This is a genomic window from Pseudomonas sp. KD5, assembly GCF_012932895.1.
Classification (GTDB): Bacteria; Pseudomonadota; Gammaproteobacteria; order Pseudomonadales; family Pseudomonadaceae; genus Aquipseudomonas.
Genome location: NZ_JDWJ01000006.1, coordinates 169,956 through 400,641 on the forward strand (window position 1 = coordinate 169,956; position 230,686 = coordinate 400,641).

Annotated in this window: 193 protein-coding genes and 1 pseudogene (2 of these 194 only partly in view); 95 read left to right on the top strand and 99 right to left on the bottom strand. The window is 59.6% G+C overall.

Features of this window, described 5'->3' with window-relative positions; genetic code table 11:
- Nucleotides 1–317 carry the end of a lysylphosphatidylglycerol synthase transmembrane domain-containing protein gene (locus AF70_RS15200; protein ID WP_019581496.1) on the top strand. It extends 679 nt beyond the left edge of the window, so only the last 317 of its 996 coding nucleotides appear in the window; its start codon lies off the left edge, out of view; the stop codon is at nt 315–317.
- Between the two features lie 119 nt (nt 318–436).
- Here AF70_RS15200 and AF70_RS15205 read toward each other — a convergent pair whose 3' ends face one another.
- Both AF70_RS15205 and purU read right to left on the bottom strand, forming a co-directional pair.
- Nucleotides 437–613, bottom strand: a complete 177-nt coding sequence (locus AF70_RS15205; protein WP_019581497.1) for a hypothetical protein — start codon at nt 611–613, stop codon at nt 437–439.
- An 81-nt stretch (nt 614–694) separates the two neighbouring features.
- Nucleotides 695–1,543 carry a formyltetrahydrofolate deformylase gene (gene purU / locus AF70_RS15210; RefSeq protein ID WP_028939419.1) on the bottom strand — a complete coding sequence of 283 codons (849 nt, stop codon included), beginning with the start codon at nt 1,541–1,543 and terminating at the stop codon, nt 695–697.
- A gap of 327 nt (nt 1,544–1,870) precedes the next feature.
- Between purU and mvaT the strand changes: the two genes are divergently transcribed.
- Nucleotides 1,871–2,248, top strand: coding sequence for a histone-like nucleoid-structuring protein MvaT (gene mvaT, locus AF70_RS15215; protein WP_007933316.1), 378 nt, complete (start codon nt 1,871–1,873; stop codon nt 2,246–2,248).
- Between the two features lie 98 nt (nt 2,249–2,346).
- On the opposite strand, the gene sbcB is transcribed toward mvaT, so the two are convergent.
- On the bottom strand, nt 2,347–3,777 hold the full coding sequence (gene sbcB / locus AF70_RS15220) for an exodeoxyribonuclease I (RefSeq protein WP_028939420.1): 1,431 nt from the start codon (nt 3,775–3,777) through the stop codon (nt 2,347–2,349).
- Between the two features lie 183 nt (nt 3,778–3,960).
- On the opposite strand from sbcB, the gene AF70_RS15225 reads away from it, so the two are divergent.
- The 8 genes from AF70_RS15225 to AF70_RS15260 all read left to right on the top strand — a co-directional run bounded on the left by AF70_RS15225 (nt 3,961) and on the right by AF70_RS15260 (nt 11,928).
- On the top strand, nt 3,961–4,686 hold the full coding sequence (locus AF70_RS15225; protein WP_028939421.1) for an RDD family protein: 726 nt from the start codon (nt 3,961–3,963) through the stop codon (nt 4,684–4,686).
- Nucleotides 4,683–5,660, top strand: coding sequence for a stage II sporulation protein M (locus AF70_RS15230; protein ID WP_019581648.1), 978 nt, complete (start codon nt 4,683–4,685; stop codon nt 5,658–5,660). Before AF70_RS15225 ends, AF70_RS15230 begins: the two co-directional genes overlap by 4 nt.
- Nucleotides 5,647–7,191 (top strand): DUF4129 domain-containing protein, encoded by a 1,545-nt coding sequence (locus AF70_RS15235; RefSeq protein ID WP_019581501.1) that lies wholly within the window; start codon nt 5,647–5,649, stop codon nt 7,189–7,191. Before AF70_RS15230 ends, AF70_RS15235 begins: the two co-directional genes overlap by 14 nt.
- Nucleotides 7,188–8,351 (top strand): DUF4350 domain-containing protein, encoded by a 1,164-nt coding sequence (locus tag AF70_RS15240; protein WP_019581502.1) that lies wholly within the window; start codon nt 7,188–7,190, stop codon nt 8,349–8,351. Before AF70_RS15235 ends, AF70_RS15240 begins: the two co-directional genes overlap by 4 nt.
- Nucleotides 8,348–9,349 (top strand): MoxR family ATPase, encoded by a 1,002-nt coding sequence (locus AF70_RS15245; RefSeq protein WP_018926531.1) that lies wholly within the window; start codon nt 8,348–8,350, stop codon nt 9,347–9,349. The genes AF70_RS15240 and AF70_RS15245 overlap by 4 nt, the downstream gene beginning before the upstream one ends.
- A gap of 205 nt (nt 9,350–9,554) precedes the next feature.
- Nucleotides 9,555–10,886: a DUF58 domain-containing protein gene (locus tag AF70_RS15250; protein WP_028939422.1), complete on the top strand. Its 1,332-nt coding sequence runs from the start codon at nt 9,555–9,557 to the stop codon at nt 10,884–10,886.
- A 132-nt stretch (nt 10,887–11,018) separates the two neighbouring features.
- Nucleotides 11,019–11,267 carry a hypothetical protein gene (locus AF70_RS15255; RefSeq protein WP_019581504.1) on the top strand — a complete coding sequence of 83 codons (249 nt, stop codon included), beginning with the start codon at nt 11,019–11,021 and terminating at the stop codon, nt 11,265–11,267.
- A 280-nt stretch (nt 11,268–11,547) separates the two neighbouring features.
- A complete protein-coding gene (locus AF70_RS15260) occupies nt 11,548–11,928 on the top strand; it encodes a DUF6124 family protein (RefSeq protein WP_081625771.1) in 381 nt (126 codons plus the stop codon).
- A 50-nt stretch (nt 11,929–11,978) separates the two neighbouring features.
- On the opposite strand, the gene AF70_RS15265 is transcribed toward AF70_RS15260, so the two are convergent.
- On the bottom strand, nt 11,979–12,338 hold the full coding sequence (locus tag AF70_RS15265) for a PilZ domain-containing protein (protein ID WP_028939423.1): 360 nt from the start codon (nt 12,336–12,338) through the stop codon (nt 11,979–11,981).
- Between the two features lie 237 nt (nt 12,339–12,575).
- On the bottom strand, nt 12,576–12,959 hold the full coding sequence (locus tag AF70_RS15270) for a tol-pal system YbgF family protein (protein WP_019581507.1): 384 nt from the start codon (nt 12,957–12,959) through the stop codon (nt 12,576–12,578).
- Nucleotides 12,960–13,131: 172 nt separating this feature from the next.
- On the opposite strand from AF70_RS15270, the gene pyk reads away from it, so the two are divergent.
- A complete protein-coding gene (pyk, locus tag AF70_RS15275; protein WP_018926537.1) occupies nt 13,132–14,583 on the top strand; it encodes a pyruvate kinase in 1,452 nt (483 codons plus the stop codon).
- Between the two features lie 188 nt (nt 14,584–14,771).
- Here the strand turns inward: pyk and AF70_RS15280 are convergent, their stop codons facing one another.
- From AF70_RS15280 to AF70_RS15290, 3 genes are all read right to left on the bottom strand, one after another.
- Complete coding sequence (locus tag AF70_RS15280) at nt 14,772–15,521, bottom strand: enoyl-CoA hydratase-related protein (RefSeq protein WP_028939424.1); 750 nt, start codon at nt 15,519–15,521, stop codon at nt 14,772–14,774.
- A gap of 192 nt (nt 15,522–15,713) precedes the next feature.
- Nucleotides 15,714–16,649: an iron-sulfur-binding ferredoxin reductase gene (locus tag AF70_RS15285; protein WP_028939425.1), complete on the bottom strand. Its 936-nt coding sequence runs from the start codon at nt 16,647–16,649 to the stop codon at nt 15,714–15,716.
- The gene (locus tag AF70_RS15290) at nt 16,642–17,748 is read right to left on the bottom strand and encodes a diguanylate cyclase (RefSeq protein ID WP_028939426.1); all 1,107 of its coding nucleotides are present in this window, start codon (nt 17,746–17,748) and stop codon (nt 16,642–16,644) included. Before AF70_RS15290 ends, AF70_RS15285 begins: the two co-directional genes overlap by 8 nt.
- Before the next feature lie 576 nt (nt 17,749–18,324).
- On the opposite strand from AF70_RS15290, the gene AF70_RS15295 reads away from it, so the two are divergent.
- From AF70_RS15295 to AF70_RS15315, 5 genes are all read left to right on the top strand, one after another.
- The gene (locus AF70_RS15295) at nt 18,325–19,848 is read left to right on the top strand and encodes a fumarate hydratase (RefSeq protein ID WP_019581511.1); all 1,524 of its coding nucleotides are present in this window, start codon (nt 18,325–18,327) and stop codon (nt 19,846–19,848) included.
- A 235-nt stretch (nt 19,849–20,083) separates the two neighbouring features.
- Complete coding sequence (locus tag AF70_RS15300; protein ID WP_028939427.1) at nt 20,084–24,598, top strand: SpvB/TcaC N-terminal domain-containing protein; 4,515 nt, start codon at nt 20,084–20,086, stop codon at nt 24,596–24,598.
- Nucleotides 24,599–24,801: 203 nt separating this feature from the next.
- On the top strand, nt 24,802–26,562 hold the full coding sequence (locus AF70_RS15305) for an ATP-binding protein (protein ID WP_028939428.1): 1,761 nt from the start codon (nt 24,802–24,804) through the stop codon (nt 26,560–26,562).
- Entirely contained in the window at nt 26,562–27,896 is a 1,335-nt protein-coding gene (locus tag AF70_RS15310) for a sigma-54 dependent transcriptional regulator (protein WP_028939429.1), read from the top strand. Before AF70_RS15305 ends, AF70_RS15310 begins: the two co-directional genes overlap by 1 nt.
- A gap of 312 nt (nt 27,897–28,208) precedes the next feature.
- On the top strand, nt 28,209–29,528 hold the full coding sequence (locus tag AF70_RS15315; protein WP_028939430.1) for an MFS transporter: 1,320 nt from the start codon (nt 28,209–28,211) through the stop codon (nt 29,526–29,528).
- Nucleotides 29,529–29,594: 66 nt separating this feature from the next.
- Here the strand turns inward: AF70_RS15315 and AF70_RS15320 are convergent, their stop codons facing one another.
- Nucleotides 29,595–30,350, bottom strand: a complete 756-nt coding sequence (locus tag AF70_RS15320) for a membrane protein (protein ID WP_019581516.1) — start codon at nt 30,348–30,350, stop codon at nt 29,595–29,597.
- 206 nt (nt 30,351–30,556) lie between these two features.
- Between AF70_RS15320 and AF70_RS15325 the strand changes: the two genes are divergently transcribed.
- Nucleotides 30,557–30,748 carry a hypothetical protein gene (locus tag AF70_RS15325; RefSeq protein ID WP_028939431.1) on the top strand — a complete coding sequence of 64 codons (192 nt, stop codon included), beginning with the start codon at nt 30,557–30,559 and terminating at the stop codon, nt 30,746–30,748.
- Between the two features lie 166 nt (nt 30,749–30,914).
- Nucleotides 30,915–31,544, top strand: a complete 630-nt coding sequence (locus tag AF70_RS15330; RefSeq protein WP_018926552.1) for a flavin reductase family protein — start codon at nt 30,915–30,917, stop codon at nt 31,542–31,544.
- On the opposite strand, the gene AF70_RS15335 is transcribed toward AF70_RS15330, so the two are convergent.
- Entirely contained in the window at nt 31,545–31,775 is a 231-nt protein-coding gene (locus AF70_RS15335) for a hypothetical protein (RefSeq protein WP_028939432.1), read from the bottom strand.
- Nucleotides 31,776–31,816: 41 nt separating this feature from the next.
- Nucleotides 31,817–32,170, bottom strand: a complete 354-nt coding sequence (locus AF70_RS15340) for a putative quinol monooxygenase (protein WP_028939433.1) — start codon at nt 32,168–32,170, stop codon at nt 31,817–31,819.
- 336 nt (nt 32,171–32,506) lie between these two features.
- Here AF70_RS15340 and AF70_RS15345 point away from each other — a divergent pair, with 336 nt between their 5' ends.
- Complete coding sequence (locus tag AF70_RS15345) at nt 32,507–33,436, top strand: AraC family transcriptional regulator (RefSeq protein ID WP_019581520.1); 930 nt, start codon at nt 32,507–32,509, stop codon at nt 33,434–33,436.
- A 123-nt stretch (nt 33,437–33,559) separates the two neighbouring features.
- Here the strand turns inward: AF70_RS15345 and AF70_RS15350 are convergent, their stop codons facing one another.
- The 6 genes from AF70_RS15350 to AF70_RS15375 all read right to left on the bottom strand — a co-directional run bounded on the left by AF70_RS15350 (nt 33,560) and on the right by AF70_RS15375 (nt 40,957).
- Entirely contained in the window at nt 33,560–34,615 is a 1,056-nt protein-coding gene (locus tag AF70_RS15350; protein ID WP_019651396.1) for an ABC transporter ATP-binding protein, read from the bottom strand.
- 18 nt (nt 34,616–34,633) lie between these two features.
- Complete coding sequence (locus AF70_RS15355; RefSeq protein WP_019581521.1) at nt 34,634–35,482, bottom strand: ABC transporter permease; 849 nt, start codon at nt 35,480–35,482, stop codon at nt 34,634–34,636.
- The gene (locus AF70_RS15360; RefSeq protein ID WP_028939434.1) at nt 35,479–36,387 is read right to left on the bottom strand and encodes an ABC transporter permease; all 909 of its coding nucleotides are present in this window, start codon (nt 36,385–36,387) and stop codon (nt 35,479–35,481) included. The genes AF70_RS15355 and AF70_RS15360 overlap by 4 nt, the downstream gene beginning before the upstream one ends.
- Before the next feature lie 165 nt (nt 36,388–36,552).
- Nucleotides 36,553–37,656 carry an extracellular solute-binding protein gene (locus AF70_RS15365; protein WP_018926559.1) on the bottom strand — a complete coding sequence of 368 codons (1,104 nt, stop codon included), beginning with the start codon at nt 37,654–37,656 and terminating at the stop codon, nt 36,553–36,555.
- A gap of 218 nt (nt 37,657–37,874) precedes the next feature.
- The gene (locus AF70_RS15370) at nt 37,875–39,323 is read right to left on the bottom strand and encodes an aldehyde dehydrogenase family protein (RefSeq protein ID WP_028939435.1); all 1,449 of its coding nucleotides are present in this window, start codon (nt 39,321–39,323) and stop codon (nt 37,875–37,877) included.
- Nucleotides 39,320–40,957 (bottom strand): 5-guanidino-2-oxopentanoate decarboxylase, encoded by a 1,638-nt coding sequence (locus AF70_RS15375; RefSeq protein WP_028939436.1) that lies wholly within the window; start codon nt 40,955–40,957, stop codon nt 39,320–39,322. The genes AF70_RS15370 and AF70_RS15375 overlap by 4 nt, the downstream gene beginning before the upstream one ends.
- 159 nt (nt 40,958–41,116) lie before the next feature.
- On the opposite strand from AF70_RS15375, the gene AF70_RS15380 reads away from it, so the two are divergent.
- Entirely contained in the window at nt 41,117–42,001 is an 885-nt protein-coding gene (locus AF70_RS15380; protein WP_028939437.1) for a LysR substrate-binding domain-containing protein, read from the top strand.
- 12 nt (nt 42,002–42,013) lie between these two features.
- On the opposite strand, the gene AF70_RS15385 is transcribed toward AF70_RS15380, so the two are convergent.
- The 4 genes from AF70_RS15385 to AF70_RS15400 form a co-directional block, all read right to left on the bottom strand.
- Nucleotides 42,014–43,036 (bottom strand): alpha-xenorhabdolysin family binary toxin subunit B, encoded by a 1,023-nt coding sequence (locus tag AF70_RS15385; protein ID WP_169342485.1) that lies wholly within the window; start codon nt 43,034–43,036, stop codon nt 42,014–42,016.
- 35 nt (nt 43,037–43,071) lie between these two features.
- Complete coding sequence (locus AF70_RS15390; protein WP_028939439.1) at nt 43,072–44,370, bottom strand: alpha-xenorhabdolysin family binary toxin subunit A; 1,299 nt, start codon at nt 44,368–44,370, stop codon at nt 43,072–43,074.
- Between the two features lie 313 nt (nt 44,371–44,683).
- Entirely contained in the window at nt 44,684–45,298 is a 615-nt protein-coding gene (locus AF70_RS15395) for an NAD(P)-dependent oxidoreductase (RefSeq protein WP_028939440.1), read from the bottom strand.
- A 190-nt stretch (nt 45,299–45,488) separates the two neighbouring features.
- Nucleotides 45,489–46,370, bottom strand: a complete 882-nt coding sequence (locus AF70_RS15400) for an MBL fold metallo-hydrolase (protein ID WP_028939441.1) — start codon at nt 46,368–46,370, stop codon at nt 45,489–45,491.
- A gap of 114 nt (nt 46,371–46,484) precedes the next feature.
- Between AF70_RS15400 and AF70_RS15405 the strand changes: the two genes are divergently transcribed.
- Together AF70_RS15405 and AF70_RS15410 are read left to right on the top strand one after the other, a co-directional pair.
- A complete protein-coding gene (locus AF70_RS15405; protein WP_019581528.1) occupies nt 46,485–47,390 on the top strand; it encodes a LysR family transcriptional regulator in 906 nt (301 codons plus the stop codon).
- Between the two features lie 94 nt (nt 47,391–47,484).
- Nucleotides 47,485–47,661: a hypothetical protein gene (locus tag AF70_RS15410; protein WP_167331182.1), complete on the top strand. Its 177-nt coding sequence runs from the start codon at nt 47,485–47,487 to the stop codon at nt 47,659–47,661.
- Nucleotides 47,662–47,809: 148 nt separating this feature from the next.
- Here the strand turns inward: AF70_RS15410 and AF70_RS15415 are convergent, their stop codons facing one another.
- Nucleotides 47,810–48,721 carry a helix-turn-helix domain-containing protein gene (locus AF70_RS15415; protein ID WP_018926567.1) on the bottom strand — a complete coding sequence of 304 codons (912 nt, stop codon included), beginning with the start codon at nt 48,719–48,721 and terminating at the stop codon, nt 47,810–47,812.
- A 179-nt stretch (nt 48,722–48,900) separates the two neighbouring features.
- On the opposite strand from AF70_RS15415, the gene pobA reads away from it, so the two are divergent.
- Together pobA and AF70_RS15425 are read left to right on the top strand one after the other, a co-directional pair.
- Nucleotides 48,901–50,094 (top strand): 4-hydroxybenzoate 3-monooxygenase, encoded by a 1,194-nt coding sequence (gene pobA / locus AF70_RS15420; protein WP_019581530.1) that lies wholly within the window; start codon nt 48,901–48,903, stop codon nt 50,092–50,094.
- Nucleotides 50,095–50,172: 78 nt separating this feature from the next.
- Nucleotides 50,173–51,690, top strand: coding sequence for an MDR family MFS transporter (locus AF70_RS15425; RefSeq protein ID WP_028939442.1), 1,518 nt, complete (start codon nt 50,173–50,175; stop codon nt 51,688–51,690).
- Nucleotides 51,691–51,968: 278 nt separating this feature from the next.
- On the opposite strand, the gene AF70_RS15430 is transcribed toward AF70_RS15425, so the two are convergent.
- The 3 genes from AF70_RS15430 to AF70_RS15440 all read right to left on the bottom strand — a co-directional run bounded on the left by AF70_RS15430 (nt 51,969) and on the right by AF70_RS15440 (nt 54,902).
- Nucleotides 51,969–52,838, bottom strand: coding sequence for a hypothetical protein (locus tag AF70_RS15430; RefSeq protein WP_028939443.1), 870 nt, complete (start codon nt 52,836–52,838; stop codon nt 51,969–51,971).
- Between the two features lie 116 nt (nt 52,839–52,954).
- Complete coding sequence (locus AF70_RS15435; RefSeq protein ID WP_028939444.1) at nt 52,955–53,947, bottom strand: NAD(P)-dependent oxidoreductase; 993 nt, start codon at nt 53,945–53,947, stop codon at nt 52,955–52,957.
- Nucleotides 53,948–54,008: 61 nt separating this feature from the next.
- Nucleotides 54,009–54,902, bottom strand: coding sequence for a LysR family transcriptional regulator ArgP (locus tag AF70_RS15440; RefSeq protein WP_018926572.1), 894 nt, complete (start codon nt 54,900–54,902; stop codon nt 54,009–54,011).
- A gap of 96 nt (nt 54,903–54,998) precedes the next feature.
- On the opposite strand from AF70_RS15440, the gene AF70_RS15445 reads away from it, so the two are divergent.
- The 10 genes from AF70_RS15445 (at nt 54,999) to AF70_RS15490 (ending at nt 69,025) form a co-directional block, all read left to right on the top strand.
- Complete coding sequence (locus tag AF70_RS15445; protein WP_018926573.1) at nt 54,999–55,400, top strand: ACT domain-containing protein; 402 nt, start codon at nt 54,999–55,001, stop codon at nt 55,398–55,400.
- A gap of 7 nt (nt 55,401–55,407) precedes the next feature.
- A complete protein-coding gene (locus AF70_RS15450; protein WP_019581534.1) occupies nt 55,408–56,010 on the top strand; it encodes a LysE/ArgO family amino acid transporter in 603 nt (200 codons plus the stop codon).
- Between the two features lie 176 nt (nt 56,011–56,186).
- Nucleotides 56,187–56,783, top strand: coding sequence for a superoxide dismutase (locus tag AF70_RS15455; protein ID WP_007938876.1), 597 nt, complete (start codon nt 56,187–56,189; stop codon nt 56,781–56,783).
- 340 nt (nt 56,784–57,123) lie between these two features.
- Nucleotides 57,124–59,175, top strand: a complete 2,052-nt coding sequence (locus AF70_RS15460) for a bifunctional diguanylate cyclase/phosphodiesterase (RefSeq protein WP_018926575.1) — start codon at nt 57,124–57,126, stop codon at nt 59,173–59,175.
- A 200-nt stretch (nt 59,176–59,375) separates the two neighbouring features.
- On the top strand, nt 59,376–60,719 hold the full coding sequence (locus AF70_RS15465) for an imelysin family protein (RefSeq protein WP_028939445.1): 1,344 nt from the start codon (nt 59,376–59,378) through the stop codon (nt 60,717–60,719).
- Nucleotides 60,720–60,990: 271 nt separating this feature from the next.
- Nucleotides 60,991–62,418: a di-heme oxidoredictase family protein gene (locus AF70_RS15470; protein ID WP_028939446.1), complete on the top strand. Its 1,428-nt coding sequence runs from the start codon at nt 60,991–60,993 to the stop codon at nt 62,416–62,418.
- Between the two features lie 27 nt (nt 62,419–62,445).
- Nucleotides 62,446–63,510 (top strand): imelysin family protein, encoded by a 1,065-nt coding sequence (locus tag AF70_RS15475; protein ID WP_018926578.1) that lies wholly within the window; start codon nt 62,446–62,448, stop codon nt 63,508–63,510.
- Nucleotides 63,511–63,524: 14 nt separating this feature from the next.
- A complete protein-coding gene (locus tag AF70_RS15480) occupies nt 63,525–64,622 on the top strand; it encodes a DUF1513 domain-containing protein (RefSeq protein ID WP_028939447.1) in 1,098 nt (365 codons plus the stop codon).
- Nucleotides 64,623–64,836: 214 nt separating this feature from the next.
- The gene (locus AF70_RS15485; protein ID WP_019581537.1) at nt 64,837–65,985 is read left to right on the top strand and encodes an efflux RND transporter periplasmic adaptor subunit; all 1,149 of its coding nucleotides are present in this window, start codon (nt 64,837–64,839) and stop codon (nt 65,983–65,985) included.
- A gap of 13 nt (nt 65,986–65,998) precedes the next feature.
- Nucleotides 65,999–69,025, top strand: coding sequence for a multidrug efflux RND transporter permease subunit (locus AF70_RS15490; protein ID WP_028939448.1), 3,027 nt, complete (start codon nt 65,999–66,001; stop codon nt 69,023–69,025).
- A gap of 57 nt (nt 69,026–69,082) precedes the next feature.
- Here AF70_RS15490 and AF70_RS15495 read toward each other — a convergent pair whose 3' ends face one another.
- The 4 genes from AF70_RS15495 to colR form a co-directional block, all read right to left on the bottom strand.
- Complete coding sequence (locus AF70_RS15495) at nt 69,083–69,310, bottom strand: hypothetical protein (protein WP_026331876.1); 228 nt, start codon at nt 69,308–69,310, stop codon at nt 69,083–69,085.
- Nucleotides 69,311–69,451: 141 nt separating this feature from the next.
- Nucleotides 69,452–70,120, bottom strand: coding sequence for a class I SAM-dependent methyltransferase (locus tag AF70_RS15500; RefSeq protein ID WP_019581540.1), 669 nt, complete (start codon nt 70,118–70,120; stop codon nt 69,452–69,454).
- A gap of 129 nt (nt 70,121–70,249) precedes the next feature.
- Nucleotides 70,250–71,530, bottom strand: coding sequence for a HAMP domain-containing sensor histidine kinase (locus tag AF70_RS15505; protein ID WP_028939449.1), 1,281 nt, complete (start codon nt 71,528–71,530; stop codon nt 70,250–70,252).
- The gene (gene colR / locus AF70_RS15510) at nt 71,520–72,203 is read right to left on the bottom strand and encodes a two-component system response regulator ColR (RefSeq protein ID WP_007938890.1); all 684 of its coding nucleotides are present in this window, start codon (nt 72,201–72,203) and stop codon (nt 71,520–71,522) included. The genes AF70_RS15505 and colR overlap by 11 nt, the downstream gene beginning before the upstream one ends.
- 199 nt (nt 72,204–72,402) lie before the next feature.
- On the opposite strand from colR, the gene AF70_RS15515 reads away from it, so the two are divergent.
- Both AF70_RS15515 and AF70_RS15520 read left to right on the top strand, forming a co-directional pair.
- Nucleotides 72,403–74,352: an LTA synthase family protein gene (locus AF70_RS15515; protein ID WP_028939450.1), complete on the top strand. Its 1,950-nt coding sequence runs from the start codon at nt 72,403–72,405 to the stop codon at nt 74,350–74,352.
- Between the two features lie 53 nt (nt 74,353–74,405).
- Nucleotides 74,406–75,149: a phosphatase PAP2 family protein gene (locus AF70_RS15520; RefSeq protein WP_019581543.1), complete on the top strand. Its 744-nt coding sequence runs from the start codon at nt 74,406–74,408 to the stop codon at nt 75,147–75,149.
- 175 nt (nt 75,150–75,324) lie between these two features.
- On the opposite strand, the gene groL is transcribed toward AF70_RS15520, so the two are convergent.
- The 4 genes from groL to AF70_RS15540 form a co-directional block, all read right to left on the bottom strand.
- The gene (groL, locus tag AF70_RS15525; RefSeq protein ID WP_019581544.1) at nt 75,325–76,971 is read right to left on the bottom strand and encodes a chaperonin GroEL; all 1,647 of its coding nucleotides are present in this window, start codon (nt 76,969–76,971) and stop codon (nt 75,325–75,327) included.
- Nucleotides 76,972–77,020: 49 nt separating this feature from the next.
- Nucleotides 77,021–77,314: a co-chaperone GroES gene (locus AF70_RS15530; RefSeq protein WP_018926588.1), complete on the bottom strand. Its 294-nt coding sequence runs from the start codon at nt 77,312–77,314 to the stop codon at nt 77,021–77,023.
- 245 nt (nt 77,315–77,559) lie between these two features.
- Nucleotides 77,560–78,036: an FxsA family protein gene (locus AF70_RS15535; RefSeq protein WP_018926589.1), complete on the bottom strand. Its 477-nt coding sequence runs from the start codon at nt 78,034–78,036 to the stop codon at nt 77,560–77,562.
- A gap of 66 nt (nt 78,037–78,102) precedes the next feature.
- Complete coding sequence (locus tag AF70_RS15540) at nt 78,103–78,834, bottom strand: HugZ family protein (protein WP_026286457.1); 732 nt, start codon at nt 78,832–78,834, stop codon at nt 78,103–78,105.
- Nucleotides 78,835–78,999: 165 nt separating this feature from the next.
- On the opposite strand from AF70_RS15540, the gene AF70_RS15545 reads away from it, so the two are divergent.
- Nucleotides 79,000–79,758 carry an SDR family oxidoreductase gene (locus AF70_RS15545; RefSeq protein WP_018926591.1) on the top strand — a complete coding sequence of 253 codons (759 nt, stop codon included), beginning with the start codon at nt 79,000–79,002 and terminating at the stop codon, nt 79,756–79,758.
- Between the two features lie 64 nt (nt 79,759–79,822).
- Here AF70_RS15545 and apbC read toward each other — a convergent pair whose 3' ends face one another.
- Nucleotides 79,823–80,917, bottom strand: coding sequence for an iron-sulfur cluster carrier protein ApbC (gene apbC / locus AF70_RS15550; protein WP_019581546.1), 1,095 nt, complete (start codon nt 80,915–80,917; stop codon nt 79,823–79,825).
- A 198-nt stretch (nt 80,918–81,115) separates the two neighbouring features.
- On the opposite strand from apbC, the gene metG reads away from it, so the two are divergent.
- The 8 genes from metG to AF70_RS15590 all read left to right on the top strand — a co-directional run bounded on the left by metG (nt 81,116) and on the right by AF70_RS15590 (nt 88,029).
- Nucleotides 81,116–83,170, top strand: coding sequence for a methionine--tRNA ligase (metG, locus tag AF70_RS15555; protein WP_028939451.1), 2,055 nt, complete (start codon nt 81,116–81,118; stop codon nt 83,168–83,170).
- Between the two features lie 172 nt (nt 83,171–83,342).
- Complete coding sequence (locus AF70_RS15560; RefSeq protein ID WP_028939452.1) at nt 83,343–83,912, top strand: electron transport complex protein RnfA; 570 nt, start codon at nt 83,343–83,345, stop codon at nt 83,910–83,912.
- Entirely contained in the window at nt 83,909–84,913 is a 1,005-nt protein-coding gene (gene rsxB, locus AF70_RS15565; protein WP_028939453.1) for an electron transport complex subunit RsxB, read from the top strand. Before AF70_RS15560 ends, rsxB begins: the two co-directional genes overlap by 4 nt.
- Nucleotides 84,900–85,892, top strand: coding sequence for an RnfABCDGE type electron transport complex subunit D (locus AF70_RS15570; RefSeq protein ID WP_028939454.1), 993 nt, complete (start codon nt 84,900–84,902; stop codon nt 85,890–85,892). The genes rsxB and AF70_RS15570 overlap by 14 nt, the downstream gene beginning before the upstream one ends.
- Nucleotides 85,889–86,500 (top strand): RnfABCDGE type electron transport complex subunit G, encoded by a 612-nt coding sequence (locus AF70_RS15575; protein WP_019581552.1) that lies wholly within the window; start codon nt 85,889–85,891, stop codon nt 86,498–86,500. Before AF70_RS15570 ends, AF70_RS15575 begins: the two co-directional genes overlap by 4 nt.
- Nucleotides 86,493–87,107, top strand: a complete 615-nt coding sequence (locus tag AF70_RS15580) for an Rnf-Nqr domain containing protein (protein ID WP_019581553.1) — start codon at nt 86,493–86,495, stop codon at nt 87,105–87,107. Before AF70_RS15575 ends, AF70_RS15580 begins: the two co-directional genes overlap by 8 nt.
- Nucleotides 87,104–87,742 carry an endonuclease III gene (gene nth, locus AF70_RS15585; protein ID WP_018926600.1) on the top strand — a complete coding sequence of 213 codons (639 nt, stop codon included), beginning with the start codon at nt 87,104–87,106 and terminating at the stop codon, nt 87,740–87,742. The genes AF70_RS15580 and nth overlap by 4 nt, the downstream gene beginning before the upstream one ends.
- Nucleotides 87,743–87,849: 107 nt before the next feature.
- Nucleotides 87,850–88,029, top strand: a complete 180-nt coding sequence (locus tag AF70_RS15590) for a PA3496 family putative envelope integrity protein (protein ID WP_018926601.1) — start codon at nt 87,850–87,852, stop codon at nt 88,027–88,029.
- Nucleotides 88,030–88,120: 91 nt separating this feature from the next.
- Here AF70_RS15590 and AF70_RS15595 read toward each other — a convergent pair whose 3' ends face one another.
- A complete protein-coding gene (locus AF70_RS15595; protein ID WP_018926602.1) occupies nt 88,121–88,747 on the bottom strand; it encodes a response regulator transcription factor in 627 nt (208 codons plus the stop codon).
- Nucleotides 88,748–89,310: 563 nt separating this feature from the next.
- Here AF70_RS15595 and AF70_RS15600 point away from each other — a divergent pair.
- On the top strand, nt 89,311–89,892 hold the full coding sequence (locus AF70_RS15600) for a hypothetical protein (protein ID WP_018926603.1): 582 nt from the start codon (nt 89,311–89,313) through the stop codon (nt 89,890–89,892).
- A gap of 174 nt (nt 89,893–90,066) precedes the next feature.
- Here the strand turns inward: AF70_RS15600 and AF70_RS15605 are convergent, their stop codons facing one another.
- A complete protein-coding gene (locus AF70_RS15605) occupies nt 90,067–91,284 on the bottom strand; it encodes an argininosuccinate synthase (RefSeq protein WP_007938916.1) in 1,218 nt (405 codons plus the stop codon).
- Between the two features lie 129 nt (nt 91,285–91,413).
- Nucleotides 91,414–92,322, bottom strand: coding sequence for an OmpA family protein (locus AF70_RS15610; RefSeq protein ID WP_018926605.1), 909 nt, complete (start codon nt 92,320–92,322; stop codon nt 91,414–91,416).
- 157 nt (nt 92,323–92,479) lie between these two features.
- Here AF70_RS15610 and pyrC point away from each other — a divergent pair, with 157 nt between their 5' ends.
- Both pyrC and rnt read left to right on the top strand, forming a co-directional pair.
- Complete coding sequence (gene pyrC / locus AF70_RS15615) at nt 92,480–93,526, top strand: dihydroorotase (protein ID WP_018926606.1); 1,047 nt, start codon at nt 92,480–92,482, stop codon at nt 93,524–93,526.
- Entirely contained in the window at nt 93,523–94,200 is a 678-nt protein-coding gene (rnt, locus tag AF70_RS15620; protein WP_007938919.1) for a ribonuclease T, read from the top strand. The genes pyrC and rnt overlap by 4 nt, the downstream gene beginning before the upstream one ends.
- Nucleotides 94,201–94,276: 76 nt before the next feature.
- Here the strand turns inward: rnt and AF70_RS15625 are convergent, their stop codons facing one another.
- Nucleotides 94,277–94,879, bottom strand: coding sequence for a peroxiredoxin (locus AF70_RS15625; RefSeq protein WP_018926607.1), 603 nt, complete (start codon nt 94,877–94,879; stop codon nt 94,277–94,279).
- A 314-nt stretch (nt 94,880–95,193) separates the two neighbouring features.
- Here AF70_RS15625 and AF70_RS15630 point away from each other — a divergent pair, with 314 nt between their 5' ends.
- A complete protein-coding gene (locus AF70_RS15630; protein WP_018926608.1) occupies nt 95,194–95,412 on the top strand; it encodes a bacterioferritin-associated ferredoxin in 219 nt (72 codons plus the stop codon).
- Nucleotides 95,413–95,612: 200 nt separating this feature from the next.
- Nucleotides 95,613–96,086, top strand: a complete 474-nt coding sequence (bfr, locus tag AF70_RS15635; protein WP_007898512.1) for a bacterioferritin — start codon at nt 95,613–95,615, stop codon at nt 96,084–96,086.
- A gap of 174 nt (nt 96,087–96,260) precedes the next feature.
- On the opposite strand, the gene grxD is transcribed toward bfr, so the two are convergent.
- The 3 genes from grxD to AF70_RS15650 all read right to left on the bottom strand — a co-directional run bounded on the left by grxD (nt 96,261) and on the right by AF70_RS15650 (nt 99,222).
- Entirely contained in the window at nt 96,261–96,602 is a 342-nt protein-coding gene (gene grxD / locus AF70_RS15640) for a Grx4 family monothiol glutaredoxin (RefSeq protein ID WP_007938922.1), read from the bottom strand.
- A 97-nt stretch (nt 96,603–96,699) separates the two neighbouring features.
- Nucleotides 96,700–98,808, bottom strand: coding sequence for a molybdopterin oxidoreductase family protein (locus AF70_RS15645; RefSeq protein ID WP_007938923.1), 2,109 nt, complete (start codon nt 98,806–98,808; stop codon nt 96,700–96,702).
- A 135-nt stretch (nt 98,809–98,943) separates the two neighbouring features.
- Nucleotides 98,944–99,222, bottom strand: coding sequence for a hypothetical protein (locus AF70_RS15650; protein WP_007938924.1), 279 nt, complete (start codon nt 99,220–99,222; stop codon nt 98,944–98,946).
- A gap of 406 nt (nt 99,223–99,628) precedes the next feature.
- Between AF70_RS15650 and argF the strand changes: the two genes are divergently transcribed.
- Nucleotides 99,629–100,549: an ornithine carbamoyltransferase gene (argF, locus tag AF70_RS15655; RefSeq protein WP_019581556.1), complete on the top strand. Its 921-nt coding sequence runs from the start codon at nt 99,629–99,631 to the stop codon at nt 100,547–100,549.
- Nucleotides 100,546–101,655, top strand: coding sequence for an ABC transporter ATP-binding protein (locus AF70_RS15660; protein ID WP_019581557.1), 1,110 nt, complete (start codon nt 100,546–100,548; stop codon nt 101,653–101,655). The genes argF and AF70_RS15660 overlap by 4 nt, the downstream gene beginning before the upstream one ends.
- A gap of 53 nt (nt 101,656–101,708) precedes the next feature.
- On the opposite strand, the gene AF70_RS15665 is transcribed toward AF70_RS15660, so the two are convergent.
- Nucleotides 101,709–102,491: a PhzF family phenazine biosynthesis protein gene (locus AF70_RS15665; RefSeq protein ID WP_019581558.1), complete on the bottom strand. Its 783-nt coding sequence runs from the start codon at nt 102,489–102,491 to the stop codon at nt 101,709–101,711.
- 116 nt (nt 102,492–102,607) lie between these two features.
- Nucleotides 102,608–103,078, bottom strand: a complete 471-nt coding sequence (gene ybaK, locus AF70_RS15670) for a Cys-tRNA(Pro) deacylase (RefSeq protein ID WP_007938929.1) — start codon at nt 103,076–103,078, stop codon at nt 102,608–102,610.
- Nucleotides 103,079–103,447: 369 nt separating this feature from the next.
- On the opposite strand from ybaK, the gene AF70_RS15675 reads away from it, so the two are divergent.
- From AF70_RS15675 to AF70_RS15725, 11 genes are all read left to right on the top strand, one after another.
- Nucleotides 103,448–104,299: an MIP/aquaporin family protein gene (locus AF70_RS15675; protein WP_019581559.1), complete on the top strand. Its 852-nt coding sequence runs from the start codon at nt 103,448–103,450 to the stop codon at nt 104,297–104,299.
- A gap of 76 nt (nt 104,300–104,375) precedes the next feature.
- Nucleotides 104,376–105,881 (top strand): glycerol kinase GlpK, encoded by a 1,506-nt coding sequence (gene glpK / locus AF70_RS15680; protein WP_018926616.1) that lies wholly within the window; start codon nt 104,376–104,378, stop codon nt 105,879–105,881.
- A 95-nt stretch (nt 105,882–105,976) separates the two neighbouring features.
- On the top strand, nt 105,977–106,732 hold the full coding sequence (locus AF70_RS15685; RefSeq protein WP_007938932.1) for a DeoR/GlpR family transcriptional regulator: 756 nt from the start codon (nt 105,977–105,979) through the stop codon (nt 106,730–106,732).
- Nucleotides 106,733–107,053: 321 nt separating this feature from the next.
- Nucleotides 107,054–108,592, top strand: coding sequence for a glycerol-3-phosphate dehydrogenase (glpD, locus tag AF70_RS15690; protein WP_028939455.1), 1,539 nt, complete (start codon nt 107,054–107,056; stop codon nt 108,590–108,592).
- A 429-nt stretch (nt 108,593–109,021) separates the two neighbouring features.
- Nucleotides 109,022–109,936, top strand: a complete 915-nt coding sequence (locus AF70_RS15695; RefSeq protein ID WP_026331878.1) for a glutamate/aspartate ABC transporter substrate-binding protein — start codon at nt 109,022–109,024, stop codon at nt 109,934–109,936.
- Between the two features lie 164 nt (nt 109,937–110,100).
- The gene (locus tag AF70_RS15700; protein WP_018926619.1) at nt 110,101–110,847 is read left to right on the top strand and encodes an amino acid ABC transporter permease; all 747 of its coding nucleotides are present in this window, start codon (nt 110,101–110,103) and stop codon (nt 110,845–110,847) included.
- Nucleotides 110,847–111,518 (top strand): amino acid ABC transporter permease, encoded by a 672-nt coding sequence (locus AF70_RS15705; RefSeq protein ID WP_018926620.1) that lies wholly within the window; start codon nt 110,847–110,849, stop codon nt 111,516–111,518. Before AF70_RS15700 ends, AF70_RS15705 begins: the two co-directional genes overlap by 1 nt.
- The gene (locus tag AF70_RS15710; RefSeq protein ID WP_019581562.1) at nt 111,515–112,249 is read left to right on the top strand and encodes an amino acid ABC transporter ATP-binding protein; all 735 of its coding nucleotides are present in this window, start codon (nt 111,515–111,517) and stop codon (nt 112,247–112,249) included. The genes AF70_RS15705 and AF70_RS15710 overlap by 4 nt, the downstream gene beginning before the upstream one ends.
- A 135-nt stretch (nt 112,250–112,384) precedes the next feature.
- Nucleotides 112,385–114,286 (top strand): sensor histidine kinase, encoded by a 1,902-nt coding sequence (locus tag AF70_RS15715; protein ID WP_028939456.1) that lies wholly within the window; start codon nt 112,385–112,387, stop codon nt 114,284–114,286.
- Nucleotides 114,283–115,611, top strand: a complete 1,329-nt coding sequence (locus tag AF70_RS15720) for a sigma-54 dependent transcriptional regulator (RefSeq protein WP_019581564.1) — start codon at nt 114,283–114,285, stop codon at nt 115,609–115,611. Before AF70_RS15715 ends, AF70_RS15720 begins: the two co-directional genes overlap by 4 nt.
- Before the next feature lie 8 nt (nt 115,612–115,619).
- Entirely contained in the window at nt 115,620–115,949 is a 330-nt protein-coding gene (locus AF70_RS15725; RefSeq protein ID WP_172901245.1) for a GlpM family protein, read from the top strand.
- A gap of 77 nt (nt 115,950–116,026) precedes the next feature.
- Here the strand turns inward: AF70_RS15725 and AF70_RS15730 are convergent, their stop codons facing one another.
- The 4 genes and pseudogenes from AF70_RS15730 to AF70_RS15745 all read right to left on the bottom strand — a co-directional run bounded on the left by AF70_RS15730 (nt 116,027) and on the right by AF70_RS15745 (nt 119,148).
- Nucleotides 116,027–116,935, bottom strand: coding sequence for a hypothetical protein (locus AF70_RS15730; RefSeq protein ID WP_019581566.1), 909 nt, complete (start codon nt 116,933–116,935; stop codon nt 116,027–116,029).
- The gene (locus tag AF70_RS15735; RefSeq protein ID WP_028939457.1) at nt 116,932–117,627 is read right to left on the bottom strand and encodes a hypothetical protein; all 696 of its coding nucleotides are present in this window, start codon (nt 117,625–117,627) and stop codon (nt 116,932–116,934) included. Before AF70_RS15735 ends, AF70_RS15730 begins: the two co-directional genes overlap by 4 nt.
- 116 nt (nt 117,628–117,743) lie before the next feature.
- Nucleotides 117,744–117,986, bottom strand: a pseudogene (locus AF70_RS15740) (DsbA family protein); the annotation flags it as partial.
- Between the two features lie 142 nt (nt 117,987–118,128).
- Nucleotides 118,129–119,148 carry an alpha/beta fold hydrolase gene (locus AF70_RS15745; RefSeq protein WP_028939459.1) on the bottom strand — a complete coding sequence of 340 codons (1,020 nt, stop codon included), beginning with the start codon at nt 119,146–119,148 and terminating at the stop codon, nt 118,129–118,131.
- Nucleotides 119,149–119,411: 263 nt separating this feature from the next.
- Between AF70_RS15745 and AF70_RS15750 the strand changes: the two genes are divergently transcribed.
- Nucleotides 119,412–122,711: a hypothetical protein gene (locus AF70_RS15750; RefSeq protein ID WP_028939460.1), complete on the top strand. Its 3,300-nt coding sequence runs from the start codon at nt 119,412–119,414 to the stop codon at nt 122,709–122,711.
- 69 nt (nt 122,712–122,780) lie between these two features.
- On the opposite strand, the gene metE is transcribed toward AF70_RS15750, so the two are convergent.
- Complete coding sequence (gene metE, locus AF70_RS15755) at nt 122,781–125,093, bottom strand: 5-methyltetrahydropteroyltriglutamate--homocysteine S-methyltransferase (protein ID WP_028939461.1); 2,313 nt, start codon at nt 125,091–125,093, stop codon at nt 122,781–122,783.
- A gap of 119 nt (nt 125,094–125,212) precedes the next feature.
- Here metE and metR point away from each other — a divergent pair, with 119 nt between their 5' ends.
- The gene (gene metR / locus AF70_RS15760) at nt 125,213–126,130 is read left to right on the top strand and encodes a transcriptional regulator MetR (protein ID WP_018926627.1); all 918 of its coding nucleotides are present in this window, start codon (nt 125,213–125,215) and stop codon (nt 126,128–126,130) included.
- A gap of 5 nt (nt 126,131–126,135) precedes the next feature.
- On the opposite strand, the gene AF70_RS15765 is transcribed toward metR, so the two are convergent.
- The 4 genes from AF70_RS15765 to AF70_RS15780 form a co-directional block, all read right to left on the bottom strand.
- Nucleotides 126,136–126,645 carry a GNAT family N-acetyltransferase gene (locus AF70_RS15765; protein WP_028939462.1) on the bottom strand — a complete coding sequence of 170 codons (510 nt, stop codon included), beginning with the start codon at nt 126,643–126,645 and terminating at the stop codon, nt 126,136–126,138.
- 2 nt (nt 126,646–126,647) lie between these two features.
- Nucleotides 126,648–127,286, bottom strand: coding sequence for a LysE family translocator (locus AF70_RS15770; protein ID WP_019581569.1), 639 nt, complete (start codon nt 127,284–127,286; stop codon nt 126,648–126,650).
- 36 nt (nt 127,287–127,322) lie between these two features.
- Nucleotides 127,323–127,757, bottom strand: coding sequence for an NUDIX domain-containing protein (locus AF70_RS15775; RefSeq protein WP_019581570.1), 435 nt, complete (start codon nt 127,755–127,757; stop codon nt 127,323–127,325).
- A gap of 216 nt (nt 127,758–127,973) precedes the next feature.
- Nucleotides 127,974–129,326, bottom strand: a complete 1,353-nt coding sequence (locus AF70_RS15780) for an HD domain-containing phosphohydrolase (RefSeq protein ID WP_019581571.1) — start codon at nt 129,324–129,326, stop codon at nt 127,974–127,976.
- A 257-nt stretch (nt 129,327–129,583) separates the two neighbouring features.
- On the opposite strand from AF70_RS15780, the gene AF70_RS15785 reads away from it, so the two are divergent.
- From AF70_RS15785 to AF70_RS15810, 6 genes are all read left to right on the top strand, one after another.
- Nucleotides 129,584–131,890 carry an EAL domain-containing protein gene (locus tag AF70_RS15785; RefSeq protein ID WP_028939463.1) on the top strand — a complete coding sequence of 769 codons (2,307 nt, stop codon included), beginning with the start codon at nt 129,584–129,586 and terminating at the stop codon, nt 131,888–131,890.
- Complete coding sequence (locus tag AF70_RS15790; protein ID WP_028939464.1) at nt 131,887–133,749, top strand: bifunctional diguanylate cyclase/phosphodiesterase; 1,863 nt, start codon at nt 131,887–131,889, stop codon at nt 133,747–133,749. The genes AF70_RS15785 and AF70_RS15790 overlap by 4 nt, the downstream gene beginning before the upstream one ends.
- Nucleotides 133,750–133,793: 44 nt before the next feature.
- Nucleotides 133,794–134,753, top strand: a complete 960-nt coding sequence (locus tag AF70_RS15795; protein WP_028939465.1) for a cytochrome-c peroxidase — start codon at nt 133,794–133,796, stop codon at nt 134,751–134,753.
- A complete protein-coding gene (locus AF70_RS15800) occupies nt 134,750–136,561 on the top strand; it encodes a DAHL domain-containing protein (protein WP_028939466.1) in 1,812 nt (603 codons plus the stop codon). Before AF70_RS15795 ends, AF70_RS15800 begins: the two co-directional genes overlap by 4 nt.
- Nucleotides 136,558–137,964, top strand: coding sequence for an ATP-binding protein (locus AF70_RS15805; RefSeq protein ID WP_028939467.1), 1,407 nt, complete (start codon nt 136,558–136,560; stop codon nt 137,962–137,964). Before AF70_RS15800 ends, AF70_RS15805 begins: the two co-directional genes overlap by 4 nt.
- A gap of 280 nt (nt 137,965–138,244) precedes the next feature.
- Entirely contained in the window at nt 138,245–139,864 is a 1,620-nt protein-coding gene (locus tag AF70_RS15810; protein WP_028939468.1) for an FMN-binding glutamate synthase family protein, read from the top strand.
- On the opposite strand, the gene AF70_RS15815 is transcribed toward AF70_RS15810, so the two are convergent.
- Genes AF70_RS15815 through AF70_RS15825 form a run of 3 tightly spaced genes read right to left on the bottom strand, consistent with a single transcriptional unit; the run spans nt 139,842 to nt 143,879 of the window.
- The gene (locus AF70_RS15815; protein WP_028939469.1) at nt 139,842–141,431 is read right to left on the bottom strand and encodes a glycosyltransferase family 39 protein; all 1,590 of its coding nucleotides are present in this window, start codon (nt 141,429–141,431) and stop codon (nt 139,842–139,844) included. The two genes, AF70_RS15810 and AF70_RS15815, sit on opposite strands and share 23 nt — an antisense overlap.
- Nucleotides 141,428–142,936, bottom strand: coding sequence for a glucosyltransferase domain-containing protein (locus AF70_RS15820; protein WP_028939470.1), 1,509 nt, complete (start codon nt 142,934–142,936; stop codon nt 141,428–141,430). Before AF70_RS15820 ends, AF70_RS15815 begins: the two co-directional genes overlap by 4 nt.
- A 1-nt stretch (nt 142,937) precedes the next feature.
- Complete coding sequence (locus AF70_RS15825; RefSeq protein WP_018926640.1) at nt 142,938–143,879, bottom strand: glycosyltransferase family 2 protein; 942 nt, start codon at nt 143,877–143,879, stop codon at nt 142,938–142,940.
- 257 nt (nt 143,880–144,136) lie between these two features.
- On the opposite strand from AF70_RS15825, the gene AF70_RS15830 reads away from it, so the two are divergent.
- Nucleotides 144,137–145,261 (top strand): OpgC family protein, encoded by a 1,125-nt coding sequence (locus AF70_RS15830; protein WP_028939471.1) that lies wholly within the window; start codon nt 144,137–144,139, stop codon nt 145,259–145,261.
- A 54-nt stretch (nt 145,262–145,315) separates the two neighbouring features.
- On the opposite strand, the gene AF70_RS15835 is transcribed toward AF70_RS15830, so the two are convergent.
- Nucleotides 145,316–146,737 (bottom strand): amino acid permease, encoded by a 1,422-nt coding sequence (locus AF70_RS15835; RefSeq protein ID WP_019581581.1) that lies wholly within the window; start codon nt 146,735–146,737, stop codon nt 145,316–145,318.
- Between the two features lie 688 nt (nt 146,738–147,425).
- Between AF70_RS15835 and AF70_RS15840 the strand changes: the two genes are divergently transcribed.
- From AF70_RS15840 to AF70_RS15850, 3 genes are all read left to right on the top strand, one after another.
- Nucleotides 147,426–147,884, top strand: a complete 459-nt coding sequence (locus AF70_RS15840) for a transposase (protein WP_028939472.1) — start codon at nt 147,426–147,428, stop codon at nt 147,882–147,884.
- A 335-nt stretch (nt 147,885–148,219) separates the two neighbouring features.
- Nucleotides 148,220–151,330, top strand: a complete 3,111-nt coding sequence (locus AF70_RS15845) for a transglycosylase domain-containing protein (RefSeq protein WP_028939473.1) — start codon at nt 148,220–148,222, stop codon at nt 151,328–151,330.
- Between the two features lie 151 nt (nt 151,331–151,481).
- On the top strand, nt 151,482–156,542 hold the full coding sequence (locus AF70_RS15850; protein WP_028939474.1) for an NEL-type E3 ubiquitin ligase domain-containing protein: 5,061 nt from the start codon (nt 151,482–151,484) through the stop codon (nt 156,540–156,542).
- Nucleotides 156,543–156,589: 47 nt separating this feature from the next.
- Here the strand turns inward: AF70_RS15850 and AF70_RS15855 are convergent, their stop codons facing one another.
- From AF70_RS15855 to AF70_RS15880, 6 genes are all read right to left on the bottom strand, one after another.
- Complete coding sequence (locus AF70_RS15855; protein WP_019581585.1) at nt 156,590–157,807, bottom strand: hypothetical protein; 1,218 nt, start codon at nt 157,805–157,807, stop codon at nt 156,590–156,592.
- 50 nt (nt 157,808–157,857) lie between these two features.
- Nucleotides 157,858–158,358 (bottom strand): CS1 type fimbrial major subunit, encoded by a 501-nt coding sequence (locus AF70_RS15860; RefSeq protein WP_028939475.1) that lies wholly within the window; start codon nt 158,356–158,358, stop codon nt 157,858–157,860.
- A 14-nt stretch (nt 158,359–158,372) separates the two neighbouring features.
- Nucleotides 158,373–159,113, bottom strand: coding sequence for a pilus assembly protein (locus AF70_RS15865; RefSeq protein ID WP_028939476.1), 741 nt, complete (start codon nt 159,111–159,113; stop codon nt 158,373–158,375).
- A 43-nt stretch (nt 159,114–159,156) separates the two neighbouring features.
- On the bottom strand, nt 159,157–160,422 hold the full coding sequence (locus tag AF70_RS15870; protein WP_028939477.1) for a hypothetical protein: 1,266 nt from the start codon (nt 160,420–160,422) through the stop codon (nt 159,157–159,159).
- 34 nt (nt 160,423–160,456) lie between these two features.
- Nucleotides 160,457–162,979 (bottom strand): CS1-pili formation C-terminal domain-containing protein, encoded by a 2,523-nt coding sequence (locus AF70_RS15875; protein ID WP_028939478.1) that lies wholly within the window; start codon nt 162,977–162,979, stop codon nt 160,457–160,459.
- A gap of 109 nt (nt 162,980–163,088) precedes the next feature.
- Nucleotides 163,089–163,574 (bottom strand): CS1 type fimbrial major subunit, encoded by a 486-nt coding sequence (locus AF70_RS15880; protein WP_028939479.1) that lies wholly within the window; start codon nt 163,572–163,574, stop codon nt 163,089–163,091.
- Between the two features lie 508 nt (nt 163,575–164,082).
- Between AF70_RS15880 and AF70_RS15885 the strand changes: the two genes are divergently transcribed.
- Nucleotides 164,083–164,664 (top strand): PadR family transcriptional regulator, encoded by a 582-nt coding sequence (locus AF70_RS15885; RefSeq protein ID WP_028939480.1) that lies wholly within the window; start codon nt 164,083–164,085, stop codon nt 164,662–164,664.
- The gene (locus tag AF70_RS15890; RefSeq protein WP_028939481.1) at nt 164,661–165,452 is read left to right on the top strand and encodes a siderophore-interacting protein; all 792 of its coding nucleotides are present in this window, start codon (nt 164,661–164,663) and stop codon (nt 165,450–165,452) included. Before AF70_RS15885 ends, AF70_RS15890 begins: the two co-directional genes overlap by 4 nt.
- Before the next feature lie 175 nt (nt 165,453–165,627).
- Here the strand turns inward: AF70_RS15890 and AF70_RS15895 are convergent, their stop codons facing one another.
- The 3 genes from AF70_RS15895 to AF70_RS15905 form a co-directional block, all read right to left on the bottom strand.
- A complete protein-coding gene (locus tag AF70_RS15895; RefSeq protein WP_028939482.1) occupies nt 165,628–166,272 on the bottom strand; it encodes a Pr6Pr family membrane protein in 645 nt (214 codons plus the stop codon).
- Nucleotides 166,273–166,274: 2 nt separating this feature from the next.
- Nucleotides 166,275–166,505 (bottom strand): VF530 family DNA-binding protein, encoded by a 231-nt coding sequence (locus AF70_RS15900; RefSeq protein WP_028939483.1) that lies wholly within the window; start codon nt 166,503–166,505, stop codon nt 166,275–166,277.
- 160 nt (nt 166,506–166,665) lie between these two features.
- Nucleotides 166,666–168,054 (bottom strand): PLP-dependent aminotransferase family protein, encoded by a 1,389-nt coding sequence (locus tag AF70_RS15905; protein ID WP_028939484.1) that lies wholly within the window; start codon nt 168,052–168,054, stop codon nt 166,666–166,668.
- A gap of 349 nt (nt 168,055–168,403) precedes the next feature.
- On the opposite strand from AF70_RS15905, the gene AF70_RS15910 reads away from it, so the two are divergent.
- The 5 genes from AF70_RS15910 to lon all read left to right on the top strand — a co-directional run bounded on the left by AF70_RS15910 (nt 168,404) and on the right by lon (nt 177,869).
- Nucleotides 168,404–169,609 (top strand): benzoate/H(+) symporter BenE family transporter, encoded by a 1,206-nt coding sequence (locus AF70_RS15910; protein WP_019581594.1) that lies wholly within the window; start codon nt 168,404–168,406, stop codon nt 169,607–169,609.
- A 140-nt stretch (nt 169,610–169,749) separates the two neighbouring features.
- A complete protein-coding gene (gene glyA, locus AF70_RS15915; RefSeq protein WP_019581595.1) occupies nt 169,750–170,988 on the top strand; it encodes a serine hydroxymethyltransferase in 1,239 nt (412 codons plus the stop codon).
- A gap of 243 nt (nt 170,989–171,231) precedes the next feature.
- Entirely contained in the window at nt 171,232–172,614 is a 1,383-nt protein-coding gene (locus AF70_RS15920; RefSeq protein ID WP_019581596.1) for a carbohydrate porin, read from the top strand.
- Nucleotides 172,615–172,764: 150 nt separating this feature from the next.
- Nucleotides 172,765–175,173: a glucose/quinate/shikimate family membrane-bound PQQ-dependent dehydrogenase gene (locus tag AF70_RS15925; RefSeq protein ID WP_028939485.1), complete on the top strand. Its 2,409-nt coding sequence runs from the start codon at nt 172,765–172,767 to the stop codon at nt 175,171–175,173.
- Between the two features lie 278 nt (nt 175,174–175,451).
- On the top strand, nt 175,452–177,869 hold the full coding sequence (gene lon, locus AF70_RS15930) for an endopeptidase La (RefSeq protein WP_028939486.1): 2,418 nt from the start codon (nt 175,452–175,454) through the stop codon (nt 177,867–177,869).
- 145 nt (nt 177,870–178,014) lie between these two features.
- On the opposite strand, the gene AF70_RS15935 is transcribed toward lon, so the two are convergent.
- Both AF70_RS15935 and AF70_RS15940 read right to left on the bottom strand, forming a co-directional pair.
- On the bottom strand, nt 178,015–181,086 hold the full coding sequence (locus AF70_RS15935) for an efflux RND transporter permease subunit (protein WP_019581600.1): 3,072 nt from the start codon (nt 181,084–181,086) through the stop codon (nt 178,015–178,017).
- Nucleotides 181,087–181,092: 6 nt separating this feature from the next.
- Nucleotides 181,093–182,193, bottom strand: a complete 1,101-nt coding sequence (locus AF70_RS15940; protein WP_019581601.1) for an efflux RND transporter periplasmic adaptor subunit — start codon at nt 182,191–182,193, stop codon at nt 181,093–181,095.
- A gap of 94 nt (nt 182,194–182,287) precedes the next feature.
- Here AF70_RS15940 and AF70_RS15945 point away from each other — a divergent pair, with 94 nt between their 5' ends.
- Complete coding sequence (locus AF70_RS15945; RefSeq protein WP_028939487.1) at nt 182,288–182,932, top strand: TetR/AcrR family transcriptional regulator; 645 nt, start codon at nt 182,288–182,290, stop codon at nt 182,930–182,932.
- A 36-nt stretch (nt 182,933–182,968) separates the two neighbouring features.
- Here the strand turns inward: AF70_RS15945 and AF70_RS15950 are convergent, their stop codons facing one another.
- Entirely contained in the window at nt 182,969–183,751 is a 783-nt protein-coding gene (locus tag AF70_RS15950; protein WP_018926668.1) for a class I SAM-dependent methyltransferase, read from the bottom strand.
- 93 nt (nt 183,752–183,844) lie between these two features.
- Between AF70_RS15950 and AF70_RS15955 the strand changes: the two genes are divergently transcribed.
- Nucleotides 183,845–184,465 carry a hypothetical protein gene (locus AF70_RS15955; protein WP_019581603.1) on the top strand — a complete coding sequence of 207 codons (621 nt, stop codon included), beginning with the start codon at nt 183,845–183,847 and terminating at the stop codon, nt 184,463–184,465.
- Nucleotides 184,466–184,500: 35 nt separating this feature from the next.
- Here AF70_RS15955 and AF70_RS15960 read toward each other — a convergent pair whose 3' ends face one another.
- From AF70_RS15960 to ppc, 6 genes are all read right to left on the bottom strand, one after another.
- Complete coding sequence (locus AF70_RS15960) at nt 184,501–185,322, bottom strand: oxaloacetate decarboxylase (protein ID WP_028939488.1); 822 nt, start codon at nt 185,320–185,322, stop codon at nt 184,501–184,503.
- Between the two features lie 31 nt (nt 185,323–185,353).
- Nucleotides 185,354–186,214 (bottom strand): DUF72 domain-containing protein, encoded by an 861-nt coding sequence (locus AF70_RS15965; RefSeq protein WP_028939489.1) that lies wholly within the window; start codon nt 186,212–186,214, stop codon nt 185,354–185,356.
- A complete protein-coding gene (locus AF70_RS15970; RefSeq protein WP_007940187.1) occupies nt 186,211–186,516 on the bottom strand; it encodes a hypothetical protein in 306 nt (101 codons plus the stop codon). Before AF70_RS15970 ends, AF70_RS15965 begins: the two co-directional genes overlap by 4 nt.
- Before the next feature lie 325 nt (nt 186,517–186,841).
- The gene (gene tsaB, locus AF70_RS15975) at nt 186,842–187,516 is read right to left on the bottom strand and encodes a tRNA (adenosine(37)-N6)-threonylcarbamoyltransferase complex dimerization subunit type 1 TsaB (protein WP_028939490.1); all 675 of its coding nucleotides are present in this window, start codon (nt 187,514–187,516) and stop codon (nt 186,842–186,844) included.
- Nucleotides 187,517–187,609: 93 nt separating this feature from the next.
- Nucleotides 187,610–188,257 carry an adenylate kinase gene (gene adk / locus AF70_RS15980; RefSeq protein WP_018926674.1) on the bottom strand — a complete coding sequence of 216 codons (648 nt, stop codon included), beginning with the start codon at nt 188,255–188,257 and terminating at the stop codon, nt 187,610–187,612.
- Nucleotides 188,258–188,560: 303 nt separating this feature from the next.
- Complete coding sequence (gene ppc / locus AF70_RS15985; protein WP_028939491.1) at nt 188,561–191,191, bottom strand: phosphoenolpyruvate carboxylase; 2,631 nt, start codon at nt 191,189–191,191, stop codon at nt 188,561–188,563.
- Between the two features lie 202 nt (nt 191,192–191,393).
- Between ppc and AF70_RS15990 the strand changes: the two genes are divergently transcribed.
- The 3 genes from AF70_RS15990 (at nt 191,394) to AF70_RS16000 (ending at nt 193,269) form a co-directional block, all read left to right on the top strand.
- Complete coding sequence (locus tag AF70_RS15990) at nt 191,394–191,738, top strand: hypothetical protein (protein WP_019581608.1); 345 nt, start codon at nt 191,394–191,396, stop codon at nt 191,736–191,738.
- Between the two features lie 287 nt (nt 191,739–192,025).
- Nucleotides 192,026–192,424 (top strand): DUF4398 domain-containing protein, encoded by a 399-nt coding sequence (locus tag AF70_RS15995; RefSeq protein ID WP_019581609.1) that lies wholly within the window; start codon nt 192,026–192,028, stop codon nt 192,422–192,424.
- A gap of 56 nt (nt 192,425–192,480) precedes the next feature.
- A complete protein-coding gene (locus AF70_RS16000) occupies nt 192,481–193,269 on the top strand; it encodes an OmpA family protein (protein ID WP_028939492.1) in 789 nt (262 codons plus the stop codon).
- 254 nt (nt 193,270–193,523) lie between these two features.
- Here AF70_RS16000 and AF70_RS16005 read toward each other — a convergent pair whose 3' ends face one another.
- The 14 genes from AF70_RS16005 to AF70_RS16070 all read right to left on the bottom strand — a co-directional run bounded on the left by AF70_RS16005 (nt 193,524) and on the right by AF70_RS16070 (nt 208,939).
- Nucleotides 193,524–193,853: a hypothetical protein gene (locus tag AF70_RS16005; protein ID WP_007940182.1), complete on the bottom strand. Its 330-nt coding sequence runs from the start codon at nt 193,851–193,853 to the stop codon at nt 193,524–193,526.
- Complete coding sequence (locus AF70_RS16010; protein WP_028939493.1) at nt 193,850–194,764, bottom strand: alpha/beta hydrolase; 915 nt, start codon at nt 194,762–194,764, stop codon at nt 193,850–193,852. The genes AF70_RS16005 and AF70_RS16010 overlap by 4 nt, the downstream gene beginning before the upstream one ends.
- A gap of 130 nt (nt 194,765–194,894) precedes the next feature.
- The gene (locus tag AF70_RS16015) at nt 194,895–196,145 is read right to left on the bottom strand and encodes a flavohemoglobin expression-modulating QEGLA motif protein (protein ID WP_172901247.1); all 1,251 of its coding nucleotides are present in this window, start codon (nt 196,143–196,145) and stop codon (nt 194,895–194,897) included.
- Nucleotides 196,146–196,208: 63 nt separating this feature from the next.
- The gene (locus AF70_RS16020) at nt 196,209–196,763 is read right to left on the bottom strand and encodes a hypothetical protein (protein ID WP_019581611.1); all 555 of its coding nucleotides are present in this window, start codon (nt 196,761–196,763) and stop codon (nt 196,209–196,211) included.
- Nucleotides 196,764–196,833: 70 nt separating this feature from the next.
- On the bottom strand, nt 196,834–197,550 hold the full coding sequence (locus AF70_RS16025; RefSeq protein WP_007940176.1) for a TetR/AcrR family transcriptional regulator: 717 nt from the start codon (nt 197,548–197,550) through the stop codon (nt 196,834–196,836).
- A 102-nt stretch (nt 197,551–197,652) separates the two neighbouring features.
- Nucleotides 197,653–199,155, bottom strand: coding sequence for a lysine--tRNA ligase (gene lysS, locus AF70_RS16030; RefSeq protein ID WP_019581612.1), 1,503 nt, complete (start codon nt 199,153–199,155; stop codon nt 197,653–197,655).
- A 109-nt stretch (nt 199,156–199,264) separates the two neighbouring features.
- A protein-coding gene (gene prfB / locus AF70_RS16035; RefSeq protein ID WP_096481021.1) for a peptide chain release factor 2 occupies nt 199,265–200,360 on the bottom strand; the annotation gives its coding sequence in 2 pieces (ribosomal slippage) (nt 199,265–200,287 and nt 200,289–200,360; 1,095 coding nt in all).
- A 106-nt stretch (nt 200,361–200,466) separates the two neighbouring features.
- On the bottom strand, nt 200,467–201,468 hold the full coding sequence (locus tag AF70_RS16040; RefSeq protein WP_028939494.1) for a PleD family two-component system response regulator: 1,002 nt from the start codon (nt 201,466–201,468) through the stop codon (nt 200,467–200,469).
- A 48-nt stretch (nt 201,469–201,516) separates the two neighbouring features.
- Entirely contained in the window at nt 201,517–202,527 is a 1,011-nt protein-coding gene (locus AF70_RS16045; protein WP_028939495.1) for a chemotaxis response regulator protein-glutamate methylesterase, read from the bottom strand.
- Nucleotides 202,524–204,833, bottom strand: a complete 2,310-nt coding sequence (locus tag AF70_RS16050) for a hybrid sensor histidine kinase/response regulator (protein WP_028939496.1) — start codon at nt 204,831–204,833, stop codon at nt 202,524–202,526. The genes AF70_RS16045 and AF70_RS16050 overlap by 4 nt, the downstream gene beginning before the upstream one ends.
- A complete protein-coding gene (locus tag AF70_RS16055) occupies nt 204,830–205,513 on the bottom strand; it encodes a chemotaxis protein CheW (protein WP_028939497.1) in 684 nt (227 codons plus the stop codon). Before AF70_RS16055 ends, AF70_RS16050 begins: the two co-directional genes overlap by 4 nt.
- Nucleotides 205,510–206,784 (bottom strand): protein-glutamate O-methyltransferase CheR, encoded by a 1,275-nt coding sequence (locus tag AF70_RS16060; protein WP_019581617.1) that lies wholly within the window; start codon nt 206,782–206,784, stop codon nt 205,510–205,512. The genes AF70_RS16055 and AF70_RS16060 overlap by 4 nt, the downstream gene beginning before the upstream one ends.
- Nucleotides 206,781–207,317: a chemotaxis protein CheW gene (locus AF70_RS16065; protein ID WP_019581618.1), complete on the bottom strand. Its 537-nt coding sequence runs from the start codon at nt 207,315–207,317 to the stop codon at nt 206,781–206,783. The genes AF70_RS16060 and AF70_RS16065 overlap by 4 nt, the downstream gene beginning before the upstream one ends.
- Nucleotides 207,317–208,939 (bottom strand): methyl-accepting chemotaxis protein, encoded by a 1,623-nt coding sequence (locus AF70_RS16070; RefSeq protein ID WP_019581619.1) that lies wholly within the window; start codon nt 208,937–208,939, stop codon nt 207,317–207,319. The genes AF70_RS16065 and AF70_RS16070 overlap by 1 nt, the downstream gene beginning before the upstream one ends.
- A gap of 299 nt (nt 208,940–209,238) precedes the next feature.
- Here AF70_RS16070 and ydcS point away from each other — a divergent pair, with 299 nt between their 5' ends.
- From ydcS to AF70_RS16095, 5 genes are all read left to right on the top strand, one after another.
- Nucleotides 209,239–210,390: a putative ABC transporter substrate-binding protein YdcS gene (ydcS, locus tag AF70_RS16075; RefSeq protein WP_018926690.1), complete on the top strand. Its 1,152-nt coding sequence runs from the start codon at nt 209,239–209,241 to the stop codon at nt 210,388–210,390.
- Nucleotides 210,391–210,663: 273 nt separating this feature from the next.
- A complete protein-coding gene (locus tag AF70_RS16080; RefSeq protein WP_028939498.1) occupies nt 210,664–211,701 on the top strand; it encodes an ABC transporter ATP-binding protein in 1,038 nt (345 codons plus the stop codon).
- A 1-nt stretch (nt 211,702) separates the two neighbouring features.
- Nucleotides 211,703–212,647 (top strand): ABC transporter permease, encoded by a 945-nt coding sequence (locus tag AF70_RS16085; protein ID WP_019581622.1) that lies wholly within the window; start codon nt 211,703–211,705, stop codon nt 212,645–212,647.
- On the top strand, nt 212,637–213,461 hold the full coding sequence (locus tag AF70_RS16090; RefSeq protein ID WP_019581623.1) for an ABC transporter permease: 825 nt from the start codon (nt 212,637–212,639) through the stop codon (nt 213,459–213,461). The genes AF70_RS16085 and AF70_RS16090 overlap by 11 nt, the downstream gene beginning before the upstream one ends.
- 80 nt (nt 213,462–213,541) lie before the next feature.
- Nucleotides 213,542–214,966 (top strand): gamma-aminobutyraldehyde dehydrogenase, encoded by a 1,425-nt coding sequence (locus tag AF70_RS16095; protein WP_019581624.1) that lies wholly within the window; start codon nt 213,542–213,544, stop codon nt 214,964–214,966.
- Nucleotides 214,967–215,054: 88 nt separating this feature from the next.
- Here AF70_RS16095 and AF70_RS16100 read toward each other — a convergent pair whose 3' ends face one another.
- Nucleotides 215,055–215,240: a hypothetical protein gene (locus tag AF70_RS16100; RefSeq protein ID WP_007940616.1), complete on the bottom strand. Its 186-nt coding sequence runs from the start codon at nt 215,238–215,240 to the stop codon at nt 215,055–215,057.
- 412 nt (nt 215,241–215,652) lie between these two features.
- Between AF70_RS16100 and AF70_RS16105 the strand changes: the two genes are divergently transcribed.
- Entirely contained in the window at nt 215,653–217,278 is a 1,626-nt protein-coding gene (locus tag AF70_RS16105) for a glucan biosynthesis protein D (protein ID WP_019581625.1), read from the top strand.
- 73 nt (nt 217,279–217,351) lie between these two features.
- On the opposite strand, the gene AF70_RS16110 is transcribed toward AF70_RS16105, so the two are convergent.
- From AF70_RS16110 to AF70_RS16120, 3 genes are all read right to left on the bottom strand, one after another.
- A complete protein-coding gene (locus AF70_RS16110; protein WP_019581626.1) occupies nt 217,352–218,458 on the bottom strand; it encodes an NADH:flavin oxidoreductase/NADH oxidase in 1,107 nt (368 codons plus the stop codon).
- A gap of 269 nt (nt 218,459–218,727) precedes the next feature.
- On the bottom strand, nt 218,728–220,437 hold the full coding sequence (gene recJ, locus AF70_RS16115) for a single-stranded-DNA-specific exonuclease RecJ (protein ID WP_028939499.1): 1,710 nt from the start codon (nt 220,435–220,437) through the stop codon (nt 218,728–218,730).
- A 66-nt stretch (nt 220,438–220,503) separates the two neighbouring features.
- A complete protein-coding gene (locus AF70_RS16120; protein ID WP_007940622.1) occupies nt 220,504–221,046 on the bottom strand; it encodes a YaeQ family protein in 543 nt (180 codons plus the stop codon).
- 149 nt (nt 221,047–221,195) lie between these two features.
- Between AF70_RS16120 and AF70_RS16125 the strand changes: the two genes are divergently transcribed.
- Both AF70_RS16125 and AF70_RS16130 read left to right on the top strand, forming a co-directional pair.
- Nucleotides 221,196–222,395 (top strand): CaiB/BaiF CoA-transferase family protein, encoded by a 1,200-nt coding sequence (locus AF70_RS16125; protein WP_018926698.1) that lies wholly within the window; start codon nt 221,196–221,198, stop codon nt 222,393–222,395.
- Nucleotides 222,376–223,302 carry a TIGR02285 family protein gene (locus tag AF70_RS16130; RefSeq protein WP_019581628.1) on the top strand — a complete coding sequence of 309 codons (927 nt, stop codon included), beginning with the start codon at nt 222,376–222,378 and terminating at the stop codon, nt 223,300–223,302. Before AF70_RS16125 ends, AF70_RS16130 begins: the two co-directional genes overlap by 20 nt.
- Nucleotides 223,303–223,473: 171 nt before the next feature.
- Here AF70_RS16130 and AF70_RS16135 read toward each other — a convergent pair whose 3' ends face one another.
- From AF70_RS16135 to AF70_RS16165, 7 genes are all read right to left on the bottom strand, one after another.
- Entirely contained in the window at nt 223,474–223,761 is a 288-nt protein-coding gene (locus tag AF70_RS16135; RefSeq protein ID WP_019581629.1) for a DUF3509 domain-containing protein, read from the bottom strand.
- Nucleotides 223,762–223,980: 219 nt separating this feature from the next.
- On the bottom strand, nt 223,981–225,336 hold the full coding sequence (locus tag AF70_RS16140; RefSeq protein WP_028939500.1) for a transporter substrate-binding domain-containing protein: 1,356 nt from the start codon (nt 225,334–225,336) through the stop codon (nt 223,981–223,983).
- Between the two features lie 133 nt (nt 225,337–225,469).
- Entirely contained in the window at nt 225,470–226,879 is a 1,410-nt protein-coding gene (gene thrC / locus AF70_RS16145; RefSeq protein WP_019581631.1) for a threonine synthase, read from the bottom strand.
- A gap of 66 nt (nt 226,880–226,945) precedes the next feature.
- Nucleotides 226,946–228,250: a homoserine dehydrogenase gene (locus tag AF70_RS16150; RefSeq protein WP_018926703.1), complete on the bottom strand. Its 1,305-nt coding sequence runs from the start codon at nt 228,248–228,250 to the stop codon at nt 226,946–226,948.
- A 134-nt stretch (nt 228,251–228,384) separates the two neighbouring features.
- Nucleotides 228,385–229,116, bottom strand: coding sequence for a DsbC family protein (locus AF70_RS16155; protein WP_007934018.1), 732 nt, complete (start codon nt 229,114–229,116; stop codon nt 228,385–228,387).
- Between the two features lie 248 nt (nt 229,117–229,364).
- A complete protein-coding gene (gene xerD, locus AF70_RS16160; protein ID WP_007934017.1) occupies nt 229,365–230,261 on the bottom strand; it encodes a site-specific tyrosine recombinase XerD in 897 nt (298 codons plus the stop codon).
- A 136-nt stretch (nt 230,262–230,397) separates the two neighbouring features.
- Nucleotides 230,398–230,686 carry the 3' portion of a glycine zipper 2TM domain-containing protein gene (locus AF70_RS16165; RefSeq protein ID WP_018926705.1) on the bottom strand. Its footprint extends 260 nt past the window's final position, so the window shows 289 of its 549 coding nt (coding positions 261–549); the start codon falls outside the window, past its right edge; its stop codon occupies nt 230,398–230,400.

The following is a 230,686-nucleotide window of genomic DNA, read 5'->3' on the forward strand; positions in this document are numbered from 1 at the left end:
GGGTCTTGCGGTATAGCGTGCTGTATCTGGCGTTACGCGGGCTGGGCGTGGACTTGCAATGGGCCTGGTGCTTTCTGATCCAGATGCTGTCATTGAGTGCGGGGCAGTTCAGTCTGTTGCCGGGCGGTGCCGGGGCGGCGGAACTGACGTCGGCGGCGCTGCTGGCGCCGATGGTGGGGAAATCCACCGCGGCGGCGGCGATTCTGATCTGGCGGACAGTGACTTATTACTTCTATCTGGTGGTCGGTGGCCCGGTGTTTCTGCTGATGCTCGGGCGGCCATTGCTGAAGAAGTTGATGAAGTTCAAGCAAGCTTGAAAGATCCCTGTGGTGAGGGGGCTTGCCCCCGTTCGGCGGCGCAGCCGTCGCAAGATATACCTGAAAAAATGCCGGGGGCCGCTTCGCAGCCCAACGGGGGCAAGCCCCCTCGCCACAGTTCAGGCGTCCCCGGCTGTATCTTCAGAATCGTCCTGCAACTGTTCCCACAACTCGGCGGCGCCGGGAAACTCCGTGCCGTCTTCGGGGCTCAGGTCGTCCGGATCGTAGCGGCTCAAACAGCCCTCGCCCAATGTGGCGGGCGCCTTGGAAACGGCTTTTTCCAGCGGATCGGCCATGGTCATGTCCTCGGTGCAGAAACGGCGAAGGGCCTGAAGCGATTGAACGCCCAGGCCCTTCGGATTTCAACCGTATGGTTGTCAGAACACGACGGTTTTGTTGCCGTGCACCAACACCCGGTCTTCCAGGTGATAACGCAGACCACGGGCCAGCACCATTTTCTCGACGTCACGACCGAAGCGCACCATGTCTTCAATACTGTCGCTGTGGCTGACACGCACCACGTCCTGCTCGATGATCGGACCGGCGTCCAGCTCTTCGGTGACATAGTGGCAAGTGGCACCGATCAACTTCACACCGCGCATCGAAGCCTGATGATACGGCTTGGCGCCAACGAACGACGGCAGGAAGCTGTGGTGAATGTTGATGACTTTGTGGGCATATTCGCTGCACAACTCGGGCGGCAGAATCTGCATGTAACGGGCAAGTACCACCACTTCGGCGTCGTGCTGTTTTACCAGGCGCGAGACTTCGGCGAAGGCCGGCTCCTTGTCCTGCGGGTTGACCGGTACATGGTAGTAAGGAATACCGTGCCACTCGACCATGCTGCGCAAATCGTCATGGTTGGAAATCACGCAGGCGATTTCGCAGTCCAGTTCGTCGCTGTGCCAGCGGTGCAACAAGTCAGCCAGGCAATGGGACTCACGGCTGGCCATCAACACCACGCGCTTCTTCTGCTCGGTGTCGGTGATGCGCCAGTCCATCGAGAACTCTTGGGCAATCGGTGCAAACGCTTCGCGAAAGGCTTCGATACCGAAAGGCAGCGAATCGGCACGAATTTCGTGACGCATGAAGAACCAGCCACTCTGATTGTCCGAGTGATGGCTCGCTTCAGTGATCCAGCCGTTATGTGACGCCAGAAAGTTACTGACTTTAGCAACGATGCCGACGCGGTCCGGGCAAGCAATCACCAGCCGAAAAGTGCGCATGAGGGGGAAACTCCAGAACTTCGCAAAGGCCGCCATTCTAGCGATTGCGCAGCAAAACTGCAGTATTGATGACGCGCGGCTGCGGATTGCGGTCATCGGCACAGGTTCCGGCGGTGCCATACGCCAGTGCATGGTGCTCTAGTAGCCAGTCTTCAAGGGGTTAACTGTGAATATTTGTGACGCTATTTAACTGCCTCTCCAATGAGCGTCCTATTCATCGCAACTAAATTAAGTAAAACTTCGGTTAAATGTTTACTTGATGAAACACCCTGACTATTATTGTCGCACTGTCACCCTGTCATCCAGCGCCAACATAAGGTAGTCCTCATGTCCTTGATCAACGAATATCGCGCCACCGAAGAAGCTATCAAAGAGCTGCAAGCCCGTTTGAAGAACCTGTCCCAAGACGACAAACTGCAAACCGAGCTGGAATTCGAAGGCAAATTGCGCACCCTGATGGGCGAATACTCCAAATCCCTGCGTGACATCATTGCCCTATTGGATCCAGAGTCCAAAACCAAGGCTCCACGTGGCGGCGCAGTAAAAACTACTGGCACCAAGCGTGCTCGCAAAGTTAAACAATACAAAAACCCGCACAACGGCGAAGTCATCGAAACCAAAGGTGGCAACCACAAAACTCTGAAAGAGTGGAAAGCCAAGTGGGGCGGTGACGTGGTTGAAGGCTGGGCTACCCTGCTGGGCTAAGCCGCAAGCGCGTCGCAGACTGATCCGCGACCAAAAGAACGCCAGCAAATGCTGGCGTTTTTTTATGCCCGGAATTCAATCGCAAGTCATTTTCGTTTTCAAATATTCAAACGTTTGCGTAATGCCTGGACATGAGTCTGCCATTCATCCAGAACCTCTTGCTGAAACGATGTAGGACTAATCGTCAATTGGGCGGCAGCTGTCAGAAAACTTTCCAGCGTATTGGGAGCGCCCCACTCCGGCACAGACAAACGCTGCTGACAAAACATTCGCCAACGTTCTTGCTCTTCCGGGCTCAACGTATCCGGAAAGTTGCGTGCGCGATAACGAAACAATAATTCGGGCAAACGTTCATCATCGAAAGGCCACTGCTCTTGTGCTAATTGCGCAGGGTCGGCGGCTCTGACTTGCTCACATAGACGCCGATCCCGATCGCCGATAAAACCGTCGTATAACTGTTGCTCGGGGTCCAGGCTTGCGGCGAAATCCTCGCGGGCATAAATTCCCGAGACTTTATCTTGCCAAAGTTGTTGTGCGGCACTTAGCCGCAGCGCCCGTTCCTGATAGAGCGCCATGTCCAGCCCCAAACGTTGCTGATCTTCGGGACGAAGTACCGATAACGGCGCCACCACCGGGCACTTGTTGATGTGTATGAGCTTGAGCGGCACCGGCAGTTCGCCTTCAACCAGATCGTCACGCCGGGTATAAAGCCGCTGACGCAAGGTTTCGGTATCCAGATCGAGCAGCCCCTGAGGGTCCAGGTGCAGGTCACAGACAATCAACGCGTTGCGATTGCGTGGATGCCAGGCCAGTGGCAGTACCACGCCGACATAATGGCGGGCCGCCGAAAAGCGCCCGGAAATGTGCACCATCGGCTGCAACAGCCGAATCTGGTCCATCACCTTTTGTTTGCTGCGCAACTGAAACAGCCAGTCATACAACTTCGGCTGTTTTTCACGAATCAGACGCGCCAGGGCGATGGTCGCGCGAACATCCGACAGTGCCTCGTGGGCATTCCCGTGATCGATGCCGTTGGCGGCGGTCAGGCGTTCGAGCTTGAGCGTCACCCGCCCTTCGTCATCCGTGGGCCAGACGAAGCCATCGGGACGCAACGCATAAGCCGCGCGCACGATGTCGATCAGATCCCAGCGGCTGTTGCCGCCCTGCCACTCCCGTGCGTAGGGGTCGAAAAAGTTTCGATACAGGCTGTAACGGGTCATCTCGTCGTCGAAACGCAGCGTGTTGTACCCCGCCCCACAAGTGCCGGGCAGGGCGAGCTGGGCATGCACCCGTGTCATGAAATCGGCTTCGCTCAAACCTTGCTCGGCCAGAAGGCCAGGCGTGATACCGGTGATCGCGCAGGCTGCCGGATGCGGCAGGATGTCGTCACTGGGCTGGCAGTAGAGATTGACCGGCTCGTCTATTTCATTGAGATCGAAGTCGGTGCGAATCCCCGCCACTTGCAACGGACGGTCGCAACGGGGGTTGATGCCAGTGGTTTCGTAGTCGTACCAGAAGATCGAGGTCACGGGTTGTTCCTGAACAGAAGACCGGCGAAGTCTAGGCGCACACAGGCTGCCCCGACCAGAATTCTTGTTATTCAATCACCTCTGGCCACGCACCGTGCAATACATAGTTATGTCGTTTTCCCCTGAGAGGCTGCTAGCATCGGACGGACATCGATTCGCAAACCAGCCACACCAAGGTTGCCCATGCTCGAGACCACAGCACTGCCACGGAAAGCAACGCTGGCCCCGCCACTGGACACGCGGTATCACGTCGAAACGCCCGAAGGCATCGACTTGCCACTGCGCCCGGCCGGGTTGATGGTCCGTGCGCTGGCGTTCGCCATCGACCTGGGCCTGCGCGGGTTGATCCTGGGCCTGCTGTTCATGGTGCTGGCGTTCCTCGGCAAACTCGGCGCCGGGCTTGGCTCGATTCTGCTGTTCGTGGTGAGCTGGTGGTACATGGTGCTGTTCGAGGTGCTCAATCAGGGGCGCTCGCCGGGCAAGCAATGGATGGGGTTGCGCGTGGTGCACGACGATGGCACCCCCATCGGCTGGTCCGCGTCCTTGCTGCGTAACCTGTTGCGATTTGTCGACATGTTGCCGTTCGGCTACTTCCTCGGGGCGATCAGTTGCCTGCAACATCCCACTTTCAAGCGCCTCGGCGATCTGGCCGCCGGCACGCTGGTGATCTACCGCGAACAACCGCTCACCCGACCGCAGTTACCTGATGCCCCGCCGCGCCGTGCCGCTTTCGCGCTGACGCTGACCGAACAACGCGCCATCCTCGGGTTTGCCGAGCGCCAGGGTGAACTCTCTGAGGCGCGGGCAAGCGAACTCGCCTCGATACTCGCGCAACCGCTGCACGTTTCAGCGCCGCAGGCCGTGGCCGAACTCAACGGCATCGCCCGCGGACTGTTGGGCCCGACATGAAGCAAAGCCTATTCGAAAGCCGCCACAAGACCGAATGGGAGCAGTTTGCACTCATGCTCGAACGGCTGGAACGCGGCAAGGAAACCTCGCGAGTCGCCAGCTTCCCCAGCGATTATCGACGGCTCTGCCAACACCTGGCCCTGGCTCAGGAGCGTGGTTACAGCAGCTTTTTGGTCGACTCGTTACAGCAACAAGTGCTGCGCGGGCATCAACAGCTTTATCGGCATCGCAGTTGGCTGAGGGCCAACGTACTGAGCTTCATCCTTGCCGACTTCCCGCGACTGGTGCGCGAACAATGGCGCTTCGTGCTTGCCGCCAGCCTGATATTTTTTGGCAGCCTGATTGGCATCGGGCTGCTGGTGTATCTGTTCCCGGAACTGGTCTACAACCTGATCCCGGCCGAGCAGGTCAGTGAGATGCAAAGCATGTATGACCCCGTCGCCGGTCATCTGGGGCGCTTGGCGGAACGGGCGGCCAGTGAAGACTGGGAGATGTTCGGTTACTACATCATGCACAACATCGGCATCGCGTTTCAGACCTTCGCCAGCGGTTTGCTGTTTGGCCTGGGCAGCGCGTTTTTCCTGTTCTTTAACGGCTTGATGATCGGTGCGGTGGCCGGGCACCTGACGCACATCGGCTACGGGCAAACCTTCTGGTCATTCGTGATCGGGCACGGCGCCTTCGAACTGAGCGCCATTGCCCTGGCCGGTGCCGCCGGCCTGCAACTGGGCTGGGCGTTGATCGCGCCGGGACGTTTGCCCCGTGCCGAAGCCCTGCGAGTGGCGGCGAGCAAGAGCGTGTTGCTGATTTGCGGGGTCATGCTGTTTTTGTTGATTGCAGCGTTTATAGAAGCCTACTGGTCGTCGCGGACCGGAGTCACGCCGCTGACCAAATACCTGGTCGGCGCAGCGCTCTGGGTGTTGGTCGGGACTTATCTGCTGTTTGCCGGACGGACCCGCCATGCGCCTGAGTGACGCCAGTGCAGTGATTCGCCCACGCACAAACTGGGAAGCCATGGACCTCGGGGTGCTGCTGAGTCAGCGCCATCGACGCCTGTTGATGACCAGTTGGGCGATCGTGACCCTACCGATTTTTACCTTGCTCAGCCTGATGCTGTGGGATTCGCCCTCCCTCGCCCTGTTCCTGTTCTGGTGGCTCAAACCGGCGTTCGATCGGCTGCCGCTGTACATCCTGTCCAAAGCCATGTTCGGCGAAACACCCACACTGAAACAGGCCCTGCGCCAATGGCCGCGTCTGCTCCCGCCGCAACTGCTGGCCAGCCTGACCTGGCGCCGCCTGAGCCTGAGCCGCAGCTTTCTGATGCCGGTGGTACAACTCGAAGGCCTGGAGGGCGAAGCACGACAACAGCGTTTACGCGTGCTCTTGCAGCGCAATGCCGGTGCCGCGCAATGGCTGACGATCATCGGCGTGCACCTGGAAACCGCGTTGTGGATCGGCCTGATGGTGCTGTTCTACATGCTCTTGCCGCTGCAGGTCGAACTCGACTGGGGCTGGCAGACCTTGATTGCCGCCGCCACACAAGACTGGCGCTGGCTGGAACACCTGACCAATGCTTTTTACGCCCTGGTGCTGGTGGTCTGGGAGCCGATTTATGTCGCCTGTGGTTTCAGCCTTTACCTGAACCGGCGCACACGATTGGAGGCCTGGGACATCGAACTGGTGTTCCGCCGCTTGCGCCAGCGCCTGAGCAGCGCAGTCATCACGTTGCTGCTGGCGGCGTTTGTGCTGGTGCCGACGGGGCAAAGCGTCTGGGCCGCCGAACCGGGCATGTCACCAGACAGCCCGCGTCTGCTGGAGCAACCGCTGACCAGTCAGGCATCCCGAGACAGCATCAAGGCCATCCTCGATCAGCCACCGTTCAAGAACAAGGAAACGGTGACCCGCTATCGGTTTGGCCAAGACAAGCCCAACGACGACACTGCGCACGGTGGTCAAACACCCGCCTGGCTGAAAGCGCTGTTCAGTTTGCTCGACAGCCAACGTTTCGGCGTATTGGCCAACCTGATCGAGGTGTTGCTGTGGGGCGCGGTGATCGGCGCCATTGGCCTGTTGATCTGGCGTTACCGCGACTGGTTGCAGGCGTTCGTCAGCCGCCGGCCGGCGTTGAACCATAAAGTGACGCGACCATCGCCGCAGCAGGCGTTCGGCCTGGACCTCAACCGCGAAACCCTGCCCGCCGATATCGCGGCCAGCGCCGAAAGCCTCTGGCAAACCAACCCGCGTGAAGCCCTTGGCTTGCTCTATCGCGCCTTGCTCAGCCACTTGCTGAACGACTTCAACATGACGCTCAAACCCGCCGACACCGAAGGCGAAGTGCTTCAGCGCGTTGAACAATTGAAGCAACCGGCGTTGCTGGCCTTCAGTAAAAACCTGACCGCACACTGGCAGAACATGGCCTACGGGCATCGCCTGCCACCGGCGCATTTGCAACAGGAACTGTGTGACGGCTGGCGCGCATTGTTCGGCCCGGGAGCGGTCCGTTGAACCGCAGGGCATGGCTGGCGGTCGGCGTGTTCATCGTCGTGCTCTTGGGTGCGCTGAGTGTTTACCTGTATTTCAAGGCCACGCCCTATCAGGTACAAATCGAACACGGCCCGTCCCCTGAAGCCCAGGCCAATCCCTACCTGGCCGCCGAGCATTTTCTGCGCAAACAGGGCCTGACCGTCAGCCACGCCAACAGCCTCGACATCCTGCCGACCCTCGAACCGCGTCAGCACAGCCTGTTGTTGCTCGGCGACCGGTCCAACATGTCGCCGCGCCAGGTGGATCAGGTATTGAACTGGACCCGGGCCGGTGGGCGCCTGGTATTCGTCGCCGAAGCCCTGTGGGATGAAAAGACCGGCCAAAGCAATGACCTGCTGCTCGACCGGGTGCAGTTGCACCAGTTCCTGAGCAAAGACCTCAAGGACTCGCCTCCCGATCTGCGCGATGATCCCTACCCCAAACTGACCAAGCTCTATCTGGAAAACGAAGAGGCGCCGGCCTACTTCAGCTTCGATACCGCGTTCCACCTCGACGACCCGAAAAACCTCGCCCAGGCCTGGGCCAACAGTGGCAAGGCCACGCACATGATGCAGCTGAGCCACGGGCTGGGTTCGATCACCGTGGTCACCGACGCCGACCTCTGGAAAACCCCGGCCATCAACCAGTACGACAACGCCTGGCTGCTGTGGTACCTGACCGCCGACACCGGTGTGACCCTGCTGTTCAATACCGAGCACGACAGTCTGCTGACCTTGTTGTGGCGTTACTTTCCCCAAGCCCTGGTAGCCCTGATCGCCTTGATCGCTTTGGGTTTCTGGCACGTTGGCGTGCGCAGCGGCCCGTTGCTGGAGCCGGCCCCAAGGGCGCGTCGGCATCTTCAGGAACACCTGCGCGCAAGCGCCGATTTCATGCTGCGCCGCAGCGGTCAGCACAGCCTGTTGCACGCCTTGCAGCAAGACATCCTGCGTCGTGTCCGCCACCGTCATCCCGGTTTTGAACAACTCGGCGTCGCCGAACAATGGCTGGTGCTCGCACGCCTGACCGGCCACCCCACACGCGCCATCAGCCAGGCCATGAGCCCGCGACCGAAGCAGCGGCTGTCCAGCGCTGAATTCAGCCGTCAGGTCGCCCACCTGCAAACCTTGAGGAACGCCTTATGAGTGAACAGATCGAGCCCGGCACCCAGACCCACGCCGCCCAACAGCGCCAGCGCGCCAGCCAGTTGGCCCAGGCGATAAGAACGGAATTGCAAAAAGCGGTGATCGGCCAGAACACCGTGATCGACGATGTGCTCACCGCCCTGATCGCCGGCGGCCATGTGCTGCTCGAAGGCGTGCCGGGGTTGGGCAAGACGTTGCTGGTGCGCGCCCTCGCCCGTTGCTTCGGTGGCGAATACGCCCGCATCCAGTTCACCCCGGACCTGATGCCCAGCGACGTCACCGGGCATGCGGTGTACGACCTGCAGACCGAGCAATTCAAACTGCGCAAAGGCCCATTGTTCACCAACCTACTATTGGCCGACGAGATCAACCGCGCCCCGGCAAAAACCCAGGCCGCGTTGCTCGAAGCCATGCAGGAACGCCAGGTCACCCTCGAAGGCCGCGCCCTGCCCATCGCGCAACCGTTCATGGTGCTGGCCACACAGAACCCCATCGAACAGGAAGGCACCTACCCACTGCCGGAAGCCGAGCTCGACCGCTTCATGCTCAAGGTGCGCATGGACTACCCCGAGGCCGATCAGGAACTGGACATGGTGCGTCAGGTCAGCCGCTCGACCCGCGCCGACATGCTCGATGTACAACCGCTGCGCACCGTGTTGCAAGCCAAGGACGTGCTGGCCTTGCAGCGCATTGCCAGCGATCTGCCGCTGGACGATCAGGTGCTCGATTACGCCGTGCGCCTGGCCCGCACCACCCGCACCTGGCCGGGTTTGACCCTCGGCGCCGGGCCTCGCGCCTCCATCGCCCTGGCACGTTGCGCCCGCGCCCGCGCCTTGTTGCGCGGAGGCGAGTTCGTGATTCCCGACGACATCAAAGGTTGCGCCCTGGCGGTACTGCGTCACCGCGTGCGGATTGCCCCGGAGCTGGACATCGAAGGGCTGGACGTCGATCAGGTGCTCAAGCAACTGCTCGACCAAGTGCCGGCGCCACGGTTATGACCCCCTCTATTTCGTTACACGCCACTCCTGTGGCGAGGGGGCTTGCCCCCGTTGGGTTGCGAAGCGACCCCAAAACCTGCAATCGCATATCGACAGACACACCGCGGTTGTCGGGTTTACGACTGCTTCGCAGCCGAACGCGGGCAAGCCCGCTCGCCACAGAATTACCGTGCCAGACCAACCCTTGCCACGAAGTCGCGACGCCATGAAACCCTCGCGCCTGCTCTTGACCTGGCTCACTATCCTGCTGGCCATCGGCATCGTGCTGGGCGCCTTACGGGCGCTGGACATCGCCGTTCCATCAAGCCTTTTATCGATCAACTGGGGATTACTGCTAGCCCTGTTGGCCCTGGCGATACTCGACGCCATTCGCCTCAAGCGTTTGTCCTCACCGCGCCTCCAGCGACAAATGCCCGGCAGCCTGGCACTCGGTCGATGGAGCGAAGTGCGATTGGAGGTCGAGCATAATTTTACCCAACCACTGAACATTCAGATCTTCGACCACGTACCCGACGGCCTGAGCTTCGAAAACCTGCCCCTGTCGGTCGAACTGCAACCCGGCCAACAGAGCCAGATCAGCTACCGCCTGCGCCCGCTCATGCGCGGCCATTTCAGCTTCGAACACTGCGAAATCAACCTGCCGAGCCCCATGGGTTTGTGGTCCGACAAACGCCTGCTCAACATACCCGACACCACCCGCGTCTACCCCGACTTCGCCCGCCTCTACGGCGGCGAACTGCTGGCGGTGGACAACTGGCTCAGCCAGCTCGGCGTGCGCCAACGACAACGTCGCGGCCTGGGCCTGGAATTCCATCAGCTGCGCGAATTCCGCGAAGGCGACAGCCTGCGCCAGATCGACTGGAAAGCCACCGCCCGCCAACGCACCCCCATCGCCCGCGAATACCAGGACGAGCGCGACCAGCAAATCATCTTCATGCTCGACTGCGGCCGGCGCATGCGCAACCAGGATGGCGAGCTCGCCCATTTCGATCACGCACTCAACGCCTGCCTGTTGCTCAGCTACATCGCCCTGCGCCAAGGCGATGCAGTCGGCCTGAGCACCTTCGCCAGCGACCGACCGCACTACCTCGCCCCGGTCAAAGGCACGGGCCAGCTCAACGTATTGCTCAACACCGTCTATGACCTCGACAGCACCCAACGCCCCGCCGACTATCAGGCTGCCGCCACGCAATTACTGGCCCGACAAAAACGCCGGGCGCTGGTGGTGCTGGTCACCAACCTGCGGGATGAAGACGATGAAGAACTGCTGACTGCCGTCAAACGCCTGAGCAAATTGCATAGAGTGTTGGTGGCCAGTTTGCGTGAAGACTTGCTCGATAATCTAAGGCACGCGCCAGTGCAGACATTGCCGGAGGCGCTGGCTTATTGCGGGACGGTGGATTATTTGAATGACCGGGCGCAACTCCATGAGCGGTTGAGTGCTCATGGAGTGCCGGTGGTGGATGCTCGGCCTGGGGAGTTGGGGGCCGAGTTGGTGACGGCGTATTTGGGGTGGAAAAAAGCTGGGACGATGTAACGTCGAATCGTATATAAAATCGTCATATCACGATGTCTACATGAATATGACGTGCGAGCACGTACGACAGGCCTTCAATCCGGGTACTTACGAAAACCAATCCCCTGAAAGCTCTATCACAAGGAATCAATCATGGACGAGACAAACCTATTTGCTTCAGTGCTAACGCAGATCAATGAGAACCAACTGGCTTTGGGCGCCGCTATAGAAGAACTATCGAATTGGGTGGCGCAACGAGGGGGTACCGAAGTAGCGGATAACATCCGATGTGCAATGCAAACGATAGATCGAAACCAAGAATTCATCTCTTTGGCACTTATTTCTATCTCCACCGATTTTAAAGAATCACAGGTTCCAAAAAAGAATGCCCCTAATGACTAGCTAACCATCAAGAGTCGCAATTCTCCTCGGTTGTTACCCGATGCCTCTCATCGGGTAACAACTGACGCTCATGGTCAGTAATCTGCTTGTTGTCCTCCTCCCGACTTCTCGAATAGCAGCGCTAACGGCTACAGAATGAAGCGCATCTGCCTACAAGTGTCAGCGACCTGGGCTGATTGTGGGTGCTGTCCGTCCCGACATAAGGTTCTCCTTCCCTCGCTGCCGTCCATTCGTCTACCTCCGAATCGGCGGTAGCTCCAACAAGGAGTTAACCGTGTTAATGCCTCGACCCAATCCACGCAATACCATCCCGCGTTCCCCCTACGGAACCCTCGACTCAAGAAAACTCCAAGAAGCTGCCAACAGGGCTCTAGATCACTATCTAAAACAGGAAAACACTGAGCCGTGTTTTGCCAACGAGCGCCCCACCGAGGAACGATCCATGAAAATGTTCACCGTTGTCCCCGATGCCAATCCCGAAGCCTTGACCATCGAGACCTACGAAACCTTTTCGACGGTCAGCATTCTGCTGCTCGACCTGGCTGAAAGCCTGGACGACAAGCCGCGACATCTGGCCATGGCGATTTATCGGATGAGTGAGTTGGGGTTGATGCTGGTGGAGCGATCGCTGGATAACGAGAAGGCGATTAAAACGACGTAGCGACGAATCCCAGTAGCAGGCTGTGCCAGCTGCTACTGGTTGCGGATTTGTCAGGCTGAAGCAGGCAATGGCTGAAAGCTGAAGTACTGCGTCAACGCCTCCATCAGCTGCCCATACTCCGGCGGTGCCGGTTGCAGGCTGAACCCGGCGTCATAATGGTGGGGCGTGGCGTCTTCATGGCACCACAGACAACACGCCTTCAGGTCAATGACCTGCTGGCAGCCGTCGCTGGCGGGGATTTTCAATCGCAGGTCAAAGTCGACGCCCACCATCATCGGCAACTGGCTGATGAGCATCAGCCCGTCGTTGGACAAGTTGCCCAGAAAGCCGATGGGTTTGTCGGTGACGCTGTTGAACACTTTCAGAAAATACGGCAGTTGATGCCGCTCGATCCGGCGGTCGGTAAACATGCGCAAATGGCCCAGCAAGGCCCTTAAGCAGGGCCGCACTAATGCTTCGGAACGTGCCGGCTACTTGATAAGCCTGGGCGCGCTCTCCCCGATCCTGGTGCGTCAGTCCTTACAACGCTGACGTTTACTGCAGCCGATCACAGGTATCACCTCGGTTTAGAAGCAGGGTTCTAAAACCGATCTATTCGACTATAGCTCACCACCGCCGGGCGGCCAGCCGTTGCATGACAGCGGCCATCAGAACTGCGTCGGGCGCACGGCCGCCGCGCTGCGCGTCGGGTAATGGCCCAGGCTCTGCAAGGTTTCCAGACGGGCACGGGCGCGATAGGCATATTCGCTTTGCGGGTAGGCCGCGATGATGTACTGGTAGGTCTGGGCCGCATCAATAAACAGCTTCTGCCGTTCCAGGCACTGGCCACGCATCATCGACACTTCCGGCTGTACGTAGCGACGGGAACGACTTTCACGATCGACCTTGGACAGTTCGAGCATCACCTGTTCGCAGTTACCGCGTTCGTAGGCGCTGTAGGCATTGTTCAAATGATGGTCCATCGACCAACGGGTGCAGCCCGTGACGCTGAGGACGCTGAGGGCAAGGGCGGCAGTGGGCACGAATCGCATGGGGGATCTCCTGTCTTGTGCTCTGTATCGACCCGTTGTCGGAAATCTTCAGGATGGCGTGCTGCAAAGTTGTCACGTTCAATAAAGAAAGCAATAAGTAGTGCAAACGAACAATGACTACACCCAAAGACCATAGTAGCCTCTGCTAGCGCTTGAACTCAGGAGTCTTTGCATGTCCGTCCGTCGTACCAAAATCGTCGCTACCCTTGGCCCGGCCAGTAACTCGCCGGAAGTTCTCGAACAGCTGATTCTGGCTGGCCTGGACGTCGCCCGCCTGAACTTCTCCCACGGCACCCCCGACGAGCACAAGGCTCGCGCGAAGCTGGTGCGTGACCTCGCTGCCAAGCACGGCCGCTTCGTCGCCCTGCTGGGTGACCTGCAAGGCCCGAAAATCCGTATCGCCAAATTCGCCAACAAGCGGATCGAGCTGAAGATCGGTGATCAATTCACCTTCTCCACCAGCCATCCGTTGACCGAAGGCAACCAGCAAGTGGTCGGCATCGACTACCCGGACCTGGTAAAAGACTGCGGCGTGGGCGACGAGCTACTGCTCGACGACGGCCGCGTGGTGATGCGCGTCGATACCGCCACCGCCACCGAACTGAATTGCACCGTGACCATCGGCGGCCCGCTGTCGGACCATAAAGGCATCAACCGTCGCGGCGGTGGCCTGACGGCGCCGGCCCTGACCGAGAAAGACAAGGCCGACATCAAGCTCGCCGCCGAGATGGAAGTCGACTACCTCGCGGTGTCCTTCCCGCGTGACGCCGCCGACATGGAATACGCCCGTCAACTGCGCGACGAAGCCGGCGGCACTGCCTGGCTGGTGGCGAAGATCGAACGCGCCGAAGCCGTGGCCGACGACGAAACCCTCGACGGCCTGATCAAGGCCTCCGACGCGGTGATGGTTGCCCGTGGTGACCTGGGTGTGGAAATCGGCGACGCTGAGCTTGTGGGCATTCAGAAGAAAATCATTCTGCACGCTCGCCGCCACAACAAAGCCGTGATCGTCGCGACCCAGATGATGGAGTCGATGATCCAGAACCCGATGCCGACCCGCGCCGAAGTGTCCGACGTAGCCAACGCCGTACTCGACTACACGGACGCCGTGATGTTGTCGGCGGAAAGTGCTGCTGGCCTGTACCCGCTGGAAGCGGTGCAAGCCATGGCGCGCATTTGCATCGGCGCTGAAAAGCACCCGACCAGCAAGACCTCCAGCCACCGCATCGGCAAGGAATTCGAGCGCTGCGACGAGAGCATCGCGCTGGCAACCATGTACACCGCCAACCACTTCCCGGGCGTGAAAGCGATCATCGCGCTGACCGAAAGCGGCTACACCCCGCTGATCATGTCGCGTATCCGCTCGTCGGTGCCGATTTACGCGTTCACCCCGCACCGCGAAGCCCAGGCCCGCGCAGCGATGTTCCGTGGCGTGTACACCGTTCCGTTCGACCCGGCCTCGCTGGCACCGAACGAAGTCAGCCAGAAAGCCATCGACGAGCTGGTCAAGCGCGGCGTCGTGCAGAAAGGCGACTGGGTCATCCTGACCAAGGGCGACAGCTACCACACCACCGGCGGTACCAACGGCATGAAGATCCTGCACGTGGGCGACCCGCAGGTCTGAGTGACCGATTGCTGAAAAACAAAAGCCCCGCCATGTGAATGGAGGGGCTTTTTGGTTTTTGATCCGCAAGTCGTGTTGCCCAGGCGGGGCTCTTCGCGGGCAAGCCGCTGCCAACCAAGTCAGAGCTCAACACAAAACCTGTGGGAGCGAGGCTTGCCCGCGAAGAGGCCCGCACGATCACCGAAGATTCAATGCCTGCTGATAAACCCCGACAACGCCGCAATCGCTTCCGGCGAACGCAGCCGTTGGTTGAACAACGCGCCCTCCTCCTCGATCACTTTACGGATCAACTCGCGATCCGGTGCCTTCATCAATTGCTTGCTGATGCGCACTGCCTCCGGTGGCAACTCATCAAAGCGCAACGCCATCTCCCGCGCCTTGGCCAATGCCGCTTCGCCACTGCCCAAGGCCTCAGTCGCGATCCCCCACGCGGCGGCCTGTTCGCCACTGAAACCTTCCCCAAGCAACAACAACTGCGCCGCTTTGGCCTGCCCGAGCAAACGCGGCAGGATCAGACTGGAACCGAACTCCGGGCATAACCCCAGATTGACGAATGGCATGCGCAACCTCGCATCCGCACTGACATAAACCAGATCGCAATGCAGCAGCATCGTCGTGCCGATCCCCACCGCCGCGCCGGCTACCGCAGCGATCACTGGCTTGCGGCACTCAAGAAGGCCGAGCATGAAGTGAAACACCGGGCTGTCGAGGTTACCCGGCGGTTGCTGGATGAAGTCGGCGATGTCGTTGCCAGCCGTGAAGCACTCGGCGCTGCCGGTGATCAGCACGGCGTTGATGTCGGGATCGCTGTCGGCAAGCCGCAAACCCTCCGCCAGCTGGCTGTACATGGCGCGGGTCAGGGCGTTTTTCTTTTCCGGGCGGTTGAGGCGCAGGGTCAGTAAACCGCGCTCACGTTCAAACTGGATGGCGTCGGGCATGGCGTGTCCTGATCTGAGAGGATCAACTGTGGCGAGGGAGCTTGCTCCCGTTCGGCTGCGAAGCAGTCGTAAAACCGGCACGCTCGGTTTGTCTGATACCCGAGGTAGCGTCTGTTTTTAGGGGCCGCTTCGCAGCCCAACGGGGGCGAGCCCCCTCGCCACAGCAAGCTCCCTCGCCACAAAAATCAGCGCTCAACCATGGGGTACAAAGACATCCGCCAGCAGTTGATTGCGCGGCAAACCCGCCAGGTACAAGCGCCGGGCAAAGGCGTCGACGCTGTCGGGTGCTCCGCAGACTAAGGCCAGGGTTTGCCGGGAAACAAGGTGCAGTTGCGCCAAAGCCGCTGGCAACTCGGCCGCCGTCCACAGCTCGACATTAAGGTTTTCACGGCCCTCGGCCATGGCTTGCAGGGGTTTGGCCAGATAATGCTCACTGGCATCATGGGCCAGGTGAATGACGCGGATGGCGCCCTGGTGATGCTGCCGCAAGGCTTCGCGCAAGATGCCGAACAACGGCCCCAGACCGGTGCCGGCCGCCAGCAACCACAGTGGTCGGGTGTGCCAGTCCGGATCGTAATGCAGCGCCCCGCCGCGCAACTCGCCGAGGCGGATCGGATCGCCGATTTTCAAGCGACGCGCCGCGTCACTGAATTCCCCCGGTTGACGGCAATCGAGGTGGAATTCCAGAAAGCGGTCTTCTTCTGGCAGGCTGGCCAGGGAATATGGCCGCGCCACCTGCCCCGCCCACAACACCAGATGCTGCCCCGCCTGATAGCGCAACGGGCGCTCGCTGGTCAGGCGCAAGCGCAACACGCTGGCGCTCAGCCAATCGCTGGCGACCACTTGCGCGGCAAGACCATCGTGCAGCGGGTCAAAAGTTTCGACTTGCAGATCGTCAACCACCTGGCACTGACAGGCCAACCGCCAACCCTGTTGGCGCTGTTCATTGCTCAAGGCATCGGGACGGCTGTCGCTGGGCAGGCCCTCGACACATTTGACCAGGCACGCGTGGCAACTGCCGGCGCGGCAGCTATAGGGCACCGGCACGCCGTTTTGATTGAGGGCATCGAGCAGGTTACTGCCTACCGCCACTGCCCATTGGCGTTCGCCGACCCGTAACTCAGGCATCGACATTCTCCCAGGCGGCCGCGCAACGGTTACGGCCGTCACGCTTGGCGCGGTACAGCGCCTGATCGGCGCAGTGCAAGGCACGATCCAGATCGTCACCCAATTCCAACAAGGTCATGCCCGCCGACAGGCTGAGGTGGGCGATCTCCAGGCCGACCAATTCGACATCCATGAAGGCTATGCGCAAGCGCTCGCAACAGGCCGTCAGGCGCTCGGCATCGCAATCGGGCAACAGCACCACGAATTCTTCACCGCCATAACGGGCCAGAATATCGCCATCGCGCAGGCAGGCCGTGGCCACTCCGGCGAACGCTTGCAGCACCTGATCGCCGGCGGCGTGGCCATGAACATCGTTGATACGTTTGAAGTGGTCGAGGTCGATCAGCGCCAGGCCATGCACCACACCGACTTCCATGGCGTTCAGCTCGCGGGAGGCCAGGCGCAGAAAATGCCGGCGGTTGAACAGCCCGGTGAGTTCGTCGGTCGCCACCAGGCCTTCGAGCTGGCGCATCATCCCGCGCAGGGTGTCTTGATGCGCCTGCAAGGCGAACCGCCGCTGCCGCATACGCTGGCGCGACACCTGGACGTAACGGGCATAGAGCACCAGCCAGCCGAGTACCACAAACAGCACGCACACCTGCAACAGGGCCTGCGTCGGGTCGTGCAGCTTGAAGTGGTAAAGCTCCCATAACGTGATGGCGCTGAAACTGAAAAACACCAGCAACGCGCAACGCACAAAAGCAATACGCGACAGATGAAACAGCCCGAACAACAGGATCAGCAGGTAAAACACCAGAAACGCACCGCGCGCCTCGTCCAGATGGACGATCAGCCAGGATTGCCAACCCAGCCCCAGCAGTATTTGCACTTCGGTCAGGCTGGGGTCGGAACAGCGCAGGTTCGTGCCGCTGTAAAACACCGCGAACAACACGGCCTGGCTGAACACCGTCAACACGCTGCCGATCACCATGCCGGCAAGGGAGTCGTCGTAATGGCCGGTGAAAAACGCCAGCCACACCAGCAGCAAGGCCAGGGCATAAGTGCCGGCCGCAAGGGCAAAGCGTTTGAGCAAAAGCCGCTGGATGGCGTTATGGGTCAATCGTTGATTCACCGTGCGAAAGGAGGCTGTCAGAGAGTCCTACTCTACAGGCCGGATGCCACTTTAGTGGCGAGTCTGATAAATGACCATTCAATTTTTAGGGCGAAATTCTGGCGTCAAACCCATGACCCGTTTCCTGTGAGTCGAGCCTTGCTGCATTCCAGGTAGCAGCTGCCGAAGACTGCGTTCGCTGTAGCAGCTGTCGAGCTTGCGAGGCTGCGTTCGGCTGCGTTCGGCTGCGAAGCAGTCGTGAATCCGGCTGACACGGTCTACCTGACATACCGCAAATCTCTGATATTGCGACTGCTTCGCAGCCGAACGCAGCCTTCGGCAGCTGCCACAGGTTCGCGTTGTGCGGCTATATCAGGATTCGTGGCGATCCGCACCGGCGATGTATGCGACCAACGTTTGACTGTCAACAGATGTACCCGCCTTTGATGCGCGGTATACTGCCGCGCCTTTTTAGCGTCGCGCCAGCATGCCCGGCGTGCCTTGAAAGGTGTCTGCGACCGACCGATGCACCCAAGCCGCAGGCACCTTATTGAATGTTCCCGTCTTTTAGAGGAGCGCGACTCGATGACCGTGATCAAGCAAGACGACCTGATTCAGAGCGTTGCCGACGCCCTGCAATTCATTTCTTACTACCACCCCGTGGATTTCATCCAGGCGATGCACGAGGCCTACCTGCGTGAAGAATCGCCGGCAGCCCGCGATTCCATCGCGCAAATCCTGATCAACTCGCGCATGTGCGCCACCGGCCACCGCCCGATCTGCCAGGACACCGGCATCGTCACCGTGTTCGTGCGCGTAGGCATGGACGTACGTTGGGATGGCGCCACCATGGGCCTGGACGACATGATCAACGAAGGTGTGCGCCGGGCTTACAACCTGCCGGAAAACGTCCTGCGTGCCTCGATCCTCGCCGACCCGGCGGGTGCTCGTAAAAACACCAAGGACAACACCCCGGCCGTTATCCACTACTCCATCGTTCCGGGTAACACCGTGGAAGTGGACGTGGCGGCCAAGGGCGGCGGTTCCGAGAACAAGTCGAAAATGGCCATGCTCAACCCATCCGACTCGATCGTCGACTGGGTGTTGAAAACCGTTCCGACCATGGGCGCCGGCTGGTGCCCACCGGGCATGCTCGGCATTGGCATCGGCGGCACCGCCGAGAAAGCCGCCGTGATGGCCAAGGAAGTGTTGATGGAATCCATCGACATTCACGAGCTCAAAGCACGCGGCCCGCAGAACCGTATCGAAGAGATGCGCCTGGAGCTGTTCGAGAAGGTCAACCAACTGGGCATCGGCGCCCAGGGCCTGGGCGGTCTGACCACCGTGCTCGACGTGAAGATCATGGATTACCCGACCCACGCCGCCTCCCTGCCGGTGTGCATGATCCCCAACTGCGCCGCCACCCGTCACGCGCACTTCGTGCTCGACGGTTCCGGCCCGGCATCCTTGGAAGCGCCACCGCTGGACGCCTACCCGGAAATCGTCTGGGAAGCCGGCCCGTCGGCCCGTCGCGTCAACCTCGACACCCTGACGCCGGAAGAAGTGCAGAGCTGGAAGCCGGGCGAAACCGTCCTGCTCAACGGCAAGATGCTCACCGGTCGCGACGCCGCGCACAAGCGCATGGTCGAGATGCTGAACAAGGGCGAAACCCTGCCGGTGGACCTGAAAGGTCGCTTCATCTACTACGTCGGCCCGGTTGATCCGGTGCGCGAAGAAGTGGTTGGCCCTGCCGGCCCGACTACCGCCACGCGGATGGACAAGTTCACTCGTCAGATCCTCGAGCAAACCGGCCTGTTGGGCATGATCGGCAAATCCGAGCGCGGCCCGACCGCAATCGAAGCGATCAAGGACCACAAAGCCGTTTACCTGATGGCAGTCGGCGGCGCGGCTTACCTGGTGGCGCAAGCGATCAAAAAATCCCGCGTGGTGGCATTCGCCGAACTGGGGATGGAAGCCATCTACGAGTTCGACGTGAAAGACATGCCGGTGACTGTTGCGGTGGACAGCAAAGGTGAGTCGGTACACATCACCGGTCCTGCCATCTGGCAGAAAAAGATCAGTGAAAGCCTGGCGGTCGAAGTGCAGTAAGCGCTTCGATTGACCCCAACGGCCGGCTCGTCAGATGACGACCCGGCCGTTTTTTTGCTGACGAACAGTGTCAATCGGCATTAAAAACTTTCTCCTTACAGCGATTCGATCTAGAAAACCCCCTCTGACCTGTCAGATCTGACAGGTTACGAATGCCGCCCATCTTGTTAGCGTCTGACCTATCCCGCGACACCGTTGCCATGCAACAGCGTCTGGCCAAAACAGGATCAGCACCATGCAAGAACAAGCGTCCCTGAGCATCACTGAACCTTCCATCGCCAAGAGCGCTTCAATCGCCACCATCGCCAGTAGCTGGGGCTCGACGGGTTCGACGGGAGCCACTGCCTATGACTTGCCTGTGCCCTTGTCATTGGGCCGTGGCTGGGATCCTCACCTCTTACTAAGTTACAGCAGCCAGTCGGGAAACGGTCCGTTCGGTATCGGTTGGCGCTTGAACCTTCAGGCTTTTACCCGCCAGACGGACAAGGGTGTACCAAGTTATCGTGACGAGAAGGATGTGTTCATCGACCCCTTGGGGCAGGAGGTGATGCCCGATCGTGACAACGAGGGCAAGATCGAGTCCAGAGAGGTGTCCGAATACTGTGGTCAACTCGTTGGCAAACATACGGTGGTGCGTTACAGGCCTCGGGTCGAACAGACATTCGACCTCATCGAGTTCTGGCGTTCCGACTTCACGCCCGAGGGCTTCTGGCTGGTGCACGGAGCAGACGGCAGCCTGCACCTTTTCGGCAAAGACGACAGCTCCCGCGTGGCCGACCCGCAAGCCCCACTCCATGTGGCGACGTGGCTGTTGCAGGAAAGCATGAACGCCCTTGGCGAGCATATTTGCTATGAGTACCTGTCAGAGAAACAGGACGAGCTTCCTGACCCGCATGACTACCGGGCCCAGCGATATTTGCATCGAGTGCTCTACGGCAATGGTCAGGCAAACGATCAGTTGTACGGTTGGAATGTCTTGAGGCCGGCACCACCTTCATGGCTTTTTCACGTGGTATTCGATTACGGCGAACGTACGCTGGGCCTGACTGAAAAACCGGTTTATGACGGCGCGACACTCGAGCCTTGGTTAGTCCGTAACGACCCGTTTTCATCCTATGGGCGAGGCTTCGAAGTGGGCACCCGGCGCCTCTGTCGGCAGGTGCTGATGTTTCACAGTTTCCCGCAACTGGGCGATAAACCTGTGCTGGTGCGCCGCTTGCTGCTGGAGTACTCGGACTACACCAACCTGCGGCCCTACAGCCAGATCACAGCGGCGCATTATCAGGCATACGAAGCCGGCGGACTGATGGAATCCTCGCCGCCGGTGGAATTCGAATACTCGTCTTTCGAACTCAACACGCAGCCGAGCGCATTTTTTCCGTTCGAGGTCATGCCGGCAATCGAGGATGGACAGACATATCAATGTGTTGATCTGTTCAGCGAAAGCATTCCCGGTTTTCTGTGTTGCTATGACCAATGCTGGTATTACCGCGAACCGCTGCGTGGCGCGGACAATGTCGATCACATCACGTATGGCCCCTGGACAGCCCTGGATAAAATCCCGGGCGCCGACCGCAATAAGGAGGCGCATCAGGCCCTGATGGACCTGACCGGCGAAGGCCGTCTGAACTGGATTATTGCCGAGCCGGGAATGTGTGGTTTTTATACGCTGAACCCGGATAAATCCTGGTCTGGCTTCATTCCGTTCACGGCGTTCCCGGTGGAGTTTTTCAACGTCCTTTCGCAACTGGGCGACTTTACGGGAGACGGGCTCAACTCCCTGGCCCTGATCGGGCCCAACGCTGTACGCCTTTACGCCAACCGGCGCGAAGACGGTTTTGCCAAGGGCGAAGATGTCGCTCATGAGCCGCCTGATGACCGTCTGCCGTTGATCAGCAACTCACCCATCGAGCTGGTATTTCTGGGCAACCTGAACGGTAGCGACATGACCGGGTTGTGCCGCATTCGTCACAACGAAATCAAATGCTGGCCAAACCTCGGGCATGGGAAATTCGGCACTGGCTTTGTTATCGACGGCCCCGTTTTCGAGTACGAAACATTCAACGTGAGCCAGGTGCGCATCGCGGACCTGGACGGGTCCGGCGCACCGGCGCTGATCTATCTCAAATCGGATCACTTTGAGATTTACCTCAACCGCGGCGGCAACGGTTTCGAAAAGACACCCATCGAGGTTTCGTGGCCCGAAGACGTGCGTTACGACAACCTGTGCCAAGTCACATTCGCCGACCTGCAAGGGCTCGGTTGCGCCAGCCTGATCCTGACCGTGACGCACATGAAGCCCCAGCACTGGCGTTATGACTTTGTCAGCGCCAAGCCCTATTTGCTGACATCGAGCAATAACAACATGGGGTGCTTCACCGAGGCGGTGTACAGAAGTTCTGCGCAATTCTGGCTGGATGAAAAAAAGGACATCCTCGGCCTCGGGCGACTTCCCGTGTGTTACCTGCCGTTTGCCGTGCAAGTCGTCAGTCAACAGACCCAGCTCGACGAAATCACCGGCAACTGCCTGAATCAGTTTTTCAGTTATTTCGCGGGATACTACGACAGTCGGGACCGCGAATTCCGGGGCTTCGGCCGCGTGCGCCAAACCGACAGTGAAAGTGCATCAGATGACGACAACACCGGCTTTACCGAATCGGCGCTGCTCGACATCTGGTATCACACCGGCAACAGGATCAATGCATCTCGCGATGGATATTTCAATCTCGATGATGAGGCACAGCCTCTGGGTGACACGCTTTTTTGTCGGTATCACCCGGCCGACGATTGCGAAGAGATCATTACGCCGGCCGACGACGCCATTGCCCACGAAATCGCCCGCGCCCTCGCAGGTTCCGTATTGAGAGTCGAAACCAGAGCGGAGAAAGACACAGACGCCGACACTCCCATTCTGGTAGAGCAAAATCGTTACATCGTGCGCGAAGTGCGTGAGCGCGGCCACCATCCCGACTCGGTGTTGATGGCATCCCTGCTGGAGAACATCAGCTACCGTTACGAACGTATCGTCGAAGACCCGTTGTGCCGCCATGTCATCAACCTGAAACGAGACGAATTCGGCCTGACCACCCACAGCTTCACGGTCAGTTACGCCCGCCGCAGGACCGAAAAGGATGAGCCCCCCTTTGAAGACCCTGACGAAAGGAAGCGCTGGTTCGATGCACATGACCGAGCACAACAGTCTTATTACCTGAGCGAAACCCGCGCCCAATTCATTCACTTGGTCGACCTGCAGGGCTGGCGGATTGGTCTGCCGTTTCTGCAACGCGGCAACGCATTGATTTTGCCCAAAGGAACAGCACCATCGGGTCTCAACCCCGCAGAAATTTCTTATAAGGACTTCCTGGATTCATTCAAGTCCCTCGAATGGGCCGCTGTGCGGGAACTGACCGCGCAATCGGTGCAACTCTACGTCGACACGAACAATGACGAGTTGCCGAAGGATGAAGCCTGTTTACAGGCTTTGCGGGGGACGATGGAAATCGCTTATCTGAACAAGAACGCGCTGGAGGTCTACGGCAACGTAACGCCCCCGATCGATATCCGGGAAGAACTTGCGAACATTGGATATCTGCCCATGGAGCTGTTTCTGGGTGCGGACGACACGGCCGACAAAAAGGAGGACGAAGAGAGAAATCTTTGGTCTGCCCTACACAACTTTGCTACGTATGCTGGCATCGATCAATTCTACCGAGTGATCAAATACAACGAAACGCAAAGCCACGGTGTCACCCAGGCGCAATATGACGAGTACTGTCTGGTGACCAAAAGCGTCGAGCAGCCGGATGGCTGCACCACTCGCGTCGAGCAGGATTACTTCTCAGGGTTAACGAAGAGCATCACCGACGCCAACGATAATACGGAGGAAGCCTATAACGGTCCTTCCGGTGTGCACACTCACACTTTTCACGGCACTGAAAATGGTCAGCCCATCGGCTTTGGCTTAATCAGAAACTATATCCCCAGCGGAGATTTAAGCCCTGACACGGCAATCGAGCACCCTGAAGATGAGCTGCAAGAGGCGGCCAGCACCTTGCGCACAGATCTTCACTGCTGGATGGGCACATTGCCCGTATCGGCCAGACAGAACACCGAATGGCTGAACGAGTGGATCAACAACGGTTACGTGTTACCCAGCGGCCACATTCGCGCCAGTGCCCGCAGGCGCCTGGCCAGGATCCGAACGCGCACGCCGGCGGAACAGGCTTTAAATGACTTGTTGCACACCGTCGAGCGCATGCCGGTGCACAGCGTCCGCCTGAGTGCGGACCGGTACCCTGGTGACGATGTTTCGGCAAAATTCCACATCATTCGGTCATTTTTCGACGGTTTTCAACGGCTCTTGCAAACTCAGCAACGGGTCGAGTCCGGTGAAGCTTATGTCGTGAAGGACGGCAAATTGGAGTACGAGAACGGTGAGCCAATGGTGGCATACGCCGATCAACGCTGGCGCATCAGCGAGCGCGTGGAATACAACAACAAAGGGTTAGTAGTACGAACGTATCGTCCCTATTTCGCCAATGCTAAGGGTTACATCCGCGATCACTCCTTCAGGGATTCCGGCCATCACGATAAAAGCTTCTACGACGTGATGGGTCGCCTCATCAAGATCATCAACGCCAAGGGGCATATTGCGCTCGTCGTCTATCATCCCTGGTATGTCAGAAACTGGGACTACAATGACACCTACGTCGGACCAGACGCGAAAGGACTCAATATGGGGAACCGATGATGCCCATTGTCGACTGGCAAACACCGTCATTGAAATCCTTTGACTCGCGGGGCCTGGCAGTCCCCTGCCGAGAACATCAAAGTGTTGCCGGGTAATGAGCGTTTCCACGGGACCGCCCGCCACAGTGCGCCAATAGGCAATATCTCTTGCGGCGGGCGCACATGCTATGGTGCCCGCCCAACTTTCTAACTGTTTGCGCCAGCATGCTGCCGATTTCTCGTACCTTGCGTTTGTCGTTTTATACCTTGCTCATCATCGCCGGTGCCGCGTTGGCGGCCGGCTTGGCCGTGCGTCACGCCGAACGCCAGGCGTTAGTCGAAGACGCGGCCCGCGCCAACCAGCAACTGGCGCTGTACGCCAATTCCCTGCATACCCTGATCGACCGCTACCGTGCCCTGCCCGCCGTGCTGGCGCTGGACCCGGAGTTGCGCGCCGCGCTCGATGGCCCGGTAACGCTTGAGCAACAGGACGCACTGAACCGCAAACTGGAAAAAATCAACGGTGCGGCCCAGTCCTCGACCCTGGAACTGCTCGACCGCACCGGCCTCGCCGTGGCCGCCAGCAATTGGCGTTTGCCCAGCAGTTACGTCGGCCACAACTACGGTTTTCGCCCCTACTTCAGCCAGACCCGCACCCAGGGCGCCGGGCGCTTTTATGCGGTAGGCGTAACCAGTGGCATTCCCGGCTACTTTCTCTCCAGCGCGGTGACCCGCGACAGCGGCGAGTTCCTCGGCGCCATGGTGGTGAAACTGGAATTCCCGGAGCTGGAGCGCGAATGGCGTCAGGGCAGCGACACGCTGCTGGTCAGCGATGCACGCGGGATCATCTTCATTGCCAACCAGCCGGGCTGGCGCTATCGCCTGTTGAAACCGTTGAACGACAGCGACCGCGCCGAACTTAAAGCCACCCGGCAATACGACAAACAACCGCTGACACCGCTGGATTACCAATCGCTGCAGCGCTTTGACGACAACAGTGATCTGGCGCGCGTCGTCGGTCCTGACGGCACGGCAAACTATCTGTGGGAATCGCTGCCGCTGACCACTGAAGGCTGGACCTTGCACCTGCTGCGCCGCCCGCAAATCGCCTTCGAAGACATCCGTAACGCCGCGCTCGCCGCTGCCGGGTTGTGGCTGGCACTGGTGTTTCTGTTGCTGTTCCTTAATCAACGCTGGCGCCTGGCCAAGCTGCGCCAACGCAGCCGCGAAGAACTCGAACAACTGGTAGAAGAACGCACCCGTGACCTGCGCACCGCTCAGGACGGACTGGTGCAATCGGCCAAACTCGCGGCGCTGGGGCAGATGTCCGCAGCGCTGGCCCATGAAATCAATCAGCCCCTGACCGCTCAGCGCATGCAGCTTGCTACGCTGAGGTTGCTACTCGATCACGGCCGGGTCGACGACGCCTACAAGGCGCTCAAACCGGTGGACGACATGCTCACGCGCATGGCCGCCCTCACCGGCCACCTGAAAACCTTCGCGCGCAAAAGCCCCAGCGGTTTGCGCGAACGGCTGGATCTGGCGGCGGTGGTGGATCAGGCCCTGCAATTGCTCGACGCCCGCCTGCGCGATGAACAGGTCAGCCTGGTGCTGCACCTGACCCGTCCGGCCTGGGTGCGTGGTGATGCGATTCGTCTGGAACAGGTGCTGATCAACCTGCTGCGCAACGCCCTGGACGCCATGCAGGGCAAATCCTGCAAGCGTCTGGAAATCCGCCTCGAAGCCGATGAACAGCTATGGCGCCTGAGTGTGATCGACAATGGCGGCGGCATTGCCGAAGAACATTTGAGCCAGGTGTTCGATCCATTCTTCACCACCAAACCGGTGGGTGACGGCCTGGGCTTGGGGCTGGCCGTGTCCTTTGCCATCGTCCACGAAGCGGGCGGACGCCTGAGCGCCGATAATGGCGAAAAAGGCGCGGTATTCACCCTGACGTTGCCCATTGATCTGGAGGTATGTACCTGATGCTCAATTCGGTGATGGTGGTCGATGACGAAAGCAGCATCCGCAGCGCCGTCGAACAGTGGCTGAGCCTGTCGGGGTTCGAGGTGCAACTGTTCAGCCGCGCCGATGAATGCCTGGCGCAACTGCCGAAACACTTCCCTGGGGTGATTCTCAGCGATGTGCGCATGCCAGGCATGAGCGGGCTGGAGCTGCTGGCCGAAGTGCAGCGCCGCGACGCCGATTTGCCGGTGATCTTGCTGACTGGTCACGGCGATGTGCCGATGGCCGTCGAAGCGATGCGCGATGGCGCCTACGATTTCCTCGAAAAACCCTTCAGCCCGGAAACCCTGCTGAGCAGCCTGCGCCGCGCGCTGGACAAACGCCGGCTGGTGCTGGAAAACCGTGCCCTGCACGAGCAGGCCGACAATCGCGCCAAACTCGATGCCACCCTGCTGGGGGTATCCCGTGGTTTGCAGACGCTGCGCCGGCAAGTGCTGGATCTGGCGACGCTGCCGGTCAATGTGCTGATCCGTGGCGAAACCGGCAGCGGCAAGGAACTGGTTGCCCGCTGCCTGCACGACTTCGGCCCCCGCGCCGACAAGCCCTTCGTCGCCTTGAACTGCGCGGCGATTCCCGAGCAGTTGTTCGAGGCCGAACTGTTCGGCCATGAGAGCGGAGCGTTCACCGGCGCCCAGGGCAAGCGCATCGGCAAGCTCGAATACGCCGACGGCGGCACGCTGTTTCTCGATGAAATCGAAAGCATGCCGCTGGCGCAGCAGGTGAAACTGCTGCGGGTGTTGCAGGAGCAGAAGCTTGAGCGATTGGGCTCCAACCAGAGTATCCGCGTGGATTTGCGCATCATCGCCGCGACCAAACCCGACTTGCTGGATGAAGCCCGGGCCGGGCGTTTTCGCGAGGACCTGGCGTATCGCTTGAACGTCGCCGAGCTGCGGCTGCCGCCGTTGCGTGATCGGCGTGAAGACATTCCACTATTGTTCGAGTTCTTCGCGCAGAGTGCCGCCGAACGCCTTGGCCGTACCTTTCCACCGTTGAGCGGGCCGCAATTGAGCCATCTGCTGAGCCACGACTGGCCGGGCAATGTGCGCGAGCTGGCGAACGTCGCCGAGCGCCAAGTGCTGGGCCTCGGCGAACCGGAGCCGGTGGGGATCGATCCCGGCCAGTCACTGGCCGCGCAGCAAGAAGCCTTCGAAGCGCATTGCTTGCGCGCGGCGCTGACCCGGCATAAGGGCGATGTGAAAGCGGTGCTTGAAGAACTGCAACTGCCGCGCCGTACCTTCAATGAAAAGATGCAGCGCCATGGGTTGAGCCGGGAGATGTTCATATCCGACACATGACCTGTGGCGAGGGGGCTTGTCGGAACGCCGCATCGCCCCGTTGGAGTGCGAAGCGCTCCCCGGCATTTTTCAGGTACACCATATTTGCAGACTTTACGACTGCTTCGCAGCCGAACGGGGGCAAGCCCCCTCGCCACAAGTGATCGGCGGAAATCCGCTCATGCTTGCATATACCTTGAGCGACTATCCGCTCAACAAAACCTCTTCCCCCCTCTAAACCGGCCCTCCTCCCCTTGGCACAGCTCCTGCTATAGCCCCTGCAGGCTGCGTTTCAACGCGCTCCACAAAAACAATTAAACGAAGGATCCTTCAATGGATAACTCCAACGCCCTGCCCCTTGGGTCGGCTGCCGTGCCGGCTAAAGAAAGAAGCACCGCCAGCCGGATCAAATCGATCTTCAGCGGCTCTGTCGGCAACATGGTCGAGTGGTACGACTGGTACGTCTACGCCGCCTTCTCCCTGTACTTCGCCAAAGTCTTCTTCCCCAAAGGCGACACCACCGCCCAACTGCTCAACACCGCCGCAATCTTCGCCGTGGGCTTTTTGATGCGCCCGATCGGTGGCTGGCTGATGGGCCTCTACGCTGACAAGGCCGGCCGTAAAGCCGCGCTCATGGCCTCGGTCTATCTGATGTGCTTCGGCTCGCTGCTGATCGCCCTGAGCCCAGGCTATGAAACCATCGGTATCGGCGCACCGATCCTGCTGGTGTTCGCCCGCCTGCTGCAAGGTTTGTCGGTGGGGGGTGAGTACGGCACCTCGGCGACGTACCTCAGCGAGATGGCGACCAAGGAACATCGCGGCTTCTACTCGAGTTTCCAGTACGTGACGCTGATCTCCGGCCAGCTCATCGCCCTGGGCGTGCTGATCGTGCTGCAAAATTTCCTGACCACCGAAGAGCTGTACGCCTGGGGCTGGCGCATTCCATTCGCCATCGGCGCGCTGTGTGCCGTGGTCGCGCTGTACCTGCGTCGTGGCATGGAAGAAACCGAGTCGTTCACCAAGAAAGAGAAGGCCAAGGAAAGCGCGATGCGCACCTTGCTGCGCCATCCCAAGGAACTGATGACCGTGGTCGGCCTGACCATGGGCGGCACGCTGGCGTTCTACACCTACACCACGTACATGCAGAAATACCTGGTGAACACCGTCGGCATGAGCATTTCCGACTCCACCACGATTTCCGCGGCCACGCTGTTCCTGTTCATGTGCCTGCAACCGATCATCGGCGGGCTGTCGGATAAAGTCGGTCGTCGACCGATCCTGATTGCCTTCGGTATTCTCGGGACGCTGTTCACCGTACCGATCCTGACCACCCTGCACACCATCCAGAGCTGGTGGGGCGCGTTCTTCCTGATCATGGCGGCGCTGATCATCGTCAGCGGCTACACCTCGATCAACGCGGTGGTCAAAGCCGAACTGTTCCCCACCGAAATCCGCGCCCTGGGCGTCGGCCTGCCATACGCACTGACCGTGTCGATCTTCGGCGGCACCGCTGAATACATCGCCCTGTGGTTCAAGAGCATCGGCATGGAAACCGGTTACTACTGGTATGTCACGGCGTGCATCGCGGTGTCGTTGCTGGTGTACGTGACCATGAAAGACACCCGCAAGCATTCGCGGATCGAGACCGACTGACAGCAACATTGATAGTGGCTGTACCGTCCTCTTCGCAGGCAAGCCCGTGAAGAGGACGACTCAGTCTCAAGTCAACTCGGCCGCCGTCTGCTTCGCGTACTTGCCCTGCACGTAAGACGCCCCCGCAATCATCACCACCAGAATCCCCGCCAACACCAGCGACGAGCCGATGGTGCCGAAATCCAGGCCACCCTTTGCATGGGGTTTGGTCAGGAAGTCGCCCAAGGTTGCGCCGAATGGCCGCGTCAACACGAACGCCACCCAGAACAGCAGCACCGACGAAATCTTCGTGAAGTATTTCAACAGCACCACCAGCGCAATGGTCGAACCGATCAACAGTGCGCCGCCGGCAAAACCCAGGCCCGAGTCGTCGGCCAGGTAATCGCCAAGCGCCGTGCCCAGAGTGTTGGAAAACAGAATCGCCATCCAATAGAACATCTCGCCCCGGAAGGTCTGGACCTTGGTGACGTTCAGCGAGTCGCCGCTCAAGCGCCAGGCCGCGAAAATCCCCAGCAGAATCGCAATCAGGATCATCGAACCCGTGGCGTAGCCCAATTCAAGGGTGCGGTCCATGAAGTCGGACATGGTGGTGCCAGCGGTGCTGGTCGACAGAATCACGATCCAGTACAGCACCGGCTTGTAAGTTTTGGACATCAACTGCGTGACCAGCGTCAGCACAAAGACGCTGATCAGGATCAGCGAGCTGATGGCGTAACCGACATTAAGGGTCATCGACAACAAATCCCCCGCGGTTTCACCCAGGGTCGTTGCGCAGATTTTCATGACCCAGAACGCCAGGGTGATCTGAGGAAGTTTATTCATTCAAGGCAAGCTCCAGTTCGTGACGGTCGTTTCTTCGGTTTATTGACCGGTGCGCAGACTGGCGGTGGAGCGGTGAAAAATAGGTAAGTGCAGGATGAAAATTCTGTCACGCAGACAAGAGAGCCCGATTAATCGCTGGTTAATGCCCAGTACGCATCCTGCCCCCGTCTGATCAATTCATTGCGCTGTGCAAACTGGAGTTACCCATGAAAACCAAACTGATGCTCGTTCTGGCCCTCTCTGTGCTGACCGCCAATACCTTCGCCGCCGATGGTTACGACCGCACCGGTTCCGCCGTCTTCACTGCACAAAGCAACGTCGCTGGCGATAGCCGCACCGACGCAGCCACAGTCGCTACCGACAGCGTCGATCGCACCGATGCAGCTCGCACCAACTGATCCCTGAGCGCACCACACAGCCCGGCTTTGGCCGGGCTTAGTCATTTCTGGAGCAAGCAAAACCCAGTGATCTCCACAAAACCCACACTGATTGAGGATGGACTGGAAATCTGCCGCTGGCCCTTGCACCATGCTCACCTCCCGAACGCCCTCAGGAATTCACTCCATGCCCGACGATATCCATTTCTACGAACCCGCCAACGGCCATGGCCTGCCCCATGACCCGTTCAACGCCATCGTCGGCCCGCGTCCCATTGGCTGGATTTCCTCCCAGGACGCCAACGGTCGCCTGAACCTGGCGCCCTACAGCTTCTTCAACGCCTTCAACTACATCCCGCCGATCATCGGGTTCTCCAGTGTCGGGCGCAAAGACAGCCTGAACAACATCGAGCAGACCGGCGAGTTCGCCTGGAACCTGGCGACGCGTCCGCTGGCCGAGCAGATGAACCAGAGCTGCGCCATGGTCGGGCCGGAGGTCAACGAGTTCGAACTGTCCGGGCTGACCACCGCCGCGTCGAAAATCATTCAGGTGCCACGGGTCGCCGAAAGCCCGGTGTCCTTCGAGTGCAAGGTCACGCAGATCATTCAGTTGCAGCGCGCCAACAAGGAAGTGGTGCCGAGCTGGCTGATTCTCGGCGAAGTGGTCGCCGTGCATATCGCCAAATGGCTGTTGAAGGATGGGGTGTACGACACCGCCGCGGCAGAACCGATTCTGCGCGGCGGCGGGCCAGCGGATTATTTTCAGCTGGGGCCAGAGGCACTGTTCAAGATGTTCCGCCCGGGGGCGGTCAAGTGATTACCAGAGCAGGTCGGCGTCTTGTTTGACGTCTTTGAGGTGGGTCAGCTCTTTGGCTGCGGCCTCGTCGGCTTCATGAGCGGTCTTGAACGTCTGGCTTTCCAGCACTTTGTGAAAGACCGGAGCACCGGAACCACCGAGGGCTTTGACGGCAATCGCGGCGTGGTAACCGCCCTCGCCCGGTACTACTGCTGAAACGGCTTCGAAGTGTTCAAAGGCTTTACGTGCCATGTCGCGGATCCTGGCTAATGGAGAGTTGCGCCATTAAACCCTCAACCGGCCAGTTTGTGTACCGCTGCCTGGGACTGGCCGATGGCCTGGGTCGCCGAGACATCCTTGAAGGTATGGAAATCCAGGCTGTTGACCACCATATCCTGCACCAGCTCGGCAAAAATCTGCATCGCCGGGCTGCCGAAGTAAGCGGTCATCGCCTGTTGGCTGGCCCAGAAACCGGACACCAGCCACAGCTCGGGATCACATTGCGAGTGTTGCAGGGCGAAGCTCAGGCAACCCGGCGCATTGCGCGACGGTTCGATCAGGGCGCTCAGACGCGCACCGAGTTCTGCCGAACGCCCGGCGCGGGCGCGAACGAAGGCCATATGACTGACGGGGATCTGCGTAGACATGTTCAACCCTCCCAGGGAGTCGAGTGGCAGCCGTGGGACGGGCTGCGACAGGATCCAAGATTAGGCGGCGCATCACAGTCACCGTTAGTCGATTTCTGCCGGCTTATTGCACAATCCTGCGCAACTGCAAAAAGCCTCTGTAACAGCGCGCAAAGTACTGTCACACCGCTGTCACACCACTTTTAAGCAAGTTTCATCCACGTTGCCCTGCTATGGCAGCCTCGTGTATTCACCCCGCGCAGAATCAGGCAAGCTTTTGACAGGATGTGTCTACCGCTGTCCCTTGCACAAATTTAAGCTCGGCCCATGACCAACACTTCACGGAGGATTCCCTGCATGTCGTCGCTCGATCACTTTCAGGCTCCGCTTCCCGCTGACATGGAAAAACAGCGCGCGGAACTGGCCGACCTCATCCGCCGCAACACCATGGACGATGGCTCCTACGCCACTGCCGTCGGTTCGCTGTTCATGTCGCGTCACAGCAAATCCCATGATTTCGCCCCGGGGCTGGCCCAACCGGCCCTGTGCATCATGGCCCAGGGGCGCAAGGAAGTTCGGCTGGCGGACGAGTACTTCAATTACGACCCGCTGAATTACCTGGTGGTATCAGTCTCGATGCCCTTGAGCGGACGGGTGGTGAATGCCTCGCCCGAAGAACCGATCCTCGCGGTGCGGCTGGACATCGACCCGGCGGAAATCACCGCGCTGATTGCCGACGCCGGCCCCATCGGCCTGCCCACACGGCCCACGGGCCGAGGCCTGTATGTCGAGCGGATCGACGCGGCCATGCTCGACGCCGTGCTGCGCCTGGCGCGTTTGCTGGACACACCGAAAGACATCGCCATGCTCGCGCCGCTGATTCGTCGGGAGATTCTGTATCGGCTGTTACGCAGCCAGCAGGGACATCGGCTGTATGAGATTGCCATCGCCAACAGCCAGAGCCATCGCATCAGCCAGGCGATCAAATGGCTCAACGGCAATTATGAGCAACCGCTGCGCATCGACGACCTGGCGCGGGAAGTGAACCTGAGCGTGTCGACGCTGCATCACCGCTTCAAGGCGATGACGGCGATGAGCCCGCTGCAGTATCAGAAACAGCTGCGCCTGCAAGAAGCGCGACGGTTGATGCTGGCCGAAGGGCTGGAAGCGTCGGCGGCGGGATATCGAGTGGGGTATGAAAGCCCTTCGCAGTTCAGCCGGGAGTACAGCCGATTGTTCGGGGCACCGCCGCTGCGGGATTTGGCGCGGTTGCGGTTGTCCGTGTAATCAGATTCACACCCTGTAGGAGCGAGGCTTGCCCGCGAAGGCGTCGTATCAGCCGGCATCAATGCTGAGTATGAAATAGCCTTCGCGGGCAAGCCTCGCTCCTACGAGGATGGGGGTGTTTGTTCAGGCGCTCAGTACTCGGCACGCCTCGGCCGGCAAGGTCACCGACACCGGATTGCCAATGCTTAACCCAACGTCCTGACACGGCGTGCTCAACGCGGTAAACGACACCCCGGAACACTCGACAGTGGTTTCGATGGTCGCGCCGATATCTCGCACAAACGTCACCTTACCCAGCAAGCGATTCCCCGCCGTGGCCTGCGGTTGCGACAGTTGCAGGTCTTCGGGGCGAATCAGCATTTTCACCTTCTCCCCCACCACAATGCTGCTGCAGATCGGCACTTGCAGCGCATCGCCGCCGGGCAAGCTGACCTTGCCGTTACCCAGCGCCGTGGCCGGGAAAATATTCCCCGAACCGATGAAGTCCGCGACGAATTCATTGGCCGGGTGCCGATAAATCTCAATCGGCGTGCCCACCTGCTGCACCCGATGTTCACCCAGCACCACCACGATATCGGCCATGGTCATGGCTTCGCGCTGGTCGTGGGTGACCATGATGGTGGTGATGTTCAAACGCTGTTGCAGCTGACGGATTTCCACCTGCATCGACTCGCGCAGCTTGGCGTCCAGCGCCGACAGCGGTTCGTCGAGCAGGAGGATTTTCGGGTGGTTGGCAATTGCCCGGGCAATCGCCACCCGCTGACGCTGACCACCGGAGAGTTTTGCCACCGGGCGATCAATCATTTCCTGCAGTTGAATCAGCTCAAGTAACTCCACCACCCGCGCCTGCTGATCAGCCTTGCTGACCCCACGCAGTTTCAGCGGATAGGCAATGTTCTCCCCCACCGTCATGTGCGGAAACAGTGCCAGCGATTGAAACACCATGCCGAAATTGCGCTGATGCGCAGGGGTATGGCCGATGTCTTCACCGTCCAGGCGAATCTCGCCGCCGGTCAGGGTTTCGAGCCCGGCGATCATCCGCAGCAGAGTGGTTTTACCGCAGCCCGACGGGCCGAGGAAACACACCAGTTTGCCCTCGGGCAAATGCAGGTTTACATCCTTTACCGCGCAGGCCGAGCCGTAATGTTTCTCGACGTTTTCCAGAATCAGACCAGTCATTTGAATCACCTCAAGAAATCAGAACGAAACGCCGCCTTCGCCAACCAACTTTTCCAGCGCCCAAATGAGCACGAAGTCGATCAGCACGATCAGCACGGCAAACGAAAAAACGGTAGGGTCGAGCGAAGACACGGTGCGGCTGTACATCCAGATCGGCACGGTCATGACGTCGATGGTGTAGAGGAAATAGGTCACGGTGAACTCGTTGAACGAGACGATGAACGCCAGCAGCATGCCCGCCAGAATCCCCGACTTCATCAACGGCACCACCACATCGACAATCGCCCGCAGCGGTGAAGCGCCGAGCATTTGCGCGGCCTCTTCGACTTCGCTGCCAATGGAAAGCATCGCTGCCGTGCAGTTTTTCACCACGAACGGCAGCGCCAGAATCACATGGGCAATCACCAGCCGCGAGGTGGTGATCTGGAATGGCAGGCTGTCGAACACCAGCAGCAAGGCCAGGCCCAACACCACCATCGGGAACACCAGTGGCAGCGACATCAATTGCAGCGCCACGGCCTTGCCACGGAACTCGCAACGGGTCAGCGCGTAAGCGGCCGGCACCGCGATGATCGTGGCGAAGATCATGGTCAGGCAGGCCACCAGCAAACTGGTGCTCATGGCTTTGCCCAGGCTCAGCACGTCGCTGGCGTCCGGCGAGACGAACGTGTGCCAGGCGGCCTTGTACCATTGCAGGCTGTAGCTGCTGGGCGGAAAGTCGAGGTTCGACGCGCCGCTGAACGACATGACGATCATGGTCAGGATCGGCAATACCGCCAGCAGCAGAATGAAGCCCGAGAGGATGCCGGCGAACTTGCCGGTATCGCCCGGCAACAGCGACTGACGCTTCTTGATCAAGGTGCTCATTGGGAAGCCTCCAGCATGCGCCGACGACGGCCAGTGATGTATTCGGACAAGGTCATGATTGCCAGGGTGGTAACGATCAGCACCACGCCGGCAGCGGACGCGGCAGGCCAGTTCATCAGCGGGGCGATCTGGTCATGGACCATTACCGCCAGCATCGGCACGCGCCGACCGCCGAGCAACAAAGGCACCACGAAGCTGCTGGCGTTGTAGGCGAACACCAGTGTCGCGCCGGTGATGATCCCCGGAAAACTCATCGGCAACACCACTTGGCGAAACACCTGCAGGCGACTGGCGCCCAGGGTGGCAGCGGCTTCTTCGTAAGTGCGGGCGACACCGCGCATGGCGCTGGCAATCGGCAGCACGGCCAACGGGAACGCGGTTTGCACCAAGCCCATCAATACGCCGTTCTGGTTGTACAGCAGCATGATCGGGCGCTTGATCAGGCCCAGGCCCATCAGCGCCTGATTGAGCATCCCGCCCGGGCCGAGAATCACCAGCCAGCCGTAACTTTGCAGCAACAGGTTGACCAGCAATGGCAACAGCACCGCCGCGAGGAAAATCCGCCGCACGAACGGTGAGGTCAGCCGCGACATGGTGTAGGCCACCGGGATCGCCAGCAGCACCGCGATCACCGCGCTGATCAGCGCCAGGCGCAGAGTCAGCAGCAAGGATTTGAGGTAGTACGGTTCCAGCAATTGCGCGTAACTGGCCAGGCTGAAGCCGGACCACTCCGCGCCTTTGGTGCCCATGCTCATGCGCAGCACCAAGAGGCTGGCGGCAATCAGCACGCCGAGAAACAGCATCGACGGCGACAGGAAAAGCCACGCACGCACTGTCGGTGAGACACCCCGATTAGCGCGCGTGGGTGCGACGCTTACCGGATGGGTCAGAGGTTGGTGTTCCATAGCAAGGGTCTCGTCAATGGAAAGCAGCTGGCAAACACAGTCCTCAAAACCACCGCGAACCCTGTGGGAGCGGGCTTTTGTGGCGAGGGGGCTTGCCCCCTCGCCACAAAAGCCCGCTCCCACATTTGATTTGCGGTGCTCTCAGGGCTTGTGTTCGCCACTCGATCAGGAAGAAAAGATTTCCGTGTAACGACGAATCCATTGGTCATGCACGGTGGCCAGGAAGGCGTTGTCGTGCATGATCGCTTTCTCGGCAATCTGCTCCGGCGTGAGGATGTACGGGCTCTTGCGCGCTTCGGCGGAGATGATCGCCTTGGCGTTGACCGGACCGTTGTAGATGTCTTCGGCCATCTTGCCCTGCACCAGCGGGTCCAGAGAGTGGTTGATGAAGGCATAGGCCAGGTCGGTATCGCCCGGACGGTTTTTCGGCATCACCGAGAGCATCAGGTCGGTGTAGAAACCTTCCTTCATGCCGAACGTGGCGCCCAGACCGTAGGCCGGGTCGCGGATCTGTTTGGGGAAAAACGCCGGTGCGTACAAGCCGCCCATGTCCAGGGACCCGGTGCGGAACAGCTCGGCGATCTGGTTCGGGTTTTCGCCCAGGGTCACCACGCGGCTCTTGAGCTCGGCGAGTTTCTTGAAGCCTGGCTCGATGTTGTGTTCGTCACCACCGGCCAGTTTGGCGGCGATGATGATCAGGTCCATAGCCTCGGTCCAGTTCGGCGGCGGCAGGAAAATGTTCGGCGCCAGGTCTGCGTCCCACATTGCGGCGTAGCTGTCGGGGGCTTCTTTCTGGGTACGGGTGCTGTAGACCAGGCTGTTGCACCACAACAGGTAACCGATACCGTGGCCATTGGCGCCGGTGCGATATTTCTCCGGCACGTCCACCAGGTTGGGGATGCGGTTGAGGTCGGGTTTTTCCAGCAGGTTGGCGGCGGCCAGGCCTTCGGCGCCGACGCCGGCCAGGGTGATGATGTCGTACTGTGGACGATCACCGCCGGCCTTGAGTTTGGCGACCATTTCCGAAGTACTGCCGGTACGGTCAGCGATGACCTTGCAGCCGTACTTGTCTTCGAAGGTCGCCGCAATATTGCGCAGTGCTGCCAGGCCAGTGTCATCGGACCAGGTCAGCAGGCGCAGGGTCTTGCCCGTAAAGCGCGTGTCGCTGGCATTGGCCCGGATGAACGGCATGCTCATGGCTGCCGCGGCTACCGACGCCACACCCACGGTTTTGATGAATTGACGTCTGTTCAGATCATGCTTGCCCATGAAGGACTCCCTTTGTTTTTTTAAGTATGAGGTTGGTCGCAACCGTTGCATCCGCGCGGCCAGATCGGCTTGAAGTCCCCGGTTTCAAAGGACTTGAGCTTGACCTGCGGGTTCATCCTGAGGTCGTGCAAAACACCTGACTATCGATAAATACTCATTGAAGCCATGACGTAAGTGCATGCCTCCTTTCGAGGCATGCGCTCACCGTTTTCGTGCTGTCAGACGGCCCGAATCACGTGTTTGATTTCCTGGAAAGCCTGCAAACCCCACGGCCCCAATTCGCGGCCGATGCTGCTCTGTTTGTAGCCACCCCAGGCGGTCTGCGGGAAGATCACTTGCGGCGCGTTGATCCACACAAGCCCCGCCTGCAAAGCGTTGGCGACCCGATCGGCGGCCTCGCTGTCGCGCGTGACCACACTAGCCACCAGGCCGAACGGGCTGTCGTTGGCCAAGGCGATCGCCTCGGCTTCAGAGCTGAAACTGCGCACGCAAATCACTGGGCCGAAAATCTCTTCGCACCACAACGCACTCTCGAGGGGCGCGTCGACGAAAACGGTTGGCTGCAAAAAATAACCGCGCGACAGGTCTGCCGGACGATTGCCGCCGCAGATCAGCTTCGCGCCAGCGCTCAAACCGCGATCGATGTGGCCCAGCACCCGCTGGTATTGCGCCTGGTTGACCAGTGCGCCCATCTCCACGTTCGGGTCGAACGGGTCGGCCACGCGGATGGCTTCGGCACGGGCCTTCAATCGCGCAACAAATTCATCCGCCAACTCATCGGCGACGAGCACGCGACTGGTCGCGGAACACATCTGCCCGGCGTTGAAGAAACCGCCGCCACAGGCCACTTCCACAGCCAGTTCGATATCGGCATCGGCGAGCACCAGCAGCGAGGATTTACCGCCCAGTTCCAGGCTCACGCCTTTCACGGTTTCCGCCGCCCGCTGCATCACCTGCACGCCCACCGCGTTGCTGCCGGTGAAGGAAATCTTGGCGATGCGCGGGTCAGCCGACAGCGGTGCGCCGACCGCAAGGCCGGTGCCGCAGACCAGGTTGAACACACCGTTTGGCACACCGGCCTCGGCAATGATCGTCGCCAGTTCCAGCTCCGGCAGCGGCGTCACTTCAGACGGTTTGAGCACCACGCAGCAACCGGCGGCCAGGGCCGGGGCGAGTTTCCAGGCGGTGGTGACCATCGGGAAATTCCACGGCACGATCAGCCCCACCACACCGCACGGTTCGCGGCGCAAACGGGCGCTGAAATCGTCGCTCGGCAATGCCACGGCGCTGTCTTGTTTCGCGTCCAGGCCTTCAGCCAGACCGGCGTAATACTCGAAGGTGGCGATCACGTCGTCGACGTCGATGGCCGCTTCGAACAGCGGTTTGCCGTTGTTGCTCGACTGCAACTTCATCAACTGTTCCCGCCCGGCCTGCACGCCCGCGGCGATTCTGCGCAGGATCGCCCCGCGCTCGGCACCGGTGGTTTTCGACCATTGCTTGAAAGCGTTGGCCGCAGCGGTGACGGCCTGATCGACAGCGCGTGCATCGCCGCCGTTAACGGTGGTTAGCAGGGCTTCGGTCGCCGGGTTGATCACACGCAGATGTTCGTTGCCAGCGGACCATTGGCCGTCGATGAACAGGCCATCAAGAGTGGTAGGAAAACTCATTGCGACACCGCCTTCATCCACTGGGTCTGGTCGATTTCAATCAGGGTCGGACCCTGGCGGTCGGTGGCCAGGCGCAACGCATCACGCAATCCGTCAACACTGCTGACCGCTTCGGCCGCACAGCCCAGCGCTTTGGCCACACCAATGAAATCGGGGGTATAGATGTCCACGCCCACCGGCTCGATGGCGCGGTTGACCATGTATTTCTTGATCTCTTCGTAGCCCTGGTTATTCCACAGCAACACGATCACCGGCGTGCGGGCTTCCACCGCGCTGGCCAGTTCCGGCAAGGTGAATTGCAGGCCGCCGTCGCCGATCAGGCACACCACCGGCGGACGCGTGCCGCCTTCAACGCTGCCACCGAGCCAGGCGCCAATCGCCGCCGGCAAGGCGTAACCGAGGGTGCCGTAACCGGTGGACGAGTTGAACCAGCGACGCGGACGCTCCGGGTTGAAGGTCAGGTTGCCGGTGTACACCGGTTGGGTCGAATCGCCGACGAACACCGCGTTCGGCAATTCGTACAGCACGGTCTCCAGGAAGCGGGTCTGGGCCAGAGTTGGGGCGTCCCAGGTCGCGGCGAGCTCTTCTCGCAAGCGAGCGGCGCGCACCTGGCCCCAGTCGTTGCGTCGCTCGGCCAGCGACTTGTGGGACAGCGCGCTCAGCAGGGCCTGGGCGGCATTGCGCGAGTCGGCCACCAACGCCACCTTCGGCGGGTAATTACGCACGGTCTGGTCTGGGTCAATGTCCACGCGCAGCAGCACGCCCGGGATTTCGAAGCCGCCGGCAAAGGTGACGTCGTAATCGGTTTCGGCCAGTTCGGTGCCGATGGCCAGCACCACGTCGGCCTCGGCCACCAGCGCACGGGTGGCCACCAGGCTTTGGGTCGAACCGATCAGCAGCGGATGGCTGGATTCGAGCATGCCTTTGGCATTGATGGTCAAGGCCACTGGCGCATCCAGCAGCTCGGCCAGTTCAGTCAGCTCGGCCGCCGCATCGATGGCGCCGCCACCCGCGAGAATCAATGGGCGTTTGGCACCGGCCAGCAGGTCGGTCATGCGGCTGATCGCGCTGGGCGAGGCACCGGCACGATCGATGTTCACCGGCACGCTGGCGAGCAGATCATCGGCCCCTTCGACCAGTACGTCCAACGGGATTTCGATGTGCACCGGACGCGGGCGACCGGCCTGGAACAGCGCGAAGGCCCGCGCCAACACGCCCGGCAATTCCGCCGCCGACATCAAGGTATGGGAGAACGCCGCCACGCCGCCGACCAGTGCGCTCTGGTTCGGCAGCTCATGCAGCTTGCCGCGCCCACCGCCCAATTGGCTGCGTGTTTGCACGCTAGAGATCACCAGCATCGGGATCGAGTCGGCGTAAGCCTGGCCCATGGCGGTGGTGATGTTGGTCATGCCGGGGCCGGTGATGATGAAGCACACGCCCGGTTTGCCGCTGGTGCGGGCATAACCGTCGGCCATGAAACCGGCGCCCTGTTCGTGACGTGGAGTGACGTGGTTGATGCTCGAACGGGCCAGCCCGCGATACAGCTCCACGGTATGCACCCCGGGAATGCCGAACACCTGCTCGACCCCGTAATCTTCGAGTAACTTGACCAATACTTCGCCGCACGTCGCCATGTGTTTGCCCTTTTTGTTCGTTTGAGACGCCGGGCCTGCGCAGTGTTTATGATGGATTGGCAGGCCCGGGAATGGCCTCATTGGAACGGGCGACACGTAGCCGCAACAATGGATAAAAAGTCATACTAGCCATGTCCTCACGTCATACCTTGGATCCCAATGAAACGACTGCCTCCCCTGCCGGCGCTGCACACTTTTCTGATCACCGCGCAGTGCTGCAACTTCACCCGGGCCGCCGAACAGCTGCACATCACCCAAGGCGCGGTGAGCCGGCAGATCGCCGGGCTGGAAGATCATCTGGGTTATGAGCTGTTCATTCGCCAGGCGCGGGGCTTGAGCCTGACCGCCGAAGGACGTGAGTGGTTGCCACGGGTGCAGCAGATTTTCGGCCTGATCGACGAGGCCGTGGAGCAGATCGGCGAGAAGCGCGAAACCTTGCAACTCAAGGCGCCGACCTGCGTGATGCGCTGGCTGTTGCCGCGCCTGTTGCAGTGGCAAAAGGAACGTCCGGATGTGCCGGTGGAGTTGACCACCACGGTGAAACACGGCGTGGACTTTCATCGCGAGCAGTTCGATGCGGCGGTGATGTACGGCGCGCCGCCGGACAGCTCGCTGACCTCCCATCATTTGTTCGATGAGCAACTGACGCCGGTTTGCTCCCGTCCTCTGCTGGAAGGTCCCGTGCCACTTTTAACCCCCGATGATCTGGAGCACCATCTGTTGCTGCATCCGACTCGCGATGAAAGGGACTGGAAAGCCTGGCTCAAAACTGCCGACGTTCACTTAAGCAATGTCGGCAAAGGGCAGCATTTCGAAACCCTGGATCTGGCCATGTCGATGGCTTCTCAGGGCACAGGTGTAGCGATCGGAGATTGGTCGTTGATTGGCGATGACTTGCGCGCCGGGCGGTTGGTGATGCCGTTTGCACTGAAAGTACGTACAGGATTGGCCTACTACCTTGTCCACCCTCAACGACCGGCCCCGAGCGCTCCGTTGGCTGAGCTGCTCGATTGGCTGCAAGCTCAGGCGCGTGCTACGTCATAGGCGAGCGGCCACTCAACGCCAGGCAATTGCACCCAGGTAATTCAGCATGGCCGTATAGCGCCCGGCCATTGCCTGAATCGACAGCACATCACGAATCAATTGCGGCTCGTTCGTTTGTAAAAAGTGCTCGTACGCCGTCAATAGTTTTTGTGCTTCTTGCACCCAGTTTCGAGTGACCTGATCGAGCGATGCAATGGCTTCAAGTTTCTGCAGGCGACTGCCCGCATCCTGGATCTGGGCCTCGGTATCTGTCAGCGCCTTTTGCACCTCATCCAGTCGGGTTCGAACACCGTCTCGAGCCTGTGTCAGGTTGGAGTAGCGGCGTCCATTCTCAATCCCTTCCAGATTGCCTTTGAGGCGTGCGAGCACCAGTTCAAGGAATTCACGATCCGGCTTTTTGGTGGTCACCAGTTTGATTGCCGACTCGATTTCCCGTGCACTAGGGATCAGGCTATCAAAAATATCCAGCCAACCCGGGGCCTGGAAATGCTCAATCTGAGCATCAATGGTACGCTTTTCCTCCTGAAGCTTTGCCTGATCTTCCCTGTACCCGGCACCTGCCTGCTCCACGCGTATGCGTCGATCCGTTTCGATCCGGACCAGATCGATACCATCTTCGGCAAAACGGATGGCCTCCAGATTGCCCAATCCCTGATGTAAATACTGGGTGGCAGTCTGTATCGGCCCCCGCGTACTCTCAACACGACGCGCGCAGTATTTCACCAGCTCAATGAGCTTCTCTTCACGCAGGCTGGCCGTTGCGGAGGGATGACTCTGAATCTCTTCAAGGCGCGCCAGCACGCTGGCGAACCCGACGTTACCCAGCGACGCAACGGCCCTTTTTATATGGTCGCCTATGTGCTGATCATCGGTATTGAGCTGAGCACGCAGGCGCAAAGTCTTGTCCATTACCGCCGGCAAAAAGGCAAACGTATTATCGGCCACCAAGGTATTGAAGTGGCTTTGGCTCGCCTTCATCACCTGCCGGTCGGGTGTCGCGTAATCAGGAGCGCCGTTAACAGCATTGTTCATCATGAACATTTCATCCTTGAAAATATTAAAAATAGAATTTAACCAACCACTTCATTGAAAACCTTTGACAGGGCTCTGGCATGCCCTTGAATAACATCCCAAGGCTCGACCACCGTCTGCAAGTCCAAAACCAATATATTTAAATCAAATGCATTATCGACTTGAGCCAAACGGATAGCAGACTCCTGAACATTGACCCACAGGATCGCCCATACATCCTCCAGATTCTTCGCGCCTTTCTCTGCATCCACCATCAGCGACTTTATATTACTCAATTGCCCAGCCAGACCGCTCAACAACGTCGAAAGAGTTGCCCCTTCCATTCCTTTCAGCAATTCGGCCCGACGCTCGTTCAAGGTATTTTTCAGACCTCTGACAGTTTCCGCCTTCGATCCGAATATACCGCCGGTAACAGCAACACCGATAGGGCCGAACACCAACCCCGTAAAGGTATACCCGACCAGGCTATCGTACTCCGCGACTTTCTCTGCAATCTGTTGATCCAAGTCTTTAATCTGATCTCTTAGATTTTTAAGCCGCTTGGGCTCTTCGATACCAGCCTTTTCAATATTGCCCAGTTTGGCATCGACTATTGGTATGAGATCTGCTGAAATCTTGCGGGAAAATTCGACGGCCAACGCTTTGACGGCCGTTATGCGGGTATAAAAAACTTCAATATCACTTTTCATTCTCCCGAGATACCTGACCAGACTTTGTACCTTCTCTGTGTCGGAGTTCCCCATCGGGATAGCCATCAATACCGCACGTTCCGCGTCCGATAAGGTATCGATCGTGCCGCTTAAATCCTTGTACCCGCTGAATTTCTCCAGATGACCGATCACCAGCCGTCCGGTGTTGATGAACCCCTTGGCAAAAAGATCCAGCCGTGTCCCCAGGTCTTTGGTATCGCGCTCCAGCGTTGCCCAGGAAAGCGCATGCTGATGAATTTTCTGATGCAAATTCTGAATGTCACGAGGCTCCAGTCCATCCACATTGATCTGGGTATAACCGAGCAGTTTTTCTACGGCGCTCAGGTCAACCGGTTGGAGAAGGCTCTGGCTGACATACTTTCTGATGGCAACGATATTTTCCTTTTTAACAATAAAGGTTCCATCCTGGTAATGAGGTGCATCGTAACCCGCCATAACACCAAAATATTGAACAGGTACATATTTTGCCGCTTCCGTGACCGTATCCACGCCTTGTAGTTCTGCAACCGCTTCTAGCGCAACGCGCGTTAATTTAGTTTCAGTATCTTCTGCCGCATCCGCGCCTTGTAGTTCTACAAACGACTTCAGCGCAGCACGCCTTATCTCACTTCCCTGATCGTGACCCATAGTGCCATCCCTAACAGCTTCAGCTGACTGAGTTATATATCAATAAATTACAGGATTTACATTTCCCACCACGCATCGTGGCAGAGCCCACGGTAACCTTCTAAATCCTCCTCATCAACTCTCCACATAAGGGCGCAGACTGTAGGAAATCAAACCCACGACACTGCCGATTTTTAACCTTACGAAAAAACCACAATACGCAAACACCCCACTAACTAACCCAAACTAGAAAAGTTACCGAAAGACACATTTTCAACACGCATAAAAAAGCACAAGTCACCGAAATAACTTGTGCTTCTTGTTTCGCGATATATCAGTAGCCGACGGTGAATCGCTGTCGCGCGTGGGACATACTTTCAACTTCATCTATCATCGCAATTGCATAATCGGCAAAACTAATCCAGCTTCGCCCTTGTGCACTGACCAGTAAGTCGTTTTTGCCTAGCCGAAACTTGCCCGTACGCTCACCTTCGACAAACTCCGCCGACGGCGACAGGAAGGTCCAGTCCAGCTCCTTTTCCTGATGCAAGGTATTGAGGAACTCGGCACCGGCGCTGGCCTCAGCCTTGTACTCCGGCGGAAAGCCTTCACTGTCGATCACTCGAGTACCGTCCGGCAGCAACAGCGAACCGGCACCGCCCACCACCAGCAGACGTTTGACACCGGCCTTCTTCACCGGCTCGATAACCGCGCTGGCGGGGATGGTAGAGAAATGCGCCGCGCTGATCACCACGTCATGGCCGGCTACTGCCGCTTGCAAAGCCACGGCATCGAGCACGTCGACGTTTTTGCTGACGACACCGGCACGCTGGCCGATTTTCGAGGTGTCGCGGGCGATGGCGGTGACGCTGTGACCGCGACGCAGGGCTTCTTCCAACAGTTGGCTACCGGCACGACCGGTGGCACCGATGATTGCGATTTTGCTCATGACGTTCTCCAGTTGGCTTGGGTGAATCTGTATTGATGTGTATGGCACGGGGCGACGAAAATCCTGTGGTGCGAGGCTTGCCCGCGAAGAAGGCGCCGCGGTTTTTTCAGGGATTACGCGTCATCGTTCTTCGCGGGCAAGCCTCGCTCCTACAGGTTCTGCGTCGCCCCCCTCGCCACTGTTCAGCGGGTTACCACTTCATCTCGCCCTTGGCGACTTTGGCACTCAGCTCCAACGAGCTTTCTTCGCCCAGGGTCGGGTAGCGTTTTTTCATCGCGCCGATCAGTTCGGCTGAATCTTTCGCCTTGGCGGTTTCTTCGTCGAAAGCCTTGATGTAATCAGCGGTGAACTGTACAGCCGCCAGAGAGCGAGCGCTCTCACCGAGGTAGTGACCCGGCACGATGGTTTTCGGCTTCAAGGCTTCGATCGTGTGCAACGTCGTCAGCCAATCGGCATGAGACTGCGGGGTCTGGGTATCAGCCATCCACACATGAATGTTCTCGGCGACAACCACGCCACCGACCACTGCCTTGATCGACGGTATCCACACAAAGCTGCGATCCGGTTGCTTGCCATCCAGGCCGAGCACCTGCAGTTTCTGCCCTTCCAGCATCAGGCTATCGCCCTTGAGCACGTGCGGCACGATGGTTTTGTTCGGCACGTCGGCGCCCATTTTCGGACCCCAGAACGCCAGTTTGCCGTCGACGGTTTTCTTGATGTGATCAACGGTCGGTTGCGAGGCCAGCACTTTGGCTTTCGGGAACGCCTGGGTGATGGTGTCGAGGCCGAAGTAGTAATCCGGGTCACCGTGGCTGATGTAGATGGTGGTCAGTTGCTTGCCGCTGGCGCGGATTTTTTCCACCACTTGTTCGGCCTGGGATTTGCCGAATTGTGCGTCCACCAGAATCGCTTCCTTCTCGCCACTGACCAGTACCGAGGTCACCGGGAAGATTGCGTTGGTGCCCGGGTTGTAGACGTCCAAGGTCAGGGTCGACGCCGCAGCGGCATGGGCCGCGAAGCCCAGTGCCGCGGTTGTCAGAAGAATGCGTTTGATTGAAGTGAAGCCGATCATCTGTTGCTCCGTTGTCCGAATGCCGTGCTTGGCGATGGGACAGAGCTTAGTTGCCTGGTTCGATACAAAAAATGCGATGCTTGAACATAGTTTGTTTCTGAAAGCGGGCAAATCATGGATCGTCTACAAGCAATGCGGGTGTTCGTTACGGTGGTGGACCTGGGCAGCCAATCGGCCGCCGCCGATCACCTGGACCTGTCGCGGCCGGTGGTTTCACGGTATCTGGCGGAGCTGGAAGATTGGGTCGGCGCACGCCTGATGCACCGCACCACGCGCAAATTGAGCCTGACCGCCGCCGGCAGCGAAATCCTGCCCCGGTGCCGGCAGATGCTCGATTTATCCAGCGACATGCAAGCCGCCGTCAGCGAGCCGGACGACGCACCGCGCGGCCTGCTGCGGATCAGCGTCAGCACCTCGTTCGGCCAGGCGCAACTGGCGGATGCCATGGCCGCCTACGTCAAACGTTACCCCGGCGTAAGCATCGATCTGCAAATGCTCGACCGCACGGTGAACCTGGTGGATGAGCGCATCGACCTGGCCATCCGCACCAGCAACGACCTGGACCCGAATCTGATCGCCCGGCGCCTGACGGTGTGCCGCTCGGTGATCTGCGCCTCCCCCGCTTACCTGCGCGAGCACCCGGCGCCGCAGCGGGTCGAAGACCTGAGCCTGCACAATTGCCTGACCCACTCCTACTTCGGCAAAAGCCTCTGGCATTTCGAGCAGGATGGCGAACCGGTCTCGGTGCCGGTGCAGGGCAACATCAGCGCCAACGAAGCCAGCACGCTGTTGCGCGCGGCGATGGCCGGGGCCGGCGTGGCGATGCTGCCCAGTTACCTGGCCGGCATGCATATCCACAGCGGCGAACTGATCCGCCTGCTGCCCCAGGCCGAGCCCCGTCAGATGAACATCTATGCGGTGTATGCCTCACGCAAGCACATGCCGGTGGCGTTGCGCAGCATGCTGGATTTTCTGGTGCTCAGATTTCCCGAAGAACCGGCGTGGGATGTGGGCCTTTAACCGGAGCGAATGTGGGGTGGTTTTGATGGCAACTCACCGGCGCTGACCTATGCTCAAAGCAGTACCCAAGGGTATTCGTTCAGAGGTCAACGCCATGAACATCAAAACAAGAAGATACCTCGCCATTTTCATCACCTGCGCGGCGACGCTGGCGCTGTATGGCACAGCCGCCTGGCGTGTCGAACAGTTGCGCAAAGTGCCCCATGACTTCGCGAGCTGCAACTTCGAGCGCTGCATCCCCCACAGCGCAAGCCTCAACGCCCTCCGGTAACGAACACCTTGTGGTGAGGGGGCTTGTCGGAACGCCGCACCGCCCCGTTCGGCTGCGCAGCAGTCGTAATTCGGTGAATGCGGTGTTCTCATTGAAATGCCGGGGCCGCTTCGCGACCCAACGGGGGCAAGCCCCCTCGCCACAGGGGTCAGGTCTCGCTCTTCTGATCGGCAGCGTCCTGATCGGCCTTCAAGCGGTCGCGAAAAGCCTTGGGCGAGATCCCCACCCGACGTCGGAACAAGCGTGTGAAGTTGGTCGGATCGGAAAACCCCAGCACATCAGACATTTCATAAATGGTCATGCTGGTGTAGGTCAGCAAGCGCTTGGCCTCCAGCAACTGACGCTCGTGCATGATCTGCAACGCCGGTTGCCCCGCCAGTTCACGGCACGTGCCGTTGAGGTGGGACACGGAAATCCCCAGCCGATGGGCCAGGTCCTCGACCTTGACGTGCTGGCGATAGGTCTCCTCCACCAGCTGGATAAAACCGTTGAGGTATTCCCGGGCACGCTGCGGACGCTGATTGGCAGCGCGGCGCTGGATCACCTGACGGCTGACCCACACCATGATCACGCTGACCAGCGAATGCATGAGCATTTCCCGCGCTGGTTGATGGCCGGTGTATTCGCTTTGCAGCGCTGAAAACAGGCTGTTGAGGTACTCGCTGTCCTTGCCCGCCGGGTAGCTTTCGGCTTGGGCCAGGGCATTTACCGAATTGCCCAACTGCGCCTGAAGATGGGCGACCAGCGGCGCGGCCAGGGTGACGACGAACCCTTCGACGTCCTCGGAAAACCGATAACCATGCACCGATAACGGCGGCAGAATGATGATTGCCGGCTCAGCCAATTGTGAGCGTTTCCCTTCGATCTCAAGCTCTGCCTGACCTTTGAAGACGAAGAGCAACTGACACAAATCAGCGTGGCGATGGGGTTTTATTTCCCATTGATGTTCGCGGCTGCGTTTTGAAATGGTTTCACAGTGGAGCAAATCGGGGGTCGGCCAATCCAGGCTTTCACCGTAGAGTTTGAACACCGGAATCGATGGCAGGGCGGGCTTGTTCATCACTTCAATCCAGGCCTCGAAGGTAACGGGGCGATAATCGCACCGATTGGCAGAATGTACAGGTATCGGCTCAGTTTTCACCTTCAATTGACAGACCCGCAAGTGAAAAATGCAAGCACTCGATCCATAAAAATCATCCACCGGCGTTGGTCGCGTGGAGCTTGCGAGTCATAAAAACAATGAAAACACTAAGAACCCAAATCGCCATCATCGGCGCCGGCCCCTCTGGTTTGCTACTCGGCCAATTGCTGCATAACGCCGGCATCGACACCCTGATTCTCGAACGCCAGACCCCGGACTATGTGCTGGGGCGCATCCGTGCCGGTGTCCTCGAACAAGGCATGGTAGAGCTGTTGCGTCAGGCCGGAGTGGGCCAGCGCATGGACGCCGAAGGGCTGGTCCACACCGGCTTCGAACTGGCCCTGGACGGGCGCCGGGTACACATCGATCTGCAGACATTGACCGGTGGCAAAACCGTGATGGTGTATGGCCAGACCGAGGTCACCCGCGACCTGATGGCCGCTCGTCGGGACGCTGGCGCGCAGACAATTTATGCAGCTGGCAACGTCGTCCCCCACGGCATGAAAAGCGCTGAACCCTATGTGACCTTCGACAAGGACGGCGAAACGTATCGACTCGATTGTGACTACATCGCCGGTTGCGACGGTTTCCATGGCGTGGCGCGGCAGTCGATTCCTGCCGACTGCCTGAAGGTGTTCGAGCGGGTGTATCCGTTCGGCTGGCTGGGGATTCTCGCTGACACTCCGCCAGTTCACGAGGAGTTGGTCTACGCGCGGCATGAACGGGGCTTTGCGTTGTGTAGCATGCGTTCGCCGACACGCACCCGTTATTACCTTCAGGTACCGGCCCAGGATCAGGTCGATGACTGGTCCGACCAACGCTTCTGGGACGAACTCAAATCCCGTCTGCCGGCGGCCCTCGCCGATGTGCTGGTGACCGGCCCGTCGATCGAGAAAAGCATCGCGCCGCTGCGCAGTTTCGTGGTCGAGCCGATGCAGTACGGGCGGATGTTCCTGGTCGGCGACGCCGCGCACATCGTCCCGCCCACCGGTGCCAAAGGCCTGAACCTGGCGGCCAGCGACGTCAGCACGTTGTTCAATATTCTGCTGAAGGTTTACCGCGAAGGCCGTGTTGATTTGCTGGAGAAGTATTCAGAAATCTGCCTGCGGCGGGTGTGGAAAGCCGAACGGTTTTCCTGGTGGATGACCTCGATGTTGCATCGCTTCGACGAGCACGACGCGTTCAGTCAGCGCATCAGCGAATCGGAACTGGCCTATTTCGTTGACTCCGAGGCGGGCCGAAAAACCATCGCGGAAAACTACGTCGGCCTTCCATACGAGGCTATCGAATAGGCTCCTATCGACTTACACTGGCGAGCACTCCCGCTCGCCTTGCCTCTTGCGGGTCCATCACTGCCCGCAGGTTTTACCGTGACCAATCTCAACCGGCCTGAAACGCCCAAACCGGCCATTCGCAGCGTGCTGATCGCCCTGATGCTGGCGATCTTTCTGGGTGCGCTGGACCAGACCATCGTCGCGGTGTCGATGCCGGCGATTTCCGCGCAGTTCAAGGACGTCAGCCTGTTGGCCTGGGTCATTTCCGGCTACATGGTGGCGATGACCGTGGCGGTGCCGATCTACGGCAAGCTCGGCGATCTGTATGGCCGCCGCCGGTTGATGCTGTTCGGCATGGGCTTGTTCACCCTGGCTTCATTGTTTTGCGGGATGGCGCAAAGCATGGAGCAACTGGTGCTGGCGCGGATCTTTCAAGGCATCGGCGCCGGCGGGATGATTTCGGTGAGCCAGGCGATCATCGGTGACATCGTTCCACCGCGCGAACGCGGTCGCTATCAGGGCTACTTCAGCAGCATGTACGCGGTGGCCAGCGTGGCCGGCCCGGTACTCGGTGGCTACATGACCGAATACCTGTCCTGGCGCTGGGTATTCCTGATCAACCTGCCGTTGGGCCTGGGTGCCTGGTGGGTGGCTTATCGCACGCTGGTAGGGCTGCCGGTACCGCAGCGCAAGCCAATCATCGATTACCTTGGTACGTTGCTGATGATCATTGGCCTGACGGCGTTGTTGCTGGGCATCACTCAGGTTGGCCAGGGGCATTCGTGGCGCAGTCCCGAAGTGGTGGGTTTGCTCGGTTGTGCGGTGGTGGTGCTGGCCGTGTTCGTCTGGCATGAACGGCGGGCGCGGGAACCGTTGCTGCCGATGCATTTGTTCGCCAACCGCAATGCGATCCTTTGTTGGTGCACGATTTTCTTCACCAGTTTCCAGGCGATTTCCCTGATCGTGCTGATGCCGCTGCGCTTCCAGAGCGTCACCGGCGCCGGGGCCGACAGCGCGGCACTGCACCTGTTACCGCTGGCCATGGGCTTGCCGATAGGTGCCTATTTCGCCGGGCGCCGGACCTCGGTGACCGGTCGTTACAAACCGATGATCCTGACCGGCGCGTTGCTCATGCCGTTGGCGATTCTCGGCATGGCGTTCAGTGCGCCGCAGGCGTTTGTGCTGAGCAGCCTGTTCATGTTGCTCTGCGGAATCGCTGGCGGCATGCAGTTCCCGACGTCGTTGGTGGGCACGCAAAACTCGGTGGAGCAACGGGACATTGGCGTTGCCACCAGCACCACCAATCTGTTCCGCGCTCTGGGCGGCGCAGTGGGCGTGGCGTTGATGTCGGCGCTGTTGTTGGCGTTGTTGCAGGATTCCAGTTTCGCGCACCTGACCGGCTCGTCGCTGATTGCCGAGGGTCGTTCGGGGAATGTCTTGCTCGACGGTTTGAACGCCGCGCCGGGGGATGCGCAAAACGCCTTGCGCGCCGAGTTGCTGCTGACCTTCAGGCATTTGCTGATGGTCAGCGCGGCGGTGTCGCTGCTGGGGCTGGCGGCGGCGATTGCCATGCCGAACAGGGTGTTGCGCGGGCGGGAAGACAAGGTTCGGTAGAAAGACCGAGTCGCCTGCATTCGCGAGCAAGCCCTGTGGCCAGTGTAGTGAGAGGGATTATCTGTGGTGGGCGGATTATCTGTGGCGAGGGGGCTTGCCCCCGTTCGGCTGCGCAGCAGTCGCAAATCAGGCACCACGGACTATCTGAAAAGCCGTGGTGAATGGAGATGGGGCGGCTACGCCACCCAACGGGGGCAAGCCCCCTCGCCACAAGCAAGCTCCCTCGCCACAAAAGTCCCACTCCACAGGCCCACTCCACACAACATCACTGCATCGGGCTATTGAGTCCGGGCGTGCAGCTGTTGTTGCAGGTTCTGGATCTGCGCCTGCAGGGTGTTGATGTTGCGGGTGACCTGGCCACGGAAGGCGTCGAACTCGGCGGTATTGTTGCCACCTTGCGCCGCGGCCGGGCGGTTGTCCTGTTGGCTTTTGAGCACGATCATGTCTTGCTCCAGACGCTCGACGGCGGCGCTCGGGTTACCTTGCCGCTTCAGCGCAGCGATATCGGCGCCAAGGCTTTTGAGTTGGGCGTCGACTTTGCTGGTATCGGCCGATGCGCTCTTCAACGCGGCCAGTTCGCCGCTCAAGGCTTTGACCTGGGCCTGCAACTGAGCATTGGCGGCTTGTTGTTCGCTGGCCTGCGTGGTCATTTGCGCCAGGCGCTTGTCCAGATCGGAGGTCTGGCCGAGCACGCCTTGCTGCTGTTTGCTCTGATCCTGGAGTTTGCTTTCCAGCTGTTTGCTCTGGTCCTGGAGCTTGCCTTCCAGTTGTTTGATCTGCAGCTTCAACGCTTCACTGCCGGTGTTGACCGTGGACTGGCTGGCCACGACCTTGCCGGAAATGTCCTGCAAGCGCCCCGCCGCTTCCTCACTGATACGGGCGAAACTTTCCTGGGTCGCCACCAGTTGTTGTTCCATCAGCGATATCTGCTGGAAACTCCACCAGGCAAGGCCAGCGAAGGCAAAGAACAACGCACCGACCAACGCCCATAACGGGCCGGTGCTCGGGCCTTTGACCTTGACTACCGGTGTGGTGCGCGAATGCACGGAAGTGCGCGCGGTGGTCGGAAAATCATCGTCGTCGAGGCTGTCGGCACGCAGGCTCGGTACATCGTCGAAGTCGTCGTTGGCATCGTTACGCATGGACATTGAGTCAACCTTTGTAAAACGCGGTGATGGCTTGATGGGGCGAAGTATAACCCTCGCTGCCGCACCGGTTGACCCTGAACCCTGAACTCGGTTCAGTGAGGGCCGGCCCTTGTGTGTCAGCGAATGTCCTGAGCCTTCCACCAGGCGCAAAATTCATCGAGGGCGGTCCAGAGACTGACTTTCGGATCGTAATCCAGATAATGCCGGGCGCGACTGATGTCCAGGGTGAAATTTTTGTTCATTACCTGCATGCCCAGCCGCGACAGGGTCGGCTCGGGACGACCCGGCCACAGCTTGCAAACACCCTCGTTGAGCGCGGCAAGGCTGTAGGCCAAGCCGTAGGAACGGTAACGGGTCACCTGTGGCACATCCATTTTGCGCATCACGTAATTGACCACATCCCACAACGGCACCGGCGCTCCGTTGCTGATGTTGTAGGCCTTGCCCAAGGCCGAACCGCTGGCCAGCAAGCTGCTGAACAACACCTCATTGAGGTTTTGCACACTGGTGAAGTCAACCTTGTTCAGGCCATTGCCGATAATCGCCAACCGCCCTTTGCGCTGCATCTTCAGCAACCTGGGGAAAATGCTCATGTCGCCTGCGCCCGTCACGAAACGCGGGCGCAGGGCCAGGGTTTCGAGGCCGAACTCCTGCGCACCGAAAACTTTTTGCTCGGCCAGGTATTTGGTTGCGGCGTAAGGATGCTTGAAGCGCTTGGGCACCTGGTCTTCGGTCAACCCCAGATGATCGCGGCCATCGAAGTAAATCGATGGCGACGACAAGTGCACCAGGCGCCGCACCCGTTGTTTCAGGCAGGCCTCGACCACGTTCTCGGTGACCTCGACGTTGCCTTGATGGAAGTCCTGATAGCGCCCCCACAAACCGACAGCGCCGGCGCAATGGACCACGGCTTCGACGTCGGAACACAGGTCGCGCGCCAGTTGCGGGTCGCTCAAGTCGCCCTGGATGAACTCGGCACCACGGCGCACCAAATGCTCGACGCTCTCGGCCCGGCGACCGTTGACCCGCACATCCAGGCCCTGCTCCAGGGCAAAACGCGCAAAGCGTCCGCCAATGAAGCCGCTTGCGCCGGTGACCAGAATCTTCATGTATTGCTCCGAATATTTCGTTTTGCATATTGCGTAGGACGTGAGGTCTTGACGCCAGCCGTCAGTCCAACGGCACCAGCCATTGCTTCGACGAGCGCACCAATTGATCGGTGAGTAACCCCAACAGCTGACCGCCATTGCGCCAATGATGCCAGTACAGCGGCACATCGATCGGCTTATCTGGCAAAAGCTCCACCAATTGGCCGCGCGCCAGTTGCTCGCGCACCTGCAATTCAGGCACCAGGCCCCAGCCAAGCCCTGCTTCCGTGAGACGAAGAAAACCTTCGGAAGACGGGCATAAATGATGTTCGAAACCACCATTCACGCCGACTGACGCGAGGTAACGATGCTGCAGGAAATCGTCCGGGCCAAATACCAGCGCCGGGGTTCTGGCCAACTGATCGGCGCGCACACCTTGGGGAAAATGCCGGGCAATGAATGCAGGGCTGGCCAACGCACGGTAGCGCATCGCCCCCAACAGCACGCTGCGCGCACCGGCCACCGGCCGCTCGCTGGCGCACAGACACCCCGCCACTTCGCCTGCGCGCATGCGTTTGAGGCCGACGGTCTGGTCTTCCACCACCAGGTCGAGCAACAGATGCTCCTGCGCGCAAAAATCCCCCACCGCCGCAGCCCACCAGGTGGCCAGGCTGTCAGCGTTCAGCGCGATGCGCAGGCGTTCCGGCAGGCCTTCTTCGTCCAGCGCCGGCACCAGGCTTTGCAGATCGCGCTCCAGCAATCGCACCTGCTGCACATGGTTGAGCAATCGCCGGCCAATCTCCGTCGGAGCCGGAGGCGTGACCCGCACCAGCACCGGTTGGCCGACCCGCGCCTCGAGCAGTTTGATGCGCTGGGAGATGGCCGATTGGGACAAGCCCAAGACCTGCGCGGCGCGTTCGAATCCGGCCTGCTCGATCACGGCAGCGAGCGCGGACAGTAATTTGTAGTCGAACATCAGTTTTCCTAATGAGCGATCAGCACTATTGGTTTTTCTTATACAACTTCCCACCGGAGAATGGCCAGCAAGAACTCTTGAACAAGGATCACCGACATGGCTGGCGAAACCTCATTGGCAACCCTGCTGCGCAGCATGAGCCCGCAACTCAACGACGGCGAATACGTGTTCTGCACGTTGCCTGACGGCAAGCTGCCCGCAGGCCTTGAGATTGTCGGCAGCTTCCGCGAACAGGAAGGGCTGACGGTGATTCTGCAACGTTCCCACGCCGAGAAGGCCGGTTTCAGCTTCGACTACATCGCTGCCTGGATCACCTTGAACGTGCACTCAGCCCTTGAAGCCGTCGGCCTGACCGCCGCGTTCGCCACGGCACTGGGCCAGGCCGGCATCAGTTGCAACGTGATTGCCGGCTACTACCACGACCATTTGTTCGTCGGCCAGGCCGATGCCGAACGCGCCCTGCAGGTACTGCGGGATCTGGCGGCCAACGCGGAGTAAAAATCTTATGTGGCAAAGCTATGTGAACGGCCTGTTGGTGGCCGCCGGGCTGATCATGGCGATCGGCACTCAGAATGCGTTTGTGTTGGCGCAGAGCCTTCGACGTGAACATCACCTGCCGGTGGCGGCGCTCTGCGTAACCTGCGATGCGTTGCTGGTAGCCGCCGGGGTGTTCGGCCTGGCGACGTTGCTGGCGCAGAACCCGACTCTGTTGGCCATCGCTCGTTGGGGTGGCGCGGCGTTTCTGCTGTGGTATGGCAGCCTTGCGCTGCGTCGGGCCTGCTCGAAACAGAGCCTGCAACACGGCGAGAACCAGACCGTGCGCTCATTACGGGCGGTGCTGCTCAGCGCTTTGGCGGTGACCTTGCTCAACCCGCACGTCTACCTGGACACCGTGTTGCTGATCGGCTCCCTTGGCGCACAACAGACCGAGCCCGGTGCTTATGTCGTGGGCGCGGCCAGTGCATCGTTGCTGTGGTTTTTTACCCTGGCCCTTGGCGCAGCGTGGTTGGCACCGTGGTTGGCACGGCCAAGCACTTGGCGAATCCTCGACCTTTTGGTGGCCGTAATGATGTTCACCGTAGCGTTCCAGTTGATCATCGCTTCATGATTTATTCCAAAAGGCTCTGGAACCTCTATTCCACACAGTTGTTGCGTGGTTATGCCGCACCCCCGGTGCTATGATCCGATCCCTGCGCCGCAAAGAGTACAAACTCCCCGGCGCATGTCTGGCCGCCCGTGATCGGCCTTGCGCTCACCGCAACTGACCTGATTAGGAGAATTATCATGGCTTTCGAATTGCCGCCGCTGCCTTACGCGCACAATGCCCTGCAGCCGCACATTTCAGAGGAAACTCTGCAATACCACCACGACAAGCACCACAACACCTATGTCGTGAACCTGAACAACCTGGTGCCAGGCACCGAGTTCGAAGGCAAGACCCTGGAAGAAATCGTCAAGACTTCCTCGGGCGGCATCTTCAACAACGCCGCTCAGGTCTGGAACCACACTTTCTACTGGAACTGCCTGGCGCCAAACGCCGGCGGTCAACCAACCGGCGCTCTGGCTGATGCCATCAACGCTGCTTTCGGTTCGTTCGACAAGTTCAAGGAAGAGTTCAGCAAAACCTCCATCGGCACCTTCGGTTCCGGTTGGGGCTGGCTGGTGAAAAAGGCTGACGGTTCCCTGGCCCTGGCCAGCACCATCGGCGCCGGCAACCCGCTGACCAGCGGCGATACCCCGCTGCTGACCTGCGACGTCTGGGAACACGCTTACTACATCGACTACCGTAACCTTCGTCCGAAGTACGTCGAAGCGTTCTGGAACCTGGTCAACTGGAAATTCGTGGCTGAGCAGTTCGAAGGCAAAACCTTCACCGCTTAAGCTTCGCGCCAGTCAAGAAACCCGGCTTTTATGCCGGGTTTTTTATGCCATCGAAAATCCGTACGTTGGCGTGCTTTCCCACAACGCAAGCCGCATTCGCCCTCTTGCCCCCGCAGCACAGCGGTCTAACATCAACACAAGGAAAAATTGCCTCAACCTCCTCAAGTTGAAGGCCCCGGCAACCGACACAGTGTTAATAGGGCAAATACTCCAAACAGCAGCATATCGGCCAAGCTACCGGCAATATCCCCTGGGTTGGATTGTCCCTTTGACTGCCATCACGGGATTGCCAATACTCATGGCAACTTGACGCTACCCGCACGGAACAAGGAATAACCCTTTGAAGCTGGAACTCAAGAACAGCTTGTCGGTGAAGTTACTCCGGGTCGTGCTCCTGTCAGCATTGATCGTCGGCGTGGTCTTGAGCTGCGCACAGATTGTTTTCGATGCCTATAAAACACGTCAGGCGGTTGCCAACGATGCCCAGCGCATCCTCGACATGTTCCGCGATCCATCCACTCAGGCGGTCTACAGCCTGGATCGGGAAATGGGCATGCAGGTGATCGAAGGCCTGTTCCAGGATGACGCCGTGCGCATGGCCTCCATCGGCCACCCCCACGAAGCCATGCTCGCGCAAAAATCCCGCGAGCTTCAGCAGTCCCACAGCCGCTGGCTGACTGACCTGATCCTCGGCCAGGAACGCACGTTCACCACCCAACTGGTGGGTCGCGGTCCCTACAGCGAGTACTACGGCGACCTGAGCATTACCCTCGACACCGCCACCTACGGCCAGAGCTTCATCGTCAGTTCGGTGATCATCTTCATCTCTGGCGTCTTGCGCGCCCTGGCCATGAGCCTGGTGTTGTATCTGGTTTACCACTGGCTGCTGACCAAACCATTGTCGCGGATCATCGAACATCTGACTGAGATCAACCCGGACCGGCCCAGCGCCCACAAGATTCCGCAGCTCAAGGGCCATGAAAGAAACGAGCTGGGGGTCTGGATCAACACTGCCAACCAGCTGCTCGAATCCATTGAGCGCAACACTCACCTGCGCCATGAAGCGGAAAACAGCCTGCTGCGCATGGCCCAGTATGATTTTCTCACCGGTCTGCCGAACCGCCAGCAATTGCAGCAACAGCTGGACAAGATCCTTGTCGACGCCGGCAAATTGCAGCGTCGGGTCGCGGTGTTGTGTGTCGGGCTCGATGACTTCAAAGGCGTCAACGAACAGTTCAGCTACCAGACCGGCGACCAGTTGCTGCTGGCCCTGGCCGATCGCCTGCGGGCTCACAGCGGCCGCCTTGGCGCCCTCGCCCGCTTGGGTGGCGACCAGTTCGCGCTGGTCCAGGCCGACATCGAACAACCCTACGAAGCCGCCGAACTGGCCCAAAGCATTCTCGATGATCTGGAAGCGGCGTTCGCCCTCGATCATCAGGAAATCCGCCTGCGCGCCACCATCGGCATCACCCTGTTCCCCGAGGACGGTGACAGCACCGAGAAGCTGCTGCAAAAAGCCGAGCAGACCATGACCCTGGCCAAGACGCGCTCGCGCAACCGCTATCAGTTCTATATCGCCAGCGTCGACACGGAAATGCGTCGGCGTCGCGAGCTGGAAAAAGACCTGCGTGACGCCTTGATCCGCGACCAGTTCTACCTCGTCTACCAGCCGCAGATCAGCTACCGCGATCATCGCGTGGTGGGGGTCGAGGCGTTGATTCGCTGGCAACATCCCGAGCACGGGCTGGTGCCGCCGGACCTGTTCATTCCGCTGGCCGAGCAGAACGGCACCATCATCGCCATTGGCGAGTGGGTGCTGGATCAGGCCTGCAAACAACTGCGCGAGTGGCACGATCAGGGCTTCGTCGACCTGCGCATGGCGGTGAACCTGTCCACTGTGCAATTGCACCACGCCGAGTTGCCGCGAGTGGTCAATAACCTGCTGCAGATCTACCGACTGCCACCGCGCAGCCTGGAGCTGGAAGTCACCGAAACCGGCCTGATGGAAGACATCAGCACCGCCGCCCAGCACTTGCTGAGCCTGCGTCGCTCCGGCGCGCTGATCGCCATCGACGACTTCGGCACCGGTTATTCGTCATTGAGTTACCTGAAAAGCCTGCCGCTGGACAAGATCAAGATCGACAAGAGCTTCGTTCAGGACCTGCTCGATGACGACGACGATGCGACCATCGTCCGGGCCATCATCCAGCTGGGCAAAAGCCTGGGCATGCAGGTGATTGCCGAAGGCGTGGAAACCGCCGAGCAAGAGGCCTACATCATCTCCGAAGGCTGCCACGAAGGTCAGGGCTATCACTACAGCAAACCGCTGCCGGCGCGGGAATTGAGCGTCTACCTCAAGCAGGCCCAGCGCAGTAACGCGGCCATTTTGTAAAAAGATCGCAGCCTCGTTTCACTGTAGGAGCTGTCGAGTGAAACGAGGCTGCGATCTTTTGATGCGCCCCACATCTTTGCGTGAATAAGAAATATTTACAGGTACAACCCTTTACACAGAATGCGAAAGATTTGCATTATGTCGCACTTTTGCGCGCCGCCCGTGCGCGCCCACTCCATCACCGAAGCAGGATGTTCGCCATGATTCGTATGCCTCTGGCCACCGCCAGTCTGCTGGCCATCGCTATTTCCCTCGCTGGTTGCGGCGAAGGCAAAGACAAGGCTGCCGCTCCACAAGCGCCGACCCCGGCTGCCAGCACCACTGCCCCGGCTGCACCTGCTGCCACAGCTAAAGTCGACGAAGCCGCCGCCAAGGCTGTGGTCGCGCACTACGCCGACATGGTCTTTGCCGTTTACAGCGATGCCGAATCCACCGCGAAAACCCTGCAAACCGCCGTCGACGCGTTCCTCGCCAAGCCGGACGCCGACACCCTCAAAGCCGCCCGGGCTGCCTGGGTCGCGGCCCGCGTGCCTTACCTGCAGAGCGAAGTGTTCCGCTTCGGCAACACCATCATCGACGACTGGGAAGGTCAGGTGAACTCCTGGCCACTGGACGAAGGCCTGATCGACTACGTCGATAAATCCTACGAACACGCACTGGGTAACCCGGGCGCCACCGCTAACATCATCGCCAACACCCAGATTCAGATCGGCGAAGACAAGGTCGACGTGAAAGACATCACCCCGGAAAAACTCGCCAGCCTGAACGAGCTGGGCGGTTCCGAGGCCAACGTCGCCACCGGCTACCACGCCATCGAATTCCTGCTCTGGGGCCAGGACCTGAACGGCACCGGCCCTGGTGCCGGCAACCGTCCAGCCTCCGACTACCTCGAAGGCAAAGGCGCTACCGGCGGTCACAATGATCGTCGTCGCGCTTACCTGAAATCCGTGACCCAACTGCTGGTCAACGACCTGGAAGAAATGGTCGGTAACTGGAAGCCGAACGTGGCCGACAACTACCGCGCCACCCTGGAAGCGGAACCGGCTGAATCCGGTCTGCGCAAAATGCTGTTCGGCATGGGCAGCCTGTCCTTGGGCGAACTGGCGGGCGAGCGCATGAAGGTTTCTCTGGAAGCCAACTCCCCGGAAGACGAACAGGATTGCTTCAGCGACAACACCCACAACTCGCACTTCTACGATGCCAAAGGCATTCGTAACGTGTACCTGGGCGAATACACCCGTGTCGACGGCACCAAAATGACCGGCGCCAGCCTGTCGTCCCTGGTGGCCAAGGCCGACCCTGCTGCCGACACCACGCTGAAAGCCGACCTGGCTGCGACCGAAGCCAAGATCCAGATCATGGTCGATCACGCCAACAAGGGTGAGCACTACGACCAACTGATCGCTGCCGGTAACACCGCTGGCAATCAGATCGTGCGCGACGCCATTGCTTCCCTGGTCAAGCAGACCGGTTCGATCGAAGCCGCTGCCGGCAAACTGGGCATCAGCGACCTGAACCCGGACAACGCTGATCACGAGTTCTGATCAACGCTGGCTGAGCGAATACAAAGGCGACCTTCGGGTCGCCTTTTTCATGCCTGTCTTTTGGGTGATGCTGATGGCCTCATCGCGGGCAAGCCACGCTCCCACGGGGTCAGCGCAAAACCCTGTGGGAGCGTGGCTTGCCCGCGATGGCCGCGACGCGGTCTGACATCAAACCCTGCCTCACATCAACCAAACGATAATTCCTCTTATTCAAACTCCCCTGCCCTGTTAGACTTTGCGCCCTTGTTTTGCTCGTCTTGCAGGATGTCCGATGCCCACGCTGCCTCTTCGCTTGTCTGCACTGTTGCTGGCCCTGGGCCTGAGTGCCTGCGATGACGCCCCGCGTTTTACCCAGGCCGAACCCGGTGAAGCCCGGTCCGGTGGCAGCGCGACAGTGCGCAAGACCGACAAGAACGCATTCTCCTTGCCCTCCGCCAATCTGCCGCCGTCACGGCGCGTCGACTTCAGCGTCGGCAATAGCTTCTTTCGCAGCCCCTGGGTGATCGCGCCGTCGACCACCACCGCCCGCGATGGCCTCGGCCCGTTGTTCAATACCAACGCCTGCCAGAACTGCCACATCAAGGACGGGCGCGGTCATCCGCCAACGCCCGATGCGCCGAATGCGGTGTCGATGCTGGTACGCCTGTCGATCCCCAATGCCCCCGCCTACGCCAAGGTCATCGAACAACTGGGCGTGGTGCCGGAGCCGGTCTACGGCGGCCAGTTCCAGGACATGGCGGTGCCCGGCGTCGCCCCGGAAGGCAAGGTGCGCGTCGATTACACGCCGGTCCCGGTACGCTTCAAGGACGGCAGCGAAATCGAGTTGCGTAAACCAATCTTGCAGATGACCCAACTCGGCTACGGCCCGATGCACCCCGACACACGTTTCTCGGCGCGCATCGCACCGCCGATGATTGGCCTGGGCTTGCTCGAAGCGATTCCCGACGAGGCCATCCTGGCCAACGCCGAGGCTCAGGCCCGAGAGAAAAACGGCATCGCCGGACGACCGAACCGGGTCTGGGACGACGCGCAGCAGAAGACTGTTCTCGGGCGATTTGGCTGGAAAGCCGGGCAACCGAACCTCAATCAGCAAAATGTTCATGCGTTCTCTGGTGATATGGGCCTCACGACCAGCCTGAAACCCATTGATGACTGCACCGACGCCCAAACCGCTTGCAAACAGGCGCCCAACGGCAATGGCCCGGATGGCGAGCCGGAAGTCAGCGACAACATTTTGCGTCTGGTGCTGTTCTACAGCCGTAACCTCGCCGTGCCGGCCCGTCGCGATGTTGGCGCACCTGAGGTGCTGGCCGGCAAGAATCTGTTTTTCCAGGCCGGATGCCAGTCCTGTCACACCCCTCAATTCACCACCGCCGCCAACGCCGCGGAACCTGAATTGGCCAATCAAGTGATTCGCCCTTACAGCGATCTGCTGCTGCACGACATGGGCGACGGTCTGGCCGACAACCGCACCGAGTTCCAGGCCAGTGGCCGCGACTGGCGTACGCCGCCGTTGTGGGGCATCGGCCTGACGCAGACGGTCAGCGGCCACACCCAGTTTTTGCACGACGGTCGCGCCCGCAACCTGCTCGAAGCCGTGCTCTGGCATGGCGGTGAGGCAAAAGCGGCGCAGCAACAGGTTTTGTCTTTCAACGCCGAACAACGCGCGGCGTTGCTGGCGTTTTTGAATTCCCTTTAATACGTATTCCTTCAGCGGGAGCCCGACATGTTCCGTCCCAAATTGTTGTTCACCAGCCTTGCCGCCCTCGCCCTGGGCGCCTGTTCGCCCCAGGATCCGCAAGCGGTCACCTCGGCGGCCATCGCCAAGCAAGTGATCCTGCCGAGCTACAGTCGTTGGGTGGAAGCCGACCGGCAACTGGCGGTCAGCGCCCTGGCGTTCTGCCAAGGCAAGGAAACCCTGGACACCGCTCGCGCCGACTTCCTGCACGCGCAAAAAGCCTGGGCCGAGTTGCAACCGCTGCTGATCGGGCCGCTGGCCGAAGGCAACCGTTCGTGGCAGGTGCAGTTCTGGCCGGACAAGAAAAACCTCGTCGGCCGTCAAGTCGAGCAACTGGTCACTGCGCAGCCGCAGATCGATGCTGCCGCCCTGGCCAAGTCCAGCGTCGTGGTGCAAGGCCTCTCGGCTTATGAATACATCCTGTTCGACAGCAAGATCGACATGGCCGACAGCGCTCAGAAAGCCAAATACTGCCCGCTGCTGACCGCCATTGGCGAGCGTCAGAAGCAACTGGCCGAAGAGATCCTGTCGCGCTGGAACACCAACGACGGCATGCTCGCGCAGATGAGCAAATTCCCCAACCAGCGCTACGCCGACTCACACGAAGCGATCGCCGATCTGCTGCGTGTGCAAGTGACTGCACTGGACACCCTGAAGAAAAAACTCGGCACGCCGATGGGCCGTCAGAGCAAGGGTACGCCACAGCCATTCCAGGCCGATGCCTGGCGCAGCCAATCGTCGCTCAAAGGCATGGAAGCAAGCCTGAGCGCTGCGCAAACCGTCTGGGTGGGTGTCGACAACAAAGGCCTGCGCGGTCTGTTGCCAAGCGAGCAAAAACCGTTGGCCGACAAGATCGACGCGGCCTACGCAGCGTCCCTGAAACTGCTTGCCGGCAACCAGCGCTCGCTGACCGACATGCTCACCGACGATGCCGGTCGCCAGCAGCTGAACGACATCTATGACAGCCTCAACGTTGTCCACCGCTTGCACGAAGGCGAACTGGCCAAGGCGCTGGGCATCCAATTGGGCTTCAACGCCAACGACGGCGACTGATGAGGGCAAGTGCCATGCTGCGACGCCAGGCTCTGACGTTAGGGAGTTTGCTGCTGGGTGCGGTGACACTGGGCGGCTGGACGCTGTTCAAGCAAAAGGACAAAAGCCCGCTGCTGCTCTCGGCGCGGGACGACGGTGACGGCAAGCACTATGCCGTCGGTTATCGACTGGACGGCACCCGGGTGTTTGCCACCCAGGTCGGCCAGCGTTGCCATGACATCATCAATCACCCGACACTGCCGATTGCGCTATTCGTCGCTCGGCGTCCGGGCACCGAGAGCTACCTGATCGACCTGCGCGACGGCACGCTGTTGCAAACCGTGGTGTCGCAGCCGAACCGGCACTTCTACGGTCACGCGGTGATCCACAAGAGCGGCGACTGGTTGTACGCCACCGAGAACGACACCTCCGATCCGGGCCGTGGCCTGCTTGGTGTGTATAAGTTCGAAGGTGAGCGACTGGTGCACAGCGGCGAAATTTCCACCCACGGCGTCGGCCCGCATCAGGTGTCGTGGATGCCCGATGGCGAGACGCTGGTGGTGGCCAACGGCGGTATTCGCACCGAGGCCGAAAGCCGGGTCGAGATGAACCTCAATGCCATGGAGCCGAGCCTGGTACTGATGCAGCGCGACGGCACACTGTTGAGCAAGGAAACACTGGCCCAGCAGATGAACAGCGTGCGGCACTTGGGTATCGCCAGTGACGGCACCATCGTCGCCGGTCAGCAGTTCATGGGCGATGCACACGAGTCTTCGGAGCTGCTGGCAATCAAGCGTCCCGGTCAACCGTTCGTGGCCTTCCCGGTGCCTGAGCATCAGTTGCAGGCCATGGGGCATTACACCGCCAGCGTTGCCGTACACAGCGAACTGCGCCTGGTCGCCCTGACCGCGCCGCGGGGCAACCGCTTTTTTATCTGGGACCTGGACAGCGGTGAAGTACGCCTGGATGCACCGCTTCCCGATTGCGCCGGGGTCGGTGCCGTGGCCGACGGGTTTGTCGTAACCTCGGGTCAAGGCCGTTGCCGGTTCTATGATTGCCGCCAGACAAACCTTGTTGCAAAACCTCTGGAATTGCCTGCGGGGCTCTGGGACAACCACCTTCACCTGATCTGAACACGCAACCTGTAGCTGCTGGCGCAGCCTGCGTCCGGCTGCGCAGCAGTCGTGAAATCAGACACCGAGTTATATCAGACAAACCGCGGTGTCTGGATTACGACTGCTTCGCAGCCGAACGCAGGCTGCGCCAGCTGCTACAGTTGGAATCCCCCTCATACTCAGAGTAATGTTTCCGCCTGTCTCACCTGATTTTCTCCAAGGAAATGGAAATATGCTGCGTCGCCGCATGCTGATCATGTTGGGTGTTGTCCTGCTAATCGTGCTGGTCCTGGCCGGTTACAAAGCCTTCTCCATCTATACGATGATGAAGGGCTTCTCTGTGCCGAAACCACCGATCAGTGTCGCCGTGGCCACCGCCACCGAACGTCCGTGGCAAAGCCGTTTGCCAACGGTCGGCACCCTTACGGCGCTGCAAGGGGTCGATCTGAGCCTGGAGGTCGACGGCACCGTCAAGGAAGTTCAGTTCGAGTCAGGACAGAAGGTCAAGGTCGGTCAGCCGCTGCTGCAACTCGACAGCGCCGTGGAAACCGCCCTGCTGGCAACCGCCCAGGCCGACCTGGGACTGGCGCAACTGGATTACGGTCGCGGCAGCCAACTGGTAGGCAGCCAGGCTATTTCCAAAGGTGAGTTCGACCGACTCTCGGCGGTATTGCAAAAGAGCCGAGCCACGGTCAATCAGCTCAAGGCGGCGCTGGAAAGAAAACGTATCCTCGCACCGTTCAGCGGGACCATCGGTATTCGTCGGGTAGACGTCGGCGACTACGTGGCCAGCGGCACGATGATCGCCACCCTGCAAGACCTCAGCAGCCTCTACGTCGACTTCTTTGTACCCGAGCAGGACGTGCCGAAGATCATCCTCGGCCAATCGGTACAGGTCATTGTCTCGGCCTACCCGACGGAGACTTTCCCCGGCACCGTCAGCGCCATCAACCCGAAGGTAGAAAGCAGCACCCGCAACGTGCTGGTGCGCGCGACCCTGGCCAACCCCGATGGCAAACTCCTGCCGGGGATGTTTGCCAGCCTGCAGGTGTTATTGCCTGACCCGCAGCCGCACATCGTGGTGCCGGAAAGCGCGATCAGCTACACCCTCTATGGCAACTCGCTGTATGTCGTCGCGCAGAAAAAGGCCGAAGACGGCAGCCTCGAAAAAGACGACAAGGGCGAACCCGTTCTGATCGCCGAACGACGCTTCGTCGAAACCGGCGAGCGCCGCGACGGGATGGTCATGATCACCAAAGGCGTGCAGAACGGCGAAAAAGTGGTCACGGCTGGTCAGCTCAAACTGGACCACGGCGTGCACGTTGCCATCAGCGACGACAAGACCCTGGCTGAGAAGAACAGTCAGCCGCGCGCTGACTGATCAAGGAATCCCCATGGCTTTTACCGATCCGTTCATCCGCCGCCCGGTGCTCGCCACCGTGGTCAGCCTGTTGATAGTGCTGCTGGGCTTCCAGGCCTGGAGCAAGTTACCGCTGCGCCAATACCCACAAATGGAAAACGCCCTGATCACGGTGACCACCGCTTATCCCGGAGCCAACGCCGAGACCATCCAGGGCTATATCACCCAACCGATGCAGCATAGCTTGGCCAGCGCCGAGGGCATCGACTACATGACCTCGGTCAGTCGCCAGAACTTCTCGGTGATCTCGATCTACGCGCGCATCGGTTCCAACACCGACCGCCTGTTCACCGAACTGCTGGCCAAGGCCAACGAGGTCAAGAACCAGCTGCCCCAGGACGCCGAAGACCCGGTGCTGAGCAAGGAAGCCACCGGCGCCTCGGCGCTGATGTACATCAGTTTCTTCAGCAACGAGCTGAGTAACCCGCAGATCACCGACTACCTGTCCCGGGTTATCCAGCCGAAACTGGCGACCCTGCCGGGCATGGCCGAAGCCGAGATTCTCGGCAACCAGGTGTTCGCCATGCGCCTGTGGCTGGACCCGGTGAAGCTCGCCGGTTTCGGCCTGAGCGCCAGCGATGTGACCAACGCCGTGCGCCAGTACAACTTCCTCTCCGCCGCCGGCGAAGTGAAAGGCGAGTACGTGGTCACCAGCATCAACGCCAACACCGAACTCAAATCCGCCGAGGCCTTTGGCGCAATTCCGCTCAAGGTCGACGGTGACAGTCGTGTGCTGTTGCGAGACGTGGCGCGGGTCGAGATGGGCGCGGAGAACTACAACACCATCAGCTCCTTCGGCGGTACACCCTCGGTGTACATCGGCATCAAGGCCACACCCGGCGCCAACCCGCTGGACGTGATCAAGGAAGTGCGCAAGATCATGCCGGACCTGGAAGCCCAGCTGCCGCCAAACCTCAAGGGCGAAATCGCCTACGACGCCACGCTGTTCATCCAGGCCTCCATCGACGAAGTGTTGAAAACCCTGTTCGAAGCGGTGCTGATCGTGATCGTGGTGGTGTTCCTTTTCCTCGGCGCCCTGCGTTCGGTGGTGATCCCGGTGGTGACCATTCCGCTGTCGATGATCGGCGTGATGTTCTTCATGCAGATGATGGGCTACTCGATCAACCTGCTGACCTTGCTGGCGATGGTCTTGGCCATTGGGCTGGTGGTGGACGACGCCATCGTGGTGGTGGAAAACATCCACCGGCACATCGAAGAAGGCAAGACACCGTTGGATGCCGCGATTGAGGGCGCACGGGAGATCGCCATGCCGGTGGTGTCGATGACCATCACCCTGGCGGCGGTCTATGCGCCGATCGGCTTCCTGACCGGCCTGACGGGGGCGTTGTTCAAGGAGTTCGCCCTGACCCTGGCCGGGGCGGTGGTGATTTCCGGTGTCGTCGCCCTGACGCTGTCGCCGATGATGTGCGCCATGCTGCTGCGCCACGATGAAAACCCCAGCGGCCTGGCCCATCGCCTGGACGTGATCTTCGAAGGCCTCAAGCGCCGCTACCAGCGCGTGCTTCACGGCACTCTCAACACCCGGCCGGTAGTGCTGGTGTTCGCGGTGATCGTGCTGTGCCTGATCCCGATACTGCTCAAGTTCACCAAGTCGGAACTGGCGCCGGACGAAGACCAGGGCGTGATCTTCATGATGGCCAACGCCCCGCAACCAGCCAACCTCGACTACATGAACGCCTACACCGACGAGTTCGTCGCCATTTTCAAGGAGTTTCCCGAGTACTACTCCTCGTTCCAGATCAACGGCTTCAACGGCGTGCAATCGGGAATCGGCGGCTTCCTGCTCAAACCCTGGAATGAACGCCACCGGACCCAGATGCAGATCCTGCCGCTGGTCCAGAGCAAACTGGAAAGCATTCCCGGGCTGCAAATATTCGGCTTCAACCTGCCGTCCCTGCCAGGCACCGGCGAGGGCTTGCCGTTTCAATTCGTGATCAACTCGGCTAACAGCTACGAGGCGCTGTTGCAGGTGATGGACCGGGTGAAAAAAAGAGCGATGGAATCCGGCAAGTTTGCTTTTGTCGACGTCGACCTGGCCTTCGACAAGCCCGAAGTCGTGGTGGATATCGATCGCGCCAAGGCTGCGCAGATGGGTGTGTCCATGCAGGACCTGGGCGGGACGCTGGCGACGATGCTGGGCGAGGCGGAGATCAACCGGTTCACCATCGAAGGTCGCAGCTACAAGGTCATCGCTCAGGTGGAACGGCCCTACCGCGATAACCCTGACTGGCTGAACCATTATTACGTCAGGAACACCAAGGGCGAACTGCTGCCCCTGTCGACCCTGATCACCGTGACTGACCGCGCGCGGCCGCGTCAGTTGAACCAGTTCCAGCAACTCAACTCGGCGATTCTTTCCGGGGTTCCGCTGGTCAGCATGGGTGAAGCCATCGACACCGTGCGCCAGATCGCCCGGGAAGAGGCACCGACGGGTTACGCCGTTGACTATGCCGGTGTCTCACGGCAATACGTTCAGGAAGGCAGCGCGCTGTGGGTCACCTTCGCCCTGGCCTTGGCGATCATCTTTCTGGTGCTGGCGGCCCAGTTCGAAAGCTTCCGCGATCCGTTGGTGATTCTGGTGACTGTGCCGCTGTCGATCTGTGGCGCATTGATCCCGTTGTTCCTCGGCTGGTCGAGCATGAACATCTATACCCAGGTGGGGCTGGTGACGTTGATCGGACTGATCAGCAAGCACGGGATCCTGATCGTCGAGTTCGCCAACCAGTTACGCAAGGAGAAAGGCCTGACACCTCGCGAAGCGGTGGAGGAAGCGGCGGCCATTCGCCTGCGCCCGGTATTGATGACCACGGCGGCAATGGTGTTCGGCATGGTGCCGTTGATCATCGCCACGGGCGCGGGAGCCGTCAGCCGGTTCGACATCGGCACGGTGATCGCAACGGGGATGTCGATCGGGACGCTGTTCACCTTGTTTGTGCTGCCGTGTATTTACACATTGCTGGCCAAACCCGATAAACCTTAACGTCAAAAAGCAAAAGGCCTCGCAACTGCGAGGCCTTTTATTTGGGCTTCAATCTGTTCAACTCTGTGGCCTCAGTCCCTGAGAGAGTCCGAACATGAACAGTAACAAGTCATGATCGGGTTGAGTGGCCACGGGTGCTTTGGCTACCCGGGGCAACGGACAATGTGCGTCGCCGTGCACGGAACTGAGGACCTGCGTGCGGGGCTGCTCCCAGGCAGCCACCGCCAAAGAAGCAACTGCCAAGGCTCCGGCTAAAAACAAACCTCGTGCAATTTCGAGTTTCATTGCGATAAGCCTTTGATAGCGCTGCCAAACGCCTTGTTATAAAAGTAGACGAGTTTTTTCCCGTCTGTATCGCTGAACGACGAGTGGCGACGCCCTTGCTTCAGGTCATGGGGCGCAGCTGCAAAGTGCACTGTCATTCTGTTACCTCTTGCGTAATACATAGACCCGCCACATGGCATAGAGCGGTAAAAAATCCATTTGCCCCTGAATATGGAAACCCGCCTGCTCGAACTCCTTTTCAATCGTAGCAGCCGGTAACACAAATCGAGTCTGGTAACCTTCCTGCCCACGCTGCCTCTCGGCGCGCTTGCGTTTCCAAGCCTTGAAATTGCCGTCGACCCATAACGAAACGATCACGCTGTCGCGGGTGACACGCTCGAATTCGCGCAGGATGGTCAGTCGTTGCTCGGCTTCACCGATGTGATGGAGCAGACGCATACAGAAAATGCTGTCGACCGCGTTATCGGGCAAGGCAATGTCGAATGCAGACGTGTGCAAGGGTTGTACCCTTTTGACCACGTCGGCGGGTTGCGTGCGCATGGCAGTCTTGAGCATGGACACCGAGTTGTCGGCCCCGATGATTACACGGTTGTGCTTTTCCGCGAGCAACGGCCAGAAACGCCCGGCACCGCAGGGCAAATCGAGGACCAGGCCAGGTTCACCGGCCAACGCCAGGGCCTTTCGCGCCAGGTGTTCATCACGCCATTGGGACAGCCGGCGACCGAGCCCCACCTGGTGCTTGCGCACATTTTGCTGTGCGGGTTGATCGTCGTATTTTTCGGAGAAGCCGAGCTTTATCGGGCCAGCCATGACTGCAATCTCCTGAGCTTCTGATAACAACCACCTTAAGTTGCGGGGTGTCAGCGTCAGGTCATGCCTTGGTGAAAATTTCGTCAGGTAAAACCCGAAATCATTTCAGGGTTTTACCTGACGACCCAATCAGACTCGGGACGGCCCCAACTCCACCTGAAAACGGCAGCCATTGGGTTCCATATTCGTCAGGCTGACACTCCAGCCCTGGTTCTCGCAGATCCGCTGCACCAGCGACAGTCCCAGCCCCAAGCCCTCGCCACGCTTTTCGCTGCCGCGCACGAAAGGCTCGAACATCGCCTCGCGTTTTTCTTCGGGAATGCCTACACCACTGTCCTCGACCACGAACCCTGTATCCGTCAGGGCCAAGCGGATAAACCCATGCTCGGTGTAATGCAGCGCATTGCGCAACAGGTTGCCCATCACCGCGTGCAGAAGCGTCGCGTTATAGCGAGTGTCCGGCGGGTTACCCAACTCGACGTTCAACGTCAGGCCCTTGGCTTCGATCGGTTCGCGCCATTGGGAAAGCAGCCCGTCGGCCACCTGACTGAGGCTCTGCTGGGGGCCCATGCTGGCGTCTTCATGCTGAGCGCGGGCCAGCATGAGGAAGGTCTGCACCAACTCGCGCATCTCTGCGCAAGCCCGGGCGATCCGCTCAACCTGGGCACGCCCGCGCTGATCGATGCAGGGGTTTTCCAGCAACAATTCACAGGAACTGGCCAACACCATCAATGGCGTGCGCAGTTCGTGGCTGACGTCACTGGTGAACAATCGCTCACGGGTCAACGCCTGACGCAAGCGCCCGAGGGTGGCGTCGAAAGCCACGGCCAATTCGCCCACTTCATCGGCGGCATAATCCGGTGCCAGTGGCGGCGCCAGGCCCAACAACTGATCGCGGTGGCGCACCTGACGGGCCAGTCGCACCACCGGCGCCATCACCTTGCGCGCCAGCACCCAGCCCAGAAATACCGCCAGCGCCAGGCTCAGCACGAAACCTACCAGCACTACGGCAAACAGCACCCGTTCACGCTCTTCGAAATCGCTCTGGTCCTGCAGCAGCACATAACGCCGTCCGTCGACGATTTCGACCATTGCGTGATACGACAGATGGTCGCGAAATACTTCATGAAAACCTGAGTCCAGATGCCGCAAATCCTTGGGCAACTCAAAATCGCCCGGCCCGCCGCTGAAATAGAACAGTTGGTCCGGCTCGGGGCGGTGGCTCCAGTCCGTCACGCTGTCCATCAGCAACAGGCGTTGCAAATCGCCACCCAGACCTGACGAAATCAGTTTCTCCTCCACCAGGTGCACGGTCGCTATGATGCCTATCGCGAAGGCTCCCGCGACCAATGCGCTCATCAACGCAAAGGCAATGATGATCCGTTGCGAAAGGCTCTGCTTAAACTCCATCACGGCCCTCGGCCAAGCGATAACCGACGCCGTGCACCGTGTGCAGCAAGGGTTTGGCGAACGGCTTGTCGATCACCTGGCGCAATTGATGGACGTGGCTGCGCAGGCTGTCACTGTCCGGGCAGTCGTCGCCCCACAGGGCCTCTTCGAGAATTTCCCGGCGCAGCACGTGCGGGCTTTTCTGCATCAACACCGCCAGCAACTTCAGGCCCACCGGGTTGAGTTTCAGCAGGCGGCCTTCGCGCGTCACCTCCAGGGTATCGAGGTCGTAGCTCAGATCGCCAACCTGCAAGGCACGGCGTCCGCCACCTTGGGCACGGCGCATGACCGCCTCGATGCGCGCCGCCAGTTCGGACAGGGCAAAGGGTTTGATCAGGTAATCATCAGCGCCGGACTTGAAGCCTTGCAGGCGGTCGTCCAATTGATCGCGCGCGGTGAGCATGATCACCGGCGTATCACGGCGGGCGTCTTCGCGCAGGCGTTTGCACAGGGTGTAGCCATCGATGCCGGGCAGCATGATATCGAGTACGATCAGGTCGTAATGCTCGGTGGCCGCCAGGTGCAGGCCCGATAAACCGTCCTGCGCGCAATCCACGGTGTAACCTTTAAGCCCCAGATAATCGGCCAGGTTGGCCAGGATATCGCGGTTGTCTTCAACCAATAGAATTCGCATCGGCACCTTCTCCGTATACAGTAACGGCCGTCTTGGCGCGCAGCTTAAGGCCAAGTGTGGCTCAGGGCTAGGGCGGCCGGTCTAAGAATCGATTCGCTCAACCAAATAATGGTGATAACAAGTTTTTCACTATCGATTCACAACCTGACTACAGCGCTCAATAGAAGCTATCGCGCCATTTATATAGGGAATGTAGATAATGGATTGTTTGAAGACGGCGCCAATGCGCTTTTTGCTACTGATAACCGGCTCCTGGCTGGTCATTTTTCTCCTGACCCGAAGCGTCCTGCTCCTCACTCATCTGGATGAGGCCGGCAGCGGATTCCTGCCAGTGTTTGGCATCGGCCTGCTTTATGACCTGGGGTTCATTGCCTACGCGGCGCTGCCCATGGGCCTCTATCTGCTGCTATGTCCGCCGGCCTTGTGGCGCCGCCGTGGCCATCGCTGGTTTCTTCAGGGACTGCTGACCGTCAGCCTGTTTGCCATGCTGTTCACGTCCGTGGCCGAATGGCTGTTCTGGGATGAGTTCGGTGTGCGTTTCAACTTCATCGCCGTCGATTACCTGGTGTACTCCGACGAAGTGCTGAATAACCTGCTGGAGTCATACCCGATCGGCAAGCTGCTGGGCCTGCTCGCGGTGCTGGCCGTGGTCCTGAGCTTTGCGCTGCGTAAATCCTTCAACGCTGCGCTGGACGCACCATTGCCTGCCATGCGCGGACGTCTGCTCAATGCACTCGGCCTGCTGATCGTCGCGGGCCTGAGCGCGCAACTGCTCAGCCAGGATGCGCCGCGCGCTCAGGGCGGCAATGCCTATCAGAACGAACTGGCGAGCAATGGCCCGTACCAGTTCTTCGCCGCCTTTCGCAATAACGAACTGGATTACCCGCAGTTCTACAGCACCCTGCCGACCTCCGTCGTCGCGCAACAGATTCGCGCTGAACTGACCGAGCCCAATGCTCGCTTCATCGGCGAGGATCCACAGGACATCCGCCGGATGATCGATAATCCCGGCACCGAACGAAAACCCAACATCGTGCTGGTCACCATCGAAAGCTTCAGCGCCAAGTACATGGGCAGCAATGGCGACGACCGCAACCTGACACCAAACCTCGATGCCTTGCGCAAACAAAGCCTGTACTTCAATAATTTCTACGCCACCGGCACCCGCACTGATCGCGGTCTGGAGGCAATCACCCTGGCCATTCCACCGACGCCGGGGCGCTCGATCGTCAAGCGCGTGGGTCGTGAAAGCGGTTTCGCCAGCCTCGGCCAGCAACTCAGCGCCGTGGGTTACGACAGCGTATTCGTGTATGGCGGGCGCGGTTACTTCGACAACATGAACGCGTTCTTCAGCGGCAACGGCTATCGCGTTGTCGACCAGAGCAGCGTCGATGAATCAGAGATTCACTTCAAGAACGCCTGGGGAATGGCTGACGAAGACCTTTACAACCAGACCCTGAAACTGGCCGACGCCGACTACGCCAGGCAACAGCCGTTTCTACTGCAACTGATGACCACCTCCAACCATCGCCCCTACACCTACCCGGATAACCGGATCGATATCAAATCCGGTAACGGACGCGACGGTGCAGTGAAGTACACCGACTTCGCCATTGGTCAGTTCCTCGATCAGGCGCGCAAAAAACCCTGGTTCGATAATACAATCTTCGTCTTCGTTGCCGATCACACGGCTGGCAGCGCTGGCAAAGAAGATTTGCCGATCAGCAACTATCAGATTCCGCTGTTCATCTATGCACCGAAGCTGATCGACGCTCGGGAAACCGCACAGCTGGCCAGTCAGATCGACCTTGCGCCAACGTTGCTCGGGCTGCTGAACCTGGATTACCAGTCGACGTTCTTCGGTCGCAACCTGTTGCAGGACAATCCACTGCCACCGCGAGTGGTGGTTGGCAACTATCAACATCTGGGCTTGTTCGACGGTAAGGATTTAGCGATCCTGAGCCCGCGTGAGGGTCTGCGTCGCCACGACGATGCACTGACCGACAGTCGCGAATCACGGGCCACCACCGTTGATCCGTTGATCACCCGCGCAATTACTTATTACCAAACTGCCAGTCATGGCTTCAAGCAACAGCTGCTCGGCTGGAAAGCGCCCACGGAGGGCACCCGCCAAGTCAGCGAACGTTAATCGAATGGCCCCGGGCTGATGCCCCGGGGTTTTTCCATTCATCAGGATCCACCATGTCATCAACTGCTGTCCGTCCCACCTCCCGCCCGCTCAACTTCTGGCTGTGCCTGGGAGTGCCCGCCATTGCGGCGATCACCCTGATGCTGCTCGAGTTGACGTCCCTGGACATGGACCTTGCCAAGCTGTTCTATGATCCGGTCGCCGGTGCATTCATCGGGCGCCACAGTTATTTCCTGGAAGACATCCTGCATGACCGGGCCAAGCAAGTGGTCATTGCCTTTTCGGTGTTCTCAATCCTGGGCTTTGTCGGCTCCTTTTTCATTGAAAGGCTCAAACCGTTCAAACGTGAAATGGGTTGCCTGGTGTTATCTCTGGCGTTGGCAACCTCCTTTGTCACTCCGCTCAAAGCGGCAACGGCGGTGCAATGCCCATGGAGCCTGGAACAATTTGGCGGGCACGAAACCTACAGCGAACTGCTGAGCCCTCGCCCGCATACCGACAAGCCAGGCCGTTGCTGGCCCGGTGGTCATGCGGCAACCGGTTTCACCCTGTTTGCGTTGTTCTTTGTGTTGCGAGACCGACGCCCACGACTGGCACGCTATGCGTTTATCTTCGCTTTCACGTTGGGCTCGGTGTTTTCCATCGGCCGGATGATGCAGGGCGCGCACTTCTTCTCGCACAACGTGTGGACGGCGATTTTCTGCTGGCTGTTTTGCCTGGGGGCGTACTACTACATCCTGTACCGGCCGGCCTCCAAGACTGAACAGGCGAACGAGGCAAAACCGGTCAGCGCCTGAACCGACGCCATCGCGGGCAAGCCCCGCTCCCACAGGTTTACGCAATCCACTGTGAGATCGTGGCTTGCCCGCGATGGATGACCGCGACGCGATCTGCGGACCTACCAAAATGAAGGCAATAAAAAGCCCCGCCTGCTCAACGCAGGCGGGGCTTTTTTATAGGGGTAAGGCTGGCTTACATCATGCCGCCCATGCCACCCATACCGCCCATGTCTGGCATACCGCCGCCAGCTGCGCCTTCTTTCTTCGGTGCTTCGGCAACAGCGGCCTCGGTGGTCAGGATCAGACCGCCAATCGAGGATGCAGCTTGCAGAGCCGAACGGGTCACCTTGGTTGGGTCCAGGATGCCCATTTCGATCATGTCGCCGTATTCGCTGGTGGCAGCGTTGTAACCGAAGTTACCCGCACCTTGCTTGACCTTGTCGACAACCACGCTTGGCTCGTCGCCGGAGTTGGCAACGATCTGACGCAGTGGCGCTTCGACCGCACGACGCAGAACAGCGATACCAACGTCCTGATCGGCGTTGTCGCCTTTCAGTTCGCTGATGGCTTGCAGGGCACGGATCAGTGCCACGCCGCCGCCAGGTACCACGCCTTCTTCAACGGCTGCACGGGTAGCGTGCAGGGCGTCTTCAACGCGGGCTTTCTTCTCTTTCATTTCAACTTCGGAACCAGCACCAACCTTGATCACTGCAACGCCGCCGGACAGTTTGGCCAGGCGCTCTTGCAGTTTTTCACGGTCGTAGTCGGACGAAGTGTCGGCCACTTGCTGACGGATCTGGGTCACGCGAGCCTGGATATCAGCCTCAACGCCGGCGCCGTCGATCACGGTGGTGTTTTCTTTGGACAGGATCACGCGCTTGGCATTACCCAGGTGTTCCAGGGTAGTGCTTTCCAGGCTCAGACCGATCTCTTCGGAGATCACGGTACCGCCGGTCAGAACAGCGATGTCCTGCAGCATGGCCTTGCGACGGTCGCCGAAGCCTGGAGCCTTGACTGCTGCGACTTTAACGATGCCACGCATGTTGTTCACAACCAGAGTCGCCAAGGCTTCGCCTTCAACGTCTTCGGCCACGATCAGCAGTGGACGGCCGGCTTTGGCAACGGCTTCCAGTACTGGCAGCATTTCGCGGATGTTCGAGATCTTTTTGTCGACCAGCAGGATCAGCGGACCGTCCAGCTCGGCAGTCATGGTCTCTGGCTTGTTGACGAAGTACGGGGACAGGTAGCCACGGTCGAACTGCATGCCTTCAACAACCGACAGTTCGTTTTCCAGGCCCGAGCCTTCTTCAACGGTGATCACGCCTTCTTTACCGACTTTTTCCATGGCTTCGGCAATGATGTCGCCGATGGAGTTGTCGGAGTTGGCCGAGATGGTACCTACCTGAGCGATTGCCTTGGTGTCAGCGCAAGGCTTGGACAGGTTCTTCAGCTCTTTGACGATCGCGATGGTCGCTTTGTCGATACCGCGCTTCAGGTCCATCGGGTTCATGCCGGCAGCGACGGCCTTCAGGCCTTCGTTGACGATCGACTGAGCCAGAACGGTAGCGGTGGTGGTGCCGTCGCCTGCGTCATCGTTGGCACGGGAGGCAACGTCTTTGACCAGCTGCGCGCCCATGTTTTCGAAGCGGTCTTCGAGTTCGATTTCTTTGGCTACGGAAACGCCGTCCTTGGTGATGGTCGGAGCGCCGAAGCTCTTCTCGATGATCACGTTACGGCCTTTCGGGCCCAGGGTCGCTTTTACTGCGTCAGCCAGAACGTTGACACCGGTGAGCATTTTCTTGCGGGCGGAGTCGCCGAATTTAACTTCTTTAGCAGCCATGATCGATATTCCTTAAATACTTTGTAGTAGCGGGAAAATGAGCGGGGAATCAGCCTTCGACAACAGCGAGAATCTCGTTCTCAGCCATGATCACCAGGTCTTCGCCATCGACTTTCACAGTGTTGCTGCCGGAGTACGGGCCGAACACCACCTTGTCACCCACTTTCACGGACAGTGCACGCACTTCGCCGTTGTCCAGCACTTTGCCTGGGCCTACAGCTAGGACTTCACCCTGGTTTGGCTTCTCAGCAGCCGAACCTGGCAGGACGATACCGCCAGCGGTTTTCTTTTCTTCTTCGCTGCGACGGATAACGACGCGGTCATGCAGAGGACGAAGCTTCATTGTCGATCTCTCCTAATTGTGGTTTTCATCGGCCGGTGTAGTCCCGGCGGGTTTAACAAATCCGGCGGCGCCGGGTGCGGTTCGTCGAGCGAACCGCGGAAGTCTGTCTGGCGCAATTGCCAGAAACCTTGCGGTGACCGTTACATAAGGGCGCGCGAGCCTATTTCAAGGGCCGAGAGCGAAATTTTTACGTCGATACCCTGAAAATGAACACGGCACCCAAAGGTGCCGTGTCGATGGACATGTTACTTGGAGTCGCGGTGTTCGAACTCGCCTTCGATCACGTTAGGCTCACGGCCCAACGGCTGACGTGGAGCAGGACCGCCCCGCGGCTGAAGGTCATCGGCAAACGCACGCTGGCGCATCGCTTGTTCCTCGGCGCGCTGGCGCATTTTATTGGCCAGCAGTCGACGAGAGATCGGCAGCAACATAATCAGACCCAGCACGTCGGTGACGAAGCCCGGCAGAATCAGCAGACCACCCGCCAGGGCCAGCATCAGGCCTTCGAGCATGGTCTGGGCCGGCAACTCGCCGCGGCTCAAGCTTTCACGAGCGCGCAGCGCAGTAGCCAGACCGGCGATACGCAGCACGAACACGCCGAGCATCGAGCCGAGAATGATCAGCAGCAGGGCCGGGAAAAACCCGATCGCTGCGCTGACCTTGACGAATACGAACAGCTCCAACACCGGAAACAGTACAAAGAGCAACAAAAAAGGGCGCATCAAATGGTTCCTCAACGCAAGTAAGCCTTGCCAGTGTTCCTTAGATGACGTCGCCGTTTCGTGAATTCAAGCATCGGCCACTTGATTTTTCGGCCAATGTTCGGCGTGAGCCAGGAAAACCAAGGCTTCCCGGACTTGTGTCGGCGTATTACAAGGCGCTTGAAACGGCAGCCAGTAGAGCCCCTGGCCGATGCGCAAGTGCATGCCTTCGCTGTCGATGCCGACCAATTGCGCTGGCACGGTTTTCGGCAGGCCCGCCAGGTCGACATAGTGGGCGATGGCTTTGGCGTGATCGGCATTCATGTGCTCGACCATGCTCACTTCGGCCTTGCCGGCGAACGGGTTGGCGAGGGTCAGTTGGTCGACCCAGTGAATCGCGCCAAAGCCGCCGATGTAACGGTGGCGTACCGGTTTGAGCACCCAGAAATCGAAATCGTGGGCCTTGTGATAGTTCTGCGAATCCGGGAAATAGCGGTAGTAACGCTCGGCTGCCGCTTCGATGGCTGCGGTGTCCTCGAGTTTTTCCCCTTCAGCCAGGTAGGTCAGCCGACCAACGGCTTGCACGTCTTCGGCCTCGCGTTCACCCACCAGCAGCGAGCATTTCGGATCCTTCAGCAAGTTGTGAGTGTGCTGAGCGATGCGGCTGATAAGGATCAGCGGCCTGCCCTGTTCGTCCAGACAGTACGGAACCACGGAGCCAAACGGGAAACCGGGCATCGCTTTGGAGTGCGTCGAGAGCACTCCACGGTATTCCTTGAGAAGCAATTCTCGGGCATGCTTAGCCACTACAACGCTCAATTTATGACTCCTTATATAGATTCCGTCGAAAAAACGGACAGGCGTCTGGGTGAAAGTTCCAGTACGCCACAGGGGCAGTTCTCATGTGCAGCCAGGCCACATCAGGCTCAGATCGAGAGGCCCTCTAGAAGGAGAAACACTCCGATCGGCTATGGGGCTATGCGAATGCAACTCACTGACAAAGTAATCATTATCACCGGCGGTTGCCAGGGTTTAGGCCGCTCCATGGCCGAGTATCTTGCAGGTCGTGGCGCCAAGCTGGCCCTGGTGGACCTGAACCAGGAAAAACTCGACGCCGCCGTCGCCGCTTGCAAGGCCAAGGGTGTCGAGGCCCGTGCCTACTTGTGCAACGTCGCCGATGAAGAGCAAGTGACCCACATGGTCAGCCAGGTGGCCGACGATTTCGGCGCGATCCATGGCCTGATCAACAACGCCGGCATTTTGCGTGACGGCCTGTTGCTGAAGGTCAAGGATGGCGAAATGACCAAGATGAGCCTGGCCCAATGGCAAGCGGTGATCGACGTCAATCTGACCGGCGTGTTCCTGTGCACCCGGGAAGTCGCGGCAAAAATGGTCGAGCTGAACAACAGCGGCGCGATCATCAATATCTCGTCGATCTCACGCGCCGGCAATATCGGCCAGACCAACTACTCCGCCGCCAAGGCCGGTGTCGCTGCGGCGACCGTGACCTGGGCCAAGGAACTGGCGCGCTACGGGATTCGCGTGGCGGGCATTGCGCCGGGCTTCATCGAAACTGAAATGACCCTGAGCATGAAACCTGAAGCGCTGGAAAAGATGACTTCCGGGATTCCGCTCAAGCGCATGGGCAAACCCGAAGAGATCGCCCAGTCGGCGGCCTACATTTTCGAGAATGACTACTACACCGGTCGGATTCTGGAGCTGGATGGCGGGTTGCGTATCTAAAGCAATATCAAAAGATCGCAGCCTCGTGTCGAGCGAAGCGAGGCTGCGATCTCTTTTCAGTGATTTAATCGTCGCTGACGGTAATGTTCGGCATCGCCGGCGTCGCGGCTTCCTGCAACACGATCCGCGCGCCGACATGACGGGCCAGTTCCTGGTAAACCATCGCAATCTGGCTGTCAGGCTCGGCGATCACCGTTGGCTTGCCGCCATCGGCCTGTTCGCGGATCAGCATCGACAGCGGCAACGAAGCCAACAGTTCGACACCATACTGGTTGGCCAGCTTCACACCGCCGCCCTCACCGAACAAATGCTCGGCATGCCCGCAGTTGGAGCAGATGTGCACGGCCATGTTTTCGACCACACCCAGCACCGGGATGTTGACCTTGCGGAACATTTCCACGCCCTTGCGCGCATCCAGCAATGCCAGATCCTGCGGGGTAGTCACGATCACCGCACCGGCCACCGGGACTTTTTGCGCCAGGGTCAACTGGATGTCGCCGGTGCCTGGCGGCATGTCGATGACCAGGTAATCCAGGTCGCCCCAGGCCGTTTGCGTGACCAGTTGCAACAAGGCGCCGGACACCATCGGCCCACGCCAGACCATCGGCGTGTTGTCGTCGGTCAGGAAGGCCATGGACATCACTTCGACGCCATGAGACTCGATCGGAATGAACCATTTCTGATCCTTGACCTGAGGACGGGTGCCTTCAGGGATGCCGAACATGATGCCCTGGCTCGGACCGTAGATGTCCGCGTCGAGAATCCCCACTTTGGCACCTTCACGAGCCAACGCGAGCGCCAGGTTGGCGGCCGTGGTGGATTTGCCCACGCCCCCCTTGCCAGACGCCACGGCCACCACGTTTTTGACGTTGGCCAACCCCGGAATCTGTGCCTGGGCCTTGTGCGCGGCAATCACGCTGGTGATCTCGACGCGGGCAGTGACCACGCCGTCCAGGCCCTCGATGGCCAGCTGCAACAACTGCGCCCAGCCACTCTTGAACAGACCGGCGGCGTAACCCAGCTCCAGCTGGACGCTGACGCGATCGCCCTGGATATCGATGCTGCGCACGCACCCGGCGCTGACCGGGTCCTGGTTCAGATAAGGGTCGGTGTATTGGCGAAGGACGGCTTCCACCGCTGCGCGATTGACGGCGCTCATGGGCAACTCCGATAGCAAGACTGGAAAATCAGGCGGGTATCCTAACCGTTCTATCGCCTGGACGGGATGCTTTCAGAATATGACAAATATCTTATGGCCGGCGGGTACAAAGGTCCGTGGAGGCTGGCCGTGGGGGTGAAAAATATGCGCCGGCGCTTTATAGTGGCCGACCTCCGTTTCATCAAGTAGCCGAGCCCCATGTCCGAGCCACGCAAGATCCTCGTCACCAGCGCCCTGCCCTATGCCAATGGTTCGATCCACCTCGGCCATATGCTGGAATACATCCAGACCGATATGTGGGTGCGCTTCCAGAAGCATCGCGGTAACCAATGCATTTATGTCTGCGCCGACGACGCCCACGGTTCGGCCATCATGCTGCGCGCAGAAAAGGAAGGCATCACCCCGGAACAACTGATCGCCAACGTCCAGGCTGAACACAGCGCCGACTTTGCCGAGTTCCTGGTGGACTTCGACAACTTCCACTCCACTCACGCCGAAGAAAACCGTGAGCTGTCGAGCCAGATCTACCTGAAGTTGCGCGACGCCGGGCACATCGCCACGCGCTCGATCACGCAGTACTTCGACCCGGAAAAGAAAATGTTCCTGGCCGACCGCTTCATCAAGGGCACCTGCCCGAAATGCGGCACCGAAGACCAGTACGGCGACAACTGCGAAAAATGCGGTGCAACCTACGCGCCGACCGACCTCAAAGATCCGAAGTCGGCAATCTCCGGCGCCACGCCGGTGCTCAAGGATTCCCAGCACTTCTTCTTCAAGCTGCCGGACTTCCAGGAAATGCTGCAAGCCTGGACCCGCAGCGGCACGTTGCAAGATGCCGTGGCCAACAAGATCGCCGAATGGCTGGACGCCGGCCTGCAACAGTGGGACATCTCCCGCGATGCGCCGTACTTCGGCTTCGAAATTCCTGATGAGCCAGGCAAGTACTTCTACGTGTGGCTGGACGCGCCGATCGGCTACATGGCCAGCTTCAAGAACCTGTGCAACCGTACGCCTGCACTTGATTTCGACGCGTTCTGGGGCAAGGACTCCACCGCCGAGCTGTACCACTTCATCGGCAAGGACATCGTCAACTTCCACGCCCTGTTCTGGCCAGCGATGCTCGAAGGCGCCGGTTTCCGTAAACCGACCGGCATCAATGTGCACGGCTACCTGACCGTCAACGGTCAGAAGATGTCCAAGTCCCGCGGCACCTTCATCAAGGCCCGGACCTATCTGGATCACCTGTCGCCGGAATACCTGCGCTACTACTACGCGGCCAAGCTGAGCCGTGGCGTCGATGACCTGGACCTGAACCTCGAAGACTTCGTGCAGAAGGTCAACTCGGACCTGGTCGGCAAAGTCGTCAACATCGCCAGCCGTTGCGCCGGTTTCATCAACAAAGGCAACGCTGGCGTGCTGGTGGCCGGCAACGCCGCGCCGGAGCTGACCGAAGCGTTCCTGGCCGCAGCACCGAGCATCGCAGAAGCCTACGAGGCGCGTGACTTCGCCCGGGCCATGCGCGAAATCATGGGCCTGGCCGACCGTGCCAACGCCTGGATCGCCGACAAGGCACCGTGGTCGCTGAACAAACAGGAAGGTAAGCAGGATGAAGTCCAGGCCATCTGCGCCCTGGGCATCAACCTGTTCCGCCAACTGGTGATTTTCCTCAAGCCGGTGCTGCCGCTGCTGGCCGCCGATGCCGAGGCGTTCCTCAACGTCGCACCGCTGACCTGGAACGACCACGCCACCTTGCTCAGCAACCATCAGCTGAACGAGTTCAAACCGTTGATGACCCGCATCGACCCGGTAAAAGTGCAAGCCATGACCGACGCCTCGAAAGAAGACCTGACCGCCAGCCAGACCGACACCGGCGAAGCTGCCGCGCCTCAAGGCAACGGCGAACTGGCCAAGGATCCGCTGTCGCCGGAGATCGAGTTCGATACCTTTGCCGCGGTCGACCTGCGCGTCGCCCTGATCCTCAAGGCCGAAGCCGTCGAAGGGGCCGACAAACTGCTGCGCCTGACCCTGGACATCGGTGACGAGCAACGCAACGTGCTCTCCGGCATCAAGAGCGCCTACCCGGACCCGGCCAAGCTTGAAGGTCGCCTGACCATGATGATTGCCAACCTCAAGCCGCGCAAAATGAAATTCGGGATCTCCGAAGGCATGGTGATGGCGGCCGGCCCTGGTGGCGAAGAAATCTACCTGCTGAGCCCCGATAGTGGCGCCAAGCCAGGTCAGCGCATCAAGTAAGGTCCTGCGCTAAACCGATCCCACAGTCGTGCCCGGCGCGACTGTGGGATTTTCATATCTGGCCCACCCTCCTTCCTTGCCGGATAATGCCTAATCTCTTTTTAGAGAGTTCTTTTTAGAGAGCCCTTTCTAGAGAGCCCCTTAAGAAAGCCCTGTTCTTACCGGCACGATCATGACCGAACTGCTTCTTACGCTTATCAGCGCTGCCCTGATCAACAACCTCGTGTTGCACTGGCCGCTGGGCGTCGATCCGGTGCTGGGCAGCGAGCGGCGACAGGTGCATGCATTGGGCATCGCGACGACGTGCCTGATGCTGATCGTCGGCACGCTCGGCCATGCGCTCTACCACTGGCTGCTGGTGCCGCTGGGGCTGACGTCGCTGCGACTGTTTGTATTCCTGCCGCTGAGCGTTCTGCTGATCGGCCCGCTGCTGAAGCTGCTTCCACGGTTATTCGCCAAGCTTTCATTCGAGGGGCTCTGGCCCCTGCTGCTGGGCAATGCCGGCGTGCTTGGGCTGACGTTGCTCAATGCTCAGGACGACAAGGGATTTTTCCACGCCATAGCCCTGAGCCTCGGTGCCGGGCTGGGTTTCTGGCTGGTGCTGAGCCTGTTCAGCGACTTGCGCCAACGCACACTCGATAACGATGTCCCCCTGCCCTTTCGCGGCCTGCCGATCGAATTGATCAGCGCCGGATTGATCGCGGTGGTTTTTCTCGGATTCAGCGGGTTGATCAAAACATGAGTCTGATTCAACGCATCGATGCCCTCTTGCCGCAGACTCAATGCGGCAAGTGTGGCCACCCCGGATGCAAACCCTACGCCGAAGGCATCGCCAGCGGCGAGCCGATCAACAAGTGCCCTCCGGGCGGCAGCGAAACCATCGCGGCCCTGGCCGAGCTGCTGAAAGTGCCGGTGCTGGAACTGGACGTCAGTCGCGGCTCGGCACCGGCGCAAATCGCGTACATCCGCGAGGCCGAATGCATCGGCTGCACCAAATGCATTCAGGCCTGCCCAGTCGACGCGATTGTCGGCGCGGCGAAATTCATGCACACGGTCATCGTCGACGAATGCACCGGTTGCGACCTCTGCGTGGCGCCCTGCCCGGTGGATTGCATCGAGATGCATCCGCTACCGCTGGCCACGCTGCCGATTGTCGGTGGGCTGGCGTTCAGCCTGGAGGAGCAACAGGCCCGGGCCGCCAAGCGCAACCGCGCGCGACGTCGCTTCGAACAGCGCAATGCCCGCTTACATCGCGAAGAGCAACAGAAGCTCGCCGAACGTCAGGCCCGCGCCCAACGCGCCGTGCAGCACAGTGAAGTGACACTCGACCCGGTTCAGGCCGCGCTCGAGCGCGTGCGGGCGCAGAAGGCCGCCAATGCCGATGCGGCGCTGAAAAAGGCCAAGGTCGATCTGGCCATGAGTCGAGCGCAGTTGAACAAGTCGCTCAAGGCCTTCGGGCATCCACCGACCTTCGAACAGCAATCGCAACTGATCGTGCTGCAACAGCAATTTGAAGCCGCCGAGCAGACGCTGGCGCAGCTGGAAAACAGTGCACCGGTGGTAGCTGTTCAGCCTGTTCCGACTAACGATGCCGAGCTGAAACGGGCGAAGATCCAGTTGGCCATGCGCCGCGCCGAACTCAAGAAGGCTCAAACAAACGAAGCGTCGGCCGAACAGATCGCAGCATTGCAACATGCGCTCAGCGAAGCCGAGCGGCAGGTGGATGCCTATGCCGCCCCTTGAATCGGTGGACGAACGCCTTCAGCAGGCCATGAAGCTGGTGTTGCTGGCCACCCTGCCGGGAATGCTGATGTTGTTCTGGCTGTACGGTTGGGGCGTGTTGATCAACCTGATTCTGGCGGCTGCTACCACACTGGCCGTTGAAGCAGCGGTGTTGCAGCTGCGCAAGCAACCTGTAAAACCGACAGTGAGCGATGGCAGTGCGCTGGTCAGCGCGACCCTGTTGGCCCTGGCCTTGCCGCCTTATTGCCCGTGGTGGCTGACGGTCAGCGCTGCGGCATTCGGACTTTTTTTCGGCAAGCACCTGTATGGCGGCGTTGGCAGGAATCCGTTCAACCCGGCGATGCTCGGTTTCGCCCTGGCTTTAGTGACATTTCCCCAGCAAATGACCCATTGGCCGTCGTCCCATGGCATGGACTTTCTCGCTGGCCTGCAACAAGTGTTCGGCTTCAACCTCGGCCAGACGCCAGACGCGTGGGCCCAGGCCACCGCGCTGGACAGCCTGCGAATCAACAAAAGCCTGACCATGGACGAACTGTTTGCCGGCAACCCGGCATTCGGCCATTTCGGCGGCCGGGGCGTGGAATGGGTCAACCTGGCCTTCCTGGCTGGCGGCGCGTTTCTGCTGCAACGACGGGTGTTCAGCTGGCATGCGCCGTTCGGCATGCTCGCCAGCCTGTTCGTCATCAGCCTGTTGTGCTGGAACGGTTCGGGCTCCGATTCCCATGGCTCGCCACTCTTCCATCTGCTCACCGGCGCGAGCATGCTGGGTGCCTTCTTCATCGTGACGGAACCGGTATCCGGCGCAAAAAACCCCACGGCCCGGTTGCTGTTCGGCGCCGGAGTGGGGCTGCTGACTTACCTGATCCGCACGTGGGGCGGCTATCCCGACGGGGTGGCCTTTGCCGTCCTGCTGATGAACCTTTGTGTACCGGCGCTGGAGCGGTTTGCTGCCTCCAGACAAGCGCAGGTCAGCCCATGAACCGAGCAACCAGCGTTGTGACCCTGGTATTACTGGCAGGCCTGGGGACAGGCGCGACTTACCTCGCGCAGCACACCAGCGCCGCACGCATTGCCGCCGAACAACGCCTGATCGACAGCCGCAATTTGCTGGATCTGCTAGCGCCCGACAGCTACGACAATCAGCCACTGGAACACCCCCTCAGCGTCGAAAAAACTCGCCTGCCCAACAGCACGCTGCTAAATGGCTACCTGGCGTCCAAGGCCGGCCAACCGAGCGCCGTGTTGCTGCGCAGCCAGACACTGGGCTACGCCGGCGCCATCGATTTGCTGATCGCCATCGACCCCCATGGCACGTTGCTGGGGGTCAAAACCCTCAAGCAATCGGAAACCCCGGGGCTGGGCGGCAAGCTCGCCGACTGGCCCAATGCCTGGCTGCAAGTGTTTACCGGCAAGTCTCTAGGCGAACCAGGCGACACTGGCTGGGCCTTGAAAAAGGACCAAGGGCAATTCGATCAGATCGCGGGCGCGACCATCACCTCAAGAGCGGTGATCAATGCCACCCACGATGCATTGCGTTACTTCGATGAACACCGGCAACCGCTGATCGGGAGCAGTGCCCATGAATAAGTCATCGACCCTGCAGAACTCGCTGATGCTTGCGCCTCTGATCGGCGTCACTGATTCGTTGGTAACGGCCCTGGGCCTGTGGCTGATGTTCGCTCTGGTGCTCAGTGTCTATGACGTGAGCATGGGTATCTTGCGCTCACGACTGATTCCGGCAACCCATTTACTGGCCTGCCTCCTGCTGGCTGCCACACTGACCAGTTGTGCGGAACTCGCCACGCAAGCCTGGTCGCTTCAATGGCACCAGCATCTGGGGTTCTATACCGGATTGATCGCCTTGCAATGCGTGGTGCTGGAACATAACGGTTTTTTCCAGGGCACAAGGCGTGACCGCCTGCGCCTGTGCGGCCTGTTTGGCGCCTTGATGATTGGCCTGGGCCTGCTGCGCGAGCTCATCGGCAACGGGACACTGGGTAGCCATCTGCCCTGGCTGACCGGTGCTGTGCAACCGGACTGGCAAGGTTGGGTGCTCACCGCTGACGGAGGCCTGCGCTTGGCCACGCTGGCCCCCGGCGGGTTTATTCTGCTGGGGCTGCTGATCGCCGCACGTCAGGCCTGGACCCGCCCCACCCCCACATTGACCTCCTTCGAGGAAACGCATCGCCCATGAATGCCGCAAAACGTCTGGAAATTTTCCGCAGGTTTCACGAAGACAATCCTGAACCGAAGACCGAGCTGGCCTATTCCTCGCCGTTCGAACTGCTGATCGCCGTGATTCTCTCGGCGCAATCGACCGATGTCGGCGTCAACAAGGCCACCGCCAAACTGTTTCCGGTGGCCAATACGCCGGCGGCGATTTATGCCTTGGGCGTCGAAGGATTGTCGGAGTACATCAAGACCATCGGCCTGTATAACAGCAAAGCAAAAAACGTGATCGAAACCTGTCGCTTGCTGGTAGAGCGCCATGGCGGTGAGGTGCCGCAGACCCGCGAAGCGCTGGAAGCGTTGCCCGGCGTCGGCCGCAAGACCGCCAATGTGGTGCTCAATACCGCCTTTCGTCAGCTGACCATGGCCGTGGACACCCACATTTTCCGGGTCAGCAACCGTACCGGCATTGCTCCGGGCAAGAATGTGGTCGAGGTGGAGCAGAAACTGATGAAGTTCGTCCCGAAGGAGTATCTGCTCGACGCCCATCACTGGCTGATTCTCCACGGACGCTACGTTTGCCTGGCCCGCAAGCCGCGTTGTGGCAGCTGCCGGATCGAGGACTTATGCGAATACAAGCAAAAGACCTCGGACGATTGAGGCTCTATTAGTTTTATTGATTAGCCGATTGAAAAAATCTTTTTTACCCGCCGGGAAATTGTCGATATAAGGAGCGCCAAAGGCAGTCTTAGCCTGGAGTTAACCTTATGAGCACTGGCAAAGAGCAATTGGACGTAGAAGACGACTTCACCGCCGTTGAGGCCGATGACGCAGAACCGGTGGTGGAAGTAGCGAAGACCAACCTGAGCAAACGCCGCACCATCGACAATCTGCTGGAGGAGCGCCGACTGCAAAAGCAATTGGCCGATTACGATTTTGACCTATGACACCTAAAAGCCTCCCGAAACGGAGGCTTTTTACTAAGTGCCCATCCCCGACAAACGCCCGCTCATCGCCCCTCGTCAAACGCTGGCGTACTCATACCAGGCCATTACGTTGAGCCAATTCAATAAGATCGACCAGTGAGCGAGCATTGAGCTTTAGCAACAGGCGAGTCTTGTAAGTACTGACGGTTTTATTGCTGAGGAACATCCCATCGGCGATTTCCTTGTTTGTCTTACCTCGGGCCAACTGCTGCAGGACCATCATTTCCCGCCCGGACAAACGATCCACCATATCGGCCTCACTGGCATTCCCAAGACTGGAGCGCACAGTATGCAGCGCCTGATTAGGGAAGTAGCTATAACCTGACAGTACCGCCTTTATTGCACTGAGCAACTCAGTAAGGTCCTGTTGTTTACAGACATATCCGGCGGCACCCGATTGCATACAGCGCATGGAAAAATGCCCTGGAGCCTGGGACGTCAATATCAGCACTTTAAGAGGCATCGCCGCTGATGTCAGGCGCGCGATAACTTCCAACCCATCCAGCTTCGGTATTCCAATATCCAGGATAACGATATCCGGCATAAGTTCACGAGCAAGTTGCAATGCATCCACGCCATTGTCTGTTTCTGCAATGACTTCGTAGCCATGACGCTCCATTAGCATACGTACCGCAAGACGAATGACGGGGTGATCATCCACGATCAGCACTTTATTCATGGGCAAGTCCAATTTTCGCTGTTCGAATTTTTAGAGCCCGCACCATAGCCTAGTCGTTTCACCCATGGCATGCCGTCCCCCTCGACCACTCGCACCGAGAGACATCACCTACAAACAACACGGATTATTCCTACAAGAAATCATTGCACACGATGAGCCAGAGATTTTATTGGCCGAACACTGCTAATCGCCTCGACAGTTTCTTTGTAACAATTCACACCCCAAAAAACAGGGTTCAACGCCCTTGGTCCGACAGACCGCGACTATTAAGCTACCCTTAAAGGTAACGAGTATCTTGCAGAATCTTACATAACCCGGCCCGAACGGCTCGAAAAACCTTACACACAGCAACACTTCAGAAGCCAAACAAACCCACGCAACTTTAAAACAAATAAACAGACATACCCAGACCCAGAACAATGCAGCTACTATATCAATTTCAACCACACAACAAAAAAACTTAAAATAACAAAAACAAAAACAACACATCCATACATGCATCACCGCCAAAACACACCCTATAAACCAACAGAGAAAAAGATAATATCTAATGAGTAAAAAACATGATAAAACTCAAAAAAAGAATCACCAACCCCATGACAATCATTGCAATATTTGCAGCACTGTCCGAAACATCAGCTGCTGTATCGCTGCCCTTTCTTGACCACAAGGAGAGAGAACTCTACATCTGGTTTCTGATCAGCTTTCCCTTTTATTTGCTTTTTCTTTTCTTCGCCACACTTAACTTCAATTATCGATCGCTTTACGCGCCCTCCGATTTCGAGAAGGGAAAGCATTTTATAAAAGTCATGGACAACGCTGATCACTCTGGAAACAGCACTTCCAGTGTGTCGCCTGAACGCTCGGTCCAACACCATGTGCAGTTGCCCGCACCGCTAAAGGATCTGCACATCATTGATGCACGCTGGATAACCAAAAAAATGGGGTTCAGCGCCTTGATGGAGAGTATCCAGCACGCTCCGGATAATCCTGCACACGTGATCGTATTTCTCACGTGCGCCGATTCGGAGGTAGTGCTGAAGGACAGCGCGCTCAAACACTGGAAACAACTAAAGAAACGCAGCAACGCAACGTTCTGTGTTTCTTACAATTTGAGCTCACATGGCGTGACGATCATGGGCTAGGTTTTGACCCGTCGCACAGAGCAAGGCAGCCCTTGAAGTGAGATCAAAGGCAGGCAGCAGAGGGAACGGTTAGAAGAAACCAGCAGAAAGCGAAACGTAATATGCAGCAGCCCTTTTTCAGAACTGTGGCCTTGTCATCGACAAGGCCACAGTTCCATTACCGCATCAAAGGTCTCAGAACAGCTTGCGGCCTTTGTTCGCCGCGATACGCATGCGCAAGGCGTTGAGCTTGATGAAGCCCGCCGCATCGGCCTGGTTGTAGGCACCGCCATCTTCCTCGAAGGTCGCGATGTTGGCGTCGAACAACGACTCGTCGGACTTGCGTCCGGTGACGATCACGTTGCCCTTGTACAGTTTCAGGCGCACTACGCCGTTCACGTGGGCCTGGGAAGCATCGATCATCTGTTGCAGCATCAGACGCTCTGGGCTCCACCAGTAACCGGTGTAGATCAGACTGGCGTATTTAGGCATCAGCTCGTCTTTGAGGTGAGCCACTTCGCGGTCCAGGGTGATCGATTCGATCGCACGGTGAGCGCGCAGCATGATGGTGCCGCCAGGCGTCTCATAGCAGCCACGGGACTTCATGCCCACATAGCGGTTCTCGACGATATCCAGACGGCCGATACCATGTTCGCCACCGATACGGTTCAAGGTCGCCAGCACGGTGGCCGGGGTCATTTCGACGCCGTCCAGTGCAACGATGTCGCCGTTACGGTAGGTCAGTTCCAGGTACTGTGGTTTGTCAGGAGCGTTCTCCGGGGAGACGGTCCAGCGCCACATGTCTTCTTCGTGCTCGGTCCAGGTGTCTTCCAGCACGCCACCTTCATAGGAGATGTGCAGCAGGTTGGCATCCATCGAGTACGGGGATTTTTTCTTGCCGTGACGCTCGATCGGAATCGCGTGCTTCTCGGCGTAGTCCATCAGCTTCTCACGGGACAGCAGGTCCCATTCGCGCCATGGAGCGATCACTTTCACGCCTGGCTTCAAGGCATAGGCGCCCAGTTCGAAACGAACCTGGTCGTTGCCCTTGCCGGTCGCGCCGTGGGAAATGGCGTCAGCACCGGTTTCGTTGGCGATTTCGATCAGACGTTTGGCGATCAACGGACGAGCGATGGAAGTACCCAGCAGGTACTCGCCTTCGTAAACGGTATTGGCGCGGAACATCGGGAACACGAAATCACGCACGAATTCTTCGCGCAGATCGTCGATATAGATTTCTTTTACGCCCATGGCCTGTGCCTTGGCGCGGGCCGGCTCGACCTCTTCGCCCTGACCCAGGTCAGCGGTGAAGGTCACTACTTCACAGTTATATGTATCCTGCAGCCACTTGAGGATCACCGAAGTGTCCAGGCCGCCGGAATACGCCAGAACGACCTTGTTTACGTCCGCCATGCCATCACTCCACGGGGTTCTACGGAAAGCTGTCAAGTCTACCGCTCATGCAGGATAATTTACAGAGGCGCGACAGCTTATGACGACGAAGCGACAGATTATGTCGAGCGAGCGACGAATTCAGCAGGTTCAGGAGGTCGTCGCGCTGCTCGCGGCGGCGGTGGCTTGAGGCGCAGGCTTCTCGGTCGGTGCGACCCGTTCGAGGCGTACGGCAACCCGGCGATTCTTAGCCCGGTTGGCGGCATTGTTGTTGGGCGCCAGCGGATAGCGCTCACCGTGAAAACGCAGGGTGATCTGCGATTCCTGCACACCATTGGCCTTGAAGAAATCCATCACCGCCAGCGCCCGGCGTCGTGACAGTTCACGGTTGGTCAGGCGGTTGCCACTGTTGTCGGAATGGCCGTCGAGTTCAATGTGGTTGACCGTCGGATCGGCCTTCATGAACTCCAGCATGACCTGCAACTGGGCCTTGGCCCTGGCATCGAGATCGATACCCTCCCCCGGGAAGCCGACCTCGGATTGCTTCACTTGCTCGAAATTCTGTGGCAACAACTTGGCGACGCAACCCTGATAGTCACCATAGGCCTTGCTGAACTTGACCGGCAGCAGACGCACTTCCGACACCCGACCGTCGCCCGATGAGTGTCGAACGACCGGGCTGCGCCCCTCCATCAACCCGCTGATCAGGCGCCCGGCCTGCACTTGCGAGCTGTTGAACAGCACGTTGCCACTACCGATTCTCACCGAGCCCAGGTTAATGTCGCCACGCCCCGGCTGCCATGGCGCAGCCGCCGCCAGCAAGGTGGCGGAACCCCCACCGATCATTGAGTTGTACGCCTTCAGACGAAATGTCGCCTGCTCTCCGGCGCGCCGCACAAACTCACCCGAACCGAAATCAGTGATCGGTTGAGTCAGGCGGCATTCGAACTTGTCACCTTCGACCGTCCACTCGATGCTCTCCAGGCGAGTCTGGAAAGTGAGCGCCATCGCGGGAAGGCTGGCAAACACACTGAGCAAGGCTAAATAACGCTGGCGCACGGGAGGCTCCACTGGCTTCTACGACAAAAAGACCGACACACATATTCACGGCCTGCCTGTTGGGTATCGGAAGCTTGTCGTAAAACTTGATAGCGAGTGCCTGGAAGAGTCTTTTCCGGTAGCATTCCCCTGAGTTTGACCCGCCTGGAATTCCCTCATGTCCGACCGCCTGACCCTGCTGCGTCCCGACGACTGGCACATTCATCTTCGCGATGGTGCCGTGTTGACCAATACCGTCGCGGATGTCGCGCGCACCTTTGGTCGCGCCATCATCATGCCCAACCTGGTACCTCCGGTGCGCAACGCTGCTGAAGCCGATGGCTATCGCCAGCGGATTCTCGCCGCACGTCCGGCCGGCAGCCGTTTCGAACCGCTGATGGTTCTGTACCTGACCGACCGCACACAGCCCGAAGAAATTCGTGAGGCCAAGGCCAGCGGTTTCATTCACGCCGCCAAGCTGTACCCGGCAGGCGCGACCACCAATTCGGACTCTGGCGTCACCAGCATCGACAAGATTTTCCCTGCACTGGAGGCCATGGCCGAAGTCGGGATGCCCTTGCTGGTTCACGGTGAAGTCACCCGTGGCGATATCGACGTTTTCGATCGGGAAAAAATCTTCATCGATGAGCACATGCGTCGCGTGGTCGAGCGTTTCCCAACGCTCAAAGTGGTGTTCGAACACATCACCACCGCCGATGCCGTGCAGTTCGTCAACGCGGCTTCGGCCAACGTTGGCGCCACCATCACCGCGCATCACCTGCTGTACAACCGCAACCACATGCTGGTGGGTGGGATTCGGCCGCACTTCTATTGCCTGCCGATCCTCAAGCGCAATACCCACCAGGAAGCCCTGCTCGACGCTGCCACCAGCGGCAGCGACAAGTTCTTCCTCGGCACCGACTCGGCCCCCCATGCCCAGCACGCCAAAGAAGCGGCTTGCGGCTGTGCCGGTTGCTACACCGCTTATGCCGCGATCGAGATGTATGCCGAAGCCTTCGAACAGCGTAATGCGCTGGACAAGCTCGAAGCCTTCGCCAGCCTCAATGGCCCGCGTTTCTACGGTCTGCCGGCGAACACCGATCGCATCACCCTGGTCCGCGAAGAGTGGACCGCCCCAACCAGCCTGCCATTTGGCGAGCTGACCGTTATCCCGCTGCGCGCCGGTGAAAAACTGCGCTGGCGCCTGCTGGAGGAACACGCGTGAGTGAAGACCATTTCGACGACGAACAGGACGGTCAAGGCGGTGGAGGTGGTCCTCGTCATCCAATGGCTGCCAGATTCCGTGGTTACCTGCCGGTTGTCGTCGACGTAGAAACCGGTGGCTTCAACTCGGCCACCGACGCCCTGCTGGAAATTGCTGCAACCACTATCGCCATGGATGAAAAAGGGTTCGTGTACCCCGATCACACCTACTTCTTCCGGGTTGAGCCATTCGAAGGCGCCAACATCGAAGCAGCAGCCCTGGAATTCACCGGGATCAAACTCGATCACCCGTTGCGCATGGCAGTGAGTGAAGAAGCGGCGCTGACCGATATCTTCCGTGGCATTCGCAAGGCTCTGAAAGCCAACGGTTGCAAACGGGCGATTCTGGTCGGTCACAACAGCAGCTTCGACCTGGGTTTCCTCAACGCGGCAGTCGCGCGCCTGGACATGAAACGCAACCCGTTTCACCCGTTCTCCAGCTTCGACACCGCGACCCTCGCCGGTCTTGCCTACGGTCAAACCGTACTGGCCAAGGCCTGTCAGGCAGCGGACATCGACTTCGACGGTCGTGAGGCTCATTCGGCTCGCTACGATACCGAGAAGACCGCCGAGCTGTTCTGCGGCATCGTCAATCGCTGGAAACAGATGGGCGGCTGGGAAGACTACAACGACTGAGTCTGGTCGCCGGTTTATCCCGCCCATAAAAAAACCGGCCTCAGTGAGGCCGGTTTTTTATTGCCGGACGCCTGGCTTACAGCGCAGCAGCGTGCTCGGTCAGGTAAGCCGCAACGCCTTCTGGCGAAGCGTTCATGCCTTTGTCGCCTTTTTTCCAGTTGGCAGGGCAAACTTCACCGTGCTCTTCGTGGAATTGCAGAGCGTCAACCAGACGGATCAGCTCTTCCATGTTACGGCCCAGCGGCAGGTCGTTGACGATCTGCGAGCGGACAACGCCCTTGTCGTCGATCAGGAACGCACCACGGAAAGCCACGCCGTCAGCGGACTGAACGTCGTAAGCCTTCATGATTTCCTGCTTGATGTCAGCAGCCATGGTGTAACGAACCTGGCCAATACCGCCATTGTTCACCGGGGTGTTGCGCCACGCGTTGTGGGTGAAATGCGAGTCGATCGAAACGGCGACCACTTCAACGTTGCGTGCCTTGAAGTCAGCCATGCGGTTGTCCAGAGCGATCAGCTCGGACGGGCAAACGAAGGTGAAGTCCAGTGGGTAGAAGAACACCAGGCCGTATTTGCCTTTGATGGCCGAGGACAGGGTGAAGCTGTCTACGATTTCGCCATTGCCGAGTACGGCCGGTACGGTGAAGTCAGGGGCTTGTTTGCCTACGAGTACGCTCATTGGATATCTCCTGGTGTAATAACGTTGAAGAACAGGGCTCATGCCAGCCTGTCACCCTCAGGCGACAGCCCTGTGACACGAACCTCCTTCGCAAAAGGCCGACCATCATACACCGCGTTTTTCGCCTGTCCTTAGCGGTTTTTTTCTGGCGGGCAAAATGGCCGCTGCTATTTTTTTTCGCAAGGCGCGAGAGGAAACCGTTCGTCAGTCAAAGGCCCTTATGACGAAAAGCCTTCAGAAACCACTTTGACAATCATTCTCGTTAACATTAAGATCCATCGCAATTGAGTCACAACCAGCGACGGTTCTCACTTATGTATGTCTGCCTCTGCACCGGCGTCACCGACGGTCAAATCCGCGATGCAATCTATGAAGGTTGCTGCAGCTACAAGGAAGTCCGTCTGGCTACCGGCGTAGCCGGCCAATGTGGCAAATGCGCTTGCCTGGCCAAGGAAGTGGTGCGTGAAACACTGGGCAAACTGCAAACGGCCCAGGCGGCGATCCCCTACCCCGTAGAATTTACAGCCGCATAACTACCGTATTTCGAAGAACCGGACTTGATGTCCGGTTTTTTTATGTCTGAAAATCAATCGCTTAGGCCTTAGACGCGGAACACAAACATTCTTATTCCGATTAATTTTCATTTAAGTTTCAATAACTTAGGTTTGACACTATTAATTACGCGGCTCAAACTCCGCCTTATATACAGCTAATACAGGGCAGGACTCCCACCATGAAAGGCGACGTTACAGTCATCCAGCATCTCAACAAAATCCTTGCCAATGAACTGGTCGCGATCAATCAGTACTTCCTGCACGCGCGCATGTATGAAGATTGGGGCCTGAACAAGCTCGGCAAGCACGAGTACCACGAATCCATCGACGAGATGAAGCACGCTGACAAGCTGATCAAGCGCATCCTGTTCCTTGAAGGCCTGCCGAACGTCCAGGACCTGGGCAAGCTGCACATCGGCGAACACACCAAGGAAATGCTTGAGTGCGACTTGAAGATCGAACGCGACGGCCATGCAGACCTGAAAGTCGCTATCGCTCATTGCGAAACCGTCGGCGACTTCGGTAGCCGTGAACTGCTCGAAGACATTCTTGAATCCGAAGAAGAACATATCGACTGGCTGGAAACCCAGCTGGGCCTGATCGATAAAGTCGGCCTTGAGAACTATCTGCAATCGCAGATGGGCGAAGAGTAAGCTCTACGCCGCTAACCCCGACGCAATAAAAAGCCCCGCTCTCTTTACAGAGGCGGGGCTTTTTACGTGCGCTCTTGTAGGAGCGAGGCTCGCCCGCGAAGAACGATGACGCGGTGTATCTGCAGAAGCGCGGCGCCTGCTTCGCGGGCAAGCCTCGCTCCTACAGGTACCGAATCAGGCTTCGGTCTTGGCAGCGGCGGCTTTGGCGGCGGCGTCTTTGATCAGTGCCTGCAACGAACCGTCGGCAGACATTTCAGTCATGATGTCGCTACCACCAACCAGCTCACCGGCAACCCACAGTTGTGGGAAGGTTGGCCAGTTGGCGTACTTTGGCAGGTTGGCGCGGATTTCCGGGTTCTGCAGGATATCCACATAGGCAAACTTTTCACCACAGGCCATCACAGCCTGGGCGGCTTTCGCGGAAAACCCACACTGCGGGGCATTCGGCGAGCCTTTCATGTAAAGCAGAATGGTGTTGTTGGCAATCTGCTCTTTAATCGTTTCGATGATATCCATGGAGCACCTCGGCTGAACTTTCCGACTCAGTGGTCGGCACGGTGGCGCATTGTAACGGAAACCCGAGCGCCATGCTCGGCCTCCCCGACAGACATGTTCACGCCGCCGCCACGGTCACCGGCACGCCGTTCAATGCCGCATTGCCCGACAACTCATCGAGTTGACATTCGTCAGTCAGGTCATTGGCGCTGGAACCTGGCTGGCCACTGGCAATCGTCATCTGCACGCCCGGTCGCGCATGGCCCCAACCGTGGGGCAGGCTGACCACTCCTTTCATCATATCGAGGCTGGCGACCACTTCAACCTCGATCACGCCGACCCGTGAACTGACGCGCACCCGCTGCCCATCGCTGAGCCCGCGGCTGGCCAGGTCGTCCGGGTGCATCAACAGTTGATGGCGCGGCTTGCCCTTCACCAGGCGGTGATAGTTGTGCATCCATGAGTTGTTGCTGCGCACATGGCGGCGACCGATCATCAGCAACTCATCGGCGGCTGGTGCTTGCAACGCCGCAAAGCGCGCCAGATCGGCGAGGATCTCCACAGGCGCCGCCTGGACGCGCTGATTGGCCGTCTTCAGACGAGGCGTCAAATTGGGCTTGAGCGCGCCGAGATCGACACCGTGAGGGTGATCGAACAAGGTCGCCAGCGACAGTTTGTGCTCTGAAGCATCGCCATACAGGCCCATCCGCAGCCCCCGGTCGATCATCTGCGCCGGCGCAATGGTCGGTTTCAGCTCCTTGCCGGTCTTCGCCGCAAAGGCCTTGGCCAGCCCCACGAAGATCTCCCAGTCATGCAGCGCGCCTTGCGGCTTGGCGAGAATCGCCCGGTTGAAACGGGTGACGTTGCGCACCGCGAACATATTGAACGTGGTGTCGTAATGATCGTTTTCCAGCGCCGAAGTCGACGGCAGGATCAGGTCGGCATAACGCGTGGTTTCATTGATGTACAGGTCGACGCTGACCATGAACTCCAGCCCGTCCAGCGCCTGCTCCAGCTGTCGGCCATTGGGCGTGGACAACACCGGATTACCCGCCACGGTGATCAGCGCACGGACCTGCCCTTCCCCTTCGGTGAGCATCTCTTCGGCCAGCGCCGACACCGGCAACTCGCCACCGTATTCAGGACGCCCGGACACGCGGCTTTGCCACAGATTGAAATGGCCGCCCGACGTGGACGCCACCAGGTCCACCGCCGGCTCGGTGCACAACGCACCGCCGACACGATCAAGGTTGCCGGTCACCAGATTGATCAATTGCACCAGCCAATGGCACAAGGTGCCGAAGGCCTGGGTCGAGACGCCCATGCGGCCATAGCAGACCGCCGTCGGGGCTGCCGCGAAGTCCCGCGCCAGTTGACGGATCTGTTCGGCGGGTACTGCGCACAGCGGGCTCATGGCCTCGGCAGTGAAACCTGCGATCGCCTTACGCACTTCATCCAGACCATCGACCGGCAAATGACTGTCGCGGGTCAGGCCTTCAGCGAATAACGTATTGAGCAGCCCGAACAACAGCGCCGCATCGCCGCCGGGGCGCACGAACAGATGCTGATCGGCAATCGCCGCCGTTTCGCTGCGACGCGGATCGACCACCACCACTTTGCCACCCCGGGCCTGAATCGCCTTGAGGCGCTTCTCCACATCCGGCACGGTCATGATGCTGCCGTTGGAGGCCAGCGGATTGCCGCCCAGGATCAACATGAAATCGGTGTGATCGATGTCCGGGATCGGCAATAGCAAGCCGTGGCCGTACATCAAATGACTGGTCAGGTGATGGGGCAACTGATCGACCGACGTCGCGGAAAACCGGTTACGGGTTTTCAACAGGCCGAGGAAGTAATTGCTGTGGGTCATCAACCCGTAGTTGTGCACGCTGGGGTTGCCCTGATAGACCGCCACCGCGTTCTGCCCGTGACGCTCCTGAATCGCCGCCAGGCGTTCGGCTACAAGGCTGAACGCATCTTCCCACTCGATAGGCTGCCACTCGCTACCCACTCGCTGCATCGGCTGACGCAGGCGATCCGGGTCGTTCTGAATGTCTTGCAGGGCCACCGCCTTGGGGCAGATATGCCCACGGCTGAAGCTGTCCTGAGGGTCGCCCTTGATCGAGGTGATCTGCACGCCGCTGCCTTCGACTTCGGTGGTCTCGATGGTCAGGCCGCAGATGGCTTCACACAGGTGGCACGCACGGTGATGGAGAGTCTTGGTCATGGCCAGTCTCTGTTTTGTTCTGGGCGGGCAATGTCGGCCGCGGGAACAAAACTATGGCGCGTGACTTGCCACCGCGCCAGCGACGTTCGTCTTGTGAATCGACGACCATCAGGCAGGCCGATGGCAGCAAGGGGATCAGTTCGGCGGCGCCTGCAACTGGATTTCCTCAATGGTTTCTATCTGCTCGTGGGCGACATGCACGCCGGTGAGTTCGCCGATCAGCCGCCAATGCTCGTCGAGCCCGGCGCTGATGGTGGCCATGCGGTCGATCATGCGCCGGCCAGCCGCCTTCGTGACTTCGTCCTCACTGCGCATCAACTCGAAAGACATCGAGGTCATGGAAGCCGTGAGGTGGGTCAGAGAGCGTGCCGTAAGGCCAAGTAGCTCCATCAATAACTGTTCTTTCGATTCCATTCCTGAGGCTTCCTGCGTCGCTCGTGCTTTAGTTATAACCCAGCACTTTGCATTAGCAAATGTTTCAGACCAGACACATTGCCCGCCAAAGGCTCGAATGACAGGTCAAGAACCGACTGCCAATATGTCGCCCACGCCCTGTCTGATTGCCAAGCCCGGCGAGCCCAGTGTACAAATGGTGAGCTGCTGTCAGGACACAGGCTTCAAAAGCGCTACCGCGGTCACCCCGTAGCCTCTCTGAAATCCTCTAAACACCGTAGCCTATTGGAAAAACGCGACATTTAATGTCAATATCGCGCCTCCCCCTATTTCGTCGCCCCGTGCGGCTTACGCCGCAGGTCTCGCCCGTTTTTCAGTTAAACAAGGCTTTGAGTATCTGCGGTCTGTTGCAAAAAGGTAGTCAATGATGAGCGCAAGGCACTTTCTCTCCCTGATGGATTGCACGCCCGAAGAGCTGGTCAGCGTGATCCGTCGAGGCGTTGAGCTCAAGGACCTGCGTAACCGCGGCGTACTGTTCGAGCCTTTGAAAAACCGCGTCCTGGGGATGATTTTCGAGAAGTCCTCGACCCGTACCCGTATTTCGTTCGAAGCCGGCATGATCCAGCTCGGTGGCCAGGCGATCTTCCTGTCGCCGCGCGACACTCAGCTGGGCCGTGGCGAACCGATCGGCGACGCCGCCATTGTCATGTCGAGCATGCTCGATGCAGTGATGATCCGTACGTTTTCGCACAGCACCCTGACCGAATTCGCCGCCAATTCGCGAGTCCCGCTGATCAACGGCCTGTCCGATGACCTGCACCCGTGCCAGTTGCTGGCCGACATGCAAACCTTCCTCGAACATCGCGGTTCGATCCAAGGCAAGACCGTCGCCTGGATCGGCGACGGCAACAACATGTGCAACAGCTATATAGAAGCGGCGATCCAGTTCGACTTCCAGTTGCGCATCGCCTGCCCGGAAGGTTACGAACCCAACCCTGAGTTCGTGGCCAAGGCCGGCGATCGGGTAAGCATCGTCCGCGATCCGCAGGAAGCCGTGCGCGGCGCGCACCTGGTGAGCACCGACGTCTGGACCTCCATGGGCCAGGAAGAGGAAACCGCCAAGCGCCTGAAGCTGTTCGCACCGTTCCAGGTCAACCGTGCCCTGCTCGACCTGGCCGCGCCGGACGTGCTGTTCATGCATTGCCTGCCGGCCCACCGTGGCGAGGAAATCAGCCTCGACCTGCTCGACGACCCGCGTTCGGTGGCTTGGGATCAAGCCGAAAACCGTCTGCATGCACAAAAGGCCCTGCTCGAGTTTCTCGTCCCACCTTCGTACCATCACGCATGAGCCAGCCATTACTGCTGAACCTGCGCAATCTGGCCTGTGGTTATCAAAACCAGCGGGTTGTGCAGAACCTCAACCTGCATTTGAATGCCGGCGATATTGGTTGCCTGCTGGGCTCTTCGGGTTGCGGCAAAACCACCACTCTGCGGGCCATTGCCGGTTTCGAACCGGTGCACGAGGGTGAGATCCAGTTGGCGGGCGAGACCATCTCCAGCGCCGGTTTCACCCTCGCCCCGGAGAAACGCCGGATCGGCATGGTGTTCCAGGATTACGCGCTGTTTCCGCATTTGAGCGTGGCCGAGAACATCGCCTTCGGGATCCGCAAGCACCCGCAAAAGGATCGTGTCACCGAAGAATTGCTCGAATTGGTCAACCTGAAAAACCTCGGCAAGCGCTTTCCCCATGAACTGTCCGGTGGCCAGCAGCAGCGGGTTGCACTGGCCCGCGCCCTGGCGCCGGAACCGCAACTGTTGTTGCTCGACGAACCGTTCTCCAACCTCGACGGTGAACTGCGACGCAAACTCAGCCATGAAGTGCGCGACATTCTCAAGGCTCGCGGCACCAGTGCGATTCTGGTGACCCACGATCAGGAAGAAGCCTTCGCGGTCAGCGACCATGTCGGCGTTTTCAAGGAAGGTCGCCTGGAGCAGTGGGATACACCCTACAACCTCTATCACGAACCGCTGACACCGTATGTGGCCAGTTTCATTGGCCAGGGTTACTTCATTCGCGGTCAGTTGAGCAGCCCGGAGTCGGTGCAGACCGAGTTGGGTGAATTGCGCGGCAACCGTGCCTACACCTGGCCGATCGGTGGCGCCGTGGACGTATTGCTGCGTCCGGACGACATCGTCTATGCACCGTCCAGCCCACTGAGGGCGCAGATTGTCGGCAAGAGCTTCCAGGGTGCATCAACGCTGTACCGCTTGCAGTTGCCTACGGGCGCACAGCTGGAGTCGATTTTTCCGAGTCATGCCGATCATCTGGTCGGTGCTGAAGTCGGTATTCGGGTAGCGGCGGAACACCTGGTACTGTTCCAGGCCTCCGGCAGTACAGCGGCGCAGATTCCGACGATCGAGTCCGGGGTTCGGCGCTACGGCGCCGCCAGCTGACACCTGAATCCGTAGGAGCAGGGGGGCGCCTAGCCCTTGCCCCTACCAAAAAATTATCCGAGCAATAATTTTCCGCTCGCGACCAGCGTCGCATTCCCGCCAATACTCACCCGATCCCCTTCCAGCTGACAAAACAACTCCCCGCCCCGCGCCGAGCACTGATAAGCCGTCAGATTCGACTTGCTCAAGCGTTTCGACCAGTACGGAATCAGGCTGCAGTGGGTTGAACCGGTCACCGGATCTTCGTTGATGCCGATCGCCGGAGCAAAGTAGCGCGACACAAAGTCATGTTTGTTGCCTTTGGCTGTGACGATGGCGCCCGGCCACGGCAGTTTCGCCAGGGCAATCATGTCCGGCTGACAATCGAGCACCGCCTGCTCGGACTCCAGCACCACGAACAATTCTTTCGAGCCCAGCACATCGACTGCCTCAACGCCCAAGGCGCGCTCGACATCCCGGGTCATCCCCACTTCCGACGGCACGACTGCCGGGAAATCCAGCCACAAGCGCCCACCCTCTCGGGTGACACTCAACGGGCCGGACTTACAGATGAAGTCCAGTCGCTCGACCGGTTCTTTATAGAGTTCAAAGAGCACGTAGGCGCTGGCCAGGGTCGCATGGCCGCACAATGGGACTTCAGTGATCGGGGTAAACCAGCGGATGCGCCAGACAGAACCCTCACGCACCAGGAACGCGGTTTCGGCGAGGTTATGTTCGGCGGCGATTTTTTGCATCAACTCATCGTCAAGCCAGGCATCGAGCCGGTACACCATCGCCGGATTGCCACTGAACGGCCTATCACTGAACGCATCGATCTGATGAAACTCAAGCTCCATGACACTGCTCCTTTTTCCAGGTCGCCGAGCATGAAACCATGGACAACGCTTCACCAGTGACAGAACGAATCAATTTTCACCATACAGCGCCAGGATGAAAACCCAAGCCCCTCTATTCAGGCACGACCGATATCGGCGAACTTCGCCTGGGTGTGTTCGGCCAACACGGCAGGCGCCAGCTCGACTTCCAGACCGCGCCGCCCGGCGCTGACGAAGATGCTGGAAAACGGCTGGGCCGAATGATCGATAAAAGTGCGCAGGCGCTTCTTCTGCCCGAGCGGGCTGATACCGCCCAACAGATACCCCGTCGAACGCTGCGCAGCGGCTGGATCGGCCATTTCGACTTTTTTCACGCCTGCGGCCTGTGCCAGCGCCTTCAAGTCCAGACTTCCGACGACCGGCACCACCGCCACCAATAACTCACCCTTCTCACTCGCCGCCAGCAATGTCTTAAACACCTGCGCGGGGTCCAGGCCCAGTTTTTCCGCGGCCTCCAGACCATAGGACGCTGCCTTCGGATCATGTTCGTAACTGTGCACGCGATGTTCGGCACGAACTTTTTTCAACAAATCCAATGCGGGGGTCATGACAGCTCCAGACTTGGCGGCAGAAGAAAAATACTGCGCAGGATTCTAGGTCATTGATCGATAAAAGGCTCTATTGCGGTGCTATTTCCAAGGCCTGGCCGGGCTTTCGGCCGTTCGTCCACACGCATCTCGCCAGATGAACGATGCGATCATTCACAGGACTAATAGTTTAAATATGACTGATGGTTCACTTTCGACCTTTGACAGCAGTGCTTCTTGTCTATATTTTTTCGAATGTGAACACTGTACGAATGTCTCACCGCAGCACCCGGCAGTAAGCCGAGCACAGGATGGGGATCCTGCCTCGGTGAAAATCGCGCTTTGACCTTAATGAAAAAGCGCCAGACAACAACAAAAACGAGGTTTTCAATGACAACTGCGTTACAACAACCGTCGCTCTCGAGCCAATGCATGGCCGAGTTTCTGGGTACTGCACTGCTGATCTTTTTCGGTACGGGCTGCGTTGCCGCGCTCAAGGTGGCGGGTGCCAGCTTCGGGTTGTGGGAAATCAGCATCATCTGGGGTGTTGGCGTCAGCATGGCGATCTACCTCACCGCCGGCGTTTCCGGTGCGCACCTCAACCCTGCCGTGAGTATCGCGCTGAGCATTTTCGCTGACTTCGAAAAGCGCAAACTGCCTTTCTATATCTTCTCCCAGGTCGCCGGTGCCTTCTGCGGGGCATTGTTGGTTTACACGCTGTACAGCAACCTGTTCTTCGATTTCGAACAAACTCACCAAATGGTTCGTGGCACCGAAGCCAGCCTTGAATTGGCCTCGGTGTTCTCCACCTTCCCGAACCCTGCCCTGTCCACGGGCCAGGCCTTTTTGGTTGAAGTGATCATCACCGCCATTCTGATGGGCGTGATCATGTCGCTTACCGACGACAACAATGGCCTGCCCAAAGGGCCATTGGCGCCGTTGCTGATCGGTCTGCTGATTGCCGTGATCGGCAGCTCGATGGGCCCGCTGACCGGTTTCGCGATGAACCCGGCCCGCGACTTCGGTCCTAAACTGATGACTTTCTTCGCAGGCTGGGGTGAAATTTCCTTCACTGGCGGACGCGATATCCCGTACTTCCTGATTCCGGTTTTTGCACCGATTGTCGGTGCCTGTCTCGGTGCTGCAGCTTATCGGGGGCTGATTGCCCGTCATCTGCCCAGCGCCATACCTGCTACAAAGGACGCAGCACTGGCCATTGACGGCAAACCAAGAACGTCTTGAAACCGTTGGCGCGTGATCCTGCCCATTTTGATCCCGCGCCTGACTTCACTTCCTTATTTCGTCCAAGGCAATCGACATGACCGACATTCAGAATAAGAACTACATCATTGCCCTCGATCAGGGTACGACCAGCTCCCGCGCGATCATTTTCGATCGCGACGCGAACGTGGTTTGCACCGCCCAGCGTGAATTCGCACAGCATTACCCGCAAGCCGGTTGGGTCGAACACGACCCGATGGAAATCTTCGCCACCCAAAGCGCCGTGATGGTCGAGGCCCTGGCTCAAGCCGGCCTGCATCACGACCAGGTCGCGGCCATCGGCATCACCAACCAGCGCGAAACCACCGTGGTCTGGGACAAGACCACTGGCCGCCCAATCTACAACGCGATCGTCTGGCAGTGCCGCCGCAGCACCGAAATCTGCCAGCAGCTCAAGCGCGATGGCCACGAGCAATACATCAGCGACACCACGGGCCTGGTCACCGACCCGTACTTCTCCGGCACCAAGCTCAAGTGGATCCTCGACAATGTCGAAGGCAGCCGTGAGCGGGCGCGCAAGGGTGAACTGCTGTTCGGCACCGTCGACAGCTGGCTGATCTGGAAATTCACCGGCGGCAAGGTGCACGTCACCGACTACACCAACGCCTCGCGCACCATGCTCTTCAACATCCACACACTGGAGTGGGACGCGAAGATGCTGGACGTCCTCGACATCCCGCGCGAGATGCTGCCGGAAGTTAAGTCCTCGTCCGAAATCTACGGCCACACCAAAAGCGGCATCGCCATTGGCGGTATCGCTGGCGACCAGCAGGCCGCCTTGTTCGGCCAAATGTGCGTCGAGCCAGGCCAGGCGAAAAACACCTACGGCACCGGCTGCTTCCTGCTGATGAACACCGGCGACAAAGCAGTGAAGTCCAAACACGGCATGCTGACCACCATCGCTTGCGGCCCGCGTGGCGAAGTGGCCTATGCGCTGGAAGGCGCGGTGTTCAACGGTGGCTCCACCGTGCAGTGGCTGCGTGACGAGTTGAAAATCATCAACGACGCCCACGACACCGAATACTTCGCCAACAAGGTCAAGGACAGCAACGGCGTGTATCTGGTGCCGGCCTTCACCGGCCTGGGCGCTCCGTACTGGGACCCGTATGCCCGTGGCGCGTTGTTCGGCCTGACCCGTGGCGTACGCGTGGATCACATCATTCGTGCGGCGCTTGAGTCGATTGCCTACCAGACCCGCGATGTTCTGGACGCCATGCAGCAGGACTCCGGCGAACGCCTGAAAGCCCTGCGCGTGGACGGCGGTGCAGTGGCGAACAATTTCCTGATGCAATTCCAGGCCGACATCCTCGGCACTCAAGTCGAGCGCCCGAAAATGCGCGAAACCACCGCGTTGGGCGCCGCTTACCTGGCGGGTTTGGCCTGCGGTTTCTGGGGCAGCCTGGACGAGTTGCGCGGCAAGGCGGTGATCGAGCGCGAGTTCGAACCAGCGCTGGACGAAACCGCGAAGGAAAAACTCTACGCCGGCTGGAAAAAAGCCGTCAGCCGCACTCGCGATTGGGAACCGCACGAAGGCGCTGAATAAGCCACCGACCGGACTCGTATCCGGTTGTAACTGGTAGGGAGCGGATTCCTGCGGCATCATGGGCAAATTTTGCACGGCAGCCCAAAGGAAGCCCCATGAATCTGCCTCCCCGTCAGCAGCAAATCCTCGAACTGGTCCGCGAACGCGGCTATGTCAGCATCGAGGAAATGGCCCAGCTGTTCGTCGTTACACCGCAAACCATCCGCCGTGATATCAATCAACTGGCGGAAGTGAATCTGTTGCGTCGCTATCACGGTGGCGCAGCCTACGACTCCAGCGTCGAAAACACCGCCTACGCCATGCGCGCCGATCAGATGCGCGATGAAAAGCAGCGTATCGGTGAAGCCATTGCGGCGCAGATTCCCGATCACGCCTCGCTGTTCATCAATATCGGCACCACCACCGAATCCATTGCTCGGGCGCTGCTCAACCACAGCCACCTGAAAATCATCACCAATAACCTGCATGTAGCCTCGATGCTCAGCGCCAAGGACGACTTCGACGTGCTGCTGACCGGTGGCAACGTACGGCGTGACGGTGGCGTGGTCGGTCAGGCCAGCGTCGACTTCATTAACCAGTTCAAGGTCGACTTCGCCCTGGTCGGCATCAGTGGTATCGATGAAGACGGCAGCTTGCTGGATTTCGACTATCAGGAAGTGCGGGTGTCCCAGGCGATCATCGCCAACGCCCGACAGGTGATTCTCGCCGCGGACTCCAGCAAATTCGGGCGCAACGCCATGATTCGCCTGGGTCCGATCAGCCTGATCGATTGCCTGGTCACCGACCAGCCGCCTTCGCCGGCCCTGGCGCAGTTGTTGAGCCAGCACAAGATTCGGCTGGAGGTCGTGTAAGCACATCCCCCCTGTGGCGAGGGGGCTTGCCCCCCCCCGTTCGGCTGCACAGCAGACGCCAATCAGACAACATGTTCTTCCTGAGATACCGCGGTAGCCGGTTTTAGGGCCGCTTCGCAGCCCAGCGGGAGCAAGCTCCCTCGCCACAAAAGCACTCCCAACCATCATTCAATGTTCGAAAATTTTCCTTTAACGGCCCTTCGATCAGTATTTTCAATCGAAGCACGCTGGCTGTGGGCGTCTTTATGGGCTAGTATTTTCGTAAATGAACATTAATGTTCGAATTCAAATATAGAAATCCAAAAAGCCCGAGGCCAGCCGATGCCCACTTCTACCTTGCCTACGCCCCCTCTCGCCGAGGTCTACGATATCGCCGTCATTGGTGGTGGGATCAATGGCGTGGGGATCGCAGCAGATGCCGCCGGTCGCGGCCTTTCGGTGTTCCTTTGCGAAAAGGATGATCTGGCCAGCCACACTTCGTCGGCCAGCAGCAAGCTGATCCACGGTGGCCTGCGCTACCTGGAGCATTATGAATTCCGCCTGGTGCGCGAAGCCCTGGCCGAGCGCGAAGTGCTGCTGGCCAAGGCACCGCACATAGTCAAACAGATGCGCTTCGTGCTGCCCCACCGCCCGCACCTGCGTCCGGCCTGGATGATCCGCGCCGGTCTGTTCCTTTATGACCACCTCGGCAAACGGGAAAAACTCGAAGGCTCGAAAAGCCTGAAGTTCGGCCCGGACAGCCCGCTGAAAAGCGAAATCACCAAAGGCTTCGAATATTCCGATTGCTGGGTCGATGACGCACGCCTCGTCGTACTGAACGCCATGGCTGCCCGCGAGAAAGGTGCCCACGTTCATACGCAAACCCGCTGCGTCAGCGCTCGTCGCACCAAGGGCCTGTGGCACATGAACCTGGAACGCGCCGATGGCAGCCTGTTTTCGATCCGCGCCAAGGCACTGGTGAACGCTGCCGGCCCATGGGTCGCCCAGTTCATTCGTGACGACCTGAAGATGGAATCGCCGTACGGCATCCGTCTGATCCAGGGTAGCCACCTGATCGTGCCAAAACTGTACGAAGGCGAACACGCGCACATTCTGCAAAACGAAGATCAGCGCATCGTCTTCACCATTCCGTACCTGAACCACTTCACCCTGATCGGCACCACCGACCGCGAGTACACCGGCGACCCGGCAAAAGTGGCAATCACTGAAGGCGAAACCGATTACCTGCTGAAAGTGGTCAATGCCCACTTCAAGAAACAACTCAGCCGCGCGGACATCCTGCACAGCTACTCCGGCGTTCGTCCGCTGTGCAACGACGAATCCGACAACCCGTCGGCCGTCACCCGCGACTACACCCTGGCGTTGTCGGGTTCTGGCGAAGAAGCGCCGTTGCTGTCGGTGTTCGGCGGCAAGCTGACGACCTACCGCAAACTGGCCGAGTCGGCGCTGGCGCAACTTGCCCCGTACTTCACGCACATCAAGCCAAGCTGGACCGCCAACGCTCCTCTGCCCGGTGGCGAAGACATGACGACTCCGCAGGCATTGAGTTCGCGGATCCGCGACAAGTTCGACTGGATCCCCACCGAAATCGCCCGTCGCTGGTCCACCACTTATGGCAACCGCACCTGGCGCATGCTCGAAGGCGTGGAAAACCTCGGTGACCTGGGTGAACACATCGGCGGCGGCCTCTACACCCGCGAAGTCGACTACCTGTGCAGCGAAGAATGGGCGACCACCGCCGATGACATCCTGTGGCGCCGCAGCAAGCTTGGGCTGTTCACCACTGCGGCGGAACAGCAGAAGCTCAAGGATTACCTGAACAAACTTGAACAGAACCGCAGCAAGATCGAAGCGGCCTGATCGGATATCTGGTTAAACCAAAGCCCCTGAATCTCACGATTCAGGGGCTTTTTCATACCCGCATTATTGTAGGAGCGAGGCTTGCCCGCGAAGAACGATAAAGCGGTTCAACAGACAGACCGCAGTGCCCCCTCTCGGGCAAGCCACGCTCCTACAGTTGTGCGGGTTAATCCATTCGGTTTTCCGAACGCGACTCCTCGGTCGATTCGGAAAACCGGATCATCCGACAACAAACTCAACGTCACAAAAATTAAAACACTCTTAAAAATCAATAGCTTGCTAGATGATGCATGGTCTGGCACGAGTCATGCTCTACTCTCCCGGACGAATGTTTATTGCGCTACTCCTTCAGGAGCCGCCAGGCATTCGAAGCACCAAAAAAGGCCGATGAACTGGCTCCATAAAAAAAACAATGTCGAGGAAAATTTGATGCGCATCGTTCCCCATCTCCTGGGCGCAGCCATTGCTGCCGCTCTGATTAGCACTCCAGTTTTCGCCGCCGAACTCACCGGCACACTGAAGAAGATCAAAGAGTCCGGCACCATCACCCTCGGGCATCGTGACGCGTCCATTCCGTTTTCCTACATCGCGGACGCTTCCGGCAAACCGGTTGGCTACTCCCACGATATCCAGCTGAAAATCGTCGAAGCCATCAAGAAAGACCTGGACATGCCCAACCTCCAGGTCAAATACAACCTGGTGACCTCGCAAACCCGTATCCCGCTGGTGCAGAACGGCACCGTGGACGTCGAGTGCGGCTCCACCACCAACAACGTCGAGCGTCAGCAACAAGTTGATTTCTCCGCCGGCATCTTCGAAATCGGCACCAAGCTGCTGGCCAAGAAAGAATCGCCCTACAAAGACTTCGCCGACCTCAAAGGCAAGAACGTCGTGACCACCGCCGGCACCACGTCCGAGCGCATCCTCAAGTCGATGAACGCCGACAAGCAGATGGGCATGAACGTGATCTCCGCCAAAGACCATGGCGAATCCTTCCAGATGCTGGAAACCGGCCGTGCCGTGGCCTTCATGATGGACGACGCCTTGCTGGCCGGTGAAATGGCCAAGGCCAAGAAGCCGGATGACTGGGCCGTAACCGGTACACCGCAGTCCTTCGAAATCTACGGCTGCATGGTCCGCAAGGGCGACGCACCATTCAAGAAAGCCGTCGACGACGCAATCATCGCGACCTACAAGTCGGGCGAGATCAACAAGATCTACGAAAAATGGTTCATGCAGCCAATCCCGCCAAAAGGCCTGAACCTGAACTTCCCGATGAGCGACGAGCTCAAGACCCTGATCGCCAATCCGACCGACAAAGCGGCTGACGAAAAGAAATCCTGATTTCTGACTAACGTTACCCCCTGAGAAGGCCTCTGCCCTTTCAGGGGTTGTCACTCCCTGCTGGCATTTCTGGAAACACTCGAACCGGTGGTTGTCGAGCCGTTCGCGTGTGCCTGACCGTCATCGGGCACTTGTACATCGATCGAATCCGAGGGGAGACCCTAATGAATTACAACTGGGACTGGGGCGTGTTCTTCAAGTCCACCGGCGTGGGCAGCGAAATTTATTTCGACTGGTACCTCTCCGGTTTGGGCTGGACCATCGCCATCGCCGTCGCCGCCTGGATCATCGCGCTGCTGCTGGGCTCGATCCTGGGCGTCATGCGCACGGTGCCGAATCGCATCGTATCGGGCATCGCGACCTGCTACGTCGAACTCTTCCGTAACGTGCCACTGCTGGTGCAGCTGTTCATCTGGTACTTCCTGGTGCCCGACCTGCTGCCGCAAAACCTGCAGGACTGGTACAAGCAGGACCTGAACCCGACCACCTCGGCTTTCCTCAGTGTCGTCGTGTGCCTGGGCCTGTTCACCACGGCCCGGGTTTGCGAACAAGTGCGCACCGGTATCCAGGCGCTGCCCCGCGGCCAGGAATCCGCTGCCCGCGCCATGGGTTTCAAGCTGCCGCAGATCTACTGGAACGTGCTGCTGCCCCAGGCTTACCGGATCATCATTCCGCCGCTTACCTCGGAATTCCTGAACGTGTTCAAGAACTCCTCCGTCGCGTCGCTGATCGGCCTGATGGAGCTGCTGGCGCAGACCAAACAGACCGCCGAGTTCTCCGCCAACCTGTTCGAAGCCTTCACCCTGGCAACGCTGATCTACTTCACCCTGAACATGAGCCTGATGCTGCTGATGCGCGCGGTCGAGAAGAAAGTCGCCGTGCCGGGCCTGATTTCCGTAGGGGGTAAATGATGGAATTCGACTTCTCGGGCATCATTCCGTCCCTGCCGGGTATGTGGAACGGCATGGTCATGACCCTCCAACTGATGGCCCTGGGCGTGAGCGGCGGGATCATCCTCGGCACGGTCCTGGCGTTGATGCGCCTGTCCCACAACAAACTGCTGTCGAACATTGCCGGCGCCTACGTCAACTACTTCCGCTCGATCCCGCTGCTGCTGGTCATCACCTGGTTCTACCTGGCGGTGCCGTTTGTATTGCGCTGGATCACCGGCGAAGACACCCCGATCGGCGCGTTCGCCTCGTGCATCGTCGCGTTCATGATGTTCGAAGCGGCGTACTTCTGCGAAATCGTCCGGGCCGGGGTGCAGTCGATTCCCAAGGGCCAGATGAGTGCCGCCCAGGCCATGGGCATGACGTATGGCCAGATGATGCGGTTGATCATCCTGCCGCAAGCGTTCCGCAAGATGACCCCGCTGCTGTTGCAACAGAGCATCATCCTGTTTCAGGACACCTCGCTGGTCTACGCGGTCGGCCTGGTGGACTTCCTCAATGCCTCGCGTGCCAGTGGCGACATCATCGGCCGCTCCAATGAGTTCCTGATCTTCGCAGGTCTCACGTACTTCATCATCAGCTTTGCCGCCTCGCAGCTGGTCAAGCGTCTGCAAAAAAGGTTCGCCGTATGATCTCTATCAAGAACGTCAACAAGTGGTATGGGGACTTCCAGGTACTGACTGATTGCAGCACCGAGGTCAAAAAAGGCGAGGTGATCGTGGTGTGCGGGCCGTCCGGTTCCGGCAAATCCACCCTGATCAAGTGCGTCAATGCACTGGAACCGTTCCAGAAAGGCGACCTGATCGTCGATGGCACGTCCATCGCCGATCCGAAGACCAACCTGCCGAAACTGCGCTCGCGGGTGGGCATGGTGTTCCAGCATTTCGAACTGTTCCCGCACCTGACCATCACCGAAAACCTGACCATCGCGCAGATCAAGGTGTTGGGCCGCAGCAAGGAAGAAGCCACCAAGAAAGGCCTGCAACTGCTTGAGCGCGTCGGGCTGTCTGCCCATGCGCATAAGCACCCGGGCCAGCTTTCCGGTGGCCAGCAACAGCGTGTGGCGATTGCCCGTGCGCTGGCGATGGACCCGATCGTCATGCTGTTCGACGAACCGACCTCCGCACTGGACCCGGAAATGGTCAACGAAGTGCTGGACGTGATGGTGCAACTGGCCCACGAAGGCATGACCATGATGTGCGTGACCCACGAAATGGGCTTCGCCCGCAAGGTCGCGGACCGAGTGATCTTCATGGACGCCGGCAAGATTATCGAAGACTGCAAGAAAGAAGAGTTCTTCGGCGACATCAACGCCCGTTCCGAGCGTGCGCAGCATTTCCTCGAGAAAATTCTGCAGCACTGAGAAGGAAGACACCGCTCCCCCAATTGTGGGAGCGGGCTTTTGTGGCGAGGGGGCTTGCCCCCTCACCACACAGCAACTCCCACAGGCCCCGTGGGGATATGGATATTGTGTTGTGGTTGACCCAAGGCTTCTGTGATGAAATGCGACTCCACCTTCTATCGCGCAGCGCCGCCATCACTCGCCGTGAAACCCCGTTTGATTCGCCATCTGTTCCTGCCGCCGCTGATCATCGCCCTGATGATTGGATTGGGTTACATCGGCTTCTGGGTCAGTGAACACTACGGCATTCGCAGCCTCAGCGAGAACGGCCAGCGTCAGCTGGAACTGCACGCGCGCGCCGTCGAAAGCGAGATCAGCAAATACACCTACCTGCCCAGCCTGCTGGAACTCGAATCGAGTGTTTCCAAGCTGCTGGCCGACCCGTCGCCGGAACTTCGGCAGACGGTCAACGAATACCTCGAAGGCCTGAACCGGCGCAGCCGCAGTCGGGCCATTTATGTGATGGACACCACCGGCCGCGTACTGGCCACCAGCAACTGGCGCGATGTCGACAGTTATCTGGGCGAAGACCTGTCCTTCCGCGCCTACTTCCAGAGCGCCGTGCGTGGCCAGCCGGGACGTTTCTACGGCATCGGCAGCACCAGCGGCGAACCCGGCTATTACCTGGCTCATGGCCTGGAGGAACATGGCAAGATCACCGGCGTCGCGGTGGTCAAGGTGCGCCTCGAAGCCATGGAAGAACGCTGGCAGCGCGCGCGCCTTGAAGCGTTCGTCAGCGACGAGAACGGCATCATCATTCTCTCCAGCGATCCGGCGCGGCGGCTCAAGTCGGTGCTGCCGTTGAGCGACGACACCAAGGAACGCCTGGCCCGCAGCCTTCAGTACTACTGGTATCCGCTGAATGAACTGCAACCGCTGGCCCGAGAGAAACTGGCTGAAGGCGAGGAGAAACTGACCTTCCCCGCCAACAGCGAACTGATGTCCGATGAAGAGAACATCAGCTACCTGTCGCAAACCCGGCCGCTGAGCGACACCCCGTGGAATTTCACCCTGCTCACGCCCCTGCAAGACCTGCGGCGTGAAGCGATCAATCAGGGGATTCTGGTGGCGGTGGCGTTTGCCCTGGTGGCCTTCCTGCTGATCGCCTGGAACGAGCGCCGCAAAGTGATCGCCACCCGCCTCGCGGCGCGGGAAGCCTTGCAGGAAGCCAACAATCAACTGGAGCGTCGGATTACCGAACGCACCACCGACCTGCGCGCCAGCAACGAACGGCTCAAGGGGCAGATTCGTGAGCGTCGACAGGCTGAAGAAACCTTGCGCCGCGCTCAGGATGAACTGGTCCAGGCCGGCAAACTGGCGGCCATCGGCCAGATGTCCACCAGCATCGCCCACGAATTGAACCAACCGCTGGCAGCCTTGCGGACCTTGTCCGGCAATACCGTGCGCTTTCTGGAGCGCGGTCAGCTGGATGTGGCCAGCACCAATCTCAAGACCATCAATGAACTGATCGACCGCATGGGCCGGATTACCGCCAGCCTGCGTTCTTTCGCCCGGCGTGGCGATGACCAAGGCCAGGCCAGCCTCGGCAAAGGCGTGGACGCCGCCCTGCAATTGCTGGGCAGCCGGATGGAAAGCGTACCGCTGCAACTGCACCGCGATTTCACCGACGTGCAGGTGCAGATCGACCAGACCCGTCTGGAGCAGATCCTCGTCAACCTGATCGGCAATGCGCTCGATGCCATGCAGTCGCAGCCCCAACCGGCGTTGTGGCTCGAAGGCGAGGAATTCGACGGCAAGTATCGCCTGCGGGTGCGCGACAACGGCCACGGCATCGATGCCGAAGCGCGCAAGCATCTGTTCGAACCGTTCTTCACCACCAAGCCCGGCGAACAGGGCCTGGGCCTCGGCCTGACCCTGTCGGCGAGCCTGGCTGCCGCCACGGGCGGGCATCTGGGTGTCGAACACCCGGCCAGCGGTGGTACCACCTTCGTCCTCAGTTTACCGTTGGTAAGCCCTACTCTCGCCGAGCCAATATGAACAACGACCTTAGTGTGCTGATCGTCGAAGACGACCCCCATGTGCTGCTCGGTTGCCAACAGGCGCTGACGCTTGAAGACATTCCCTGCATCGGCGTCGGCAGCGCCGAAGAAGCACTGGAGCGGGTGGGCGATAACTTCGCTGGCATCGTCATCAGCGACATCCGCCTGCCGGGCATCGATGGCCTGGAACTGCTGACCCGGCTCAAGGCCCGCGATCGCAGCCTGCCGGTGGTGCTGATTACCGGCCACGGCGACATCTCGATGGCCGTCGGCGCGATGCAGAAAGGCGCCTACGACTTCATGGAGAAACCTTTCTCTCCCGAACGCCTGGTGGACGTCGCCCGCCGCGCGCTGGAGCAACGCAGCCTGGCGCGGGAAGTCACCTCGTTACGTCGACAACTGTTCGAGCGTGATTCCCTCGAAGGCCGGATCATCGGTCGCTCGCCGGCCATGCAAAACCTGCGGGAACTGATCGCCAACGTCGCCGATACGTCGGCCAACGTGCTGATCGAAGGCGAGACCGGCACCGGCAAGGAACTGGTTGCACGTTGCCTGCACGACTTCAGCCGCCGGCACAGCAAACAGTTCGTCGCGCTGAACTGCGGTGGCCTGCCGGAGAACCTGTTCGAAAGCGAAATCTTCGGCCACGAGGCCAACGCTTTCACTGGTGCCGGCAAACGGCGGATCGGCAAGATCGAACACGCCGATGGCGGCACGCTGTTCCTCGACGAAGTGGAAAGCATGCCGCTGCCGTTGCAGATCAAACTGCTGCGGGTGCTGCAGGAACGCACCCTCGAACGCCTCGGTTCGAACCAGAGCGTGGCGGTGGATTGCCGGGTGATCGCCGCGACCAAGTCCGATCTGGATGAGTCGAGCAAGGCCGGCGAGTTTCGCAGCGACCTGTATTACCGCCTGAACGTGGTCACCCTGGAACTGCCGCCACTGCGCGAACGCCGCGAAGACATCCTGCAATTGTTCGAGCACTTTTTGCAGCAATCTTCCCTGCGCTTCGACCGCTCGCTGCCGGAACTGGACAACCAGACCGTGTCGATTCTGATGAGCCACGACTGGCCGGGCAACGTGCGCGAACTGCGCAACGTCGCCGAACGCTTCGCCCTCGGCCTGCCGGCCTTCAAGAAAACCGGCGCCAGCGGCGGCAATCAGGGCCTGGCTTTCGCCGAAGCGGTGGAAGCCTTCGAACGCAACCTGCTCAGTGACGCCTTGCAGCGCAGCGGCGGCAACCTGACCCAAGCCAGCCAGGAACTGGGGATGGCCAAGACCACGCTGTTCGACAAAGTGAAAAAATACGGGCTGAGCCACTGATGGACCTGATTTTCAAAGCAACCCTGGGCGCGGCAGTGGTGGTAATCCTCGCCATGCTGGCCAAGACCAGAAACTATTACATCGCAGGCCTGGTGCCGCTGTTTCCGACCTTTGCGCTGATCGCTCATTACATTGTCGGCAAAGGGCGTTCGCTGGATGACCTGAAGACCACCATCGTGTTTGGCATGTGGTCGATCATTCCGTACTTCGTCTATCTGGCGACCTTGTATGTGATGGTCGACCGGATGCGGCTGGAGGCTTCATTGGCGGTGGCAGCGGTGGCGTGGTTGATGGCGGCGACGGTGCTGGTCAGCGTGTGGGTTCGCCTGCACGGCTAAATTCAAAAAAATCGCGGCCTGCTGCATTTGCATACACCTGCAGGAGCTGCGAAGGCGGCTCCTGCAGGGGTAAGTGGTTACTGCCCGTAAACCTTCTGCAACTGCGTTGGTGTCAACGCATCCTCAAACGGCACCGGCACCGATTTCACCGCCCCATAGAGGTTGCGATAACGCCAATAGTTTCCGTTGTTGGCCAGTTGATAACCACGCTCGACCACTCGCTGGCCATCAAGGTTATAACGCAAGGTTTCCTGGGCGGTCGCTGGCGGTGTCGGCTGCATCAGGTCAGTGGCCAGAACCCGCATCGATTCATCGATACACTCGTCGAGCACCGCCGTGACCTTCGCCAAATCGAAGCCGCCATCGTCAATGCACTGCTTGCCGCAGCGCCGAATCGGCTGGCTGACCACTTCGATCCGCATGCGATACAGCGCCGAACCGGCAATATCCTGGACCTGCACCTGATTGATCAGCACGAAACTGCCGCGATCGGGGGTAAGCATCAGTTTGGGCTCAATCACCAGGTGTGCGGTGACCTGCCCTTCTCCTTGCTTGAACCCGGCCGCTTGCGAAGCCTGTTGATAGCGCTGTTGCAGGCGCTCCTGCAATGGAACGCCTGCAAGCAAGTCGGCCATCGGTCGCGCCTCGTTGAGCGCGGTTTTTTCCGCATCGCGCTGCAAGCTGCCGCTGCCCATCTGGGTGTTGATCAGGCTGGCCACCAGCAAACCGGCAAGCCCGGCACCGTTGCCTGAACTGGCCACCAGATTATGACTCGACGACGCAGCCTTCAAAGCCGCCTGCGAGTCAATCACGGTGCTGGCCCCCACAAAGGATGGCGGCAACTGCACGTCGACCTTAAGCCCGTGGGCCTGGACGTAAGGCAAGGCACTCTGGTCCTTGAAACCGGCCTCAGGAGCCGGTTTTTGCGCACACCCCGTCAGCATCAGCAGGGCCAGCGCACCCGCCACTATGGGCAGGCGCGTCATTGCGCGAACGGGGTGATCATTTGCTGACGGCTATTGTCCATAGCCTGATAGAACGCGTTGGACAAGTTGGTATAGGTCGGCTCGTCCCATTCGCCCTGGGCGGCTTGCGTAGCGACAAAGGGTTTGAACCACAGCAGCTTGTTGTCTGCCAGATCGATCACCATACCCTGTCCGCCCACTTGCGCCATCGGTACGCTGGTCGGCACAACGCTGTAGTAGCTGCGGGTGGCACCGGTGGCGTAGACATTCACCAGCAGCAGACGATCGACGCCGTAGGCGGCCTTGACCGGCGTCATGTCACGGGTCATGTAGCCTTCGCGGAAACTGGTTTCCTTATACGCATTCAGGTCGACCGGCTCGTTGATCCGCTTGGCTTTGTAACCCTTGGCCTGCAGCTTGGCGACAAGGACATCCGGCAAGGTGTGAAGGTCGCCCACTTGCCATTTTGCGACGTTGTCACTGAGCTTGTTGTTAACGCCCTTGTTGATGGCGTAATCGAGAATCCCCTGATTGCCGGTCAACGCCAGCACCGGCTCCGGCACCACAGTGATCGCCACGCCGATAGTCGGCTCTTTGGCATCCCAGAATTGGTGATCCAGCGGTACTGGAGGTTGCACGTGGGCACAGCCAGTGAGGGTCAGGCAGGCGAGCAACGTCAGTGCTGCCCAAGTGCGTAGAGCGTGAAGATTCATGGATCAAGTCCCTATGATTATTAACGATGCTGCTTATGTCGGCAGCATCGGCAAAAACCGTAGTGGCACATTGATATATTTTCAGTAGAAGCTGCCGCAGGCTGCGCAGATCGAGATTAGCCGTTGACTGTCCCACCCTTGGCTTCACTCATGATCTGCCGGATCGCGCCAACAAACGCTTCCATCGGTTGCCCGCCAGTGACGGCGTATTGCCCGTTGAACAGCACCGTCGGCACTGAACTCACGCCGCGCGATAACCACAACTGCTCTTGCTCGCGAACCTCTTTGACAAATTCATCGGACGCCAGAATCGCTTCGGTCCACTGCCGGTCCAGCCCCACGCTTTCGGCGATCCGGGCCTACTGCGCGTGATCGTCGATTTTCCGGGGGGGACTCATCATTTACTTCACAGGCTGGAATCGCGCCGGAAAGTTTGAACGATACACCCGCAGGCTGAGCCTGTGTGGCGGCCGTTCCGCTATCCCACATTTGGATTGGGAACTACAGAAGATTGGGAGTTGCCACCGGATCAATCTGCGCCCAGTGCGAAGTATCTTCGCGATGGGCCTGCAAATACGGCAACACCGCCGCCAGCAACGGCGCCTTGAACGCTTCCTGAAAACGATGGGCCAGCCCCGGAATCAACTTCAACTGACTGCCACGAATGTGTGCCGCCAGATGCACGCCATGCATTACCGGCAACAACGGATCGGCGGTGCCGTGAACCACCAGCGTCGGCACGCGCAGTTGGTTGAGCAGATCCACACGACTGCGCTCGGCAAGGATCGCCATGATCTGGCGCTTAACGCCTTCCGGGTTAAAAGCCCGGTCATAAGACAGCGCCGCTTGATGCAGCAACGCCTGCCGATCATCAGTGACCGAAGGACTGCCCAGCGCCGCCAGCAAATCAGCCTGCTGCTCCAGCGCCACTTCGCGACTTGGCGCGCTACGACGGGCGAGCAACTGCAACAACGCCGCACTCGGCGCCGGCAAGCCTTCGGCTCCGGAACTGGTCATGATCAGGGTCAGGCTCTCGACCCGTTGCGGTGCCATCGCCGCCATGTGCTGGGCAATCATCCCGCCCATGCTCGCGCCCAACACGTGGAATTGATCGACGTGCAACGCGTCCATCAGGCCAAAGGCATCGTCCGCCATGTCGGTCAGGGTGTAAGGCGCCGACACTGGCAACCCAATTTTGTAGCGCAGCACTTCGAAGGTCAGGTTGGCGTCGGCAGGCGCTTGCCGCCACGTGGAGAGGCCGACATCGCGATTGTCATAACGAATCACCCGGAAACCCTGCTGACACAGCGCGACCACCACCTCGTCCGGCCAGTGAATCAACTGCCCACCCAGACCCATCACCAGCAATAACGCAGGGTCCGAAGCACGGCCGATGCTCTGGTACGCCAAGCTCACCTGCGCCAGATCGGCATGTTCGGTTGGAACGTTGACGTCGCAACGAGACGCCGCCAAAGACGGCAGGCCAAACAACAGAGCGGCCAGAAAAATGAATACACGCATGAAAAAACACCAAAACGCAGAACCCCAGTAGAGCGCGAGTCTGATGAAGTTTGATCAAGCGCGCTGCCACAGTTGCGTGACAGTTTGATGAAGATTGCCGAATGGTCACCCCAGCGCCTTTACCGTTCCTGTCGGGAGAAACACAAACCACTCATCGGAAGTCTGCCTTTACCTGTTAATTCTGACAGTTGGCAGCCACCCCTGCTGAGTATTCAATCAACCAGGAGCAAACAAGCCAGTATCGCCATCCACCGGAGACTTCCATGAGCATTGACTATCGGTCCGAAACTCCTCAAGCCCGGGCGGTCAGAGGCCTTACTCGCCCAGCACTTGAAATTCCCGGCGCGATTTCGCCGGTCGAAGAGGCGGATGTTGGTGTCAATCGAGCCTTGATCGGAGCGCATGGTCTAAAGATTGTCATCCCGCCCTACGCCATCAACCCTGGCGATAACGTGTTGGTGTACATCGATAACCAACTGGTTCTGGTGTGGGCGGTCGAGAAGGATTACAGCGGCCAGCCCATCAGCAAACACATCCTGGCAAAGTTAATACCGGAAGGATTTTTCACCCTGACTTACAGGGTAAACGTTGAAATGTCAGGCCCTTTGAAAGTACTGGTGAAAACCGTGTTGCCCGGTGGCATCGATCCGCAACCGGATGCTGCGGGACACTACCTGTTGACCCCGCCGCAGCTCACCTCGACCACCCTGAACGGCCAACAGGATGAAACGGTTGTTGTCGCGCCCTATGACGGCATGCGCCAAAATGATGTAGTCACGCTGATCGTCGGCAACCGGGCCTTGCCCCACACCGTAACAGCCGCTGAGGTCGGGCAGTCCCTGACGTTTACCCTGTCGAGGGAGCTGGTGGCCAGCAATGGCGATGGCGGGGCCGTTCTGTACTACAAAATCGGCGATGAAGTCGGCAATGACGCCACTGATCACTCACTGGGTGTTTCGGTGATGATCCAGACCGGCACCGCTGCGCCGATACCGCCGACGGTGACAGGCATCGATGAACAGAACACCCTCTACTTGAGTCAGTTGGGGAGCCAATCGGTCAACGTCAGCCTCGACACCCGGGCCTTTAGCCCCGGCGACGAGCTGACATTGTTCTGGATGGGGCTGGACTGCATGGGCATGCCCAAGTCGCTCAGCCAGATGCAAACCCTGAAATCCGAAACGACGCTGGTTTTCAAGCTTGCCAACGCCGTGTTCCAGGAACTTGCCGGGGGTAGCGCCCGACTGTTTTTCACCCGCACCGACGCCCAGGGCGGCAAGCAGCAATTACCGTCCAAGGAAATTCTCATCGTCGGCAACACGGGCAGGATCAGCGCCTCGATCGAGGCGCAAAATCAGGAAGCGATTGGAAGTTTCCTTGCGCCTCCTGAAAACAGCGTCCTGAAGATTTTCCCGCCGGTCATCCTGGGCTGGACCCCTGCGGTGGTGGGAGGCGATGGCGGGGTACCACTACGGATTTACGACGACAACGCCCCCAACGGGGCCAATGTCGTTATCGATCCCATTATTGGCGCGGCAGCGTTCGATGTCATCGACCTGTGGCTCAACGGAAACATCGTCGACACGGAGATTGTTCAACCCGGGACAGAGAATGACCCGCACTTGACGACAATCCCCAACGGGCTACTCAACCCGAACGCCGTAAACACACTGGAGGCCACGGTAAGCCGGGTCGGTGGCAATACCCAAAGGTCCACCCCGTTGCTGAAAATTCTGTACAACGCCATCCGCCCCGGGAACAGGGACATCAATTCCATCCCGGGGCACTCGGAGCTGCAACTGAAGTTGCCGCAGGACGTCATCGACAATGGCTTGGACGCCGCTCGCGCAGCACTGGGTGTCGAGGTGAGTTTCTGCTACCCCTATTGCCGCGCGTACGACGTCATCGAGTTGCGCATGGGTACCCTCACCGCTCGTTTCACGGTGCTATCGACCGAGGCACCGCTGTTCGGAGGTATTACGCCAATCTGCATCGTGCGCACGTTGACAGCGCAGCAGTTTCAACAGGCTGGCGACAATCCGCAGTTCACTTTGACCTACACCGCTTATGACCAGATCGGAAACGTTGCAGGCCCCTCCGACCCGTTTTCGGTGCCCGTGGTGATTGATGTCGATCTCGCCGGGGTGCGGCGTCCTGCTCCGATTTTCCTGGATAGCCCTACTGATGATGACTCGGCCATCATTGATCGGGGGCAGTTGGGCAGTAACGACCTGATCATGCTAGTCAGAACCTCTACCCCGCAATTTGTCATCGGCGACACCATCAGGGCCAGGTACAGCAGCCCACCCAGTCCTGATTTCTTTGTCGACGGGACGATTACCGGACAGTTCGGGCAACCCGGCCCGCTTGCGCTGGAGGTACCCAACAACCTGGTGATCTCCGGGCACGTGGTGACCGGCAGTTATGTGCAATCCAGAAACGGGGTAGTCATCGCCAACTCGAGAATTGCCACGGCCCGCGTCATCGGCCAAGGTTTGCCGGATTTGCCCCCCCCTCTTGTGCTGATCACACGCAACAACGACGAACTGGAACCGAGGGACAACCCGGAAGGGGCCACGGGTCGGGTGATCGTGCCAGGGTTTACCCCGGGCGATTACGTGCAATTGCTGGTGCGCGGTAGCGCGGGTGACGGCTCTCCCGCCTTCAGCCCCCTGCCCTTGAACGCTGCCGGTGAAGCGGATTTTCCGCTGAGCGTGGCCTTTATCAATGCCAATCTGGGGCAGAAAGTCAACATCACTTACCTGTTGATCCGCGGCGACGCCCAAGCAACATCGCGCCCTCTTGATCTCAGTGTGCTGCGGCGGGCCCAGCCGCCGATCATCACCGACATCGCGGCGGGCGGAGTCTCTCTCCAGCCCGGTGCACGCACCTATTACCGCACCGGGTTTGTCATCAGCGGGAGCGCCGAACCCGACCAGTGGGTGGAAGTCATGGACGACAACAGGTCTTTGGGGCGTTACCTAAGCAATAGCGACGGTATATGGACGATGCCCGCTGGCAGGTTTACCCCTACCGGTCATTCCATCACTGCCATGACTGTCGATGGCAGCAATTTGACCTCGCCGCCTTTCAGCTTTTGGGTGCAGGAGGGTCTTCAGTACCACATCGCGCCTTTCCACTATCGGGACGCCGGGGGTTGGGTCTGGGGAGGGGCCGGGGGGGCAACCGATCTGGCGTGGGTCATTCACCCGGTCCAAAATTACTGGGCCCTTTCTAATCAGACCTATACCAACCAATCAAGCGGCAATGTGCTGGTAAGGACTTTCACCGATCTGACACCTGGGGCGACCTACCTGCTGACATCCAACATATTCCGTTCAAATACACTGCATGCTCACCCGCGACTTCAGCTGGGGACCAGCAGTGACGTATTTTCCAGCATTTACACGCTTTCGAACTTTAATCAAATAGTGCCCTTGCGACTCCAGTTTGTGGCAACGACGCACACCATGCAGTTGAGGCTAATCAGCCACGAGGCCTCAGGCGTTGGTAATGATTCGACCATTGAATACATCGATCTTAATAGAACGGCGTTGCCATAGATCGTGATGGGCCAAGTGACATTGACTCACGGGACTGCGCGGTGGCGCCAGTGCAGGCGCCGCAGAACCTCAAGCCAACTGACTGCGCAACTGCCGCGCCGCCGCCACCATGTTCACCAACGCCGCTTCAGTTTCCGGCCACGCCCGGGTCTTGAGCCCGCAGTCGGGATTCACCCACAACCGCTCTGCCGGAATCCGCTTCACCGCTTTGCTCATCAACTTGACCATCTCGGCGGTGTCCGGCACCCGTGGGGAGTGGATGTCGTAGACGCCCGGGCCGATGTCGTTCGGGTAGTCGAAGGCTTCGAAGGCTTCCAGCAATTCCATGTCCGAGCGCGAGGTTTCGATGGTGATCACGTCGGCGTCCATTGCCGCGATGGATTCGATCACGTCATTGAATTCGCTGTAACACATGTGCGTGTGGATCTGGGTTTCATCGCGCACCCCGGAGGCGCTCAGGCGGAATGCTTCCACGGCCCAATCGAGGTATTCCTGCCATTGCGCCCGGCGCAGTGGCAGGCCTTCGCGGAATGCGGCTTCGTCGATCTGCACGATCTTGATGCCGGCAGCTTCCAGGTCGACCACTTCATCACGCAGGGCCAATGCCAGCTGCTGGGCCTGGATTTTGCGCGAGACGTCTTCGCGCGGGAACGACCACATCAGCATGGTCACGGGACCGGTGAGCATGCCTTTCATGACCTTGTCGGTCAGGCTCTGGGCATAGGTGATCCAGTCGACGGTCATGGCGTTTGGGCGGCTCAGGTCGCCGTAGATGATCGCCGGTTTGACGCAGCGCGAACCGTAGCTCTGGACCCAGCCAAAACGGGTGAAGACATACCCCTCAAGCTGTTCGGCGAAGTACTCGACCATGTCGTTGCGCTCGGCTTCACCGTGCACCAGCACATCCAGGCCCAGGCGTTCCTGGATTTGCACCGCATGGCGAATTTCGCTGTGCATGGCATCGGTGTAATCGTTGGCCGAGAGTTTGCCTTGCTTGAAGGCCTGACGAGCCAGGCGGATCGAACCGGTTTGCGGGAACGAGCCGATGGTGGTCGTCGGGAATGCCGGCAGCTGCAAGCGCGCACGCTGCTGCTCGATCCGTTTGGCAAACGGCGAATGGCGTTGGCTGTCTGCCGCGCCGATGGCGTTGATGCGGGCCTGAACATCCGCCTTGTGGATACGCGGCGATTGGGCGCGGCTGGCCGCAATGGCGCGGCTTTCAGCCAGGGCGGCTTGCACCTTGGGCGCTTGCGGATCGTTCAGGGCATCGCGCAGCACGGCGATCTCACCGCACTTCTGCACGGCAAACGCCAGCCAGCTTTTCAGTTCGGGGTCGAGTTTGTCTTCACGCGCAAGGTCCACCGGGCTGTGCAGCAGCGAGCAGGAACTGCTGACCCACAAGTTATCGCCGAAGCGCTCCTGGGCAAATTGCAGTTGTGCCAGGGCTTGCTCCAGTTCGCAGCGCCAGACGTTGCGGCCGTTGACCAGCCCCACCGAGAGAATCTTGTAGGTCGGCAGTCGATCCAAAACCTGGCCGAGCTGATCCGGCGAACGCACCGCGTCAATGTGCAAACCTTGTACAGGCAGGCCGACGGCCAGCCCGAGGTTGTCTTCCAGGCCACTGAAGTAGGTGGCCACGAGTTTTTTCAGCGGCGAGTATTGGAGGATGTGGTAAGCGCGTTCGAAGGCGTTTTTCCAGGACTGTGGCAGGTCGAGGGTCAGGATCGGCTCATCGATCTGCACCCACTCCACGCCTTGGGCGGCGAAGCGGCCGAGGATTTCGCCGTAGATCGGCAGCAGGCGTTCCAGCAGGTCGAGCTTGTCGAAGTCGTTGCCTTTGGCTTTGCCCAGCCACAGGTAAGTCAGCGGGCCGATGATCACCGGTTTGACATTGTGGCCGAGGGCCTTGGCTTCTTCGACCTCATCGAACAACTGTTCCCAACTCAGTTTGAATGCTTGGTCTGCACTGAATTCCGGGACCAGGTAGTGGTAATTGGTGTCGAACCACTTGGTCAGTTCCTGGGCGTATTGCGCGGTGCCGTGTTCGCTGCCGCAGCAGGCTGCCGTGGCGCCACGGGCCATGGCGAACAGGGTGTCGAGGGTCGGCAGGCCGCGTTCATCCTTGACGCTGTCGAAACGCTCGGGGATCACACCGAAGGTCAGGGAATGAGTCAGCACCTGGTCGTACCAGGCGAAGTCGCCCACGGGCAGCAGGTCGATGCCAGCGTCTTTCTGCAATTGCCAGTGGGTGGCGCGCAATTGGCGGCCGACGCTGTTCAGCGCGTTCTGATCGAGATCGCCCTTCCAGTAGGCTTCGAGGGCTTTTTTCAGTTCGCGGTCGGCACCGATGCGCGGAAAACCAAGTGTGTGGGCCAGAGCCATGGTGAATTTCTCTCTATAAAGGATGCTGTAAAACATGCTGCTATTGTCGACAGCTCAGCCAACATGAGACAAACTCAACCTTTTCGTGTTGATCACAAGTTTTCCTCATGGAGCCCTCGGTGCTTGAAATCCGTCACCTGAAAACCCTGCACGCCCTGCGCGAAGCCGACAGCCTGGTGGATGCGGCCGACCGCCTGCACCTGACCCAGTCGGCGCTGTCCCACCAGTTCAAGGAGCTGGAAGAACGCATGGGCATGCCGCTGTTCGTGCGCAAGACCAAACCGGTGCGCTTCACCAGTGCCGGCTTGCGCCTGCTGCAACTGGCCGACGCCACCCTGCCGTTGCTGCGCAGTGCCGAGCGTGACATTGCGCGGCTGGCCGGTGGCACGGCGGGGCGTCTGCACATGGCGATCGAGTGCCACAGTTGCTTCCAGTGGCTGATGCCGACCATCGACCAGTTCCGCGATGCCTGGCCGGAAGTCGAACTGGACCTGGCCTCGGGTTTCTCCTTCGCCCCGCTGCCGGCGCTGGCCCGAGGCGACCTGGACCTGGTGGTGACCTCCGATCCGCTGGAACTGGTCGGCATCACTTACGTGCCGTTGTTCACCTACGAAGCCATGCTCGCGGTGGCGAACCAACACCGCTTGGCGAGCAAGCCATACATCGTGCCCGAAGACCTGCTCACGGAAACCTTGATCACCTACCCGGTGGAACGCGATCGGCTGGACATCTTCACCCGCTTCCTGGAGCCGGCCGACATCGAACCGGCGCAGGTGCGCACCTCGGAACTGACGGTGATGATGATGCAACTGGTGGCCAGCGGTCGCGGTGTCTGCGGCATGCCGCATTGGGCGCTGCATGAGTACAGTTCACGCGGTTATGTGAAGGCCAAACGGCTGGGGGAGAAAGGCTTGTTTGCGACGTTGTATGCCGGGATCCGCGCCGACATGCTGGATGCGCCGTACATGCGCGACTTTTTGCTGACGGCCAAGGACACGTCGTTTTCGACGCTGGATGGGGTTAGTGCCGTCCGATAGAACGATCAAGGCTCAGGGGTGATCTCGCGCCACATGTGGATCTTGTCGAAGTAGTCTTCGCCGACCCGCACCGCCAACGGTTCCAGGCCAAATTGCACGAAGCCGCAGCGCTGATACAACCTGAAGGCGGCTTCGTTGCCGGCGGTGACGGTCAGCTGGATCAACCTCAGGCCCTGATGACTCTGCGCTTCAGCCAACGCGGCCTGTAACAGTTGATAACCGAGCCCGCGCTGGCGCACCTTGCCGGTCACGTACATGCCAAACAGTGTCGCCTTGTGCCGGGCCTTTTCCCGAGACTCGAAGGCCAGGCCGACGATGCCCGCCAGTTCCCCTTCCTCGAACGCCCCGAGCACCCGGTCCAGCTTGCTGGTCAGGCGCGACTCCCACCACCCCAGCGGCATCGTGGCGCGCTCGCGCACGCTGGAAGTGAACGCCTGGGGATGCGAGTCGTAGGCTTCGAGCATCAGCGCCCGATAATCCAGGGCATGACTGACATCAAGCCGCTGAATCCACATGTTCAGGCCACTCGCCGCTGCTCAAACATCAACCGCACCGCCAGCCCGGACAGGACGAAGCCCATGAAATAGCGCTGCATCGCCAGCCAGTTCGGGTTGTTGACGAACCAGGAGGCGATGCCTGCGGCGAACAGCGCGATCAGCAGGTTGACGCTGAAGCTCACGCTGATCTGGGTCAGGCCGAGGATGATGCTCTGGTTGAACACCGAACCGTGCTCAGGGGAAATGAACTGCGGAAACACCGACAGATAAAACACCGCGATCTTCGGGTTCAGAGCGCTGGTGAGAAAACCCATCGTGATCAATTTGCGTGACGAGTCCGCCGGCAACTGCTGCGCCTCGAACGGCGAACGCGCACCGGGCTTGACCGCCTGCCAGGCCAGCCACAGCAGGTACAACGCACCGGCCCACTTCAGCACCTCGTAGGCCACCGGCACGGCCATGAACACCGCGGTCAAACCCGCTGCGGCGGCGAACAGGTGCACCAGAAATCCCGCGACCACGCCCAGCAATGACGTCACCCCGGCCTTGCGTCCCTGGCAGATGGAACGGGAGATCAGGTAGATCATGTTCGGCCCTGGCGTGAGTACCATCAGCAACGCCGCAGCGGCAAAAATCAGCAAGTCTTGAAGTGGAATCATGGGCATCCTGTCCTTGAAGTCAGAGGGTCTGGGTGATCAGGCGGTTTCGATCAGTGAAGCTCGATAAAACGGCAAGATCAGGTCTCGTGTCAATGGCGCCAGCGTGAGATCGCCGTCGGTGGCCGGGTCGATCCAGCGCACCTCTTCGATTTCCGCCGCCGGGCAAACGTCAGAATCGATGGTCAACTGAAACAGTTCGGCCTGTACGACAAAACCCGGCTCGTTGGCGGCCGGTGCCGAGAATGGCCCCAGGTAGGTGGCGTGCGCCGGATCGATGACCAGTCCCAGTTCCTCCTCCAGCTCACGGGCGAGGGCGTGGACCGGCTGCTCATGGGCCTCGATCTTGCCCCCCGGCTGCATGAACGCCTGGGTGCCGCGCTTGCGCACCAGTAAGGTGCGACCGTCGGGGCCGATCAACAGGGCAGCGGCAATGTGGATGATGCGGGGCGAAGCGGTGGATGAAAGCGTCATGGATCAGGATTGGCCTTGGGCAAAGGCGCAAGGATCACATGAGCGCCGGCTTTTCGTCACGTCGAAAAGCACTGTGGCGAGGGGGCTTGCCCCCGTTGGGCAGCGAAGCAGCCCCAAAATCTCTGATGTATCAAAGATCTTGTGAGTGCTACGCACTCAAACGGGGGCAAGCCCCCTCGCCACAGCCCGCTCCCACTGTTTATCAGTGCTGATAGCTCAACTCGTCTCAAGAATCGCCACTTCCTCCGGCACTTTCACAAAAATGCTGTACTTGGCACCTTCCATCGCCTCGAACGCGATCAGTTTCTCCACCAGCGGCCCGTTCAACACCTTGCCGGCATTGAGCAGCAGCATGCCGTTGTCGGCATTCAGGTTGCGCGCCAGGATCATGCCCGCCGCCAGGTCCCGGGTGGTTAGCACCTTGACCGTCGGATCGGCCAGCGTCACATCGCTCAGGTAAGCAGCACAGACCTTAATGAAATCCTCCACCAGTTCCGGGTCATAGAGCCGACCGGCGTACTGGCGGATATACACCAGGGCTTCATCGCTGTTCATCTGCCGTTCGAGGATCAGCCCGCGCTGCAACTCGATGAAATCCACCGCCAGTTTCAGCAACCGTGAACCGAGCGGAATGGCCTCGCCCTTGAGCCTATCGGGAAAACCGCTGCCGTCCCAACGCTCCTGGTGGTGCAGGATCAGCCGCGCGGCATCTTTCATCGGGTCGAGCGTCATCAGCAGCGACTCACTCTGCTTCGGATAACCCCGATAGCGCTCGCGGTCATTGTGATGCAGCAGATCCGAAGGCGTGCTCATCATGCTGTCGGTCCAGCTCAATTTACCGATGTTGTAGAGCGCCGCCGCCATGGTCAGGTCTCGACTGGTGGCTTCGTCCAAGTAATGGAGTTTGCAGTACACCCGCACCAGTTCGATGATCTGCCGGTTGGTCTGCTTGGCAGGTGGCAGGCGCAGGTTGGCCAGCAACGAAAACACTTCCGTGCCGGTGACATAGCTGCGTTTGAGCTCTTCGTAAGCCAGGTCCAGCATGTCAGCGGTCTGTTGCAGCTCGCTGGTGCGGGCCGCGACGTGTTTTTCCAGGGTGGTGTTGAGCAGCTTCAGTTTTTCGTTCTGGTCCCACGTCTCCTGCACCAGACGCAACCGCTCACGCTCGGAATACTGATAGGCCAGCGATTGCCGCAGCGTCAGCAGCATTTCCTCATCGTGCCAGGGCTTGCTGATGTAACGATGGATCTGCCCTTCATTGATGGCTTTGATAATGGCCGAGGGGTCGGCATAACCGGTCAACATGATCCGGGTGGTGTCGGGGTAGCGCTGATGGACGTGGGCCAGCAGCGTGGCGCCGTCCATATTGGGCATTCGCGCGTCACTCATCACCAGATCGACCGACCGCTGCTCCATGATTTCCAGGGCCTGGGCACCGCTGGTGGCCAGCAGCACCTCATAGGGCTGGCTGCGTAGCAGGCGGCGCAGGCTGTTGAGAATCGACTCCTCATCGTCGACCAGCAGTAACGTGGGTTTATCGGTCACAGTCGTGGGGAGCTGCTCTTCCATGGCGATACCTCAAGTGAAACCAGCCTCTTTATGTCAGGCGCGAAAAAACTTCCTCTGACTTTCCCGAGCCTGAGCTACAGGCTAGATGATTTTCCGACCGACTCCGCAAATGATTCGTTTCAGTCAACCGGGCGAATATCCGACCGGACGACTATGCTCAGGTCACTCGGATCCAAACGATGCCCGCTCCGTCCAGCACTCAGGGAAGGGATACCCTCTATGAGCTCATCGCACCAAACTGCTGTCGGTACAGGCGCATGTCAGTGAATACGCTGCTTGCGCGGACTAATCGTCGGATCCTCATCGTCGACGACACCGCGTCGATCCACGAGGATTTCGCCAAGATTCTCAGCCCGTCATCGATCGAAGACGACAGTCTGGCCAGCGCTGAAAACGCCCTGTTCGGCACCCCCGTGTCGGTATCGTCGCAAGGTTTTATCATCGAATCCGCGTTTCAGGGCCGTGAGGCGCTGGACAAGGTCGAGACCGCGCTGGCGAATGACTCGCCCTACGCGATGGCCTTTATCGACATGCGCATGCCGCCGGGCTGGGACGGCCTGGAAACCATCGAACGCCTGTGGCAGGTCGATCCCAAGCTGCAAGTGGCGCTCTGCACCGCGTATTCCGACTATTCCTGGGAAGACATCGACGAGCGCCTGGAACTGGGCGATCGCCTGCTGATCCTGAAAAAACCCTTCGATGCCATCGAAATCCGCCAGATGGCCAGCGCATTGACCGCCAAGTGGCAAATGACCGAAGACGCGGCGCTGAAGATGTCCCTGCTGGAGCAAGCGGTCGAGGAGCGCACCCGGGAGCTGTCCGACGCCAACATCATTGTGCAGAACAGCCCGACCATTCTGTATCGGCTGCGGGGCGAACCGTCGTTTCCGTTGATGTATATCTCCCACAACATCACCAAATACGGCCACATCGCGGCGGCCCTGGTGGCTTCGTCCAACTGGGCTCAGGAGCTGATCCATCCCGACGATCAAGAGAAAGTCGACACGGCCATGGCGCGGGTGCTGGACCGCCATGCAGCCGGTGCTTCCATCGAATTCCGGATGCGCACCGGCGACGGTGACTGGCGCTGGGTCGAAAACCGCTACATCCCGGTGCGCGACGATGAAGGCCGCTTGCTGGAAGTCGAAGGCATCATCATCGACATCACCGAACGCAAACTGGCCGAGGAAAAGATCGCCCTGCTGGCCCGCACCGACGGGCTGACCGGGCTGGCCAACCGCGCGACGCTGATCGAGCGCCTGCATCAGGCGTTCGCCGCCGCCCGGCGAGGGGCCACCCCGTTCGCCATGTTTTACCTGGACCTGGATCACTTCAAACGCATCAACGACACCCTGGGCCACCCGGTGGGTGACCTGTTGTTGCAGGAGGTCGCCCGACGGATCAAAACCTGCGTGCGGGAAAACGACGTGGTCGCCCGTCTGGGGGGCGACGAGTTCGCGATCCTGCAACTGGACGTCGGCGATCCGACCCAATCAGCGGCCCTGGCCGCCAAGGTCCGCGATGCACTGGTGCTGCCCTACTCCCTGGCCGGCAACGACGTGCGGGTCTCGGTCAGTATCGGCATCAGCAGCTACACCCAGGTCAGCCTCAGCGCCGACAGCCTGTTGACCCAGGCCGACATGGCGCTGTATCGCTCCAAGGAAAAGGGCCGCAACCAGTACCACTTCCACTCCGAGGAAATCAATCAGGAAGTGGTCGAGCGCATGACCATCGCCAACGACTTGAAAACCGCCATCGAACGCGACGAGCTCGAACTGCGTTACTGGCCGGAAGTAGACCTGAGCAGTGGCAAGATCCTCGGCATGGAAGCGCAGGTCAGCTGGAATCACCCCATACGCGGTTTACTGGAAGCCCCCGCATTCCTGCCCGCGGCGGAAAAGACCGGCATCATCATCGCCCTCGGTCACTGGGTGCTGGAGCGCGCCTGTCGGCAAATGCACCAGTGGCGCGATGAAGGCATGGCACCACCGGTGGTGGCGATAAAACTGTCCCTGGCCCAGCTCAAGAGTGGTCCCGAGCTGATCTATGACGTGTTGCGCACCACTGCCCGCTGGGATCTGTGCCCGTGGGACCTGCGTTTCGACGTCACCGAAGCGACCCTGGCCCAGACCAAGTGGACGCACAACGATATCCTGCCACGCCTGCGTGAGCTGGGGGTGAAGATCGCGATCGATGACTTCGGCACCGAATACTCTTCGTTCGACTACCTCAAGACTTACCAGGTCAATCACCTGAAACTCGCTCAGGCGTTCATCGACACCGCCGCCCACGACGCGGCCAGCGCCACCACCTTGCGGGCCATTATCAATTTCGCCCGCGACGTCGGGATCGGCATCATCGCCGAAGGTGTCGAAACCCAGGAGCAACGCACTTCGCTGATGGCCACCGGCTCACCGATGAACGCCCAGGGCTACTACTTCAGCCAAGCGGTCAGCAGCCAGCAGGCCGCCGAACTGTTGAAGGCCGGGAGCATCGTGCACGCGAATCACAATCCCGGAGCAAGGCCGGGCGATTCGCAGCGTGCCACGGAGGACAAGGAATGAAAACTCCGTTCATCCAGGCCAACCGGCGCATTCTGATCATCGATGACACGCCCTCGATCCATGAGGATTTCCGCAAGATTCTGGGCGCCGATACCGACGATGAACTCACCCTCGCCGGCACTGAAGCCGCGCTGTTCGACACCCCACAAACGACTCGGCTGGTCTTCCAGCTCGACTCCGCCTATCAGGGCCAGGAAGCACTCAAACTGGTCAAGCGGGCCCAGGCAGAAGGTCGCCCTTATGCCATGGCGTTCACCGACATGCGCATGCCGCCTGGCTGGGATGGCCTGGAAACCATCGAACGGCTCTGGAAAGCCGATCCTAACCTGCAAATCGCGTTGTGCACGGCGTTCTCCGATTACACCTGGGAAGCCATGGCCGAACGGCTGGAATTCGGCGATCAATTGCTGGTGTTGAAAAAACCTTTCGACAGCCTGGAAATCCGCCAGATGGCCAGCGCCCTGACCTGGAAGTGGCAGATGGCGCAGGACGCGGCGATGAAAGTGCTGAGCCTGGAGCAAACCATCGAAGCCCGGGTCCACGAACTGCTCAAGGTGTCTCATCTGTTGCAGTACGACGTGTTGACCGAGCTGCCCAACAGCACCTTGCTGGGTGACCGGCTGAACCAGTCCCTGGCCTTGTCCAGACGCCATGACAAACAACTGGCGGTGATGTTTCTGGGGCTCGACCGCTTCAAGCGCATCAACAATGCGTTGGGCCACCCGACCGGTGACGAGATGCTCAAGCGTGTCGGGCAAAGCCTGGTGGCCTGCGTGCGCGCCTCCGACTCGGTGTTTCGCTACGGCTCCGACGAATTTGTGGTGATCCTGGCCGACATCCACCACCCCCAACAGACCAAGGGCATCGCCGAAAAACTGTTGAACGCCATACGTGCGCCCCAGCACGTCGCCGGACATGACCTGAGCGTGACGGCCAGCCTGGGCATCAGCATCTATCCCGATGACGGTTTCGATGCCATCGCTCTGATCAAGAAAGCCGAAACCGCGATGCGCAACGTCAAGGAAAGCGGCCCCAACGATTTCAGCTTTTTCATCGATGAGATGAACCAGCGCGCGCGGGAACAGCAGACCATCGAGTCGGGGATTCGCCTGGCACTGGAGCGGAACGAGTTTGTCCTGCACTACCAACCGAAACTCGACCTGGGCAGCGGCAAGGTGGTCGGCGCCGAGGCGTTGATCCGCTGGCAAAAACCGGGGCAAGGCTGGATCTACCCGACAGACTTCATCGGTGTAGCCGAAGACAGCGGCTTGATCGTGCCATTGAGCAAATGGGTGCTGGCCCAGGCCTGTCGGCAAGCCCGTACCTGGCAGGCAAATGGCCTGCCGAATCTGTGCATGTCGGTGAACGTGTCGGCCATCGATTTCCGCCAGCGGGATTTTGTCGAAGGCATCGAACAGATACTCCAGCAAACCGGTATGGACCCCGCGTTGCTGGAGCTGGAGATCACCGAGGGCGTATTGATGCAGAACGTCGATGCCACGATGGTCGCGCTGAATCGGCTCAAGGCTTTGGGTGTACGGCTGGCCATCGATGACTTCGGCACCGGCTATTCCAGCCTGAGTTACTTGCAACGGTTTCCCATCGATGTACTGAAAATCGACCAATCGTTCATTCGTGGCCTGGGCCGTGACAGCAACGACGCGGCTCTGGTCGGCGCCATCATCAGCCTGGGCAAAAGCCTCAATCTGACGGTCATTGCCGAAGGGGTGGAAACCCTCGAACAACTGAATTTTCTCAAGGCGCTCCATTGCGAGGAAGGCCAGGGCTACTACTTCAGCAAAGCCGTGGAGCCGGACGCCTTCGTGCAATACCTGACCACCGTAAAGCCCATCTCCTGAACGATGTGCAACAACACACAGGCCCTGAGCCAAGGAATCACAAGATGTCACGTTCCTTCTGCTACTTGCTCCTTGCGCCTCTACTCGGTTGTTGTCTGATAGCCAGTGGCGCACCGCTGGACGAACCGCTCAAACCCTTGCCCGCAGTGCCCGAGCAGAATCCCTTGCAAGTCGAACTCGGTCGCCGGTTGTTCAACGAACCACGGCTGTCGGTCAACAACAGCCTGTCCTGCGCCAGTTGCCATCGCCTGGAAATCGGCGGCGCCGACGACAAGGCATTGTCCACTGGCTTCAAGGGCGATCCCTTGACGATCAATACCCCGAGCGTGTTCAACGCAAGCCTGAACTTCCGGCAATTCTGGAATGGCCGCGCCGATTCTCTGGAAACCCAAGCCCACGAAGTGGTACAGAGTCCCAGTGAAATGGGCAGTCATTGGGAGCATGTGGTCCAGATGCTGTCCGCCGACCCGGATTACAAAAGCGCTTTCACCAAGGCCTACCCGGACGGCGTCACCATGAACAATGTGCAAAGTGCCCTGGCCACGTATGAGCGCACGCTGATCAGCGCCAACTCGCGTTTCGACCAGTACCTGTCGGGCGATACCGACATTCTCACGACTGACGAGAAATACGGTTACCAACGCTTCAAGGACTACGGCTGCATTGCCTGCCATCAGGGGGTGAACATCGGCGGCAACATGTTCCAGAAATTCGGGGTCATGGGTGATTACTTTCAGGCTCGTGGCAACCCCACCGAAGCCGATCTGGGCCGCTATCTGGTCACCAAGGCCGAAGAGGACCGCAACGTGTTCAAGGTGCCGAGCCTGCGCAATGTCGCCGTGACCGCGCCGTACTTTCACGACGGCTCGGCTAAAACCCTCGAAGAGGCGGTAGACGTGATGTTCAAGTTTCAGCTCGGCCGTGTGCCCTCCGACAAGGATAAGGACCTGATCATCAAATTCCTCAAGACCTTGACCGGTGAATGGGGAGGCAAACCTTTATGAAAACGTTCCCCCGCCGCAACCTGGCGCTGCTCGCTGCCGTGGCCGTGCTGCTGGCCTCGACGCTGTTGTTCCTGTACCTCAAGTCCAGCTCGAACGAGACGTCGACCTACGCCGAATCCCGGGATTTGATCGGTCGGATCAAACAGTTGAATGCGCAATGGGAAACCGAGATTCTCAAGTCCAGGATCGCCATCAGTCACAATTACGATCCGTTGGTGGCACCGCTGAGCGAGATGACGCGCCTGTGGCAGCGGTTCGAGAGCATGGAGTCCAATCACGGCCGCAACGACACGCCGACCTGGCGTGCCAGTCATGAGGCATACCTTGCCGCCATCCAGGAAAAAACCCGCTTGGTGGAGCAGTTCAAATCCCACAACGCGGTGCTGCGCAACTCACTGGCGTTCCTGCCCACGGCCGAAGACGACATCCAGGAACCGCTTGCCCAACTGCCCGATGAACACAAACTGCAACTGCAGAACATTGCCACCGACACCTACGACTTGCTGCTCAGCAGCCTGGAGTTCGCCCAGGTCACCTCCGACGATAAAGCGGCCGAGATTCTGGTGGGGCTGAACAAACTGGGGGTGAACAAGCAGCGATTGCCGGAGCAGTTTCACAGCCCGATCGATATTTTGAGCAACCACATCGCGCTGATCCTGCGTGAACAACCGGTGGTCAATCGGTTACTGGAAAACATCGAGGCCATTCCCGTGGCCGAACGACTGGACGACATTACCGGCCTGCTGAACGAAGACCAGCAGCAAACCGATGCCATCGACCAGCGCTACCACTTCTACATGCTGGTGTTTTCGACGCTGCTGGTGCTGGTGCTGGTGTACCTGGCAATCCGCCTGATGCGCAGCTTCGGGGAGACTCAGCGGGTCAACAAAGAACTGCAAACCGCCAACGAAGTCCTCGAACAACGGGTCGAAGAGCGCACTCGCGAACTCAAGGATACCCAGAGCGAATTGCTCGACACCGCGCGTCAGGCCGGCATGGCCGAAATCGCCACCAACGTGCTGCACAACGTCGGCAACGTGCTCAACAGCGTGAACATCTCGGCCGATCTGGTCAGCCGCCGGCTGCGTAGCAGCAAGGCCCAGGGGCTGGGCAAGGCGATGCAGCTGATCAACGAGCATCAAAGCGACCTCGGCACTTTTCTGACCCAGAACGAAAAAGGAAAACTACTGCCAGGCTATTTGAATCAACTGGTGGAGGCGATTGCCCTCGAACAGCAAGGCATGACCGAGGAACTCGCGCAGTTGAGCAAAAGCGTCGATCACATCAAAGACATCGTCGCCACCCAGCAGTCCTACGCGGGGGCCAACAACCTGGTGGAGCCGCTGTACATCAGCGAATTGCTCGAGGACGCCCTGCGCATGAACGCAGGCGCCTTGACCCGGCATCACGTCACGGTGGTCAAGGAGTACGGCGACGTACCGCAAGTGATGGGCGACAAGCACCGCTTGTTGCTGATCCTGATCAACCTGATCAGCAACGCCAAATACGCCATGTCCGACCTCAGCAACCGAGCCCGACAGATCACCCTTGGGGTAAAAGTCGTCGAGGACACGATCCTGCAAATCAGCGTCAAGGATGACGGCGAAGGCATTGCGCCGGAAAACATGACGCGGATCTTTGCCCACGGTTTCACCACCCGCAAGGAAGGCCACGGCTTCGGCCTGCACAGCTGTGCGCTGGCCGCGATCGAAATGAACGGCCATCTCACCGCCCACAGCGACGGACCGGGCAAGGGCGCCCTGTTCACCTTGCAGATCCCGTTGAACCCCGTCATGGAGGAAGCATGAGCGACCTATCGAACCGCCGCATTCTGCTGATCGACGACACCCCGTCCATCCATGATGACTTTCGCAAAATCCTCACCCCAACCTCGGCCAAACATGCAGAACTGGACGAAATGGAGGCCGCGCTGTTCGGCAGCGAAGTGAAATCCACCCAACCGCTGTTCGAACTGGATTCGGCCTACGGCGGTCAGGAGGGCCTGGGCAAACTCGTCCAGGCCTTACAGGAAAACCGTCCCTACGCCCTGGCCTTCGTCGACATGCGCATGCCCGAGGGCTGGGACGGTGCACAGACCATCGAACACCTGTGGCAGGAAGACCCGAGCCTGCAAGTGGTGGTGTGTACCGCCTATTCCGACTATTCGTGGGATGAACTGCTGGAGCGCCTGCACGCCCACGACCGCCTGCTGATTCTGAAAAAACCGTTCGACAATATCGAAGTCCAGCAGATGGCCAATACCTTGCTCACCAAATGGGACATGACCGAACGGGCGTCTATCCAGATGAGCCATCTGGAGCATCTGGTGGATCAGCGCACGGCCCAGTTCAAACAGGCCAGCGAAGCATTGCAGCGGGAAATCGACGAGCGCAAACAATTGGAAAGCCAACTGGTGCAGTCGGAAAAACTCGCCTCGCTGGGGCAACTGGCGGCGGGTGTCGCCCATGAAATCAATAATCCCATCGGCTTCATTTCCTCCAACCTCGGCACCCTCGATGGCTATTTCAAGCAACTGCAGACCATGCTCGATGCCTATCGGGAGGCGGAGGCGGCCATTACCTCAAGCGAGGTCCTCGAACGTCTCGGCCAGCTCCGGGAAAAGGTCGAGCTGGAGTTTCTGCGCGAAGACATTCCGCTGCTGATCAAGGAGTCCAAGGACGGCATCAATCGGGTCGGGCAGATCGTCAAAGACTTGAAGGACTTCTCCCGCGTCGACTCCAATCAGGAATGGCAGTGGACCAACCTGCAACAGGGCATCGAGTCGACGCTGAACATCGTCGCCAATGAACTCAAGTACAAGGCCGATGTGGTGAAGGAGTATCAAACGCTGCCTGACATCGAATGCCTGCCGTCGCAGATCAATCAGGTGATCATGAACCTGATCGTCAACGCGTCTCAGGCCATGGGGCCGGAACGGGGCACCATCACCCTGCGTACCGGGCTTGAAGGTGAAACGGTGTCGATCGAAGTCGCGGACACCGGATCAGGCATCGAACCGGAATGCCTGCAGAAGATATTCGACCCGTTCTACACCACCAAACCGGTGGGCCAGGGGACAGGGCTCGGGTTGTCCCTGTCCTATGGCATCGTGAAAAAACACCGGGGCGATATTTCGGTACGCAGCGAAGTCGGCGTGGGTACCACGTTTCGGGTCGAGCTGCCGGTGCGCCAATCGAAAGTGGCTGTCTGACCAGCCGAACAAGGGATCAAATCTCAATCCAGGCTGTTTTCGTTTATTCTCCAGGCGCAGAATGCCTGACGCTCTGTGCTAACACAGGAGATCTCTGTGGCGAGGGAGCTTGCTCCCGCTGGATCGCGAAGCGATCCCAAAACAGGCAATGCGTTCAGTCAGACAAATCCCGTCAGCAGGTTTTGCGACTGCTGCGCAGCCGAGCGGGAGCAAGCTCCCTCGCCACAAAAGCCTGTATACCACGGTCCTACATGACCGAGTCCGAACCCAAGGAAACCGTATGAGCCTGTCACTCCTGAGCCGCTACGCCTTCTTTGCCGTCTGTGTGATATTCACCCTCGCCAGCCTGCCCTTCCTGGCATACGACTGGCTCTGGCCGATCACCGCCGTCACCGGCGTCCTCAGCCTGGTGGGTCTGTTCGACCTGCTGCAAAGCCCCCATGCGGTGCGCCGCAACTACCCGATCCTGGGCAATATCCGTTATCTGGTGGAGGGCATTCGCCCGGAAATCCGCCAGTACCTGCTCGAATCCGACAGCGATGCCCTGCCCTTCTCCCGGGCCCAGCGTTCGCTGGTGTATTCGCGGGCCAAGAACGAGAGTGCCGATAAACCTTTCGGCACGCTGATCGACGTGTATCAATCGGGTTTCGAATTCATCGGCCACTCGATGCGCCCGGCGCCGTTGAGCGACCCAAGCAGTTTCCGGGTGATGGTCGGCGGCCCGCAGTGCACCCAGCCGTACTCGGCGTCGGTGTTCAACATCTCGGCCATGAGCTTCGGCTCCCTCAGCGCCAACGCCATTCGCGCGTTGAACCAGGGCGCCAAACTCGGCAACTTCGCCCATGACACCGGCGAAGGCAGCATCAGCCCCTATCACCGGGAAAACGGCGGCGACCTGACCTGGGAACTGGGCAGCGGCTACTTCGGCTGCCGCACCGCCGATGGCCGCTTCGACCCGGAACGCTTCGCCGCCCAGGCACAGAACCCGCAAGTGCGGATGATCGAAATCAAAATGAGCCAAGGCGCCAAACCCGGCCACGGCGGCATTCTGCCCAAACACAAAGTCACCCAGGAAATCGCCGAAACCCGTGGCATCCCGATGGGCGAAGACTGCATTTCGCCGTCGCGCCACAGTGCGTTTTCCACACCGATCGAAATGATGCACTTCATCGCGCAACTGCGTGAACTGTCCGGCGGCAAACCCGTGGGTTTCAAGTTCTGCCTGGGCCACCCGTGGGAATTCATGGGCATCGCCAAGGCCATGCTGGAAACCGGCATCCTCCCGGACTTCATCGTGGTCGACGGCAAGGAAGGTGGCACCGGCGCCGCGCCTGTGGAATTCACCGACCACATCGGCGTACCGATGCGTGAAGGCCTGTTGTTCGTGCACAACACCCTGGTGGGCCTGAACCTGCGGGACAAGATCAAACTCGGCGCCAGCGGCAAAATCGTCAGCGCCTTCGACATCGCCAGCGTCCTGGCCATCGGCGCCGACTGGGCCAACTCGGCGCGCGGCTTCATGTTCGCCATCGGCTGCATCCAGTCGCAAAGCTGCCACACCAACAAATGCCCGACCGGCGTCGCCACCCAGGACACCCTGCGCCAGCGCGCGCTGGTTGTTCCGGACAAGGCCCAGCGTGTGTACAACTTCCATCGCAATACACTGAAGGCCCTGGCCGAAATGCTCGCCGCCGCGGGTCTCGACCATCCTTCACAGCTGTCGGCCAAGCATCTGGTGCGACGCATGTCGGCGACCGAGATCAAGTTGTTTTCGCAGTTGCATGTGTTCTTGAAACCGGGGGAGTTGCTGACCGGTGAGGTGAATGGCGAGTTTTACTCGCGGATGTGGCAGATGGCACGGGCGGATAGTTTTGAGCCTAATGATGCGGCTGCTGCATAGCGTGTGTTTGCGCGCCAATCTCAGCGGTTGGCGCGTCCTCCACGATGAACAAACGAGCCTCACTGCCCCCTTCCCTTAGCGTCAGCACCTGCTTCCAATGTTTCGGAAACAAAGCGTCATGCTCAGGACGAGCAATGCCCGTCACCCACCAGACTCTCCTGGCATTGAGTTTCAGGGTCGAAAAATCATTGAAGAAAATCGAGTGCAGGTGACGGGGAATGAGTGCCCAGCCACCGTATTCGGCGGTTCCCCACAAGGTGCCGGTCGCTGTTTTGAAGACGTATAGCCTCGGCTGAATGCCTGTCGAGTTGTAGTACATGAACGGCAAGTACCAATACAGGTTATCCACAACGATTTCGTCATCCGGATGGGCTTCACGGCCGAGACCGGCGACGACGGCATCCAGCTTCGCGTCTCTGCGAATAGTGGTGCCGTTCATCTCATCCGTTTGTGCGTAAATCGCTGACAGTCCGTGCACTTGCACCAAGACAATAAAAACCATGGCGACAGCAGCAAGGACAGCGTGGCGTTGGCTCAATGCGTCCAGTGCGAGCGCAACGATAAGGGGCAACGCAGCGGCGGCGAATACCAGGTACCTGGCATTGAAAACCGGCACGATCAGCGACACCAGAAACACGGTCAGCGCCGGCACAAAGAAATAACTCACCAGCAAGACGCTGAAAGGTCGTTCATTACGTGCTTTGAGCAGTACCGCAGCGGCGCAAACAATGATCAAGACCAAGGGTGTCACGCGCCATAAGTCACTGGTCGAACCCTCCATCACCACCAGTTGCCAAACGAAGGTCAGCACCGTCGGCCAGGTGAGTGGCGGTATCCATTCGAGCCCATCCATTCGCAGCAATTGACTGATGAGAGGCGGTGCCCACGGCAGGTACAACACGACGATTGCACTGTTGGCCAATATCCACGCACGTACCGATACCGTACCCTGGACCTTGCGCACTCGCCACCAAAAAAGCCAATGCACCAACACGCACAATGCGGCGAAGTAGTGCGTGTAAAAAGCCGCCGTCATCAGCAGCACGTAAACGACCGGGTAACGCTTTTGATCCGGCGCCTTGACCCAGCACACCAGCGCCACAGTCGCGCCCATCAGCCAAAACCCCAACAAGGTGTACATTCGCACTTCCTGGCTGTAGCGCACCGATATCGGCAGCAACGCCAACAACAATGCTGCGATCCATGTCGCCCTTCGCGTCGCCAACAGGCTCATCAATTTAATGCCCAGCAACAACGTGCCGACATCAGCCAGAGCACTCAGGGACCGCGCAGACAACACGCCATGACCGAACAGCACCATCCAGTAATGCAGCAAGACATAGTAAAGCGGCGGATGAACATCCCGAGCCGTTGTGGCCCAGATGTACGCAGGCGAGCCCTCGGCCAGCAGTATGCTGTAAGCCTCGTCGTACCAGATGACCGGCACGGTGATAGCGTGAAATCTCGCCAACAATGCGATCACCAGCACCACCAGCAAACCCGCACCGTCGGCAACCCCGGATGGCAAGCGTTTGAGATAGATCGCAGGAGCGCTCACCGTTTTCACCACGCAAGCGTGGCGATCGGCGTTGGCTCTTTCATCACGATGAAACCGTAGTCACCCAACAGATAGAGGCTGTAGAACTTGTTATCCACCAGCGGTGGATAACCCTGATAACCCATCAGCGTCGCGTTGCGTCGCTCCCGCTCCGCGACCACGTTGGTGATGCCCGCTTTCGGCAGGTTTTCCGCCAGCATGTAGAAGTTGATGTTCAGCAGATAATGCAAAACCGGCATCTGCTTGAACGAGCCCGCAGCCTCCACCAGCCAGTGATCGGAATAACTCACCGACATGTAAATGCGCTTGGCCTCACGCAGTTGCCGATGGGATGCAATGTCATGCCCCAGGGAAAACAACGCGCTGGAGGCAAAGGTGTTCTGCACCGACAGCACGCGGCCATAGGCGTAGGACAGCGAAAGCATGGCCAACAGAGGAACCACCAACAGCAGCGTCAGCCGCTCATGAATGCGTGCCAACGCCAGATGGCTCAAATAGAACAGCAGCACCAACAGCACCGCGAACCCCATCAGAGTTCTGGCGCCTTCATTGAAATCCCGGAAAAACAACACAGCCCCCGACACTAGAAAAATCACGGTCGGCACGGACAGCACACATGCCAGGCCCATCAGCACTCTTCTCAACGCCGTGTCCTGGCGTGCCACCACGTTCCGGGCCAGCTGCACGCTGCCCGCGATGGCGCACAACAGCAGCACGGCGAACACCCAGGCGAATCCCCCGTGAAACAGCAGCGCGACTTTTTCCAGCACGCGGCCGATGTTGATTTCCAGTTGCAGCCAGGGTGCTGCCGCCCAGTTCAGGAACAAAACGCGGGTCTGATCCATGTATGGATAAGCGGTGACGCTGTAGATCAACCCGCCGAGCACCACCTGCGCGAGTTTCCAGCCGATCAACTCGCACCATTGCGGCCAGGCCCATTTATCGTTCGCGCCCCTGAGCAGTTCGAGGCAACACAGGCCCAGAAATACATTAATACTCACCTGATAGAGCCCCAGCCCCAGGGCAATCAGGAAGGCCGGCACCAGCCATTGCAGGATGCGCGAAGGATGACGAAACGTGATCGCATAGATCACCGCCACCAGGCTCAAGGCATTGGTCGGTCCGTCGTATTGATACGACAGGTTCTGCAGGAAGAACGGGTTGTACCAGAGCGGCAACACCACCATGCAGCAGGATAGCGTCGGCTGCGGGTAGTAATGAAACGTCAGGCTGGTCAACGCAAAAGTCATGGCCAGGGAGGCGATCAACAGCGGCAACGGAAAGATGTTCGGCGCGGCATCGCTGAAGGTCAGCGCGTTGTAGAACAGCTCGGTGAACAACCGCCCCTGCCCCACCCAGTCCGTGCCGGCGGACAGCGAACGCCAGTTGTCATCGATGTAGGGATAGTCGGCGAGGATCAGCGGAATGACATAGATCAGCGTCGCGAGTTGAAAAAACAGCCAGACCCGACGACGGCCGATTTCGCCGCTGAAAAAATCGCCCAGTCTGCCCATGCTAAAGCCCGACCCGGTCTTTGCCGCCGATGACGTCTTTGATCACATACCGGGGCCGATGCTTGGCTTCGATGTAGATGCGACCGACATACTCTCCAAGAATGCCGATGCCGATCAGTTGCACACCGCCCAGAAACAATATGGCCGTCATCAACGAAGGGTAACCGGGGACGCTGTTGCCGAAGAAAATCTTGTCCAGCACCATGTACACCGCATACAGCACCGCGAAGATTGAAATGCCGCCGCCGATGTAAGTCCACAACTGCAAGGGTACGGTGCTGAACGAGGTAATGCCTTCCAGCGCCAGGTTCCACAGCTTCCAGCCATTGAATTTGCTGCGTCCCGCCACCCGCTGGGCCCGCTCGTACTCCACCACCACGGTGGTGAAACCGGCCCACGATAGAACGCCTTTCATGAACAACTGATGCTCGGGGAGTGCGCGAATCACATTGACCACCTTGCGGTCCATGAGGCGGAAATCCCCGACGTTCTCTTCGATACGGGTGTAGGAAATCCTGTTCAGCAGGTGGTAGAACATTGCCGCACTGTGGCGTTTTAAATAACTGTCGCTGGCACGATCCCGGCGCTTGGCGAGTACCACATCGGCACCCTTTTGCCACTCGGCAATCAACCGCGGGATGACGCTGATCGGGTCCTGCAGGTCCACGTCCATGGGGATCACCGCATCGCCGGTGGCGTACTCCAGCCCGGCAAACAACGCCGGCTCCTTGCCGAAGTTGCGCGAGAAATTGATCAGCAATACCTGTTCATCGACCTGAGCCAGCGCTTTGGCCTGCTCAGCCGTCTGGTCGGTACTGCCGTCGTTGATGAACACGATCTCGACTTCATAAGGGTCAAGTTTCAACTCACGACGCACCGCTTGGTGGAACAGACTGATCGCCTGCTCTTCGTTGAATACCGGGACAATCAGCGAAACCTTCACGTTTCACACTCCTGAGAACCGAAGTGTAGATGCTCGCCAGATGCCATCATGGGGAGTTCTGGTGCGCGGACAGTCCGGCAGACCGACGGCCACGCCGCTCTATCCGTTCGCTATAAGCATCTGAGACATTCGGTAATATCCAGCCTTTTGCAATTGCCTGTGAATAACGGCACCCTGCGCGCCGCCAATGTGCGGCGCACCCTCTTTTGCGGCGCCGGCAACTCCTTATTCAACAGCCCGTTCAAGAGCCCGCCTTCATGACGTCTGGACGCGATCACCGAATCGACTTTTTCCGCGGCCTGGCCCTGATCTTTATCTTCTGGGACCACGTGCCGCAGAACCCGCTCGCGCAGTTCACGGTGCGTAACTTCGGCTTCAGCGATGCGGCGGAGATTTTCGTGTTCCTGGCCGGTTACGCGGCCGTGCTGGCCTACGGCAAGATCGCCCGGCGCGACGGGCTCATGGTCGCTACGGTGAAGATCCTGCGACGCGCCTGGGTGCTTTATGTAGTGCACATCTTTTTGCTGGCGCTGCTGATGGGCATCGTATTTTTCGCCAACAGCCACGTGGAAACCCGCGATCTGGTGCAGGAAATGGGCTTGCAGTATTTCCTGAGCAATCCGCAGCAGGCGTTGATGGATGAATTGCTGCTGCGCTTCAAACCGAACCTGATGGACCCGTTGCCGCTGTACATTCTGTTGCTGCTCGGCCTGTCGCTGGTACTGCCGATGCTGCTGCGCAAGGCTGAATACGTGGTGGGGCTGTCGGTGGTGTTGTACCTGCTGGCGCCATGGTTGCAGTGGAACCTGGCGGGCACCGACGGGGGGGTGTGGTTTTTCAATCCGATGGCCTGGCAGCTGCTGTTTATTCTCGGGGGCGCAGCGGCGATTCACCGGCAAAGGCCTCGGGCGCCGCAACCTCGACCGCTGACTCGACAGCCGGTTTTCATCGCGGCTCTGACCTATCTGGTAATGACCGGGATGATCGCGCTGTCGTGGAAATGGCCGACCGTGCATGACGAGTTCATGCCCCAATGGCTCGGCGAATGGCTCTATCCGATCAGCAAGACCAACCTCTCACCGGCGCGTCTGCTGCACTTCCTCGCCCTCGCCTACGTCACCGCCAGGTTGTTGCCGGACACGGGCTGGACGCAACACTGGCTGGCGCGACAAAGCTGTCGCATGGGCCGATATTCTCTGGAGGTGTTCTGTTTTGGTGTGTTGCTGGCGCCGTTGGCGGACATGCTCAATGCCTTGGGTGGGAACGTATTGGCGATGCAGCTATTCAGCGCAATGTTGGGGGTCGGGTTGATGGCGTTGCTGGGGGTTTGGCTGGATTTCAATAAGCGGTTGAATGTGCCGATACCCGTGGCAGCCGTTTAAATGCAAAAGCCCCGATCATTCTGACTGGGGCTTTTGCATGGCTGGCGTTACAACTTACGAAGCCGAACGCACCGCGCCTTGCGTCACGTTGGTCGGCTGCAACTTGAACATGTAGAACAACACCGTCAGCAGTACCAGGAACGCCGGGCCCACATACAGCGCCACTCGGGTGTCCGGGAAGTACGCCATCAGGCCGACCACCAGCACCAGGAAAGCCAACGCCAGATACGAACTGATCGGGTACAGCCACATGCGGTATTTCAGGCCGGCACGTTCGCTGGCGCTCAGGCCTTTGCGGAACTTGAGCTGGGCCAGCAGGATCATCACCCAGGTCCAGATCGCGCCGAAGGTGGCTATCGCGGTAACCCAGACGAAAACCTTCTCAGGCACCATGTAGTTGAGCAGCACGCCCAGCAACAACGCGCCGATCGACAACAGCAACGCACGACGGGGCACACCGCCGTTCGAGGTTTTGGCGAAACCGGCCGGGGCCTGGCCGTTCTGCGCCAGGCTGTAGAGCATGCGCCCGGTGCTGAAGATGCCGCCGTTGCAGGACGACAACGCCGCGGTGATCACCACGAAGTTGATGATGCCAGCGGCGGTCTTGATGCCCAGACGCTCGAAGGTCATCACGAACGGGCTGCCCTGGGTGCCGATGGCGTTCCATGGGTAGATCGACAGAATCACAAACAGGGCGCCGACGTAGAACAGCAGAATCCGCCAGAACACCGAGCCGATAGCATTGGGGATGGTCTTCTGCGGGTTCTTCGCTTCACCGGCGGTCAGGCCGATCATCTCGACGCCGAGGTAGGCGAACATCACCATTTGCAGGGACATCAACACGCCTTGCACGCCGTTGGGCATGAAGCCGCCGTGGGCCCACAGATTGGAAATCCCCAGGGCGACGCCGTCGTTGCCGAAGCCGAACGCGATCACGCCGATACCGCCGACCACCATCGCAATGATGGTGACGATCTTGATCAGGGCGAACCAGAATTCGAACTCACCGAAGGCTTTCACCGCGATCAGGTTGATAGAGCCCATGCTGACCAGCGCGGCGAGTGCCCAGATCCAGCGCGGCACGTCGGGGAACCAGACGCCCATGTACACCGCCACTGCGGTGATTTCCGCGACGCAGGTCACCAGCCACAGGAACCAGTAGTTCCAGCCGGTCAGAAAACCCGCCAAAGGCCCGAGGTAATCCTGGGCATAACGGCTGAACGAGCCGGCGACCGGATTGTGCACGGCCATTTCGCCGAGGGCACGCATGATCACCAGGATCGCCAGACCGCCGATGATGTAGGAGAGCATGATGGCCGGGCCGGCCATTTCGATGGCCTTGGCCGAACCCAGGAACAGGCCGACGCCGATACAGGCACCGAGTGCCATCAGGCGAATATGCCGTTCGCCCAGTTCGCGTTTAAGCGGGCCGCCCTGAGCGGTCTCGCCGTGAGGCAGGTGATTGCCGACTGGCATAGGGGTGCAACCTCGTCTTGTTATTGGATATGACCACCGAGTGTCGAAGCGCCGACCGATAGGCCAGTGCCTGGTGAAACCGGGCCTGTCTTGTGGACAGACACGTCTTGTAGGACAAAACCTCCAAGATCAGCGGGGCGTGCAGTATAAAAAGCTAACGACAGGTGTTTTCACTATATAAAACACAATATTCAGCGATAACTAACGGGTAATTCCCGCAGAACGGAGTGGCATTACCTGGCTTATGCAGGTTTTTTCGCCACTGAAACCGCACGGAGTATTGCACAGCAATGGTGCATCGTCATGCCCCTACCTAGGCAGCATTTACCTCTCCGATGCGTCTAGCTCAACCCTTTCAGACGACACCTCCTGTGAATAGGAGGTTTCCTGTGGCGAGGGGGCTTGCCCCCGTTGGACTGCGCAGCAGTCCCAAAAACCAGCAGCACTTGATTTTTTCAGACACACCGCATGTACAGGATTCACGACTGCTGCGCAGCCGAACGGGGGCGAGCCCCCTCGCCACAGGAATCCTCCTCACCAAAGTAAGCCCCCTCACCACAATAGGTTTCTTGCTGCAGTGAATCCTTCACAGGAATCAGAATCTTCACTCAGCATTTGCAGAACCGAAACAGACAATCGGGCACTAGCGTGGAAGGGTCACCTGACTATTACGCAAGGAAGCAATGGATTGCCTACTCAACCAAACTCTCATCGCCTGCGCTTTGGCAGAGCCTCTGAAAACGGCCGCGCTTACCTCATCACCGCAGTTATTCACGAGCGCCAACCCATATTCTCTGACTGGCGATTGGGGCGTCTGCTTGTCGCAGAACTGCGCCGAGCTCACGATGCGGGTTTAGTGAATTCAATTGCCTGGGTTGCGATGCCCGATCATTTTCATTGGCTAATGCAACTGCAGGGCAACAATCTGGGCAATGTTGTCGGCTCTACCAAGTCACGCTGCACCCTGGCAGTGAACAAAATGAACGGTCGGTGTGGTCCGCTATGGCAAAGCGGCTACCACGACCGGGCAATCCGCGATGGAGAAGAACTCCTGCCATTCGCTCGTTACATTGTTGCCAATCCTTTAAGAGCGGGGCTGGTCAAGAAAATTGGCGATTACCCGCTATGGGATGCCTGCTGGCTATAAATATCTGTGAGGGATTTCTGTGACGAGGGGGGCTGTTGTGGCGAGGGGGCTTGCCCCCGTTGGACTGCGCAGCAGTCCCCAAAAAACAGCAGCACTGAATTTTTCAGGCACGCCGCATTTAAAGGGCTCACGGCTGCTGCGCAGCCGAACGGGGGCAAGCCCCCTCACCACAGTAAGCCCCCTCACCACAGTAAGTCCCTGTCCACAGTAAGCTCCCTTGCCACAGGTAATGATGCGCATCTGATATTTGGTTGTTCACAATTTTTTCACCAATGCCAACCACCGTCTAAGCTTCAAACAAGTCCGATCAATCTGCGTGAATGGATCAGTCGACTATGGGCGCTTTGTGGCAAACCGATTCGAGTGACACTGTGGTTCCGACTGAACGTGTGGATGAAGCGCCTTTACCTGAAAAACCCCGTCGTTCACGGCACGGCTGGGGGGCGTTCTGGTTGCTGCTGCTGATTATCCTGATTGTCCTGGGCCTGGCCGCAGCCAAGGAAATGCGCACCTCCAAGTTCCAAGCCCGGGAAATCAGCAAATATGCCGCCTCGCTGAAATACGAACTGCAACCCGGCCCCAGCGACGCGATTCGCTACCCTGGCGAAGGCCCGTTCGATCAGCGTCTGGGCTACAGCTCCCTGGATGAATTTCTGCCGCGCCTGCTCAAACGCGATTACGTGATAGCGGCGCAAACCCGCTTTTCGCCTGCGCTGATGAAGTACAGCGACAAGGGCTTTTTCATTCCCTATACCGAGAAAATCCAGGCCGGGCTGTCGATCACCGATTGCCGCGCGGCCCCGCTGTACCAGTTCAAGTATCCACAACAGCTCTATTCAAGCTTTGCGGCGATCCCGCCGGTGGTGGTCAACAGCTTGCTGTTCATCGAAAACCGCTTTCTGCTCGATCCGCGCCAGCCCCTGGCCAACCCCGCCGTGGACTGGCCGCGGTTCGGCATGGCCGCGTGGTCCCAGGTAGCCAAGCTGTTGCGCCTGCCCGGCCAATCGGCGGGCGGCAGTACACTGGCGACACAGCTTGAGAAATATCGACACTCACCCGACGGCTTGACCGTGTCGGGCGCGGAAAAAATCCGCCAAATGATTTCCGCCAGCGTGCGGGCCTATCAGACGGGGCCGGAAACCCTTCAGGTACGGCAAAATGTGATTCGCGATTACCTCAACAGTGTTCCGCTGTCCGCGGTACCGGGCCACGGTGAAGTGCATGGCATGGCCGAAGGTCTGCGTGTGTGGTACGGCGCCGACTTCAACAAGGCCAACGAACGGCTGGCCAGCACCGACACCGATCAGAAAAGCCTGGCGGAGAAAGGCCTGGCCCTGCGTGAAATGCTGTCGCTGATGATTGCTCAACGCCGCCCTTCCCACTACTTGACCAAGGGCCGCGATGAATTGGCCAGCCTGACCGACAGCCATATTCGCCTGCTGTCACAAAATGGGGTGATCGATGCGCCGCTCGCGGCGGCGGCACTGGCCAGCCAAGTGACCTATCGCGACTGGCAGACCCAGCCCACCATCCAACCGATCGAAACCAACAAAGGCATCAGTGTCGCGCGCAGTCGGCTGGGCAGTTTGCTCAACCGTCCGCTGTATGACCTCGACCGCCTCGACCTTTCCGCCACCAGCACCCTGCAAGGCGAGCTGCAAACCCAGGCCACCGCATACCTCAAGCATCTGGCCGACCCAGCCTATGCAGCGGAAATCGGCCTGATCGGCGAACGCCTGCTCACCCCCACCAGCACCACGCAGGTGCGCTACAGCTTCACCCTGTTCGAACTGACCCCGGACGGCTCGCGGGTAAGGGTGCAGACCGACAGCACCGACCAACCGTTCGACATCAATGAAGGCAGCAAGCTGGAACTGGGCTCCACCGCAAAAATGCGCGTGCTCACCACCTACCTGCAGATCATCTCCGAATTGCACGATCGCTACGCAGGCATGACCGTTGCCGAACTGAAGAAAACCGAAGTCGCCGAACAGGATCGCCTGAGCAGTTGGGCCGTCGAGTACATGATTCAGAACACGGACCGCAGCTTGCCAAAAATGCTCGGCGCCGCCCTGGATCGCAAATATTCCGCCAGCCCCGGCGAGGCCTTTTTCACCGGCGGCGGGCTGCACACGTTCGTTAACTTCCGCAAGGAAGACAACGGCCGCATGCCGACCCTGCGCGATGCCATTCGTGAGTCGATCAACCTGCCGTTCATTCGGCTGATGCGCGACCTGGTGCGCTACAGCACCTACGCAGGCCCCAACAGCAGCGCCGAATTGCTCAAGGACGACCGCGACCCGCGGCGTCAGGAATACCTGGCCCAGTTCGCCGACCGCGAAGGCACCGCATTCCTGTTGCGATTCTGGAAGAAGTACCAGAACAAAGACACTCAGACCCGCCTCGAGACCTTCCTCGACAGCATGCACCCGACACCGATCCGCATGGCTGCCGTGCATCGCTACCTATTCCCGCAGGCCGACCAGGAGAGCTTCAACACCTTCGTGCGTTCACACCTCAAAGGCGCCAAGCTCACGGAAAAACTCACCGACGAACGCCTCGAACGCCTGTACCTGAGTTACGGCCCGGGCAGCTACGACCTGCCGGATCAGGGCTTCATCGCCAAGGTCCACCCGCTGGATCTGTGGCTGATGGGCTACTTGCTGAACAACCCCGACGCCAAGTTCAGCCAGATCGTCAAAGCCAGCGAATTCGAACGCCAGGAGGTTTACAGCTGGCTGTTCAAAAGCAAACACAAGGGTGCCCGTGACAGCCGCATCCGCACGATGCTGGAGATCGAGGCGTTCCTCGACATTCATCAACGCTGGCAGAAAGTCGGCTATCCGTTCGACCACCTGGTGCCCTCGCTGGCCACCGCCATCGGCAGCTCCGGCGACCGCCCCGCCGCGCTGGCGGAGCTGATCGGCACCATCCTCAACGACGGTGTACGCCTGCCGACGCTGCGTATCGACAGCCTGCACTTCGCGGCCGGTACGCCCTATGAAACCCAACTGATCAACAATCCGGTCGTCGGCAAACGCGTAATGCCTTCCGAGGTGGCAACCGCCATGCGCGAGGCCTTGTCGCAAGTGGTGGATGCCGGCACGGCCAAACGCGTGGCAGGCAGTTTCAAACTGGCCAACGGCACCCCGCTGGCCATGGGCGGTAAAACCGGGACCGGCGACAACCGCATCGAAGCCATCGGTCCGGGAGGGCGGATTCTGAGCTCGAAATCGATCAACCGCACCGCAACATTCGTGTTCTACATCGGCGATAGCCATTTCGGCACCTTGACCGCCTACGTGCCGGGGCGCTCGGCCGAAGCCTTCAAATTTACTTCGGCGCTGCCGGTGCAAGTGCTCAAGGGCATGGCACCGATTCTGATGCCTTACCTGCAACCGGGGAGTCATACAGGATGCCTGCCTGTTGAAGTCGCCCGACACTGATCACGGGTGGTAATTAATTATTTTCGGCATTGATAATCTCAATGCGTCGGCAAGTATCCACACGTATTCAAGAACAGTAATTCAGACTTTTACTTTGAGCCTTGGGAGTTAGGCTGGTGACTCTCATGGATATTCAAGGTTTTATAAAAACATGTCTGAAATACAAGGAAGTATATTGGGTGATTCATTACCGGAAACTGCCGATTTAAATGGCCGCCATTACGATTTTATCCAAAACCGGATCCACCCCATCTTCAAAAGCGCCTCTTTGCAAAGGGCTCAGGAGCTAAGCCTCACTCAAACGGCAATCGGGCAATGGATAAAGACCGCCACAGACATCGATCACACCCGATTACAAGAGTCCAATATCAAACTCTGGTCCGCTCAAAACAGGGTAGAACGGGCTCTTGAAGAGTTACAAAACATTTATAAATTCGCCGAACCGTTACTGACCGACGCGTTGTTGGAACAATACGGTGTCGACGTTGATGTAAAGACAACCTGCCTGCATCTTTACTTACCCAGAGAACGCCCTTGGTATGTCGTTGACCTCTCAGGCGGTGTGGTGACCCGTACGGTCTCATTGTTGGACGCCGCCCTGCACAACTTCGCGCTGACCGAAACCTGCGAATCGGGCTCGGACTTTATCAGTCAACCCGATGCGCGCGGGCACTTCGACATTCGGCCGATCAAACACAAAATGTCCATCGCACAATTTCAGACCTTATGTCGTGAATTGGACATCGGCGCCCGCTACACCCGATACCTCGAAGAACAGTTGCTGCCCAGTGACGGCCTTGCTCAGGACATGTTGAAACTCAACATCGTCAATTACGAGAAAGCCGCGTTCAAAGCGGCTGCTCAACAGGCGGTGATGACCGATGACATTGACGCCGACGCCCGCGATTTGATCCTGAAGATGCTTGATGGTCAGCGCAACCTCACCCGTAAAGGCCGGGTGATGCACTTCGCTGAATTGTCCATTATGGATAGCCAGTTGACCGGGATCGTACTGATCACACCGGACTTGGGTCGAACCCGCGATGTCGTACCAATATTTGCTTACGTCCCGCAAGACCCGGAGCATCCACTGAAAGAGTACCCGTCGACTATCGCATTCATGAATGAACTGACTCGCCAACTGCGTGATGACGCTGTCATATCGTCTACCGGAATGACTTATCGCCAGTACTTCAGCCGGTTCGTAAACCACTCCGAGCGCGGGCATTTTTTCGGCGGGTTGGCGCAACGCCTGTTCGAGGTTAAATGGCATCAAAAAGAGCCACTGGACCAACGCCCGAGCTGGCGGGAAGAGCCGGTCAGCCCCCCCAATCTACAGTTCAGCACCGCACCTATGCGCGGTGAGTTATGGGAGCACCTCTATCAGCAGAAGCTGAACAAGATCCTCAATGATGCGCGACACATCGCGGTGTCCACCGCCGATACCGATCGCAATGCCCGATGGGCCTGGTGGGAGAACGTCAAGAAAATTGTCTCGGACATCTTCAACGTCGCACTGATGGTCGTCACGCCATTCGTTCCGGGGCTGGGTGAATTGATGATGGTCTACACCGCCTATCAGATGGCCAGCGATGTCATCGAAGGCATCGTCGACATGACGTTGGGGCTATGGACCGAAGCTGCCGAGCATATCGTCGGCGTGGTGACGGATGCCATTCAACTGGCGGCGTTTGCTGCCGGCGTGAAGATTGGCGAGGTCGCTCGCTTGAAACTATCACCGCTGATCGAAGGCATGAAACCGGTGGCACTGCCCAACGGCCAGCCGCGCTTGTGGCATCCCGACCTCAAGCCCTACGAGCAGCCGGACATCGAGTTACCGGCCGACTCCGTGCCTGACGCATTGGGTCTGCATACCCACGAAGGTCAGAAGATTCTGCTGCTGGACAACAAACATTACGCCGTGCAAAACGACCCGAAAACGGGCACCTATTGTGTCAAACACCCCCATCGCGGCGAGGCCTATTTACCCGAGCTGAAACACAATGGCTTCGGCGCCTGGACACATGAAGCGGAAAACCCGCAAGGTTGGGACCACCCGACACTGATGCGGCGTCTCGGTCACCGCGTCGACGGTTTCAACGATGCGCAGCTGGAGCAGATTCGCATTGCCAGCGGCACCGAAGCGGCTGCATTACGCCAAATGTACGTCGAAAACATCGCACCGCCGCCGTTGCTCACCGACGGTCTTGATCGCGCAGACATCCAGCAGCAAACCGAGCAGGCTATTGATGACATTCGCTACGGACGGCCTATCGATCCCGCTTCTTACTGGTTCGAACCGCTGGCGACTTACCTTGAAGGCTGGCCCTCGGACAAGGCTCTGAAAGTTTACGCAAACACCGACCTGACAGGTCGGTTCCGCACCTACGGTAATGCCCAGGCGAGCGACGAACAGACGCTCGCCACCAGTCTGTCCCGTCTCATGCAGGGTGACCTGCCAAAGCAGCTCATCGAGTTTCTGAGCGAGGAAGAACTTCAAGCGCTGCTCCGCCCGGATGTCGCCAAGGAAGAACAGCTCCAGGCGCTGCGCAATCAACTGGCTGACGAGGCAGACCGCCTCAGGCCCGATATCTTCAATCAGCGCTATCAAGTTGCACAAGCGAGCGCCAACCCGCAGGTCCAACGACTGCGCGACGTGGCTCCAGAGCTACCGACCCGAGCGGCAACGGTACTGCTCAACAGTGCCAGCGGCGCTGAGCTCGAACGCATGACACAGGACAAACGCCTGCCACTGAACCTGAAAAACCAGGCGCGTGAAGCGGCCTTCGAAACCCGGGCCAACCACGCCTATGAAGGTTTCACCGATGAGGCGCGCTGGGTGCCAGAGACTGAGCGACTGGTGCTGAATGCGCTCAGGATTCACACCGACGTATTCGGCGATTTGCGTATCGACGTCCGCCAGGGCACCAACATCGGGCCGCTACGATGCAGCGTCGGAGCAGAAGACGCGTCGCTCATCCGGGTATTGATCAAGGACGCCGGGGCACGGTACGAAGTGTGGGACGCCGGCAACCACAAATTGCACGAAGCCGACGACTTTTACGAATCGGTACTCAACGCTCTGCCGGCCGGCAAACGCCGGCAACTGGGATATCGAACCGGCCAGGGAGCCTTGTTCAGACAATGGGTGCTGGTCAAAACCGAAGCCCCCGCCGAGCGCCGGATCGCGCTGGCTGAGCCGCCGATTCGTCCGGTCGGCGACCCAGACACCTTGCTGCTGTTGCGTGGCCCGGGCTTATCCACACAAAGGGCCACCCTGGCGGAACGGGTGCAGGGCATTTACCCGCACTTGAACGAGCGCGAGATCAACACCTTTGTCCGCTCGCTGGGCGAAGAACCTCAGGCGCGCCAGACCCTCGATCGACTTGACCGCGAACTGTACGATCTTCAAGTCACACTCAACAAATGGCGGCGTCGCCAACCTGAAACCTGGGGCCCGGATCGGGACGGGTTCGTGAGTGGTGGCGGGTTGCACATTTGCGAGCGGCTCATCGCCTGTTTTCAAAAGAAATCGACGGCTTTTGGCGAGCGCAGCGCCACACTCGAAGGCGGGTATGTGCTGGACCTTTCTACGGAGTTCAACACGCTCGATCTGGAGCTGTGGTGGAGTGAGCTGCCTGATCTCAAGTACTACCTCGACCAGGTCAGTACGCTGAATCTGGACCGCACCGGTTTTTCCACCAGCGCTACAGGGCTGTTGAAGGATTTCCCTAATCTTCGGCAACTAAGTGCCCGAGGCTGCGGATTGGAAAAGCTACCGGTAACGATTGGCAAAATGCATTTCCTTCGCACGCTGCGTTTGATGAACAACCGGATCCGGCTAACCCGCCCGGCCGTCGAGCAACTGCGGCATTTGACGCACATGGAAACGCTCAGGCTCGATGACAACCCACAGTTGGGTCTGCTGCCGAACGTCGAACGCATGCCGAAACTGAAGATTCTGAGTTTGAGCAACACCGGCGCAACTGCCTGGCCTGACGGCCTGTTCGCAAAGCATCGCCCGCGGGGGTTTTATCTGGACCTGATGCAAAACCCGTTGCGCGACATCCCATCGGTCGTTCCCGGCTCGGACGCCGCGCGCCTCGTGGCACGCACGCGACTGTTTCCGACCGATCTTTCGGACACCAACCAGATTGTCTATATGGACTACCGGAAGTCAGTCGGCATCAGCCCGGATCATCTGTACTTGGCCATCGCCGATCGTGCGATCGATCAGTGGCCCATGTCCGACGATTCCCAATGGTGGGGCGACAAGGCCGCAGGCGTGGGCATCTTCAGGGTCGAAGCCTGGCACGACCTGATGACCGAGCCACACTCTCGAGGGTTCTTCCGCTTGATCCAGAAGCAGACCGAATCGGCCGACTACCGCGCCGGTGGCGAGCGGCGCAAACGACTGAGTGATCGCGTATGGCGAATGATCGAGGCCATCGACCTGGACACGACATTGCGCAAAGAATTGTTCGAGATGGCGACCGCACCGACCACCTGCGCCGACGCCGGTGCCCAGGTATTCAACAACATGGGCATCAAAGTCCTGGTCAGCGAGGCCTATGCCCAGTCGACATCGGCCGCGATCCTGGAAAGCAAACTGGTGACCCTGGCCAAAGGCGCCGCGCGTCTCGAACGGGTGGATGACATCGCCCGGGCGGATTTCGCCAGCCGAAAAGGTAATCCCGATGAAGTCCAAGTGTTCCTCGCTTACGAGACCGGCCTTGCCCAGCGTCTCGGCTTACCCTGGCAATCGGAGAGCATGCTCTATCGACCCGTGGCCGGCGTAAGTGCCGAAATGCTCGATACGGCCTTCGATACCGTGATGTCGATGGAAGACGGCGACGGTTTGATCAATCACATGATCGAGCAGTCGTTCTGGGAAAAATACCTGCATGACATGTATCCCGCGGAGTTCAGGCGCAATGCCCGGACGTATGAAATCAGAACCGATCAATTGGATGAATTGCGCGAGGCCCAGCGTTCCTGGGCGAATTCCAAAGGACGGGTGATAGCGCAAAGACAGGCACTCAAGAAGCGACTGCTGGAGCTTGCCAATCAACTGAACGTCCAGGAAGACCGTGTGCTCACCGATGAAGAAATGACCGACGAGGTCTACGGTGGATTGCTGAATGACATCGGCTACGAGGAAAAACAGCTGAGCAGACGATTGACCCGACAGGCGCTGCTCAACGCCGGGTAACCGCCAGTGCCCTGAAGGCAAACAAACGCCTTCAGGGCGTGCTGCGCTTATCCGATATCCGAATCCCAAACCACGGTGAAGCTTCCGGAATATTTGGACGCTTCGCCCGGCTTCAACATGTAGTTCACGTAATAGGGTGCAATCTCGAAATGCAGGATGCCCGGCGCACGCTCCACGTAAAACGCCGGGTTGAATGTTTGCGCGTTCACGTGCCCGACATGCAACGGACGACGCTTGACCGGTTGCCCGTTGGTATCCGTCAAGCCGTTCGGCAAGCTGATGCTGAGTTGCACCACCGCCGCGCGTTGCGAAACGGGGTCGCGAATCATGCAATCGAACAATCCCGGAATGTTGCACTCCAGATGCATCTTGAAGCGGGTCGATGAAGAGATGTTGAACGTCTGATCACGAAACAACCGGGTCGGTTTACGCCCCTGAGCCAGCCAGGACTGCCAGCCACCTTCCGGGACTAGCTCCACACGATCACCGCCAGGAGGTATATCCACTTTCAAGGTGTGTTCAACCGTCAGGGTGAAGTTGAGGTTGATCAAATCGTCGTCGGGCAACATGACATCACCCATATCAAAATCCTGCTGCGGCCCTACGGTGTAGTTCATGACGCCCCGGTAAGTGCCTGTCGACATTTTCAGCGGATCGGGTGTGACCAGCTCATATGAAAAACCGACATCCTGATAGGCAAATCCCAGCGTCTCGGGAATCGGTTGGTAGGCCCGTTTCGCACAGCTCCCCGCATTGGCCGGCACTCGCCAGAAAAACGCGTAGTAATACGCGCTCCCATAACCCACGCCGCCATAATTGCACGGTGCAGGCGCATTGACCCAGGAGGCGTCCCAAACGCCTCCAGGAAGAGGCTCCTTGATCGTGTACGCCGCCCCTATGCCGTTGACGCGCATTTTTACCGTCTCGGCTTTGCCGGTGCCGTCATGGATGACCGTGACTTCCTTCCAGTACGACGGTGTCCGGAACATCGCGCCTTGACGTTCGGCATGCTCAGGCAGGATAGGCGCGATGGATCTGAATCGAATCGGTAGCGCGATGCTGAAGATGCCATCGGCGCAATAAGCCGGATGATCCTTGCAATACCCCCCTTGCGGGGTCGTGTTCTTGAATTCGTTGTGCATGGGCTTTGCCGGGTCTGGCCGAAACACTGCCGTCAAATCCACAGATACCGCGCCCGCCGACACAGTAAATCCCCCGGTCAATAACAGCGCACTCAACTGGCTCGTTATTCTGATTTTGTCCATGATTCATACAGTCCTTTTGGGTGTTTCCATGCAAAGCCGGTGAGTGCGCATCACGCCCCCGGCAACACCGCATTGAAAATCATATTCACACTGCCGAAGTAATTACCGGGTTTGTAGACACCATCGGCCGGCGGTACAGGCACGATTTCCAGCAGCACCCGTTTACCCGGCGCCGCATCGCTCATCGATACCACTTCGCTGCTTTCCAGCTCGCTCAATACCTTGCCGTTGAACAGCACCCGCAAGCCAATGTCATGGGCATCGGTGCCGTTCGACAGATAAGGCCGGCCCTCAAGCCTTGCTTCAATCGAGCCGGCCTCATTTTTCACATCGAAGTACTTGCGCAGACTGCCCAGCGTCGACGTCGTGAGATTCCACGGCAGGCGTTGTTCAAGATGAACCCACCCAGGGTCGGAGGGGATCACGTAGAACGCCAGGGTTGGAATCGTCACGAACACGTCGAACGTGTGCACTTCTCTGGCCGCATAGGCCCACGAGCTTGCCAACAGGGCGGCAGCCAACACGGGCATGACAGTCAGTTTCTTGAACATGGTCACCATCCGGGTCAGCCCTTCACGTCGATTTTTTTGCTGCTCTCACCTTCGACCAAGGTGAAGTGGTACTCGCGACCGGCCTGCTTTTCGAACTGAAACGTGCGACCGGCCAGAATGTGATGCTTGGTCGTTGGCTGGCAGTCCTGCTCGTTCTTGATCGAGCAATCCTTGAACTCGTCGATCACCACCACCGTGTTGCCGTCGTTGCGGATCCGGTAGTTGCCCGACTCGTTCTCGATTGCGCTGTCGAAGCGCGTTTCCTTGGGCCGCACGAAAAACACCGCGCCGTAACCTGCCAGCACGGTGACCCCGGCGGACAGGGACTTTTTGTAGTCTTCGCGCTCTTCGCTGGAGACGGCGAATTCGTCTTCCTTCTCCGGTACGACCGGCACGAAACGCACACGGAAGTAGCGCTCTCGGTCGCGCTCACCCATGTACAGCAACCGTGTGCCCTGCATGCCGTTGGCCGGCACGATCAGCCGTGCGGGACTGGCCATCAAGCCATCCCGGGCATTGCCGTCGGCCTGGGTCTTGAGCGGCACTTCGCGCGAGGTGCCATCGGCTTCATAGAGGATTTCAAGGATGTTGACCTTGACGAAGGCCGTGCTGTCGCCGCCATTGAATACGCGCTTCAAGTAGGTACTTTTGTCGCCATCCAGATAGTCGTAAACGGTCCCGATATTGATACTCGGTGCCCCGTGCGCCAGTTGCGCGAAAAGATAAAAACCAAACAGTGCCAACAGGTGTTTCATCGTACTGAACCTCGTTGAATTGAATGCTGCAAAGGGCGGCCCGCTAAATGTCTGAATCCCAGATCACCGTCACATTCCCGGAGTACTGGAGTTGTCGCTCGGGCCTTATCATTTGCGCTACTGCGTCGGGAGGAATCTCGAAGTGCAGCGTCCCCGGTCTTCGCTCCACATAGAAAACCGGTTGAAATAATCCGGTACCGCTGCCGTCACGCAGCAGGGGGCGCCGTTCGACAGCGAGGCCATTGGCGTCGCTCAAACCGCGAGGCAGACTGACGCTGACGTTCAGGGGCACGATGTGACCGGACACCGGCTCGCGTAACGAGCAGGTCTTGCCGTCCTGGGTGTACTCACACTCCAGATTCATCTTGAAGCGCGAACTGGCCGAGATGTTGAAGGTCTGGTCGCGGAACAGGCGCGTGGGTTTGCGCCCGTGCTGCAACCAGGCTTGCCAGCCGCCTTGCGGTAACAGCTCGACCCGATTTCCGCCGGGGGGTATCTCGACTTTGAGGGTGTGTTCGACGGTCAGGGTGAAGTCGAGCTGAATGATGTTGTCCGAGGGCGCGACGACATCGCCCAGATCGAAGTCGCCGCCCGGGCCGATCGAATAAACCTGCGTGCCGTGGTAAATGCCCGAGGACATCTTCAGCGGATCCGGCGTGCGCAGTTCGTAAGTAAAGTCCAGAGACTCGTAACCAAACCCGGGAATGAGGAATTTAGCCTGCTTGCCACACACCGTTTCTTCAGGCGTCAGCCAGAAGAATTGGAAACCGGTGGGACCGTAATAGGTTGTGGTGCCTATGGCCACGCATGGCCCCGGCGCTGTTCGCCAGTCGCTTCCCCACAATGCCGTATGCGCCCCGACATACCCCGGCTCCCCTGTCAGCTCCGTCGCGGCATCGCTGAGCCTGTAAACGCCGCCCATCCCGGCGATGCGCACCTCGACCGTGGCGGGTTCACCGGTCTCGCGGTTCAACACCGTCAACGTTCGCCAGGCGGCGGGCGTCTTGATCATCGCGCCTTTACGCACGTCCTCTTGGTTGGGTTGGATCGCGCCTTGGACTCCAACATTCGCGTGAGAACGCAAACTGAATATGCCGTAACTTTTGCAGATGGCGGGGTAATCCCAGCAAAACCCGACATCGCGCGTGGTGTTCTTGAACTCGTTTTTCTGCGGGTTGCTTGGGTCAGGGTTGAAAGTGGCCGTAATCGGAAGCACGACGGCGACGGCCTGGAAGCTTGCCGCAACCAGACAGGCCCCTATGAAAAGAGCCACTACCGTGCGCCATGGGAAAGCAGTCGAAACATTCATCGAGTTAGGGACTCCAGAGATTGCACAACACACATCAACCGGCGCTCTGCGCGGCATCACCTACATCCGCCAATGTGTCTGGCGTGCAGCGCAAATCCCCGATCATCAACACATTGTTTTCCGTTCGCCCCTGGCTCGGGTCCAGCCGGAACTGACACAGCAACTGATTGCCGTGGCGCACTTCCAGGGTCGGTGAACCGGCGTTCATTTCCATCGAGAAGAAACCGTCCACCTCGCTGACCCCACGGCTGGCGTGGTTGATGATGTGGCGGCCCTTGAGTGGATTGCCTTGAGGGTCGATCAGGCGACCGAGCACGGTGAGGGTTTGCATCACGCGAATCTGCCGATAGCCCACGCCGCCCTTGTTCAGGTGATAGCTGGAACGGGCCGGTTGAATGGTCGCGGCGGGGACGTCAGTGCCCTCGAAATCGAAACTGACCGAACTGCTTTTGTAAGCCGTGATCGGCACAAAATTGCGCCCGGGTTTGAGCACCGCACTGCCACCACTCAAATCGTCGGCGCGCAGGATAATGCCGTCGATGTCCGATTCGACATCGATGATCATGCCGGCACCATCGCGGTGGTATTGGCTGGTCATGACCATTTTTTGTCCGCCGACGGCTACGGTGCTGTCCAGGTTCAAACCGCCGGTGAGGTCGTTGTTGAACGACGAGCGCTGGATAAACCCGTCACCGCTGGCCAGGTCCGATTGCATCGACGCCATCGCGTTCAAACCGATGCCGTAGGTGTCGGTGATTGCCGTGGCCGAGACGCTCTGCAGCAGGTGATCCTGCAGGTCTTTGCGGTAGGTGAGCGAGGCATTGTTATCGCGCCCGCCATCACGATCGGTGCGGGTGCCGATGCTGCCGGACCACTGCTCTCCCGGGCCGCCCAGCGCGATGTTCACACTCAGGTCGAGGCCGCGATTGCGGTCATTGCCCGAGCTGAAACTGCCCGGACGGTCGAACAACGACAGGCGCCAGTTGGCATCGCTGCCGAACAGTTGAGTGCGTTGGGTCCATCCCAGATCCAGGCCGACGCCTTTGGTGTTGCCCTCGCTGTGGGACACCCGGGCATTGACCGAACTTTTACGGCTGAGTCGATGATTCAACGATAAGGAAGAGTTGCTGGTCTGACCGATAAAGACGTTGCGCTGCCGCACCCGCGTGCCGTCCGGCAGGGTGTCATACAGCCGAGTGGTGTCGAGCCAGCTGCGGTTATGGCTGGCGACGAGGCTGCCGCTGCCATAGGAATACAGTCCCTGCACGTCGAGGCCGGTGCCGTAGTCTTCGGTCTTGTAGACGTTGGCGAAAAGGCTGGCGTTGTTGACGATTGCCCAGTCAACCGACGTGCCGTATTGCAGCGAGTCGCGCACCTGCCGCCCTGTCAGGCCGAGGATCACACGCGGGTGCCACAGGAAGTTGAAGGCGGCACCGGCGGTTATGTCGCCGTCGGCCTGCTCTTCCCAGTTGCTGAGCAATTTGGATTCGCGACCGGCGAACAGGTTGTAGCGCCAGCGCTCGTCATGATTGCGCCAATTGTTCGGTTTGTAGACCAGCTCCAGGCTGCTGGAGGTGATCTGGCCGTCTTCGATCAGGCGCACTTCCACTTCATAAATACCGCCGGGCAGCGGACGCGTATCGAGGGTCTGCAACCCTGCCGGGACGGCCTGAGTGTTGATCAGCAAACCGTCGCGATATATCTCCACAGAACCCTGTCGATTGGCCGTGACATAGATCGGATAAACCGCCGGTTTCGGATTGTTGATGGCCAGGCTGTCGGAGCTGCCATACATGACACCCAACGCGGTATCGGGGCTCGCCCCAAACGTACGCGGCTGACGGGTCAGGCCTTCGGAGTTGGGCGTGAAATAGCCCAGGCGCACAAAGTTGCCCTGCAATTCACGCTGGGTGAAAAGCTCATGCACGGCGTGATAAGTCTGGCTGTCGACACCGCCCAGGCGCGACAACTGCATATTGACCGCTTGGGTCCAGTTGCCCAGGCTGCTGCTGGCTTCCAGACCGTAACGACCACCGAGGTCCTGGTTCTGGCCGCCATTGAGGTTCAATTGGTTGCGCACGATCAAGCCAGTGCTGCCGCCTTCGGGCAGGTTGTAATACTGCTGCACCTGATCATCCCGTTCGGCGTTTTCCGTGAGGATCGACACCAGCGAGTTTTCGAGGCTGTAGTGCACGGCCAACAGTTGTTCGGGGCAGTTGGCCTGGCAGGCGCCCAGCGCCACGCCTTGTTTCAGATGGTTGGCCCAGATGTCGCGTTCGCTGGGTTTGATAGTGCTGTCGCTGACATCATTGAAGTCAACCAGGGTGATTCGATCATCGCGGGTCAACACGACCATCGCCTCACCGAGAAACTGTTGATCAAGTTCCACGCGCACCGCCAGCGGTACATCAAAGAAGTGTTCTTCGAAGTCGCTAGGTAAACCCTTGGCTTGCGTAAGCAAACTTCGAGGTGTGTGGCCGTTGTCCGCTGGCGCGGCCAGGGCGGTTGCACAAAAACATAGGGCAAGCGCCGTCGCGATGGGAGTCATCGGGAACATGAACGAAATACTCTGAAGATAAGTGCGTTGAAACCCGATCGACAGGCAGTGGCTACCCATCGACCGGTAAGTGCTAACGAATAAGGCTGAGCCTTAAGTCATGGCTGACTTAGATGCGCGGTACGGCATCGAAGATCACGACTGGATTGGCCGTGTAAAAACCTACCTGATTGTTCCCCGGCAGGGCGGCGGTAATCACCAGATCAGCCCGCATACCCCCGTTGGATGCAGCATCGCTGACCACTTCTTTAGGCATACCGGTCAAGGTTACGCCGTTGAAGGCGTAGGTCAGCTGGATGGCGGTGTGGCCGTTGTTCAGGTGTTGCGGACCACCTTCCACATAAGCATGGACCGAACCGAGGGTGTTGCGGATATCGTAAGCCGCACGCAGCGGGGCCAAGCTCTCGGTTAGCACGTTCCAGGCCATTTTTTCATCTTTACCGAAGTCAGGATTCACCGGTTGAGCGTAGAAATCATAGGTGGGGATATTCGCGCTGATGTTGATGGACGAGCGTATTTCTTCCGCAGCGAACGCCATTGAAGAGCTCAGGGCCAGGAGGGTCATCGGAACGGCGACTGCAAACTTCTTGAACATTATTAAGTACCTGTTAATTTCAAAGGATTGGTCCGTGGAAAGCATGAGTCGCCCGTATTACCGTCTTGATATAGAGGCAATCTGGCTCAACTTTCGACGAAGAGAATGATCAACCAATCCGCTGAGAAAGTAAGTACGTAACTTCCGAAGAGCATGTAGTAACAACTACCCACAACCCGGTAGAAAAAACCCGTAAAATCAATATTTAAAACGTCCAACCGACAGAAACATACTACAAACAGTTTTATTAGAAAAAGCACACAGATTAGTTAAATACATTTCCTGTAAGAGAAGGACTACTTAGGCGCAACTATTAAAAATCATTCGCTGTTAGTTACGCACATTTAGATCAAACACTCTAAAACAGCAAGCGACAAAACGACATGTCCCATGCCGCACTGAAGCCCGCCGCGATGCCCCCTCGGGCAACGACCGTTGGTCCTGTTGGCTTGCCCTCTCAATAAGATATATCTTAAGTTGTATCTAAACACGACGAGAGAAAGCAAAAATGAGAGACCATCATTCCCCCCACCGCGAACACGGCGACGGCCGCGACGGCTTCGAAAAACGCCCAGGCCCAGGCCGCGAACGCGGTGGACGAGGACCGCGCGTATTCGCCCCTGGCGACCTGAAATTGCTTCTACTGGCGCTGATCGCCGAGCAGCCCTGCCACGGCTATGACCTGATCCGCCAGATCGAAAGCATGTTCGACGGCGCCTACAGCCCCAGCCCTGGCGTGATCTACCCGACCCTGACCTTCCTTGAAGAAAGCGAATTGATCCTGGGCGACGCCGAGGGTGGCAAAAAACGCTACAGCATCACCGACGCCGGACGTCTGTCATTAAGCGAGCAGGCGGTTGCCCTGGACGGTGTGCGCATGCGCATCGAAGTCAGCAAGCGCTCATTGCGCGGCCAGGACCGCCCGGCCGAGATCCATGAAGCGGTGCACAACCTGCGCCATGCCTTGCAAATGCACCATGGTCGCTGGAGCCCGGAAGAAATCCTGCGGGTGCGCGACCTGCTCAACAACACGGCCAAAGCCATCGTCGACGGCCCCGCCGTTCAACCCGTTTCGGAGAAAGTCGAATGACCGACGTTATCGTGCCATCCCAAACCATTCACCGTGTCAGCCACGAGATCAAACGCCGTCGTCTACAAGTGCTGCGGGTGGTCGACCTGACGCCGCGCATGCGCCGCATCACCCTGGGCGGCCCGGAACTCGCAGGCTTCGTCAGCCTCGGCACGGATGACCACGTCAAACTGCTGTTCCCGCAAAACGCAGCGGAACAGGCAGCGCTGGAAACCCTGGTACTCGGCGCCGGCAAGGACAACGGGCCGATGCCCGCAATGCGCGACTACACGCCACGTCGTTACGACCTGGAGACGCTGGAACTGGACATCGACTTCGTGCTGCACGGCGACGGCCCTGCCTCAACCTGGGCCGAGCAGGCCAAACCCGGCCAGTTCCTGCACATCGGCGGGCCGCGTGGCTCGATGATCGTGCCGGACATCTTCGACAGCTACCTGCTGATCGGTGACGAAACCGCCCTGCCCGCCATCGCCCGCCGCCTCGAAGGCCTGGCCGCCAATCGGCGCGCACTGGTGATCGTGGAAGTGGAAAACGGCGCCGAACAACAACGCCTGGAAAGCGCCGCGCAAGTCGATGTGATCTGGGTCCTGCGTGAAGGCGGCAAAAACAACCTGCTGACCACCGTGCAACAGATCAAAGTGCCCGCTGGCAATCTGTATGCATGGGTGGCGACCGAAACCAAAGTGTCGCGGCAGATCCGCCGGGTATTGCTCGATGAGCACGGGCTAGACGAGCAGTTTGTGAAGGCTGTCGGCTACTGGCGGCTGGAGGACAGCGACGAGGAATAAACGCTGTGCATGCTTTCTGTGGCGAGGGGGCTTGCCCCCGTTGCGTCGCGCAGCGGCGCTAAAACCTGCAACGGAGTTTTAACCGGCACAGCGTATTTGCTGATTTTGCGACTGCTTCGCAGCCGAACGGGGGCAAGCCCCCTCGCCACAAAAGCTCCCTCGCCACAGTCAGTGTTCACTTGCGATCCGTGCGCCACCGATCCAACCCGATCACCAGCAGTGAAATCAGCACAAACCCCGCCAGCAATCCCCCGGCGTTCACGAACACCTGTGGATAACCCAGTTTGTCGACATCAATGAACGGATAGGGATAAGTCGCCAGCAGATGCCCACGCCAAAGCACATAGCCGAAGTACACCAGCGGATAAATCACCCACAACGCAATGTGCCGCAGCCGCAACGTCCCCTTGGGTACACAGAACCACCAATAAACCAGGAACAGCAGCGGCATGACGTCATGCATCAACTCATCGGCCAGCCATTGCCAGCCTTCGGGATGCCATAAATGGCGCAACAACAGGCTGTACGCCACACCGACCACCGCGATACTCACCGCAATGGCACTGCTCACCCACGGCTGCAAAAACCAGCGTCGCGCCGCTGACTCGCGGGACGTCAGTTCGCAGGTCAGCACCACCGCCACCAGCGTGTTGGTCAGCACGGTGAAAAAGCTGAAAAAACTCACCAGCCCACCCAGCAGACTGGCCGCGATACTCCAGCGGGCATAGAGAATCAGGTACATCTGAATGCTCAAGCCAGCCCAGCCCAGAATCGCCGCCACGGCCACACAACGACGCCTCGCGGTCGAGGATTTGACCATGCTCAGACCGGGCGCTTGGTGCGCATCAGTTTCACGTACAGACGCTCGACCTTCTCCCGCGCCCACGGAGTTTTGCGCAAAAAGGTCAGGCTCGACTTGATGCTTGGGTCGCTCTTGAAGCAACGGATATCGATACGCTCGGCCAGCCCCGACCATTCGTAGTGTTCAACCAGGGCGTTGAGGATTTGCTCCAGCGTCACGCCGTGCAGGGGATCAGGGTTGTGTTCGGTCATGCCGGGCCTTCGAACGATGAAAGGATGGGAAGCCGCGCACCTTAACGGAGGCTTTCGTCCGGTGGAAGGGCTCCGGACAGAGGCATTCGTCAGAGGCTGAATTAACTGTAGGCGAGTTGGCCATCATCCGAGGGACAAACGTCAGGAGATAGCGCCCGGCTCAGTAATAACGACGCGGATCCGAATCGATCAGGCTGGCCAGCTTGGTCAGGGCAAACCGCAATTCGTCCTGGCTGGTGGGCGACATCAACACCAGTCGCACGCAGCGCGTAATGCCGCTACGCTCGGCCTGGAACTGGGTACCGCTGAGGACCAGCACACCGTTGGCACGGGCCAGCATGGTGAATTCGTCGCTGGTCCAGGGTTCGGGCAATGTCAACCAGACGTGGTAGGCATACGGCTGAGTCTTGAGCTCGAAATTGGCGAAGATTTCCTGAGCGATCGCCTGCCGCCCGGCGGCTTCGTTGCGCTGAATACGGATCAGCTTTTTATCCAGCCCCTCGGTGATCACATTGCTGGCCAACTGAGCGGTCAATGGCGACGGCATCCAGACGCTGCTGCGCACCATGGAGGTCAGGCGCGACAGCAGTTTCGGCGGGCTGTAGAGATAGCCAATCCGCAAGGCCGGCATGACCGACTTCGACAGACTGGTCAGGTACACCGAACGATCCGGGGCAAACGCCGACAGCGGCTTGATCGACGGGTCGGTGGCCAGAAAACCGTAGATGTCATCGTCCAGGATGATGAAGTCGAACTCCTCGGCCAATGCCGCGATTTGTGCCCGACGTTTTTGCGACATGATCGCGGCCGTCGGGTTCTGACAGGTCGCCACACAGACAAGCATCGCCGGTTTCTCACGCTGGCACAGTTCGCGCAGCGCTTCGGGAATGATCCCTTCATCGTCCATTGGCACGCCACGCAGGCGTCGTTCCAGGCCGTGGGCCAGGGAAATGATGCCGGGGTAGCAGAGCTCCTCGCAGAGCACCAGATCACCGGCGTTGGTCAGCGCACTCATTGCGACCATCAAACCATGCTGTGCGCCGGCGGTGATCACCACTTGCTGCCATTGCGCATCGGGCAACGAATGGCGCAGCCATTGCGCGCCCGCCTCGCGATGAGCCGGATGTCCGCCATCGGGGGCGTAATCGAGGGCATCGGCAAAATCCGTGCTTTTGGCCATGCCCACCAAGGCTCCGCGCAACCAGTATTCCAGGGTTTCGCTGTAAGGCTTGATGATCGAAAGGTCCAGTAACTCAGACTGCCCAAGATTCAGCGAGACGGCACTGTTGCTGGCCGGCAGTTCCAACTGTTTCTGGTTGAGCACATAAGTGCCGCGCCCTACTTCCCCCTGCACCAGACGCCGCCGATGGGCTTCGCTGTAGGCACGGCTGATGGTACCGGGCGTGACATTCAGCGTGGTGGCCAGCTCCCGCAGGGTCGGCAGACGATCACCTTCGTTCAACACGCCGTTGCTGATATCGCGCGCCAACGCGTCGGCAATCGACAAATACATCGGCTGGTTGAACTCGCTTAGCTGAGGAACCCACATGAATGACCGCTACCATCGTAGAAATGATGAATATCCGAGCATATCACAGGGTGGTCAGGCAACTAATAAATCGACTCAATCAATAAATTGAGTCGATTGACTCGGCGAATGAATCGAAAAGCATCTTTCACGAAAAATATTTTAAAACAACAAAATATATTTATAAATCAATTAGTTATTAAAATTAAATCCGACCAAATACACCTTGATAACAAAAAAGCATCTCGCAACAACCTACTCATCTATTGAATCAACTCAATTCATTCAAATACACTCATCTCGAATCGAAGCAATCGACTCAATCTCAATTCTGAATCACCGCGTGCCCGCCACGCCAAGTCGAGACATCATGGACACTCTCAGAAAGGATCTATCCCTGTCAGCGGTCATTGCAGGCTTCATCGCCGTGATCATTTCCTATGCCGGCCCGCTGATCATCGTGTTTCAGGCGGCCCGGGAAGCGCACCTGCCCAACGATCAAGTGTCGTCCTGGATCTGGGCCATATCCATCGGCAGCGGCATTACCGGTCTGTTATTGAGCTGGCGTTTGAGGATTCCGGTGATTACGGCATGGTCGACACCGGGTGCGGCGTTGCTGGTGTCGATGCTGCCCACGGTCTCCCTGCCCGAGGCCATCGGCGCCTATGTGGTGGCTTCGGTGATTATCGCGGTGGTCGGCTTGTCCGGCGCGTTCGACAAACTGATGAGTCGCCTGCCAAAAGCCATCGCCGCCGCCATGCTCGCCGGCATCCTGTTTCGTTTCGGCGCCGAACTGTTCACCTCGATCAAGCTGCAGCCGAGCCTGGTGCTGTCAATGATCGCGGCGTACCTGCTGTTTAAGCGCTTTTCACCGCGCTACGCCATCCTGTCGGTATTGATTGTCGGCTGCGCCGTGGCCGCCTCGTTCGGTGCACTCAACACCGGTTCGATCACCATCGATCTCGCTCATCCGATCTTCATCGCCCCGCAGTGGAGCTGGCACGCGATCATCAATATCGGCCTGCCGCTGGCCCTCGTCACCCTGACCGGGCAGTACGTGCCGGGCATGGCGGTGTTGCGCACCTCGGGCTACAACACGCCTGCGCGCTCGATCATTTCGGTCACGGCCATCGGTTCGATTTTGATGGCGCCATTCGGCTCCCATGGCTTAAACCTGGCGGCCATCACCGCCGCTATCTGCACCGGCCGCGAAGCCCATGAGGATCGCGACAAGCGCTACATCGCCGGGATCGCCTGCGGGGTGTTCTACATTCTGATGGGCATCTTTGGCGCGACCCTCGCTTCGGTATTTTCTGCCTTGCCCAAAGAGCTGATCGCCTCCCTCGCCGGCCTGGCCCTGTTCGGGGCGATCAGCGCCGGGCTGACCGGCGCCATGGCTGACGAGAAACAACGTGAAGCGGCGCTGATCACCTTCCTGGTCACCGCCTCGGGCATGAGTTTCCTGGGGCTGGCCGCGGCATTCTGGGGGCTGATCTTCGGGCTCGTGGCACATTTCGTACTGACCTACACCCGGGAAAGCAAAGCCGGCACCGTCGCCGAGGGCAGCCGACCATGACCGTTCGTTACGACTTCACGGGCAGGGTCTGAAAGACACGTCCATTTTTCTTTCCGACACCAGCAAATGCCAGTCACGGGTGCTGCCGTATCACGCGCCAGCCCCCTTGGCTGAAGCACTTATTTAAAGGAATGCCCTCCATGAGCCTGCAGAATCTAGACCCCACCCTAGCTCGCCTGATCAGCCGCGAACGCAATCGCCAGGAAACCCACCTGGAGTTGATCGCCTCGGAAAACTACGTCAGCGAAGAAGTGCTGGAAGCCCAAGGTTCGGTGCTGACCAACAAGTACGCCGAAGGCTACCCAGGCAAGCGCTATTACGGTGGCTGTAAAGTGGTCGACGAGATTGAAAGCCTCGCCATCGAACGTGCCTGCAAACTGTTTGGTAGCGAATATGCCAACGTCCAGCCGCACTCCGGCTCCCAGGCCAACCAGGCCGTGTTTCTCGCCGTGCTCAACCCTGGCGACACGATTCTGGGAATGTCCCTGGCCGATGGCGGCCACTTGACCCATGGCGCCTCGGTAAACTTCTCCGGCAAGTTCTACACCGCCTATTCTTACGGCCTGGAAAAACACAGCGAAACCCTCGACTACGCCGAGATGGAAGCCCTGGCCCGGGAACACCGACCGAAAATGATCATTGCCGGTGCCTCGGCGTATTCAAGGACCATCGACTTCCAGCGTTTTCGCAACATCTGCGATGAAATCGGGGCGTACCTGATGGTCGACATGGCGCACTACGCCGGACTCATCGCAGCCGGCCTGTACCCCTCGCCGGTCGGCATTGCCGACTTCGTCACCTCGACCACTCATAAAACGCTGCGCGGCCCACGGGGCGGTCTGATCCTGGCCAAACGCGAACATGCGGCGTTGCTCGACAAGACGATATTCCCGGTCTATCAGGGTGGACCTCTGATGCACGTCATCGCCGCCAAGGCCGTAGCGTTCAACGAAGCCCTCGGTGATGACTTCAAGCACTATCAGCAACGCGTCATCGACAACGCCAGGACCATGGCGGATATCCTTACTCGACGCGGCCTGCGGGTGGTGTCAGGGGGCACCGACTGCCACATGTTCCTGCTCGATCTGCGCGCCAAGAACATCACCGGAAAAGATGCCGAGGCGTTGCTCGAGAGCGCCCACATCACCTTGAACAAGAACGCGATCCCCGACGATCCGCAAAAACCTGCAATCACCAGCGGCATCCGCATTGGCACACCCGCCCTGACCACGCGGGGCTTCGGTGAAGCCGAATGCGCCGAAGTGGCCAACCTGATTGCCGACCTGCTTGAGCAACCGACCAATGCGGCGCTGCTGGACAATGTCCGTCGACGGGTGATGCATTTGTGTGAATGCTTCCCGGTCTATCTGTTGAATTAACGGCCCTGAAACATAGCGAGGCGGACTATTCAGTCCGCCTTTTTTTTGCGCCGCCTGGCACTGCGGCGACCGGTCGCAGCCGACTGTTACCAAATCCGAAATGATCCATGTCAGTAAAAGCCCTTTCTCAATGTGTTACAGAACATTATCCTTACGCCCGTCCAGCTGAAACGCTTCTCCCCTGCTGCATTCCTGCTGCGTTCAGCGCATCCCCTTTAGAAAAAGATCAAGAATTCCTTCTCTATGCCTGATTTTCAAACTCCGCGAGACAGCGCTGTCTCACCCGCTGTGTCCAGCCGAAAAGCCCTGAAGCTGATCAGCGGGTTCACCGCGCTGGGCCTTGCCACTTGCACCCAGGCCGCGCCAGCCTTCGATAGCGACTCGCCATGGATGCTGGGTGACTGGAACGGCACTCGCACCGAACTTTCGGAAAAAGGCTACGACTTCAAAGTCGATTACACCGGTGAAATGGGCAGCAATCTGCACGGTGGCTACGACCATGACCGTACCGCACGCTACAGCGATCAGTTTGCCTTGGGCACTCACCTGGACTTGCAGAAGATTCTGGGTTGGGACGACGCTGAATTTCAGCTGACCATCACCGAACGCAACGGCAACAACATCAGCAACGACCGGATCAACGACCCGCGGGTCGGCGGTTTCACCTCGGCGCAGGAAGTCTGGGGCCGTGGCCAGACCTGGCGCCTGACGCAGATGTGGTATCAGCAGAAATTCTTCGACCAGAAGCTCGACATCAAGGTCGGCCGCTTTGGCGAGGGTGAAGACTTCAACAGCTTCCCCTGCGACTTCCAGAACCTGGCGTTCTGCGGCTCCCAGGTCGGTAACTGGGTCGGTGGCATCTGGTACAACTGGCCGGTCAGCCAGTGGGCCATGCGCGTCAAATATCACCTGACGCCAGAGCTCTACGCGCAAGTCGGGGCTTACGAGCAAAACCCGTCCAATCTGGATCGTGACAACGGTTTCAAGCTCAGCGGCAGCGGCACTCAGGGCGCAATCCTGCCGGTCGAACTGGTCTGGACCCCGAAACTCAATGGCCTGCCGGGTGAATACCGCGCTGGTTACTACTACAGCAGCGCCAAGGCCAGCGACGTCTATAAGGACAGCAATGGCCAGCCGGCCGCCCTGAGCGGCGAGGCTTACCGCAGTGCATCGAGCAAGCATGGCGTATGGCTCGGTATTCAGCAGCAACTGACCAGCCGCGCCAGCGACAATTCACGCGGCCTGAGTGTGTTCGCCAACGCCACGATGCACGACAAGAAGACCAACGCCATCGACAACTATGTCCAGGCCGGCGTCGTCTACAAAGGCCTGTTCGATGCCCGCGCCAAGGACGATATCGGCTTCGCGCTGGCCCGTGTCCACGTCAACCCGGCCTACCGCAAGAACGCCGAGGCCACCAACCAGGCCCGCGCCGTCCAGGACTTCGACGATCCGTCGTTCCTGCCCCCGCAAGACACCGAATACAGCAGCGAGCTCTATTACGGCGTGCACGTCACCAACTGGCTGACCGTGCGCCCGAACCTGCAATACATCCGCCACCCCGGTGGCGTGGACAAGGTCGATGACGCGCTGATTGGCGGGATCAAGATCCAGTCATCGTTCTGATTAAACGCATAAAACCTGTGGGAGCGGGCAAGCCTGCTCCCACAGGGACCGCATCAACCAAACACTTTTTCGATGAACCATGCCCGCGCCAGATCGTCATCTACAGTGAACTTGCGCGGGACTACTTAAAACGTCACGGAGAACCACACTATGAGCACTGATGGTGCTTTGAGTCGAAGCCGTTTATTGCCGACCCTGCTCGGCATTCTGCTTCTACTAATGGGCCTGGCCTTGCTGGCCGGGGGGATCAAGCTGAGCATGCTCGGCGGCTCGCTGTATTACCTGCTGGCCGGTATCGGCCTGATGGTGGCCGGTGGGCTGCTGCTGGCCGACCGTTATGCGGCGCTGAGCGTGTACGCGGTGGTGCTGTTCGCCAGTACCGTCTGGGCACTGTGGGAAGTCGGTCTGGACTGGTGGCAACTGGTGCCACGTCTGGCGCTGCTCTTTACCCTCGGCATCGTCATGCTGCTGCCATGGTTTCGTCGCCCGTTGCGTCGCGGCGACTTCAACCCGGTCGGCACCGGTGTGCTGAGTGCCGCCGTGGTCATCGCCGGTGTCGCCGCGCTAGCCAGCCTGTTCACCAACCCTGGTGAAATCAAAGGCCAACTGGACCGTGACGCCGTGCCTGGCATGAGCAACACCGCCCCGGCAATGCCCGATGGCGACTGGAACTCCTACGGCCGCAGTGCCCATGGCGATCGCTACTCGCCACTGGCGCAAATCACCCCGCAGAACGTCAGCAAACTGGTTCCCGCCTGGACTTTCCGCACCGGAGACCTGCCTGGCCCGAACGATCCAGGTGAAACCACCGCCGAAAACACCCCGCTCAAAGCCAACGGCATGCTCTATGTCTGCACGCCGCACAGCCAGGTGATCGCGCTGGACCCGGACACCGGCAAGGAAATCTGGCGTTTCGATCCGAAGCTCTCCACGCAGAACGCGGCGAACTTCAAGGGTTGGGCGCACATGACCTGCCGTGGCGTGACCTATCACGATGATGCCGCCTACGCGACCGAGCAGAGCCCGACCGGCACTGCCAACGCGCCAGTGACCAGCGTCTGCCCGCGCCGGATCTTCCTGCCGACCGCCGACACCCGGCTGATCGCCCTGAATGCCGACACTGGCAAAATGTGCGAAGACTTCGGTAACGGTGGCCAGGTCGACCTGACCGCCAACATCGGCGGCTTCACCCCTGGTGGTTACTACTCCACTTCGCCACCGGCGGTCACCAAAGACCTGGTGGTGATTGGCGGCCACGTCACCGACAACGTTTCCACCGACGAGCCAAGCGGCGTGATCCGCGCGTTCGACGTGCACACCGGCAAACTGGTGTGGAACTGGGACAGCGGCAATCCGGACGACACCACGCCGATTGCCGAAGGCAAGGTCTACACCCGCAACTCGCCGAACATGTGGTCCATGTTCGCCGTCGACGAAAAACTCGGCATGCTGTACCTGCCGATGGGCAACCAGACCCCGGATCAGTTCGGTGGCGCGCGTACCCCTGAATCGGAACTGCATTCCGCCGGCCTGACCGCGCTGGACATCGCCACCGGCAAAGTGCGCTGGCACTTCCAGTTCACTCACCATGACCTGTGGGACATGGACGTCGGTGGCCAGCCAACCCTGATGGACCTGAAAACCGCAGACGGTGTAAAACCGGCGGTGCTCGCGTCCACCAAGCAAGGCAGCATCTACGTGCTGGACCGCAGCAACGGCCAACCGATCGTGCCGATCAATGAGATCCCGGTGCCGCAAGGCGCGGTGGAAGGCGACCACACTTCGCCGACCCAACCGATGTCCGACCTGAACTTCGTGCCGCCGACCCTCAAGGAACGCGACATGTGGGGCGTGACCCCGTTCGATCAGATGCTGTGCCGGATCGACTTCAAATCCCTGCGTTACGACGGCATGTTCACGCCGCCGTCGCTGCAAGGCTCGATCGTTTATCCGGGTAACTTCGGCGTGTTCGACTGGGGCGGCATGTCGGTTGACCCGGTGCGTCAGATTGCTTTCGTGAACCCGAGCTACATGGCGTTCAAATCGAAACTGATCCCGGCGGCCGAAATCGCCAAACAAGGCCCTCGCGTCAGCGAAACCCAAGGCGTACAGCCCAACAAAGGCGCGCCATACGGCGTGATCCTCGAAGCCCTGCTGTCGCCAATGGGCCTGCCGTGCCAGGCACCGGCGTGGGGTTACGTGGCGGCGGTCGACCTGACCACCCACAAAACCATCTGGAAGCACAAGAACGGCACCGTGCGCGACAGCTCGCCGGTTCCGATCCCTCTGAGCATGGGCGTACCGAGCCTGGGCGGGACCTTCACCACTGCCGGTGGCGTGGCCTTCCTGAGCGGCACCCTCGACCAGTACCTGCGCGCCTACGACGTGAAAAACGGCAAGCAGCTGTGGGAAGGCCGCCTGCCGGCCGGCGCGCAAACCACACCGATGACCTACACCGGTAAGGACGGCAAGCAATACGTGCTCGTTGTTGCGGGTGGTCACGGCTCGCTGGGCACCAAGCAAGGTGACTATGTGATTGCGTACAAACTGTCGGAATAAGCGGTAGCGGCAGTTGAAACAAAGGCGACGCCCTGTGAGGGGCGTCGCCTTTTTTTGTGGGCGCTGCAATCCCCGCCATCCCCAAAATCCCTGTAGGAGCGAACTGTGGCGAGGGGGCTTGCCCCCTCACCACAGGCTTGGTCCTACAGTAGTGCGGGGCCCTTTGGAGATCCAAGACCTGTCAAAACCCTGAACACACACTCTGAAATAGCCAGGGCCATTGAAACCACCCCCCACCTGCCCCATCTAAGATCCATACCCTATTGCGCAGGTGCCCCATGACCGACCAGCAAGAATTCCCCGAAGACCCGAGCGAATACGCAGAAACAGATAACGCCGAACACCATGCACCCGGCAAAGGCCTTACCCTGCCTGGCCAGAACCTGCCGGACAAGGTCTACATCATCCCGATCCACAACCGGCCTTTCTTCCCGGCGCAAGTGCTGCCGGTGATCGTCAACGAAGAGCCGTGGGCCGAGACTCTCGAACTGGTGAGCCAGTCCGACCACCATTCCCTGGCCCTGTTCTTCATGGACGCCCCCCAGGACAACCCGCGCCATTTCGACACCAAAGCCCTGCCGGAATACGGCACGCTGGTCAAAGTCCATCACGCCAGCCGCGAAAACGGCAAACTGCAATTCGTCGCCCAGGGCCTGACCCGGGTGCGCATCAAAACCTGGCTCAAGCACCATCGCCCACCGTACCTGGTGGAAGTCGAATACCCGCACCAGCCCACCGAGCCGACCGACGAGGTCAAGGCCTACGGCATGGCGCTGATCAATGCGATCAAGGAGCTGCTGCCGCTGAACCCGCTGTACAGCGAAGAGTTGAAAAACTACCTCAACCGCTTCAGCCCCAACGATCCGTCACCCCTGACCGACTTCGCCGCCGCCCTGACCTCGGCCACGGGCAGCGAGTTGCAAGAAGTGCTCGACTGCGTGCCGATGCTCAAGCGCATGGAAAAAGTCCTGCCGATGCTGCGCAAGGAAGTCGAAGTCGCGCGCTTGCAGAAAGAGATTTCCGCTGAAGTTAACCGCAAGATTGGCGAACATCAGCGCGAGTTTTTCCTCAAGGAACAACTCAAGGTCATCCAGCAAGAGCTGGGGCTGACCAAGGACGATCGCAGCGCCGACATCGAACAGTTCGAGCAACGCCTGACGGGCAAGGTGTTGTCGCCCCAGGCGCAGAAACGCATCGTTGAGGAAATGAACAAACTGTCGATCCTCGAAACCGGATCGCCGGAATACGCAGTGACCCGCAACTACCTCGATTGGGCGACTTCGGTGCCGTGGGGCGTGTACGGCGAGGACAAACTCGACCTCAAGCATGCGCGCAAGGTGCTGGACAAACACCACGCCGGCCTCGACGACATCAAGGATCGCATCCTCGAGTTCCTCGCAGTCGGTGCCTATAAAGGCGAGATCAGCGGCTCCATCGTCTTGCTGGTGGGCCCGCCGGGCGTGGGCAAGACCAGCGTCGGTAAATCCATCGCCGAATCCCTGGGGCGGCCGTTCTATCGCTTCAGCCTCGGCGGCATGCGCGACGAAGCCGAGATCAAGGGCCATCGCCGTACCTACATCGGCGCACAACCGGGCAAACTCGTCCAGGCGTTGAAAGACGTCGAAGTGATGAACCCGGTGATCATGCTCGACGAGATCGACAAGATGGGCCAGAGCTACCAGGGCGACCCTGCCTCGGCGCTGCTGGAAACCCTCGACCCGGAACAGAACGTCGAATTCCTCGACCATTACCTGGACTTGCGCCTGGACCTGTCGAAAGTGCTATTCGTCTGCACCGCCAACACCCTGGACTCGATCCCCGGTCCATTGCTGGACCGGATGGAAGTGATTCGCCTGTCGGGTTACATCACCGAAGAAAAAGTCGCCATCGCCAAGCGTCACCTGTGGCCGAAACAGCTGGAAAAGGCCGGCGTACCCAAAGGCAACTTGAGCATTAGCGACACTGCATTGAGGGCCTTGATCGACGGCTATGCCCGTGAGGCCGGAGTCCGTCAGCTAGAGAAAAACCTCGGCAAACTGGTGCGCAAAGCGGTGATGAAACTGCTCGACGAACCGAAAGCCGTCATCAAACTCGGCCCCAAAGACCTGGAAGCCTCACTCGGCCGCCCGGTGTTCCGCAACGAGCAAGTACTGTCCGGCGTCGGCGTGATCACCGGGCTGGCCTGGACCAGCATGGGCGGCGCGACCCTGCCGATCGAAGCCACGCGCATCCACACCCTCAACCGAGGCTTCAAACTCACCGGGCAACTGGGGGACGTGATGAAAGAGTCGGCGGAAATCGCCTACAGCTACGTCAGCTCCCATCTGAAGCAATTCGGCGGTGACCCGACATTCTTCGATGAAGCCTTCGTCCACCTCCACGTACCGGAAGGCGCAACACCGAAAGACGGCCCGAGCGCCGGCGTGACCATGGCCAGCGCCCTGCTCTCCCTCGCCCGCAACCAGCCACCGAAAAAAGGCGTGGCCATGACCGGTGAACTGACACTGACCGGGCATGTACTGCCGATTGGCGGTGTGCGCGAGAAAGTCATCGCGGCGCGTCGGCAGAAGATCAATGAACTGATTTTGCCGGAGCCGAACCGCGGTAACTTCGAGGAGTTGCCGGACTACCTGAAGGAAGGCATTACCGTGCACTTTGCCAAGCGCTTTGCGGATGTGGCGAAGATATTGTTCTGAGCCGTAACCTGATCGTTTCCATGTGTTGGGAATAATCAGACACAACAAAAAGCCCGCTGACCTTTTAATGGGTCAGCGGGCTTTTCATTTATGTCATCTACAAGGGAATGCGGTGAACCAAACCACGAGGTCGAGGCCGCCAGGATCAAGCCGGTTCTTTTTTCACTCTGAACCAAGCCGCATACAACGCCGGCAAGAACAGCAACGTCAACGCCGTCGCCACAATCAGCCCGCCCATGATCGCCACCGCCATCGGCCCGAAAAACACACTGCGCGATAATGGAATCATCGCCAGCACCGCCGCCAGCGCGGTCAACACAATCGGCCGGAAACGTCGCACCGTCGCCTCGATGATCGCCTGCCAGGGCTTGAGCCCGGCAGCGATGTCCTGCTCGATCTGATCCACCAGAATCACCGAGTTACGCATGATCATCCCGGACAGCGCGATGGTCCCGAGCATGGCGACGAAACCGAACGGCTGACGGAACACCATCAGAAACAACGTCACCCCGATCAACCCCAGCGGCGCTGTCAGAAACACCATGGCAGTGCGTGAAAAACTGCGCAGTTGCAGCATCAGCAACGTCAGCACCACCACGATGAACAGCGGCACCCCGGCCTTCACCGAGTTCTGCCCACGGGCCGAGTCTTCCACCGTACCGCCGACTTCCAGCAGATAGCCGTCCGGCAGTTCGGCGCGGATCGGATCGAGGGTCGGCATGATCTGCTGCACCAGCGTCGCCGGTTGTTCCTTGCCGTAGATGTCGGCGCGAACCGTCACGTTGGGCAGGCGGTTACGGTGCCAGATGATGCCTTCTTCGAAGCCGTATTCCAGCGTGGCAACCTGCGACAGCGCCACGCTGCGACCGTTGTCGGTCGGCACGGCCAGACTCGGCAGCAACGCCAGCTCAGTGCGCTCATGCACCGTGCCGCGCAGCAGGATCTCGATCAATTCGTTGTCTTCGCGGTACTGACTGACACTGGAGCCGGTCAGCGAGCTTCGCAGGAACCCCGAGAGGTTCGCCGTGCTCACGCCCAGCGCCCGCGCGCGGTCCTGATCGACGTTCAGGTACACGACTTTGCTCGGCTCTTCCCAGTCCAGATGCACGTTGGCCACGTGTGGATTCTCGCGAACCTTGGCCGCGACTTTACGCGCCAGGGCGCGGACGTCCGCAATGTGTTCACCGGTGACCCGGAACTGCACCGGATAACCAACCGGCGGGCCGTTTTCCAGACGCGTGACCCGCGAGCGCAGGGCCGGGAATTGTTCATTGAGGGTTTCGATCAGCCAGGTGCGCAGGGCTTCGCGGTCTTCGATGGTTTTGGCCAGGACAACAAATTGCGCAAAGCTTGCGGCCGGAAGTTGCTGGTCCAGCGGCAGGTAGAAACGCGGCGAACCGGTGCCGACATAAGCCACATAGTTGTCGATCCCGGCGTGATCCTTGAGCAGGCCTTCGAGACGCTTGACCTCCTCGGCGGTGTTGCTCAGGGAGGCACCTTCGGCGAGTTTCAGATCAACCATCAATTCCAGTCGCCCCGATGCCGGGAAGAATTGCTGCGGCACGAAACGGAACAGCACCACGGACGCGACGAACATCACGATGGTCAGCACGATCACCGTTTTGCGTCGGCGCACGCACCACTCCACCAGCCGTCTGACGCGCTGATAGAACGGCGTGCCGTAAGGGTCGGGTTGGCCGTCGCCAGTGCCGTGTTTGGCGGCGTGAATTTTCGCCAGGTCCGGCAGAAGTTTCTCCCCCAGATAAGGCACAAAAACCACGGCGGCCACCCACGACGCCAACAGCGCGATGGTCACCACCTGGAAGATCGAGCGGGTGTACTCGCCGGTGCCCGATTGCGCAGTGGCGATCGGCAGGAAACCGGCGGCGGTGATCAACGTACCGGTGAGCATCGGGAACGCGGTGCTGGTCCAGGCATAGCTGGCGGCCTTGATCCGGTCGAAGCCCTGCTCCATTTTGATCGCCATCATTTCCACGGCGATGATCGCATCATCCACCAGCAAGCCCAGCGCCAGCACCAGCGCGCCGAGGGAAATCTTGTGCAGGCCTATCCCTAAGTAATACATGCAGGCGAACGTCATCGCCAACACCAGCGGTATCGCCAGCGCTACGACCATGCCGGTGCGCACGCCAAGGGAGAAGAAGCTCACCAGCAACACAATCGCCAGGGCCTCCACCAGTACCTGAACGAACTCGCCAACACCGGTTTTCACCGCGGCGGGTTGATCGGAGACTTTGCGCAACTGCATGCCGGCCGGCAGGTTTTGCTGAATCCGGGCGAACTCGATTTCCAGCGCCTTGCCCAATACCAGAATATCGCCACCGTCCTTCATGGCCACCGCCAGACCGATGGCGTCTTCAGCCATGAAGCGCATGCGCGGCGCCGGTGGATCGTTGAAGCCACGACGAACGTCCGCCACATCACCGATGCGGAACGTGCGATCTGCGACGCGGATCGGGAAGTTCTTGATCTCATCGACCGTCTGAAAATTCCCCGAGACCCGTAGCTGCAACCGCTCGCTGGTGGTTTCGAAGAAGCCGGCGGTGGACATCGCGTTCTGTTCTTCAAGTGCCTGCTGCACCGCCGCCAGCGGCACCCCGAGGGTGGCCAGTTTAACGTTGGAGAGTTCGATCCAGACCTTCTCGTCCTGCAACCCGAGCAGGTCAACCTTGCCCACATCCTTGACCCGTTGCAGCTGAATCTGGATGCGGTCGGCGTAATCCTTGAGCACTGCGTAATCAAAACCCTCGCCGGTCAAGGCGTAGATGTTGCCGAACGTGGTGCCGAACTCATCGTTGAAAAACGGGCCCTGGATACCCGGTGGCAGGGTCTGGCGAATATCGCTGATTTTCTTGCGGACCTGATACCAGAGGTCCGGGATATCCACCGAATGCATGGAATCGCGCGCCATGAACGTCACCTGGGACTCGCCCGGGCGGGAGAACGAGGTGATACGTTCGTACTCGCCGGTTTCCATCAGTTTCTTTTCAATACGCTCGGTGACCTGGCGCGCCACTTCCTCGGCGGTGGCCCCCGGCCAGTTGGTACGAATTACCATGGCCTTGAAGGTGAACGGCGGGTCTTCGCTTTGGCCGAGCTTGGTGTAGGACAACGCCCCGACCACAGCCAGCAGGAGCATCAGGAACAGTACGATCTGGCGGTTACGCAGCGCCCATTCGGATAGATTGAAACCCATCGGGGATTACTCCTTGTGCGCCAGATTGACCACGCGATTGGAGCGATCCACCGGGCGCACTTGCTGCCCGTCGTGAAGCACATGAACACCGGCCGCCACCACCCAGTCGCTGGCGTTCAGTCCCTCGAGTACCGGCACGGTTTTCTCGCCAAATGCACCGACCCGCACCGGGACTTTTTTCAAGGTGTTGTTGGCGCCGACCACCCACACGTAGGTGGCGCCGTTTTCTGCGGTGAGGGCCGACAGCGGCACTGACAACGGCACCACTTCGGCAGTCTGGATGAACACCCGGGCACTCTGGCCGAGTTCGGCGGGAACCTTGCCGGCGGTAAAAGCGATACGGGCGGCAAAAGTGCGGGATTTGGGATCGGCGGCCGGCGACAACTCACGGATCTGCCCAGGGAAACGCTGATCGGGTTGGGTCCAGAGCTCCACCGAGACCGGCTGACCGACCTTGAAGCGGCCGAAGCTCTGTTCCGGCAGGCTGATCAATACTTCGCGCTCGCCATCGGTGGCCAGGGTAAACACGGTTTGCCCGGCCGCCACCACTTGCCCGACTTCAACCGCACGCTTGGCCACCACGCCATCCTGCGGTGCACGCAGCACCGCGTAACTGGCCTGATTGGTCGATACGTTGAATTCGGCTTTGATTTGCTTGAGGCGGGCCTCACCGGAGCGGTAGAGGTTTTCCGCGTTGTCGTACTGCGAACGGCTGACCATCTGCCGCTCCATCAGGGTCTTGTAGCGATCACGCTCGGCGCGCACCAGGTTCAGATTGGCTTCGGCAGCCGCGACCTGGGCACGGGTGGCTTCCAGTTGCAGGCGCACGTCCTGAGGATCGAGTTCCGCCAGGGGTTGGTCAGCCTTGACCCGCTGCCCTTCTTCGACCAGTCGTCGGCTGACTTTGCCGCCAATCCGGAAGGCAAGGTCCGGCTCATACCGCGCACGGACTTCACCAGGATAACTTTCCATTGCCTGCGCCGAGGGCTCTGGCTGCACGACCATGGCCGGGCGCACGCTGACCGGAGGGGCTTCTTCATGGCCACATGCCGACAATAAAAAAGCCAGACTGACCGGCAACGCGAGGGGCAAGGCAAAGCGCAGCATGGTGAACGACCTTTCGCTAATGGGGCTTGGAATAATTATACTGACCAGTATGTTATTAATAGCAAACTCACCAGTCCAGTATTAAAAGCGAAGAATGTCAGACAATCTTTCCACCCCCAGCGGTCCGGGCCGTCCCAAGGATCTGGCCAAGCGCCGGGCAATCCTCGACGCGGCGAAAATCCTGTTTTTGAGTAAGGGATACGCCAACACCAGCATGGATGCCGTAGCGACTGAGGCCGGCGTGTCGAAGCTGACGGTCTACAGCCATTTCAACGACAAGGAGACCCTGTTCTCCTCCGCTGTCGTGGCCAAATGCGAGGAGCAATTGCCTCCGCTGGCTTTTGAACTGCCGGACGGCATCGCCGTGGAAACCGTGCTGCTGAACATCGCACACGGCTTTCATCAACTGATCAACAGCGACGAATCGGTGAACTTGCACCGGCTGATGATGACGCTGGGCAGCCAGGACCCGAAACTTGCACAGATCTTCTTCGAGGCCGGGCCGGAACGCGTGCTGCATGGCATGGAGCGTTTGCTGAGCAAGATCGATCAGAGTGGCGTGTTGAGCATCGACAAACCGCGCAATGCCGCCGAGCACTTCTTCTGCCTGCTCAAGGGCGCGGGGAATTTCCGCTTGCTGTATGGCTGCGGCGAACCGGTAACCGGGGATGCGGCCGAAGCCCATGTGCAGGAAGTGGTGGGATTGTTTATGCGGGCGTATCGGCCGGAGTCGGCCTGATGATCGTTCCCACGCGTGGGAACGATCAGTATCGAGTCAAGGCTTGAGCGCTTTCTTCGGATAAATGTCATACCGGCTGGACTTGCCGTCCAGCGCATGGCTCGGCTTCGGCCCATCGATGCACGGCGCCTTGCGCGGGCGTTTGACCACCACCCGGTGACTGGCCAGGGCCAACGCCGCTTCGAGCAGGGCCGGCGCATCCGGATCATCGCCGACCAGCGGCCGGAACAGACGCATTTCCTTCTTCACCAACGCGGTTTTCTCACGATGGGGAAACATCGGGTCGAGGTAGATCACCTGCGGCGGCTCGCCTTCCCAGTTGCGCATCACCTCGATCGAATTGCCCTTGAGCAAACGCATCCGCGCCACGATCGGCGCCACGTCGAAGTCTTCCGCGCCGCGTGCCAGGCCATCTTCAAGCAAGGCGCCGATCAGCGGCTGGCGCTCGATCAGGCTCATCTCGCAGCCCAGGCTGGCCAACACGAACGCGTCCTTGCCCAACCCGGCCGTGGCGTCCAGCACCCGTGGCCGCACGCCCTGGGCGATGCCGACCGCCTTGGCGATCATCTGACCGCTGCCGCCGCCGTACAATCGACGATGGGCCGCGCCACCCTCGACGAAGTCGACCCGCACCGGCCCCGGTGCATCCGGCCCCAGTTGTTGCAGCTGCAAACCCTGCTCGCCCACCTGCAAGGCAAACTCGCCGTCATCCACCTGCAACGGCAAACCCAGGCGCTCGGCCCATTGCTCGGCCTGTGGCTGGAACGTCGCGCCCAAGGCCTCGACATGGATGCGGCAGGCCGCAGGTTGCTCAATCATGGGAAAACACGCTCAAAAAATTAATGATCGGCAAAAACGGCCGATAACCAAACTATCGAGCATTTTGCCAGAGCTGAGCGTCGACCGAGAAAAATGTCAGGCATTCAACGCACATCGATAGGTTACATCTCGCCCCACGGCGATTTTGGCCTGCGAAATTCCCAAGCACTGAGCGGCGTCAGTCACCTGTGGCAGGATTTTTTTGCCCAGGCCCTGGCCGATCAGTCGGGCGATGTGGTGCCGGCGTCGCTCAACTTTCCGCCGGTCGATCTCGACAGCCCGGTCGAACCGACCGTCGGCAGCGAGCTGCTGGCGCACATCATTTCCCAGCGCGAATGTGATGTGAAAGAAACCGAGGTCCGCCCGCCGGAACCATTGTTTCTGCCAATTGCCGAGTTCGAAATGGACCTGGCCGACAAACCATTCCCGCCGTTCCCGCCGGAAGAAATCGTCGCGCAACAGAAACAGCAGGATTTCGAAAGCGGCTGGGTTCGCCCGATCGTGCTCACTGCCGGTCAACCACTGCCCGAGCCTGGTGCCGCGCCGCAACCGCGTCCGCTGCACTTGCCGATCGCCGAGTTCGAACTCGACCTGCTGGACAAACCGTTCCCGCCGTTCTCACCGCAAGAGTTGGTGGAACAACAGAAACAACTCGATTTCGATAACGGCTGGGCGCGCCCGATCGTTCTGCAGAACCTGCGCATCGCCGCATAACCCCTCAGCGGCCCAGCCATCACGGCCCGACCTCGTCAGCCTTTGAAGAATTGATTGGCCTTCTGGAACGGCATCGACCGGGAAGTGAAGCCGAAGGTCCCGTGCTGCTGGATTTCCTCGGCCGCGCGCAAGAACTCGCCATACGCTGCCAAAGCCAGGGCCGAACCGACGCTGACGCGCTTGACGCCCATTTCGCTCAACTGCGCAACCGTCAGCTTGAGCCCGCCCGACATCAACACATTCACCGGTTTCGGTGCCACGGCACGAACCACCGCCAAGACCTCTTCGGCACTGCGCAGGCCTGGCGCATAAAGCACGTCCGCGCCGGCCTCGGCGAATGCCTGCAAGCGGCGAATGGTGTCGTCCAGATCAGGATTGCCGTGCAAAAAGTTCTCGGCACGGGCCGTCAGCGTGAAGGGGAACGGCAAGCTGCGAGCCGCAGCGACAGCCGCTTCGATACGCGCCACCGCATGTTCGAAGCAGTAGATCGGACCGTCCTCACGCCCTGTGGCATCTTCGATCGAACCGCCGACGGCACCGGCCTGGGCGGCCCGCAAAATACTTTGCGCGCACTCGGCGGGGTCATCAGCGAAACCGTTTTCCAGATCGACCGCGACTGGCAGGTCGGTCGCCGCGACAATCGCCCGAACGTTCGCCAGGGTATCGTCGAGCGTCAGCCCACCATCGGGGCGGCCCTGGGAAAAGGCATAACCGGCGCTGGTGGTTGCCAGTGCCTCGAAGCCAAGGCTGGCGAGCATTTTCGCCGAGCCGGCGTCCCAGGGGTTGGGAATGACAAAAGTGCCCTCGCGTTCGTGCAGTGCTTTGAACGCCTGGGCTCGAAGGGTTTGCGCATCCATTGGCAGGCTCCTGAAAAAGGGAAAACCCGCTTCAGAGCAAACCAAGTTGCTCGGCGGCGGGTTCTCTGTATAGCTCAGGCAGCGGCGGCAAGCCAGGCAAACGCAGCATCAGTTGTGCGTGAAAACGTTGAGCCAGTTTTGCCGCCAGCAGGTTATCGGCGGTGTGCAGGAAGATATATGGCGTGCGGCCCTCTTCGATCCAGACGGCGATTTTCTCGACCCATGGCACCAGGAACGGATCGTTGGCTTCCAGCTCCGGATGGCCAATGAAACGCACCTGCGGAAACTGAGTGAACGCCGCGGGGCGAGGCGGCACCCTGGGCTTTTTCGATTGGGCGTGGAGTACCGAAGGGTCGGTCGAGGTGCAGCTGAACAGCGCTCGCGGATCGAGGCAGATGCGCTCGACGCCACGATCCAGCAGCAGACGATTGAGCATTCGCTCGGCATCGCCCTTGGCAAAGAACTCGTCATGCCGCACTTCGACCGCCAAGGGCCGGTCCACCGCATCAATAAAACCGGCCAGCTCCGACAGTCGTTGCGGGGTGAAGCTTTTGGACAATTGCAGCCACAATGGCGAAACCCGTGCCCCCAGAGGGCTGAGCAATTGCAGGAAAGTTTCTGTGGCGGTCAATTGTTCGCGCAGGTCACCGCTGTGGCTGATGTCGCCGGGGAATTTGGCGGTGAAGCGAAAGTGTTCGGGCATGGTCTCGGCCCAGCGCTGCACGGTGGCGGCAGCCGGGCTCGCGTAGAAGGTCGTATTGCCTTCCACGGCGTTGAACACTTGAGAATAAAGATCAAGAAACTCGGCGGGCCTGGCGTCCTGTGGATACAAGTAGTCACGCCAGGCGTTTTCGCTCCAGGATGGGCAGCCGAGGTAATAAGGCAGCATCAGATGTACAGGTCGAGACCCAGCACATCCGCATCCCAGTCGACAAAAGTGGCAGTGCTCAGGTAACTGGCCAGTGCCATCGCCACGCTTTTACTCATGGCGCGGTGATAAATCATGTCTTGTTGACGCGCGGGAAGATTGCTCAGGCGTTGCGCGGAGGCTTTAGCGGCGCGGGCGGCCAATTGCTCTTCGGTAGGGAATTCCAGCTCGCCGTCGATATCGACGGAGTCATCCTCGGACACATGGCCTTTACGAGGCTTGCGCTTGATCGGGTAGGACTGGGAGGAAACGCCGTCTATACGCATAAGTGCATGCTCGGTATCGATGATGGCAGTTTAGTGGCGCATTACCCACTTCGCAAACCGCCGAGTGATAACTAGAACACAGAAAAGCGAAAAGGTTTAAAAGCGGCGGGCAGAAACTGACAATTTGCCAAAGATGAAATGCTGATTGTGGCGAGGGGGCTTGTCGGAACGCCGCACCGCCCCGTTCGGCTGCGAAGCAGTCGCAAAACCAGCCAATGCGGTGTGTCAGGGGGCATGCGGTTGTTGGTTTTGGGGCCGCTTCGCGACCCAACGGGGGCAAGCCCCCTCGCCACAGAAGACCCTGTTGCCACAAAGGCGGCGTGGATTACCGCGCTTTAGGGGTCGCGACTTTATCGCGCAGATACACCGGCTGCGCCTGATCGGCCACGATCGCTTCACCGCGTTCCCAAGCGAAACGCGCCAGGGTCAGCAGATCTTCGGCGTGGGGCAGCATGCTCGCGTCCTGGCCGCTCAGGTTCACTGCAATACGCTCGGCATAACCCCAACCGGTGCCCGCGCCGAACCACTCGCCGCTGGCATCGACCGGCAACGCGGCGGCTTCCGGTGGCAATACCGCTTCCTTGCCCACCAGCCGCATCTCCCCCGCCGTTTCGCGGTAGCAGCCCCAATACACCTCATCCATACGCGCATCGATGGCTGCCGCGACCTGGCTGACGCCGTGTTCGCGATAAGCCCGCTGGGCGAGCACGGCGAGATTGGAGACCGGCAACACCGGACGGTCCAGCGCAAATGCCAGCCCTTGCACCACGCCGATGGCAATCCGCACACCGGTGAACGCGCCCGGCCCACGACCGAACGCAATGGCGTCGACCGCTTGCAGCGTGGTCCCGGCATCGGCCAGCAGTTGCTGAATCATCGGCAACAGCTTCTGCGCATGCAGGCGCGGGATCACCTCGTAATGGCTCGTGACCTTGCCGTCATGCAGCAAGGCAACGGAGCAAGCTTCAGTCGCGGTGTCCAGGGCCAGCAAGGTGCTCATCGATGTATCCGTAAGAGAGGTCAGAAAAAGTGCGCCAGTATAAACAACTACGGCCCGCAAGCGGGCCGTAGAAGATGAAGCCGATCAGACTTTTCAGCTCAGTGCTTCAAGCACCTTGCCGGTAATCGTCTCAACCGAGCCGACACCCGGAATATGGCTGTACTTCGGCTTGCCCTGAGCAGCGGCCAGGCCTTGGTAGAACTCCACCAGAGGTTTGGTCTGGGAGTGGTAGACCGACAGGCGATGACGCACGGTTTCTTCGGTGTCGTCCTTGCGCTGCACCAGCTCTTCACCGGTGATGTCGTCTTTACCGGCGATTTTCGGCGGGTTGTACACGGTGTGGTACACGCGGCCGCTGGCCTCGTGAACGCGACGACCGGCGATACGCTGAACGATCTCTTCGTCATCGACGGCGATTTCGACCACGTTGTCCAGTTCCACGCCAGCTTCTACCAACGCTTCAGCTTGCGGAATGGTGCGCGGGAAACCGTCGAACAGGAAACCGTTGGCACAGTCAGGCTGCGCAATACGGTCCTTGACCAAAGCGATGATCAGATCGTCGGAGACCAGACCACCGGCATCCATGATGCTTTTGGCTTTGATGCCCAGCTCGGTGCCGGCTTTTACAGCAGCACGCAGCATGTCACCGGTAGAGATTTGCGGAATGCCGAACTTTTCGGTGATGAACTTAGCCTGAGTACCTTTACCGGCCCCGGGAGCTCCCAGCAGAATGACGCGCATTAGATGTGCTCCTCAATTTTTTATTTAGAATTACTTAAACAAAACAAAGGATTCGCCTCGTAGGGCCAATCTCAAAAAATAGGGTCGTGACCGCCCAAACGGCCAAAGGCTGATCAAGATACACAGCAGGCCCTGCCCACACAAGCCGCCGAAAGTCGGAGAAACCTGCGCAGGACGTGCCCTTTCGAAGGGGTACCCCAAGTCGCAACCCCGTCATTAACTGTCGCCTGACAGACCTTTTCGACCGCTCGCCGGCAGGCACTCGACGCACGCGCCAGGTGCCTGTTCCCTATGACGAAAACCTTAGCCGGTATTTCGCAAACCGGCGGCAATCCCCGCCACAGACACCAGCAACGCCTGTTCTACCGGGCTGCCCTGCGCTTCATCCTGTTGCCGCGAACGGGCCAACAGTTCGGCCTGCAATAGATGTAGCGGGTCGAGGTAGGTGTTGCGCAGGCGGATGAATTCAAGGGTGTCTGGGCTATGTGCCAGTAGCTGGGACTGACCAGTCAGCCCCAGGACCACCGCACAGGCCTGCGACAATAGGTCGCGTAAATGCGCCCCCAAAGGGAGCAGATCCGGCTCGACCAGGCGCTCGTCGTAAGACTGGGCGATATCGGCGTCGGCCTTGGCCAGCACCATTTCCAGCATATCGATGCGGGTGCGGAAGAACGGCCATTGCTCGCGCATCTGCCCCAGCAGCTCCCCTTCGCCGCGCTCCAGCGCCTTGCTCAGCGCCGTTTCCCAGCCGAGCCAGGCCGGCAACATCAGGCGCGTCTGGGTCCAGCCGAAAATCCACGGAATGGCCCGCAGGCTTTCGATGCCGCCGGCGCGGCGCTTGGCCGGGCGGCTGCCCAACGGCAAACGCCCCAACTCCTGCTCTGGGGTGGACTGGCGGAAATACTCGACGAACTGCGGATTTTCCCGCACCACGGCGCGGTAAGCCTTGACCCCATCGGCGGCCAGTTCGTCCATCAAATGGCGCCAGGCAGGCTCGGGAGGTGGTGGCGGCAGCAAGGTCGCTTCCAGCACCGCCGCCAGGTACAGATTGAGGTTTTGCTCGGCGATGTCCGGCAGGCCGAATTTGAAACGAATCATTTCCCCCTGCTCGGTGGTGCGGAAACGCCCTGCCACCGACCCCGGCGGCTGCGACAGAATCGCCGCGTGCGCCGGGCCGCCACCACGGCCCACGGTGCCGCCACGGCCGTGGAACAACAGCAGCTCCACTTGTTGCTCCCGGCAAATATCCACCAGACGCTCCTGCGCCCGATACTGCGCCCAGGCCGCCGCCGTGGTACCGGCGTCCTTGGCCGAGTCCGAATAGCCGATCATCACTTCCTGTGGCCCTTGCAGGCGCGAGCGATAGCCCGGCAGCAGCAACAGCTTTTCGATCACAGGGCCCGCGTTGTCGAGGTCAGCAAGGGTTTCGAACAGCGGCACCACGCGCATCGGCCGCAACACGCCGGACTCCTTGAGCAGCAACTGCACGGCCAGCACATCGGAAGCAGCGCCAGCCATGGAAATCACATACGAGCCGAGGGAAGCCCCTGGTGCCGCAGCGATTTCCCGGCACGTCGCCAGCACTTCGGCGGTGTCGGCAGACGGTTTGAAGTAGGCCGGCAGCAACGGCCGACGATTGTTCAGCTCACGCATCAGGAAGGCGATGCGCTCCTCTTCGCTCCAGTCTTCATAACGGCCAAGACCGAGGTAATCGGTGATTTCGGTCATGGCCGCGGTGTGGCGCGAGGAGTCCTGGCGCACATCGAGGCGCACCAGAAACAGCCCGAACGTCACCGCGCGGCGCAGGCAGTCGAGCAACGGGCCATCGGCGATGACGCCCATGCCGCATTCATGCAGCGAGTGGTAACACAGCTCCAACGGGTCCAGCAGGTCGCGGTTGTTTTGCAGCACATCGGCGGACGCCGGCGTGGTGGCCGTCAGGGAGGCCTGGGCCCAGTTACGGGTTGCGCGCAAGCGTTCACGCAGTTGTTTGAGCACCGCGCGGTAAGGCTCGGCGCTGTCGCCAGCCTTGGCTTTCAGGGCGTCGCTGGCCTGTTGCATCGACAATTCGGCGGCGAGGTGATCGACATCGCGCACATACAAATCGGCAGCCATCCAGCGTGCCAGCAGCAAGACTTCGCGGGTCACAGCGGCGGTGACGTTGGGGTTACCGTCGCGGTCGCCGCCCATCCACGAGGCGAAACGAATCGGTGCGGCCTCCAGCGGCAGGTGCAGGCCAGTAGCGGCATACAGGGCTTGATCGGCCTTGCGCAAATAGTTGGGAATCGCCTGCCACAGCGAATGCTCAATCACCGCAAAGCCCCACTTGGCTTCGTCTACAGGTGTCGGGCGGGTGCGGCGGATTTCTTCGGTGTGCCAGGCTTCGGCGATCAGGCGCTGCAAGGTGGTCTTGATCTGCTCGCGCTCGGCGGTGGTCAGGTCGCGATGATCCAGGGCCGCCAGTTGCGCGGCGATCGCGTCGTATTTCTGGATCAGTGTGCGTCGCGCCACTTCGGTGGGGTGCGCCGTCAATACCAGCTCGATGTCCACCCGCCCCAATTGCCGGGCCAGGGATTCGGCGTCATGGCCGGCAGTCAGCAGGCGAGCGAGCAGTTCCGGCAACACCCGGGCCTCGAACGGCGCGGGTTGTGACTCTTCGCGGCGGTGAATCAGCTGATATTGCTCGGCGATATTGGCCAGGTTGAGGAACTGGTTGAACGCCCGCGCCACCGGCAGCAATTCGTCCTCGCTCAACTGGTTGAGGCTGGCGCTGAGTTCGGCATCCATCGAACCGCGACGGTCGGCCTTGGCGCCTTTGCGGATTTGCTCGATCTTGTCGATAAAGCCATCCCCGTACTGCTCACGAATGGTGTTGCCCAACAGCTCACCCAACAGGTGAACGTCCTCGCGCAAGCGTGCATCAATATCGGTCATCAGCAGTTCTCCAGCGAAAATCCGGGCGGCTATGCTTTGATAATAGAGAGTGCCGTTGTAAAGCGGTTCTTACAAGTAAACCAGGGACTGCAAACCCCGAACGTTGCAGCTAGGCTCAACACCAAGCCGTACAGCGGCTTGCCACCGGCCACCGCCGGACACTCACCCGGCCTGCCATGAGCAGGTGCGTAATGAGGTCATTATGAAAATCCGCGAGCTTGCCAAGCACTGGGAAGAAAACGCCAAGGGTCGCCTGACCGACTCCGGCTACACGATTCGTCTGGACGTGGAAGCCGCCGCACGGCTGGCGGCGATTATCGATATGTACCCCAAAAGGCACCCTGAAGAACTGCTCGGAGAATTGATTGGCGCAGCCCTTGAAGAACTTGAAGAAAGCTTTCCGTATGTGAAAGGGTCAACGGTGGTCGCCACCGATGAAGAAGGCGATCCGCTGTACGAAGACGTCGGTCCAACCCCGCGTTTTCTCGCCTTGTCCCGTCGTCATTTGCACGATTTGTCGACCGATAACGACAAGCCAAAACACTGATTTGCGCGTCTTGTTCCCCTTCCGGAAATACGTATTTCCTGGCCCGTGCAGGGCCGGGAATACCCCTGTGCGCGGCTAAAGTTCCCGATTTAGAGCCTTGTCCATCAGGTCAAAGTTTTTTCGGGCGAAAGGCCATATTCTCTGAACTTTTAAAAAATGCCTCGGGTCAACCCAGTAACCACGCCTGGGATGGCCGTTTCAAAATGCTCTGGAAATCGAAGGTTGCGGCTCCTTGCCCAGGATGGATTCAGATGTATTTCAGGAGTTTTCCAACGGAGTTGAAAACCATGAAGACCAGCACTGCTTCATCCTCGTCCCCCCACCTGCACGGTCTCAAACTGGCGGCCCTGGCCATCGGCAGCAGCCTGGTTCTGGCCGGATGCGCCGGTAACCCGCCCACCGAGCAATACGCCGTGACTCAATCGGCCGTGAACAGTGCCGTCAGCGCCGGGGGCACCGAATTCGCCGCGGTGGAAATGAAGTCCGCTCAGGACAAGCTCAAACAAGCCGAAATCGCCATGCACGACAAAAAGTATGACGAAGCCAAAATGCTCGCCGAACAGGCCGAATGGGACGCCCGAGTGGCAGAACGCAAAGCCCAGGCGATGAAAGCCGAACAGGCTGTAAAGGACTCACAGAAAGGTGTTCAGGAACTGCGTCAGGAAAGTCAGCGCACCGTGCAGTGAGCGCGCATCCCGATTTTCAGGCCTGACACTTTTATCGATAGAAAGGACGAACCGCTATGCGCAAACAACTGATGATACCCGCCCTCCTGGCCGCAAGCATTGCACTGGCTGCCTGCGCCACACCGCCCAACACCAACCTGGAGCAAGCCCGCACCAACTACGCCGGCCTGCAAGCCAACCCGCAAGCCAGCAAAGTCGCGGCACTGGAAACCAAAGACGCCAGCGATTACCTGGACAAGGCCGACAAGGCTTACCAGGACAAGGAAGACCAGAACAAGGTCGACCAACTGGCTTACCTGACCAACCAGCGCGTTGAAGTGGCCAAGCAGACCATCGCCCTGCGCACCGCGGAAAACAACCTGAAAAACGCCGCGGCTCAGCGAGCGCAGGCGCGTCTGGATGCCCGCGACCAGCAGATCAAACAATTGCAGGCCAGCCTCAACGCCAAACAGACCGATCGCGGCACGCTGGTAACGTTCGGTGACGTGCTGTTCGCCACCAACAAGGCCGACCTGAAACCCAGCGGTCTGATGAACATCAACAAACTGGCGCAGTTCCTTCAGGAAAACCCCGACCGTAAAGTGATTGTCGAAGGCTACACCGACAGCACCGGCGCGGCGTCGTACAACCAGTCGCTGTCCGAGCGCCGCGCGACCTCGGTGCAAGTGGCCCTGATCAAGATGGGTGTCGACCCGGCGCGCATCGTGGTCCAGGGTTATGGCAAGGAATACCCGGTGGCCGAAAACACCAGCGTCTCCGGCCGTGCGATGAACCGTCGAGTGGAAGTGACCATTTCCAACGACAACCAGCCGGTGATACCGCGTTCGGCTATCAGCTCGAACTAAGTTTCACCTGCTGAAACACAAAAGCCCCGCCTGATCGGATCAGGCGGGGCTTCTTATTGATCGAACACTTGTCCTGGGGCCAAGCAACCCTGTGGCGAGGGGGCTTGCCCCCGTTCGGCTGCGAAGCGGTCGTGAAACCATCCCACAAGGTGTACCTGACAACACGCGAATGCAGGTTTTAGGGCAGCTTCGCGACCCAACGGGGGCAAGCCCCCTCGCCACAAGGGTTCATCATTGCCAATGGAGGTGGGATTTTACTGTTCGAGTTTTTGCGGGGTTTCCTGGCCCATGCAGCGCACGGCTTTTTTCTTGTTGTTGACCAGTACGCCGGTCAGGCCTTTCTGTTCGGTATCAAACATCACCAGCACGCCATCGATGCACTGCGCCACTTGCGCGGCCGGTTCCAGGGAGATTTTGTAGTCTTCGCCCGGCACGGTCTTGAGCATGGTGAAGTCGCTGAGCAGCAACGCATCCTCTGGTTTGGCGAAGTGCAGGTAGCCGTACCACCACAAGGCTCCGACGGTGCCGAGGATGCTGCAAATACCGGTGATGATCAGCGGGATGGCGTTACGTTCTTCACTCATTGCGGACTCTCTGGTGGTTCATCTTCAGAATTCGGGGGTGCCGGATAATTGGGGATTTCACCCAGGCGACGCAGGCCGTTGAAATGCTGCGGGTCTTCGAGGTAGCGCAGCATGACTTTGCGCCAGACCGGGTCGGCGAAGGTTTGCACATGACCGCCACGGGTCAGTTGCAGCACTCGCGGCGGCGGCGCAGCTTGATACAGTCGGATGCCGTTGGAAAGGGGCACCAGCGGATCATCGATACTGTGATAGATCAGTTTCGGTACACCATTGAGCTGCGTCATGGAACGGATCGCGCTATCGCCATCCGGCACCAGCCAGGACAACGGCACCTGGAACGGCCAGGTCATCCAAGAGGTGCTAAGGGCGAAACGCCCGACATCGCGGTAGCTGGCAGGCACGCCATCGAGCACGAAAGCCTTGAGTTGCCGCTGGCGCTCGGGATGCTGGGCCAGGTAATGCACCGCCATCGAACCGCCAAGGCTCTGACCGAGAAGGATCAACGGCTTGCCCTTGACCTCCGGCGCCTGGTCGAGCCATGTGAAGGCGGCGTCGATGTCCTGATAAATCTCCGGTAACGCCGGCTTACCTTCGGACAATCCGTACCCGCGATAGTCCACCAGCAACACCTGATAGCCCTGCTTCGGCAACCACCAGCTCGCACCCAGATGCCACGCCAGGTTGCCGCCGTTACCGTGCAGGTGCAGCACAGTGCCTTTGACTTCGACGCCTTTTTTCGCCGGCAGCCACCAGCCATGCAGTTTGAGGCCGTCGGCAGTAGTCAGGGTGACGTCGCGATAGTCGAGCTTGGCTTTTTCCGGGGTGAACGGCTGGCCGGGCTCGGGGTAGAACAGCAAAGAGCTGCAACCGCCGAGGGCCAGGAGCAGGCAGAAGATGCCGAGGATTCTCATCCGGTGAAGCCTCAATGTGGGTGATCGTTCCCATGCTCCGCGTGGGAATGCATACCGTGACGCTCTGCGTCACAGTGGACGCGGAGCGTCCATGGCGGCATTCCCACGCAGAGCGTGGGAATGATCTGAATCAAAGGATATTGGAGTAATCCGCTTCGATCCGGTCCAGGCTCAGGTGGTTGAGGAAGTTGGAGAAGCACATCCACGCCGACAACGCGTTCATGTCGCGGAACTGCTCGGGCAGGTACTTGGGCGGCACCACCAGGCCTTCGTCCACCAATTGGCGCAAGGTCCGCATGTCCTCCAGCGTAGTCTTGCCGCAGAACAACAGCGGTATCTGCTCCAGCTTGCCTTTGCGCACGGCCAACTGAATGTAGTTGTAAATCATGATAAAGCCCTTGAGGTAGGACAAGTCTTTGGTAAATGGCAGACCATTGGGCACCGAGCCGCGGAACACCCGACTGGCATTGCCGTAGCTTTCGGCCATTTCAAAGCCCTGAGCCCGGAAGAACTCAAAGATCTGCAAGAAGTCCGCGCCCTCCTCCACCATATGAATGGCGCGGGTGCGGTTGGTGAGTTTGCGCAAGCGGCTCGGGTAGGAGGCGAAGGTGATGATTTCCATCAGGATCGCCAGGCCTTCCTGAGTCACGGTGGACGACGGCGGGCCCTTGGACAGGAACGTACAGATCGGCTGGTTCAGGCCGTTGAGGGTGGTGCCCACATGCACCAGCCCTTCATGGACTTCCAGCGCACGCACGTCGCGATTGTTGAACATCGCGTCGGTGCGGATCTTGATGTAGTCGGCGCCGGCTGCCGCGTCGGCGACGATCCCGTCGGACTCGAACACCCGGATGGTTTCCTCGTTTTCGCCAAACACCTTGTTCAACCGATGTTGCAGCAGGTCGACGGCTTCCTTGGCCGTGAGGACTTTCGGTTCGTCCTTGAGATCGCCACGGCCGTCGATGTTGTTCAGGTAATCGGAGAGCATCAGCCCCAGGTCGGCCAGGGTCGGGTCGCCGGCGTGAAACGCATCGGAGGCCGCGCCGTACAATTCCTGGGAAATCAGCCCGAAATCCTCGGTGCCGCGCGCTTCAAGCATGCGCACCACCATGCGGTATTCCTTGCACATGCGGCGCATGATCTGCCCGACCGGGTTGAACTGGCCGAGTTGCCGAGTGATGTCGCGCTCGATGTTCTGGAATTCCAGCTTCACTTTGCTGGAGTCGAACGACAGCGGTCGATTGAGGTAGTAGTCGCGGTCCACGGCCGGCATTTCCTTGCCCTTGCCCTTGAGGAACCCCTTGCGAATACTGTCATCCCACTTGACCGCATCCAGAATGCGAATCGGCGTTTGCGCCAGCACTATGCGATCGGACAACATGCGTATCGTCTGCTGGTATTCGTCCACCCGAGACTCCTGTAGTAAAGCTGTTACGTGCTGGGTTTATTTGGTTTTGGCCAGGCGCTGATAGCGTACCGCTTCGACGAACACATCGGAATTGGCCGGGTCGTCGAGGTAGGCGAATACCTGATCCAGGCTGTTGTTGATTAACACCCCATCGCCATCTTCAGTCTGAAAGCCTTCGCCACTGAGGGCTTCTTGCCCCATGGCCTGTCTGATCTGCTCAAGGTCGAGGTTGTAGACCACCAGTTCGTGCTTATCGTTGAGCTCGAAACCGGCGATGGTGAAATGCCCGCCGAACTGCGCCGGCACCTTCGCCGACAGGTACCAGCGATTGCCATGGCGCGACACCGTGAAGGGATAGGCTTCGCGCTCATGGGGTTTGGCCTTGAAGTAGCTGACCGCCTGGTAGTGATTGTCGCCGACGCGTGTCAGTTCCAGGTTCATCGGCTCGCCCCAGGCGTTGGTGCTGGCCCATTTGCCGAGCAGCCCTTTGGGCGCGGGCTCGCTGGCGGGCAGCGACTCCTTGAAGGTCACCAGGCAGCCACTGAGCAGCAGGAACGACAAGGCGATCACCACGACACGCCAGGCTTTCATTCAACACTCCCTATCGACACACGATGCCCCCTACTGGCCACTCTCCCACAGGGTTGAGTCCCACAAGGGGTTACACCGACGCCAGCACCAGGTGCATGTAGCGGGTCAGGATGCCGAGCATTTCCTCTTCGGCAACAGGCTCGGCATCGTTGAGCAGGCCCTGATATTCCATCCGTCCGACAATCGCCGTCAACACTTTGGCATCTTGTTGTGGCTCGCGGGATCCCAATACTTCGAAAAGCTGGCAGGTGCCCTGCAAGAGAATTTGCTGATGGGAACGCACCAACAACGCCAGACGCGGGTTAAGCAACGCTTCCTGGCGGAAGGCTTGCTCGGCCATCAAGTGCTCGCGGCGATTGATCAATTGCCGATGAACATAGTCAGCCATCAGCCGTGCGATATCGTCCGCCAGCTGCGAGCGCGACTCGGCGGTGCCATCACCGCTGACAACCATCTCGCGCAACAGGCCTTCGTTGCTGGCCCACAACCGGGCCATGTATGCCGCGCTGCGTTCCACGTATTGGGCAAAGGTATCGGTGAGCAGGTCATCGATGTCCTTGAAGTAGTAAGTGGTGGCCGACAGCGGCACACAGGCCTCGGCGGCCACCGCACGGTGACGCACGGCACGCACGCCATCGCGCACGACAATGCGCATCGCCGCGTCGAGAATGTCCTGTCGACGCTGTTCGCTGCCCTGTCGGCTGGCCTTGCGGCCCTGGTACTGAACACTTTCAGCGACCGCAGTGGCGATATCCGCTGCACCTTCTTGAGCAATTGCACGATTCACGACAGGTATTCCTCTCTAACGTCAAAAGTAACCAATTGATACGTTTGTACCAGACAGGCAATAAAAAGCCGCCTGTTTTAGGCGGCTTTTTAATTGAAACATTTACGCTTGCGGACGCATGTGCGGGAACAGGATCACGTCGCGGATCGACGGTGAGTTGGTCAGCAACATCACCAGACGGTCGATGCCGATCCCTTCGCCAGCCGTTGGCGGCATGCCGTACTCCAGCGCGCGAACGAAGTCGGCGTCGTAGTGCATGGCTTCGTCGTCGCCGGCATCCTTGTCGGCCACCTGCGCCATGAAGCGCTCGGCCTGGTCTTCCGCGTCGTTCAACTCGGAGTAGGCGTTGGCGATTTCACGGCCGCCGATGAACAGTTCGAAACGGTCGGTGACGCTCGGGTTCTCGTCGTTACGACGGGCCAGCGGCGACACTTCGAACGGGTACTGGGTAATGAAGTGCGGCTGTTCCAGCTTGTGCTCGACCAGTTCTTCGAAAATCATCACCTGCAGTTTGCCCAGGCCTTCGAAGCCGAGCACCTTGGCGCCGGCCTTCTTGGCGATGGCGCGGGCCTTGTCGATGTCGTTCAGGTCGGCAGCGGTCAGTTCCGGGTTGTACTTGAGGATCGAGTCGAACACCGACAGGCGCACGAACGGCTCGCCGAAGTGGAACACCTTGTCGCCGTAAGGCACGTCGGTGCTGCCCAGAACCAGCTGCGCCAGTTCGCGGAACAGTTCCTCGGTCAGGTCCATGTTGTCTTCGTAGTCAGCGTGGGCCTGGTAGAACTCGAGCATGGTGAACTCGGGGTTGTGCCGGGTCGAAACGCCTTCGTTACGGAAGTTGCGGTTGATTTCGAAGACTTTCTCGAAGCCCCCAACAACAAGCCGCTTGAGGTACAGCTCCGGCGCGATACGCAGGAACATCTGCATATCCAGCGCGTTGTGGTGAGTTTCGAACGGCTTGGCCGCCGCACCACCCGGAATGGTTTGCAGCATCGGCGTTTCGACTTCCAGGAAGTCACGCTTCATCAGGAAGCTGCGGATGTGCGCAATCACTTGCGAACGCACGCGGAAGGTCTGGCGCACGTCTTCGTTGACGATCAGGTCGACGTAACGCTGGCGGTAGCGCTGCTCGGTGTCGGACAGGCCGTGGTGCTTGTCCGGCAGAGGGCGCAGGGATTTGGTCAGCAGGCGCACGTTGGTCATTTCAACGTACAGGTCGCCCTTGCCGGAACGGGCCAGGGTGCCTTCGGCGGCAATGATGTCGCCCAGGTCCCAGGTTTTCACCGCTGCCAGGGTTTCTTCGGACAGGGTTTTACGGTTGACGTAAACCTGGATGCGCCCGGACATGTCCTGAATCACCATGAACGAGCCACGGTTGAGCATGAGACGACCGGCAACCTTGACCGGGATCGCAGCCTCTGCCAGCTCTTCCTTGGTCTTGTCCGCGTACTTCTTCTGCAAGTCTTCGCAGTAGGCGTCGCGGCGGAAGTCGTTGGGGAAGGCCTGGCCCTTGGCGCGCTCGGCAGCAAGCTTTTCCTTGCGCAGGGCGATCAGGGAGTTTTCTTCCTGTTGCAGGGCTTGCGGGTCGAGTTGTAGGTCGCTCATGTCTTTAAATATTCCATCAGGTTCGTTGCCCCGGCCTTCGGCCGGGGATCGCTGGCAAGCCAGCTCCTACAGGGATCGCGCTGTATCAGGCGATCCTGTATTGCACGTCTTACAGCCCTTGTTTCAGGCTCGCCACCAGGTATTCGTCGATGTCGCCGTCGAGCACCTTGTCGCAGTCGCTGCGTTCGATGTTGGTGCGCAGATCCTTGATCCGCGAGGCATCGAGCACGTACGAACGGATCTGGTGACCCCAGCCGATGTCCGACTTGGTGTCTTCCAGAGCCTGGGAGGCGGCGTTGCGTTTCTGCACTTCCTGCTCGTACAAGCGCGCCCGCAACATTTTCATCGCGGTGTCTTTGTTGGCGTGCTGGGAGCGTTCGTTCTGGCAGCTGACCACGGTGTTGGTCGGTACGTGAGTAATCCGTACGGCCGAGTCGGTGGTGTTTACGTGCTGACCACCGGCACCGGAGGAGCGGTAGGTGTCGATGCGCAGGTCCGACGGGTTGATGTCGATTTCGATGTTGTCATCGATTTCCGGCGATACGAACACGGCCGAGAACGAGGTGTGACGACGGTTGCCGGAGTCGAACGGGCTCTTACGCACCAGACGGTGCACGCCGATTTCGGTACGCAGCCAGCCAAAGGCGTATTCACCCTTGATGTGCACGGTCGCACCTTTGATACCGGCGACTTCACCGGCCGACAATTCCATGATGGTCGCGTCGAAACCGCGTTTATCCGCCCAGCGCAGGTACATGCGCAGCAGGATGTTGGCCCAGTCCTGGGCCTCGGTACCGCCGGAACCGGCCTGGATGTCCAGGTAGGCGTTGTTCTGGTCCATCTCGCCGCTGAACATGCGACGGAATTCGAGCTTCTCGAGGGCTTCGCGCAAGCGCTCCACTTCAAGGGCTACGTCGTCGACGGCGGCCTGGTCTTCTTCCTCGGCAGACATCAACAGCAGGTCCTTGGCATCGGCCAGACCGCTGGACATTTCATCGAGGGTTTCTACGATCTGGGCCAGCGCAGAGCGCTCGCGACCCAGGTTCTGAGCGTACTCAGGGTTGTTCCAGACACTCGGATCTTCAAGCTCGCGATTGACTTCGGTCAGACGCTCATGCTTTTGATCGTAGTCAAAGATACCCCCGAATAGTTTCGGAGCGCTCGGACAGGTCCTTGATACTGTTAAGGATCGGGTTGATTTCCATGGCGGGCAGCACTCGTTGGCGAACTTTTGAAAGCCGGCGAGTATAACGTAATCACGCTGTCAAGGCAGCCCGCCTGGCGGCTTTAGGGGCAAATGAACCTGCCGGTTCATTCTATTCCCACCTGATTGCGCCCATTGTTCTTCGCCAGGTACAGCCCCTTGTCCGCCGCCGAGATCAATTGCCGGCAGTCGCTGCCCGGCTGCGGGATCACGGTCGACAGGCCGATACTGATGGTCAGGCACGAACCTTCGGTCGGGAAAACGTGCGGAATCTTCAATCCGACCACGGTCTGGCGCAGTTTTTCCGCCACCAGCCGCGCACCGCCCGGCGAGGTGTTGGGCAAGACCAGGACGAACTCTTCGCCGCCGTAACGGGCCGGCAGGTCCGATGGCCTGGCGCTGGCGTCGCGAATGGCCATGGCGACTTTGCGCAGGGCTTCATCGCCTTCGAGGTGGCCAAAACTGTCGTTGTAGGACTTGAAATAGTCGACATCAATCATCAGCAACGACAATTGCGTCTGGTCACGCAACGAACGCCGCCACTCCAGTTCCAGGTATTCGTCGAAGTGCCGACGGTTCGACAGCCCGGTCAGGCCGTCGGAGTTCATCAAGCGTTGCAGCACCAGGTTGGTGTCGAGCAACTGTTGCTGGCTGACCCGCAACGCACGGTACGCCGCGTCACGCTGCAGCAGGGTCATGTAGGAGCGCGAGTGATAGCGGATGCGCGCCACCAGTTCGATGTTGTCCGGCAGCTTGACCAGGTAATCGTTGGCCCCGGCGGCAAACGCCGCGCTCTTGATCAGCGGGTCTTCCTTGGTCGACAGGACAATGATCGGAATATCCTTGGTCGCCGGGTGATTACGGTATTCGCGCACCAGGCTCAGGCCGTCGAGGCCGGGCATGACCAGGTCCTGAAGGATCACCGTCGGCTTGATGCGGATCGCCTGGGCGATGGCCTGGTGCGGGTCGGCGCAGAAGTGGAAGTCGATGTTCTCTTCGTTCGACAGACCACGGCGCACCGCCTCGCCGATCATCGCCTGATCGTCCACCAACAACACCATGGCGGCGTTTTCGTCGGTTTTGAAGTCGTCGAGCTGTAATTCATTCATGTGCGGTCACCTGAGTACTGCTTGGGCCACGATTGCTGCTAATGATAGTCATTTTTGGAAAATCTCCAGCAAACGTGGCGCTATCTTGTCCAGTGGGCGGATTTCCACGGCAGCGTCGATGGCTGCGGCCGCCTTGGGCATTCCGTACACGGCACTGCTGTTCTGGTCCTGAGCGATGGTCAGGTAGCCCTGTTGGCGCATGAGTTTAAGCCCCTGGGCGCCGTCACGCCCCATACCGGTCAGTAGAACGCCCACGGCATCACCGCTCCAGTAATTGGCCACACTCTCGAAAAACACATCGATCGAAGGCCGATAGATCTCGTTGACCGGTTCGGCGGTGTAGGCCAGCGTGCCGTTTTTCAGCAAGCGGATATGGTGATTGGTACCGGCCAGCAGGATCGTGCCGCTTTGTGGCGGTTCGCCTTCCTGGGCCAGGCGCACGTCCAGGCCGCTGGCGCTGGCCAGCCATTCGGCCATGCCGGCGGCGAACACCTGATCCACATGCTGGACCAGCACGATAGCCGCCGAAAAATCCCGGGGCAGGCCCTTGAGCAGCACTTCCAGCGCCGCCGGCCCGCCAGCGGATGAACCGATCGCCACCAGGCGCTGGCGCGAGGCCGAGTGGCGGTGCGGGCTCGGTGTCGATCGCTCCCGATTGCTGTGGTCACCGATCAACCAGCCAATATTGAGGATCTTGCGCAGCAGCGGCGCAGCGGCTTCCTGAGGGTTACCAGCGCCCAGCGCCGGGGTATCGACCACATCAAGCGCGCCGTAGCCCATGGCTTCGAACACCCGGTGCACGTTCTGCTGGCGGTCGACGGTGACGATGACGATCGCGCACGGGGTCTCGGCCATGATCCGCCGGGTCGCTTCCACGCCGTCCATCAATGGCATGATCAAATCCATCAGGATCAGATCCGGAGTGTATTCGGCGCAACGTTGCACCGCCTCCGCCCCGTTGCTGGCGACCCAGACCACCTCGTGCGCCGGTTCGAACGCCAGGGCGCGGCGCAAAGCCTCTACCGCCATGGGCATGTCGTTGACGATGGCGATTTTCATGTGCGCGCCCCTCCAATGAGCTCAACGACTGCATCCAGTAAGGCGTCATCATGAAAACTGGCCTTGGCTAGATAATAGTCGGCGCCGGCGTCCAGTCCACGACGACGGTCTTCTTCGCGGTCCTTGTAGGACACCACCATCACCGGCAGCGATTGCAGGCGATTGTCGCGACGCAATAAAGACACCAGCTCGATGCCGTCCATGCGCGGCATGTCGATGTCGGTGATCAGCAGATCGAAATCCTCCGAACGCAGGGCATTCCAGCCATCCATACCGTCCACCGCCACGGCGACGTCGTAGCCGCGATTGAGCAGCAACTTGCGCTGCAACTCACGAACGGTCAGCGAATCGTCTACCACCAGAATCCGTTTGCGCGCGGCTTCAACGGCCTGATTGGCGTGCCGGGCAATGCGCTCCAGACGCCCGGTATTGAGCAGTTTGTCCACCGAACGCAGCATGTCTTCGACGTCGACGATCAGCACCACCGAGCCGTCGTCGAGCAAAGCCCCGGCGGAAATGTCCTGTACCTTGCCCAGACGCTCGTCCAGCGGCAGCACCACCAGCGTCCGCTCGCCGATAAACCGCTCGACCGCCACCCCGTAGATCGCCTCGCGCTCGCGGATGACCACGACTTTGAGGGTCTGCGCGCTGTTCTGGCTCGCCGGCCGATGCAATAGCTGACTGGCGGCGACCAGCCCGACATGCCGGCCTTCGTACCAAAAGTGCTGCCGGCCTTCGACCTGCACGATGTCTTCCGGCTCCAGGTCGCACATGCGCTCGATGTGCGCCAGCGGGAAGGCATACGCCTCGTCACCGACTTCCACCACCAGGCTGCGCACCACCGACAGCGTCTGCGGCACTTCAAGATGGAAACGACTGCCCGCGCCCGCTGTCTGCTCCAGCACCACGGCGCCGCGCAACTGCCGGACCATGTGCTGAACCGCATCCAGCCCGACGCCGCGCCCGGAGACTTCGGTGACCGTGTCGCGCAGGCTGAAACCCGGCAGAAACAGGAACGTCAGCAGCTCTTCTTCGCTCAATTGCGCGGCAGTCTCGGCTGGGGATAACTGCCGCTCGACGATCGTGCGGCGGACCTTTTCCAGGTCGACGCCATTGCCATCATCGCTCAGTTCCAGCACCAACAGACCGGCCTGATGGGAGGCTCGCAAACGGATCACGCCTTCCTCCGGCTTGCCCGCCAAGCGTCGCTGTTCCGGGGTTTCGATGCCGTGATCCACCGCATTGCGCAGCAGGTGTGTCAGCGGTGCTTCGAGTTTTTCCAGTACGTCGCGGTCGACTTGGGTCTTGTCGCCCTCGATCTCCAGCCGCACCTGTTTGCCAAGGTTGCGCCCAAGATCGCGGACCATGCGCACTTGACCGCTCAGCACGTCGGCGAACGGCCGCATGCGACAGGCCAGCGCGGTGTCATACAACACCTGTGCGCGCTGACTGGCGTGCCAGGCGAACTCGTCCAGTTCAGCGTTTTTTTCCACCAGTAATTGCTGGGACTCGGCCAGCAATCGGCGGGCATCGCCCAAGGCTTCCTGGGCTTCGAGGCTCAAGGCATGGTCCTTGAGATGAACGTTGAGGCTTTCCAGCGCCCGCAGGCCATTGCTCTGCATGCGTTTAAGGCGCTGCATGGTGGCCAGGTGCGGCTTGAGGCGCTGGGTTTCCACCAGGGATTTACTCGACAGGTCGAGCAGGCTATTCAAGCGCTCGGCCGTGACGCGCAATACACGCTCGCCAGTGTCGGTGGTGCGCTTGGTCTTGGACGCAGGCTCGGCGGGCTCTGCCTGGGGTGTTTCAATGAGTGTGTCGACGGGTGTTTCGGCAGCACGACCGGGCGGCTCGACCCTGGGTGTCGGCGGTTCGAGCTGAGGTTCTGCCATCGGCAGCGCGATGGGGGCAACCGTCGCCATGTGTTCAAGCAGCCGTCCCATCAAGACGACATAAGCGTCGATATCCGCAGGCGCCGGAGCATTGTTCGGCGTCGCAATCCGCATCAGCAGATCGGTGCCCTGTAACAGCGCATCAATGTGTTCGGGTCGCAGGTACAGGCGCCCTTCCTGGGCGCTGACCAGGTAATCCTCCATCACATGGGCAACACTGACCCCGGCATCGACGCCGACAATTCGCGCCGCGCCCTTGAGCGAATGGGCCGCGCGCATGCACGACTCGAGGTAATCGGCCTGGGTCGGATCGCGCTCCAGCGCCAGCAGACCGGCGCTCAGCACCAGGGTCTGGGCCTCGGCTTCCAGGCTGAACAGCTCCAGCAAAGAGGCGTCACGCATTTGGTCGGGGGTCATGTGAGGCTCCGGGTCACGGCAGACAGCAGCTGCTCTTCATCCAGCCAACGCAGGCTGCGACCTTTGAATGGCAAGACTCCGCGGGTGTATTTGGCGCTGGCCTGGGTGCCGGACTGGGACGCGGCATCGAGAATGCGCTCGTCGATGGCGTGAATCCCGTCCACTTCGTCCACCGGCACCACTACCGGCCCGCCGTGGGCGGCGATGATCAGCATCCGCGGCGTTACCCGCGCACCAGGCGCCACGCCACTGGTGTCGTCGAGCCCCAACAGCTCCACCAAAGACAGGCACGCCACCAAGGCACCGCGCACATTCGCCACGCCGAGCAATGCCCGGGAACGCTGGTGCGGCAAGGAATGGATCGCTTGCAGCGGCGCCACTTCGACCAGGCTGCGAGTGGCCAGGCCCAGCCACTCTTCGCCGAGGCGAAACATCAGTAGCGAGCGGGTTTTCACCTCACTCTCGGCCACCGTGGAGATTTGCCCACGGTCGCCCTGCGACAAGGCGTAACGGTCGAGCAAGCGCGTGGCGGCAGCCGAATACACCGCGCAATTGCGGCAATGAATGTGCTCGCTCAGCAGCGGGCAGGACTGGTCGCCGTGGATACCGATGCGGTTCCAGCAGTCGTCGATGGCCTGGGCATCTTCATGGGTGACGCTCAAGGTGTCGGAGGCGTTCATCGTTTACGCTCACTGTCAGCGGCGCGCTCGCTGCGGGCGGCGCGGGCCTGCAATCGTCTGGCACCCGCCGTGTCGCCCTGGGATTGCAGCAAGGCCGCCAGGTGCATCAACGCGTCGGGGTGTTGCGGTTCGAGGTACAACGCCTTGCGATAAAACCCCTGGGCCTCCAGGGCACTGCCGGCGACATCGCTGAGCAGCCCCAGCCAATAGAACACTTGGGCCACCGGTTCGTGACTGCGCAAATAACTTTCGCACGCGGCGCGGGCCTCGGCACTTTTGCCTTCATTGGCCAGCGCGGCGATATTCGCCAACAGCGTGGCGGCGTCCGAAGAAGTGGCCGAAGGGATGGCGGCAGCCCGAGGCATCGGCACGACCGTCGCAAAAGGCCGACTGCGCACAGGCGGCGGAGTCATGCTGCGCAACGGTTGCTGCACGGGCAGCGACATCGGCGCGAAGGTCGCAAGCGGCTCGAGCGCGCTCTGGCGACTGAAGGCAAACGACTGCGGGATACCGATCGAGCGCATGCCGAAACGGCCGAGCAGACTGCCCTCGGCCGGGCCGATAAACAGCACGCCGTCGACGTGAGTCAGGCGCTTGAGCACTTCGAACACTTGCTGCTGGGTCGGCTGGTCGAAATAAATCAGCAGGTTGCGACAGAACACGAAGTCATAGGGCGGCTCGTTGACCAGCAAGGTCGGATCCAGCAGGTTACCGACCTGTAGACGCACCTGTTCGAGCACGCGCCCGTTGAGGCGATAGTTATCGTGTTCAGCGGTGAAATGGCGCTCGCGAAACTCGATGTCCTGGCCACGAAACGAATTCTTGCCGTACAGCGCGAGCCTGGCCTTTTCCACCGACAGCGGGCTGACGTCCATGCCGTCGACCTTGAACTGGTGCGGCGCCAGCCCGGCATCAAGCAATGCCATGGCGATCGAGTACGGTTCTTCGCCGGTAGAACACGGCAAGCTGAGAATCCGCAGGGCGCGCATGTTGTTGATCGCTGCCAGCCGCTTGGCCGCCAGTTTCGCCAGCGTGGCGAAGGATTCCGGGTAACGGAAAAACCAGGTTTCGGGGACGATCACCGCTTCAATCAGCGCCTGCTGTTCGTCACGCGAACCCAACAACGTGTGCCAATACTCATCGGCCGTCAGCGCCCGAACCGCCGTGATGCGCTGGCGCACCGCGCGCTCGATGATCGCCGGGCCGACCGAGCCGACATCCAGGCCGATACGTTCCTTGAGGAAATCGAAAAACCGTTGATCGCTGCTCATCCCTGCTCCTCAAACTGCGCCAGGTCCAGCGGCGGCGAGGGAAACAATAAGGCGCGAACCTGTGCATCCAGTAAATCGGCAACCCGCACCCATTGCAGCAGACCCTGGGCATCTTCGCGCACCGGGCCGAGGTACGGCGCCTGGCGATTGTCCAGGCCATAAGGCTGAAAGTCCGCCGGGTTGCAGCGCAACGTGTCGGTGACCTGCTCCAGAATCAGCCCGAGCAATTGCGCAGGCCTCGCCTCATCCGGCCGATAGTGCACCAACACCAGCCGCGTGCTGGTGCGGGCCTGGGCCGGTTGGCCAAACGTCAGCGCGCTGAGGTCGATCACCGGCACCACCGCGCCACGATAGGCGAACACCCCCGCCACCCAGTCCGGCGCCCGGGGAATGGGCTTCAACGGCAGTTGCGGCAGTACTTCAGCCACCTCAATGGCCTGCAAGGCGTAGCGCTCATTGCCGATGCGGAACACCAGAAACAACGACTGCTTCGCCGGCATCGCCACGCCGCGCCTGGCCGTAAGTTCGCTCATCAGACTTTGAATCGCGAGACACCGCCACGCAGCCCCACGGCCACCTGGCTCAGTTCGTCGATGGCGAAACTGGCCTGGCGCAAGGACTCAACCGTCTGGCTGCTGGCATCGCCCAACTGCACCAGCGCGTGGTTGATCTGCTCGGCGCCGGTGGCCTGAGCCTGCATGCCTTCGTTGACCATCAACACCCGCGGCGCCAGCGCCTGAACCTGATGAATGATCTGCGACAGCTGCTCGCCCACCTGCTGCACCTCGGACATGCCGCGGCGCACTTCCTCAGAGAACTTGTCCATGCCCATGACCCCGGCCGACACCGCCGACTGGATCTCGCGCACCATCTGCTCGATGTCGTAGGTGGCCACGGCGGTCTGGTCTGCCAGACGTCGCACTTCGGTGGCGACCACGGCAAACCCGCGACCATACTCGCCGGCCTTCTCGGCTTCGATCGCGGCGTTCAGGGACAACAGGTTGGTCTGGTCGGCGACTTTGACGATGGTCACCACCACCTGGTTGATGTTGCCGGCCTTCTCATTGAGGATCGCCAGTTTGGCATTCACCAGATCTGCCGCGCCCATCACCGAGTGCATGGTGTCTTCCATGCGCGCCAGGCCTTGCTGACCAGAACCGGCCAGCACCGAAGCCTGGTCGGCGGCGGTGGAGACTTCGGTCATGGTGCGCACCAGGTCGCGCGAGGTGGCGGCAATTTCACGGGACGTCGCACCGATTTCGGTGGTGGTGGCCGCGGTTTCGGTGGCGGTGGCCTGTTGCTGTTTGGAGGTCGCGGCGATTTCCGTGACCGACGTGGTGACCTGCACCGAGGAGCGCTGGGCCTGGGACACCAACGAGGTGAGTTCGGTCATCATGTCGTTGAAGCCGGTTTCCACCGCGCCGAACTCGTCCTTGCGATCAAGATTCAGGCGACTGCTGAGATCGCCAGTGCGCATGACTTCGAGGATATCCACAATGCGATTCATCGGTGCCATGATCGCGCGCATCAGCAGCAGGCCGCAGAGGCCGGCGACGATGATTGCCACCAGCAAAGAGACGCCCATGCTGATTTTGGCGGCCGTCACCGCGTCACTGATGGCCAGTGTGGATTGTTCAGCCAGAGCGTGATTATTTTCAAGAAGGCTGTTCAATTGCTTGCGCCCATTGACCCAGGCCGGCGTCAGTTTTTGCTCCAGGGCAAGAACCGCCTGGTCGTACTCTTTGCGCTGATAGAGATCGAGAACGTTGGTCATTTCTTTGTTGTAGAGCTGATGACGCACTTCGAACTCGTCGAACAGGACCTGGTCGTCCTTCGTGAAAATGGTTTTGCGGTAGTTGGCTATTTGCTCGTTCAAGCGCTCTTCGAAGCTTTTGTACATGGTCTGGTCGGCGACGGTCATTTCGCGATGCCCGGAAAGGCCGACAAGCTGTTGGGTGAGGTTAAAACTGTCGACCCACGCACCGCGGATCATCGAACTGAAATACACCCCCGGGACCGCATCGGTGCGGACCGATTCTGCGCCGGCGTCGATCTTCATCAGCCGAGAAAAAGACACCACAACCATCAGCAGCATGATCGCGATAATTACCGCAAAGCTCGCCAAAATGCGTTGGCGCAACGTCCAGTTCTTCACAGTCAGTCCTCGGTGCGGATCAAATTGCGGGGGAGTATAGCTGAGGGCGATGTTTCATTTATAAGACGCTGAGCATCGTTTCTCATCCCGCCAATAAAAAGCACGGATTCGGTAGAAACATCACATCCCGCATTGGAAATTTGTCGACCGTGACATCGGGCACTAGTCTGGATAAACCCATGACACAGCCCGGCCTCAGTCAGCCTCCCACAAAGCGCACTACGCTAATAACAAGCCACTCGTGGCGAACTACCCCGTTCAACGCTGTCCCGACCCTAATTAAAGAAGAGGGAAACCCCATGTTCGAACACAAGACCGCACTGCTCAGTGCAATCGCCACGGCGCTTCTGGCCAGCGCCAGCCTGCAGGCCGCCGAACCGCTGAAAGCCGTCGGTGCCGGCGAAGGTCAGCTGGATATCGTTGCCTGGCCCGGCTATATCGAACGGGGCGAAAGCGACAAGGCTTACGACTGGGTCAGCGCTTTCGAGAAGGAAACCGGCTGCAAGGTCAACGTCAAGACGGCCGGCACGTCCGATGAAATGGTCAGCCTGATGGCCAAGGGCGGTTACGACCTGGTGACGGCGTCCGGCGATGCCTCCCTGCGCTTGATCGCCGGCAAGCGCGTCCAGCCGATCAACACCGCATTGATCCCCAACTGGAAGAATCTCGATCCGCGCCTGAAGGATGGGCCGTGGTACGTGGTCGACAAGCAAACCTATGGCACCCCGTACCAATGGGGGCCGAATGTGCTCATGTACAACACCAACGTGTTCAAACAGCCGCCGACCAGTTGGAGCGTGATACTCGAAGAGCAGAAACTGCCCGACGGCAAATCCAACAAAGGCCGCGTGCAGGCGTATGACGGCCCGATCTACATCGCGGACGCGGCGCTGTACCTGAAAACCGCCAAGCCGGAACTGGGCATCAAAGACCCTTACCTGCTCGACGAAAAACAGTACAAGGCCGTTCTCGACCTGCTGCGCGCCCAGCAAAAGTTGATTCACCGCTACTGGCACGACACCACCGTGCAGATGAGTGATTTCAAGAACGAAGGCGTGGTGGCCTCCAGTTCCTGGCCGTATCAGGTCAACGGCCTGATGAACGAGAAACAGCCAGTCGCCTCGACCATCCCCAAAGAAGGCGCCACCGGGTGGGCCGACACCACCATGATGCACGCCGAAGCCAAGCACCCGAACTGTGCCTATAAGTGGATGGACTGGTCGCTGACGCCGAAGGTCCAGGGCGATGTGTCCGCCTGGTTCGGCTCGCTGCCGGCGGTTCCGGCGGCGTGCAAGGCAAGCGAACTGTTGGGGGCCGAGGGGTGCAAGACCAACGGTTTCGACCAGTTTGACAAGATCGCCTTCTGGAAAACCCCGCAGGCTGAGGGTGGCAAGTACGTGCCATATAGCCGTTGGACCCAGGACTACATCGCAATTATGGGAGGCAGGTAATACACCGCCTCTTGTGGCGAGGGAACTTTGTGGCGAGGGGGCTTGCCCCCGTTGGGTGGCGAAGCCGCCCTGGAACCAGTCACCGCGGTCTAGCAGATAAACCGCGCTCTCCTTTTCAGGGCTGCTACGCAGCCCAATGGGGCGGTGCGGCGGTCCGACAAGCCCCCTCGCCACAGTGAGCATTCCAGCTAAAAAAGCACACCGATTCAGCTTTTTCAGAAGTCCAGGCAGGGGCCGCTGTGATGGGCCCCGCTTTTTGGGAGCACCGTATCCATGACGCTTGCAGTCCAGTTCACCAACGTTTCCCGTCAGTTCGGTGAGGTGAAGGCCGTTGACCGGGTTTCCATCGACATCCAGGACGGCGAGTTCTTTTCCCTGCTGGGCCCTTCTGGCTCGGGTAAAACCACCTGCCTGCGCCTGATCGCCGGTTTCGAACAGCCGAGCACCGGCTCCATCCGCATCCATGGCTTGGAGGCCGCCGGGCTGCCGCCGTATCAGCGCGACGTGAACACCGTGTTCCAGGATTACGCGCTGTTCCCACACATGAACGTACTCGACAACGTCGCCTACGGCTTGAAAGTCAAAGGCGTCGGCAAGAGCGAACGCCACAAACGTGCCGAAGAAGCCCTCGACATGGTGGCCCTCAACGGCTACGGCGAGCGCAAACCGGTGCAGCTGTCGGGCGGCCAACGCCAGCGTGTGGCCCTGGCTCGCGCGCTGGTCAATCGCCCTCGCGTGTTGTTGCTCGACGAACCACTCGGGGCGCTGGACCTGAAGCTGCGCGAGCAAATGCAAGGCGAACTGAAGAAGCTGCAACGTCAGCTCGGCATCACCTTTATCTTCGTCACCCACGACCAGACCGAAGCGTTGTCGATGTCCGACCGCGTGGCGGTGTTCAACAAAGGGCGCATCGAGCAGGTCGACACGCCACGCCACCTCTATATGAAACCGACAACCACCTTCGTCGCCGAATTCGTCGGCACGTCCAATGTGATACGCGGTGATCTGGCCCGGCAGTTGAGCGGCAATCCTCAGCCGTTTTCGATCCGCCCGGAACACGTGCGTTTCGCCGAAGGGCCGCTGGCCAGCCATGAAATAGAAGTCAGCGGCCTGCTCCACGACATCCAGTACCAGGGCAGCGCCACCCGCTATGAACTGAAACTGGAAAACGGCCAGACCCTGAACATCAGCCAAGCCAACGTCCAGTGGCTGGACGTCAGTGCGCAACATCAGCCCGGGCAACGCGTCAGCGCTCGCTGGGCGCGCGAGGCGATGATTGCGCTGCACGACAATGTTGTAGGCGGGGTATGAGATGGACAGCGTGATCTCTCGCACCCCGGCCAACGGCTCGCCGCTGCGCCGGTTTTCCAACCTGCTGTACCGGCGACCGAACCTGTATCTGTCGCTGCTGCTGGTGCCGCCGTTGCTGTGGTTTGGCGCGATCTACCTCGGATCGCTGCTGACCCTGCTGTGGCAAGGCTTCTACACCTTCGATGACTTCACCATGACGGTCACCCCCGACCTGACCCTGGCGAACTTCGCAGCGCTGTTCCAGCCATCTAACTTCGACATCATCCTGCGCACCCTAAGCATGGCCATCGTCGTGTCGATCGCCAGTGCAATCGTGGCCTTCCCGATCGCCTACTACATGGCGCGCTACACCAGCGGCAACACCAAGGCGTTTTTCTACATCGCGGTGATGATGCCGATGTGGGCCAGTTACATCGTCAAGGCTTATGCCTGGACCTTGCTGCTGGCCAAGGGCGGCGTGGCCCAGTGGTTCGTTCAGTACCTGAACCTGGAGCCGGTGTTGCAGTTCGTACTCGGGATGCCGGGAGTGGGTGGCAGCACCCTGTCGACCTCGCACCTGGGGCGGTTCATGGTGTTTGTCTATATTTGGCTGCCGTTCATGATCCTGCCGATCCAGGCGTCACTGGAACGCCTGCCGCCGTCCTTGCTGCAAGCTTCGGCGGACCTGGGCGCCAAGCCGCGTCAGACCTTCATGCAAGTGATTCTGCCGCTGTCGATTCCGGGGATCGCGGCAGGTTCGATTTTCACGTTTTCACTGACGCTGGGCGATTTCATCGTGCCGCAACTGGTGGGCCCGCCGGGCTACTTCGTCGGCAGCATGGTCTACGCCCAGCAAGGGGCGATCGGCAACATGCCGATGGCGGCGGCCTTCACGCTGGTGCCGATCGTGCTGATCGCCATTTACCTGTCCATCGTCAAACGCCTGGGGGCCTTCGATGCGCTCTGACGCTTCTTCTCAAGACCGGGCATCCCTGGGCCTGCGCATCGCCGCCTGGGGCGGGTTGCTGTTCTTGCACTTCCCGATCCTGATCATCTTCCTCTATGCCTTCAACACCGAAGACGCGGCGTTCAGCTTTCCGCCCAAGGGCTTCACCCTGAAGTGGATCGCCGTGGCGTTCTCGCGGCCCGACGTACTGGAGGCGATCAAGCTGTCGCTGCAGATCGCCGCCATCGCCACGCTGATTGCGTTGATCCTCGGCACCCTCGCCTCGGCGGCGTTGTACCGGCGGGACTTCTTCGGCAAGCAGGGCATCTCGCTGATGCTGATCCTGCCGATCGCATTGCCGGGGATCATCACCGGGATCGCGCTGCTGGCGACCTTCAAGACGCTGGGGATCGAGCCGGGGGTATTCACCATCGTGATCGGTCACGCGACCTTCTGCGTGGTGATCGTCTACAACAACGTCATCGCCCGATTGCGCCGCACGTCCTACAGTTTGATCGAAGCCTCGATGGACCTCGGCGCCGACGGCTGGCAGACCTTCCGCTACATCGTCCTGCCGAACCTCGGCTCGGCGTTGCTGGCTGGCGGCATGCTGGCGTTTGCCCTGTCGTTCGACGAAATCATCGTCACCACCTTCACCGCCGGGCACGAACGCACCTTGCCGCTGTGGCTGCTCAACCAGCTCAGCCGCCCACGGGACGTGCCGGTGACCAACGTCGTGGCGATGCTGGTCATGATGGTGACCATGTTGCCGATTCTCGGCGCGTATTACCTGACCCGTGGTGGGGAGAGTGTCGCCGGTAGCGGCGGAAAATAACTGACCACTGGAAACCGGATCCTGTGGGAGCAGGGGCCAGTTCCCACAAAAAGAAAACAACAGCTTCGGAGGATAAAGCCATGCAAACCAAACTCTTGATCAATGGCCAACTGGTCGCTGGGGACGGCCCCGCCCAAGCCGTGTTCAACCCGGCCCTCGGTCGTGTACTGGTGGAAATCAACGAAGCCAGCGAAGCCCAGGTCGACGCCGCCGTGCGCGCCGCCGATAGCGCCTTTGAAGGCTGGTCGCAAACCACACCGAAAGAACGCTCGCTGTTGCTGCTCAAACTCGCCGACATCATCGAAGCCCATGGCGAAGAGCTGGCCAAACTGGAGTCGGACAACTGCGGCAAACCCTACAGCGCCGCGCTGAACGACGAGATCCCGGCGATTGCCGACGTGTTCCGATTCTTCGCCGGGGCCAGCCGTTGCATGGGTGGCGCGCTGGGGGGTGAATACTTGCACGGCCACACCTCGATGATCCGCCGCGACCCAGTGGGCGTGATTGCCTCCATCGCGCCATGGAACTACCCGCTGATGATGCTCGCCTGGAAAGTCGCCCCGGCCCTGGCCGCCGGTAATACCGTGGTGCTCAAGCCGTCGGAACAAACCCCGCTGACCGCCCTGCGCCTGGCAGAACTGGCGTCGGAGATTTTCCCGGCGGGTGTGCTTAACCTGGTGTTCGGTCGTGGTCCTACCGTTGGCACCCCACTGGTCACCCACCCGAAAGTGCGCATGGTGTCGCTGACCGGCTCCATCGCTACCGGCTCGAATATCATTTCCAGCACCGCCGGCAGCGTCAAACGCATGCACATGGAACTGGGCGGCAAGGCGCCGGTGATCATCTTCGACGATGCCGACATCGACGCCGCCGTGGAAGGTATTCGCACCTTCGGTTTCTACAACGCCGGCCAGGACTGCACTGCCGCTTGCCGCATCTACGCTCAGGCAGGCATCTACGACACCTTCGTCGAGAAGCTCGGCGCCGCGGTCAGCAGCCTCAAGTACGGCTTGCAGGATGATCCATCGACGGAGCTTGGCCCATTGATCAGCGCCCAACATCGTGACCGCGTGACCGGGTTTGTCGAGCGGGCCATGGCGCAACCGCACATTCGTTTGATCACCGGCGGCAAGCCAGTGGAGGGCAATGGCTTCTTCTTTGAACCGACGGTGCTGGCCGACGCACAACAGGACGATGAGATCGTGCGCCGCGAAGTATTCGGGCCGGTGGTATCGGTGACCCGATTCACCGATGAAGCGCAGGCCCTGGCCTGGGCCAACGACTCGGAGTACGGCCTGGCATCGTCAGTCTGGACCGCAGATGTCGGCCGCGCCCATCGCCTGTCTGCACGCCTGCAGTACGGCTGCACCTGGGTGAACACCCACTTCATGCTGGTCAGCGAAATGCCGCACGGTGGCCAGAAACTGTCCGGTTATGGCAAGGACATGTCCATGTATGGGTTGGAGGATTACACGGTTGTGCGGCATGTGATGTTCAAGCATTAAAAGCGAAAAGATCGCGGCCTGCGGCAGTTCTCCTGTAAGCGCTGCCGCAGGCCGCGATCTTTTGCTCAACGGACAAAGCCTTTACACCTCAAAACCGCGAAACACTCCTCATCGCATCCACCAGATAGCGCATCGCAATCCGGTCACTCTCCGACAGCTCGCGATAGCGCTCCACCAACTTCAACTCCTCCGAACTGAGCCGACGCCTTCGCCGCCCGGTGGCCAGGCAGGGAAAGAGTCCTAACATTTCAGTGATGCCTTGTACTTTCGACATGGACGATGTCCTTCTAAACGTCAGAGAAAACTGCAAAACCGCATCGCCCTATCACTTTCAGCGGTCGTCTTGTGTGCACTGAACCCACCGGCCTGAAGGGCCGAAACCGGTCATGTCCATAGAATAGAAATTAAATCGGCACTGAGAAGTGGTTTTTAGAGTAATTAGTCGAAAAAAGCAGATATGCCCTATAAATCAGAAAGCGCTGTGAGAAACGTTACCTGACATGTCTTGTTTCATTGCCACGCTGTCGCAGTGCTATCAATCATTTTTGCTCTGCAACTGAACGGTTTAAGCTTATTGGCATCTGCTCTAAAGTCCGTTGCGTTTGGCCGAAGGCATGTCCGAACCGTTATTTCTGATCCAGCACGTGCCAGGAACGGCGCGGGATTGTTCACGACAGGTTGTACTTATGCACCGCAGGAATTTGCTCAAAGCGTCCATGGCCATCGCGGCTTACACCGGTCTCTCGGCCACCGGCCTGCTGGCCGCAAACGCCTGGGCCGGCAGTGGCACTGCCGATGGCGACGCCCAGGCGTTCGACTTCGAAGCGCTGAAGAGCCAAGCCAAACAGCTCGCCGGCAAGCCGTATCAGGACACCAAACAGGTGCTGCCGCCGACGCTGGCAACCATGACGCCGCAGAACTTCAACGCGATCCGCTACGACGGCAATCACTCACTGTGGAAGGATCTGAAAGGTCAGCTGGACGTGCAGTTCTTCCACGTCGGCATGGGTTTCAAGCAGCCGGTGCGCATGTACAGCGTCGACCCCAAGACTCGACTGGCGCGCGAGGTGCATTTCCGCCCGTCGCTGTTCAATTATGAAAAAACCACCGTCGATACCCAGCAGCTCAAGGGCGACCTGGGCTTTTCCGGGTTCAAGCTGTTCAAGGCCCCGGAGCTGGATCAGCACGACGTCTTGTCGTTCCTCGGCGCCAGCTATTTCCGTGCGGTAGACGCCACCGGCCAGTACGGTTTGTCGGCCCGCGGCCTGGCAATCGACACCTACGCCAAGAAGCGTGAAGAATTCCCGGATTTCACCAAATTCTGGTTCGAGACACCGGACAAGGACAGCACCCGTTTCGTGGTGTACGCCCTGCTCGATTCGCCGAGCGCCACCGGTGCCTACCGTTTTGACATCGATTGCCAGGCCGAGCGCGTGGTGATGGAAGTCGACGCCCACGTCAATGCCCGCACCGCCATCGAGCAACTGGGTATCGCACCGATGACCAGCATGTTCAGTTGCGGCACCCACGAGCGCCGTATGTGCGACACCATTCACCCGCAAATCCACGACTCCGATCGCCTGGCCATGTGGCGCGGCAACGGCGAGTGGATCTGCCGTCCGCTGAACAACCCGGCCACCCTGCAATTCAACGCCTTCGCCGACACCGACCCGAAAGGCTTTGGTCTGGTGCAGACCGACCATGAATTCGACAGTTATCAGGACACCGTCGACTGGTACAGCAAGCGCCCGAGCCTGTGGGTAGAACCGACAACCGCGTGGGGCGAAGGCTCTATCGATTTGCTGGAGATTCCTACGACCGGCGAAACCCTGGACAACATCGTCGCGTTCTGGACGCCGAAGAAACCGGTCGCCGCCGGTGATTCCCTGAACTACGGCTACAAGCTCTACTGGAGCGCCCTGCCACCGACGGGTACGCCGCTGGCACGGGTCAACGCGACCCGTTCGGGCATGGGCGGCTTTGTCGAAGGCTGGGCACCGGGTGAGCATTATCCCGAAGTCTGGGCACGCCGCTTTGCCGTGGACTTCACCGGCGGCGGGCTGGACCGCTTGCCCGAAGGTGCGGGGATCGAACCGGTGGTGACCTGCTCGAACGGTCAGGTGAAGGATTTCAACGTGCTGGTGCTCGATGACATCAAGGGCTACCGAATCACCTTTGACTGGTACCCGACCAATGACAGCGTGGCGCCGGTGGAGCTGCGGTTGTTCATTCGCACCAATGACCGCACGTTGAGTGAAACCTGGCTGTACCAGTATTTCCCGCCGGCGCCGGATAAGCGCAAGTACACCTGATATAGGCTGCGATCTTTTGGCGTTAAAAAGCCCTGGTCAACCCGACCGGGGCTTTTTGGTTTTACAGCGGCCTTCAGTCACGCAAATCCGATTCATGAATCGGCTGGTCACGATGGGTGGCCCGCTGGTATTGCGCCGGCCAGACAGCCTTGTGCCCACCCAGATCGTCATCGGCATGCAGCGGCCAATACGGATCACGCAACAACTCACGGGCGAGGAAGATGATGTCGGCCTGACAGGTACGCAGAATATGCTCGGCCTGGGCTGGCTCGGTAATCATGCCTACCGTGCCGGTGGCAATGCCCGACTCTTTACGTACCCGCTCAGCAAATCGGGTCTGATAACCGGGCCCTGTAGGAATTTCGGCATTTACCGCCGTACCGCCCGACGAAACGTCGATCAGGTCCACCCCCAGATCTTTCAAGCGTCGCGCCAGCTCCACGGTTTCGTCGGGGTTCCAACCGTCTTCCACCCAGTCGGTGGCCGATACTCGCACAAACACCGGTAACTCTTCAGGCCACACGGCCCGCACCGCTTCGGTGACTTGCAGCACCAGCCGAATACGATTCTCGAATGAACCACCGTACTGATCGCGCCGTTGATTGCTCAAGGGCGAAAGAAATTGATGCAGCAGATACCCATGGGCGGCGTGCACTTCGACCACTTTGAAACCGGCGATCAACGCCCGTTTGGCCGAATCGACGAAAGCCTGGACGACCTCGGCGATCTCACTTTCATTAAGCTGCTTGGGTGGTGTGTGCTGGGGGTCGAAAGCGATCGGCGAAGGGCCGACCGGGATCCAGCCGCCATCTTCCGGCTTGACGCTGCCATGCTTGCCCAGCCACGGCCGATGCGTGCTGGCCTTGCGCCCGGCGTGGGCCAGCTGGATGCCGGCAACGGCGCCCTGAGCGGCAATGAAGCGCGTAATACGTTGCAAGGGTTCGATCTGTTGATCATTCCAGAGACCAAGGTCCTGGGCGGTGATACGCCCGTCGGCGGTGACCGCCGTGGCTTCGGTAAACACCAGACCGGCGCCGCCGATCGCGCGGCTGCCGAGATGGACTAGATGCCAGTCATTGGCCAGCCCATCGACGCTGGAGTACTGGCACATCGGTGATACCGCGATGCGGTTAAGCAGGGTCAATTGACGAAGGGTATAGGGTTCAAGCAGCAGACTCATGGGGCACCTCTCAAATCAGTGGGCAGGCTCCAGGGTTCTGTTTGAATAGTCGACGAGTGACAGGAAAAAGGTGCAGCACCCGCCCCCGCGGGCAAAAAATTCGACAAGACGTCACAAGGATAATCAAGCAGTGCTTAGAGCCTAGTCGACATCGCGGGATCAGGGAGGGTTCAGAGAGATTCGGTGTGAGGGAAATCGCTTTCGCGGGCAAGCCTCGCTCCCACAGGGTTTACGCAAATCCTAAGGGAGCGGGCTTGCCCGCGAAGGGCTTAACGCGGTTCGATGTGGGCAATCATCAACTGCACAGTCTCGTTCCCACGAAACTCGTTGAGGTCGAGCTTGTAGGCCAATTCGACCCACTTGATAGTCGGATTCGGCCAGATATCCCGGTCGATACCAAAGGCGATGCCATCCAGCTTCACCGAGCCGCATTCACTCTTCAGCACCACTTTGAGGTGCCGCTCGCCAACCACACGCTGCTCGACCAACTGGAACACCCCGTGAAACAGCGGCTCCGGAAAGTGTTGCCCCCAAGGTCCGGCGTGGCGCAGGGCGCGAGCCAGTTCCAGGTGAAACTCCTCGACCGCCAGGGTGCCGTCCGACAGCAGTCGCCCGGTCAGGTCTTCTTCGCGCATTTGCCTGCGCACTTCGGCGTCGAAGGCTTCGGCGAACAACGGAAAATTCGCTTCCGGCAAGGTCAGGCCGGCCGCCATGGCGTGGCCGCCGTATTTGCTGATCAGGTTCGGATGTTGCGCCGCGACCACGCTCAATGCATCGCGAATGTGAAAGCCTTGAACCGAACGCCCCGAGCCCTTGAGCAGGCCATCGCCAGCATCGGCAAAGGCAATGGTCGGACGGAAATAGCGCTCTTTCATACGCGAGGCGAGGATACCGATCACCCCCTGGTGCCACTCGGGATCGAACAGGCACAGGCCGAACGGCATCGATTCCACCGGCAGATCCTTGAGTTGGGCCAGCGCCTCGCGCTGCATGCCCTGCTCGATGGATTTACGGTCCTGGTTCATGCCATCCAGCTGAGCCGCCATTTCACGGGCGGCGCCAGCGTCTTCGGTGAGCAGGCACTCGATGCCCAGGCTCATGTCATCCAGCCGCCCTGCCGCGTTCAGACGCGGGCCGAGGATAAAGCCCAGGTCAGTGGAGGTGATGCGCGAATGATCACGCTTGGCCACTTCAAGGATCGCCTTGATCCCCGGCCGCGCGCGCCCGGCGCGAATTCGCTCCAGGCCCTGATGCACCAGAATCCGGTTGTTGGCATCCAGCGGCACCACGTCGGCGACGCTGCCCAGCGCCACCAGGTCGAGCAATTCACCGATGTTCGGCTGCGGCTTGCTCTCGTACCAGCCCAGGCTGCGCAAACGCGCACGCAGGGCCATCAGTACATAGAAAATCACCCCGACACCGGCCAGGGCTTTGCTCGGGAACTCGCAACCCGGCTGGTTCGGATTGACGATGGCGTCGGCCAACGGCAGTTCGTCGCCGGGCAAGTGGTGATCGGTGACCAGCACCTTGAGCCCGGCCTTTTTCGCCGCCGCCACGCCTTCGACGCTGGAAATGCCGTTGTCCACGGTGATCAGTAACTGCGGCTCGCGGGTCAGCGCCACTTCGACGATTTCCGGGGTCAGGCCGTAGCCGTACTCGAAGCGGTTCGGCACCAGATAGTCGACATGCGCCGCGCCCAGCAGGCGTAACCCCAACATGCCCACGGTACTGGCCGTCGCGCCATCGGCATCGAAGTCGCCAACGATCAGAATCCGCTGACGCTGCTCCAGCGCCGTCACCAACAAATCCACCGCCGCCTCGATGCCCTTGAGCTGCTGGAACGGAATCAGCCGCGCCAGGCTCTTGTCCAGTTCAGCCTCGGACTGCACGCCCCGCGCCGCGTAAAGGCGGGTCAGCAGCGGTGGAATATCACCGAGGAATGGCAGGGTGTCGGGCAACAGGCGAGGTTCGATGCGCATGGGGTGACAGGTGCTTCTCTTGAATACGTAGGATAAAACCGGGTGACGCGGCCAAGCGGCGAATAATCAGCCGCGTTCGCCGGCCAGCCATTGCAACTGGACTTCGTGCTGACCACGGTCGTCGGTGACGAAAATCGTTCCTTCGCTGATCATCACGTCCCACTTGATAACGCGCGGCATGTCCTTGGCCAGGGTTTCCAGCACTTCCTGGGGCACGGCGGCGATGTTGACGTTTTTCAGGGTCTTGATCGCCGGGATCACTTTGCCTTCCCACACACGCAGGCTGCCGTAGGCCAGCAGGCTGGTGCGTTCGGTACGGCGCGAGCACCAGGTCAGGCGGTCGGCGTCTGGCTGGCCGACTTCGATCCAGTGCAGGACACGGTCGTCCAGGCTCTTTTCCCACAGCGCCGGCTCATCCACGTCTGACAGACCGCGGCCAAAAGACAGCTGCTCGTTGTACCAGAAGGCGTAGGCCAGCAGCCGCACGGTCATGCGCTCTTCGGTTTCCGAAGGGTGACGGGCGATGGTCTGCTTCACGTTCTCGTAGACGCTGCGGTCGAGGTCGGTGAGGTTCAGTTCAAACTTGTAGGTCGTGGACGGCTGGGCCATGAACGGGCTTCTTGATACGGGGAAAGGCGGCAAGTCTAACCGATGCAAGAGGGCAATCAACGAATTGAAGGCGAATCAACTTTGGGCGATGGATGTCGGCCTATGATAAAACGCTGTATTCGCTCAGCCTTTGTCCTACAGGATTTCGCATGCCGTTCTCCAATAAACCGCTCTCGGGTCTGAAAGTCATCGAATTGGGTACGTTGATTGCCGGGCCGTTTGCCTCGCGTATTTGCGGCGAATTCGGCGCCGAAGTGATCAAGATCGAGTCACCGGACGGCGGTGATCCGTTGCGCAAATGGCGCAAGTTGTATGAAGGCACCTCGCTGTGGTGGTTCGTTCAGGCGCGCAACAAGAAATCCCTGACCCTGAACCTGAAACACCCCGATGGCCTGGCGATCCTGAAACAGCTGCTCAGTGAAGCGGACATCCTGATCGAGAATTTTCGCCCCGGCGTGCTGGAAAAGCTCGGCCTGGGCTGGGAAGTCCTGCACGCACTGAATCCGAAACTGGTGATGGTGCGGCTCTCGGGCTTTGGCCAGACCGGCCCCATGAAAGATCAGCCGGGCTTCGGTGCGGTCGGTGAGTCCATGGGCGGCCTGCGCTACATCACCGGGTTCGAGGACCGGCCGCCAGTGCGCACCGGGATTTCCATCGGCGACTCGATTGCCGCGCTCTGGGGCGTGATCGGCGCACTGATGGCCTTGCGTCATCGCGAGGTCAACGGTGGCTTGGGACAAGTGGTGGACGTGGCACTGTACGAAGCGATCTTCGCCATGATGGAAAGCATGGTCCCGGAGTTCGACGTGTTCGGCTTCATCCGCGAACGCACCGGCAACATCATGCCGGGCATCACACCCTCCTCCATCCACACCAGCGCCGATGGCAAACACGTGCAGATCGGCGCCAACGGCGATGCGATCTTCAAGCGATTCATGCTGATCATCGGCCGCGAGGACCTGGCCAACGACCCAGTGCTGGCCAGCAACGACGGGCGTGACAGCCGTCGCGACGAGATTTACGGGGTGATCGATCGCTGGGTCAACTCACTGCCGCTGGACGCGGTGATCGAGCAATTGAACCAGGCCGACGTTCCCGCCAGCCGGATCTTCAGCGCCGAAGACATGTTCAGCGATCCGCAATACCTGGCCCGGGAAATGTTCCTGCAAGCCAAGCTGCCTGACGGCAAGGACTTCAAGATGCCCGGCATCGTACCGAAGCTTTCCGAGACACCCGGCACCTCGGAATGGGTCGGGCCGCAGTTGGGTGAACACAATGCGCAAGTCCTCCACGATCTGGGCTACGACCCGGCACAGATCGCACGGCTGCGTGAAGACGGGGCCATATAAGCTGAATCGCCTGCTTTCATCCGTCCTCGGTTACGCCGGCATCGGGCGCCTGCTGGCGGCGCTCGGGCTGTTGTCGGGCCTGATATCCCCGGCCCTGGCGCAACCTAAGGAGCATTTGTTCTGGCTGTTGCGCGACCTGCCGCCACTGACAATCTTCGAAGGTCCGAAAAAAGGCCAGGGCGTTATCGACCAACTGATGCCCCTGCTGATCGCCGGTATGCCGCAGTACGAACACACCCTGATACGGGTCAATCGCGCCCGCGGCATGCAGATGCTTCACGAAGAATCCTTTACCTGCGACCCCTCGCTGGTCTGGAGCAAGGAGCGCGAACAATGGATCACGTATTCCATTCCGGCCTTCCGGGTGGTCAGCAATGGGCTGGTGATCCGACGTGAAGACCGGTCGGTGCTGGAACCGTTTCTTTCCAACGGTGAAGTCGATCTGGCCGCATTGTTGGCCAGCGGTCAACAGAAAGTCGGTGTGATCGCCGAGCGCCGTTACGGTGAGTTCCTCGACACACTGCTGCAACAGGCGCCAGCCGGCGCGCTGACGCCCCACTATGGCAATGACGCCCTCGGCAGCCTGCTGCAGATGCAACGCTTGGGTCGTTTGCAGGTGGTATTGGGTTACTGGCCGGAAATCCGCTATCAGGCCCATCAGGAAAACCTGGCCGATGAGCAACTGGAGTTCTACCCGGTCAAAGGCACGGGCAACTACATGCCCGTGTACATCGGTTGCTCGAATACGCCTCAGGGTCGACAGGCGATCAGTGAAATCAACCGACTATTGCGCGCCCTGCCCCGCGAGCACCTGGGCCCGTTGTATGCCGACTGGCTCGACCCGCAAAGACGCAAGGATTACCTGAAAGAAACCAAGGCCTTTTTCGAGCATCAGGCCACGCAGTGACAAATCGCAGGCAAAAAGAAACCCCGAGAAGTGGGGAGACAACTCGGGGTTAAACGTGGCCTGTATTACAGACCCGTAGCAGCAAGCTACAAGCACCGGAGCACAATGCTTGATCCTGCCGTTACATGGTCTGACTGACCTTGGCGCAGGAAGGTTCCCACAAAAAACACTTCAATTTCGGCTGGCCAGGCGCTTGTCCTGAGCAGCATTGCGCAACGCCGCGATGACACAGGGCTCCAGGCGTCCTTCAGCGATCAGCACGTCGCGGTGCAAGCCGTCGACGACATCCGTCAGCAGACGTTTATCGGTTAACTGGGCCTGATTGAACAGCCGTTCGACCACGATAGCGCCGGTCGCACTCTTGAGCGTCACCAGGCATTCGCCATGGGCACCCGATGGGGTCAACGTGACTTGGTACGGGCTCAGAGCCTCGCCGAGCAATAGACTGATACTTTCCATCTCGATCACCACTCAATAGTCCGCAAACAAAGTGCCTGGGGCGTATCCACAGTAAATGACCCCAGACCCGAGAAGAAAGTTCTGGATTCCAACGGCAGGCGCACCGGCGCCTCTGGTGGATAAAGCATGCCCGGAAAAGATGACAGTAAAAAAACAGCCGCGTTTAAACCCTTTCACCCGAGACACATTCCTTGTAGCCGCTGCTACAGGCATTGCGCTTCACGCCTGCCTTGTCCGCTTGGCCAGATCGGTCCATCCGCCCAGCAGCCCTCGCAATTGACCGTCCGCACTATAAAACGGCACCGTCCACTGATAGATGTCCCTGACACCATCCTTGAACATCAACTGACGTTCGCTGAAGCGCGTCTTGCGCGTACCGAGTTGGGCCATGAACTCGGCGTGCAGTTGCTCGGCGGTTTCTTTGGGCAAGACATCGAGTTCGATCAGTCGACGCCCCTGTATCTGGTCGAAACGGGTCGACAACCCCTCTTCATAACTCTTGTTGCACATGATCAAGCGCCCTTCCAGGTCACGCACGAACATCGGATCGGGCATGGCGTCTATCAAGGCATGCTGGAAGGAGAGCTGGTCATTGAGGTCTTTTTCGGCGTCCCGACGTTGCTGGATCAACATCGCAAGTCGCCGGTTCCACAATAGGGATAGCAGCGCAAAAACACTGGCGACAAAAACGCCCCAACAACCCCATTCGGCTATTCGCTGCCAGGTCGAAGGCGTCTGTACAGGAACAATGCCATCGAGCCACTTCAAGCGAATGGCACGTAACTCGGCAGGTGGAAACGCTTCGAGCGCCTTGTTGAGGATGCTCAACAATTGCGGCTGCCCTTTGCGTACCGCCAGATGATCGGCCTCCCATTTACCCTCCACCGTATCGCCCACCTTGAGCTGCCCGGACGGATAGAGCTGCGCCCCGGTTTCGTTCTCGATGGTGGCGTAGGCTTCGCCGCTTTCGACCAGCGCCCTGGCCTCGGCGTAGGTTTTGACTGAATGCAACTCGATGGCCGGATAATCGCGACGAATGGCCGCCTCCAGCGCATGCCGTGCTGGCAGCACCAGTACTCTTTTCGACAGCTGCTGCATGGATTGCACCGCTGGCGCGCCCGCTCGCCCGACGAACACCCAGCCCGCACCACCGAACGCATGACTGAAATCCAGAAACTCCTTGCGCTCCTCACTCATTGCCAGTGTGGTGCTCATGTCTGCCGCGCCGTTTTCCAGGCGCTCCAGCAATTGATCGGTGGAAAACGTCTCTTCGTGGAGGAACTTCAGCCCTGTCATGGCGCTGATGCGGTTGAGCACATCGTTGTTCAAACCGCTCCAGTGTCCATGTTCATCCTTGAACAGGTACAACGGGTACTGCGCCGACGCGACGATGACCGTCGGATGTTGCGCAATCCATTGCAGCTCCTGAGCGTCTAGCCCGATCGCGGCCCCGACGACCGACTCACGGGGTCCATAAGTCGCCAATTGCGCCGCCAGGCCCCATTGAGCAACGCTCATGGCGCCGACCAGAAATATCCAGCACGCAGCTGGTTTAAACCCTCTAAAAAACAGCATTGCCACTTCCTTGGTGATCGTCTCGCCCGTCCTTCATGGGCGGCTCTTCATTTACGAAACCCGACAAGTGTGGCATGCAGAAATGAGAAAGCCCGTCAGGAGACGGGCTTCAAAATGTGACAGCTTTTACCGGTTACAGTGGCTTGCCGCGGTTGCCATGCTGACTGACAAAGGCCTGCACGGCTTTCAAGTCGTTCGGCAACACGGTGCAACGCTCATCTCGCTCAAACAAATCAGAAAGATGTGCAGGTAGTTCGAGCGCTTTTCCTACACCGGCTTTTTCCACCGCGTCCGGGAATTTGACCGGATGAGCCGTGCCCAGGATCACCATCGGGATATCCAGGCTGCGACGGCATTCGCGCGCGGCCTTCACGCCGATGGCGGTGTGCGGGTCCAGCAGCTCGCCGGTTTGCTCGAAGACTTCGGCAATGGTTTCGCAGGTTTGAGCGTCATCCACGGCCAGCGAATCGAACAGCTTGCGCGCCTCGGTCCAGCGTTCCTGTTCGACGCTGAAACCGCCGCCCTGCTTGAAGGTGTCCATCAAACCGGCAATCGCCGCGCCGTTGCGACCGTGCAGGTCGAACAGCAGGCGTTCGAAGTTCGACGAGACCATGATGTCCATGGACGGCGACAGCGTGGCGTGCAGGGTTTCCTTGACGTACTGATTGCCGCTCATGAAGCGGTGTAGGATGTCGTTGCGGTTGGTGGCGACGATCAACTGGTTGATCGGCAGGCCCATGTTGCGCGCCAGGTAACCGGCGAAGATATCGCCGAAGTTGCCGGTTGGCACCGAGAACGATACCGAACGCGCCGGGCCGCCCAACTGCAGGGCCGCGTGGAAGTAGTAAACGATCTGGGCCATGATCCGCGCCCAGTTGATCGAGTTCACCGCTACCAGGCGTGTGCCCTTGAGGAAGCTCTGGTCGGCGAAGCTCGCCTTGACCATTTCCTGGCAGTCATCGAAGTTGCCTTCGATGGCGATGTTATGGATGTTCTCGCCGAAGATGGTGGTCATCTGGCGACGCTGCACTTCGGACACACGGTTGTGCGGGTGCAGGATGAAGATGTCGACGTTTTCGCAGTGCTTACAGCCTTCGATGGCCGCCGAACCGGTGTCGCCGGAGGTAGCGCCGACGATCACCACGCGCTCGCCGCGTTTTTCCAGCACGTAGTCGAGCAGGCGACCGAGCAGTTGCAGGGCGAAGTCCTTGAACGCCAGGGTCGGGCCGTGGAACAGCTCCAGCACCCATTCGTTGCTGTTCAGCTGACGCAACGGCGCCACGGCGCTGTGGGAAAACACGCCATAGGTTTCTTCAAGAATCTTTTTGAAATCGGCATCGGGGATGCTGCCGGTGACGAACGGGCGCATCACCCGGAAGGCCAGCTCGTGATACGGCAGGCCGGCCCAGGAAGCGATTTCTTCCTGAGTGAAACGTGGCAGGTTTTCCGGGACGTACAGACCGCCGTCGGTGGCTAGACCGGCCAGCAGGACGTCTTCGAAATTCAGGGCCGGTGCCTGGCCGCGGGTACTGATATAACGCATGACTGGCTCCAATAGACAGTGTTCGCAAACCCGGGCCCGCACGCGGGCCCGGTGAACGATAACGGCTTAGTTCAGGTGCTCGACGCGGATCCGTACAACCGGACCGACCACGCCCGCCAAGGCTTCCAGGGCAGCGATCGCATCGTTGATGTGCTGTTCCAGCACACGATGGGTCAGCAGGATCATCGGCACCAGGCCGTCGTGTTCCTCGACTTCCTTCTGCATGATCGACTCGATGTTGATGCCGCGCTCCGACAGGATGCTCGCCACCTGGGCCAACACGCCCGGATGGTCCTTGGCCTGAATGCGCAGGTAGTAAGCGCTTTCGCAGGCTTCGATCGGCAGGATCGGATGGGCCGACAGCGAATCCGGCTGGAAGGCCAGGTGCGGTACACGGTTTTCCGGGTCGGAGGTCATGGCGCGAACCACGTCCACCAGGTCGGCGATTACCGACGAAGCGGTCGGTTCCATGCCGGCGCCAGCACCGTAGAACAGGGTCGAACCGGCAGCATCACCGTTGACCATCACCGCGTTCATCACGCCGTTGACGTTGGCGATCAGGCGATCGGCCGGGATCAGCGTCGGGTGCACGCGCAACTCGATACCGGCCGCGGTGCTGCGCGCCACGCCCAGGTGCTTGATGCGATAGCCCAGCGCTTCGGCGTAGTTCACGTCAGCGGTGGTCAGCTTGGTGATGCCTTCGGTGTAGGCCTTGTCGAATTGCAACGGAATGCCGAACGCGATGGACGCCAGGATCGTCAGCTTGTGGGCGGCGTCGATGCCTTCGACGTCGAACGTCGGGTCGGCTTCGGCGTAACCCAGGGCCTGCGCTTCGGCCAGCACGTCTTCGAAGGTCCGGCCTTTTTCACGCATTTCGGTAAGGATGAAGTTACCGGTGCCGTTGATGATGCCGGCCACCCAGTTGATACGGTTGGCAGACAAGCCTTCACGGATCGCCTTGATCACCGGAATGCCGCCGGCCACGGCCGCTTCGAACGCAACGATCACGCCCTTCTCGCGAGCCTTGGCGAAAATTTCATTACCGTGAACGGCAATCAGTGCCTTGTTCGCGGTGACCACATGCTTGCCATTCTCGATGGCCTTGAGTACCAGCTCGCGGGCAACGGTATAGCCGCCCATCAGCTCTATGACGATGTCGATCTCAGGGTTCGTGGCCACTTCGAAGACATCGTTGGTAATCGCAATACCGGTCGTCTGGAACTGAGGCTTTGGCGTGCGCATGGCAATTTGTGCCACTTCGATTCCACGCCCGGCACGACGAGCAATTTCCTCGGCGTTGCGCTGAAGTACGTTGAAGGTACCGCCACCGACGGTCCCTAACCCACAGATGCCTACTTTGACCGGTTTCACTGTGAACTCCCCATAAAACGGCCGACTCGAGGCCGGCCGTGAAAACAGCCGCAGGTTCGCGGCTCTCTATTGATGGCCCGGCAAATGCTGCCGCCGGACCACGCTCGTCAAAGGCTGGCCGTGACGATGCGAATTTACTTCGCGCCCAGTGCCAGTTTGGCGACTTGTGGCGCAGGCTGGTAGCCCGGAATGACCTGACCGTCAGCCAAAACGATGGCCGGTGTACCGTTCACGCCAATCGACTGACCGAGGGCAAACTGCTTGGACACCGGGTTATCGCACTTGGCGGCCTTGATTTCCTTGCCATCGACCATTTTGTCCATGGCGGCTTTCTTGTCTTTGGAGCACCACACGGCTTGCAGTTGCTCGTCACCCGGCGAGCCCAGGCCCTGGCGCGGGAACGCAACATAACGCACTTCGATACCGCGCTTGTTCAGCTCAGGCACTTCGGCGTGCAGCTTGTGGCAATACGGGCAAGTGGTGTCGGTGAACACGGTGATGTGCGACTTGGTTTCGCCGATGGCCGGGTAGACCACGGTTTCAGCCACTGGAATGTCGTTGATCAGTTTGGCAATGCCCAGGCGTTCGGTCTTCTCGGTCAGGTTGACCGGTTTACCGTCCTTGAGCTGGAACAGGTAGCCCTGAACGACGTATTGGCCGTCGGCGCTGGCGTAAAGCACGCGGCTGCCCTTGAGCTTGACTTCGTACAGACCTGGCAGCGGGCTGGCGGTGATGGTTTCGACCGGCACGTCGAGCTGGAGGTTTTCCAGGCTTTTACGAATGGCTTTGTCGGCCGCGTCATCGGCGACGGCAAAGGTGCTGACCAACGCAATGGCTGCAGCGGCGAAAATCTGGGTCAGACGCATGAGAACTCCTGAAGGCGGACAAATGGGACGATCAGAACGCCCGTGCCGAAACACCGGGTCATAACCGCCCATCGTGCAAACCGGCAAAGCCTACCACATAAGGCCCCTGTGGCGAGGGGGCTTGCCCCCGTTGGGTTGCGAAGCAGCCCCTCTTTGGCGATCCCTATCCGACATATGGACCGAGGCGTGAGGCTTGACGACTGCTGCGCAGCCGAACGGGGGCAAGCCCCCTCGCCACAGGGTTTGCGCTAGCCTCTGGGGTGATGCTTGGCATGCAGGTCCTGCAAGCGCGCCCGGGCGACGTGAGTATAGATCTGGGTGGTGGAGAGATCGCTGTGGCCAAGCAACATTTGTACCACCCGAAGGTCGGCACCGTGGTTGAGCAGGTGCGTGGCGAAGGCATGCCGCAGGGTATGCGGCGACAGCGACTTGCCGATCCCGGCGACCTTGGCCTGGTGCTTGATGCGATGCCAGAAGGTCTGGCGGGTCATCTGCTCACCGCGCTGGCTGGGGAACAGCACATCGCTGGGACGCCCGCCCAGCAACTCGCCACGGGCATCGCGCATGTAGCGCTCGACCCAGACAATCGCCTCCTCACCCATCGGCACCAGCCGTTCCTTGCTGCCCTTGCCCATCACCCGCAGCACGCCTTGGCGCAAGTTGACCTGCTCCAGCGTCAGGCTGATCAGCTCCGTCACCCGCAAGCCACACGCGTAAAGCACCTCAAGCATGGCGCGATCACGCTGACCGATGGCCTCGCTCAGGTCCGGAGCGGCCAGCAAGGCTTCCACATCGGCTTCCGACAAGGATTTAGGCAATGGCCTACCCAGCTGCGGCATATCCACGCGCAGGGTCGGATCAACGGCAATCAGCTTTTCCCGCAGTAAATAGCGATAGAAACCACGCACACCAGAGAGGAATCGCGCCGTAGAACGGGGTTTGTAGTTTTGCTCCAGGCGCCAGGCAAGGTGATCGAGGATCAACTCGCGCCCGGCGTTGATCAGCTCCAGGCCCTTCTCCTGCAACCAGCCGTTGAACAAGGCCAGGTCGCTGCGATAGGCATCGCGGGTGTTATCGGAAAGGCCTTTCTCCAGCCACAGGGCGTCGAGGAACTGGTCTATCAGGGGATGATCGATGGCAGGCATGGGGGCTCAGGACTGGCGGGCAAAAGGCCGCAAAAATGAAGAGTCTTGCATAACACGTTGAAGGTGACACATGAAATTCGGGCACAAAAAAAGCATCCCTTGCGGGATGCTTCTTTTTGAGTAGACGCTCAGCTCATTACCGGGCCGGTTCGTTCTGCCCCAGGATCAGCTTGCCATCCTTGTCGACCGGAATCTGATTGCCCGGATCGCGATCCATCCGCACTTTGCCTTCCTTGCCGTCCAGCGAATAACGAACGTCGTAGCCTACGACCTTGTCGCTGATGTCATTGACCGTGTTACAGCGAGTCTGAGTCGTGGTGTAGGTGTCACGCTCCTGCATGCCTTCCTGCACCTTGTTACCCGCATAACCGCCGCCGACCGCACCGGCCACTGTGGCGATTTTCTTGCCTGTACCGCCGCCGATC

Bases quoted from the DNA above. Each gene is read 5' to 3' on its own strand.
- AF70_RS15280 (WP_028939424.1), bottom strand. From the start codon at position 15,521: ATGCCCGACGCCATCCAGTTTGAACGTGAGCGCGGTTTACTGACCCTG.
- AF70_RS15665 (WP_019581558.1), bottom strand. From the start codon at position 102,491: ATGGAGCTTGAGTTTCATCAGATCGATGCGTTCAGTGATAGGCCGTTC.
- AF70_RS15245 (WP_018926531.1), top strand. From the start codon at position 8,348: ATGAGTGAACAGATCGAGCCCGGCACCCAGACCCACGCCGCCCAACAG.
- AF70_RS15625 (WP_018926607.1), bottom strand. From the start codon at position 94,879: ATGAGCGTACTCGTAGGCAAACAAGCCCCTGACTTCACCGTACCGGCC.
- AF70_RS15630 (WP_018926608.1), top strand. From the start codon at position 95,194: ATGTATGTCTGCCTCTGCACCGGCGTCACCGACGGTCAAATCCGCGAT.
- ybaK (WP_007938929.1), bottom strand. From the start codon at position 103,078: ATGACCCCCGCATTGGATTTGTTGAAAAAAGTTCGTGCCGAACATCGC.
- AF70_RS16000 (WP_028939492.1), top strand. From the start codon at position 192,481: ATGCGCAAACAACTGATGATACCCGCCCTCCTGGCCGCAAGCATTGCA.
- glpD (WP_028939455.1), top strand. From the start codon at position 107,054: ATGCCCACTTCTACCTTGCCTACGCCCCCTCTCGCCGAGGTCTACGAT.
- AF70_RS15230 (WP_019581648.1), top strand. From the start codon at position 4,683: ATGAAGCAAAGCCTATTCGAAAGCCGCCACAAGACCGAATGGGAGCAG.
- tsaB (WP_028939490.1), bottom strand. From the start codon at position 187,516: ATGAGCACCTTGCTGGCCCTGGACACCGCGACTGAAGCTTGCTCCGTT.
- AF70_RS15660 (WP_019581557.1), top strand. From the start codon at position 100,546: ATGAGCCAGCCATTACTGCTGAACCTGCGCAATCTGGCCTGTGGTTAT.
- AF70_RS15440 (WP_018926572.1), bottom strand. From the start codon at position 54,902: ATGTTCGACTACAAATTACTGTCCGCGCTCGCTGCCGTGATCGAGCAG.
- AF70_RS15715 (WP_028939456.1), top strand. From the start codon at position 112,385: ATGAAATGCGACTCCACCTTCTATCGCGCAGCGCCGCCATCACTCGCC.
- AF70_RS15745 (WP_028939459.1), bottom strand. From the start codon at position 119,148: ATGCGTGTATTCATTTTTCTGGCCGCTCTGTTGTTTGGCCTGCCGTCT.
- AF70_RS15380 (WP_028939437.1), top strand. From the start codon at position 41,117: ATGAAACGACTGCCTCCCCTGCCGGCGCTGCACACTTTTCTGATCACC.
- AF70_RS16060 (WP_019581617.1), bottom strand. From the start codon at position 206,784: ATGAGCAGCGATCAACGGTTTTTCGATTTCCTCAAGGAACGTATCGGC.
- AF70_RS15495 (WP_026331876.1), bottom strand. From the start codon at position 69,310: ATGAAACTCGAAATTGCACGAGGTTTGTTTTTAGCCGGAGCCTTGGCA.
- AF70_RS15385 (WP_169342485.1), bottom strand. From the start codon at position 43,036: ATGATGAACAATGCTGTTAACGGCGCTCCTGATTACGCGACACCCGAC.
- AF70_RS15895 (WP_028939482.1), bottom strand. From the start codon at position 166,272: ATGGTCAAATCCTCGACCGCGAGGCGTCGTTGTGTGGCCGTGGCGGCG.
- AF70_RS15580 (WP_019581553.1), top strand. From the start codon at position 86,493: ATGAATAAGTCATCGACCCTGCAGAACTCGCTGATGCTTGCGCCTCTG.
- AF70_RS15685 (WP_007938932.1), top strand. From the start codon at position 105,977: ATGAATCTGCCTCCCCGTCAGCAGCAAATCCTCGAACTGGTCCGCGAA.
- AF70_RS15575 (WP_019581552.1), top strand. From the start codon at position 85,889: ATGAACCGAGCAACCAGCGTTGTGACCCTGGTATTACTGGCAGGCCTG.
- AF70_RS15455 (WP_007938876.1), top strand. From the start codon at position 56,187: ATGGCTTTCGAATTGCCGCCGCTGCCTTACGCGCACAATGCCCTGCAG.
- AF70_RS15560 (WP_028939452.1), top strand. From the start codon at position 83,343: ATGACCGAACTGCTTCTTACGCTTATCAGCGCTGCCCTGATCAACAAC.
- apbC (WP_019581546.1), bottom strand. From the start codon at position 80,917: ATGAGCGCCGTCAATCGCGCAGCGGTGGAAGCCGTCCTTCGCCAATAC.
- AF70_RS15595 (WP_018926602.1), bottom strand. From the start codon at position 88,747: ATGAATAAAGTGCTGATCGTGGATGATCACCCCGTCATTCGTCTTGCG.
- AF70_RS15315 (WP_028939430.1), top strand. From the start codon at position 28,209: ATGGATAACTCCAACGCCCTGCCCCTTGGGTCGGCTGCCGTGCCGGCT.
- AF70_RS16065 (WP_019581618.1), bottom strand. From the start codon at position 207,317: ATGAGCGAACTTACGGCCAGGCGCGGCGTGGCGATGCCGGCGAAGCAG.
- AF70_RS15465 (WP_028939445.1), top strand. From the start codon at position 59,376: ATGATTCGTATGCCTCTGGCCACCGCCAGTCTGCTGGCCATCGCTATT.
- AF70_RS16005 (WP_007940182.1), bottom strand. From the start codon at position 193,853: ATGAGTGAAGAACGTAACGCCATCCCGCTGATCATCACCGGTATTTGC.
- AF70_RS16055 (WP_028939497.1), bottom strand. From the start codon at position 205,513: ATGAACGCCTCCGACACCTTGAGCGTCACCCATGAAGATGCCCAGGCC.
- glpK (WP_018926616.1), top strand. From the start codon at position 104,376: ATGACCGACATTCAGAATAAGAACTACATCATTGCCCTCGATCAGGGT.
- AF70_RS15950 (WP_018926668.1), bottom strand. From the start codon at position 183,751: ATGATTGAGCAACCTGCGGCCTGCCGCATCCATGTCGAGGCCTTGGGC.
- AF70_RS15320 (WP_019581516.1), bottom strand. From the start codon at position 30,350: ATGAATAAACTTCCTCAGATCACCCTGGCGTTCTGGGTCATGAAAATC.
- AF70_RS15570 (WP_028939454.1), top strand. From the start codon at position 84,900: ATGCCGCCCCTTGAATCGGTGGACGAACGCCTTCAGCAGGCCATGAAG.
- AF70_RS15855 (WP_019581585.1), bottom strand. From the start codon at position 157,807: ATGGACAAAATCAGAATAACGAGCCAGTTGAGTGCGCTGTTATTGACC.
- AF70_RS15925 (WP_028939485.1), top strand. From the start codon at position 172,765: ATGAGCACTGATGGTGCTTTGAGTCGAAGCCGTTTATTGCCGACCCTG.
- AF70_RS16135 (WP_019581629.1), bottom strand. From the start codon at position 223,761: ATGGAAAGTATCAGTCTATTGCTCGGCGAGGCTCTGAGCCCGTACCAA.
- rsxB (WP_028939453.1), top strand. From the start codon at position 83,909: ATGAGTCTGATTCAACGCATCGATGCCCTCTTGCCGCAGACTCAATGC.
- AF70_RS15310 (WP_028939429.1), top strand. From the start codon at position 26,562: ATGCTCAATTCGGTGATGGTGGTCGATGACGAAAGCAGCATCCGCAGC.
- groL (WP_019581544.1), bottom strand. From the start codon at position 76,971: ATGGCTGCTAAAGAAGTTAAATTCGGCGACTCCGCCCGCAAGAAAATG.
- AF70_RS16010 (WP_028939493.1), bottom strand. From the start codon at position 194,764: ATGAGAATCCTCGGCATCTTCTGCCTGCTCCTGGCCCTCGGCGGTTGC.
- AF70_RS15900 (WP_028939483.1), bottom strand. From the start codon at position 166,505: ATGACCGAACACAACCCTGATCCCCTGCACGGCGTGACGCTGGAGCAA.
- xerD (WP_007934017.1), bottom strand. From the start codon at position 230,261: ATGCCTGCCATCGATCATCCCCTGATAGACCAGTTCCTCGACGCCCTG.
- pobA (WP_019581530.1), top strand. From the start codon at position 48,901: ATGAAAACACTAAGAACCCAAATCGCCATCATCGGCGCCGGCCCCTCT.
- AF70_RS15360 (WP_028939434.1), bottom strand. From the start codon at position 36,387: ATGGAACACCAACCTCTGACCCATCCGGTAAGCGTCGCACCCACGCGC.
- AF70_RS15645 (WP_007938923.1), bottom strand. From the start codon at position 98,808: ATGACCAAGACTCTCCATCACCGTGCGTGCCACCTGTGTGAAGCCATC.
- AF70_RS15480 (WP_028939447.1), top strand. From the start codon at position 63,525: ATGCTGCGACGCCAGGCTCTGACGTTAGGGAGTTTGCTGCTGGGTGCG.
- metE (WP_028939461.1), bottom strand. From the start codon at position 125,093: ATGGCTCTGGCCCACACACTTGGTTTTCCGCGCATCGGTGCCGACCGC.
- AF70_RS15430 (WP_028939443.1), bottom strand. From the start codon at position 52,838: ATGTCCATGCGTAACGATGCCAACGACGACTTCGACGATGTACCGAGC.
- AF70_RS15955 (WP_019581603.1), top strand. From the start codon at position 183,845: ATGTCAGGCATTCAACGCACATCGATAGGTTACATCTCGCCCCACGGC.
- AF70_RS16015 (WP_172901247.1), bottom strand. From the start codon at position 196,145: ATGTTGTCCGATCGCATAGTGCTGGCGCAAACGCCGATTCGCATTCTG.
- AF70_RS15705 (WP_018926620.1), top strand. From the start codon at position 110,847: ATGGAATTCGACTTCTCGGGCATCATTCCGTCCCTGCCGGGTATGTGG.
- AF70_RS15940 (WP_019581601.1), bottom strand. From the start codon at position 182,193: ATGCTGCGCTTTGCCTTGCCCCTCGCGTTGCCGGTCAGTCTGGCTTTT.
- AF70_RS15350 (WP_019651396.1), bottom strand. From the start codon at position 34,615: ATGACTGGTCTGATTCTGGAAAACGTCGAGAAACATTACGGCTCGGCC.
- AF70_RS16155 (WP_007934018.1), bottom strand. From the start codon at position 229,116: ATGCGTCTGACCCAGATTTTCGCCGCTGCAGCCATTGCGTTGGTCAGC.
- colR (WP_007938890.1), bottom strand. From the start codon at position 72,203: ATGCGAATTCTATTGGTTGAAGACAACCGCGATATCCTGGCCAACCTG.
- AF70_RS15890 (WP_028939481.1), top strand. From the start codon at position 164,661: ATGACCGACGTTATCGTGCCATCCCAAACCATTCACCGTGTCAGCCAC.
- metG (WP_028939451.1), top strand. From the start codon at position 81,116: ATGTCCGAGCCACGCAAGATCCTCGTCACCAGCGCCCTGCCCTATGCC.
- AF70_RS15390 (WP_028939439.1), bottom strand. From the start codon at position 44,370: ATGGGTCACGATCAGGGAAGTGAGATAAGGCGTGCTGCGCTGAAGTCG.
- grxD (WP_007938922.1), bottom strand. From the start codon at position 96,602: ATGGATATCATCGAAACGATTAAAGAGCAGATTGCCAACAACACCATT.
- AF70_RS15730 (WP_019581566.1), bottom strand. From the start codon at position 116,935: ATGACGCGCCTGCCCATAGTGGCGGGTGCGCTGGCCCTGCTGATGCTG.
- AF70_RS15780 (WP_019581571.1), bottom strand. From the start codon at position 129,326: ATGGAAGAGCAGCTCCCCACGACTGTGACCGATAAACCCACGTTACTG.
- AF70_RS15710 (WP_019581562.1), top strand. From the start codon at position 111,515: ATGATCTCTATCAAGAACGTCAACAAGTGGTATGGGGACTTCCAGGTA.
- AF70_RS15285 (WP_028939425.1), bottom strand. From the start codon at position 16,649: ATGCCTGAGTTACGGGTCGGCGAACGCCAATGGGCAGTGGCGGTAGGC.
- AF70_RS15205 (WP_019581497.1), bottom strand. From the start codon at position 613: ATGGCCGATCCGCTGGAAAAAGCCGTTTCCAAGGCGCCCGCCACATTG.
- AF70_RS15870 (WP_028939477.1), bottom strand. From the start codon at position 160,422: ATGAATGTTTCGACTGCTTTCCCATGGCGCACGGTAGTGGCTCTTTTC.
- AF70_RS15970 (WP_007940187.1), bottom strand. From the start codon at position 186,516: ATGCGTATAGACGGCGTTTCCTCCCAGTCCTACCCGATCAAGCGCAAG.
- AF70_RS15490 (WP_028939448.1), top strand. From the start codon at position 65,999: ATGGCTTTTACCGATCCGTTCATCCGCCGCCCGGTGCTCGCCACCGTG.
- AF70_RS15785 (WP_028939463.1), top strand. From the start codon at position 129,584: ATGTCAGTGAATACGCTGCTTGCGCGGACTAATCGTCGGATCCTCATC.
- recJ (WP_028939499.1), bottom strand. From the start codon at position 220,437: ATGCGCATCGAACCTCGCCTGTTGCCCGACACCCTGCCATTCCTCGGT.
- AF70_RS15260 (WP_081625771.1), top strand. From the start codon at position 11,548: ATGCCTCGACCCAATCCACGCAATACCATCCCGCGTTCCCCCTACGGA.
- AF70_RS15765 (WP_028939462.1), bottom strand. From the start codon at position 126,645: ATGTGGATTCAGCGGCTTGATGTCAGTCATGCCCTGGATTATCGGGCG.
- ydcS (WP_018926690.1), top strand. From the start codon at position 209,239: ATGTTCGAACACAAGACCGCACTGCTCAGTGCAATCGCCACGGCGCTT.
- AF70_RS15330 (WP_018926552.1), top strand. From the start codon at position 30,915: ATGCCCGACGATATCCATTTCTACGAACCCGCCAACGGCCATGGCCTG.
- AF70_RS15370 (WP_028939435.1), bottom strand. From the start codon at position 39,323: ATGAGTTTTCCTACCACTCTTGATGGCCTGTTCATCGACGGCCAATGG.
- AF70_RS15830 (WP_028939471.1), top strand. From the start codon at position 144,137: ATGACGTCTGGACGCGATCACCGAATCGACTTTTTCCGCGGCCTGGCC.
- AF70_RS15720 (WP_019581564.1), top strand. From the start codon at position 114,283: ATGAACAACGACCTTAGTGTGCTGATCGTCGAAGACGACCCCCATGTG.
- AF70_RS15750 (WP_028939460.1), top strand. From the start codon at position 119,412: ATGAGCATTGACTATCGGTCCGAAACTCCTCAAGCCCGGGCGGTCAGA.
- AF70_RS15920 (WP_019581596.1), top strand. From the start codon at position 171,232: ATGCCTGATTTTCAAACTCCGCGAGACAGCGCTGTCTCACCCGCTGTG.
- AF70_RS15445 (WP_018926573.1), top strand. From the start codon at position 54,999: ATGGCTGGCGAAACCTCATTGGCAACCCTGCTGCGCAGCATGAGCCCG.
- AF70_RS15885 (WP_028939480.1), top strand. From the start codon at position 164,083: ATGAGAGACCATCATTCCCCCCACCGCGAACACGGCGACGGCCGCGAC.
- AF70_RS15450 (WP_019581534.1), top strand. From the start codon at position 55,408: ATGTGGCAAAGCTATGTGAACGGCCTGTTGGTGGCCGCCGGGCTGATC.
- AF70_RS15805 (WP_028939467.1), top strand. From the start codon at position 136,558: ATGAGCGACCTATCGAACCGCCGCATTCTGCTGATCGACGACACCCCG.
- AF70_RS15435 (WP_028939444.1), bottom strand. From the start codon at position 53,947: ATGAAGATTCTGGTCACCGGCGCAAGCGGCTTCATTGGCGGACGCTTT.
- AF70_RS15410 (WP_167331182.1), top strand. From the start codon at position 47,485: ATGAACATCAAAACAAGAAGATACCTCGCCATTTTCATCACCTGCGCG.
- pyrC (WP_018926606.1), top strand. From the start codon at position 92,480: ATGTCCGACCGCCTGACCCTGCTGCGTCCCGACGACTGGCACATTCAT.
- AF70_RS15255 (WP_019581504.1), top strand. From the start codon at position 11,019: ATGGACGAGACAAACCTATTTGCTTCAGTGCTAACGCAGATCAATGAG.
- AF70_RS15340 (WP_028939433.1), bottom strand. From the start codon at position 32,170: ATGTCTACGCAGATCCCCGTCAGTCATATGGCCTTCGTTCGCGCCCGC.
- AF70_RS15475 (WP_018926578.1), top strand. From the start codon at position 62,446: ATGTTCCGTCCCAAATTGTTGTTCACCAGCCTTGCCGCCCTCGCCCTG.
- AF70_RS15600 (WP_018926603.1), top strand. From the start codon at position 89,311: ATGATAAAACTCAAAAAAAGAATCACCAACCCCATGACAATCATTGCA.
- AF70_RS15335 (WP_028939432.1), bottom strand. From the start codon at position 31,775: ATGGCACGTAAAGCCTTTGAACACTTCGAAGCCGTTTCAGCAGTAGTA.
- AF70_RS15945 (WP_028939487.1), top strand. From the start codon at position 182,288: ATGTCAGACAATCTTTCCACCCCCAGCGGTCCGGGCCGTCCCAAGGAT.
- AF70_RS15515 (WP_028939450.1), top strand. From the start codon at position 72,403: ATGGATTGTTTGAAGACGGCGCCAATGCGCTTTTTGCTACTGATAACC.
- AF70_RS15995 (WP_019581609.1), top strand. From the start codon at position 192,026: ATGAAGACCAGCACTGCTTCATCCTCGTCCCCCCACCTGCACGGTCTC.
- AF70_RS15535 (WP_018926589.1), bottom strand. From the start codon at position 78,036: ATGCGCCCTTTTTTGTTGCTCTTTGTACTGTTTCCGGTGTTGGAGCTG.
- AF70_RS15865 (WP_028939476.1), bottom strand. From the start codon at position 159,113: ATGAAACACCTGTTGGCACTGTTTGGTTTTTATCTTTTCGCGCAACTG.
- AF70_RS15810 (WP_028939468.1), top strand. From the start codon at position 138,245: ATGAGCCTGTCACTCCTGAGCCGCTACGCCTTCTTTGCCGTCTGTGTG.
- lysS (WP_019581612.1), bottom strand. From the start codon at position 199,155: ATGAGCGACCTACAACTCGACCCGCAAGCCCTGCAACAGGAAGAAAAC.
- AF70_RS15305 (WP_028939428.1), top strand. From the start codon at position 24,802: ATGCTGCCGATTTCTCGTACCTTGCGTTTGTCGTTTTATACCTTGCTC.
- AF70_RS15790 (WP_028939464.1), top strand. From the start codon at position 131,887: ATGAAAACTCCGTTCATCCAGGCCAACCGGCGCATTCTGATCATCGAT.
- AF70_RS15880 (WP_028939479.1), bottom strand. From the start codon at position 163,574: ATGTTCAAGAAGTTTGCAGTCGCCGTTCCGATGACCCTCCTGGCCCTG.
- AF70_RS15405 (WP_019581528.1), top strand. From the start codon at position 46,485: ATGGATCGTCTACAAGCAATGCGGGTGTTCGTTACGGTGGTGGACCTG.
- AF70_RS15300 (WP_028939427.1), top strand. From the start codon at position 20,084: ATGCAAGAACAAGCGTCCCTGAGCATCACTGAACCTTCCATCGCCAAG.
- AF70_RS15875 (WP_028939478.1), bottom strand. From the start codon at position 162,979: ATGTTCCCGATGACTCCCATCGCGACGGCGCTTGCCCTATGTTTTTGT.
- AF70_RS15345 (WP_019581520.1), top strand. From the start codon at position 32,507: ATGTCGTCGCTCGATCACTTTCAGGCTCCGCTTCCCGCTGACATGGAA.
- AF70_RS16090 (WP_019581623.1), top strand. From the start codon at position 212,637: ATGCGCTCTGACGCTTCTTCTCAAGACCGGGCATCCCTGGGCCTGCGC.
- glyA (WP_019581595.1), top strand. From the start codon at position 169,750: ATGAGCCTGCAGAATCTAGACCCCACCCTAGCTCGCCTGATCAGCCGC.
- AF70_RS15355 (WP_019581521.1), bottom strand. From the start codon at position 35,482: ATGAGCACCTTGATCAAGAAGCGTCAGTCGCTGTTGCCGGGCGATACC.
- AF70_RS16085 (WP_019581622.1), top strand. From the start codon at position 211,703: ATGGACAGCGTGATCTCTCGCACCCCGGCCAACGGCTCGCCGCTGCGC.
- AF70_RS15545 (WP_018926591.1), top strand. From the start codon at position 79,000: ATGCAACTCACTGACAAAGTAATCATTATCACCGGCGGTTGCCAGGGT.
- AF70_RS15250 (WP_028939422.1), top strand. From the start codon at position 9,555: ATGAAACCCTCGCGCCTGCTCTTGACCTGGCTCACTATCCTGCTGGCC.
- AF70_RS16110 (WP_019581626.1), bottom strand. From the start codon at position 218,458: ATGAGTCTGCTGCTTGAACCCTATACCCTTCGTCAATTGACCCTGCTT.
- purU (WP_028939419.1), bottom strand. From the start codon at position 1,543: ATGCGCACTTTTCGGCTGGTGATTGCTTGCCCGGACCGCGTCGGCATC.
- AF70_RS15485 (WP_019581537.1), top strand. From the start codon at position 64,837: ATGCTGCGTCGCCGCATGCTGATCATGTTGGGTGTTGTCCTGCTAATC.
- AF70_RS15910 (WP_019581594.1), top strand. From the start codon at position 168,404: ATGGACACTCTCAGAAAGGATCTATCCCTGTCAGCGGTCATTGCAGGC.
- AF70_RS15270 (WP_019581507.1), bottom strand. From the start codon at position 12,959: ATGCGATTCGTGCCCACTGCCGCCCTTGCCCTCAGCGTCCTCAGCGTC.
- AF70_RS16125 (WP_018926698.1), top strand. From the start codon at position 221,196: ATGCCGTTCTCCAATAAACCGCTCTCGGGTCTGAAAGTCATCGAATTG.
- AF70_RS16050 (WP_028939496.1), bottom strand. From the start codon at position 204,833: ATGACCCCCGACCAAATGCGTGACGCCTCTTTGCTGGAGCTGTTCAGC.
- thrC (WP_019581631.1), bottom strand. From the start codon at position 226,879: ATGCGTTATATCAGTACCCGCGGCCAGGCACCGGCCCTGAATTTCGAA.
- AF70_RS15365 (WP_018926559.1), bottom strand. From the start codon at position 37,656: ATGGGCAAGCATGATCTGAACAGACGTCAATTCATCAAAACCGTGGGT.
- AF70_RS15845 (WP_028939473.1), top strand. From the start codon at position 148,220: ATGGGCGCTTTGTGGCAAACCGATTCGAGTGACACTGTGGTTCCGACT.
- AF70_RS15905 (WP_028939484.1), bottom strand. From the start codon at position 168,054: ATGTGGGTTCCTCAGCTAAGCGAGTTCAACCAGCCGATGTATTTGTCG.
- AF70_RS15700 (WP_018926619.1), top strand. From the start codon at position 110,101: ATGAATTACAACTGGGACTGGGGCGTGTTCTTCAAGTCCACCGGCGTG.
- adk (WP_018926674.1), bottom strand. From the start codon at position 188,257: ATGCGCGTCATTCTGCTGGGAGCTCCCGGGGCCGGTAAAGGTACTCAG.
- AF70_RS15770 (WP_019581569.1), bottom strand. From the start codon at position 127,286: ATGATTCCACTTCAAGACTTGCTGATTTTTGCCGCTGCGGCGTTGCTG.
- AF70_RS16140 (WP_028939500.1), bottom strand. From the start codon at position 225,336: ATGCTGTTTTTTAGAGGGTTTAAACCAGCTGCGTGCTGGATATTTCTG.
- AF70_RS15395 (WP_028939440.1), bottom strand. From the start codon at position 45,298: ATGAGCAAAATCGCAATCATCGGTGCCACCGGTCGTGCCGGTAGCCAA.
- AF70_RS15400 (WP_028939441.1), bottom strand. From the start codon at position 46,370: ATGATCGGCTTCACTTCAATCAAACGCATTCTTCTGACAACCGCGGCA.
- AF70_RS15695 (WP_026331878.1), top strand. From the start codon at position 109,022: ATGCGCATCGTTCCCCATCTCCTGGGCGCAGCCATTGCTGCCGCTCTG.
- AF70_RS15860 (WP_028939475.1), bottom strand. From the start codon at position 158,358: ATGTTCAAGAAACTGACTGTCATGCCCGTGTTGGCTGCCGCCCTGTTG.
- AF70_RS15225 (WP_028939421.1), top strand. From the start codon at position 3,961: ATGCTCGAGACCACAGCACTGCCACGGAAAGCAACGCTGGCCCCGCCA.
- AF70_RS15675 (WP_019581559.1), top strand. From the start codon at position 103,448: ATGACAACTGCGTTACAACAACCGTCGCTCTCGAGCCAATGCATGGCC.
- AF70_RS15990 (WP_019581608.1), top strand. From the start codon at position 191,394: ATGAAAATCCGCGAGCTTGCCAAGCACTGGGAAGAAAACGCCAAGGGT.
- AF70_RS15265 (WP_028939423.1), bottom strand. From the start codon at position 12,338: ATGTTTACCGACCGCCGGATCGAGCGGCATCAACTGCCGTATTTTCTG.
- AF70_RS15590 (WP_018926601.1), top strand. From the start codon at position 87,850: ATGAGCACTGGCAAAGAGCAATTGGACGTAGAAGACGACTTCACCGCC.
- argF (WP_019581556.1), top strand. From the start codon at position 99,629: ATGAGCGCAAGGCACTTTCTCTCCCTGATGGATTGCACGCCCGAAGAG.
- pyk (WP_018926537.1), top strand. From the start codon at position 13,132: ATGTCCGTCCGTCGTACCAAAATCGTCGCTACCCTTGGCCCGGCCAGT.
- AF70_RS16105 (WP_019581625.1), top strand. From the start codon at position 215,653: ATGCACCGCAGGAATTTGCTCAAAGCGTCCATGGCCATCGCGGCTTAC.
- AF70_RS15935 (WP_019581600.1), bottom strand. From the start codon at position 181,086: ATGGGTTTCAATCTATCCGAATGGGCGCTGCGTAACCGCCAGATCGTA.
- AF70_RS15960 (WP_028939488.1), bottom strand. From the start codon at position 185,322: ATGGATGCGCAAACCCTTCGAGCCCAGGCGTTCAAAGCACTGCACGAA.
- AF70_RS15775 (WP_019581570.1), bottom strand. From the start codon at position 127,757: ATGACGCTTTCATCCACCGCTTCGCCCCGCATCATCCACATTGCCGCT.
- AF70_RS15530 (WP_018926588.1), bottom strand. From the start codon at position 77,314: ATGAAGCTTCGTCCTCTGCATGACCGCGTCGTTATCCGTCGCAGCGAA.
- AF70_RS15650 (WP_007938924.1), bottom strand. From the start codon at position 99,222: ATGGAATCGAAAGAACAGTTATTGATGGAGCTACTTGGCCTTACGGCA.
- AF70_RS16080 (WP_028939498.1), top strand. From the start codon at position 210,664: ATGACGCTTGCAGTCCAGTTCACCAACGTTTCCCGTCAGTTCGGTGAG.
- AF70_RS16095 (WP_019581624.1), top strand. From the start codon at position 213,542: ATGCAAACCAAACTCTTGATCAATGGCCAACTGGTCGCTGGGGACGGC.
- ppc (WP_028939491.1), bottom strand. From the start codon at position 191,191: ATGACCGATATTGATGCACGCTTGCGCGAGGACGTTCACCTGTTGGGT.
- lon (WP_028939486.1), top strand. From the start codon at position 175,452: ATGACCGACCAGCAAGAATTCCCCGAAGACCCGAGCGAATACGCAGAA.
- nth (WP_018926600.1), top strand. From the start codon at position 87,104: ATGAATGCCGCAAAACGTCTGGAAATTTTCCGCAGGTTTCACGAAGAC.
- AF70_RS15325 (WP_028939431.1), top strand. From the start codon at position 30,557: ATGAAAACCAAACTGATGCTCGTTCTGGCCCTCTCTGTGCTGACCGCC.
- AF70_RS15235 (WP_019581501.1), top strand. From the start codon at position 5,647: ATGCGCCTGAGTGACGCCAGTGCAGTGATTCGCCCACGCACAAACTGG.
- AF70_RS15835 (WP_019581581.1), bottom strand. From the start codon at position 146,737: ATGCCAGTCGGCAATCACCTGCCTCACGGCGAGACCGCTCAGGGCGGC.
- AF70_RS15500 (WP_019581540.1), bottom strand. From the start codon at position 70,120: ATGGCTGGCCCGATAAAGCTCGGCTTCTCCGAAAAATACGACGATCAA.
- AF70_RS15850 (WP_028939474.1), top strand. From the start codon at position 151,482: ATGTCTGAAATACAAGGAAGTATATTGGGTGATTCATTACCGGAAACT.
- AF70_RS16040 (WP_028939494.1), bottom strand. From the start codon at position 201,468: ATGAATGAATTACAGCTCGACGACTTCAAAACCGACGAAAACGCCGCC.
- AF70_RS15470 (WP_028939446.1), top strand. From the start codon at position 60,991: ATGCCCACGCTGCCTCTTCGCTTGTCTGCACTGTTGCTGGCCCTGGGC.
- bfr (WP_007898512.1), top strand. From the start codon at position 95,613: ATGAAAGGCGACGTTACAGTCATCCAGCATCTCAACAAAATCCTTGCC.
- AF70_RS16045 (WP_028939495.1), bottom strand. From the start codon at position 202,527: ATGAAAATCGCCATCGTCAACGACATGCCCATGGCGGTAGAGGCTTTG.
- AF70_RS15415 (WP_018926567.1), bottom strand. From the start codon at position 48,721: ATGAACAAGCCCGCCCTGCCATCGATTCCGGTGTTCAAACTCTACGGT.
- AF70_RS15735 (WP_028939457.1), bottom strand. From the start codon at position 117,627: ATGAATCTTCACGCTCTACGCACTTGGGCAGCACTGACGTTGCTCGCC.
- AF70_RS16020 (WP_019581611.1), bottom strand. From the start codon at position 196,763: ATGAAAGCCTGGCGTGTCGTGGTGATCGCCTTGTCGTTCCTGCTGCTC.
- AF70_RS15375 (WP_028939436.1), bottom strand. From the start codon at position 40,957: ATGGCGACGTGCGGCGAAGTATTGGTCAAGTTACTCGAAGATTACGGG.
- AF70_RS15795 (WP_028939465.1), top strand. From the start codon at position 133,794: ATGTCACGTTCCTTCTGCTACTTGCTCCTTGCGCCTCTACTCGGTTGT.
- AF70_RS16100 (WP_007940616.1), bottom strand. From the start codon at position 215,240: ATGTCGAAAGTACAAGGCATCACTGAAATGTTAGGACTCTTTCCCTGC.
- AF70_RS15820 (WP_028939470.1), bottom strand. From the start codon at position 142,936: ATGGGCAGACTGGGCGATTTTTTCAGCGGCGAAATCGGCCGTCGTCGG.
- AF70_RS16120 (WP_007940622.1), bottom strand. From the start codon at position 221,046: ATGGCCCAGCCGTCCACGACCTACAAGTTTGAACTGAACCTCACCGAC.
- AF70_RS15800 (WP_028939466.1), top strand. From the start codon at position 134,750: ATGAAAACGTTCCCCCGCCGCAACCTGGCGCTGCTCGCTGCCGTGGCC.
- AF70_RS15605 (WP_007938916.1), bottom strand. From the start codon at position 91,284: ATGGCGGACGTAAACAAGGTCGTTCTGGCGTATTCCGGCGGCCTGGAC.
- AF70_RS15505 (WP_028939449.1), bottom strand. From the start codon at position 71,530: ATGGAGTTTAAGCAGAGCCTTTCGCAACGGATCATCATTGCCTTTGCG.
- AF70_RS15520 (WP_019581543.1), top strand. From the start codon at position 74,406: ATGTCATCAACTGCTGTCCGTCCCACCTCCCGCCCGCTCAACTTCTGG.
- mvaT (WP_007933316.1), top strand. From the start codon at position 1,871: ATGTCCTTGATCAACGAATATCGCGCCACCGAAGAAGCTATCAAAGAG.
- AF70_RS15295 (WP_019581511.1), top strand. From the start codon at position 18,325: ATGACCGTGATCAAGCAAGACGACCTGATTCAGAGCGTTGCCGACGCC.